This is a genomic window from Variovorax nitratireducens (genome assembly GCF_051216545.1).
GTDB lineage: Bacteria > Pseudomonadota > Gammaproteobacteria > Burkholderiales > Burkholderiaceae_C > Variovorax.
This window is the reverse complement of the sequence record NZ_JBPJZO010000013.1, coordinates 1-171,582: the sequence shown is the minus strand read 5'-3', so window position 1 is coordinate 171,582 and position 171,582 is coordinate 1. Positions and strand designations below refer to the sequence as shown.

Sequence of the window (171,582 nt, the reverse complement as noted above, 5' to 3'; positions counted from 1 at the left end):
GGTCCAGTTCCTCGACCAGCTTGTCCTGCGTCATGCCGGCGCGCCACTGTTCGCGCGGCTTGAACTGGATGGTGGTTTCGAACATCTCCATCGGCGCTGGGTCGGTGGCCGACTCCGTCCGCCCGGCCTTGCCGTAGACGCTGGCCACTTCCGGCACCGTCTTGATCAGGCGGTCGGTCTGCTGCAACAGCTCGCCGGCCTTGCCTGTCGACAGGCCGGGCAGCGCCGAAGGCATGTAGAGCAGGTCGCCCTCGTCCAGGCGCGGCATGAACTCCCTGCCGATGTGCTGCAGCGGCCACATGCTCAGCACCAGCACGACCGCGGCGCCCCACAAGGTCAGCTTCGGCCAGCGCAGCACCGCGTCCAGCAGCGGTCGGTAGACCGCGATCAGAAGCCGGTTGAGCGGATTGGTTTTCTCATCGGGGATCTTGCCGCGGATCAGGTAGCCCATCAGCACCGGGATCAGCGTCACCGCCAGCCCCGCCGCTGCCGCCATGGCATAGGTCTTGGTGAAGGCCAGCGGGGAGAACATGCGTCCTTCCTGGGCTTTGAGCGTGAATACCGGGATGAACGACAGCGTGATGATCAGCAGCGAAAAGAACAGGGCGGGCCCGACTTCGGCGGCCGAGTCGGCCACGACGCGCCAGTGGCTCTCGCCGCGCAGACTCTGGCCGGGGTGATCGTGGTTCCACTGCTCGATGTGCTTGTGGGCGTTCTCGATCATCACCACCGCCGCATCGACCATCGCGCCAATGGCGATCGCGATGCCGCCCAGCGACATGATGTTGGCATTGACGCCCTGGTAGCGCATCACGATGAACGCCGCCAGGATGCCGATCGGCAGCGAGACGATCGCGACAAAGGCGGAGCGCAGGTGGAACAGGAAGATGAAACACACGACCGCCACGACGAGGAATTCCTCGAGCAGCTTGAAGCCGAGGTTGCGCACCGCACGCTCGATCAGGTTCGACCGGTCGTAGGTCGGAACGATCTCCACCCCCTTGGGCAGGACTACCCTGGCCGAATTCGCCGAAGCCAACGGATGGGGGACTTTCCGGACACCGACCGGCTCGAGGCCTGTGAAGTGGGCCCCTCGGCGGAGAGCAGGGAAGGGCGGTTCGGGCCACACCTCGCGGCGCGGCCGCTTCATCGAGCGGCAACTCGAAGGCCTGTGCTGGCTGCGGGGCACGCAGCGTCCGCGGCCGGGCGACAGCGCAAGCGTCTGGCGCAGTCCGCTTGCCAACCGGGCCGGCAATCGGATCCTCGCCGCACTTGCCGAGCGCATCAACGGCATCGGCGCGCGCGGTGGCGCTAGGTGCAGGGGGAGCGGCAGACGCGATGCGAGGATCAAATCGCGGCGGGACGACGACGCGGTCTCACAAGACGGAGGTGCCATCTTGGATGAAAACACCTTTGAGCGCCTTTCGTCCGGCGCGAACGCGTTGGTTGACGATCCATCGTCAGCGCTTCAGGATGGCCATTGGCCAACAAAAAGATTCCATATCTGTTATATTTTGCGGAGCGGACACCGAGATGCCATCGACGCAAAAACTCCGGCTGATTGCGTGGGCTTGGGAGTCACCCTACGAGCATGCTTTTCCGGAGGCGGGCTTCAGGCCATTGCTGGCGCGCATGCAATCGCCCGCGGTGAACAGCGGCGTCCTGGATCTTGTGGAATGGTTGAAGTACAGAACACTCGACGGTGTCGTCTACGAGGACACGCGGGTGCATCCGGCCGAGCCGCCCGAACTGATGTGCGAGATTCATGTGGTGCCGTCCACTCGTCGCTCTGTGTTTCTGGGCGTTGCGTACGACGCACGCGCGATGCCGGACGCGCTTGCGACGTGCTATCTGATGGGCCTTTGGAGCGCGTCGGACGGCGTGAACACCGCCGACTTCGTCGCGGCCGCCAAGGCAGCGTTGGTAAGTGCGCAATTGAAAGAAGGGCATTGAGATGACCAGCATGCGAGAAACCACTGCCGCTGAATTGCTAGGCGATGCGATACAGGACGAGGGCTTCGCCGCGGAGTACGAGAAAAATCGTTTGCGCCTTGTCCTGAGCGAAGCCTTGTTTCGGTTGCGCAAGAGTTTGGGACTCACGCAAACAACGCTTGCGCAGCGCGTTGGGTGGCGCCAGCCTTATGTGGCGCGCCTGGAAGGCAACCCGTCAGAGTCTGCTGCTGCCATGGAGCGCCTTGAGAAGTTCGCGAACGCCTGTGGTGCATCGACGGTGCTTCTGTTTGTCGATCAGCGCACCGGCACTATTCGGGAGAGCGTTGCAGTCGGGCCGAAACAGAGTTTGCGGGAAGTGGCCGCGCAGTGGGTGGGAACCCCCGTTTCGTCGATCGAGGAATCAGGGGCTCGCATCGAATTGGAAGAGATGCAGGCGGTGGTGAGCGCGGTCGAAGAAACCAGCGTTGCGCTAGGCGCTGCAACTCAGCGGCTCAGATCGCAGTTGGAAGCAATCCGAGAGCACGAAGCGCATGCGCCTCTTGGGGGCTAGCGTCTCTATCGGCGTTCAGTATCCGACGGCGGGCCTGTCCTGTGACGCTTGAACAATTCGCCAACTTCGCGGGAGCAGCGGGCACGTGCGCGCTGGCGTGGCCCAGCTTCGCGGCCGCAAGGCTGGTGTGGCAGCTCAAACGAGGACAAGGGATTGCAACGTCGATCCCTCAGGATCAGGATCGATTGCGGCAGTGGGCCAGCGATGCGAACAACACCATCGACCAAATCAGGAACGCGTGGAAGACGCGCGAAGCCATCGCGCTCTTCGGCGGGTTGGCATTGACGTTCCTCTCTTACGCGCTCCCCCTTGCGCGACAGATGGGATGGGTCTAGCCATCTCCGAGATGTCTTGTCGTCGGGACGCAACCACTGACCTGACTTTGGCGGCGCCCGGCCCGAAACGATTCTGCGACTTTGCCGGGCATGTTGATGATCGGACGGGCCCGTAGCTCGCGAAACGGTCTCCTTGGACTTGTATCGCCCCTGCGAGGAAGAGACCGGCTCAGATGCTGAGGCTTGAGGGCCTCGGGATCGTCCGAAGATCCCTGCTGCGAGCCCGAGCAGCCGATCAGACTCGCCCCGACAGGGCCGAGCGTAGCAGCGCTCTGTGCCTAGCGACCACTTTCAGAATGCGCCAGATGAATCACGCGGTCGCGGGCGTCAGTTCGAACCAGTTCAACAGGTCGTCGGCGGTGCGAATCATGGTGTGCATTGACGGGCGCATTCGTGTTTTCTCCGGGTGTTGGCGGTGCGTCTGCTAGTCGAGCTGCAAGACGCGATCACCGCCGCTCGGCCGACAGCCATCGGCGATGGGTGTCCAGCCGCGGTGCACGACCACCTGCTTGCCGTCATGGCATAACTCGATGCGGTCGCTCTCGGGCAGCTGTTCGCGCACGAAGGTCTCGACGGTCGAGGGCAGGCTGACTCGCAGTTTCAGCGCGTAGCGGTCTTCCTCCGGATGGTCGTCCAGATGCAGCAGTGGCACGAAGCTCGACGCGAACATGAGCGCATGCGAGCCGACGTCGACCGGTTTGGGCGCGTAGGGTGCCAGGCGCAGCCAGTTCTGCGCGCGTTCGCGCAGATCGTCTCCGTCGGGCAGATTGCCCCACGCGACGGCGAGCAGCTCCATGACCCACTGGTTGCAGTTCTGGTAGCGCAGGCTGAACGGATAGGCATTGGCGCTGTAGGTTGCGGCGAGTAGGTGCAGCGCGCGTGGTTTGTCGAGCGCCGCGCGTCGCAGCGTCTGGGCCGCGTCGGCGGGGAGTCGCACGATCGAGATGTAGCTCAGCGTGGGATCGTCGATGCCCATTACGAACCCCGTCAGGCCCTGGTCGTAGATCCGCGGGCGGCCTTCGTCGCAGGCGTAGTACAGCTGGCGGGCAGACCAGGCGTCATTCTCGTCGCGCCACGCGATGGCGGCGTGGGAGTATCGAATGTGAAATCGCGAAAGATCGAGCCCGGAACGGCTGATCAGCACGGCACCGTCGCCGGAGGCGGAGAGCTCGTCGCGCACGACGGCGGCAAGGCGCAGCAATCGATCCTGCTGGTCTGCGGTCAACGGCTTCGTGTGATCGCAGAACTGCGAGGAAGCCAGCGGTCCCGCCCCGCCTGGCGCCGCTTGCGCCGTGCTCCAGGCGAGAGCGAGAACTGCTGCGAGCCCAAGCGCGAGCCGGCGCACGACGCTCAAAGGCTGACGGGGCGGGCGGCCAGCTCCCCGTACAAATCGTCGGCGAGCACCAGGTAGAACGCCTGGCGGTTGTCGCTGCGCGCGAATGCCGTTCCGTAGGCGCGCTGTTGTGCATGCACGAAGTCGCCAGGGCCAAGGCGTTCCTTCGTGAAGGTGGCTTGCGGCAGCTCGAGCACGATGCGCTGCTGCGTATCGTCGTTTTGCATCGCGACGCGCGTGAAGCCGGCGCGGTCTGTAGCCTCCGCGACCGCGGTGATGCGGTAGTCGCCCTCGGCCACCTTGTCGCCGTCGAACGAGCTCTTGCTAGAGCCGCGCAGCGATGCGGACGCGCTGCCGCTGGACGCAGAGCCCGCACTGGAAGCCAGGGATGTGAAGACTTCGGCCTTCGCGTTGAAGGCGAGTGCAAGGCAGGCGGCCATGCATGCGAGGCGGAAGTTCCGGGTGAAGGTCATGAAGTGCTCCTGCAGTGGGTGATGATTCATTCGGCGCGGAAGATGCCGCGTCTGGATCGGGCGACTGTCGCTTAGGCCCGTTGCAGTTGGATGCAGAACCTCCGCAAATGCCGCGCGAGCGTCCTCCTCGTCGCTTTGATGGCCTGACGTATCCGGTGAATGGTGTCCATGTGGGTCAGTCTCCGAGATCCGCGTCACTGCAAGTAGGCGACCAGCTGATCGGCGCCTTTTTCGATGCCTACGACGGACGCACTTCTGGCTCCGATACCGGCCTTGAGGTTCCAGGCATTGGGGTACTGCTTGGCGACGTAGGCGCCGAGCAGCTCATTGGTCGAGGCGTCGTAGATCTCGACGGCAAAGCTGACGGAGCCCGTCATGGCGCCCTCCCTGCCGCGGACGGCCTGCACGGCGTTGTAGGGCCCGCCCATGAGGTCGAATCGGGAGAAGGTGCTGAGCACGACCGTGTTCGTCTTGGCGCCGGTGAGCGTCAGCTTGATCCGCAATGCACTGGCATTCCGGCCTGGAGCGCCCCTGAAGTGGGCATTCAGTTTTTCCCTGAACTGGTCTCGCATGTTGCGGGCGAGGAATGCCTTGTCGTCTTCCGACACATCGTCGAACTGGGCGTCGCTGCCGCGATAGATGGCGACCGGATCGAGGATGAAGGCCGAATAGCGTCGCCAGTCGACCTGGGTCTTGTATTCGAATGGGATACGGCCGGAGTCATCGTTCTGACTGGGGCGCAACTGGCTCGACGACGGGATGCCCGCGTAAGGAATGGGCTGCGTACTGCTGCACGCACCAAGGATCAGGCAGACCGCGAGTGAGGCAGTCGTTGAAGTTTTGAGAAGGGCGGGCATGGATACCTCAGGTTGATTGGGATGCCGAGAATTATATGAACTGTACATTACGGTTCATTATTGATTTCGGGAATCCATGCTGTCAAGAAAAATGTACAGTTGGGTATTCTTTCGAAGTAGACGTGATGAAGGTAAGAACGGAAATCCGCCGCAACGCCATCCTTGAGGCGGCACTGGCACTGTTTAGGGAGCAGGGATACGAACGGGCGTCGATGAATGAGCTTGCCAAGCGTCTTGGCGGATCGAAGGCCACGCTCTACGGGTACTTCCCCTCGAAGGAGGAACTATTCACGGCGGTAGTGAAGAGCGTCGCCACATCGCACTTGGCGGCGGCGCCGGCGGCGTTGCTGGAAGTGAGTGGTGATGCCACGCTCGAGTCACTGTTGACGAGCTTTGGCGAGCGAATGCTGTCTGTGCTGAGCAACGATGCCGATGCGCTCGCGGTCTATCGGATGGTCATTGCCGAAGCCGGGCATTCCAATGTGGGGCAGTTGTTCTACGAATCGGGTCCGACCGAGTTCATCCAGACGCTCGCCCGGCTGATGGCATCTGCCATGGAATACGGCGAGCTGCGCCGTGCAGATCCCCTCGTGACTGCGATGCAGTTCTCCGCACTGGTGACGGCGGAGACCCAGATTCGTCTGTACCAGGCCGATCCTTCACCGCTGTCGGAAGACCAGATTCAAGCAATGGTTCGGCGCGCTGTGGAGATATTCCTCGCTGGCGCCGTGCCCCGGTAGGTTGCGAAGGGTGCGCGCCGCCAGGGATGCAAATGGGCGATGGAGGCTGGTCTATTGATGACGCCACGCCTTCCATCGGTTTCACCCATAGGCTTCAGCATATTGATGAGCTTTATGAGAGACATAGATCACAAGGTCTGCGAGTCTCGCAAGCACCGTGCTCGAATTCGGACAGGGACTTCGGACAGGTTAGCCCAGCTTATTTCGACGGCCTGACCGCCGCGTGCCTTGCCCACGGCTTTTCGCCCAGGGCGATCCACAAGACCCACAGCGGCGATTCGCAGGTCGTGCTCGTCGGATGCAGGCAGGGGGTTGCACTCGTGCCCGCACCCATGGAAAAACTCCCGCCACGAGAACATGGTGCTCTGCCCGCTGAAAGAGAACCTGCAGGTGGTGACGACGGTCGTGGCCTGGCGCAAGACAATGCGCCACTCGCGCAGGAAGTCGCGTCCCTGCTCGGCAGCGCGCGTCAGCGGGCGTCTACCAGCTCCCAGTGATTCGCCAGATGCATGAGGTGAGCGCGCGTGTATTCGGATTTACCCAGTGCGCCGTAGGCGAAGTGAGGTGCGAGCGTCGTGCTGTGTCGTTCGAATCGATTCAATGCGTCCACCAGGTGCTCCACCGCAGCGTTCAGCGGCTGGCCCGAAGCAATCACCGGTGCGCCGGGTATCGGCTCTTCCAGTCCATGACTCATCTTGCCGCGCGCCGAAAACACTGCAAACGCCATGCTGCCCAACGAGGCGCGAAACCAGGCAGGTTTCAGCTGTGGAAAGCCTTCCAGGGAGTATTCGATGCTTTGCGCAGAGTGGTGCAACACGTGAGCCAGATCCCAGCCCGAGTGGGTATGCAGCGGCGCCTCGCGCAGGCGCTCGAGCGTGCGCATGGCGTGAGCAAGGTCGGAAAATCCATTCATGGCAATCGGTTGGTTGGAACGCGCGGTGACGTATCTGACGCCTGCGGCGGCGGTGCCCGCCAGCAGAGCGCGTCGGGACGCGAGACAGGGCGGACATCCGCGAGGTGAGTGTTCATATGTGCTGGATGGTATGTCTCGGGGAGCATCAAAACTGTCAAATTTGCGACGGTCTTGACCGTGCCGCGGCTATGAGCGCGCTGGCGCCGCGCCGCGCCGCGCCGTGGTGCTGCGCCACATGAACTGTGTGTTGTCGAAGATTGCACGTACGGCCGCCTGAACTTCCCGACCCACGGCGCCGCTGGTCAATCCGCTCATTTGAGCGACACCTGTGGTGAACTATTCTCCGATCGCCATGACAGCCACATCCGCGAGATAGCAAGGTGTACAGGCCTGTCTCGCAGCACCGTAAAGAAGTTTGGGATGCTGCCGAAAAACGAAGACGCCGAAGAACTCGCGGCTGCTGCCTAGGGCAAGGCCTTGGATGTGCGCGTTGTCGTTTGCAAGAGGGGGCGGCGATGGGCCCGCTGTGGCTGCGCAGGTCGCAAGCATCGGCATCCGCTACGCCGCGGCCCCCCGGCTGGATCGACTACGCCGGCGCATCTCGTGAGCATCGGAGCCGCTGCGACGATGTGCATGCATGCCCATTCCGCATTCGGAGAGTGCGACCGTCTAGCCCCACATCTTCATGACCACCTCCGAAGAGGCTTCGCCTCTCGAGAAGACGAAGTCCTGAACAAGCCGAACAAGTTCTCAACCGAGGTTTGCCAGCGCGCGGTGAAGATGGTGCTGGAGCAACGAGGGGAGCACTCCGCAGCGCCAAGCGCAAAGCAATCGAGGAGCGCTTGGTAATCCGCGCCACTTCAAGCCTTGAAGATCGAGTCCTGTCGGCAAGGGGCGCTCAGAACCGCGGTGATGCAGCCAATACGTTTCGGTCTGATCAGGGTTTGATGGGCGGCTCGGGCAGGAACCCGTCGACGAACATCTGATCCACCGTTGGTGGCGTTCCGGGGACGGTAACGTTCTGGCTGATGAAGCCGACCGTTCGCGCGAGCTTGTCGCGCGACAGCGTTCCAAAACCGCGCGCCTCGACCTCCGGTGTGATCGCAATGCGTCGAAGGATCTTCAACTCCTCAACGATGATTGTTGGATCCAGGGCCTTGAGGTACTGCGTCTGAATTTTCGCAGCTTCCTCGGGGTTGGCGAGAGCGTACTTCCATCCTCGGAGAGCCGCCCTGACAAAACCACGCACGGCCGCCGGATTCTTCTTCAGAAACTCCTCGCGTACGCCGATGCTGTTGGCATAGATGTCCAGGCCATGATCTGCCAGCAGCAGGCAGGTCGGCTGTGCACCATTCGTCGCAGCGCGGCGGATCGATGGCTCTCCCATCAGGAACTGATCGATCGACTGCACCTTGTTGCTGACGAGCATTGGCACGCGGGCAGCACCGTCGATGTTCACAATCTTCAGCGTCGATGGGTCGAGGTTGTTCAGCTTCATGAAAGCGCTGAAGATACGCGGCATGAACGATGCGCTGCTGGAGCCCATCTCCAAGCCGACCATGCCCGCAGGCGACGTGACATTCGCCCCTGGGTTCATGCTGAAGACGCAATAAGGCGCACGTTGATAGATGCCCGCAACAATCCGAACGGAAGAGCCACCGCTGCCGCTCGCGACGAGGCTGGGAATGTCGACGAACCCAAACTCGGTCAAGCCCGTCTCAATGAACCGAATCGCATCTGCAGTGCCTTTAGTGGGCAGGATAGAGACATTGAGTTTCTCTTCCTTGAAGTATCCCTTGGACAAGGCGACGTACCACGGTGCATGTCGACCCAACGGTATGAAATCGAGTGCGAATTTGACGTCCTCCTCATCGGGCGCGGCCTGTGCTGGCGTCGGAGCCAGCGCGGTAGAGACAATGGCCAAGACGGCCAGAGCCGCTGAGACAAGTTGAACGGACAACTTCATGATGCAGTTCCTTTTCTAGAGAGGGCGGTGGGGGAAAGCTTTACGTAGAGTGGAATCTGCAGCGCACCGATGGAGGGGTCAGAGATTCGACGCTTTCAAGATTCGGTTGTGCAATGAAGTCAGGTGCGCGTGCATCGCTTTCCATGCACCTTCTGAATCGCGCTCGACGATTGCCTTGAGCACCGCTTCATGCTCCTGCTGGGTCACTTTGAGCCCGTCGGCGGGCATGATGCGCAGATGCCAGATCAGATCAGAGCGCTCATGCAGAGGGCGCAACGTATCGGTCAGTATCTTGTTGCAGGCCGCGTCGGCAACGACGCCATGAAATGCTCTGTCAATGGCACTGAATAGCTCCCTTTGACGCTGGTGCACCAGAGACGCGGACTGTTTGAGGAGTCGCTGCAGTTCGGCGATCTGATCTTTGTGGATCCGCTGGGCCGCCAGCGCCACGATGTTCGGCTCGATGGCCAGGCGCGCCTCAATCAGCAGGAGGATGTCCTGCAAGGAGTCCGAACGGATCACGAGACCCTTGCGCGGAATGACCTCGATCAACCCGTCCGCCTGAAGCTTGTGTATGGCCTCGTGCACAGGCATGCGACCGAGCCCCGTCATCTCACACAGTGCGGCCTCGTTCAGAAACAGGCCCGGGCGCAACTCCATTGACAGGATGCTGTTCTTGATCAGCTCATAGGCCCGTTGCGTGAGAGAGGGCGCTTTTGGCTTGGAACGCTTCGGCGTGATCGGCGCGCGCGCCGATACCACTTTTGCTTGCGGCAAGGGGCTCATTGATAGACGTGCCATGTTTAGTAATATATCATGTGGTTTTAAAAGAGACAAACAAGCCGCCTCGGCGGCCGCGGTCGGCCAGAGGCGGTACTGCAATCCTACCTACGCTACTCGACGGGAAAAGTGAAATGACATTTGGGGTCATCAATGGAGCACGCAAGGTATTCCCTGCCGCAGAACTGGGTCCGTCCGCGCGAGAGGATCTCGTTGCGCTCGAGGACGCGACCTTCTTCTTTGACGAAGGCGAACTGGTCGCGCTGCTTGGGCCGAGCGGCTGCGGCAAGACCACCCTGCTGCGCATCATTGCTGGGCTGGTCGACCGAACCGCAGGGGAAGTAACCATTGGGGGCCGGAATGTTCGGGGGCCGTATCCCGACTACGGGTTTGTCTTTCAGGCGCCTGGGCTGATGCCATGGCGCACGGTTCTGGACAACGTGCTCTTCCCCATGGAGGTCTTGCGGCGGCGAGACGCCAAAGCGGAGCGCCGCGCGCGCGAGCTGCTTGGGCTGGTGGGGTTGAACGGGTTCGAGGGCTCGCGCCCGCACCAACTGTCGGGCGGCATGCAGCAGCGCGTCTCATTGTGTCGTGCGCTGATTCATCAGCCCAGACTGCTGTTGATGGATGAGCCGTTCGGCGCGCTCGACGAACTGACAAGACTCGATATGAACGATCTGCTGCTCGACGTGCGCAGGGAGACCGGTGCGGCCGTGCTCTTCGTCACACACTCCATTTCCGAGGCCGTTTATCTCGCCGACAAGGTCTTGGTGTTCAGTCGAAGGCCGGCTCGCGTGGTCTGCCAGATCCAGCCCGCGCTGGGCAATCCGCGCCACCGTAGCATGCGATTCGAGACAGCCTTCACGCAAGCGGAGCGAGCGGCGGGAGAGGCGCTGGGCGTGATTCATCCGCCCGTGTCGGTGCGGGAACTCAGCATCGAAGGAGGCGTCCAATGACCGGTCGATTCGTGGCCGCGGGCGGTCGTCTTTCCTATCCGATCGCCGGTGTCATTCTGTTGCTGACCGTCTGGCAACTGGTTTGCATGATTTGGGCGGTGCCCACGGCTGTGCTGCCGACGCCGGTCAAAGTGGCGTACGCCTTTGCCGAGCACTGGCAAGCGATCGTCGAGGAGGGGTGGGTCACGCTCAAGGCGACGTTCTACGGCTTTGCGCTTTCACTGGTGCTCGGCATTCCTCTGGCCGTGGCCGTCACCAGCTTCCGCTGGGTCAACCTGACCTTCTACCCATTGCTCGTGGCCTTGCAGTCCGTGCCGAAGGTCGCCCTTGCGCCAATCTTGCTCGTTTGGCTGGGCACGGGGATGTCATCCAAGCTCGCACTGGCCTGGTTGGTGGCTTTTTTCCCGGTTGTGGTGGACACGGCCGCGGGCTTGCAGTCGACGCCGAAGGAATTGCTCGAACTCGCGCGAAGTCTGCGTGCGTCGCGCTGGCAGGTGTTCCGGATGGTCCGGTTTCCTGCAGCGTTGCCCTTCGTGATCACTGGCGCCAAGGTGGCCGTGACGCTGTCGCTCATCGGGGCTGTGATTGGAGAGTTTGTTGGCGCGGGTGAAGGACTCGGATTCCTGCTGCTGAGCGCGACTTCGCAGATCAATACGCCACTCGCATTCGCTGCGCTTTTTGGTCTTTCCTTTATGGGGATGGCGGTGTACCTCTTGGTGGTGTTGGGCGAGCAGGCGCTTTCGGCCTGGTTGCCGCCGCCGCCGAGCCACTAGTGCCTCCCTTCGATCAACCTACCGAGGAGATATCCCATGTCGTCTACAACTGCACGCCCTGAAGCCGCTGGCGGCGAGGCCCCCGATCTTGTCGAAGTCCTTATCGCTACCCAGACTATGGAGTGGCGTGAGAAGTCCCTCAAGGGCGTCTTTGAGAAAATGCTCTGGCGTGACGAAGCAACCGGTGCATCCATCGCACTGATCAAGTTCGCCAAGGGCACCAGCATTCCCAAGCCCCACAGTCACGCATCCAACCAGTTCATGTACTGCCTGAGTGGCAGGTACGAATACACGACGAGCGGAGTTACGCTCCTGCCCGGGTCGTTCTATTGCAACCCGAAGGGGAAAGTGCATGGGCCGACCCTCGCGCACGAGGAGTCGGTGGTGGTTGAGATCTACGACGGTCCACACTACCCGAAGGTGCCCGACTGGTACACCGATGCCCGCGACGCCACCTGACCAGAGTGCGGTGGCGACCGGGCCAGGTTCCATGCACGCGATAGACCCAAAGGACTTGTCTGGCACGCAGATCTACAAGCTCATGACCGGCGCCGTGGTTCCGCGTCCGGTTGCCTGGGTCGGCACGAGGTCACCCCAGGGCGTGATGAATCTGGCGCCGTTCTCCTCCTTCACTTTTGTATGTCACGATCCACCCATGCTCGCCATCGGGATCGATGCACGACACGCGGCAGTCGACGGGCTCAAGGACACGGCGCGCAACATCCTAGGCACGGGGGAATTCGTTGTGCACATGGCCGATCACAGTCTGCTCGCGGCAGTGCACGCGAGCGCGCGGGAGGTCGGTGCCGATGTCAGCGAGGCCGCGTTGTTCGGCCTGGCGACAGTGGCGAGCGTTCGGATTGCGACGCCGCGTCTGGCGGCCGCGCCGGTGGCCATGGAGTGCGTCCTTTACCAGTGCATCGAACTGGGAAATCAACCCAATCGGTTGATGATCGGCCGGGTGTTGCAGTTCCACGTGCGCGAATCGGTGTTGCGCGAGGGGCGCATTGATTCGGCCCGGTTGGATCCGATCTGTCGACTAGGCGGTCCCTGGTACGGCAGGCTGGGCCAAATTTTGCCCGCTCCCCTTCTCGCGGGCTCCTCCTAAAACGGCCGCGCGCTTCAGAGGTCAAGCACCAGGCGTGGACCTTTTGCGCGGGATACACAGATCTGCATGATCTTGCCGCTGGCCTTCTCCGCCTCGGTAAGAACGTAGTCACGGTGATCGACCTCGCCCTCGAGGACGTTGGTGGCGCAGATGCCGCATTCGCCGCGTTTGCAGTCGGCAAGCACGTCGCACCCGTTGTCGAGGAGGCAGTCGAGGATCGAATGATCCGCGGGCACGGTGAGCGTCTTGCCGCTTTGCTTGAGCACGACCTCGATGGCCCGGTCGCCCGTCTGAGCCTCGGGCGCGGAGAAGAGTTCGAACCGGATGCGATCGGACGGCCAGGCGCGGGCTTGGGTCGCAGAGAGGATCGCATCCAGCATGATCTTCGGACCGCAGACGTAGAGGATTTCGCCCGCATCGCAGCCGTCAAGCAGTTGTGCAATGTCCAGCGGGGCATTGGCCTCCTCGTCGACGTGGAGCTCCAGCGAGTCCGCAAGCAGCATCCGAAGTTCGGGTATGAACGCCATGAGCGCTCGGGTGCGGCCCGCGTACACCATGCGCGCCACACGATTCAGCCGCTTGAGCTCGGTCGCCATGGAGGCAAGCGGCGTGACGCCGATGCCGCCGGCGACCAGAACGGCCGGTGCCTCGTGATCACGGAGGGGAAAGTCATTCTTGGGCGCCTGCACGGTCACTGAGTCGCCGGCCTTGAGCCGATGCATGTGCTTGGATCCGCCTCGGCCCGCATCTTCTCGCCGTACCGCGATGGTGTAGTCGCAGGGAGCAAGCGTCGAGGAGCCGCTCGGGTCGAAGCTGATGAGCGAGTAGTGGCGCCAGTCGCTTAGGCCGGTGGCAAGCGGCACCTGCACCTGGATGTGAGCCCCGGCGCTGAAACTCGGCAGGAGGCCACCATCCGGCGCCCGAAGCACGATGCGACGAATGAAGGGGTTGAGGTCATCGATCGTGGCGACCAAGAGCAGGAGAGTCGAAGGATCGGTCATGGCAGATCCGGCGCCGAGGGCCGGCAGGTCAATGTCTCGAAGGGGAAGTGCAGCGTAGCGCCTTCGAATGCGGGCAAGCGATGGAAATCCTGGCGAAGCAGGTCGCGCACCGGGCTTTGCATCGCGTGGCTCATGGCTTGCGCGCTGTCGAATACGGTCTTGTTGCGTTGCAGGCAGGGCCGTTCTGGCAGCGGCAGCCCACACACCAGCGAGGCGGGGGTGTAGATCTCGATCGCGCGGATGCCAGGGAATTGGGAAAGCAGCAACGGGTGGTAGCGCATGTACGCCTCGTGCCACCTGTTGGGATCGGCAGCAGGACCCGCGTACTCGACCCAGTAGCTCACGCACTCGGCATGTGCGCTGTAACGGGCGGGCTCGGCGACCGGATAGTGCCGTGCGAGCATGCCCTGTTGCGTGGCTTGGGCTCTGGCCAGACTTGGCAGGAACTCCGGGTCGGCAAGGGGAGCGAGATAGCCGCCTGGGCGAAGATGCTGCTCCAGCACAGGCGAGTAGGCGAAGTCGAGCTGCACCACCAGCGAAGGCGAACCCGCGCGATCCGGATAGAAAGGATCGTCTGCCGATGTCGGCAGCATCAGGTGAGCTGCCTGCGTCCCGGGGCAGCCGTTCACCAGCGCGCGCAGCGCGTTGCGCTCGTATGGATCCAGGGGCAAGATCCGGTCGGCTTCCCACACGCAAAACCAGGTCAGCGGTACGTCCGTGGAGCGTTCAAGGGATGCCATGGCGTCGATGCCGGTCACGTGTTGCTTTGGCGCCGGGGTTGGCTGGCGCCCGGGCGTTCCCAGGTGGTCGCGGTCACGCCCGCCTCGCGCAACTTGAATTTCTGGATCTTGCCGTTTTCCGTACGCGGCAAGTCGATGACGACATCGAAGTAGCGCGGCACAGCAAAGTGGGGCAGCCGGCGCTCGCAGTGCATGACGAGCCCGGACAGCTCGATGCGGCGATCCGCATGCAGAACGACCGAGACCATCACCTCGTCCTCGCCCAGCTCTGACTGCACTGGGAAGGCCGCAGCCTGGGCGATGTCGGGATGAGTGAGCAATGCTTGCTCCACCTCGTAGGAGGAGATGTTCTCGCCGCGGCGGCGCATCGCATCCTTCATTCTGTCGACGAACCGAAAGCTGCCGTCAGCCTCGCGCACGACGCGATCTCCGGTATGGAACCACAGGTTGCGCCATGCCTCCACGGTCTTGTCAGCCATGTTGAAGTAGCCACTCGCGAACGCGAACGGCTCATCCGCGCGCAGCAGGAGCTCGCCCGCCTCTCCGGGCTGTACCTCCAGGTCGAATGCATCGGCCACGCGTGCCTGGAAGCCTTCTTTGAGCCACCCCATTGCTCCAAGCCCGGCCACGCCCGGCGAGGTAGAGATCACCACAGAGGTCTCGGTCGAGGCGTAGCCGTCGACGAGAAGCACACCGGTTCGATTCTTGAAGTCCTCTGCCGTCGTACCCGGGGCTCCCCCGCCGAGTCCCACACGCACATTGTGAGTCCGCTCGGCTCCGGAGACAGGTTGAGCCAGAAGCATGGGAATCATGGCGCCGAGCAGATAGACCACCGTTGCGCCGCAAGCCCTGGAGGCGGGCCAGAAGCCCGACGCAGAGAACTTCTCATGGATGACGACCTGGCAACCCGTGATGCTCGCTTGCGCAAACGTGTTGAGGGCGTTGATATGGAACAGCGGAAGGGTGGTGCTGAGCACGTCGCCCTCGGTGACGCCTAGCATGCGCACGCTATTGAAGCCGAACAGGTAGTAGTGTCCGTGGGAGCAGATGACGCCCTTGGCGGGACCGGTCGTCCCCGACGTATACAGAATGGCCAAGGTATCTGACGGCTCCAAATTCTCGGCTGGCACGGTCGATCCGGCCGCGGGATAAGCCACGACGCGAACCCCGCTTATGTGCGCTCGGTCTTGTGCGCCGCATGCGCGATCCGGGATTACCCAGATCGTCTCGAGGGCGGTTTGCGAGAAATCGACACCTTCGAGTCGTTCGAGAAATGCAGCCTCGATGACAAGCAGCTTCGCGCCGCTGTTCTCGATGCAGTACTGGATCTGAGGTCCCTTGGCCGCCGTGTTGATCGGAACCGCCACTGCGCCGATCCACCCGCAACCGGTAAAGACCTCCAACGCTTCGATGCGATTGCCGCACATCAAGGCCACACGGTCGGACTTGGTGACACCTGTGGCGTGAAGGGCAGCGCCGCGCGCGCCGGCGGCTCTAACGGCGTCAGCGTGGGTCCACTGCGTCGATCCCATCGTCAGGAATCGGGCTTCAGGTTGTCGCGCGGCCTGACGTTGCAGCATCCGGGGCAACGTGCGGTCGCGGACGCATTGGGGCTGGAGTGGCGAAGTTGATGGCATGGTGGGCGTGGGGTGCTGTCAGAGGTCGCGAACTTCCGCGTGGAAGAGTCCGTGACGAAGTTGGATCCTGACCTGGGTGCCCGCGGGGAGCATCCGGTCCACGATCACAAAGAGAGCGAGCTGCCCTGCCGCATTCACGCTGGCAATGTGGACAGGCAAGGCTCCGGTCCACGCCGCATCGAAGGTGCGATGCAGCCGGGTCGTGGAAAGGACGACCGCGTCACCGCTGTCGGGTACATATTCGATCTCGGAAGCCAGGCAGCGCGGGCAGAAGGACTGAGGTGGATAGAAGCGATGGCCGCACGCCCGACACCGGGGCAATGCGAAGCCAGTGATCTGAGCGGCGTCGATCAGGGCCTTCATCGCGTTCGACGTGATGCTTACCATGCACCCTCCAGCAATGTTGCTCCGCTGCCGAGGCAGCGGTCGTACACGGCCATGCCGTAGCCGCTGACGGCGCCCCGTCGAGCGCCCTGGACCTGTCGTCCGTGAGCCTGCTGGGACACCTGGCGGAGCACCTCCACGAGGCCGAGATAACCTCCGGCAGCCCCTGCCTGACCGCAGCCAAGCTGGCCGCCGCTGGTGTTCAGCGGGAAGTCCCCCCCGAGTCGCAAGTCCCGATCTCGCACGAGGTGGCGGGCCTGCCCTTGCGCACAGAATCCGAGACCTTCGAGCTGCATGAAGACGATGGCCGGACAGTCGTCGTACGTCGCCACCACGTCGATGTCGTCCGGCTGGCAGCCCGCCGACGCATACAGGCGTTCACACTCGAGCAGCCAGCCGCCGCGCAGCACTGGATGTTCGTTGGGGTAGGCGTTGTGGCGTTCAACCACGCTGAGGATGCGGGCGTAGGGGATACGCAGAGCCTTGGCGTGCGCCTCGCGCAGGACGAGGAAGCCCTCGGCGCCGGCGCAGGGCATCACCAGGTCGAGCTTGTGGAACGGCTCGCTGATTGCAGGCGCAGACAGGTAGTCATCGAGGGTGATCGGCTTGCGCAGTAGCGCATGCTCGCAGCGGCCGGCGTTGTCGCGCTGGGCCACGCACAGTCGACCGAAGTCATCGCGAGAGCTGCCCGTCGCGTCCATGTACTGCCGCGTGACGTGGGCGAATGGCATGGTGGGGCCGCCCGCGCCGTAGGGGAACACCGCGTCGTTGGACGCGACCGAGAAGCCGCTGATGATGTCCTTGAAGCCGTCCGCAGGATTGCTGTCGGCACCGATGCACGCTACGACGGATGCGTCGCCTGCCTGAACGGCGCGAGCAGCCCGGCGCAGCGCCATGACGGCGCTTGCGCCCCCAAACGGCACAGCCTCCAACCAGCCGGGCGAGATGCCCAGCGACAGGGCAAGCGATGCGACCGGATTCGGCGCCAAGGTGAAGCTCGAGGCGGCCAGGCCGTCGATCTCTGCCTTGTCCAAGCCGGACGCGCGCAGCATGGCACGCAGGCACTGCGCGAAGTACCAGTCAGCTGGCTCGCTGCTGTAGCGCGCGTAGGCGACCGACACGGGAGCCGCGATCACAACTCCGCCGAAATCAGAACTGGACTTGGAAGACACGCGCGATCCTTGGTCGAAGGGCAATCGTCGATCGATTCGTCGAGACTTGGTCAGTCGGCACTGATCTTCGCGTCCTTGATGACCTTGCCCCAGCGCTGCGCGTCGGATTGGATTCGTGCCGAGAGTTCGGCCGGCGAGCTGTGGATCGTCTCGAGGCCGATGGGCGCTGTGGCCTCCTGCAGAGCTTGTGACTGGACGATCTTGGTGAACTCAGCGTTGAGCTTGTGAATGATTGCGTCGGGTGTGCCTGTGCGCGCGAACATGCCGAACCAGAACGACAACTCGATGCCCGGGTACCCAAGTTCGGCCAGCGTCGGGATTTCCGGAACCTGGGGCAGGCGCTTGGACGACGCGACGGCGAGCACGCGCAACCGGCCTTCCTTCACGTAGGGAAGGCTGGTGCTGACGGAGTCGAAGAAGAAATCGACGCGATTCGAGAGCAGGTCTACCAAAGCGGGTGCCGAGCCCTTGTAAGGGACATGCGTGCCATCAATACCGGTGCGCGCCTTGAACATTTCTGCGAGCAGTTGCCCGCCGGTACCGACTCCTTGAGACGCGAACATCAGCCCCCCCGGCTTGCTCTTGGATTGCGCGATCAGGTCGGTTAGCGATCGCAGCGGGCTGTCTCGATGCACAACAAGCCAGTGAGGCGTTTGCACGATTGGCGTGATCGGTGCGAAGTCGCTGGGCGCATAGCTGAGCTTGGAGAAGAGGAATGGATTGAGCGCCTGCGATCCCATGTTGCCCATGAACAGCGTGTAGCCGTCGGCGGGCTGGTTCTTGACGGCGGAGATCGCGACCTGGCCGGCAGCGCCTGGCTTGCTGTCGACGATGACAGGTTGGCCTAGCGATTCGCTCAACTTCTGGCCCAAGAGGCGGGCGATGGGGTCTGCGATGCCGCCCGGCGGAAATGGGACGACGATGGTGATCGGCTTCCTGGGGTAGTCCTGCGCCCGCGCGGGCAGCGCAAGCGCGGATACGGCCAGGACGCACGCGGTGCTCAGAAGTTCGCGGCGGGTGTGTGTCATCGTAGGGCTCCAGAGGTTGATGGGATAACGGGGGCGGAAGGAAATGTCTTGGAAACCGTGGCCGGCGCGTCCTGCTGCATCCAGTGCGCCCAGGCACGGAACTGATTGCGCATCAGGATTTCGCTCGTGGCGCTGTGATCGACGGCGGGATCCGCGCTTTCGTCGGCGCGATGAAGGCGGTGCAGGCTGACCCACGGATTGGCACGGGAGTGCAGTGCGCGTTGCATTCCCTCAAACACGTGCACGTCATCGTGGGCGACTGGCGACATCGGCGAATAAACCAGCCGGTTGTAATGCATGGTGCGATCTACCAGTTCGGCAGGCGCACCCTTCAGTTGCAATGCCCAGGCCTCGACGACGATCCGATCCACGCCGAGGGGCCTCACCACCCGCAGGAGTTGGGGCGAGCACTTGAGGGCGAGGCTTGGAAAAAGAATGGCGTTCTGTGGCGCGAAGGACAGAATCTGTCGCGCCTTGTCGGATCCGTGGACGCGCGCGAGCGAATCCTCATACTCGTTCAAAGCGTGATAGCCGGTGTGCAGGCTGGCCTTTGTGCCGAGGATGCTGTGACCGTTGTCCAGCACCCGCGCACCCATGCCACGCACGAAATCCAGTCCGGAGCCAAACGGCAGCAACTGCTCGAGGGCCATCGGCGTGGCAGATTGGTCGACCTCTGCGTCCCACGCGTACTTCGCTGTCACCACGACCGATTCGTGCGTGGAAATGGCGTGGACGGCGTCGTTCACGTTCTCGAGGTACATCTTCCAATTGCAACGAATGGTCGATCGGATGCACCCGCCCACCACAGAGACTTCGCCACCGGGCGACCTGTCGATGAGGTTGTCGATCACCTCCAGCATCCCCCCGGCGTACGCCTCGAAGTCTGGGCCCTCGGGTGAGAGCCTCACGAAGACGAAGCCACGATAGTCGCGTGTCGCCGGCTTCGAGAGGCCTTCACCAGCGGGGCAGGCCCGCACGTTGGTGTGCTCGTACTCTGCACGAAGGGGCATGGAGATCAGCGTGCCATCGAGCTTGTAGGTCCATGCGTGATAGGGACAGCGAATGGCCTTGCCTGTGTTGCCGCTGGTCTCCGAGAGCAGCGTTGCTCCCTTGTGGGCACATCGGTTGTGCAGGATGGACACCGACGCATCGGCTTGCCGGATCATCATGAGTTGCTGACCCGCGATCGTCACCGTGTAGAAGTCGCCGGTGTTCGGAATTTGGCTCGCATGCCCGACGTACTGCCACGTGCGTGCGAACAGCATCTCCTGCTCCAGCGCGAAGAGCTCCGGGTCGATGTAGACGTCGGCATGAACCTGATCGGTACGGATCAGGTCGGCGATCGCCGCTTGGTTGTTGCGATATCTGCTCACGTGGTCTCCGTCGTGGCTGTTTGGACTCCAAATCGAAGACCAAATCCTTTGGGAACGATCAATAACATTCTATGTGACATATCACAAGATCGTCAATGGAGCTTTCGCCGCGAGCGTTTGGCGAAGCGACAGCGTGGATGGCGAGGGCCATGCGATTCGTTTTGCGACCAGTCGACACATCTGCACCCGGGACGCCCTGTGGGGCGACGGACGCTTGCAACCACTGAGCAGGTGCTGGCGCGAAGTCAGTGATGGCACCGCGTCGCGCAGGAGCAAGGCGGCGCTGCAATTTCGCGACCTGTAAGGGCGCATCACGCGCGGCGCGTCACACGCCATGCGCCAAAGCAGTCCGGATTCGCCACAGGTGCAGGGCTCAGAGTGCGGTGCTGCCCGCGGGGTCGCGCCCCCCGAAGTCTTTGGGTCGAAGAGAGGCCCTGGCTGCACCACACCGTGGTGGCAGCACGTGCCATGGTGATTGGGGCAGGGACCGCGATGTGCGTCTGACACGCGCACCGCTGCGAGGCGAGGCTCCTTTCAGGACGGCTTGCCTTCGAAGGGCGTGTCGATGGCCAATAGCAGCTTGCGCAGGCCGCCAGAGATGGCACCCAGTTCTTGCGCAGAAAGCGAATCGGCTAACGCATGCAGTCGGCGCACTCGCGTTTCCAGCGCAGCGTCAATGACGTTGCGGCCCGCATCCGTGAGGGCCAGCAAGATGCCTCTTCGGTCTTCGGGGTGGCGCGTGCGGCGGACGAACCGACGCTCCTCCAGTCGATCCACCAGGGACGTCATGGATCCCGAGGTCAGGATGGCGATTCGGCTGAGTTGGGAGAGCGACTGTGGCTGGGGGTCGTGACGGCGCAGGGCCGCGAGCACCTGAAACTGCGCGCTCGTGATGTCCTGCATCTTGGCGATCCGGGAGAGTTCCTTCTCAAGCAGGCTCGACAGCCGAAGAACGCGCATGAGCGGCGAGAGGCGGTGGATCTGGAGATCCGGGCGGTGCCGATCCCATTCCATCACGAAGTGATCTACGTAGTCGGCCGGATCCAAGTCCGCGGCAGGGGGCGCTTTCGGCTTGCGGGAGGCGGAGAGGGGTCGCGTCATTCCAGTAAGTTTACGCGGTTCAAGTATTCTTCTGCAAAGTATCTTGACATCAAGCGATATCGATCTATCATCCCTTGTCCTGATCTCAACGATGGCGTGGTCTCTCAACGGAGCCGGCCGTTTCTGCGGAGCTTCCAATCTTGAATGCAGCCATTTCCTCATTGCCGAACGCGGGCGGGCGCCCGGTGGCCATCATTGGTGCAGGGCCGATCGGTCTGCTCACAGCACTGGGGCTTGCCCGCTACGGCATCCCTGTGCAGGTCTACGAGGAGGATGGGCAGTTGTCGATGGAAATCAAAGCCGGCACCATCCTTACGCGGACGTTGGAGGTGCTGCGCCGGTATGGCGCCGTGGACAAAGTCCTGGCGTCCTCGCTGCGCATCGACGAGATCGGCGAGGTGGACCGCCGCACGCAGACGGCCCAATTCCCGGTTCCTTTGCACCTGCTCAGTGATGAGACGCGCTTCCCCTTTGTCATCAACATTCCGCAGCACGACTTCGAACCGGTTCTCGCCGAGGAGTTGCGCACGCGAGAGACCGCAAGCCTCCACCTGGGGCACAAGCTGGTCGACTTCCAAGACCGAGGCGACCATGTGTTGCTGCAACTCGACACCCCCGAAGGCGCCAAGACCGTCGAGTGTGCTTGGATGCTGGCGTGCGATGGCGGCCGGAGCATGGTGCGCACGAAGCTGGGCATAGAGGCCGAGGGCTACTCGCTCGATGAAAAGTACGCGCTGGTGGATCTCAAGCTGGATCTGGATATTGGAAACCCGCGCGACTATCCCTATTTGGCCTATTTTTCGGATCCCGAGCAGTGGATGATTCTGGTGCGCCATCCGAAGTGCTGGCGCTTCCTGTATCCACTTTTGCCGGGCCAGGATTCACCGACCGACGCTGAGTTGCTGGAAAAGTCGTTGTCCTTCATCGGCCAAGTGGACAACGTCGAGGTGATCAGCAAGGTCATCTACAACGTACATCATCGCGTTGCAAGCCGCTGGCGCAGCGGCCGCGTCCTGCTGATGGGCGACGCCGCCCATCTCATCACACCCATGTGGGGTCTCGGTATCACCACCGGTGCACTGGATGCGTCGAACCTTCCCTGGCGCCTCAACTGGGTGCTGCGAGGGTGGGCCGACGAGAGCCTCATCGATGGTTATGAGCGCGAGCAGCGGCCCATGGCAATCAATGGATCGGGCCAGGTGGCAGAGGCGGCACGCTTGTACATGGCCCGTCGCAAAGACAGCGCCATCGCAATGACCGACAACAGCTGGGCGAACGCCTACACCCGGGGCCTGCTCGGCGTGAAGCTGGATCTGGAAGGGAAGGGGGGGGGAAGCCTTTTCAAGCGCAGCACTCGACCGGCGATCGAAGTGGGGGATCGGTTGCCCGATCATCCCCTGCATGGCAGCGATGGACGCGCGCTGCGTGCGCATGACCTTTGCCAGGATCGATTTGTCGCGCTGTACTTCACCGACGCACGTCGCCGGCCGCCATTGCCGGGGCACGATTCTCCGGCGCTCGCACACCGTGTTGTCTCGCGATGGGATGCTCCGCACGACAGCGGCCTGCGCGACCGCTCGGTGCTTGATCCTGGGGATGCATTCATGATGCGACTGGGCGTCAAGCCCAACACCCTGGTGCTTGTGCGACCGGATGAGCACGTCGCGGCCGTCTTGCCGATGGACGGCGCGGACGCCGAAGCACTGTATGTACAGATCACAGGCGTGCGTCCGCCCAACGGAGCTTGACGATGAAAGTCTCCTATGACTTCAGCGGGCACACGGTGCTCGTGGTGGGGGCTGCTTCGGGAATCGGCCGCGAGACGGCCATGGCAGCTGCCGAATGCGGGGCAAGAGTCTGGGCAGTGGACATCGACGAGAAGGGGCTGCGCTCGCTGGCCTCGATCTCCCGCATCGAAGTTGCCACACTCGACATCGCCGACTCGCAAGGCTGCCAGCAACTGATCGATCGCATTCTCGCCGCGGACGGCCGCGTCGACGCGGCGGTGCTGACCTCGGCGATCCAGGAACGCTCAAGCATCGAGGACACCACGGATGGGCAATGGCAGCGCCATCTCGACGTCAATCTATCGGGTGTCTTCTATCTGTTGCGGGCGCTCCTGCCGGCGATGAAGCGCCAGCGCCGCGGCTCCGTCGTCGCGTTCACGTCGGGTTTGGCCGGCAATGGCTGGCCCGGTGCTGCGGCCTATGCCGCGACGAAGGCGGGAATCGTAGGGCTGGTCAAGTGCGCTGCGCTCGAAGCGCGCGAATTCGGCGTGCGCGTGAATGCCCTCTCGCCAGGGCTCGTCGCGACACCTGTCTTCCTCAAATCGGCTAGCGCGGAGGAGCTCGCGGGCTACGAGCGCACTTTGGGAGTCTCGCAGCCTTCGGCCGTGGTTCCCACGTTGCTTCATCTGATCTCGGATGGCGCCAGCACGATCTCCGGGAACGTGGTCGAGCGCCGATTGATCCCCACGTCTTAAAGGGCTCCTTATGACTCACACCAAAAATCTGAGCGTGGCACCCGGCCGTCTGATCGAATGGGCAGCGCAAATCCTCGAATCCCGCGAGGTGCCGGCTGCCGATGCGCAACAAACGGCGGTCGCACTCGTCGAGGCCGATCTGCAGGGTGTCGCGTCGCATGGCTGCATGCTGCTGCCGATGTACGTGGAGCGCCTGCGTACCGGCAGCGTGAAGGCCCGACCGGTGTCCAGAATCGTTGAAGACCGTGCTTCGCTGCTGGTTCTGGATGCCGACCATGCGCTAGGTCAGGTCTCTTCCGTTCTCGCAACGGATCTGGCGATTCAGCGTGCACGTCAGACAGGGGTGGCCGTTGTCGCGGTGCGGCACGCGTTCCACTTCGGAGCGGCAGCGTACTGGAGTGCGCGCATCGCTGAAGCTGGCCTCATTGGCGCTGCGATGTCCAACACGCGTCCGCTGATGCCGGCGCCCGGCGGCGCCGAGCGTGTGGTCGGCAACAACCCACTGTCATTCGCCTTCCCAGCGCAGGCTGGCCGGCCCATCGTTATCGATATGGCGACGAGCAACTCGGCCATGGGGAAGATTCGCAACGCAGAGCGCGAGGGTGGGGCCATCCCGCAAGGTTGGGCGACCGACAAGGACGGACGACCGACAACCTCTCCGGCTGAGGCCATCGCGGGCATGTTGTTGCCGGCCGCTGGGCCGAAGGGTTTTGGTCTGGCCGTGATGGTTGACCTTCTGTGCGGGGGCCTATCCGGCGGCGCCATGGCTGCGGAAGTGCAGCCGCTTTATGGTGCGGCCGATCGTACCTACGACTGCGCGCATTGGTTTCTGGCCATCGATGCGGGGTCGAGCATGCCCGTGCGCGCTGAGGCCTTCGCCGAACGCATCCGCAGCTCGGTGCGTGCGCCTGACGTGGCCGCCGTCTACGCACCGGGCGACCTTGAGCGGGAGCGCCGGGCGCACAACCAGCATGCGCTGACCCTCACTTCCGAGCTCGTGGCTCAGTTTGACGGCCTGTCGCGCTCCGCAGGCGTGGCGCTCCTTGGCGCGACGCCGCTCCTTTGACCCACACCACAAGAGAGAATCATCATGAGCACGAAGAAGCAACATTCCCCCTCGTCCTTGGCGACGCCCAACGGACACTTTTCGGCCGCCATCAGCGTCAAGCCCGCGGGGCGCCTGGTCTTCATCTCGGGCATGACCGCTCGAACGGCGGACGGGACGATCGCCGGCATCGGCGACATCGAAACGCAGACCCGCCAGGTCTGTGAAAACCTGAAGGCGGCGGTGGAGGACGCGGGTGGCACGCTGCGCGACATCTGCCGTGTCGATGTCTATGTCCGCAACATCGAGTACTTCGACATCATCCACAAGGTGCGCCGCGAGTTCTTCGAGGCACCTGCGCCAGCGTCGACCATGGTCGAGGTCAGCAAGATGGTCAAGCCAGAGTACCTGATCGAGATCAGCGCAATCGCTGTCATCGAGGACTGAGACCATGGCACTTCGACTCGGAACTGTTTCGCTGCGCGGAGCTGAACGCGCGGCCTGCCTGGACGACGAGGGACGCGTTCGCCTTCTGCCCCTGGAGCTGGGCGATGTGCTGGACATCGTCTCGCGTGGGTCGGAGTTTGTGCAAGAGCTGAAGGTTCATGCCGCGAACTCTATCGACGTCGTCGCCCTGGAGGATGTGAAGGTGCTGTCGCCGCTCAGAAGGTTCCGCCGTGACGTGCTCTGCACCGGCTGGAATTACTGGGATCATTTCTACGAGAGTGAGGGCAAGCGCGAAGGCCAGGATGTACCCAAACCTACCGCGCCCACCTTCTTCTCGAAGGCGCCAGCGACCGCGATCGCGCCCTGTGATCCCATCGCCTTCGATGGCGAGCTGTCAGCCAAATGGGACTACGAGGCCGAGGTCGTCGTCGTCATCGGCAGGCGGGGTCGCAGCATTCCAATGGCGAAAGCGATGGAGCACGTTTGGGGCTACTGCCTTGCAAACGACGTCTCGCAGCGCGACCTGCAACGCCGCCATGGCGGGCAGTGGCTCAAGGGAAAGAGCATCGATGCGACCATGCCGTTGGGTCCTTGGATTGTTCACCGCGACGACGTCGCTCTCGATGCGCTCGCCCTGGAGTGCGAACTCAACGGGAAAATCATGCAGAGCGCCACCGTCAATGACATGGCGTTTCCGATCCCTGAACTTATTGCCGAGCTCTCCTCCGGTATGACGATCGAGGCGGGAGACGTACTCCTGACCGGCACCCCGAGCGGGATCGGCAATGCGCGCGTGCCCCCGGTTTACCTGGCCGCCGGCGACCGCGTGATCGTCCGCGCTACGGGGTTGGGCGAGTTGGACAACACGGTGACGGCAACCGATCTCACGTCTTACCGAGAAGGAGACTTCTGATGTCTTCCGCACGCGTGCATTCACTCGCAGGTTATGGATTTGAGGTGCCCGACGTTGAGGTGGCGCGCAGCTTCTATACGGCTTTTGGTTTGCTACCCAAGGTGTACGAGGGCGCGCTCGCGCTCGGATGCGCTGAAGTGGCTGCGCCCAGCGTGCTGGTGCTCCAGGGTCCGCCGGGCTCGATCAAACGCCTGCACCACCTGTCTTTCTTCGTGGAAGCGGCTGACATGCCGCTCTTCGAAGAACGGCTCGAGGCGCTGGGTACACCGGCTGCAACGCCGCCGTTTCCTAGTCTCCGCGCTGGCCTCTGGTTCCAGGATCCGTGGGGAACATGGTTCAACCTCACCCCGCGCACGTCTGCCGATGAAGTTGTCATCGAGCCGTTCGTTGTTGATCACACGCGGGTGGACCGCCATCTTTGGACCGAGCTGCCGAAGCAAGTTCAACCCAAGAAGCTGGGACATCTTCTACTCTTCACCCAAGACTTCGCGAAGGCGGAGGCCTACCTGAGCGAAGCATTGGGTCTGCGCACAACGGATCGTGCTGTGGGCAAGGTTTCGTTCATGGCGGGGGGCGAAGGCGTCCGGGATCACCACTGTTTCGGACTTATCAACAGCACGCATCGTGGATTCCAACACGCGAGCTTTTACGTCGACTCATTCGACCAGATCGGCTTTGGCGGCTGGCAGATGAGAGATGCCGGGTACGCCGACCAGTTTGGGCTCGGGCGCCATGCCTTGGCTTCGAACTTGTTCCTCTACATCCGAGATCCCTGGGGCAGCTGGGTCGAGTACTACAGCGACATGGACAAGATCAGCGAAGCCTGGGTCGCGCGGGACTGGAACCAACTCCCCTATGTCTGGGGGCCGAAATGGTCGCCAGAGTTCTGGGGCAACGAAATGAACGCGAACTTAGAGCCGCGCTGATAACGTCCCGGATCATTCATGAATCGCATTGCTCTCGATGTTCATGCGCATCTGGTGCCCTTTGCCGCCGATCGCTTGGCTGGTCTTCCCGGTGTTGGGTGGCAATCCGAGCCGCCCAAGCTGATCGTCGACGGGCATGCTATCGGTATTGCGAATCTGTACTTCCCTGAGCGCCTGCTGCGCTGGATGGTGGATCAGCGCGTGGACAGGGCGCTGGTTTCCGTGCCCCCGCCGCTCTATCGGCAGCAACTCGGCGAAGGCGCGGCCGAAGTCTGGGCCCAGGCCTTAAACGATGGGCTGCTCGAACTGACTGCAGCGCACTCCGAGCACCTTTCTGCGCTGCTTCATCTGCCCATGGAACATCCTGAGGTAGCGCTGAGGTTGCTCGTACGCTATGAGGGACGCCAGTTCGAGGGCGTTGCACTCGCCGCTGGGGGCGACCCGCGCATTCTCTTTTCGGACCCAGCCTACGATCCACTCTGGAGGATGCTCGATGACAAGGGCGCATTCGTCTTCCTGCATCCGGGCGCGTGTGCCGACGGCCGGCTCGCGTCCTTCTACCTGGAGAACCTCATTGGCAATCCCCTGGAAACCGGGGTGGCTGCCGCACATCTGGTGATGGCAGGCGTGCCCGCTAAGTTTCCGAGAGTGCGATTCTGTCTCGCCCATGCAGGCGGCGTCTTCACATCGCTCGTTGGGCGCATGGAACGCGGATTCGAAACGCGCCGCCCAGGCGTGAACCACGATGTGGAGAGGCCGTTGCAGGCGGCAAGGCGTTTCTATGCGGACTGCATTGCGCACCATCCCGGCGTGCTCAGCCTAGCGAAAGACGTATTCGGCCCTACCCACATCCTATTTGGCTCAGACTGGCCCTTCCCGATGGGCCTGCCCGACGGAATGCCTGCAGAGCAGGTAAGAACAAATCAGTCCACCGCTTCCAAAGGACGAACATGAGTAACGTCAATCGGTATCGCAACGATGCCAAGGCCATCGCTGCGCTGGTCCATCCCGATCAAGTACATCGTGATGTGTACGTGGATCAGGAAATCTTCGATTTGGAAATGGAGCGCCTGTGGCGGCGAGCCTGGATCTACGTAGGGCATGAGAGCCAGGTGCCTGAGCCGGGGGATTACCTGACCGCCGACCTCGGCAACCAACCAGTCCTTCTCGTGCGGCAGCCGGATCGTAGCGTCCGCGTACTGCTTAACCGCTGTGCTCACAAGGGCGCCAAACTCGTCACAGCTCCGACGGGCAACACCGGTCGCCAGTTCCGTTGCCCCTACCATGCCTGGATCTACCGCACCGACGGAAGCTTGGCTGGTGTTCCTCTTCGCAGTGGCTACGAAGGCACGGATTTCGCACAGGCGCCGGCCAGCGGCGGCATGTGCCGCGTTCAAAACGTGGCCTCGCGGCGAGGCTTCGTTTTTGCCCGGCTGTCGGACACCGGACCCGGTATCGAGGATTACTTCGGCGACTCTTTGAGCTCCATTGACAACATGGCAGATCGTTCGGCAGAGGGCGAGCTTGAGGTGGTAGGTGGCTGCTTGCGATACACGCACAATTGCAACTGGAAGATGTTCATCGAGAATCTCAACGACACGATGCATCCGATGGTGGCTCACGAGTCCTCGGCGGGCACCGCAAAGGCCCTCTGGAAGGATGAGCCTGCGGAGAAGGCCAAGCCGATGGCCATCGAGGTCATGGTCCCCTTCACAGAAAACTATCAATTCTCGGATGCGATGGGTGTGCGCGTGTTCGCCGGTGGCCACAGCTACACGGGTACGGAATCGATCTCGCTGCATTCCAGCTATTCGCAGGTGCCGACGTACGAGGGGCAGCTCGTTGCTGCCTATGGCGAAGAGAGGACGCGAGCGATTCTCGGGAACGTGCGCCACAACACGGTCTACTACCCGAGCCTGACCGTCAAGGGCGCGATCCAGGCGATACGCGTGATCCGGCCGATAGCGGTGGACAAGACTGTCATCGAGTCGTGGACCTTGCGTCTCAAGGGCGCGCCGGATGCGCTCCTGCAACGCACCATGATGTACAGCCGATTGATTAATTCACCGATGTCGGTGGTCGGTCATGACGACCTGCATTGCTACCGTTCAATTCAAGAGGGATTGGCGGCGGAGGGAAATCCTTGGATCAGTCTTCATCGCAACTACGTCAGTGACGAAGAAAAAGTCCGGGACCTGACGGTCAACGGAACGAGTGAGATCTCCGTGCGCAATCAATTTCGTGCATGGGCTTCGATGATGGGAGAAGCCGAATGAGCGAATCTGTTAAAAAAATCAATCAAGCGGACCTTATCGCTTTCGTCGTCGGTGAGGCGCGGCTGCTCGACGAGCGGCGCTATCAAGACTGGTATGAACTGTTCGCCGACGATGGCGTGTACTGGATTCCGCTGCAACACGACCAGGTCGATGCGGTCAGTCACAACTCGCTCATGCATGAGGACAAGCTGTTGCTGAGGCTTCGTGTCGAGCGGCTCGGTCATGCGCGCGCGTTTTCCCAGCAGCCCGTGAGCCGTGGCCTCCATGTTCTGCAGCAGCCCACGGTGGAGCGCTTGGACCCCGAGAACAACGACTACCTGATTCGCACCTCTTACACCTATCTCGAAGCACGTGGCGAGGAGCAGATCATGTTGGGGGCCGTCTCCTGGCATACCCTATTGGTCGACGCACAAGGCCGACTGCGAATCCGAACAAAGCGGGTCAATCTGCTCAACTGCGATGCTGCTCTGCCGTCCGTGCAGCTTTTCCCATGAATACCGCCAACCTCTTTTCGGGCCGCCGCGCACTCGTGACTGGCGGCAGCGCTGGCATCGGTCAGGCCGTGTGCGAGGCGCTTCTGGGTCAGGGCGCGCAGGTCGTTTCGTTGTCGCGCAACAAGGGCTCGCTGTCTCACGCCGCCTTCACGCAGCACGAGATCGATCTCAGTGACATACCTGCGGCGCGAATGATGTCGGTAGATCTCGCGCGAGAGTCGCCGTTCGACATCCTGATCAACAATGCGGGCGTCGTTCGAAACACGATGTTGGAAGATGTGGCGGATGACGAGTTCGAACTCCTTGTGGATCTTCATCTGCGCGCGGCCGTCGCAATGGCGCAAGCTGTGACTCCAGGCATGCGTGCGCGCGGCTTCGGTCGGATTGTGAACCTCTCGTCGCGTGCATTGGTCGGCGTGGCGGGACGCACCGTCTACGCGGCGACCAAAGCGGCGCTGGTGGCGATGACACGCACGTGGGCGCTGGAGTTGGGGCCGAATGGGATCACCGTCAATGCCGTGGCGCCGGGTCCGACCGTTACGCCGATGCTCATGGCCGACATTCCGGCTCAAAGCCAGAAAGCCCGCGACCTCGCGGCCGCATTGCCCATGCGTCGCTTGGGAGAGCCCGAGGATGTCGCGCGCGCGGTTCTTTTCTTCGCCGACCCGCGCAACAGCTGGGTGACAGGCCAGAACCTTTTCGTGTGCGGCGGCGCCAGCGTCGGCACTGCTATTCCAATCTGAACCGCATATGTCGATCCCCAGCTCCGTCTATCAAGCCTTTCGTCAAACCGCGGATCGCACTCCTCAGGCCCCGTTCGTTCACATTCCGGCCACATCTGCTGCTAGCTATGCCAGCGGCCCGCTGGATCTGACATATGGCGAGGCCGTGCGTTTGACCGAGGCGCTAATCCCCTCTTATCGCGAGAGCGGCCTGCAAACAGGCCATCGTGTGGCTCTGTTGCTGGACAATCGAGCGGACTTCTTCGTGCATTGGCTGGCGCTCAATGCGGTGGGCGTCTCGATCGTGCCACTCAACGCGGAAGGCAGTGCTGCGGACTTGGCTCATGTCGTGCGCGACAGCGGTGTGGTCATGGCCGTGGCTTTGCCTGAGCGGCGCGCCCTGCTTGAGGCCTCGGCTCCAACTCTTCCAGCGCACCTGATCGATAGCGATCCGCCGCATTGCCTGCAGGCGGCACCAAATGGCGGGCGCGATGAGTGCTCGCTCGTTTATACGTCCGGGAGTACAGGTGCGCCCAAGGGGTGCATGTTGTCGAACCGCTATTTCCTGGCCTTCGGCACGTGGTACATCAACGTCGGCGGGCTGTGCCACGTCCGCATCGGGCAGGAGCGGCTGATCACGCCGTTGCCGCTCACGCACATGAATGCCCTGGCCTGCTCGACCATGGCCATGGTCCTGGCGGGCGGCTGCATCGTACAGCTGGATCGTTTTCACCCTCGATCATGGTGGCAAGTCGTGGCCGAGAGTCGCGCGACGATCGTCCACTACCTGGGTGTCATGCCCGCCATGCTCCTGCAAATTCCGCAGGGAGAGCACGAGCGACGTCACGCACTGCGTTTTGGATTTGGTGCGGGCGTGCATCCATCCCACCACAAGGCCTTCGAGGAGCGTTTCGGCTTTCCGCTGCTCGAATCTTGGTCGATGACTGAGGTGGGGGCGGGTGCAGCCATGGTAGCAAGCGAGGAGCCGCGCCATGTGGGGACTCGGTGTTTCGGCCGGCCATTGAATGCAATGGAATATCGGCTGGTAACCCCCGACGGCGGTGCGATCCAAAAAGGGGAGACGGGCGAGTTGCAAGTGCGCGCCGCAGGCGCGGATGCGCGCGCGGGTTTCTTCAGCGGCTACGCGGGCCAGCCCGCGCTGACGGAAGAGGCCTGGTCGGGCGGATGGTTCCGCACTGGCGACATGGTGCGCGAAGGCGATGACGGATCGTTGCACTTCGTGGATCGCAGCAAGAGCATTGTTCGTCGCAGCGGCGAAAACATTGCGTCACTGGAAGTGGAGGGCGTGTTGAACCAGATCGCCGGCGTGCGAGCCGTTGGGGTGGGGCCAGTCGATGACGAGTTGCGAGGTGAAGAGGTGATGGCTTGCGTTGAGCTGGCAGAGGGGATTGCGCCGACCTTCGACACCGCCCGGCAGATATTCGACTCTGCGGGTAAGAAGTTGACCTACTTCAAGGTTCCGGGTTACATCGCCTTTGTTGCAGCGTTGCCACTGACAACGTCGCAAAAATTACAACGCGGGGAGCTTAAAACGATGGCGCGCTTGCTGGTGGAAAGCGGCGATGCTTTTGACCTGAGGTATTTGAAGAAGCGACATCTGGGGGCCAGCATTGACGGAGATCAGCTCCGTTGATCTTTTCATCCGAAAAATCGTGAGCTGGCAGGTATACGACGGCGAGCGGGCACTGCGGGCGAGCGAGTTGTTGCCGATATCTGCACGCGCCAGGCGATCACACCGCAGCAGCTGACCCTGCAATCGGACAACGGAGGACCATGAAGGGCGAGACTATGCTCGCCACCTTGCAGCGTCTGGGCGTGGCGGCGTCTCGCAGTCGACCGACACCGAGCGTGAAGAGCTCAAGGCGTTGACGCCGCGACGCGAGATGGCGCAGGCCCTGGCGCTGCGAGCGCGCATCGTTCTTGCCTGCGCCGACGGGCAGGACAACAAGGTGGTCGCGGCGCGCCGGCGCGTCACGCCGCGGATGGTGAGCAAGTGGAGAGCGCGGTTCGTCGGGTTCTGTCGCGGTAGCGACGCACGGCAATCTGCGGCGAATGAAAAACGATGCCCCGGCGATGATCGACGCTCTGCACAAGGTGATCAAGCGGCTGCACTATCCCTTGGATGTGATGCTCACCTGCGTGCGCTGGTATGCAGCCTACCCGCTAAGTCTGCGGCACATCGAAGAGATGATGGCAGAGCGCGGCGTGTGCGTCGATCACGCCACGGTCCATCGTTGGGCAATGAAGATCTTGCCAGTGCTGGCCGCAGTGTTCCGACGACGCAAACGCCCGGTGGGCGCGAGTTGGCGGATGGACGAGACCTACATCAAGGTCGGCGGCAAGTGGAAATACCTGTACCGGGCGGTCGACCGCGATGGCGACACCATCGACTTTCTGTTGCGTGCCAAGCGAGACCACACAGCTGCGCGGCGATTTCTGGAGCGAGCCATTGGTCTGCACGGTGTGCCCGAGAAAATCACCATCGACAAGAGCGGCGCCAACACAGCTGCGATACAGAGCGTCAAGGACGATTCGGGTGCGGACATCGAGCTGCGGCAGAGAAAATACCTCACCAACGTTGTGGAGCAGGACCATCGGGCCATCAAGCACATCGTGCGGCCAATGCTGGGGTTCAAGTCGTTCCACTGCGCGCGCATTCTCATTGCCGGCATTGAGACCGCCCACATGATCAGAAAGGGGCAGCACAACTGCCCCGAAGGCCAAGCCTCGTCCGCAGCGTCGCAGCTTTACTCGCTCGCATTTTGAGCGGCGAGAGACCGGCTGACCTTACTGAGCGCCGCGGCGTTATCGCGACAGAACCCCAATATGCGCCTTCATCCCGAAGTACCACTGGTTGCCCTTCTTGACTTGGTGCATCTCTGGGTCGCGTTCGCCTTCGGCGTTCTTGGTCGAACTCGGCGCTGCGATCAATGTGGCGTCCACGGCCGTGCCCGTGCGCAGCATCAGGCCCTTTGCCTGCAGGATCTCGTTGACCACGCGCACATGTCGGCCGCCAGGTCATGGGCCTCCAGCAGATGGCTGAACCGCGGAATGGTGGATTCGTCGAGCAGGCGGCTTGCGCCGTCGCCCAGACCGCCAAACTCTCGGTAAAGGGGCAACATCGCGCAGCGCCTCTTCCCTAGCCGGGTTGCTCAGCCCGAACCATTTCTGCAGATAGTGAATGTGCAACATCGTTTCGATGGCAAAGGGCGGGCGACCGGACTTAGCCCGCGGACTGTGCGGATCGACGATTTGAACCAACGCGCTCCACGGAACCACCCGATCCATTTCATCGAGGAACTCACGCTCGCGCGTCTTCTTCGTTGACAAATTCAGGCCCAGGCCAAGTTGATTCGGCGCAGTCACGCGTTTGGCAATCATGGGCCTAGATCATGCAAGGCTTGGACCGGTTCTGCAGACCATCCCTGCTGGTGGTCTCCGCGGTACCCTTGCGACGGAGGTAACGCACAGGCGCCCGCGGTGCATCTGTATCGCCTTCGGCACCAGATATGCGACCACGCAAGTGCTGGAAAATTCCGGGGATCTCTCGACAAGGTCCCTCCTCGACCTCGAGCGGTGAAATTCAACAGCCTGTATGGACATCATCAGTACGAGATATTGCCGGTCCCCGCCTTGGCGTTGGCCGCGAGCCGTAGCGCTTGCGTGATAACGCTGGATGCCACGGTGGCGAAGTAGCGTGCGCCCCATGCGGTGAACTTTTCTTCATCCTGCGGTGTAAGGGCAATGATGCCGGCGCAGCGGCCCGCCCCCGAGATGGCGCGCAACGCGTGCTCAATGGCCGCTTCAACCGCCGAGGCTTTCCAATCATTCCCGTATCCCATTGCGTGAGAGAGATCGTTGGGACCTACGAACACCGCATCCACCCCCTCGACGACCGCGATCTCCGCTGCGTTATCAACCGCCTGTGGCGTTTCGACCATGACGATCAGCGCGATGCCTTTGTTACTACGCTGTGTGTGTGCTGACCCGGGGAAGGCTCCATAACCGGCCGCCCGCGAGCTGAACGCGCTGCCGCGACGGCCCATCATCGGATAGCGAACCTGCCGAACCAGCGCACGCGCCTCCTCAGCGGACTCGACCATCGGAATCTGTACCCCGCTCGCACCCATGTCAAGAATGCGCGAAATGTCTTGCCGCAAGCAGCGTACAACTGGCGGAATACCGCTCGCACGAGCAGCACGTAGCATGTGCTCCGTGGTCTCGAGACCGGCGCTGCCGTGTTCATTGTCGATCACCACAAAATCAAACCCGGCATAGGCGCACATTTCAACAATCGCGGGGCTGGGCAGGGAGTTGAAAATAGCGTGGAGCCTGCTGCCGTTTCGCAGCTTTTCCTGGAGTCGATCATCAAGAGGGTGGTGGCTATGCATGGTGGTCTCAATTGAAGTTGGCGGGTGGAACGGTCTGCGCGGCGGTAGCCTGTTGACCTCTTCCTCCGGCGCTACGCTTGCCAGGGGATGTCTGGCCTAACGGCGGAAACTATGCGGGGCCCTTACAGCTTTCGGGAGTTGCAGAAATATCCACACGGTCATCAGTCTTGTTAGGGGCCGGGCAAAGACTCGCACTGCGGATGGCAGAAGCAGTTGCAGTCGGTCCTACCCGGCTGGTTTTCGGTTGTTAAACAACGCCCTCGGTCAACATAAACCCGCCCTGATAGAGATTGATCCGATCATTCAGGTCAATGGTGGGCTGTGCTTGCTCCACTTCCTGTCGAAAGCATTCCGAGCTGTCTTGGGGACGGTACCCGATAAGCGAAGCAGCTTGATTGTTCCACCAGGAGACGGCGTTGTCGCTGACCCCATAGAGCACGGTATGTCCGACCACCGGTGCCGTAAGCGCGGACATGATCAAGCGCTCGAGATCGTCATGGCTAAGCCACATGGCTAAAGTTCGGCGCGTCGACGGACGAGCCGAAGGGGCCCCGATGCGAATGCAGACGGTTTCGATGCCATAGCGGTCAAAGTAGAGTCGCGACAGGTTCTCGCCGAACGCCTTCGAGAGGCCATACAGTCCATCAGGGCGAACTGGCATTGCCGGGTCGATGCGTTGATCCTGTCGATAAAACCCTGTGACATGGCTCGTGCTCGCGAACACCAGACGACGGACGCCATGCTTGCGCGCAGCTTCATAGAGATTGTAGGTACCCACGATGTTGCTCTGCAGAATGGACTCCCATTCCCGCTCGATCGGTACACCGCCGAGATGGACCACAGCATCCACGCCATCCATGATTCGGTCGACCTCCTCCTCGTTTTGAAGGCTTGCCGGCCGCAGCTCTTCATGCGGCGCGTTGGCTCCCAGGTCCACGATATCGGACAGACGAAGCGTTTCGCAATAGTGGGAGAGCCGGCCCCGCAGTTCCCTTCCCAATGAACCTGCGGCTCCGGTTAGTAAAAGCCGCCCGAAGCGGATGCCGGTCGGGAACAGTTTGGGATTGGTCATTGCGTGGTCCATCCGATACCGATGAAGTTTCAAGTCAGGAATCAGTCAAGGCTGATGTTCAGATTGCGTATCATCTGGCCGAACTTGGCACTCTCGCTCTTGACTAGTGCGTCCATTTCTGTAGAAGTGCTACCGACCATCGTGAGCCCAAGGGGGGAAAATTTATCTGCCATTTCCTTGGACTTGATGATCTCCGACACATCTTTCTGAAGTTTTTCCAGGATGTCTGGCGGGGTTCGGGATGGAGCAGCAAGACCAAACCAGATGTCGTTCTTGGCCTTGGGGTAGCCCAATTCGGTAATGCTTGGAACGTCTGGCAGCAGACTGATGCGCTTGTCCGACAGCACGGCCAACACCTTCAGTTTTCCCGCATCGATCGTGTTCAGATTGATCGCATCGACAAGCATATGCACACGCCCCTCGTTTAAATCGGTGATGGAGAGATTGGTTCCCTGATAGGGCACATGCTGCATCTTGGTGTCGGTCGCCGTCAGGAACTGTTCCGTCAGGAGGTGCAGGATGCCGCCCACGCCTGCGGAGACATAGGAAAGTTCATTTGGATGTTTTTTAAGGTAGGCGATGTACTCCGGCATGGTGTTGATTTTCAGTGCCGGCGAGATCATCACTACGGCTGGGCTGGTGGCGACGAGAGTCAAGGACGTGAGGTCCTTGGCGCTGTCGTAGCGCATTTTTTTGTACAGGTTCGGGACCGTTGCGAGAGTGCTGGAACTCGCCATTAAAAGTGTGTAGCCATCAGGATTGGATCGGGCCACGTACTCCGCCCCCAACGTGCTCGCAGCCCCGGGTTTGTTCTCAACGACCACGGGTGAACGGTACTTCTTGGCAAGCTCGCTGGCGATGAAGCGCGGCATCGCGTCGACGATCGTGCCCGCTGGAAACGGCACCACGATCTTGATCGGCTTATTGGGAAAGTCGTCGGCAGCGGCGATGGAAGGTACTGCGACTGCGGCAAAGGCAGCCGTCAGTAATGTGCGGCGGAAATTGTTCATGTGGTCTCCTTCAGGGTTAAAGATTCAAGTCCGTGCGCCATTGCGCAATGCCCGCGACTTCAAGGCGGATTCGATAAATTGATCGAGGTGATGTGACATAAAGCGTGCGCATGTCCGAATCTCCAAACGCCAGGTTGTTAGCCCGCTCCGGGAAGCGGATTCGCGCCAAACGTTGACCGGAAGGGGCGAAAACTTGGATCCCTCCAGCGCCGCAGCAGTAAACGTTCCCCTTCGTGTCCACCTTCATCCCGTCCGGAACACCGTCTTCATGCCCAGGCACATCCGCGAAAAGTGCGCCCGCTTCCACGGTTCCATCCGGCTTGACATGGTGAACATGCATGCGCGCCCGTGGCGAGTCATTCACATACAGCATCTTTTCGTCGGCACTGAAGCAGAGCCCATTCGGCTGCTCCAGATCTACGGCGAGGCGGATCAGGTGGCCATCCGTTCCGAGCCGATAACAACTTCGGTGGTCGAGTTCTGGCGCCCTCGGAATCCCGTGCGGCGCACGGCGACCGAAGACTGGATCCGAGAAATAGATAGCGCCATCGCGCGCAACGATGATGTCGCTGGGGCTGTTGAGTTCACGCCATTCGTAGTGGCTCGCGAGGACCGCTATCGAACTATCGTGTTCTGTGCGGACGACGCGACTGGTCGCATGTTCACAACTCAGCAACCGTCCATGGTTGTCCCAAGTGTTTCCGTTCGCCATGTTGGAAACGTCGCGGAAGACAGTGACGCCATGTTGCGCGTCCCAGCGATGGATGCGGCCGACGTCGATATCGCTGAAAAGCAGATAGTGATCCCGTGCGTGCCATAGCGCCCCTTCCGTGAAGGTGAAGCCATCGACCAGCAACTCCCAGAACGCGTTTTGACGGATCACTGCCGATGCATCCAGGGCAAAGTGTTCAACTGTCATTGTGAGCCGTTTTGATTTGCTTGGACGCGCTTTTGCGCGACACCCCGATGCGGGCAGGAGTCGCGTTTAATGGATTTCCGGCTCTGGTGTCGGTGCGGTACCACCCAGAAAGTCGAAATCACAGCCCTTGTTGGCCTGCTCCATGTGCTGCATCACCAGGACGCCGTATCCCCTCGCGAATTTGGGCGGGTGCGGCTTCCAATCGGTACGTCGCTTTTCCATTTCCGCCGGACTCAGCAGGACGTTGAGTTGCTTGTTTTCGACATCGAGCGTGATTTGGTCACCCGTGCGAATCAGCGCCAAGGGGCCACCGATCCAACTCTCGGGCGCAACGTGCAGGACGCATGTACCCGAACTGGTGCCCGACATGCGCGCGTCGGAGATGCGCACCATGTCGCTCACACCACGAATCAGCAACTTCTTCGGAATCGGCATCATTCCCCACTCAGGCATGCCTGGGCCTCCTTGGGGGCCGGCATTGCGCAGGACCATGACTGTGCTCTCGTCGACGTCGAGATCGTCCCGATCAACGTGATCCATCATTTCGTCGTAGCTGTCGAACACCAGTGCACGGCCGGTGTGCTTGTGGTATTGCGGCTGCATTGCACCGGTTTTAAGGACTGCGCCATCAGGCGCCAGATTGCCCTTGAGCACGACAAGACCGCCGCTTTTCTTAACAGGATTGCTTCTGCGCCGAATGACGTCGTCATTCCAGATCTCGGCATCGGCGATGTTCTCACCCAGTGTCTTGCCGTTGCAGTTGAGCGCGTCGAGATGCAGTAGATCTTTAAGCTCATTGAGGAGCGCTGGCAAACCACCCGCGTAGTAAAAGTCCTCCATGAGATATTCGTTGCCGACAGGGCGAATGTTCGCGAGCACCGGCGTACGGGCGCTGAAATCATTGAAGCGCTCGAGCGGAAAATCGATGCCTGCCCGGCCGGCCATTGCGACCAGGTGGACCAGCGCATTGGTAGATCCTCCGTTGGCCATGAGCGTGACAGCAGCATTTTCGAAGGCTTGCGGGGTCAAGATGTCGCGGACCTTCAAATCCTCCCAAACCATGTCTACGATGCGGCGTCCGCAAGCCGCAGCCATCCGCTCGTGAGCGGCGTCGGGCGCGGGAATCGAACTCGAACCAGGCAGAGACAACCCCAAGGCCTCGCTTAGTCCAGTCATGGTGGAGGCGGTGCCCATCGTCATGCAGAAACCAGCGGATCGGGCAATACTGGACTCGACTTCCTGATGCTCCGATTCGGTGATGCGACCAGCTCGTCGTTCGTCCCAGTACTTCCAGGCATCGGATCCAGACCCCAGCGTTTTCCCGCGCCATCTCGCCGTCAACATCGGCCCTGCAGGAAGGTAAATCGTGGGCAGATTCATACTCGTCGCACCCATGATCAATGCGGGGGTTGTTTTGTCGCAGCCACCCAGCAACACCACGCCGTCCACAGGATACGAACGCAGCAACTCCTCCGTGTCCATCGCAAGAAGGTTGCGATACATCATGGTCGTTGGCTTCTGAATGGTCTCGGCCAGCGTGATTGCGGGCATCTCCATGGGAAATCCGCCTGCTTGCCATACCCCACGCTTCACCTGTTCAGCGCGATCCCGCAGGTGGGTATGGCAAGGGTTGACCTCAGACCATGTATTGATGATTGCGATGACCGGTTTGCCGACGAAATCCTCGCGCTCAAAACCCATCTGGATGGTTCTAGACCGGTGCCCAAAGGCGCGCAAGTCTGATGCGCCGTACCAGCGGTAGCTGCGCAATGATTCTGGTGTCTTCTTCTTTTGAGCCATGGATCTTCTCCGGGATAACTATGTGAAGCTGCAGCACTAGCTGATGCGCGGGCAGCGAAAGGCGAACCTATTCGAGGGGAATGTTGTTGGCTTGGACAAGCCGCTGAGCCTTGGACATCTCCTCGCGGATGAAACCACCAAAGGCTTCCGGCGTCGTGGCCTTGGAGCTAAATCCCAAGTCGACCAGACGCGACAGGACCGCCGGATCTCCCAACACTGCAGCTACTTCCGAGTTCACCCACGTGATGATGGGCTCCGGCGTCCCTGCTGGAGCAAGCATGCCGATCCAGGTCAACGATTCGAAGTTTGGCAGGCCCGATTGGGCCAACGTCGGGAGATCGGTTCTCAAGTTTCCTCGACCTGAGCTTGTGAGGGCCAGCGCCTTCACTTGACCGCCAGCAACGAACGGCATTGCCGTTGCATAGTTGTCGAATAGGACGTCAATCTCGCCCGAAACCAGCGCGGTCAGGGCTGGTCCGCTACCCTTGTAGAGCACATGGAGCGCCTTCGCGTTAATGCGGTTCAGAAACATCAACGTCGAGAGATTAATGGACGTTCCAACACCGCTGCTTCCATACGTCAATGCTTCCGGTTTGGACTTCAACCGTGCAACCAATTCTGGAATGCTCTGAATTCCCGATTTCTTGCTGACCATCAGCACCAGGGGCGTGGTAGCCATCAACGAGATGGGCGCGAGATCTTTCGCGACGTCGAAACGCATGCTTTTTGAAAGGGCAGGCGCGTTGGACAATGCCGTAGCTCCAACTAGCAAGGTGTGGCCGTCTCCTTTGGAGCGCGCCACGTACTCCGCACCGATATTGCCGCCCGCGCCCGGCTTGTTGTCGACGATGACCGGAGCACCCCATCGCTTACCTAGACCTTCGGCTATTAGACGGGCCACGATGTCGGTAGTTCCGCCTGGCGCGTAAGGCACCACAATCGAGACGCGGCTACTTCCTGGATATCCCTCCGGCTTTCTCGCCGGTTCGCCACCATGGGCTGACAGCCCGGCAACCGTCAGCATGCAGGCGAGCGTCACGCGTGCGGTGCCATACGCCAGCCGAAAACCTTTCGGAAAACTTGGAAAATGCATGTTTGTCTCTTTATCGATCAGATGATTCAAGCTCTGTGATCAAAGCGTGGTGGCTATCGGGCTGGTGAGTTGGTGGGCTACACCGCACGGCCTTCGTTCTCTGCGAGGCCGCACTCGAAAGTAACAACCCTGGGGCGTACCCTTGTCTTCTTTTGCGCCACTGCAATCGAGATCGGTAACCGACCACTTTTCGAATCCGCTAGGCCGTGGCAGCAGGATTTGCATTGGTGAACCCGTCTGTAAAGGCATCGATGTGGGCGAGCGGCCCACCGAGTTGCTGACACTAAGTAGACTCAGATCGTTCTCTGCGGCGCATGCGGCCGCGCCAAGTAGTTTTCCTGAGTTCGGGATGCCCTGAGGATCCAGCGCTTGCTTGATGGACCTCATCAGCTTCAGTGTGACATCGGATTTGTAGCGCCGCAGGTCATCGACCTTCGCCGCGCCGATGCCATGCTCAGCCGACATGGAACCGCGCAACCGGTCAACCTCGTCATAGACTGTGCGGTGCACTTGCTTATCGAGGGCAAGAAGGGCCGAGTCCTCCAGCTCCTGAATCGGCTCGACGTTGTAATGAAGATTGCCGTCGCCTAGGTGACCTAGCACGACAGTCCAGCAACCTGGATGAATCGATTCGATCAACTTCTCCATGCGCTCGACGAAGTTGGCGACTTGCCCGATTGGCAATGAGATGTCGTGCTTGATGTTCTTCGGTCGCGACAGGCCAATCCGCTCACGAATTCTCCAGAATTGCAATGACTGCGCCTCCGATTGTGCAATCGCGGCGTTTTCAATGACCCCTTGCTCGAACGCATCGGCCATCAACGATTCGAATCGCCCGATGGCATGGGCTTCGCTTTCTTGGTCTGACGACTCCATCAACACGTACCATGCGAACGTGTTTGCGAACACCTTAGGCCCGTTCCCCAACTTGCGACCGACCAGCTGTATGCAATAGTCGGACATCAATTCGAACGCTGTCAGGTCGGTGCCAAGCGCCTGTTGGGCGAGTGTGAGCAATCGAAGCGTCTGCTCCAGGCTGGACTGCGCAACCCATGTCGTCCCGCGCGCCTTAGGTGGGGAGTACAGTTTCAGAGTGGCGGCAGTGGTGATGCCGATGGTGCCTTCAGCGCCTATGTACAGGTCTCTCAAGTCGTAGCCTGAGTTGTCCTTGCGAAGGCTACGCAAGCCGTCGAACACCTCGCCGGTGGGTGTAACCACCTCCAAGCCGAGGCACAGTTCGCGCATATTTCCGTAGCGCAAGACACCGGTCCCACCTGCGTTGGCTGAAAGATTCCCGCCGATCGTGCAAGTGCCTTGCGAGCCGAGCGCAAGCGGGAAGAAGCGGTTGGTATCGCGGGCAATATCCTGCAATGTTTGCAGCACCATGCCAGCCTCCACTGTGACCGTGCTGTCGGCCAGATTCAGCGCACGCAGTCGGCTCATCCTCGTCACTGATAGAACAATCGCCTGACCGCAACAATCCGGCGTTGCGCCGCCAGCCAAGCCGGTATTTCCGCCCTGTGCCACCACCGGCACTCCGTTTGCACTGCACCAGCGCAGCAACCTGCTCACCTCTGCCGTCTCTGTTGGCAAAACTACGCAGCGTGCTGGTCCAGTGAATCGCCCTGTGTAGTCACGAGTGAAAGGAAACACTTCTTCGGGCGATGTGAGTATGCGACCCACGTCGCTGGGCATGGTGTATTCGGACATCTAGTTCAACCTTGATTGCCTGTCATTCGTCCTGAGCAATCACCGCGAGTGGCATTGTTGACGACCGGTATCGGTCCGTGCGCATTCGATGCGCAAGCGGGTTGAAGGCATCTCGTCTCCTGTCGTTTCTGGTGTTGGATCGCACTTGCGTGCTTGACGAAACTGCTATGCGAGCAACTTAGGTGGATTCTTGTCGCCGCCTGTCCATTTATCAAATACTATATTTGGATAGCATTAATACAGGATATGTATGGCAACCCATCTCGATCTGCGCGTACTTGCATCGTTTCTCGTCGTCGCCGAGGAACTGAGCTTCACACGGGCCGCGAAGCGGTTGCACATGACGCAGCCCCCTTTGAGTTTGCAAATCAAACAGCTGGAAGGCCAGCTTGGGGTCAGCCTGTTCGAGCGCACAAACCGAAGCGTTCGACTAACGGCTGCGGGTGAGACACTCCGGGCAGAGGCGGAGAAGCTCTTCGCATTGGAGGATCGCGCGCGGCAACTTGTGGCGCGTGTCGGGCGCGGCGAAGACGGCGGGCACATCAGCATCGGCTTCAACACCGTCGCTTCACTTCATTTGGTGCCGACGTTGCTGCGGCGCTTCAGCGCGCGCGTGCCAAGCATCTTGTTTTCACTCAAGGAAATCAGTTCCGACGCTCAGGTGTCAGCCTTGTTGCGCAATGAGCTCGATGTCGGGCTGGTACGGCCACCAGTGGTGGATTCGCGACTCGAAGCACGATGCCTGCTGAAGGAGCCTCAAATCCTCGCAGTGCCATCGAACCACCCGCTAGCGGTGCGCTCGAAAGTGCATGTGAGAGACCTTCGTGGCGAAGTTCTCGTGACGTTCGAACGGCGCGCAGGTCGCTACGCGCATGACTTGATGATGCGATGGCTGTCCGAACACGATGTTGTACCGTCACAGCTGCACGACGTCATGTTCCACAACGCGATGATGGCAGCGGTAAGTGGCGGCTTAGGCGTTGCTTTGGTTCCCGCTTCTGCCGGTTTCCGAGAGGTCACCGGGGTGGTTTTTCGCAGGTTCTCTGGCTCTCCGTCACCGAAGATCGAGCTCTGGATCGCCTTTCGTAAGCAAGCGGTCAACCCCATGACGCCGCTGTTCTTGGAGGAAGCAATGGCGTACGTTGCCTCGTATCGTCACCGACTCCCACGTTGAGAAACGTCTTATCAAGTCGTAAATTGATTTGATGCCGAGAGTGCGTGTTGTCCTGCTGCGCTTGCAGGCTCGTCGCACCCAGGATTCCGGGTTTATGAGGGTTCTTTTCGCCCCCTCAGGTTGCTTGCGGGCGCACCTGTCCCACAATCGCAATCAGCTTCCTTCTGAACATCCAAATATTCGACAGTGCAAACAGCGTGATCGCATGCGCCGTGTTTTTGGCCAGGCCCTTGAAACTCACCTTCGTGAGGTCTAACTGCCGCTTGATCACGGCCGTTGCGGACATAGATGCCTAAGGGCCGCTCAAGAAGTGCGACGGCAAAGGGTGGATCGATCAGTCAAGGACTGTGGGACTTGGGACCGTCTTTCAGTTGGAAAAACTAACGGAGTGAGACACGATTCGATCCGTTCGTCAAAAAAAAAATGGGGCGGCACGCGCGGACGCCGATCCTTGAGGGAAACACAATGGGATTCAGCGCCAGGTCTCCACGCGGTGGCTTTTGACGGGCCCGGCTTCGAAGCGGCGAAATCAGCCGAAGAGCTTCTCAGGCGTTGTCGAACAGGTCGCGGACGATGATGCCGCTCGCCAAGAATCCGCCATCGACAGCGAGGGTGTGGCCGGTCAGGTAGCTAGCGCCGGCGGAGGCAAGAAACGACACAGCGTGAGCGATCTCCTCCATGGAGCCGTATCGTCCCATCGGGATCATGCTCTTGTAAACGTCGGCCGTGCTGCCGCCATGGTTCTCGCCGGTCAGTGACGTCTGCACCGGCCCGGGCGCGATCGCGTTGACCGTGATGCCGTCTTGCGCGACCTCTACCGAGAACTGGCGTGTCATGGCGTTGAGCGCTGCTTTGGACGTGCCATAGGCGAGGCGGCCCGTTCCTGCCAGATCGGCGCTCACAGAAGAGATGTTCACGATGCGTCCCCAGTGATGCTCGCGCATGGCTGCGATGCAAAGTTGGGAAAGGCGCATAGCTGCCGTTACGTTGATGTCCAGGCTCTTGCGCCAGTTGTCGATATTGAAGGTGGCAGCATCTTCTACCGATGCATAGCCGGCGCAGTTGATCAAGATTTGCGGGCCGCCCACGTTGGCGATCAGATCGGAGAACACGCGCTCGATAGCGGAGATGTCGGACAAGTCGACTGCGTAAGGATGGACCGTTCCCCCTGATGTGCGGACCGACTCAGCCACAGCGCGTGCGCTCTCTGCGTTGCGATCGAGCAAGCACACCGTCGCCTGCTCCTCAAGCGCAAATTTCTCTACGATGCAACGCCCGATGCCGCTGGCACCCCCGGTCACGATGCAAACACGATTTTGGTGATTCATGGCGAATCCTTGTTGAAATTGCGATTGATCCCCTCAGGCGGCCGGCGAGGCCGCGGCCCTATAGCCAGCTCTTGATGCTGGCCATCATGGACTTTCGCGAAATGCCATACCTGTCCTGAAGCACTGGCAGAGACCCGGCGTGCAGGAATGCATCCGGCAAGGCTATTTGGTGGAACGGGCACGACACACCTGCGCGCATCAATGTGCCTGCAACCGCTTCACCCAAGCCGCCAATGGCCGTGTGGTTCTCTGCGACCACGACCAGGCGGCCGCCCTTGCTGGCTTCCGCGATGATCGTCGCTTCGTCCAGCGGCTTGACCGTTGGCACATGCACCACGCTGACGTCGATGCCATCCTTCTCAAGTTCCTTGGCCGAATCCAACGCCCGCATTGTCATGAATCCGGTCGCGATGATGACGACGTCGCGGCCGCCTCGCAGGACTTTGGCCTTCCCGAGCTCAAACTTGTAGTCGTACTCGTCAAGAACCAATGGGACGTTGCCGCGCAGCACCCGCATGTAAACGGGGCCGGGATAGGCTGCGATGGCAGGCACGATTTGTTCGATGTCCAGCGCGTCGCAGGGATCTATCACGACCAGATTCGGCATCGCACGAAAGATGGCGAGGTCGTCTGTCGCCTGGTGGCTCGGGCCGTAGCCTGTGGTCAAGCCAGGCAGGCCGCCGATCAGTTTGACGTTGGCGTTCTGCTCCGCGACAGCTTGCGACATGAAGTCATAGCAGCGTCGCGATGCGAAAGTCGCGTAGGTCGAAGCGAAAGGAACAAAGCCCTCCTTCGCCAATCCGCCGGCTGCCGTTGCCATCAACTGCTCGGCCATCCCGACTTGGTAGAAGCGGTCAGGGAAGGCCTGCGCGAAGATGTGCATGTCGGTGTACTTGGCCAGGTCCGCGCTCATGCCGACGATGCGGGGATCCGATTCGGCCAGGGCAACCAGTGCCTTGCCGAAAGGGGTGGCGCGGACGCGATGCCCTTCCTCGACGTTTGAGGCGATTTGCGCCATGGGCTTCGGCGGTTGGACTGCTGCTTGTTCCATCACGGTGCTGTTGTTCATGCTGCTTCTTTCTTCATTGCGCCAAGGCGCTCGTACGCTGTTACCCATTCCGGCCTTTCCAGGCGGATGAAATGGTTCTTCTCACGCTTTTCCAGGAAGTCCACTCCCTTGCCCATCTTTGTGTCGCAGATGATGATTCGGGGCATGGCGTCTTTCAGGTTACGCGCTGTTTCGAACGCATCGACGAGCGCCTCCAGGTCATTCCCGTCGACGCGTTGAACGTGGAAGCCGAAAGCGCGGAACTTGTCCGTCAGTGGTTCCGTCTTGAAGATCTGGGTGCTCGGGCCGTCGGCCTGAACCCCGTTGAAGTCGACGATGCCGATGATGTTGTCCAGCGCAAAGTGCGACGCGGCGGCCGCTGCTTCCCAGGTCGGGCCTTCGGCCATCTCGCCATCGCCCATGAACGTGTAGACAAATGCCTTGTTGTTCTTGCGCTTCAGCCCAAGACCCATGCCCACGGCCATCGGCAAACCGAGGCCGATGGAGCCCCCGGACATTTCTGCGCCCGGGGTATAGCCCGACATGCCCGACATCGGTAGACGGCTGTCGTCGCATCCGTACGTGGCGAGTTCGTCCTCACCGATGTAACCGGCCTCGGCCAAGATGGCGTAGTGTGCGATGCCATAGTGTCCGACCGACAGGAGGAAGCGATCACGATCCTCCCATTTCGGCTCGTGCGGCCGAGTCTGCATCGAGTCGAGGTAGGTGACCGCCAACAGATCAGCCACACCTAGCGCTTGGGCGATGTAGCCCTGACCGTGGATCTCTGCCATTCGCAACGCGTTGAGCCGAACCTTGCGCGCTCGCGCTGCAAGGATGCGCAAACGCTCTGTCTTAGGGAGTTTCATGAAGTACTTTCTTTTTTTAGGGTTGTGATGCGGCGAGGAAGCCGATAGAAATCCAGGGCACTGCTGCGACGACGATCACGCCGATGAACAGCGCCACCATGTAACCGACGATCGGACGGATGCCTTCGTCGGGATGGATCTTGCTGATCGCGCAGGCGGCGTAATAGCCGACGCCGAACGGTGGCGCGAAGAGGCCGAGGCCCATGGAAAGCACGACCACCATCGCGTAGTGCACTTCGTGGATGCCCACCGCCTTGGCGATGGGAAATAGCAAGGGGCCGAAAAGCACCACAGCCGGAATCCCCTCAAGCACGCTTCCCAACACGATGAAGGCAACGATGGACACGGCCATGAACACGGGCGCGCCACCGGGCAAGCTGGACATGTTTTGCGCTAGCGACGCTGAGAATCCGGACTGCGTCAACGCCCATGCCATCGCGGTGGCCGCGCCGATGATGAGTAGGATGGCACCGGTCAGGGAGGCGGTGTCCAGCAGCATCGGGAACAGTCGAGACAGCTTGAACTGGCGGTACACGAGAATGCCCATCAGGCAGGCGTAAACGATGCCGATCGTCGAGACTTCCGTGGCCGTCGCCACACCCTCGACCACCGCGGCCCGGATGATGAAAGGCAACGCCATCGCGGGCAGGGCGACCAGGAAGGCGTTCCAGATCTCGCGCTTGGTGGCGCGTTGGACGTCGTCGAGGTTCTCGCCGCGATAGCGCCACCAAACCAGCACGCACAATGCCAGCCCGAGAACCACGCCCGGCAGCAATCCGCCTGTAAACAGCGCCGCGATGGAGACGCCCGTCACGGAGCCGATGGTGATCAACACCAGGCTGGGCGGGATTGTTTCTGTCTGCGCGCCCGTGGCCGACAGCAGCGCCACGAGGTCGCCCGGTTTGGCACCTCGCTTCTTCATTTCAGGGAACAACACTGGGGCGATGGCTGCCATGTCTGCAGCCTTCGATCCTGAAATGCCCGATACAAGATACATCGCAGCGATCAGCACGTAGTTCAGGCCGCCGCGAACGTGGCCGAGCAGGCTGGCCAGAAAGCCGATCATTGCCTTGGCCATGCCCGTCATTTCAATCAGAAGACCCAGGAACACAAACATTGGAACGGCCAAGAGGATCAGATGTCCCATGCCTTCGTCCATCCGACCGACCACGATGACGGTCGGTGTCGCCGTGGTAAGACCGAGGTACGAGAAGGTGGCAAGCCCGAACGCGAACGCGATGGGAACGCCGGTCAAGACCATCACGGCAACCAATCCCACAAAAAAGACCAGTAAGTTGGCGCTGCCCAGCTTTGCGAAGACGGGCTGCAGCAACCAGAACGCCGCGACAATGACCGCCACGGTAGCGACCGCCCGGACGAGGTGACGCATGCTGGTCACCTGAGCCAGTTTAAGGAATGCGACCACGGTCATAAGCGCAAAACCGGTCGGCAATGCAGCCGCGCGCCAGGCATTCGAAACTTCCAGCGCGGGTGTGGTCATCATCACTTCGTCCGAGGCGAACTCGTATGAAGGGTGAAGCACCAGCAGCAGGAACGTGATTGGCACCACGATGGCAACTACGTCGACAAAGGCTCGCGCATCCGGCTTGAGTTTGCCCACAAGCGCCGTCATGCGCATGTGCTCGCCTCGCTGGAAGGCGGCGACGGAGCCGAGCATGGCCAGCCAAAGGAACACCATCGACGCAAGCTCGTCCGACCACACCAGTGGGCTGTGGAAAACGTACCGACTGGCCACGCCGACGGAAAGTACGACGATGTCAATCACCACGAGCAGGGCGCATGGGATTTCGATGAGAGGACGCATCATGGCATCCAAGCTGCCCGCAAAGCGAGAGAGCCCTGTGGGGTGACTTATAGGAGGGGAAACGGCTGCTTTCATCGCAACATCCTTGACGTCTATGCGGATGGAGCCCGGCGCGGCGGGCTCCATGGGCCTTAGAGCGAAGCTCCAGCGCTCTTTTCCAACAGGGCCCACAACGGGTCGCCGAGTCGGGTCTGCCACTCCTTGTAAAAACCAGCCGACTTGAGCTTCGCCTGGAACGGCTTGCTGTCCACGCTGTTGATGGCCACACCGCTGTCGGCCACGTGCTTCTCGAGCGACACGTTTTGCGAAATGACGTCTTCGCGTTGCAGCAGGCAGAAGCGATTCACTTGCTTTTCAATGACCTGGCGCACGTCTGCCGGCAGCTTGTTCCAGGTCTTGCCGCTTGCCAGGAACCAAAATCCGTCCCACATGTGGTTGGTCTTCGACAGGAACTTCTGGACTTCGTAAAGCTTGGCTGAGTCGATGGTCACAAGCGGATTTTCCTGCGCGTCGGCAATCTTGGTCTGCAGTGATGAATAGACCTCGGCAAAGTTGATCGACAGTGGCGCCGCATCGAAGCTCTTGAACATCGACGTCCACAAGGGTGCAGGTGGGACGCGGATCTTGAGATTTTTCAAGTCGGCCGGTTGATTGATCGCGCGCGTGGACGTCGTGATCTGCCGGAATCCATTGTTGAAAATCTTCTCGAACGGATGCAGGCCGGCTTTGCTGATCTCTGAGCGCACGAACGCGCCAAGCTCGCCGTCCATTGCGCTGAATACTTTCTGGTAGTCAGAGAACGCGAACCCGATGCCGCTTATTGCCGCTTTGGGCACCATGGATGAAAGGATCAGGGGCGAAAGCGTGAAGAAATCCAGGCCACCCGCACGCAACTGGGCGAGCATGTCGGTGTCGCCGCCAAGCTGGCTGTTGAAGTAGACCTGAAGATCCACCTTGCCATTGGTCTCGGCGCGGATGGCTTCCGCGGCTTCCTTCATGCGGACCGTAAGGGGATGGGCCGCAGGTGCGTTGTTGGCGTACTTCAAAGTGAAGTCCGCAGCGTGCGCTGGACGCGACTGAACCCAGCCAGACAATCCGAGCGCTGTGCTCGTAGCGACGCCAAACATCTTGCGGCGGGAAAGCTGATACATGACATGTCTCCTTGTGAAAATGGTGAAAGGCAAAGGGTCAGTTGCCGCTGCCATCGGCACGGTCGGCAAAGGCTGGCAGTTCGAAGGCGGTCACGGGCGGCGGCTCACCCACGAAGCGCTCCAGCTGAACGAGGCACGATTGCGCAGCGCAGCCTTGCGATAGTCCGGAGGCCGGAACGTCGTTGGTCAAGACGTTGGGATTGCCATGCTTGTCGAGACCAGTGTCTTGATCGGGGTCGTACCAGGAGCCAGTGGAGATGCGGCATACGCCTGCCATCACGTTGTCCGAAACGATGGCGCTGGCCAGGCATGCGCCACGGTCGTTGAAAACGCGTACCAGTTCACCGTGTTGGATACCTCTCGCGCCTGCGTCCTCGGCGTTCAGGTAAACGGGTTCGCGGCCTTGCACCTTTGAAGCCATGCTGTGCGGGCTCGCATCCAGCTGGCTGTGCAGCTTGTTGCGGGGCTGATCCGTCAACAGATGCAACGGGTACTTTTCCGTCAGATCGGATCCCAACCATTCGCTCGGGGCAAGCCAGGCCGCGTGGCCGATGCAATCGCTTAATCGGAACGATTCGATGTCGCGGCACGTGATCTCGATCAAGCCAGAGCGCGTCCTGAGGGGGTGGGTCAGCGGGTCTTCGCGAAAGGCGCTGAACATGACGTGGCTGAACCCGGATGCTTCCAGATCGATCAGTCCTAGTTCCTTGAAGGCTTCGAAGTCCGGAAGCGCGATGCCGATGCGGTGATACTTTGGCGTCAGGTCTTCGTACATGAACCTCAGCCAGTCTTCGGCTGAGCGCCCTTCGGTAAACACGTCGGCGCACCCCAGCTTGTTGGCGATCTCGGCGAAGATGTCGTAGTCGCTGAGCGCTTCGCCTAGGGCCTCAGTCGTTTTCGACATCCAGACCAGCACACCCTCTTGCGATGCGTAGCCGATGTCGTCCCGTTCCAGGGAGGTCGTCGCGGGCAGCACGATGTCGGAAAACTTCGCGGCAGCCGTCCAATACTGTTCGTGAAACACGATCGTTTCGGGCCGTTGCCATGCCTTCACCAGCCGATTCAGATCCTGATGATGATGAAAAGGGTTGCCACCGGCCCAATACACCATCCGGATGTCAGGGTAGGTGTAGGTCTTCCCGTCGTAGGTGAAGGCTTCGTTGGGGTTGGAAAGTAGATCCGCAATCCGTGCGACCGGGATGAATTGCTTTACTGGATTGAAGCCTTGCGACAGGGTAGGGCCGCCAATCTTGCGATGCGGTGTTCCCATTGTGTTGGCAGGTCCGTAGCCGGCACCGAATCCGCCCCCTGGCAGCCCGACCTGCCCCAACATGGCGGCTAGGGTTACCACGCCCCAAAAGGGCTGCTCGCCCCGTTCGGCACGCTGCAGAGACCAGGCCACATTGAGCATGGTCCGGCCCTTGGCCATGTCGCGGGCCAGTTGATGCGTCACCTCAGCTGGAACGCCCGTGATGGTTGCCGCCCATTGCGGCGTCTTGGCGATGCCGTCCGTGGCACCCACCAGGTACGCCTCGAAATTGGCGTACCCCACGCAGTACCGACTTAAGAAATCGACGTCGTGCAGTTTCTCGTGGCGCAGCACCCAGCACAACGCCATCATCATCGCGACGTCGGTGTTGGGTCGCAGCTGGATCCATTCGATCGGCCCGCCCGTCACGATGTTGTCATTGACGGGTCCTACGTTCACGATTCGCACGCCGGCTCGGTGCAAAGACGCGAGCCCATCGCGCACCCTGTGGCGGCCGACACCACCGGGAGATGACTGGGCATTCTTGTGCGGCACGCCACCAAAGGTCACAAGCAATTCGGTGTGTTCGGCCAGCACATCCCACGTGTGATGGATGCTGATGAGCTCGTCCATACCAGCCACCACGTGCGGCATGATCACGTGGGCTGCCCCAAGGCTGTACGAGTCCTGGTGGCGAACATAACCGCCTGCTGCGTTCAGGAAGCGGTGGATCTGGCTCTGGGCGTGGTGAAAGCGCCCGGCGCTGGCCCAGCCGTAGGATCCGCCGAAGATGGCCGAATTGCCGTGGGTCGTGCGCACGCGGTCAATCTCGGCGGCCACCAAACCCAGGGCTTCGTCCCATTCGACTTCGACAAACGGTTCCCGTCCCCTGAGTTCGGGGTTTGCGCCGGGGCCGTTCTCAAGCCAGCTTTTGCGTACCGCCGGTTTGCGGACGCGGAGTCGAGAGAGTTCGGGCGCCAGTTGGTGCAGTCCGATGGCCGATGGATCTGGATCGTGCCGGTATGCGGTGATAGACGAATCTCCGGCGACCGTCTTCTCGACCTCGTACAAGCCCCAATGGGAGAGGGTGTACCGCGCCATCGTCAGACCTCAACGAGGACTAGCTCGAAGCAGATCAGCACGGCGTTTTCTCCGCGGGCGAGCTCCCCAAAATGGACATCGCCCCTGGGATCGATCAGTGCGATGCGCAACCGAGCGCACGGCCCCTCGGCATCGGACTCCACGCGTCCAGAGATCACAAGGATCTCGGTGGCGATGTCAGATACCCGTCTGCCGTCGTTGAACGTTGCACCCACCACACTGCCTACGCTGCCGGCGATGCGCGCCCGACGGATTCCGTACCGCTCGCAAGCGTGTTCGATACTGGTCAGCAGATCCTCGTTCGGACGGACTTTTGCGACGACGCAGCGCGACGCGTTGTGGGGCGGAGGCAGCCTCTCTTGCACTGCGCGGGGGCGAAACAAGCTGAAGTTCGTCTCGGCATCGAACTCGACAGACATTGCGGCATTTCCGAGACCCCAGGCCGTTACTGGCGTGTCTTCGCACACTCGCACGCAGTCGTTATGCAGATGGCCGCCCTTGACCTTGCCTTCGTCGTCCGTCCACAGAGCGTGGCAATGCACGAATGGCTGGCCATCCTTCTCGCCGAAAGTCGCCACCGCCAGCAGGACGCGGACCGGTGCATCGATGCGGTGGGTTGCGCTGTAGAACGCCACGTGCTCGTCGTTGTCCGTCTCGGTGGGCCGAACGTATTGCAGGGCGTGCACATCGAAGTCCGCCATGCGAAGCGTCCCACTGCGCATGCCTGCGTGATGCATCCCCTGGCTGATCCCTGCAAGCAGTGCTACCCCTGCGGCAACGTTGAAGCGGACGCTGCGCAGGGGCCCCTCTATGGATTCCAGTCGCTGGGTCTCGGGAATTCCTGGTTGTACGAGGGTCGTGAACATGGTCGTCAGTTGAAGGTCAACGAGGGTTTTGAACTAGATTTTGGCCAGATAGGTTCCACTAAAGTCCATATTATGGATACTGCTAAAATGCAGACAATCCATAATATGGACTTGCCATTTGATCTAGATGGATGCCGTGAGTGAGACTTTATTCGCAGATTGCCAGCCAAGCGCTTGGGGTTTTCCATGGGTTTTCCGACTCAAACGAGTTGAAGAGATCGATGAGTACTAGCTCATACAATTTTAGAGTCCACAAGATGGACTTATAGTTATCGCATTTTGGGGCGTACAAATATTATTTATGGACTTGGTCGGTGTGCGACTCAATGCGACCGGCTGCTGCGGCCGCGCGCGAATTGCAGGGGGTCTGACGAGCTCGTTTGGCCGGCGCGTTCTCGATCGCATGAAAGCGGTCCGACGAAACGTCATCGCCAAAATTGATCGCGTGGGCAGCCCTTGCGATTAGCAGGCTGCGCTTCGGACGTCGGCGGGCGGCGTGAGCGACTCAAGTCCCCGCTGACGCGGGTTCGGCTGCTTGGCTGCTTGCGTTGGCGTGGCGATAAGTCGTGTGCGCGGGCGCGCCGACTGGCGTTGGCCTGCACTGGGTCGGCGCAGGAGTTGGCGAATGTGCAGCCTTCGGCTGGGTGCTGCCTCGACTGGGGTTTTGCGAATGGGTGATGTCAGTCCAGTGGGGCGGTGGCGCAACTTTGACCGCCATCGACTGGAAGGCAGACGCCAGTGATGAACTTGGCTTGGTCTGACGCCAGAAACACGGACGCGTTGGCGATGTCCCATGGATCACCCATGTGTCCCAGTGGCACCATCCGATTGCGCGCCGCCAGCATTTCTTTAACGGATGCGTACTGGGAAGCGATTTGCTGGTAAATGAGGGGCGTGTCGATTGCGCCAGGAATGATGCAGTTGGCTCGAATGCCTTGTCTCGCGTACTGCATGGCGATCGCGACCGTTGCTTGGTTGACGGCTGCTTTGGATGCCGAGTACGCGAAGTACGGGTAACCAGTCCATCGCAAGGCTGCCAACGAAGAGATGTTGACGATGGCGCCGCTGCCTTGTTTGAGCATGTGCGGCACGGCTGCCTTGACCGTGCGAAACACCGAACCCAGGTTCAGATCCAGCGACAACTGGAAGGTGCTTTCATCCAATTCCACAGGCCCACCCATGTGGGTCACGCCGACGTTGTTATGAAGGATGTCCAAGGTCCCCGAGAACGCCAGTGCAGAGTGCGTGGCGGCTTCGACCGATTCCGAGTTCCTCACGTCGCTATGAACGGCGATGGCCCGGTGGCCTTCGCTTTCGATGACCGCCGCGGTGGCCTTTGCCGCCGCAAAGTCGATGTCTGCGCACGCCACGCAAGCCCCCGCGCGCGCATAGCCAACCGCTGCGGCCTTTCCGTTGCTCCAGCCGTCGCCCTTGAATCCAGCGCCAAATACAAGGGCTGTTTTGCCCTCAAGGGTTCGCATCATGTTGGAAATCCACAAAAAATGACAAAGATCTTGAAAGTCCATATAATGGACTGTGAAATGAAATTCTTGATGTTGACCATACTGAGGCCGGGTGCGATTGCTGCAAGTATTAACCCTAGATCTCCTTTGAAAATAGGTCGTAGTTCCAAATGAAAGCGAGAGAATTGGCAAGGCATAAAAATCCACTATATGGATCTAAGAACCAACGGAGAAGCGATGGAAAGTAGCGAAAGACGGGTCCGAACTGCTGCAGGCGGCGCTGCCCCCGATGGGGCCCAGGCTATCGACCGGGCCATCGTCGTTTTGTTGCAGGTGTCGAAGCTGCACGCGGTAGGCGCTTCACTCAGTCAACTCGTGACCGAGAGCGGGCTCAAGCAGCCGACGGTCCACAGATTGCTGCTTGCGTTGATCCGCGGTGGATTGGTCGAGCAGGACGTCGCAACCAAGCGCTACCACCTGGGCTATGAGAGCTATGTACTGGGAGAGCTCGCGAAGGATCGGTTCGGCATCCATCAACTCGCGCAGAGCAGCGTCGCGCGCCTTGCCCAAGTGTCTCAAGACACAGCGTTCTTGACCGTTCGCCGAGGACACTACACCGTCTGCATGCACCGTGAAGAGGGCGACTATCCCATTCGCGCCCACGTGCTGTCGGTTGGCGACCGGCACCCCTTGGGTGTGGGTGCAGGGAGCATCGCCATCCTGGCTGCATTGCCAGATGAAGAGGTTGATTCGATCCTTGCCGACAACGCCCCTATCTACAAAGAAAAGTATCCGGCCGTGTCTGCGGACAGCCTGAAGACGCTCGTGGTCGAGACTCGGGCGAGGGGATTCGCAGCACACCGAGGCCTGGTGCACCCTGGGTCTTGGGGCATCGGCGTCGTTGTTCATGACCAGTTCGGTCAACCCAATGCGGCGCTCTCCATCGGCGCGATCGACACCCGGTTGCCCGAAGCGCGCCAGGAGTTTCTGGTTCCGCTCATGCGTGAGGAGGCGGAGAAACTGCGCAGGAAATTGATGGCGAGAACGAAGCCCACTGTCGCCGACGAGAAAAAGGCGCCGACTCGTGCCGCACAGGCAAGAAGGCCATATCGTTGACGACCTCTTGCGGCCTGTCCCGACAGCGCAGCGCAGCGTACGCCAGCCAAGTCCAAGCTTTTCACTGATTCGCACGAGCCATCGGGCGCAATTCGGTCATGTTTCAGCCCACCGGAGACACCTATGAAACTGGAAACCATCACCATCCACGGCGGCTACAGCCCCGACCCGACGACGAAGTCCGTCGCCGTGCCCATTTACCAGACGGCCGCGTACGCGTTCGACGACACGCAACATGGTGCAGATCTGTTTGACCTGAAGGTCACGGGCAACATCTACACGCGCATCATGAATCCGACCAACGACGTCCTCGAGAAGCGGGTCGCTGCATTGGAAGGGGGCGTTGGCGCGCTGGCCGTGGCATCCGGCATGGCGGCGATCACGTACGCGATTCAGACGGTCGCTGAAGCCGGTGACAACATCGTCTCGGTTGCGAAGCTTTATGGGGGCACGTACAACTTGTTCGCGCACACCCTTCCGCGTTTCGGCATCACGACGCGTTTTGCAGGCCACGACGATGTGGCGGGCATCGAGGCGTTGATCGATGCGAGGACAAAGGCAGTGTTCTGTGAATCCATCGGCAACCCCGCGGGCAACATCGTTGACATCCGAGCCCTGGCCGACGTGGCGCACAAGCACGGGGTCCCGCTCATCGTCGACAACACCGTGGCCACGCCGATGCTGTGCAGACCGTTCGAACACGGCGCAGACATCGTAGTGCACTCCCTCACGAAGTACATGGGCGGTCATGGCACCAGCATTGGTGGCATCGTCGTGGACTCGGGTGCCTTTCCCTGGCGCGAGAACGCAGCCCGGTTTTCCATGTTGAACACGCCCGACCCGTCATACCACGGCGTCACCTACACGGAAGCATTCGGAGCAGCCGCGTTCATTGGAAGGTGCCGTGTCGTGCCGTTGCGCAATACTGGGGCCGCGCTGTCGCCGTTCAATGCGTTCTTGATCTTGCAGGGTCTGGAAACGCTTGCGCTACGGATGGAGCGTCACACTGAAAATGCTTTGAAGGTCGCTACGTTCTTGCGTGAGCATCCCGCGGTGTCATGGGTAAAGTACGCTGGGCTGACTGACCACCCTGAGCATGAATTGGCCAAACGCTACATGGGAGGCCGGCCGGCCTCCATCTTGTCGTTCGGGGTAAAGGGAGGGCACGAAGCCGGCGCACGTTTCATCGATGCTCTCAAATTGTTCGTCCGCCTGGTGAACATCGGCGACGCCAAGTCCCTGGCCTGTCATCCAGCTTCAACAACTCACCGCCAACTCGACGAGAAAGAGCTTGAAGAGGCCGGGGTCCCGCGGGACATGGTTCGACTGTCTGTGGGGATTGAGCACTGCGACGACCTTTTGGACGATCTCGCACAGGCGTTGGCTGCGGCTGCCGGCTAGAAACATCGGCACGCTGCCCTCGACGAGCACGCAGTTTTACGGTCGTCATCGCGGAGACTGGCGCAGTCGGCACAGTGAACCGAAACACACGGGAGGATCGATGGTGGGCCTTTGACGCTATGGGCGTGTAAGGCCGACCCCTATCCGCAGAGCGAAAGCCGCTCGACCTTCTGATCGGCGCGCTTGTGCGCGACGTGCTGGCCGGCCCCAACCTCCACGCCGACGAACGCCGGTGGCGGTGCTCTCGCTCGGGCGTGGTCGGACCAAGACCGGAAGGCTCAGGGTCCATGTGCGTGATGATCGCGCATCGGCGAGCACCGACGCGCGAGCGGAGTGGTTGTACATGAATACGATCGACATGGGGCAGGGTAGCGACACGGCGATGTCCCAGATCGCAGCGCAAACCCTAGAAATTCCTCTGTCGCAGGTGAAGGTAGTGCGCGCGGATACAGCGGTCAAGCCCTCCGTCATGGGAACGCTCGGTTCGCGTTCCACGTTCCACATGGCCATGCGATGCAACTCGCCGCGCAAGATGCTCGCAACAAGATTGACGCGATGGCGGTTGAGTTAGGCACTGCCAGTGCGCGAGACACCCATCCGTGATCTGTTCCGCCGCAAGTTCGGCATGAGTGCGGGCAATGTCATTGGTGTGGGGACCTACACCTCGTCCTATACGCCTGTCGATCCCGAAACCGGCACATCGAGCAGCATCACACCCAACTGGATGGTCGGTGCAACAGGCGTCGAGATCGATACCGAGATCGGACACCTCGAGGTCTTGCGCCTGGTCAGCGTGGCCGACGCTGGCAAGGCGATCAACCCCGGCATCGTTGCGACCCAGCTTTCGGGGTCGGCGATCATGTCGCTCGGTGGCGCGCTGCTCGAGCACATGCAGTACGTCCACGGCGAACTCGCGAGCGGGTCGCTGGCCTACTACAAGATCCCCGCGATGCATGACGTTCCACAAGTCATGGAGGGTGGCATCGTCGAATCGGCACAGTCAAGCGGCCCCTTCGGCGCCAAGGGCGTGGGCGAGTCGGCCAGCTTCAGTGTCGCGCCCGCGATAGCCAATGCCGTCGAGGATGCGGTTGGCATTCGCCTCATGTCATTGCCACATACACCCGAAGTCATTTACCGCCCACAGGTGCAAGCCGCCTTGGCACCCCTGCTCGGTCAGCGACAGGCAGCCTTGTTCGAGCTATCGGCCCTGCTGGGCCGCACGCCCTCCGAAGTCCCGAAAGATGCGAGCCAATGCCGCCTGGTTGCGGTTTTCGCCGGCGCCATCCCTGTGGGGGATGGCGCGCAATTGCTGCGCCGCCGCCCCGAAACGGCGTGACGTACTGACTGACCAGCCGCTATTCGATGCCCATTGCAATGAAGCATCGGCCAGTGGTGGGCCGAGCCTTGCGCCTCCATGGCGACGACGCGTGGACGCGATTCGCGAACGGTCTCCAGGAAAACAGCGCGCATGACCTTGGCGGTGTAGACCGCGCGATCCTGCCTATCGGCGCCATGAAGCTGGAAGACGCGCTTTGCCAGGTCGATGCCGAGAAATCTCGATTTCCATGATGAGCCTCCGGACAACTTCGGTTGATGAGCCGCGTAGTTTGCTATCGGGGTGGCGCAGGATCCATCACAGTAGAAAGATGCGGTTTGCTCCGAGAGCCTTCGGGTCTTGCTTAGCTGCAGCACATGACAGATCGCCGGACGCCGCTGGGAATAACCCCATTGGTGGTCGCGATCGCTACGAGGAAAATTGAACCTCGGTGCAAGCCACCATAGGTACTCTGGAGATGCTGATTGTGAACCAACTCATTGCGCCCGACGACGTACCTCGCTGGATACCCGGCCGGCTGACCCTCGACAGCGCGCCGGTCGGATGGGAGCAAGTCACGCTCAAGGGCTATCACTATGAATCCATTGACGTTGCCATTCCCTCGATGCGCGACTACATGATCGTACGCTACAAGTGCGACGATGCAGTCGTGAGCCGGCGCGCTGGTGGCCCTTGGCGGAGCGAGAGCGTCGGGCGGGGCGTGTTTTCCCTGCTAACCCGCGGCGAATCGTCGCAGTGGAAGTGGGACCGTCCGGTCGACGTCACCCACATCTATCTCACCCAGACGGATCTGTGTCGTGTCGCGGAGGACGTCTTCGAACGAAGCGTCCGTGACGTCGGCATGGAAGACTGCGTACGCGCCGAGGACGGTGTCCTTCTCGGCGTGATGTCCGCCTTTGAGGCCGAACTGGAAAGTGGCGGGCTCGGTGGCCATCTCTACCGGTCGGCCCTTGTGGACCAGCTTTGCGTTCACCTGTTGCGCCGCTATGCCAGGGCCGGGGTCCGGGAACTGCCGCTGGCCGGCCGCATGGCCGAGTGGCAACGGCGGCGCCTTGTCCAGTACATAGAGGACAATCTGGATTGGAACTTCAAGCTTGACGAAATGGCTCGTGAGGCCGGTGTCAGCGTCTCCGGGCTGATCCGCAAGTTCCCAGCGGAGTTTGGCTGCTCACCCCATGCCTACGTTCTGCGCCAGCGCCTGGAGCGCGCGCAGCGACTCCTCGGCCGTCCGGTGGCCATGCCACTGAAATGCATCGCCACAGACTGCGGCTTCTCCGACCAGAGCCATCTTTTGCGCCACTTCAAGCGGGCGTTCCGGCAAACCCCCGTGGAGTACCGGAGCACTGTTACCGGGAGATCCGTGTCACCGCTAGAGCCCGACAACTGCATCGACGATGCCTCTGGAAAGGCTGAGCCGGTCACGAGACCGATCAGAAGAGCGTCAGCAGGCGCAGATTGATCTGGGTGTTGACCTTGAAGCCATCGCGCACCTTGATGTCGCGGCCGTAGGTCGCCAGCAACTGGACGGTCGACGCCGCCAACCTTGGTCTCGCCACCGAAAGTGTGGAACAGGCCGCCGCGCAGGTCCAGCGCCGGACTGAGCTGGTAGCGCAGGTGGGTCTGCAACTCGTACAGCGGCTTCTGCTTCAGCGTGGTCCGCCACCCACGCCGTCGTTCACATCGACGTTCTTGCCGAACAGCGTGACGTCACCGGTCAGATCCCAGTTGAAGCCGGGTGCCAGCTCGGTGATGTAGCCGGCCTGCAGCGCGAACTTGTAGCGGTTCTCGCCCAGGCTCGGCGGTTGGTTGCGGTCGTACGTGCCGGTCGGAAGCCACAGGTACATTAACGACGTGCTGACCAGACTGCCCACGCATCTGAACAGCCGCATCGACGAACTGCTACCCCACAACTGGCAGCCCTCACGCTGATCCGCGCAACGAGCGATCTCCTTCACGGCCGTCAGGTGAGGCGACTGCGCGCCTGCGCAGTACTCGCCGCCCCTGCGATCAAAGGGCCAGCAGCGCACGTGCGACGTGCCCCGCGATGCGCGGGTTCTCCTTCAGGCGCCGTGTGCTGTAGCCGTACCAGTCTGCACCGAAGGGGACGTAGATGCGTACCGCGAACCCCTGCTTGCGCAATGAGTCGCGCAACGGCTCGCAAACACCCAGCAGCATCTGGAATTCGAATGCCGCAGGGTCGATGCCGGTCTCGCGTGCCAGTGCGATCACTTGGTCCACGAGCACGGCATCGTGCGTCGCGACTGCGACGAAGACGCCAGCCGTGAAGCAGCGTGCGACGTGAGCGAGGAAATGCGGGTTGATCGCCGCGCGATCGTCGTCCGCGCCGTCGACGAGGTGCTCTGGCGCCTCACGGTAGATGCCCTTGCAGATCCGCACACCGCTGCCGGTGGGCAACAGGCGGTCAAGGTCGCCGGGCGTGCGGCGCAGGTAGGCCTGAAGCGCGAGCTCAACGTGCGGGTGGCGTGCCTTCAGGGCCAAGAATAGGTCGATCTCGCGCTGCGTGCAGGTCGCGTCCTCCATGTCGAGGCAGACGGCGTTGCCGAGCCGACCAGCAGTCGAGAGCACCTCGTCGAGCAGCGCTTGGCAGCGTTCGACATCGAGCAGGAGACCAAAGGCGCTCGGCTTGACCGACAGCGTCGATCGCACTGCGCCGGTGTGCACAGCTTCAAGCACGTGCAGGCTGTCGTCGGTCACGCGCCGCGCCTGTGCAAACGACGAGGCAGCCTCGCCGAGCACATCGAGCGTCGCTACGAAGCCGTTGGCGTTGAGCGATCGAACGCGTGCGAGGGCTTCGGCGAGCGTGGCGCCGGCGATATAGCGGCGCGAAATCTTGCGCACCAGGGCGCGGGGAATCCAGGGGATGGCGCGGACGGCCATCGCATTGAAAGCGGACATGAGAACTCCGTGAACGAAGCATGAGGTCACGACCCGGTGGACGCAGGTGCGGTCGCACTTCCGGCGGTCGAGACCAATCTGCCTACACGACGACGACCGTCGGCAGGCTCGATGCAGCGAGCGACCGCGCAAGCGGCTGCGTCATCTGCGAGTGATCAACGGTTGGTCAGCGGAGGCCAGGCAGCGGCGTACATGGGGTTCTTGGAGTTCTCGGTACACGCGGATGCACGCTCGAGTCAACCGATTCTAGTGGCGCATCGGACGCATTATGAAAGCCGCCGTCGACGACGGACCGCTTCGGGCCGACAGCCGAAGTCTATCCTGCAGGCCGGGGCGCTATTACTTGGTCAAGGTGGGATCGCCGGTTGCTTTCTGCGATGGCGAAATGCGTCTTCACGCCGGGCTTGGTGAACCAGATCGCGGACGCGAGGATCAGGTCGCCGATGCTGCTCTTCGAGCCGAGCGCCGAGGTGTCGTCCTTGCCCTTCAGCCGGCCGAAGGGCAGCAGGAACTGCGGATCGACGATGTAGCCGCCGATGTCCATGAAGTGCACACCGCGCAGAATGCCGACGTCTGAATCGAGCCCCGGATTGCTCAGTACCTTGTTGCCCTTGCTGTAGAGCTTGTCGCGGGTGGCGTGCTGGCCATAGACCACGAGCGCGTTGGTGTCGGCCGGCAACGCGGTGTAGTCACCGGCGTCGAGGTCGACGGCGCGTGCCGGCGCGGCCGCCAGGGCAGCGGCCAGCGGCGCCAGTTGCTTGAATGCTTGTTGTCTCATGGTGGGGTGTTGTCATGGGGTCGCCGCAGCGCGCCGGCGACAGGGATCAGAAGCTCGACCGGTGCTGACGTACAGCGACTCCAGCTTGGCTGGCTTGAAGAAACGTTGATGAGAACCCTGCCCTTCCCATTGGAAAAGGCCCTGCGTGAGTGACCCTTGGACGGCGGCCTGGCAACATTTCTCAGGTGGCTCACGTGTTGAGCCAAATGCGAACCAGGATGGTTTCACCGCAAAAGGGCCAACCCTGGCGATGAGCCCCCCCCAGGCTATTTGCCCGTGTGTCGTCAAAATCGGATGTGACGAAGCGTCCCTCGGCTCGTCGCAATTGCGCGGCATGCGGCCCTCACCAAGGCAATCACCTCTTACCCGTGGCGGAAGCAGGTCGAGATCACCAGACTTGATCCGGGTGTCTCGCAGGCATTGAAGAAGCAAAGCCATCGTCGGGCCCCGTTTGATGATGAAGTCACTCGTCCACAGAGCCAAATGCGTTCACGTGACTGAAGTTCGTCGCTAATCAGGAAATGTAGAGTTCACGTCGCACCTTGACATCTTTGAAGGCAGCATCGATCACATCGTCGATGCCGCAGCCAGCACGGTCAACCGGCGGTGTAGCCGCCGTCGATCACCAATTCAGATCCGGTCATGAAGGTGGTTTCGTCGGAAGCCAGGAAAAGAACGCCGTGCGCGATGTCTTCGGGCAGACCGACGTGGCCAACGGGGTGCTTCGCATCCAAGGCACTGCGAAACTCCTTCATGTCCAGACCTGCGTCCAGACCGAGCTTTTCCACCATCGGGGTCCAGATGTAGCCGGGGTGAACCGAGTTCACACGAATCTTGTCGGCGGCGTACAGCAGTGCATCGTTCTTGGTCATGCAGCGCACCGCGCCTTTGGATGCGTGGTACGGCGGCAAGTCGCTTGCGCCGACGATGCCGTACACCGACGAGATGTTGATGATGCTGCCGCCGCCGGCAGCGCGCATGTGCGGCACCGCATGTTTTGTACATAGGAACACTGCGGTAGAGTTAATTGCAAACGTGCGGTTCCAGTCCTCGAGGGTGACCTCGTGGGTTGGGACGTTCGGGCCCGCGATGCCAGCGTTGGCCACCAACACGTCGAGCTTGCCGAAGGTCTCGACCACATCAGCGAACACCCGCGCGACGTCAGCCTCGGCGGTGACATCCACGTGCCAGTACTGGGCCGTGCCGCCCGCAGAGTTAACCGACGAAACCAACGTGGCGCCTTTCGCGTCCTGAATGTCGAGCACCGCCACCTTGGCACCTTCGCGCGCCAGCAAGGTGCTGATCGCGCCGCCAATCCCTTCCACGCCACCGGTCACAATGGCCACTTTTCCATTCACTCGTCCCATGATGATGTCTCCTTTAGATTGATTTTCGAAAGGTGGCCTCCCGCGCTGGGGCGGGCACCTCGCCTCAGTTGAAGGCGAACCCTTCGTAGCCATTGCTCCGGACAGCCTCGAGTTGCTGCCGGTAGGCACCGATCCCGGCCATGTAGAACATGACGGCACTCTTCTTGCCGGGAATGTTGGCGCCGAAGATCCACGAGTCGACCTTCGGAAAGAGCGTCATGTTGGCGATCTCCTCGCAGGTTCGGGTCCAGCTTTCCTCGGCCTTGAGAGTCGGCTCGATGGTGGCGACCTTCGAACGTTCGGCATGGCCGATGGTCTCGACGATCCAATCCACCTGCGCCTCGATGCTCGGGGGCAGGTTGGCGAATGGGCCGTTGGGTCCGAGGATCATGAACATGTTCGGAAAGCCGTGCGTGGCCAGACCCAGGTAGCTCGTGGGTCCATCGGTCCAGCTTTCGTTGATGTGCCGCCCGCCGCGTCCGCGCAGGTCCATCGAACGGTAGTTGCCGTCCACCGCGTCGAACCCGGTGGCGAAGACGAGCACGTCGAGCTTGTGCTCGACGCCGTCGGCCGTGCGCACCCCGGCGGGAGTGATCTTCTCGATCGGGTTCTCCGCGATTGAGACCAGCGTGACATTGTCGCGGTTGTAGGTCTCGTAGTAGCCCTCGTTGCACAGCGGGCGCTTGGCGTACAAGCCGGTCGGGGTGAGCTTGCGGGCGGTCTGCGGATCCTTGACGATTTCCTTGATTTTCGAGCGGATGAACGCGGCCGCGGCCTCGTTAGCCTCTGGGTTGGTGGCGATGTCGCAGAACGTGCCGAACATGAACCGGAAGCCGTTACCCTTGTCCCAGTTCTCCTGGAAGATGCGGCGCCGTTCCTCCTCGGAAACCTTCATCGCTTCGACGCCGCTCTCCTGAAAGCCGAAGGCAACCACGGAGTTGCGAACCTGATTCCAGATCGCGTCGAAGTTCTTCTTGGTCTCGACGATCTCGGCCGGCTCGACCGGGCCGTTGCCGGAGGGGACGCAATACTGGGGCGAGCGCTGGAAGACCGTCAGATGGCCGGCCCGCTTGGCGGCGGCCACGATGAACTGCGTTCCCGTGGAACCGGTACCCACCACGCCGACGCGCTTGCCGGTGACGTCGAGGTCTTTCGGCCAGCCGTTGGTGTGCACGAGGGTGCCACTGAAGCTGTCACGCCCGGGAATGTCGGGGATGTTGGTCTTCGCGAGCAGGCCGAGCGCCGTGACCAGGTAGCGGCTCGTGAGCGCCTCGCCGGTGCTGGTGCGGATCCGCCAGACATTGCGCTGCTCGTCGAACACCGCGCTCGTCACCTCGGTGTCGAGCTGGATGTCGCGGCGGAGATCAAGGCGGTCGACGACGTGGTTCAGGTATTTCTCGATGTCGGGCTGCTCCAGGTAGCGGGCGCTCCAGTCCCACTCCTGAAGCAGGTCCTTGTCGAAGGAGTAGCGGTAGACGAAGCTCTCGGTGTCGGACTTGGCGCCGGGGTAGCGGTTGAAGTACCAGGTGCCGCCGACGCCGCCGCCCTTCTCGAACGTCCGGGTCTTCAGCCCGAACTCGTTGCGCAGCTTGTGCAGCGTGTAGATGCCGGCGAATCCGGCGCCGATGACGATGGCGTCGAAGCCTTGTTCGTTTTCCATGGCGATTGTCTCCTGTGATCTTGCCAAAATTCGGGGATTGGGGGAGCGCTCAGGCGCCCTTGAACCACGTGGCGATGCGTCGCAGCTCGTCGTCAGCCTCGGTAGCCCTGCCCGCGAGGAACGGGAAGACGTGCTGCATGCCACCGACCACCGACAAGGTGACCGAAACGCCGGCCGCCTTCGCGATGCGCGCGAGATCCTGTGCGTTGTCGAGCAAAGTTTCGACGTCGCCCGCGTTGACGTACAGGCGAGGGAATCCCCGGTAGTCGGCCTTCAGCGGATTGGCGAGCGGATCCGTGCGCGAGCCCTTCTCGCCGAGGAACATGCCGGACATGGCCTCGAGGATGGGCATGTTCACGAGGACGTCGGTGGCCGCATTCGTCTGCAGCGTCGTGCCGACATGTTCCATGTCGAGCCAAGGGGAAAAGGCGATGACGGCGCCCGGCAACGCCACTCCGTCCTGGCGCAGCTTCAGCACCGTGGCGATGGCCAGATTGCCGCCGGCCGAGTCGCCGCTGGTGACGATGTCCGATGCCTTGAAGCCACGCGCCAGCAGTTCCTTGTAGACCGCCGTGGAGTCCTCGAGCTGGGCCGGAAAGGGATGCTCCGGCGCACGCCGATAGTCGATCACCACGGCGGTCACGCCCAGATGCTTGGCCAGGTGTCCGGCGAGCTTGCGATGGCTCGCCGACGACCCCACCGCGAAGCCGCCGCCGTGGAAGTAGAGGATGACCTTCGTCGTGTCGGCCCCTTGCGGCAGGGCCCACACGGCCTCGACGCCGACAAGCACGTCCGACTTGTAAGTCACGCCTTCAGGCTCGAGCGTCGGTTGGTGCCACTCGTCGAACAGGCTTCGCAGGTCGGCGATGGTCAATCCGGGATTGGCCACCATGCGGTCCGACCAGGACTGGTACAGCGCACGCAGAATATCCGATTGGCGTGAGTTTTCCATGCTTGTCTCCTTCTGTTGTGATGTGGGATGACGGATTATTCGGAGCAAGCGCCCTTCCGGTATTGAACGTCCTGGTCACACGCGTTGAAGGAAATGAGCAGCGAGAGACGCGAAGGAGGTCTTCGGGGTCTGGTGGGCTGCGGCGCTGTCTGGTTTCCAGACGATCGTCCACCACTCGGGCATGCACGCCTCCACGCGCTCTCAGTTAGAGCTGGCCCCAGAAATCTGAACAGTCCGATAAGTGTGGAAACTGCTCCTGATGGCGAGGATCTCGCCAGTGAAGATTGGAGCAAAGATGAGCAGAAGACCCCGTCGCACGCACTCAGCGGCATTCAAAGCCAAGGTGGCACTGGCGGCCATTCGAGGCGACAAGACACTGGCCGAGCTGGCGCAGCAGCATGACGTGCACCCCAACCAGACACCGACTGGAAGAACCGGTTGCTCACGCGAGCGGCTGACGTGTTCGGCGGCGAGCCATCGGCAGCAGAACCGGCGATCGACCTGAAGGCACTGCACGCGAAGATCGGCCAGTTGGCGTTGGAGAATGATTTTTTGGAAGGCGCGCTCATCAAGGCCGGCATGCTGAGCGCAAAGCGATGATCGATCGAGGTCACGATCTGCTGCGAGGAGAAGGCGTTGACAGTGGGCCGCAAGCACATGACCACGCGGATGCGGCGCATGGCCATCACGGCGCTCTAAGGAAGCCCAACACCAGCAAGAAGGTGCCGGGGCGCACGATCTACCCGTACCTGCTGCGCAGGCTGCCGGTCACCCGGGCCAACGAGGTCTGGGCGATGGACATCAGCTACATCCCGATGGCCCGGGGCTTCGTCTATCTGGCGGCGGTGATCGACTGGTACAGCCATCGGGTGCTGGCTTGGCGGGTGTCGATCTCGATGGACACCGAGTTCTGTACGGATGCCGTCGAGGAGGCGATCACCCGCTACGGCACGCCGGAGATCTTCAATACGGATCAGGGAAGCCAGTTCACGAGCGCGGCCTTCACCGGGCTGCTCACGGATCACGGCATCCGCATCTCGATGGACGGCAAGGGCTGCTGGCGCGCCAACGTGTTCATTGAGCGTCTGTGGCGCTCGATCAAGTATGAGGAGATGTACCTGCAAGCCTATGAAACCGTGAACCAGGCGCGCACTGGAATCGGCCGGTACATCGAGTTCTGCAACACCCGCAGGCCGCACTCGAGCTTGCAGGCCCGCACCCCCGATATGGTGTACTTCGACTCGCTGCCACGGCCTTCGGCCCAAGCAGCCTGACCCCGCAGGATCCACTTAAAAAACTTCGGCGTCTATTCAGATCAACGGGGTCAGCTCTCTGCGTGAGGTTGCATGAGTTGGGGCGTGTGCTGAATGGGCCGACAACGGCGTTCGTACACTGCTTGCTGCTCACGCCAGGCATCGCGCTCAATTAATTAACCTATCGGACGAGGTTCGATGGGTTAACGGAACCATGAGCGAGCACGCCTACCTCGGTTGGGGTTGCGAGGCCCTTGGTATCCGGCGTCGTGAGTACAAGCACAATGCCCCAGCAGCGATACCACAGATGCCGATCGTTGCGGGGAGTGTGACCAGTCCTGCGGGTGCCGCGCTGACAAAAAAGCCGACTACTGCCGACAGAAGATACTGAAGCGACCCCATGAGCGCCGACGCAACGCCAGCCTGATTGCCGGCATGATCCATTGTCAGCGCCGTCACATTGCCGAACACGAGCCCGAGTGCGCCCGTGGCTGCGGCCAGCAAGCCGGTGTGCAGCAGGAGCGACGGAGGTAGCGCGAGCACACATATTGCGAGTGCGAGCCCCGACGCGGAATGCACAACCAGGCCGATCGCGGTCACGTTGCGCTCGGTCAGGCCCCGCTTGAGCATCTGGTGGCTTACTTGCCCTCCAAGGATCAGCGCGACCGAATTGAATGCGAAAAGGTAGCTGAACTGAGAGGCTGACAGCTCGAACTCCTGAGTGAAGATGAAGGCCGACGTGCTGATGTACGCGAACAGGGAGGCCAGTGCGAATCCACCGGCCAGTGAATAGGCGAGGAAAACCGGGTTCATGAGCTGCGTCGTGTATGCGTTCCAGATCGATCTTGGATTGAGGGATTTACGTCGGTGTGTCGGCAGTGATTCCGGACAACGCCACCATACCCAAAGGAGCGCGGCTGATCCCACGCCGGCCAGAACCCAGAAGCTGGCGCGCCACCCTCCTGCGTGGAGCAGCCACCCGCCGATGACCGGTGCAAGGATGGGCGAAATCATCATGACTTGCATCAGGATGGAGAAAATGCGCGCGGACTGGGTGACATCGAACAGGTCTGCCACGACGGCCCGCGGCGTCACTAGGCCTGCCGATGCGCCGATGGCCTGGATGAACCTCGCGATGATCAGGAACTCGATGCTCGGGGACAGCGCCGCAAGCACCGAGCCCCCAACAAAGATGATCAGTCCAACGATCAGTGGAATGCGCCGCCCGTAGCGGTCCAGGAAAGGCCCGTAAATCCCCTGCCCGATCGCGAGCCCTACGAGGAAGGCGGCCAGGGTCTGCTGGGCGCGGCCGGTGGAGACGTTGAACTGGCGGGCAATCTCTGGCATGCCGGGGAGATACATGTCGATGGAAACGGAATCCAGCGCAGTCAGCAGAGCCAGCAGCAGGATCAGCGACTTGCTCAGATCGACTCTCGAAGGAGGTTTTAAAGGGGCTTTCATCCAAAGCCCAGCAGCCGGTTCGTCGACTCTGGCGGAAAAAGTCGCCACCGTGGATTCACAGCAGCAGGCAGCAAATGGAGTATCGAGTGAAGAGGACGTTGACGTGTGGCTCGCCCCGATCGCTCAAAGCAGGGAAGGGCAAGTTCAACGCTCAGGTTCTCTTGCGCTCGACACGGTGCGCTGCCCCGGTTTGGCGGAAGGAAGTCATTCCGCCCGTGCCCCCGAGCGGAGCACCACGTCCCGCCATCTGATCGTTTCAGTTTGAATAAGTCGGGCAAATGCATCGGGCGATTCGCTCGCTCGTTCCACGCCCATCTGCGCGAACCGAGCCTGTGTCGCCGGAGCGTCGAGGATGTCTTTGACTGCACGGTAGATCTCGTTTACGACACTTGCTGGAGTTCCCGCCGTCGTGACGAGGCCAAACCAGGGGGTCGCTTCAAAGCCCCGCACACCAGACTCGGAAATGGTTGGGATGTCCGGCATGCTGCCAAGGCGCTTCGTTTCCGCGACAGCGAGTGCACGCAGCGCGCCGCTCTGCACGTGCGGATAGCTCGATGAAATGTTGTCGAACATCATGGTGACATGGCCGGCGAGCAGATCGTTGAGCGCGGGCGTGCTGCCCTTGTAAGGTACGTGTACCGCCGCCATTCCGGTTCGAGATTTGAGTAGTTCCATGGCCAGATGACCACTGGACCCGTTACCTTGGGAACCATACGAAACCGTCGACGGATGCGCCTTGGCATACGCCAGCAGCTCGGCAAGATTGTGGATTGGCAGGGCGGACGGGACCACCAGCAGCAGAGGCGCGACCGCTACCCGAACAATGGGTGCAAAGGCCTTCGCGGGGTCGAAGGGCAAGGAGGGATACAAGCTCGCGTTGACGGCAAGCGGACCGGGCGCAGTCATGAGCAACGTGTGCCCGTCAGGTGCGCTCTTGGCCACGATATCGGCGCCGATATTGCCGTTCGCCCCAGGACGGTTCTCAACAACGACAGGCTGAGAGAAGCGCTTGGAAAGATCATTTGCGACCAGACGCGCGAGCAGATCCGCAGTACCTCCTGGCGGATAGCCGACGATCAACCTGACGCTTTTGCCGGCGAAGGTCGGAAGTGTGCCCTTCGGCTGGGCTCGCGGCGCTGTGGTGAACGCGCTCGCGCCCAGCCCTAGGACAAGCATCCTACGTGTCAAGAGCTTGGAGAGGGTGAAGGTGTGTTCAGGCATGGAGACAAGAGAAGGAGTTTGAGAGTCACGGCGTGCGCGGGCGCCGTGTTCAGTCTAGTTTGGCACCTGAGAATTTGACGGCTTCGGCGTACCTTTGTGATTCGGCAGCCATGAAGGCCGCGAACTCAGTGCTGCTCGAGCCAATCGGATCCATACCTGCTTCTGCCAACTTGACTCGGATCGTTGGCTGGCGCAGTGCACTTACGAACACTGCGTTGAGTCTCGCCACTGCATCCGGCGGTGTGCCGGCGCGTACGAGCAGGCCGAACCAGGATTTCGACGTAAAGCCGGGCAAACCCGCCTCTGTGAACGTGGGTACGTCTGCCAGAAGAGGACTCCTGGCTTCGCTAGCCACCGCGATGGCCTTCAGTTTTCCAGCGCGGATCAGCGGAGTGACCTGTGCGAGGTCCGTCAGCATGGCATCGACTTGGCCGCCGAGCAAATCGGTCGTTGCCGGGGCGACGCCCTTGTATGGTACGTGGAGCATGTTGAGGTGAGCCGCCTTCCTGAACAGATCGAATCCGAGATGGCCGGAAGACCCGTTGCCGAAAGACGCATAGCTGGCAGTGCCGTTCTTTGCGCGCGCCCAAGCGATGAAGCCGTTCAGATCCTGCACGGGTACGTTTGGATGAACAACGAGGATGTGGGGATTTGAGGCGAGCAAGGTCACCGGGACGAAATCCTTGTGAATGTCGTACCCGAGACGAGGCATTAGGTACGGGTTGATGACAGAACTTGCAGTGTTCATCACCAAGGTCTGCCCGTTGGCAGGCGCGGCGAAAGCTGCCTGTGTCCCGATCGTTGTGCTTGCTCCCGCGCGGTTGTCGACGATGACGGGTTGATTCATCGCACCACGGATCGGTTCCGCCAAGGCCCTCGCAAGCGCATCGCTGGTTCCGCCCGGGGCAAAAGGAACGATGATTGTGAGGCTGGTCTTGCCTGGGACTTGCGCCGTGGACGCGAGCGGACTCACCAACGTAGCGAGTACGCAGGCGCACAGCCATCGCCGAACGACGCACCGCATTCGAGCTTCGGTCTGATGCAAGTTGGACTTGCCGAGGCTCAAGAAGTCACGCCGCGCTGTGGTGGCTGCGGCGTCATCGACAAAGGCGAGGCGACGTTGGGCGTCAGCAGTAGCAATCATGGGAATCTTGATCTGATTTCAAGGACGAAGCAGGCGAGAGCAACCGCTCGTCAGATAGTGATATATAGTAAGATATATCACAACTCTCGACAAGAGATATTTGGGACCGGTGGGGCGCAAGGCAATGGCTCCTGGCATCTTGAAGGCACAGGATCTATTGCGCATGGCACCGATGCCGCTCGCCTTATCGGTCCGCTCTGGACTTGCTTGATCCCACGGCATGGTCAATCAGGTACAACCAACTGCCATCCGGTTGCTGGCGAACGATTTCGGCCGAAGCGCCCTCGGCAAGGACGGTTCCGTTGCTGTCGCGAATGCGCCAGTCGGCGCGCAACAGGGCCAGACCGGATGCGGTCAAGGTGAAATTGTTGACGGATTCCATCGTGCCCGGGAACTGCAGGAGCTCGCGCAGTGACCGCTCGATCGCAGGGATGCCAATGTCAGCGCCGCCAGTGACGGTGTTCTGATGCAAGGCCTGCGGCTCGTACAGGCTGAGCAGGCCTTGCAAGTCGCGCGCATTGAACAATGCGCCAAAGGTTTCATTCATTTTCCGGGGGTCTGAAATTCGCGGCATCTGGATCCTCTCTCTTTACAGGATCAAGCATTGCAACCGACATCTTCGAACATCTCCAAACGGAGAGGCGCAGCGGCCGCAAACGTGTCGCGCGACCCGCGCAGGGAAGGGCAGGTGACTGCCATCGTTCACGCCACGGCCTGCCCTGTCGAGCAGTGGCTCGGCTTTCTGGGGCACCGCTGGAACGCAGTTATCTTGTGGCATCTGGGCGATGGCCCACTGCACCATTCGGAGTTGATGCTCCGGCTGCCGGGGATCCGACCGAAGGCGCTCGCCAAGCGCCTTGTCGCTCTGGTGGGACAGGGTCTGGTCTCAAGGAGCAGGATCGCCGGATTCCCCACGCGTGTCAGCTACGCGTTGACCGGCGCGGGCAGCGATCTGCTACTGATACTCGACCAGTTGGCGACTTGGGCGGAGGGCAAGCGCACCGACAACGTTAATTCGGGGCTTGGGTCGCTCCTTACCGAGCATTTGCGGGCGGGTTAGCGTCAGCGCTGCGAATCCCGAGTGCGAAAGCTGTGCGGTGTGTCGGGCGTGGTTGGGCAGCGGCGCCATCGTGGATGCCACCCTGAGGCCCGCGCTCAGTCCACCAGCGATGAGTCGTGCCCAAAAGGTAGCCAATCGATCGCACGGGATGCGATTCGCGTCTGGTGTGAAGCATCTCTTCCGAGTGTCCGCAGCCGGCACACGTCAGGCTGCCCAGCCCGAGTTGCTCGAAACGTACTGGACCGCAGAGCAGCACCTCATCAGGACTGTGCCAGTTTGGACGATTCTGCGCATGAACTACTACGCCGAAACCATGGCTCAGGAGATCCAGATGTCGCTGGACATGGGCATCTTGACCGGCGTTGGAAAGGAACGCGTCGCCTACGTCTCGCGCGATGATCTGGCCGGTCGAAGCCGCAGGTGCCCTGCTGGGCGAAGGACATGCGGGGGCGATCTACAACGTATCCGGCCCCGCAGCCGTCACGGGCGCTGCGCACGCGCGTGGGGCGGGTGCAACGCGAAGTGGCGCGCCAACTGGACACACTGCCCGAGCCGGCGCGGGCCAAGGTCGGCGACTTGCTCGCTCGCACTGGTCGCATCCTGACCCAGCGCACGAAGGACAAGAACAAGCTCTACGCGCTGCATGCTCCCGAGGTCGAATGCATCTCCAAAGGCAAGGCTCGAACGCCCTACGAATTCGGCGTGAAGGTGAGCATCGCCACCTTGGAGGAGGGCTGGGTGGTCGGGATGCGCAGCATGCCGGGCAATCCGTATGACGGCCACACGCTGGCCGAGATACTCGAACGGGTGAGCATCCTGGCCGAACGCAGGCCGACCACGGCGATCGAGGACAAGGGCTATCGGGGCGTGAAGATCGAGGTGGCGCGCATTCTGCGTTCGGGCCAAAAACGAGGTGTCACCCGAACCCTCGAGGCGATGATCAAACGACGCAGCGCCGTCGAACCTGCCATCGGCCATATGAAGATGGACGGGGGCCTTAGCCGCAACCCGCTCAAGGGCGCATCGGGTGACGCGCTACACGCGGTGATGTGCGGTGCAGGACACAACCAGCGGTTGATCCTGGCGAAGCTGCGGCTTCTTGCCGCCCGATTCGGGCTCACCTTGCGCATGCTGCTGACGGCGTTCGCGCCGCCGGCGGCCCGCACTCAGTTCACGCGCGCTTGAAAGCGGAATTGTTAAGGGCGGACTCCTTAAGCAAGCTGTGCACGCTTTTCGCAGCCCCGAGACCAACCTGCGTTGAATCTCTTGGGATGCTGCGGCTCAATCCAGGCGCAGCCCCAGGCGCACCACCAGCGCGCGGTAGCGCGCGATTTCCGAATCCATCACTTCGGTCAGCGCGGTGGGTCCGAGCAGGACGGGCTCCATGGACTGCTGCAAGAGCTTGTGGCGCATCTCGGGCTCGGCCATCACCGACCCGAGCGCCTTGAGCAGCGCCTCCTTGACCGCCGGCGGCAGGCCCGCGGGTCCCGCCACCGCGTACCAGGCGTCCAACAACGCCGGCTGCAATTGCAGTTCGCCATAGGCGGGCACCTGCGGCATGAGGGCCGACCGCTTTTCGCTCACGACCGCCAGTGCGCGCAGCTTGCCCGACCGCAGATGCGGGTTCATCGCGGCCATGGTGTCGATGCCCAGGCCCACGTCGCCCTGGATCACGCCGATGACGGCTTCGGCGCTGCCCTTGTACGGTACGGCCGCGAGCGGCACGCCGGCTGCGCCGGCCAGCAGTTCGCCGGCCAGGTGCGGCGCGGAGCCCGCGCCGAAGGTGGCGTACCTCACGCCGCCGGAAGTGGCTCGGGCCTTGGCCAGCAGGTCCTTCAGGCTCTTGAACGGCCCCTCGCCGGCTGTCACGAGCACCAGCGGCGCCCGGGCCACCATGGCCACGGGAGACAGCTGCTTGAATGGGTCATAGCCGACCTTGCTGCGCACTACCGGGTTGACCGTGAAGCTGCTGGATCCCGAGAACAGCAGCGTGTGGCCATCGGGGGCGGACGCGATGACAGACACGATGCCAATGGCGCCGGACGCGCCCGGTCGGTTCTCGATGACCACGGGCTGGCCCAGTCGCGCGGCCAGACGCTCTGCGATGATGCGCGCCGCAAGATCAGTGCCTCCGCCCGGCGGAAACGGCACGATCAGCTTGATGGGCTTAACGGGCCAAGCCTGCGCCTGGGCCAACGAGGGCAGCACGCTCGCGGCCAGCAGCGCGCTGAGCGCGCGAAAGGTAGAACGGCGGGAGCAGGATGGCATGGACATCTCCGGAAGTGTGTGAATAGCAGGCAAGGCGCCAGCGCGGGATTGGGCGCGCCGCCGGCGCTCTCTGCGCAGAGCCACGCGCCGCCACAGCACGTCGAAGCACGTCGAAGCAGTGGCCTTCGTCGAACGAGGTGGTGGCGGCGGCAAGGCAGGGGGAACGGGACACGTCGTGGGTGGCAGCAGTGCGTTTCGGATCAATGTAGGGTGCCGCGAGCTTTACCACAATTAGAGATAAGGCAACGGATCGTTGCCTATTGGGCAAGGCATGGCAAATGAAGGCACCCCGCCGTCTTCAGCGGGTGGAATCATCGGAACGAACTTCAAAGTGCTCGCGACAGCCGGGCGACACGTGTTCAACGCCTCGAGCAACAACCTCGGCTCGGGGCCGCAGGTAATTGGCGCGCCCTACGATCCTCTAATCGACCCGATTCCCGTGAGCTTTCTCGGGCACATCCGTTTCGTCTTTGCGGTGTATCCGTCGGTGCCCAGGAACCCGCTGGCCGAGTTCATCGACTGCGCGAACAAAAATCGCCCGAAAGATCAACCACGACACCGCCGGCGACGGTGTCGGCGCCCACATTGCGGGCGAGTGCCGTCCGGCGAATTCCACGTGCCGGTCGCACGAAGCATCGACTCGGCGTGCTGGCGCATGCCTGCTGGAGTGATCGCTCCTGGTCGCTGGCAGTGCTGGCCGCCGATCTCCCGATGGATTGCTAGCCTGCCGGCTTGGTAGTCCAGCCCACGACTGCAGCAATCGCCAGAACAACGAGAGGGGCGATCAGATGAACATACGCGCCATGCAGCACAAGCGTCACGGTTGCGGCGGCCATGACATCGGCGCCCAATATGGCCCCCAGAAACGCATTCGTTTGGGCACCAGCAACACGGCGGTGCATAGTTCCAGCAAGCCCGTCATAAAGTGGAACCAAGCTGGATACCCCCAGCGCGCGAAGTCGGCCGCTGTCGTCGTCACCGTGTGCACCCGCCACGAGTGCGCGTCCACACCGATATGCGCCTTCATCCCGAAGTGCCACTGGTTGCCCTTCCTCGCCTGATGCATCTCAGGGTCTCGCTCGCCGCTCTGGTTCTTGGTGGAACTGGGCGCCGCGATGATCGTGGCGTCCACGATGGAGCCTCTCTTCAGAAGCAACCCCTTCCTGGCCAAGTGGGCGTTGACCTGCTTGAAGATGTCCTCTGGCAGATCGCTGGCCTCCAGCAGATGGCGGAAGTCCAGGATCGTCGTCTCGTCGGGAACCGACTCCATCCCCAGGCCCGCGAATGCACGCAGCGAGGCGATCTTGTAGAGGGCCGCTTCCATCGCCGGGTCGCTCAGCGCGAACCAGTTCTGCATCAGCTGCATTCGAAGCATCGCTTCAAGTGGATACGGTTGGCGTCCGCGGCCCGCCACCGGGTAGTGCAGTTCGATGACTTTGAGCAGTGTCCTCCAGGGCACCACCAATTCCATCTCGGCAAGGAAGACTTCCCGACGTGTCTTCTTCCTCTTGCCCGCATGCGCGGCATCCGAAAACTGATCTGGCTCATCGTTGGCGCTCTTTCAACAGGCGTGATCAAAGTTCGGATCGGCCATCGGTGGACTTGACCAGATGTTCCCCAATCGAAAGATCATTTACACCTGTGGTCGTACTAGGGCCCGTGATCGGCCGCCGCTCGAATCTGAGGAAGAACGCCCCTGCGGGGTTCCCTTGTCTGCGAACGCGTTGAACAGCATTTCCCGAAGCCAGCGGATTGCGGGATCGTTGTGAACGCTCTTGCTCCAATGAAGGTGCGTCTCAAACACAGGCGATCTAAAAGGCAAATCGAGCCGGATCAACTGCTTTTTCTCTGAAAACGACTCCGCCAATGCCTTCGGAACGGAGGCCAGCATGTCGGTCTGCGAGATGAGTTCAGCGATGCACATGAAATGGGGGGTGGTAAAAACAATGTGCCGCTCAATTCCTCGCTGCTGCATGTAGTGCTCTAAAAGCCCCTGTGTCCGCCCGGGCGCCTCGACCACAACATGTCGAGCCTCGCAGTACGTCTTGAGGCTGAATGCGCTTATGAGACGCTTGTTGCCTGCGCTGCAAATGCAGACAAAGGAATGCTGTCCAACTTTCCGACGGACGAATTCACTGGCGACCAGATCTGGCAAGTAGCCAAGAGCGAGATCGACTCGGCCTTCAGACAAGGCTCTTTGAAGCTCAAGTTGCGGGAGTTCGACCGATTTCAGCCGTACGTGGGGGGCAGCAATGTTCACGGCGTTCAACGCGCGTGGCATATAGATCGCCTCAGCCACATCAGACAGTGCAATCGTGAACTCACGTGTGGCAGTCCGCGGATCGAAATCGGACCTACCAAGAATTCGTCGGTCAATGCATACGATCATTTCGCGAATGGGGTCGATCAACTCCCGGGCACGTGCCGTCGGTTGCATACCGGTGCCGGTGCTGATGAAAAGTTGATCATCCAGTATCACCCGCAGTTTGGCGAGAGTCGTGCTGACACCGGATTGGCTCATGCGCAGAGCGCGTGCCGCCAGAACGACACTCCCTAGGTCGTACACCGCTGAAAAAATCTTCATCATCACGAGGCTGAAATTGGCTGGCATATGCGATCCCACACGATGGACTGAGTGTTGACCGAGTTGCGATCGGGACAATCTAGGGTTACCTCTTAGAAATCGGAAAATGAGATTTTGCCTATCGTGTTTCCCGAGACGAGATGACCTTAGAGTCACGGCAACGAAGACAAAATCGTTGAATGCCACAGGGCGGTGGTCCGAAAGCGGGCCCGTGCTGTGGTACCGCTAGCAAGCAATTCGGCGCTACGGCGCGGCCGGCAGGTTGCGCGGAGTGTTCAGCGAATACACACCCTCTGCTCTCGGGCGGTGGAAGCGAGGTAGAGCAAACCGCTTGTGTCGAGAAAATCTGTCTCGCGACGCTTTGCGAACGGGCTCAAGGACAGAGGCTGTAGAGCGATTTTCCCCCAGAGGCTTGACCTCGTTTCTGCACAGGAGGCGCAGTGGATACCAGAACCAAGAATGTTTCGCGGGCCATGGATGCCAGCGAATACAAGCTCATCAAGGTCGAGCCTCTGACCGGCGTTATGGGCGCTCAGATCAGTGGTGTTGATCTCCGGTCGCCAATCGAACCCAAGGTGTGGAGTGAGATCCGGCAGGCATTCGGGACTTATCAGGTCATCTTCTTTCGCGATCAGAAGCTCTCTGACGAAGAACATCTCGCCTTCAGCAGCAATTTCGGCTCGATCTTGCGCGTGCCGCAGTTGCACGGGGTCGAAGGCCAGCCCGATGTTCAGATCATCCGTCGACTGGCGACTGATACGGGCCGAGTGGTTGGTGAGAACTGGCACGCGGACAGTACCTACCTCGAGCAACCACCCGCGGCTGTCGTGATGCGTGCAGTCGATGTTCCCGCCTTCGGGGGCGACACCGGATTTCTGAGCATGTATGCGGCATATGAGGCACTGTCGCTTGGCCTCAAGGAAATGATCGACCAGATGCAAGCGGTTCACAGCGCGACGCGCATCTTTGGCTCGGCATACCTTGCGCAGGGAAGAAAGTTCAGCTCCGCCAGCGCGAAAACCGATCTGGGAGTCGAATTGGGCGATCGTGAGCAACTACATCCATTGGTCTGTACCCACGAATTCACCGGGCGAAAGTTCCTGTATGTGAACAAGACTTATGTCCAGAGGATCCATGGACTCACAACTGAGGAAAGCGCCCCAATCCTCGCATTTCTATACGACCACTGCGCACGGTTCGATTTCACCAGCCGCGTCCGATGGGAGAACGATCAAATCCTTATTTGGGACAACCGATCCACCATGCATCGTGCCATAGCCGACTACGCAGGCAAGAACCGGTATCTCACGCGTGTGACCATCTCGGGCAACCGCCCCGTTCGGTGAGTGAAGGGGAAACGATGAAGCGACGAAGCTTGTTGAAGGTGCTTTCGCTAGGTGGCTTACTCGGACAGACGGCGGCCCGTGCAGAGGAATTTCCCAAAGCGGGGAAATCGATCAGGGTACTGGTCGGCTTCGCCGCTGGTGGGCCGACTGATCTCCAGGCACGATCTATTGGTCTGGAGTTGTCGAAGGTTTTGGGCACCGCCGTGATCGTGGAGAACAAGCCGGGAGCCAGCGGGGCGCTCGCAGCCGTGGAGGTCGCTCGAGCTGAAGCCGATGGCCACACGCTGCTCTATACAGTGGATGGGCCACTGACGCAAACGCCTCATTTGCTCAAGCACTTGCCCTATGACGCTTTCAGGGACTACAAGCCAGTAATCCGCTCTGCTGTTGGAGGCGTGGTTCTCGTTGTGCATCCGTCGATTGGCGTGAACAACGTCAAGGAGCTGATCGCCTACGGCCGTGCCAATCACGGGAAGCTGAGCTATGGCTCCTTTGGCGCCGGCACGGTTTCGCACATTTACGGCGCAGTGCTTGCGCAGAAGACTGGCATCGACATGGTCCACATTCCCTACAAGGGCTCGTCGGACGCAATGCGCGACCTGATCGCCGGCCGCGTTCAGATCATGTTCGATGCGCCATCGGTCGTGTCTCAATATGCACGCGATGGCAGGCTGAAGCTGCTTGGAGCGACCGGTGCGACACGCCGCTCGACTATGCCCGAGGTGCCCACGCTGCTCGAACAAGGATTGGTGGGTTTCGAGTTGCGCAGCTGGAACGGATTCTTCGCGCCTGCTGCCATCCGCCCGGACGCACTGCAAAGACTTCATGATGCCATTCGTATGGCGCAGCAGACAAGCTCTGTCGCAGAGGTCTACCGCAATCTCGGCTTCGAAGTGCCGGAAGAATCGCAGAAGCAGTTCGCCGACCTCGTGCACCGCGACTACGAGGCATGGGGAAAGTATTTTGATGCCCTGGCCATCAAGATCGAATGAGCATCCATACAGGGATCAACTACATGCGAGAGTTCAAGCTTCTGATCGATGGTGCCCTGGTTTCCGGTGCCTCGGTGATGGCAGTACTGAATCCTGCAACGGGCGCAGTCATCGCCGAGTCGCCGGTTGCTGACGAGGCGCAGCTAGACGGCGCCGTGGCAGCGGCTGGGCGGGCTTTCGGGACCTGGGCTGCGACCTCGTGGGCGCATCGTCGGCGGTTGCTCGGATCGCTCGCGGATGCACTCAGTGATCGGGCCTTGGAGTTTGCGGAACTGCTCACCTCCGAGCAGGGCAAGCCGCTCCGGAATGCCAAGGCTGAAGTGGCGGGAAGTGCGAAGCGCATTCACGAACTCGCAGGCCTCGAGATCCTTGATCATGTGCGTGAAGCCACGTCGGCATCGCGCATCATCGACCAGATTCTTCCGCTCGGTGTGGTTGCGGTCATCACGCCATGGAATTTCCCTCTCGCCCTGCTCGTCAACAAGCTGGCGCCGGCCCTGGTCGCAGGCAACTGTGTGGTGGTCAAGCCAGCCCCAACGACACCGCTGACAACGCTGCTGTTGGGGGAACTCTGCAAGGCGATTTTTCCTGCAGGCGTGGTGAACGTTATTGCGGACCGAAACGATCTGGGTCGGCGGATGACGGAGCATCCCGACATTGCCAAGGTGAGCTTCACTGGCTCGACGGCGACCGGCCGTCGCGTCATGGCAGGTGCTGCGGGTTCGATCAAGCGCATCACGCTGGAACTCGGCGGCAACGACGCCGCGCTGGTGCTGGAGGATGCGGATGCCAAGGATGCGGCGGGCAAGGTGTTTGCCGGTGCCATGGCGAATTCCGGTCAGGTCTGTGTGGCGATAAAGCGCGTCTATGTTCCTGACAGTCTCTATGAGGAGTTCAACCTCGAGCTCGTGCGATTGGCCGATGCGACGGTGGTCGGCGACGGCATGGAACCGGCGTCGCAGTTGGGCCCGGTTCAGAACCGAGCCCAGTTCGAGCGCGTGAATGCGATGATCATTGCAGCCTCGAAGCACGGCCGAGTCCTCGCCGGTGGCGCGCCGCTGGATCGACCGGGCTACTTTATCCCGCCGACGATCGTTGCCGACCTGGATGACAGCTCGCCCCTCGTTGCCGAGGAGCAATTCGGCCCAGTCCTTCCCGTGCTTCACTACGGCAAACTGGACGAAGCGATTGAAAGGATCAACAGCAGTCCTTACGCGCTGGGCGCCACCATCTGGACGACCGACCCTGCGTGGGGCGCCGAGGTTGCCTCCCGCGTGCACGCCGGAACCGTGTGGGTCAACCACCACATGGCAATGAGGCATGACGTGCCTTTCCGCGGGTTGAAGCAATCCGGCTTCGGCGCTGAGTTGGGCATGGAGGGGTTGGAGGAGTTCGTGCAGCACCGCATCGTGAACGTGCGGTTGTAGTGAATGCGGTTTCCGCAGCCGGACATCAGAAACACACAACTGGAGACCCCTATGAAAAGCAAGATCTATCAATTCGCCATCTGGATCTGCGCTGCGCTTGTTTCGCATGCGGCGCATGCGCAGGACTTCCCTCTGTCGACAAAGCCGATCAAGATCATCGTCCCCTATCCGTCAGGCGGGCCTACCGACGCCCAGGCACGCGTGCTCGCCAAGGAACTGAGCTCGGCGATGAGTGTCGTCGTGATTGTGGACAACCGTCCGGGTGCTGGTGGCGCGATCGGCGCGGCTGAGGTCTCGCGAGCGCCAGCGGACGGCTACACGCTTCTGTACACGGTAGACGGCTTGGTCACGCAGACGCCACATGTCATGAAAAGCTTCCCGATCGATGCCCTGAAAGGGCTCACGCCGATCGCGCGCGCGGCGAAAGGCTCGTTCGCATTGCTAGCGCGACCGGATTTGCCAGCCCAAAGCATGAGCGCATTCGTGACTTACGCGAAAGCCAATCCGCGCAAGCTGACCTTTGCCTCGGCCGGCATCGGGACGGGATCCCACATCTATGGTGAGGTGTTGAATCAGGTGGCTGGAATCGACCTGGTACATGTTCCGTACAAAGGCAGCGCGGCTGCCCTCTTGGATCTGCTCGGGGGCCGCGTCGACATCATGTTCGATTCGCCAATGACGGCCATGAACTACGCCCGTGACGGGCGCCTGATGCTGCTGGCGGCTGCGGCGCCCCAGCGCTTCTCTCAGTTTCCTGACGTGCCGACTCTGACGGAAGTCGGCCTCAAGGGTTTTGAGCAGGGAAGTTGGCTAGGCCTGTTCGGCCCGGGCAACCTTGACCCCAAGGCACTTGCCGCGTTGAAGCAGGGTATGGGCAAAGTCACGCGGAGCGCAGTCTGGAAAGATACCGTCCAGGCAATGGCGCTCGAGCCCATTTCCGAGGAGGCGGACAACGCGTTCGCGGCAGCGGTCAAGAGCGAGAACGAGCGCTGGCGTGGGTACATCATCAAGGCAAAAATTCAGACAGATTGAGCGCACTACACGGTCTGCGGATTGGCTCCTGGCGAGCCTTGCATTACTAGTGAAGAGGTAACGATGAGCGAAATTCCAGACCCCATGTTGAGCGGAAACTATGGCCCGATCCAAGACGAACTGAATGCGTCCGACCTTAGGGTCGTGTCCGGCGAGGTTCCCATGGACTTGTCCGGCACGCTCTATCGCAATGGCCCCAATCCGCTTTTCCCACCAATGACCGACAAGCATCATTGGTTTATGGGCGAAGGGATGATCCATGCGGTGCAAGTCGATGGGGGACGCGTGTCCTACTCGAATCGATGGGTCAGGACAGAGCAGTTCAAGGCCCAGAAGCTTGCAGGTCGTCGCCTAGTGCCGACTTCCTACGAGGAGGTATTCGATGCGGCAGCGGCGACGGCGATGCTACAGGGCAAGGACAAGCCCGCGGCGGCCGACGCGCCGCAGAAGCTGCCTATGCAGTGGGCCGGAACGAACGCGGTGTGGCACGGCGGCCGGCTCTACGCCCTGGGCGAGACCAATCTCCCGGTTCTGCTCGACGGCGATTCGCTCGAGACACTCGGGACGACCAACTTCGACGGCCGGTACGCAGGTCCCATGACGGCGCATCCCAAGATCGATCCCGAGAGCGGCGAGATGCTGGCGTTCGGGTACCAGGCGGCAGGACCGGGGACGCGGGAGATTTCCTACTCGGTGATAGATCGCGACGGGAACCTCGTTCGTCAGGAAAGATTCGAGGCTCCCTACTGCAGCGCAGTGCATGACTTCCTTACTACACGCGAACACGTCGTTTTTCCGGTCTTTCCCGCGACCATCGATCTGGAGCGCGCGGCTGGAGGTGGCCCCATTTGCGCCTGGGATCCGCGTTTGCCTACTCGTATCGGCATCATGCGGCGCGACGCCGGCGTCGGGTCGATGCGATGGTTTCGCGGTCCCCCGTGCTTCGTCTTTCACCCCATGAACGCATACACGGTCAAACGCGACGGCCACACCTTCGTCGTCGCCGACGTAATGAAGTTCGAGAGGATGCCGCTGTTTCCGGATGTCTCTGGCGAAAGAGTGCCACCTTGGATCAAGGATGGCATGGCCAAGCTTGTGCGCTGGACGTTCGACATGGATGCCGAAGATGAAGGGTATGTCGAAGGCCTTCTCTGCGGTGTCGAGGGAGAGTTTCCGCGGGTCGACGAGCGGTTCTCAGGCCTGCCTTACCGGCACGCCTTCTACGTCGCGCGACTCGGTGCCTACGTCCCGGACTGTTCGTTCGATACGCTGGTGCATGCGAACGTCGAGACCGGCGAGATCCGCACCTGCACGCCGCCTGGTGATCTCGGCCTGCTCGAGCCGGTGTTTGTGCCGCGAACGCCTTCCAGTCCTGAAGGCGATGGCTGGATTCTCACGATTGCGTTCGATCTCTCACGAAACGTCAGCGATCTGCTGATCTTCGACGCTCTCGATATCGAGAAGGGGCCTGTCGCGCGTGTCGAGTTGCCCACGCGGGTGCCTTACGGTTTTCACGGAGGATGGCGTTCGCACGCGCAATGAACGAAGGGCGGCGGTGCACGAAGAAGCATGAGCCGGTTCTCGGATTCAACTGCCGACCGAGGCGCCGACAAACCCATAGAGTCCCGATCTCATGGTTGGAGGCCGGTTCTGCTGCAGAGGTTCCGCTGGTCAGGATAAGCTGCTCGTTGCACTGCCCAGATCGTTCGCGCAAACTTGTTCGCGACCGCGGCGACAGCCACGCTATCCGGTCGGCGTTGCAACAGAGTTACCAGCCATGGCCATGCCGGGTCATTCTTCGATCTGATCACGACGGCTCAAGCGCCGTGCATGAGGAGCGTTCGCAAGTGGCCATCGCCACGCTTGCCGATGCCGTACTGCCTGACCCGTCCTGCGTCGAATCGACGCAGGACTTCAGAACGGGTATCGGCGCTCAGAAGTTTGTAGGGTAATCCAGCGAAGCTCGCTGAAGGCCTCGATGCCGGCATGCCCACCGAATCGACCCCAGCCGCTGCCCTTCACACCACCGAACGGCATTTGGGCTTCATCGTGCACCGTGGGGCCGTTGACATGGCAGATGCCGGATTCGATTCGGCTGGCGACGCACCAGCCGCGCGCTACATCGCTGGTGAAAACTGCAGCAGCCAAGCCAAACACATTGTCGTTGGCACACGCAATGGCCGCTTCGTCGCCGTCGACTCGCACGATGGCCTTGACCGGCGCGAACGTTTCCTCGTGATAAATCCGCATGTCAGAGGTGACATGGTCCTGCAAGGTCGCAGGCATCAGTGTGTTGTCGGCCTAACCGCCGCACACCAACGTGGCGCCTTTGATCAAGGCGTCGTCGATGAGCGCGTTGCAGCGCTCCACTGTCGCCATGTCGACCACCGAACCCAGCTCCACCGGACCTTGGCGCGGGTCGCCTAGCGGCAGGCTCTGAGCCTTTGCCGCCAGCTTGCTTACGAAGGCGTCGGCAACGCGCTGATCGACCACGATGCGGTCGGTGGACATGCAAATCTGACCAGAGCTAGCGAAGGCGCTGGAGGCGGTTCCGTTGGCCGCCGCGTCAAGATCGGCGTTGTCCAGCACCAGAAGCGGCGCCTTTCCGCCGAGTTCTAACACCGACGCCTTCAAGTGGCGCGCGCAGTGTCCGGCAATGATGCGACCCACATGGGTGGAGCCGGTGAAATTGACCCGGCGCACAGCAGGGTGCGCGATCATGGCTTCCACCACTTCGCCTGCGTCGGCGGGTGTGTTGGTCACAAAATTCACGACGCCGTCCGGCAAGGCCGCCTCTTGTAGAGCCTGGATCTGGTCTGAGACCAGCAGACAAAGGCCTTTGCTGCGGCATCCACCGCGGCCCTGGCATCGTCTGCCGAAGCGGCAGGCGCTGTCGTGGCCTGTTGACCATCCAAAGGATTGCGGCGATAGAAGGTACGGCCGCTGCGTGCGTTGCACTGTTCGCCGCCGATGAGCATGGAAATGGTCTGCATGGTGTGTCGGAGATTCGGGGAAAGGCGGGTTAGTGATGGAAGGGGCAAGCGCTGCTGCTTTTCGTTTGTAAAGTCTTTCCGGCGGCGTGAAATGGGCATTGGGCCGCGTCCACCATTGGTGGAACGCGGTGTTGCTCGTTGGTATCGCCTCTTCCACGGGCGCGCTGCGGCGCGTGCGCCTTGGGATCAGGCAACACGTTCTCGGCCATCCAAACTTTCAAGAACAGTGCACGTCTGATGAGCCACGCAGCCACCGGATTCGGATCGCCCATGCGATGCAATCGGCGAATGTGTGGCGCCTGCACCGTCAGTACCAGCTGCCGGCCGAGGCCCCACAAAGGTTTTGGAAGGCGCGCTTCGTTGAACTGCCGAATTGCGTACTGGCCGAGCAGTCGGCCCGTCTCACAGGGGGCCCAAGGCCGCGATTCGAACTCGTCCACGAACGCCTCCATGGCGGCGAAGTCCTCGGGATACCCTTGGACATAGCCTTGAGGCCCACGCATTTTCATCATGATGCCGCGCCAGAAATGGTGTGCCGCTACCTTCTGCTTGTCGCTGAAACCGGATAGACCCAGCATCAGGCGCAAGCGATGCAGGAACGTGCCGAGCCAAGAAGTGGTATAGATGAAATCGTCGTTGGAAAAGGCCTCGGGCAGCCCTTGGGCCAACGCCTCATGAATGCGATTGACCCGCTCGACTGAGCGTTGTGCCTCGATGTGCTCAGGCCCGTATTCAAACCAGCGCCAGAAATGGGACAAGGTGTCGTAGGCACGCTCGTGTTGGTGCTCTTGCGCCTTGCGGGTTCGGCTGATGAGCAGTTCGCTGCCGTACGGGCTCTGAGTGAAGCAGGGCATGCCCGTGGTGTACAGCAGATTGGCCAGCGTTTCGTCGGTGTAGTACATCACCGTAAGCTGCCAGATCCGGGCATAGTCGGACTCTGGGTTAAGTCGTGCGATTTCGCGTGAGATCCAGCGATGGCCTCGTACCGGACGCTCTGCGTCCTGCAAGGTGGGCGTGGAGGCGGCAAATGTCATGTTTGTCTCCGTTGTAGTTGTCTGATGGAGCGCAAGGCTAAGATCGACGCAGGCTTTGGCAAAGCCCTCTGAACGGATAAGTTCTATGCAAAATCTTGATAGCACACGTCTTGACCTGCCGCATCTGGTCGTGTTGGATGCGCTCCTCAAGCTGGGCAGCGTGACTGCGGTGGCTCAATCGCTGAACCTCACGCAACCCAACGTCAGCTATGCGTTGAAGAAGTTGCGCGACGTATTCGGCGATGAACTGTTCGTAAGATCGGCCAAAGGAATGCGCCCCACCGCCAAGGCGCAAGAGTTGAGCGAACCGATCGCGCGCATGCTGGCCATCCTCTACGAAGAGGTTCTGCAGCCGTCGAGCTTTTTGCCGGAGCAAAGCAGGCGTAGCTTCGTCATCAACACGACCGACATTGGCGAGATGGTGTTCTTGCCACCTCTGCTGCGCAAGATCCGCGAGAGCGCACCCCATGTTGTAGTCGAGTGCATCTGCTTGGATGCGGCGAGCCTAATTCAGGCAATGCGGGATGGCGCAGTCGACTTGGCCCTAGGCTACATGCCCGATCTGACAACCAAGGCCGTGTACACGCAAAGCTTGTTCAAGCACCCCTTTGTCTGCATGCTGCGACAAGGCCATCCTGGCCTCGAAGCGGGTCTTACGATGGAAGCCTACCGTCAGGCCGAACACATTTCTCTGGTGGGCGACGGCCACGGTCAGCGCAAGTTCGAAGACTGGATCGCGAACGAAGGAATCCATCGGCGCATTGCGGTTCGTTCGCGACATTTCATGCATATCCCCTTCATCGTGCGGGACACTGACTTGATTGCCACGGTACCAAAGGTCGTTGCCGTTTCCTTCATGGCCAGCGCAGGCCTGTGTGCCGTGGATCCGCCGTTCAACATTCCGGCCATCCCCATCAAGCAGTATTGGTCGGAGCGGCAACATCGCGACCCTGGCCATATGTGGCTGCGGAGAATGGTCGCGGACCTTTTTCTGAACAAGGATCCCACCGTCTCAAAGCGCTTCGACCGTTTAGTTTTCATGCCTGTTTGAACATGGTTGCGGAACCGTGCGACGGACGGGTATGAAGCCTGGCGACATTTTCGCGCAGTGGCATCCCTTCCCTTTCTCAGGGTGCTACGCGAGCGAACTCAGCGAGTATCTAAGCTGCCACAGGACGAGCGTCATGGCGACGAACAGAGTGATGTCGCAAAAGTAGCGCTGCCGGACAGTGGCCTTCAAAGCGGTACTTCTGGGCGAGTATTGGATACGCACTAAGCATTGAAAACGCTGACTAGCGCGCTGACGTCTGGCTTGAAACTCTCGTCCCGTGAGTGCCGTGTCGGCGGCATTCAAGCGGTTCTCTACAAATCGAAATTGCTCGGTATCATGATGACGTCGCGGATGGCCATGCTACGCGGCCGCGTGAGCATGTAGCGGATTACGTCTGCCACGTCGGCGGGTGTAGTTTTCGGCAACGCATTCGTAGGTCAGGCGCTGGTTGCGGCGCAGCGCCACGGCGCGTTCGACCTTGGAGGCATCGCTGCGCCGGGGACAGCGCTTGGGCCGGGAGCTGCGGTCAATCAAGCCGCAGGCACCTTAACTGACCCAACGGCGTCGCCATTTGCGGGCGTGTGTGCTCGCTCAAGCCTGCGGCTGAGCCGCAGGCTTGAGCCCGATTCGATCGATCTCGCGCATCAGATGCGCTCGACCTCGCGGCGTCATTGAGGCATTCCTATGAATGTTCATTCGAGGAGTCTTGAAGGAAGCGGCCGGCTTGAGAACCTCCATCTTCCTTTACCTCGGGTGAACAACCTCTTGTGAAACTACAGCTAGCGGGCCGCGTCGCACTCCTGGTCTGCGTCAGCGTCCGGAGACGCAACTGCTGATTTCCACGCAGATCTGACCCACCGTTGCAGTGAACCCCTGCGTCTTGCCAGCGCCGATCAGTGCATTGTCTGGATTCTCTCTTCGCGTTCCCGCTCTCCTTGTTCTCGCGCCGCCTGCTCAGCGGCTTTCACGCTGGATCGCGACCCCGAACGAGCGAGGTAGGCTTCGAGATGGGGCCATAGTGCAGTGTCGATGTCATGGGCTCTTGTCCACATCGCGATCGTGTAGCAATGCGCGTCCGCGATCGTGAAGGCAGAGCCCATGAGGTAGTCCCGATCACCCAACTGGCCGTTCAACCATTCCAGTCGGCTGTCGAGGTATTGGCGAGCGATCTTCTTGTATTCCGGCGGAGTCGCGGCCTTGAAGAGGGGCATGAAGCCCCCCTTGTGGAGATCCGCTCCAATGAAGCTCATCCACTCGAGCGTCCGGTACCGTTCCAGTGTGCCGGGCGGCGCCAGAAGCGCGTTGCCCGGGCGCTGATCTGCCAAGTACTGCATGATGACCGCGCCTTCGCTGAGGTGCTGCCCATCGGGCAGTTCGAGGGTGGGCACGGTGCCCTTGCTGTTGACGCGAAAGTAGTCCGAACCGTCCTTCAGACGCTTGGTGGTCATGTTGACCCATTCAAGTTCAAGTGGAATCTGCAACTCGCGCGCGACGATGTCGACAGCCAGCGAGCAACCGCGTACTTCGTGATAAAGCTTCATGACATCTCTCATTCTCTTGGTGGCAAAGGGATGCGAATTCGAGGTCATCGACAGGAACTGCAGCGCCTGTGGGTTGAAGGGAGGCGGCTGATCGTTGTGTAGTGCGCGGCTCCTCGATCTAGACGCCGGAAATTTGCTCGTTCGCCGCCAGCATTTCGTTGAACGTCTGGCCGGAGACCTCGGCGGCATCTTCTGATCCCCCAGGGCACGAAACGAAACCGGAGATTGCCCGGCTGCACACGGGCAGATGGACGTCCAGGGCCGAAGGCAGGCGTGCAGGCCCGTTCATTGCCCTCGCTCCGGCGTCCCGCGAGAGACGCGTTCGAATGCGAAGTGGCCGAAGAGGATTTCATGCGCCCGCCACTACCGATTTGGCTCGAGCCTGACTTGGGTGAGGATCGCCTGCGTGGCGGCGATGGACCGCTCCCACTTGGCTGTTTGCTGCGCGCGGCTGCCAGTCGAGCCGCGCAACCCCAGTTCCACCAGCTTGGTCTGGATTTCCGGTGTCGCCATCACGCGCTCGATGGCGTTGTGCAGGGAGTCCAGAACATGGGTGGGAGTCTCGCTGGGCGCGAATACGGCGAACCAACCCGAATCTTCGAGGCCTGATACTCCAGCTTCCTTGAAAGTGGGAACGTCGGGCAATGTCTGCACGCGGCGAGGCCCGGTGACTGCCAGGGCACGCACCTCCTTGTCTTCGACATGGCTGCTGAGCGCCGCGACCGTCAGGAACACGCTGTCGATGTGATTGCCGAGCAACTCGGTGATCGCGGGCGAAGAGCCCTTGTACGGAACATGCAGGAGGCGCGTCTTGGTTTGTGCGGCGAGCAGCACTCCCATGATGTGGGGTGACGAGCCGGAGCCGAAGGTACCGAAGCTCAGGTCACGGCCGCGCGAGGTGTTCAGCAGCTGATCGAGATTCTGCAACTCGGATCTGGCGCTCACTGCCAAGACCAGTGGGGTCTCCGCCACAATGCTGACAACCGAAAAGTTCTTGCGGACTTGTTCCATCTGCTGCTTCTTGGGAGACAGCATCGGAGACAGGACGTGGGTCGAACTGCTGCCGAACATCAGGGTATAGCCATCGGCCTTGGCCCGTTCGACGTACTGGCTCGCGAGCACACCGTTGGCCCCGGGCTTGTTGTCTACGATGACGGACTGCCGGATCATCGAGCCGAGTCTGGTGGCCACAAGCCTGGCGAGTATGTCGGTGCCGCCGCCAGGGGAGAACGGCACGACCAGCGAGATCGGGCGATCTGTGGGGAACGCTGGCTCGGCTCGGGCGTTGAAGGCCGCGAGGAAGGCAAGCAGTGCAAGCGCTGCGGAGAGTGTTTTCTTGGGCATGGCAAATGTGCGGCGTATGGCAGGAATTGGATGCTTGCGGACAACTAGTCGAGTTGAATGTTGGCGCTCTGGGCCACGCTGCGCCACTTCTCCAGTTCCCGCTTGATGAAGGCTCGAAAGGGTTCGGGGCCATCGCCCGATACCTTCACACCGCGTTGCGTCAGGGTTTCAGCGATACGCGGTTTGGCAAGAACATTGCCGATGGCCTTGTCGAGGCGCTGCACGATGGCATCGGGCGTGCCTATCGGTGCCATGACGCCGAGCCAGCCGTCGACCACCAAGTCCTGGACGCCGGCTTCGGCCATCGTTGGAAGATCAGCGGCCTGGGCGGCGCGCTGGGCAGACAGGACGCCGAGCGCCTTCAGCCTCCCCGCCTGCACATGCGGAAGCATCACCGACACGGTATCGAACGCTATCTGTACCTCGCCGGAGATCAGATCCGTCGCGGCGGCCGCACTCCCTTTGTAGGGCACGTGCAGCAGCTTCGTTCGTGTTTTGATCGCGAAGAGTTCACCGATCAGATGGTTGGTCGAACCCACACCATAGGAGGCGAAGCTCACTTGCCCTGGCTTCGCACGGCCAAGAGCAATCAATTCGCCAACACTGTTGGCAGGTACTGATGGATGCGCCACCAGCATGAACGACACGGTGCCCACCTGCGTGACAGGCGTGAAGCTCTTCAGGGTGTCGTAAGCCAGTCCCTTCTTCAGGGCCGGCAGCACTGCCAGCTCCGAACCCGATCCGAAGAACAGGGTGTAGCCATCCGCAGGCGCCTTCGCGCCGGCGGCAGCCCCGATCATTCCGCCAGCACCCGCCCTGTTGTCCACCACAACCGACTGCCCCAGTTCCACGGCAAGATCCTGGGCCAGCAAGCGCGCCGCCGTATCCGTGCCCCCGCCGGCGGCGAAGCCGACGATCATAGTGATGGGCTTCGTCGGAAACGCGTGAGTCTGGGGTTGAGTCCAGGCCGATAGTGGAACGGCGCCAAGAAGACCGATCTTCAGCATGTGTCGGAGCCAGCGAAGCACCACGATCGGCCTTTCAGTTTTGTGTCAGGCCAACTTTCTCATATTTTGAGAAAAAAGCAATACATCGCTGCTGAGGGGCCTTCAACGGGAGCTGAGGGCTCGGAGCGCGGGGAGCTTTTACTGCAATGCGTTGCTGATCGTAGAGGCGGCTGCCTTCACCATTTCGATGACGACCTCCTCGCGAAGCAGTGCCATGCGCGCTGCATCGCCGATGAGGGTGATGCTGCCCACGACCTGCCGGGATTCGATGAAGACCGGCGCGGAGATGCCTTCGATGCCGCTGTTGAGCTCTCCGACAGAGAGGGCGAACCCCTGGCGCCTGATGTTCGACATGTTGGCGTGGAAGCTCGCCCAGTCGTTCAGCTGTTCGTCGCCGCGCGCCTTGCCATCCTCGAACAGTCGGCGCAGTTTCGCCGCCGGCAGAAAGGCAGTGATCGCCTTAGAGCTGGAACCTCGGAACAGAGGCAATGGCCGGCCTCGGCCGTAGGCAAGCGATCCCGTGTCGCTCGTGGACTCGATGTGCACGGTCATGACCTTGTTGCCATAGAGCTTTGTGAGCAGCGCGCTCAGGCCGGTCTGCGCGCAGAGCACGCGCATGGGCTCGGACGCCGCGCGGATGACCGGATCGCACTGCCTGATTTGCAGATCCAGCTCCATGATGCTGGGCCCGAGCGTGTAGCCGCCCTTCCAGCGGACCAGCAAGCCGGCCGTCGCCAATTGTTTGACGTAGCGATAGGCGGTACTGGTGGGGACGCCTGCGCCCTGTGCGATCTCCTCGGCCGACAGCACCGGCTGGTCGTGCGTGAAGAGCTGGAGCGTGCTCAGCATCCGGGAGAGGCTCGAGGAGTCCTGCTCCGAGTCCTGGGCCTCGACGGCTGCCCGGCGGGTCTTGGAAGCCACCTTGGGTGGCGTGGTCGTTGCGCGCTGCATGTAGGGGTCTCCTCCCGCTTCCGGCTGATCGCGCCTGCGGCTGGGAATTCTAGGGTTCTCGTCGCTCGAGGCTGGCGCTTTGTCTCCTTGGCGGAATCTTGACCTATGCCATTGTTGACGAGATTAAAAAATTATCGGAATATGGGAAAAAAAGCACTAACAATCTCCCTGCCGGCGGCGCTGGCGCGCGCAACCCCATTGGACTGAGGAAACACATGAAGCTGTTCTTGACACCCACGGCATGTTCGCTGGCCGTCGACATCGTCGCGCGTGAAGCGGGTATCCCGCTGGAGCTGATTTGGGTGGATGTGCGCGCCAAGAAGCTGAAAGGTGGGGGTGACTACTTCGCCATCAACCCGAAGGGGCAGGTTCCGACCCTGGAGACCGACGCCGGGGAGTTGCTGACCGAAGGCCCGGTGATCGTGCAGTACCTTGCCGACATGAAGCCGGAAAGCGGACTGCTGGCGGCTGGCGCGGCGATGGATCGGTATCGGGTCATCGAGTGGCTCAACTTCATCGGCTCGGAGTTGCACAAGGGCTTCACGCCGCTGTTCCGATCCACCACGCCTGCCGAGTATCGAATCCTGGCCATAGAGAACCTGAACAGGCGCCTGGCCTGGCTGGACACCGTGCTGTCGGAGCGGGAGTACCTGCACGGCAACCGCTTCACGGTTGCCGACGCCTATTGCTACACCATCGTCATGTGGAGCCACGTCCACAACCTCGATCTTTCACGATGGCCGAACCTGAGTGCCTATCTCGAGCGTATCGCGCAACGCGACAGTGTTCGCGCGGCGCTGGACGCGGAGCAGCAGGAAATCGCCGCTCGCGCCACCGTCTGAAGCGCCGAAGAAAGATCACCCATGACGAATCGCTGGAAGCAAAGGCCGCCGGACTCGAACTGGGGCTCTTTCGGGGAAGACGATCAGCGCGGATCGATGAACCTTGTTGGCCGGGCGCAAGTGCTGAAGGGCCTCGAGGAGGCGAAGGAGGGGCTGACGTTCAGCCTGTCGCTCCCGCTGGACTATCCCGGGGGCACGGCGCTGCATCCGCGCCGCCACGCCCCGCGGCGCTTCGCCACCCTGCGAGGCGGGAAGAACGAGGGCGAGCAGTGCTTCTGCTTTGCGCTCTCCCGCGAGAACCCTTTCTATTCCGACGTCTATTCGGATGACGTCGTGATCCTGCACACGCAGTACTCCACGCAGTGGGACGGTCTGGCGCACGTCGGCGCAGAGTTCGACGCTGACGGCGACGGCGTCGACGAGATCGTCTTCTACAACGGGTATCGAGCCGGAGAACACATCAAGCTGGCGCGCCGTGCCGAAGGCGCCGTGCGATGGGACACCTACGAGGATCCGACGGCAAGTGCGCTGGGCATCGAGCAACTGGCTAGCCACGGTGTGCAGGGCCGCGCGGTCATGATCGACCTGAATCGCCACTATGGCGAGGAGAACCATCCTGTCGGGTATGAGGACTTGATGCGGATCCTGCAAAGCGATCAGGTGACCATCGAGCGCGGAGACATGGTCTGTCTATACACGGGGCTCGACGACCTGATCCTCGGCATGAACAGGCAACCCGTGGCGGAGAAGCTGCTCCACGCATGCGCTGGTCTGGATGGCGGCGACCCGCGGCTGCTGGAGTGGATCACCGATATCGGCGTTGCCGCACTGATCTCGGACAACTTCGCGGTGGAATTGATGCCGAAAGCCATGCGCATGAACGCCAAGCACGCGATGCTGCCACTGCATGAGCACTGCCTTTTCAAGAATGGCATTCACCTCGGCGAGTTGTGGCGTTTGGGCGAGCTCGCGCGCTGGCTGAGAAAGAACGGGCGAAGCCGCTTTCTGCTGACTGCACCGCCATTGAATCTTCCCGGTGCGGCCGGCTCGCCTGTCACGCCCATTGCCACTGTTTGAGTGCGCCTCGGCGCGAGGCTTCGACGTTCCCTTTCACTTGAAGAGGCTGCCATGATGATGAATCGCTTGTATTCGGCGCTGTCGCGACTGGCCTGCCTGTCTGTCTGCGTCCTCGCCTTTGCGTTGTCCCCGATGCGGCCCGCAAATGCACAGGCCTACCCGTCCAGGCCGATCACGCTCGTCGTCTCGTTCGAGCCCGGAGGCTCTACCGACATCTCTGCACGAGCGGTCGCGCAGGAGCTCTCGGCCGTCCTGGGTCAACCTGTCGTTGTCGACAACAAGCCGGGAGCAGGGGGACGCATTGGAACGAAATATGCTGCTTTGGCGAAAGCCGACGGCTACACGCTTCTTTGGGGAAGTGGGAGCACCCTGACGGCCGGGCCGGTGCTCTATCCGGATCAGGGGCATGTGGCGGGAATGGCTCCCATCAGCCTGGGCGCGACCCAGCCGTTCGTCTTCGTGACGACGCCTGCCACCGGCGCAAAAACCCTGGCGGAATTCGTCGCACTGGCAAAGCGGCGACCCGGTGAGTTGAACTTTGCATCGGCAGGAACGGGGTCGAGCAATCATTTGCTGGGCGAGATATTCATGTCTGCCACTGGCATCCAGCTGGTTCACGTGCCCTACAAGGGAGCGGCCTCGGCAAAGGAGGGGCTGCTGAAGGGAGACGCCCAGTTGATGGACGAGGTCGTCTCCCCGCTCATTGGCGCGCTGCGCGCCAATCAACTGGTTCCGTTGTTCATAACGAGTGACACGCGCGATCGACTGTTCCCCTCCATTCCGACTGCGGCGGAGGTCGGGCTCCCGGATCTGGCCATTACCGGTTTCTTTGGCTTGCTCGCCCCGGGCGGGACGCCGCCGGAAGTACTGACGAGGCTCAATGGCGCCATGAAGAAGGCACTGGCGGCGCCCGCGGTCAGCCAGGCATTCGACAACCTGGGTTTCACCGCAGCCTACAGCGCCCCCGAAGAGATGCAGGCACGAATCGCTCAGGGAAAGGCGACCTATCAGCGCGTCGTCTCGGAGCGGAAGATCAAGGTCGATTGACCGGTCGCCGCGAATGTCGCCGGCGTGGAACTTTGGAAAGCCGGTGCAGATGCGCTGGCGTCAACGATCGCCGAGCCTGGACGCAGCGAGTGCGTTGCCTTTCGGCCGCGCTCGTCGGTTCGTGACCGACCGCGAATGCGGAGTTGGCCTTCTAGCCCGCAATTCGCGATGTGATCTTCCGAGCGGCCTCGACCATCAGTGTCGAAAGGAAGGCCCGGTTGAAAGCATTGAAGCGCTCGGAGTTTCCCGCCAGGGTAATGCTTCCGATGATGCGTCCCTTCTCGTCGAAGATGGGAGCGGCGATGCCGCTCTTGCCAGGATCGAGTTCGCCCTCGCTGATGCAGTAGCCGTCCTTGCGGATGCGCAGCATGGCCTTGGAGAAATCTTTCCACGTCAATCCGATGCGCTCGAGATCTGCGGGGGCGGCGCTGTCGAACAGGCGTCGCACCTGGCGCGGCAACAGGTACGCAAGGATGACCCGCGAAGTGGCGCTGCGGAAGAGATCCATCGGGCGGCCGCGTCCGAAGTTCAGTGTCAGCTCGTCGGCGCCGGAGCGCTGAAGGATGTTGATCACGGTCGAGCCGTAGAGCTCGCTGATGAGCAGTTCCAGGTTCGTCTGTGCCACCAGGTCGCCCACGATGTCGCGGCTCGCTGCGAGCAAGGGGTCGAACTGCGTCATGTGCCGATCCAGCTCGATGATCCGCGGCCCCAGCGCGTAGCCGCGCGGCAAGCGCACCAACAGGCCCACATTGGACAACTCGCGCACGTAGCGGTAGGCGCTTGCCGGTGTGTACCCCAGCTGAGAGCAAATGATTTCGATATCGATCACGGGCTGATCCGGCTTGAACAGGTTCAGCACATCGAGCATGCGGCTCAGGCTATTCATGGCGTCGAGAGTGAGGTGATGCGCAGCGCGCGGGTCGTGCTCTGGCAAACCCCAAGGTTAAACGATGCGGCGCAGGAAAGGCCTTTGCATCCAGTTGCCTCGTGCTTGGAACGACATGTTCTTAAACACAAGTGGTGATAATCTAGCAATAGAACATGGCTTTTTGTAGACACATATTTGCTTTTCTTGATCTAAACGATAAACTAGCAAAATACTGAGAAAAGAGAAAACAGGGGCAGGGGTTGTCGGGCTATCGCCCTCGGCGATTCGAGTGCTCCCCGCTCGGAGCCGGAACGTCGTCAGCAGGGGTCTCTAGGAGTCAGCGATGAAGAGAAATTTCTTTCGGCAAGCCTGCGCTGCATCGGCGATGCTTTTGGCCGCATGCCTTTCACCGGTGCAGGTTTGGGCACAGGCCGGCTGGCCGTCGCGGCCCATCCGGATCGTGGTGCCCTACCCGCCGGGCACGGGCCCCGACGTGATGGCCCGGCTTGTGACCGACGGACTGGCCAAGGAGCTCAAGACCACGTTCGTTGTGGAAAACAAGGCCGGCGCCAACGCGATCATCGGGACGTCGGAGGTGGTGAAGTCGCCGGCTGACGGCTATACCTTCCTGCTGGTCGACCGGCTCACCCTCACGGTCAATCCGTTGCTCTATCAGCCGCTGCCGTTCGATCCAAAGAAGGATCTCGTCTCAGTCAGCAACATCGCCGACGTGAATCTGTATCTGGTGGTCAGCGCGCAGGTGCCCGCCAACGATTTCAAGTCCTTCATCGGCTATGCCAAGGCGCACCCCGGCGAGGTGCCGTTCGGCACCGGCGGCGTGGGCAGCGTCATGCACTTGAACATGGAGTTGCTGCAGGCGGGCACGGGCGTGCAGTTCCTGCACGTGCCGTACAAGGCGCTTGCCGAGGTCATACCCGCCATGCTCGGCGGCCAGGTGGTGGCGACGTCGGGCGGTGTCGAAGCTTTGCTGCCTCATGTGCAGAAGGGCAGCCTGAAGCTGTTGGCCGTCGGCGCCAGTGCGCGCACGCCGGTGGCGCCGAACGTGCCGACGATCACCGAGGCCGGTGGATCCGACATGCTGCTGTCCACCTCCTACTCGCTGCATGCCAGGGCAGGCACACCCCCGGACATCCTGGCGCGAATGAACGCGGCCCTCACCAAGGTGCTTGCGGCGCCCGACCTGCAGGCCTGGGCGTCCGCGCGAGGCCTGCGGGCCGGGGCGTCCAAACCCGCGGAACTCGATGCACAGATCGCTGTTGACGCAGAGCGTGTCGGAAAGCTCGTGCGCGAGCGCGGCATCAAGGTGCAATAAAAGAAAGAAGGCAATGAAGAAAATGACCGGCGCCGAGGCGCTCTGGCTCGCGCTTGCAAACGAAGGTGTGGACACCTGCTTCGCCAATCCGGGCACCACCGAACTCGATCTGGTGCGTGCACTGGAGCAACGCGACGAAATCCGCTGCGTGATCGGACTGCAGGAAAACGTCTGCACCGGTGCGGCCGACGGGTACGGCCGCATGCTCGTGCGTCCCGCGGCCACGCTCTTGCACCTGGGGCCGGGCTTTGCCAACGGCATCGCGAACCTGCACAACGCACGGCGCGCACGCACGCCGATCGTCAACCTCGTCGGAGACCACGCCAGCTGGCATTTGCCGTACGACGCGCCGCTGACCTCCGACATCGAATCCCTGGCGCGGCCGGTCTCCGGATGGGTGCACCGCATCGCTAGCACTGACGACAGTGCTGTCGCGGCTGTCGAGGCCGTGCGGCAAAGCGTCGCAGCGGGGGGGCGTGGCGCCACGCTCATCTTCCCCGCCGACTTTCAGGCTGGCGACGTCTCGCGCGCTGCCAGGGACGAAAAGCCTGCAGCCGTCGACGCAGGCCCGGAGGGTAGCCTCGACGCGGTGCAATGGATCGAGCGCCTGCGCGCGGCTCGGCGCGTGGTGTTCTTGCTGGGCGGCGGCGGCGAGCTCGCAGGGCTGGGGCAGCGCGCCCAGCGAGCGACAGCCCGCCTGTGCGCACTGCTGGGCGCACAGGCATATGCCGAGACCTTTCCGTCGCGTTCCGAACGCGGGCAGGGGCTGCCGGCCTTCGATCGGCTGCCCTACTTTCCCGAACCGGCGCGTGAAGTGCTCGACCCCGCCGACCTCGTGGTGCTCGTGGGCGCGCTGCCGCCCGTGACGTACTTCGGCTATGCGGGTCACCCCAGCCTGCTGGTGAACGCCGAACGGCTGCTGGTGATCGCCGAGCCGGGACAGGCGGTGGCCGAGCGGCTCGAGCAAATTGCCGATGCCTTGGGTGCGCCGGCCTACCTGGCGCCCGTTTCGTCGCTGCCGGACGTGCCCGAGGGCGCGCTCACGCCGGCCAAGATCGCCGCGGTTCTGGCGCGCGAGTTGCCGGCGCGCGCGATCGTTTCGGTCGAGGGTGGGACTTGCGGCTATCCGTTCTACGCCGCGTCGTCGGCCGCCCGCCCGCACACCACGCTCACCAACACCGGCGGGGCCATCGGGCAGGGGCTTCCCGTGGCGATGGGCGCGGCCATTGCCTGCCCGGACCGCAAGGTGGTCGGGCTGCTGTCGGACGGCAGTACCCAATACACGATCCAGACGCTGTGGTCGATCGCTCACGAGAACCTCGACGTCGTCGTGTTGATCGCAGCGAATCATCAGTACGCCATCCTGCGCAACGAACTGCGGCGCGACGGCGCGGCGCTCGGCGCAAGGGCCGAGGCGCTGACTGCCCTGGATCACCCGCGCATCGATTGGGTGGGACTTGCCCAGTCCTATGGTGTCCCGGCCACGCGCGCACACACGGCGCAGGAACTGGCTGAACAACTGCATCGGGCGTTCGGGCGAACCGGCCCCGCGCTCATCGAAATGGCCCTTTGAGGGCGCAACGACAGGGCGCCGGAAGGCGGTCTGCATCAATCAAGGAGAACGTATGGATCTGAGACTCAGAGGCAAGGTCGCTGTCGTGACCGGTGGCAGCCTTGGCATCGGCCGGGCGGTGACGCAGGCGCTGGCAGCCGAAGGCGTGCGCGTGGCCATCGTGGCGCGCAGCAAGGAGCCGCTCGAACAGGTGGCGCGCGAAATCAGCGAGGAAACGGGCGTCGAGATTCTCGCCGCCCCCGCAGACGTCAGCAGCACCGAGCAGGTGGACGCGATGATGAGCAGAGTAGCGGCACATTTCGGCCGAATCGACATCCTTGTCAACGGGGCTGCGCACCCGGGTGGCCTCGTGCGCAGCGAGATCGAGAACGCCGACCCCGAGGGCCTGCTGGAAGACATCAACATCAAGGTGGTGGGCTACATGCGCTGCGCCAAGGCGGCCGCGCCCCACATGCGCAAGGGCGGCTTCGGCCGCATCATCAACATCGGCGGCCTCACCGGCCGCGGCAGCAAGCAACTCTCGGGCATGCGCAACGTGGCGATCTGCCACTTGACCAAGACGCTCTCCGATCAACTCGGCCCGTTGGGAATCACGGTCAACGTGATCCATCCCGGCGTGGTGGAAACACCGCACATCCACGAGCTCTACGCCAAGGAGGCCAAGCTGCAGGGCCTGACGCCGGATCAGGTCGAGGCGAACTACGCCAAGGTCACACCGATCCGCCGTGTGCTGCAACCCAATGAAATCGCCGATGCCGTGCTGTTCCTCGCCTCCGAGCGAGCCGGCGCGATCACCGGTGAATCGATCGCCGTGGACGGCGGCATCACGCGCGGCATCTTCATCTGAGCGAAGCGAAGGAGTACTCGATCATGCAGGGGACAATTCTTGTGGGAACCGCGGGGCAGGGTATTCTGCGCAGCGCGGACGATGGTGCAACGTGGCATCGCCTGGGGCTGAAGGAGGCCATCGAGTTCGATGGCGTCGTGCGCAGTCTTCTGGTCGACCCCCGCAATCCGAACCGGATTTTCGCGGGCGCGGATGCCGGCATCTGCCTGAGCGAAGACGCGGGCGTGCATTTCAGACGCCTCGAATCGCCCGCAAACGGCATGCACGTCTGGGCGATCGCGATCGACCCGCGCGACTCCAACGTGATCTACGCTGGAACGGGCGCGCCCTCTCGCGCTGCGATGTTCCGCTCGCTCGACGGTGGTCAGAACTGGACGCGGCTGGGCATCGAACTGCCGGAGTTCTGCGGCGGCGTGAACCGTCCGCGGATTCTCACTGTCTGCGTGGATCCCGATGACGGCGCGGTCTGGTTTGGCGTGGAGGAGGGCGGTGCTTGGCACAGCCTGGACCAGGGCGAGACTTGGCGTCGCGCGGACGACGCGCCAAGCGGCATCGTCAACGGCGACATCCACGCCATCACAATCCTTCCGGCGCGCGGCGGTCAGCCCAAGACGCATTTGCTTGCCACCGTGAACTCGGTCTACACCAACCGCGACGGCGGCTACGGGGCGTGGGCCGCGGAGAGCTCGGCCGAACGTTTCGAGGGCATGTACTACACGCGCACGCTCGCAGCGCTGGAAGGCGACCGGGACGTCCTGTTGGTGGCCATCGGTGACGGCACGCCGGGCACACGCACGCAGATCTACCGGTCGCTCGATCGTGGCGCGACATGGTCGACCGCACTGCTCCATGCGGTACCCAACTCCACGTTCTGGGCGCTCGGAACGCACGCTGCAGACCCCCAGCTGGTGTTCGCCGGCACCAAGTACGGCCACCTCTTTCGCTCGATGGACGGCGGCCGGAGTTGGTTCAAGGATTGGCGCGACTTCAGCGAGATCACGGCCGTGGCGTGGACACCGGCGGTGGCAGCCGTCAAGGCGCATCCGAAGTCGATCCTGGGGGCCAAGCCCCATGACTGAGCGGGCTGCGGCCGTTGTGCGGCCCAAGATCCGCCGCACGCATCTCTCGCTCTTTGTCACCGACCCCTTCGTGTCGGCCGGATGGTACGAGCGCGTGCTCGGCATGCAGGAAACGGCGCGCGGCGCACAGTGGGTGTTCATGAGCTTCGGCCAGAAGCATCACGACATCGCGCTCATCCGTCCCGAACCCGGTGTTGCGGTGGGCGGTTGCGCCCTGCAGCACTACGGCCTGGAAATCGACGGCGACTTTACGGAGTTGAGGCGGCTCTACGGGCAGTTGCTTAGGGCCGGTGTGGAGGTGGTCAAGACAACTGACCACAAGGTGGGCTATGGCTTGTACTTCAACGACCCGGACGGTCACCGCTTCGAGTTCTTCCTGGAAACCGTCCACGACGACGAAGAGGGCAAGCGCGTACTGCATTCCTACAACGCGCCCAGCGATCACTTCCACCTCGAGCCGTTGTACGACTGAGCAGCGCTCATTTCCTTCTCTCATCTTCAACATTGATCGCATATCTCTATGACCAAGACCGCCAGTTCCAGCGTCTTTTGCATTCGCAAGTGGTACCTGCAGATCGAAGACACCCTCTTCGGTGAGACTGGTGCTCCCGCCGATGGCGAGCCGCTGCGCAAGATCGTGATCGCAGCCTGCATCCACAACCCGTTCGCCGGCAAGTTCGTGCAGGACTTGTCTTCCTGGATCGAGCCCTCCCCCGAACTCGGGCGTGAATTCGGTCGTCGGATTCAGGAGGCGGCCCAGGGCCGCGCTATCCAGAGCTACGGAAAAGCCTGCCTGGTGGGTATCGATGGTGAGTACGAGCATGGAAATGCGCTGCTGACCAATCCGGCGGCCAACCCGGTGCGCGATCACGTGGGCGGCGGCAAGTCATGGGTGCCGTCCACCGGCAAGCGCGGCGGCCCCGGAACCGTGATCGACATTCCCCTAGCGCACAAGGACGCGCTGTACGTGCGCTCGCACTACGACACCATCACGGCCCAGTTCAGCGACGGCCCCAATCGGGACGAAGTCATCGTGTGCTGGGCCTTCGCCACCCGCGGCCGCCTCAACGCCCGACTCGGGGGTCTGAAGGCCTCGGACGTCAAGGGCGAGGACGGGCTGTACTGAGATGGCTATGGAGCGGCGCGACTACACGCTGGCCCTGTCTGGGCTGAACTTCCACGTCACCGAATGGGGAAGCGAACAGGGATGGCCCATCCTGATGCTCCATGGCATACGCGGCTATGCCGAGACTTTCGCCGGCATCGGCGCGGCGCTGCAACCCGGGTTCCGCGTGATTGCCTTCGATCAACGGGGGCGGGGTGAATCGGACTGGGATCCGACGCACAACTACTATACAGATGCCTACGTGGCCGACATCGAAGGCATCGTGCAGGCTCTGGGGCTTGCGCCCTTCGACCTGCTGGGGCACTCGATGGGGGGCATCAATGCCATCGTTTATGCCGCGCGCCATCCGCAGAAGGTCAGGCGCCTCGTAATAGAAGACGCCGGTCCGGGGGCCTTCGATACCAGCGAGGGTGCGACGCGTATCCGCAAGGAACTGGCTACCACGCCCGATAGGTTCGAATCCTGGGGGGCGGCCAGCGACTTCATGCGCGCCCTGCGCCCGACCGTGACGGAAGAGGCCCGGCAACAGCGCCTCCACAACATGCTCAAACCTCTGCCAGAGGGGGGCTATACCTGGCGCTACGACCACGCCGGCATCGCCGCGACGAGGCTCAATCCGGATCCGGCTCGCATGATCGATCTGGAGCCCAGCGTGCGGGCCATTGCATGCAAGACGCTCGTGGTGCGAGGGGGCCGTTCCGACTACCTGCAGCCGTCGATGGTGGCGCGAATGCGCGAAGTGAACTCGTGCATCGTCGATGCCGAAATCCCCGATGCCGGCCACTACGTTCACGATGATCAGCCGGTGTTGTTCGAGCAGTTGGTCGCCCAATTCCTCAAGCCGACTCCCGCATTCGCCTCCCAGTAAAAAAATGATCCACGAACTTCGAACTTACACCCTGGTGCCCGGGAGCGTGCGCGAGTACCTGCGCATCTACAACGAGATGGGGCGCGAGGTGCAGACGCGGTTGCTGGGCAATCTGGTCGCGCTCCTGGCACCGGAGAGTGGCGATCTCAATCAGCTGGTCTATCTCTGGGCATTCGACAGCTACGAGGAACGCGCCCGACGTCGAACAGAGTTGACGGCCGATCCCGCCTTCACCGAGTTCCGCAAGAAAGTTCGACACCTGCTGGTGCAGCAGGACATCAGGCTGCTCAGCCCCGCTTGACACATAACTACGGGAGACACAACCGATGACAAACCCAATGGAAATCCAGGTGCTTATCGTTGGCGCGGGGCCCGTCGGCGTCTCGATTGCCAACCTGCTGGGTGGCTACGGCACATCGACGCTGATCGTCGACCGCAGCCTGCAGGTGATGGACTACCCCCGCGCCGTGGGGCTGGACGACGAGGCGTTGCGCACCTTCCAAGCGGCTGGACTGGCCGAGGACATGCTGCGGGACATGATCCAGAACGTGCCCATGCGCATGTACACCGCTGGAAAGCAGTGTTTCGCGGAAATCCTTCCCAGCACACGAGAGTTCGGCTGGTTTCGTCGCAACCTGTTTTCCCAGCCTCTCGGCGAGGCAGTCTTGCGCCGGGGGCTGGAACGGTTTCCTCACGTCAACCTGCGCGTGGGGGTGGAGCTGGTCGGGCTGACGCAGGATGAGACGGGCGTGACTGCGACCGTGCGCGATGTGCAGGGCGCGGAGAGTCAGGTGCGCGCGCGCTATCTCGTGGCGTGCGACGGCGGGCGCAGCATCGTGCGCGAGGGCATTCTCAAGCTGCCTTTCGAGGGGCGCACACATGCGGCCAAATGGGTGGTTATCGAATGCGACCAGGATCCGCTGGACGCCCCCTATACCGCGCTGCATTGCGAACCCGCCCGGCCCTACGTGTGCTTGCGTTTGCCGTACGGCCTGCGCCGCTGGGAGTTCATGCTGTTCCCCGGCGAAGACGGCGAGCAAATGCTAGCTCCCGAGAAGGTGCGGGAACTGCTTGGTCGCCATGTGGCGCAGCCCGAGAAACTCAACGTCATCCGTGCGCGGGTCTATACGCACAATTCGCGCGTGGCCGGCTCATTCGTCTCCGGGCGGGTGTGCCTGGCGGGGGATGCTGCACACATCACGCCGCCGTGGATCGGCCAGGGTCTGAATGCGGGCCTGCGTGATGCCTTCAACCTGGCTTGGAAGCTCGCCTGGATCCTGCAGGGGCGGCTGAAACCCGAGTTGCTGACGAGCTACCACGATGAGCGCCATGCGCACGCCAAGGCGATGATCGACTTGGCGGACCTGTTCGGATCTGTGCTGTCCCAGCGCAATCGCTTCGTGGCCTGGTTGCGTGACCGCTTCTTCCTGTCCATCAAGAACATTCCGCGCGTACGCGACTACGTGTTGCAGATGAAGTTCAAGCCCATGCCACGCTTCATAAAGGGCATCGTCCTGGACAGCGGCGATGTGCAGCGCGACGAACTGGTGGGGCGCATGTTCATCCAGCCCAACATAGAGCGCGAGCCCGGGCGTACCCAGCGGCTCGATGACGTCGTCGGCGCCCGCTTCGCACTGGTGAGTTGGCGCAGTGACGCACTGGCGAGCGCGCCCGCCAGCCTGCGGCTGCAACTCGACCGCCTGGGCTGCGACCACTACGTCGCTGTGCGGTCGCGCAGTGTCAGGAACGAAGCCTGCTCTCATGTGCCGGTCCAGCCGTCGGGCACGGTGGTCGAGGACGTGGAGAACGCGCTGCACTTCTGGTTTCAGGGCAAGAACGTCGATTGGGTGTTGCTCCGACCGGATCGCTTCATTGCGGTCGCAGGCAAGGTGGGCGACGCCGTGCAGCAACTGTCGGCATTCTGCGAGACGGTGTTGCCGGCTGCCATGTCTTTCCCGGCCGGCTGCGCAGGCTCAGAGGAACCGTCACAACTGGTGGCGCATGCCTGAGGAGATGATGGTGTATCCCGATCTTTCCCTCTACATTGGCGGCCGCTTCGTGGGGAATGACGGCCGCCCCGGACAAGACGTTCGCGACCCTGCGACCTTCGACTTGCTCGGGTACCTGCCCTGGGCCACGCGCGAGGACGTCGACGCCGCATTGAGCGCCGCACACCGCGCGTTCCAGTCCTGGCGACACAGCTCGCCGGTGGAGCGGTCCGAGGTATTGCGCAAGGTGGCGGCATTGGCGCGCGAGCGCGCCAATGCCATCGGGCGCGGCATCACGCTGGACAACGGCAAGCCGTTGCCCGAGGCGGTCGCCGAGGTGCTCAATGCCGCTGAGCACGTCGAGTGGCACGCGGAGGAGAGCCGTCGAATCTACGGCCGCGTCGTGCCGTCGCGTAACCCGGCGGTGCGTCAGCTTGTGGTGCGTGAGCCAGCAGGCGTCTGCGTTGCCTTCAGTCCATGGAACTTCCCGTTCGGACAAGCGATGAAGAAGGTCGTGGCTGCGATTGGCGCCGGTTGTACCGTGGTGCTCAAAGGGCCCGAGGAGTCGCCCAGCGCCATCGTGGCGATGGCCCGCTTGTTCCACGACGCAGGGCTGCCCGAAGGCGTGTTCAACATCGTGTGGGGCGTACCGAACGAGATCTCGCGCCAATTGATCGAGTCGCCTCAGGTGCGTGTCGTCTCCTTCACCGGCTCGGTTCCGGTGGGCCGGCAACTCGCCGCTTTGGCGGGCTCGCACATGAAGCGAATGAACATGGAACTGGGCGGCCACGCGCCGGTGCTGGTGTTCGACGACGCCGACGTGGAGCAGGCCGCGACCTTGCTGGCGCGACTGAAGACCCGCAACGCGGGGCAGGTGTGCGTGTCGCCCTCGCGCTTCTTCGTTCAGGCCGGCATCTACGACCGCTTCGTGGCCAGCTTCGCCGACGCGCTGCGCGGAGTGAAGGTTGGTCACGGCCTGGAAGAAGGCGTCCAGATGGGGCCGCTGATCCACGAGAGGCGCCTGCAGGCCGTGAGCGAACTCGTGAACGATGCCGAGAAAGTGGGCGCGCAGGTGCTGGTGGGCGGCAAGAGGTTGGGCGAGCGCGGCCATTTTCACGAGCCGACCCTGATTGCGAACGTGCCGCAGCATGCCCGTGTCATGCGCGAGGAACCATTCGGTCCGATCGCAGCGCTTGCGCGTTTCGACACGGTAGACGATGCGCTGCGACTGGGCAATGCGCTTCCCTTCGGCCTGGCCGCCTACGTCTTCACGCAGTCGATCCAGACCTCGACGCGGGTGGCCAACGCACTGGAGGCCGGCATGGTCAATATCAACCATTCCGGCATGGCGCATCCCGAACTGCCGTTCGGGGGCGTGAAGGACAGTGGCTTCGGCAGTGAAGGCGGCACCGAGTCTTTCGACAGCTTCCTGGTGACCAAGCTGATCACCCAAATCTGAATCTGCAATCTTGAATACCCACTCCATGCTGAATCTGCGAGACCCTTCACTGCTGCGAGAACAATGCCTCGTGGCGGGCCAGTGGATATCCGCTGACCAGACCATCGCCGTCACGAACCCCGCCAGCGGCGCCGTAGTCGCCCATGTGCCCCGGCTGGGGGCCGCCGAGACCAGGCGGGCTATTGAGGCCGCGAACCAGGCGTGGCCCATCTGGCGCGCGCGCACGGCCCACGAACGCTCGGCCTTGCTGGCGCGCTGGCACGCACTGATTCTCGAGAACCAGGACGATCTTGCGCGCATCATGACGGCAGAGCAGGGCAAGCCGCTGGCCGAGGCGCGGGGCGAGATCGCCTACGCGGCGTCCTTCATCCAGTGGTTCGCCGAAGAGGCCAAGCGGGTGTACGGTGAGACGATTCCAGCGCCTATCGCCTCGCAGCGCATCGTGGTGATCAAGGAGCCTGTGGGCGTGTGCGCTGCGATCACACCATGGAACTTTCCGGCCGCGATGATTACGCGCAAGGCGGGTCCGGCGCTCGCGGCGGGCTGCGTCATGGTGGTCAAACCGGCGAGCCAGACCCCATTGACTGCCCTGGCCTTGGTGGCACTGGCCGAGCGTGCGGGCATCCCGTCCGGTGTGCTGTCGGTGGTGACCGGTTCGGCCGGCGACATTGGCACCGAGCTCGCAACGAATCCGCTGGTGCGCAAGCTTAGCTTCACCGGCTCGACCGAGGTGGGGCGGCACCTGATGCAACAGACGGCGTCGACCGTCAAGAAAGTCTCAATGGAACTGGGCGGCAATGCGCCCTTCATTGTGTTCGAAGATGCCGACCTCGACGCAGCGGTGGAAGGGGCCATCATCTCCAAGTTTCGCAATGCGGGGCAGACTTGTGTGTGTGCCAACCGGCTGTACGTGCACGCCGGCGTGTATCACGAGTTTGCGCGCAAGCTGGCGGATGCCCTGCAGGCCCTGAAGGTCGGGCCGGGTGACGAGGAGGGCGTACGCATCGGTCCGCTGATTGATGAGGCGGCAGTGCGCAAGGTTCAGGAGCACCTGGCGGATGCCACTGGGAAGGGCGCGCGCGTGATCGCGGGCGGCGGCAGGCATGCACTGGGCCACAGCTTTTTCGAACCGACTGTGCTCGTGGGCGTCACGCAGGAAATGCGTTTCGCGCGTGAAGAGACTTTCGGCCCGGTGGCGCCACTGTTTCGCTTCACGACCGAGGACGAGGTGGTTGCCATGGCCAACGACACCGAATTCGGCCTGGCGAGCTACTTCTATGCGCGCGACCTGGGCCGCGTGTGGCGCGTATCGGAACGCCTCGAATACGGCATGGTCGGCGTGAACACCGGGCTGATCTCCAATGAAGTCGCGCCGTTTGGCGGTGTCAAGCAGTCGGGCCTGGGTCGTGAAGGCTCGCGCCATGGCATCGAGGACTACCTGGTCATCAAGTACATCAACATGGCGGGCATCTAGGCGCCCGCGCGCATTTCACCTGAGAAACCCATGACACAAACGCGTCAACCTGATCACCTGATCCATCCCCTTTTCACAGACCGCTGGTCGCCTCGCGCGTTCACGGGCGAGGCGATCCCCGAGTCTGCGCTACTCAGCATGCTCGAGGCGGCGCGGTGGGCGCCCTCGGCGTACAACGCCCAGCCCTGGCGCTTTATCTATGCGCGGCGCGACACAGCCAGTTGGCAGCCCATCTTCGATACGTTGGTGGAATTCAATCAAGGGTGGGCGCAGCGCGCGGCCGCGCTGGTGGTCATCGCCTCGGCCAAGCAGGCTGTGTTTCCAGGCGCGGCCGATGCCGCACCGAACCTGTGGCATTCCTTCGACTCTGGCGCAGCCTGGGCCAGCATCGCGTTCCAGGCCACACTCTCAGGCTGGGCTGCGCATGGGATGGCCGGCTTCGACTTCGAACGTCTGCGTCAGGTCGCAGCCATCCCTGATGCCTATGCGGTGGAAACCGTCGTGGCGATCGGCAAGCGAGGGGACAAGGACGTCCTTCCCGAGGGATTGCAGTCGCGCGAGTCGCCCAATGGCCGACTGCCGCTAACCCAACTGGCGGCTGAGGGGCGTTTCAGCTTCAGCGATTGAGGGCCGTCCGTGCCAACGGGAGACTGTGCACCACCAGTGACAACGTGGGCGCCAAGTTGCCTTTTGGCAGACCGAGGACGGGGTTTCATCGCGGGGGCAAATCCGACATCACGCCAAACGGCCCTCGGGTTGCGCCTTGCGCGTTGACCCAGTTGACCCAGTTGACGCAGGCCTGTCGGCCGCGTCGAAAGTCCTTGGCGATGGTGACCGAAGGGCCTGTGTGAGACAGCAGCTGGCTCACGACGATTTCGTCTGCTTGCGCGTGTAAGCAGGAGCGATCGACGCCAGCAGGAAGAGGGCGGTCACCGCCATATGCGATCCGAGTTGAGCTTCCAATCGGCGGCAATCCCCCGGATCGATCGACAGACTGGCTGTGGCGTGCGCCATGGCGCGCTAGCTTCACTTTCCCGCGGCGTTGGCTGTCAACACGCCTTGCCGTGAGTACAGGACAGGGCGACGCTGGTCGTCGAGCGTCAGACTCGTCAGCGGCAGGCGATCAGGGCGTACCTGGGTAGCGAACGTCAATCCGGCGTCGTCGCTGTGCAACTCCAGTCCATCGAGACCTACCCCCACAACCTGGGTGCCGGTGGTTGCCAGCGCCGTGATGGACGACTTGGTGCGTGTCTCGATTCGCCGCCAAGTTCGGCCGTCATCTTCACTGCGATAGAGCGAACCACGCAGCCCGGCGGCCAGTAGAGCGCCGTCCCCGGTGGCGATGCCCGTCCAGAATGATCCCTTGTAGCCGGTGGCCAGATAGGTCCAGTGTTGCCCCTGGTCGTCGGATCTGAGAACCATGCCCTTCTCTGCCGCCGCGAAAAGCCGGCCGCGATGGTCCGCGAAGAGACTCAGAAGATTAAGGTCGGCCTTCTTGGCGCCGTCGGGGATCGGCATTGGCACCGTCTGCCACCGAACCCCGCCATCATTGGTGGTCAACACGAGCGACCACAAGCCGACGGCGACACCATGTTTGGCATCGAAGAAGTGCACGCCGAACAGCGGTCGATCCTGATGTACGTCGCTATGCTGGACGATCCAGTTCTCGCCCCCGTCCGTGGTGTGAAGAATCACGCCCGCATGGCCAGCCGCCCATCCTTGCCGTTCATCAACAAAACTCACCGAGGTGAGCGGGACATTCACGGGCACGGTACCTGCCTGTCGGTGAGTCTTGCCACCGTCGTCGGACAGAAGCACGATGCCGTGGTCACCGACGGCCACGAAGCGTGCCCCGGCCCGTGTGCTGGCGAGCAGCATCGCCTGGGTCGCATGGCGCACATGCAAGGCCGGTGCGAGTAGAGGAACTGAAGCAGCGTCGGTGCCTTGCATTGCCTGGGCGGTGCAAACGCCAGGCAATCCGAGCGATGCCGTAAGAACAAGTGTGGCGAGTGCGTTTTTCATTGTCGGAGTCCGAATGTCTCAGTGATTCTGCAGTCCGGTCGCCAGTACCGGTTTGCGGCGGGGGAACAGCCGCTCCAGCCACACCGCCACAGCTGGAAGCGCCGTCATCGCCATCACCATGTTCACCATGAACATGAACGCGAGCAGCTTGCCCATGTCGGCCTGGAACTTCAGTTGCGAGAACGACCAGGTCGCGACGCCGATGGCCAGCGTGATCGCCGTGAAAATGGTTGCGGTGCCGACCTCGAGGATCGCGTGCTCGACGGCCTTGACGATGGGTTGCCCGTTGGCCATGTGCACCAGCAGACGGTTGTAGATGTAGAAGGCATAGTCGACACCGATGCCCACCGCAAGCACCATCACCGGCAGCGTCGCGACGGTCAGCCCGATCTGGAGCTCCTTCATGAACCAGTAACCGATGAAGGTACCCACGGTCAGCGGCAGACAGCAGGCGACCACCGCACGCAGATCACGGTAGACCAGGAACACCAGCGCCACGATCGCTGCATAGACATACAGCATCATCGGCAACTCACTCTTCTCGACTTCATCGTCAATGGCGGCGAGCACTCCGGCATTTCCTGACGCGAGGCGGATCCTGACGCCTGGCAGCGTGTCCTTGGTGCGGAAGTCCTTCACTGCATTGATGACCCGCTGGATGGTCGTGGCCTTGTGGTCGGTGAGAAACAGATGCACCGCCGTCATGCTGCAGTCTTTGCGCATGGTTCCTCGGATGCGACCGACCTCGGTGGACAGGGCGGCGTAGTTGCCGGAGTCGATGGGCACCACACTCATCTTCGGATTGCCTTCGTTGTAGCCCTCGTTGTAGAGGCGCAATTGACCCGAGTACGAGGCTACAGACAGGATGCCCTCGACAGATTGCATGGCCCAGGTGAAGCGGTCTTGGTAGAGACCGATGTTGACGTTGTCGCAGCTATTGGCTGGGGCTTCGAAGATGACCGTCAGCCAATCAAGTCCGGTGTCGTAGTTGCTCGAGATCGCCACCGCATCGAGGTTGAAGCGGGAGTCTTCGCGCAGTTCGGGGGCTCCGGGCTGCAGGGTGCCGACCACGCGATCGCGGCTTTGCCACACGGCTGTCGCGAACACCGCCGTGGTGATCAGTAGCACGATCAGCGCGTTGCGCGGTTCGGCGACTCTGGCTAACGTGCGCAACCATCGCGAACGCTTTTCGCGCTGTATCAGCGCTTGATCGGCGTAGCTCTTGCTGATATCGAAGTACGAGGCCGCGACCGGCAGCATCACCAGGTTGGTGATGATCTTGTACGCGACGCCAAGAGAGGCCGTGATCGCCAGTTCGCGCACCATCGGGATCGGGATCAGCAACAAGGTGACGAACGAGACGAAGGCCGTGACGAGCGCCAATGTGCCTGGGATCAAGAGCCCGGTGAAGCTGTCGCGGCAGGCGTCGAAGTTGGAGCGACCATGGGAAATCTGCCGCACGATGAAGTTGATCTGCTGCACGCCGTGCGACACACCAATCGCGAACACGAGGAATGGCACCAACACCCCCAATGGATCGAGGCCGAATCCGAGCAGCCGCAGCGTGCCGAACTGCCATACAAGAGAAGTCAGCGAGCACACGATGGGCAGCACCGTGAAGCGCAGTGAGTGGCAGTACCAGTACACCGCGAACGCGGTCAGCAGCAGCGCAACGGCGCAGAACTTCAGGACGGAGCGTGCGCCGTCGGCAATGTCGCCGATCTGTTTGGCGAAGCCGATGATCTGGATCTCGAAATCGTCATCCTCGAATTTCGACCGGATCTTTTCCTCGAGGATGCGGTTGTAGGTGACATAGTCGAGCTTGACGTTGTCGGCGTCGTACTCGAGCAGTTCGGCGGTGATCATTGCGCTCGTCTCGTCGCGTGAGACCAGCGTTCCGACAAAGCCCCCTTGTGCCGCAGTGCGTCGGATGTTGGCGATCGTGTCCTCGGTGAGCTGCTCCGGCGTGATCGTGCTGTCGATCAGCGGATCGGCGCGAAAGCCTTCTTCCGTGATCTCGTTGACGAAACTGTTGGGTGTCCATAGCGACTGAACGCCGAGCCGCTCCACGTTGGGCAGGAAAGTGACGGCCTGCGTGACTTCATAGACGCGCCGCAGCGCAGCAGCATTCCAGATGCTGCCGCGTCGGGCCTTCACGACGAAGTTCAGTCGATTGGCACCGAGAACGTCGTTGCGGAATTCCTTGAATGTTTCGATGTACTCATGGCCGATGGGCATCTGCTTGTCGAACCCCGCGTCCATGCGCAACTGAACCGCGAACCATGTCATCCCGAGCGTAAACAGCGCGAGTGCGATGAGGAGTTTGGTTCGATGACGAAAGGCCAGATGTTCGACGCGTTGTACGGCACGAACAATCGATGAACTGGATGCAGTTGCGGATTCGGACACGGGGCGGCTTTCAACAGGCATTCGGGGACGCGATCGGCTCGCTGGGCGACTTGATCGCTCGATGACCGATCGGATACTTCCCTGGTGAGATCAATTCGGGCGATGGGCTTGCTCGAAGGGGGTTCGGTCGTGCAGACCCCTTCGGCAGCGCGTTGTTCGGATCAGAAGTTCCGGGACAGCGTGACGCCCAGGTAGTTGCGATCGCGGTAGGGCTGGTCAAACACCCGCTTGCCCCCGAAGAAGGCCGCATAGTTGATCGATGCCTGCCACTTGGCGGGATTCTGCACAAAGGTGACGATCAAGTTGACCGACTTGGCGCCTTCCATGAACTGCCCGGCAGCGTTCGGAGTGCGACCTTTGACCGCCTGGAAATAGTAGATCTCGGGAATCACTTGCCAACCGGGAATGAGGGTGCCGTCATAGACCCAACTGAAGTCGACGTTGTAGCCCATGGAGGTCTTTGTGCCCATCGGGGTCGGCGAACCTGCGCTGTCGTATTCCTGACCCCATCCCCAGCCGCCGGCGGAAATTGGATCCCCGCCATAGGTCTGCTTGAGGTTGGGGTAGCGCACCACGACAGCCTCTGCCATCAGGGTTGCCGTGCTCGCGCCGAGCAGTTTCAGCAGGCCTCCGGAGTTGCTGGGAGTCATGCTGTAGAGGCCGGTCAGGTGCCATTGGAACTTCTTCTCGTTGACCCAGCAGTTGCCGTTTTGCGATGCACAGCCACTGACGGCGGGGTTGAGTGCGACGGCATCCTTCGGGCGGTAGGACAGTTCTGTTCCAACGGCCCAATCGCCTATCGGCATGTTCGCGCTGACGCCGTAAAGGCGACGATTTTCCGCGAAGGCCCAGCCCGGTACGCCCTTGCCTCCGGCATTGGTGCTGAAGTTGGGGCTCTTGTCGTGGTAGTTCATCCCGTAGAGGCCCAGATTCAGCGAAGTGCCGCTGGGCTGGTAGCGCAGGGCCACGCCCCCTTGACTACTGTCCTTGGGCTTCACCTCGATCAGTCCGTAAGCGTCATGGCCTTTGCCGAGCCCGTTGGCTGTCGACCAGTAGCTGCCCGTCGGGGGCAGGTAGTTGCCATTCCAGTTCGACTGGAGATATGCCTCGACGTTGAATCCGTGGCCCAGGCCACTGGCGACGCTGATCATCGGCGCGGGCAAGAGAACTTCCTTCAGCTGCGTGCCAGGCTGTGATGCCCTCATGACGTCGACGGCGTTAGTGCTGTTGATCCCGCCCGGAAGGAACAGGCTCTCGCCCCAATTGATGACCTGGTTGCCGACCCGCACTCGCGCCTGTTCGTTGCCGACCTGAAAGCTTTTGCTGACCCAGAAGTCCAGAAGTCGCGCCTTGAATCGCAGATCTTTCCGGGCGTCGCTGGCGAGCCCGTTGGAGAGTTCGGGAGGTGCAGTGGCGCTCAGGTAGCCCGTCGTACTGGTGGCCGAGAAATCTCTGATCCAGTTGACCCGTCCGAGGAAGGTGATGTCAGAGGGGAATTTGAGCAGCAGTTCGTGGCTGCCCTTGACGTAGGTCGTGAACGCATCCCCCTTTGCGTAGTTCAGGTTGCCTTGATCACCGAGGGCGGACGAGGGTGCGAGGCAGCCGGCGGGTGCGCCGATGCCGCTGGCACCCGCGGTAATTAGGGAGCACCCAGGTGCCTTGGCACGAACGCCTGTGCCGATTGTGATCGTCGAGTCGAAGCTGCCGCGGCCGCCTTCGAATTCGAACGTTTCAGCTTGCGCGCCGAAGCTGAACAGGGTGCAGGCGGCCATCGCGATCGAGCGATGCTGAGATGAAGCGACGGTGAACATGTTGTTTTCTCCTCGATTGGCCTATGGAGTCAGGATCACCGCTCGCTGATGGCGCGGAGGTTGTCCGAAGTAAAGAAGCCCGCCTTGAACCGCGGCCCGTTGGGCTCGGTGAACCAGCGGATGTCCTTGCCGACGCCCGCTGTGTGCGTATCGAAAACGTAACGGCCCTCGGCAATGTTGTTCTGAACCATCGCCATCGAGTCGCAGGTTCCGGTCTCATACACGGGAATCAGGAAGCCTTCGCGCATCTTTGCCAGCTTGTTCTGACCGTCGAAGTCGTCCATCAGCAACGGTGCCCAACTGTCCTCGTCCAGGTAGATGGTGCGTTTCGGTGCGGAGTGGCGCATGCCGGCCTTCACTGTCGCCTCGATCACCCACACTCGGTGCAATTCATAGCGACGATGGGTCTGCGCTATGAAATCGTTCCCTGCGACGTCCTCGAACTTGGCCTTGAAGTCGTACGCGCCGAAGGCGTTGTATGGCACGTAGATCTCCTTCTTGCCGACCAGCTTCCAGTCAAACCGATCCAACGCCCCGTTGAACACATTCGGCTCGTCGAGCGTGTATTGGTTCTCCATGCCGATCTGAGGCGCATCGTGGGAGTAAGTCGGCATGCGACGTACGCGCCGCTGGCCCGGAAAATAGTAGAAGGTCTCGTTCTCGGCCTGGTTGATGTACTGCGTGATGGCCAGGGCCTGACCGGCTAACGCTGCCGGCGACACGTAGCCGAAGTACACGTAGAACTCGACCGGTGGATACGAGGACAGTTGGTTGGAGCCCTTTGCGCCCCAGGGGATGAACAGCGTCTGCTCCGAATCGGCGCGGATCCAATCCGTGCTGCCGCGTCGGGGCGAAACCGCCGTGATGGTGCCCTTGTAGTCGATGCCAACGCCGCGATAGCGCATCTTCGAGTTCCACATTGCTTCGACACCTGTCGAAGGAATTGGAAAGGGGTAGCCCGGGACCGTTGCCTCCTTGAGGCTCCAGCCGTCATCGTTGAGCTTCGCGGTATTGACGTTTTTCTTCGTGTTGCTGGCGACGAAGTCTGGAACGCCGCATGTCCGATGCGACGGGTAGACATCCATGCGGTAGTCCTTGCGCTGCTTGAGCATGGCAAGCTGACCGGCGGACAGCTTGTCGGCATACTTGTCCGCGTTGGAGGCGTCGATCGTGAACAGCGGCTTCTCGTCCTTGTGTTTCCAGTGGTCGCGCCGGAGCTTGCCCCATTCCCATCCCGGCAACGGCGCTTCGGCGCCCTGCCAAGCGGGGATCGTTCCATCCTTGTTACCTTCCTTTTCAGCGCCGGAGGGCGTGAGCTTGTCGAGCTGCGCTGGATCAACAGCGGCGGCGGGGAGGGGGGCACCAAGCAATTGAGCGACCAGAGCCGCCATCAGTGTTGTGCGGGATAGCTTGGCGATTGGCAGAGTTGTCCTTAGCATGAGTTCTCCATGGGGTTGGGTGTCTTCGATCGGTGCCCACATTGCTTGCGCTACGCTTGATGGCTCGCAGCGGTCATGCACTCGGCAGATGCACGTGGTTGCGTGTTCGAATCTAGGGGCGCGGAACGAAATTCGATATCCGAGATCGGCAAGTCCTGAAGCTGGCGAGCGGAGGCGTTGTCCATAGCCTCGCGGATCCGGCGCGCCGCGGCGCGCCAACAGAGGCGGCGCAATCTGCGCCGCTTCCCGGCTCTCCCTGGGCTAGCGGTTGCGGATGGGCAGCATCCGGCGCAGAACCGTGTCTCGGCGCACGAAATGATGGATGAGGGCCGCGGCGACGTGCAGTGCCACCAGCGCCCAGGCCACGCGCTTGCCCAGAAAGCTGTGCACGATCCACATCACGTCCTCAAGCTCTGTTGTCGTCAACGCGAACGCCGAGCGGATCCATCCGGCGAGGGTGGTGTCTCTGCAGGCGGGAAGCACGAAAAGACCAAAGTCAGTCGCGTCGTAGGTGGTCATGTAGCCCGACAGCGGCATCAGGAACAGCAACGCGTACAGTGCCCAGTGCGCGACGTCTGCGGCCCGATTCTCGAGTCTCGAGCCAGGGACATGGCTCGGAGGGGTTCCCAATATGCGCCATAGAAGGCGTGGCAGTGCCAGGAAGCCGATCGTGATACCGAGCACCCAATGGATGTTGAGGATCGGTACGACACGATCGGCGGCGGGCACGATGCCGAAGAGTGGTGGCTTGATGCTGGTTTGTGGGTCGACGAACCAGATCACGTAGTAAACGACGACATACGCAGTTATGAAGGCTGCCGCCGTGACCCAGTGAAAGAGCATCGAGACGCCACCGTAGGCATCCAGCGTGTTCCGCCATCGCATCGCTTTCTCCTTTTTGCTTGTCGGACAGAACGTGCGATCAGGGCAGCAGCACGGTGATGACCTTCTCCTCGGTGTACGCCAGTGCGCCGGCGAGTCCGCCCTCGCGACCGATGCCGCTGGTCTTCAGGCCTCCCCAGGGCAGATTGGCGTCCAGAGGGCTCCAGCAATTCACGCCGACGGCACCTACCTTCACGGCAGCGGCCACGCGGTGGGCACGCGTGAGATCGCGTGTCCACACGGTGGCTGCCAAACCATAGACGGAGTCGTTGGCCAAGGCGATGGCCTCATCGTCGGTGTCGAACTCGATGATCGTGCCCACCGGACCGAAGATCTCTTCGCGCGCGATGGTCATGTCGTTCGTCGCGTTGGCGAAGATCGTGGGCCTGACGAACCAACCCGTCTGCGGACTCGACACGCCGCCAGCGAGCAATTCGGCGCCCTCGTCGAGGCCGAGTTGGATGTAGCGGTTCACGCGCTCGAACTGCGCCTTCTTGGCCACAGGGCCCATCTGGACTCCGGGCAGGCGCGGGTCGCCCACGTTGACTGCACAAGCGGCTTCGGCCAGGGCAGCGGCAAACTGTTGCGCGATGCCCCGTTGAACCAAAATGCGCGAGCCCGCAGCGCAGACCTGTCCCTGGTTCACGAACAATCCCATCGCGCAACCGCGAACGGCGTCATCCAACGGGGCATCCCCGAAGACGATCTGCGGACTCTTGCCGCCGAGCTCGAGCGTCACATGCTTAAACAAGGTGCCGGCGATGCTCTGGATGGCGCGTCCCGCCTCGGGGCTGCCCGTGAAGCTGATCTTGGCGACGTCGGGGTGCTCGCACAGCGCGCGGCCTACCACTTCGCCATGTCCGGTGACCACGTTGACCACGCCATCGGGAAAACCGGCTTCCTGACACAGTGCTGCCAGATGAAGGGCGGACTGCGGCGTCTCCTCCGAAGGCTTGATCACCACCGTGCAGCCTGCTGCCAAGAGCGCTGCAAGCTTCCAGACGGTGATCATCAGCGGCGAGTTCCACGGCACGATGGCACCGACCACACCGACCGGCTCACGGATGGTGTAGGAGAGGGTGGGGATGCCCATGTATCCCCCGGTGGGGATGGTCCGGCCTTCGAGCTGGTTGGCCCAGCCCGCTGCAGCACGCAGGTTCGCGACGGCGTTGGGCACGTCCATCATGCGTGGCTCCATCGGCGAACGTCCGATGGCATCGGCATCCATGTCGGCAAGGAGGTCGGTGTCGCGCTCGACCATGTCCGCCAGTTTGCTCAGCAGACGGCCGCGCTGCGCGCCACTGAGCTTGCTCCACGCGCCGTTGGTTAGTTGCGTGTGTGCTGCGAAAACCGCACGCTGAACGTCTTCAGCCGTGCCGCGAGCGGCCGTCGCATATTCCTGCTCGCTGACGGGACTTACGAGGCTCATGCGTGCGCCGTCGGACGCCTCGGCATGCGCGCCCTCGATGAAGTGCTTCCAGTGCTTGCTCATAGTCGATTTTTTGGATGGGGTGTGAGATTGCGCTGCATCTCAGCGCGTGAAGGGCACTTCTTTGAACGCGGCGTCGAGCGCGGCGACGATGTGGTCGATCTCGGGACGCTGGATCACGAGCGGCGGCGACAGGATGATCTTGGTGCCCACTGGACGCACGAATACCCCGTTGCGGCGCGCCGCTTCGGCCACCGCGTAGGCATAGTTCGACAGCGGACTGATCGACTCGCGGGTCTTCTTGTCATTGACCAGGTCGATCGCCAACATCAGGCCCTTGCCGCGGATCTCTCCAATAGACTCGTAGCGGTCGACGAAAGGCCTCAGCGCCTCGAGGAGGTAGGCGCCTTGCTTGCCGGCGTTGCCGGGCAGATTTTCCTTCAGCACGATGTCCAGGCTGGCAATTGCAGCCGCGCATCCGACGGGATGCCCGGCGTACGTGTAGCCGTGCATGACCACGCCCGAAAAGTCCTGGTTGCTCTCGAACGCGTCGGCCACTCGGTCGTTGAACACGGTGGCACCCAGGGGCACGTAGCCCGAAGACAGACCCTTGGCAAAGCACATGAAGTCAGGCTTTACGCCCCAGCCGCGCGCACCGAAAAGGCTGCCGGTACGGCCGAATCCAGTGACCACCTCATCGGCGATCAGCAGCACACCGTACTTGTCGCAGACCTGGCGCACCTTCGACCAAAAGCTAGCGGGAGGCACGATCACACCGCCGGCGCCTTGAACCGGCTCGGCAATGAAAGCCGCCACCGTGTCCGGCCCCTGGAACTCGATCTCGCGCTCGAGCATTCTTGCGCACAACTCCGAGAGTTCTTCGGGATCCTGGGTGAATGGATTGCGGTACACCCATGGGTTTTGCACTTGTGAGCATCCCGGCATCAGCGGTTCGTAGTTGCGGCGGAAGACGGTGTTGCCGTTGACCGATGCACTCAGGAAGTGGCTGCCGTGATAGCCCTCCTTGAGCGAGATGAACTTGGTGCGGTCTTTCTGTCCGAGCACCTTCCAGTACTGGCGCGCGAGCTTGAGCGCGGTCTCGGTCGAGTCCGAACCGTTGGAGCTGAAGACAACGCGCTTCATGTTCTCCGGCGCCAGGACGTCGATCAACTGCGCCGACAGATTCTCTGCCGGTGGATTCGAGACCCCGTCGAACAGCTGGAAGTACTCCAGCTGATCCAACTGCTCGACGATGGCCTTCTTCACCTCGGGTCGGTTGTGGCCGACGTTGACGTTCCACAGGCCGCCGACGCCATCGACGAACTTGTTGCCGACGTCGTCAAAGACGTAGCAGCCTTCGCCACGGACGATGCGAAGCGGCTTGCGCTCCTTCATGGCGGCGGGGTGCATCATGGGATGCCAGAAGCGGGCTTTCTCGTAAGTCATTGAGTCTCCGAACAGGACGTGCGCGCGCTGAGGGCGCGCAAATTTCAAAGGGACGAAAGGGCGCTGCCAATGCCGGCAGCGCGGGCGAGTTTCACGGCGGACCATCGCGCGGCGTTAGCCCAAATTAGCAACTGGGAGCCTCCAAGCCACGAGCCGTATCCGCGCGGTTTTGCCTCGGCGCGCCCTGCTGCACATCGGTTGGCACCAATCCGGGGCCGCCGTACAGATTCGTGCGCTGGCAGGTTGCCTATGGCTGCCTGAAGGGGACGCGCTCGCGTTTGAGGGGGCCGGGTTTCCCCGATTTGTGCCCCGATGGGCTCCTAGCACAATTCTTGCAATGCGGGAATTTCAAGTGCCTGCCCTCGCAGGCCTTGTTCACCACGGAAGTTCTCCAGAGCCATGAATCAAAGCATCAATCGATTTCAGGACGCTCATGTCCATGCGTCGGCCGTGCACGACTGGAGTCAAACGTACAGTCAGATCACGGCGGGGTCGCTGGAGAGTTCGTTGATGCAACTCACCAGCGCTCGATGCCATGTCTTTCGTGAGCAGATCAATCAGCGTGTCGTGCAGCACGGTGAGGCCCCGCAGGGGAAAGTCTGCTTTGCCGTCCCAATCGCGATTCCGGGCGCGATCCGCATGCAAGGACGTGAGGCGGACGACAAGAGCATCTTCTTTCTCCGTGCAGGAGAAGAGTTCATGTTCCACATGCCGTTGGGAATGGACATGCTGGCGATCACGTTCGATCAGGAATTGTTCGAGCGCGCCTTGGTGGACAACCTCTGGGCAGAGGAAATCAACACCTTGCTCAAGCAGCCTGTGATCAAGGTTCCGCCACAGCGTTTCGCCGAATCCCGCAGGCGGCTGCTGGCGATGTTTTCCGAGGCGCTGATCAATGACGACCTTGGCAATACGCCGGAGAGGGAGCAGGAGATGGAGCAGGCGATGCTGGGCGAAGTGCTGCAATTGGTGTCCGACCCGGCCTGCGACAGGGGGCAGCGCCAAAGCAGTTCGACGCACAGCTTCATCGTCGAGAAGTGCCATCGCCTCACGGTGTCTGACGCGATCAACGTGCCGAGCGTCATCGAACTGTGCCAACGCCTTCAGGTGAGTCGTCGCACGGTACAGAACAGTTTTCGCACTGTCGCAGAGACGACGCCACTGAACTACCTTCGGTCAGTGCGCCTCAATGGCGTGCGCCGGGAATTGATGTCCACGCGCATGTCGGATCTGTCGATTGGAGACGCCGCAGCCAACTGGGGCTTCTTCCACCTGAGCCATTTTGCGGCCGAGTACCAGGGGTTGTTCGGTGAACTGCCTTCGCAGACCAGGCGAGCCGACGCAACCGCGCGCCGCTTCGACGACTGAGCAGCCATGGTTCCGCGCCGTTCAACGACGCCAGTATCGCCATAGCGGCCTGCGTTGAATCGGAGACAAACTTCCTCAAGAGCCCAAGGGCGGCCAGCTTCGCCTTGCTGAGCACGCGTACCAATTGCCGGGTGGCCGCACAGCTGCTAATCGAGTTGGGCGCAAGTCGCGGCGCGATGGTTTGCCGATCCGGGATACCGCGCAGCAGGCTTCTGTTCATAGACTGCCAGGCACCTCTGTCGGGACGTGTGGGCTTGCGTGCCCATTCGCCGTTCCGGCTTCGACCATCGCACGCCTAGGCAAGGAGACAGTACATGGAAGTGATGAACCCTTTGGTGGAGCGGCCACAGGAAGCCGCCACAGTCCGCTCCACCAGCCTGCGTCGTTCGACGCTCAGTGCCGGTTTCATCACACTGCTGGTGATCTCGGCTGCAAGCCCGCTGAGCGTTGTCGCCGGCGGCTTTCCGCTTGGGATCATGCTTGGCAATGGTGCTGGCACGCCCGCACTGGTCATCGTCGCGCTGGCTCTTTTGTTGCTGTTTGCCGCAGGCTACACGGCGATGGCCACTTGCGTCACCAGTGCCGGGGGCTTCTATGCCATGGTCGCGCGGGGCATTGGTGGAAGCGCTGGCGGCGCAGCGGCGATGGTGGCGATCCTCGGCTATGTTGTGCTGCAATTCGCGCTGTACGGCATGTTGGGCGCTGTCGCGTCTGAGTCCCTGCGCATCCAGTTCGGACTGAGCGTTCCATGGTGGGCCTGTGCGCTTGCCGTCATGGCGACGGTGGCGTACTTCGGATATCACCAGATCGACTTCTCCGCAAAAATCCTAGCCGGTTTCGTGATTGCGGAGTATGCGGCTGTCTTGACCTTGGATGTCCTGATACTCAGCCATGGCGGGGCAGAGGGCATCAACCTCAAGTCCTTCACCCCGCAGGTCATCTCCAGCGGAAATCCGTTCATCGGATTGCTCTTCTGCTTTGCCGCCTTCATCGGCTTCGAGGCGACGACCATCTACAGTGAAGAAGCCAAGGATCCGAAGCACAGCATCCCGATCGCCACCTACGCGGCACTATTGCTGGTCGGCTGCTTCTACTCGTTTTCGCTGTGGTGCATGGTGCTGGGTGCGGGCAGCGACAAGGTCGCTGCCACCGTTTTGGCCCTGAGCGATCCGACGAGTTTCCTGTACACGCTCTCCGACATCTATGCAGGCTCGCAGCTGACCATGATCTTGCGAGGCATGTTCATCGTCAGCATCTATGCAGGATTGATTGCATTTCACAACTCGACCGCACGCTACTTCTACGCGATGGGCCGCGAAGGCTTGCTGCCGTCCCGGCTTGGGTGGACCCATCCCAGACACAAGAGCCCGCATGTGGCATCTCTGTTGCAGACGGTGCTGTGTGCGGCGGTCGTGATCGGCTTCGCGGTGGCCGAGGCGGATCCGGTTCTGACGATGTTCTCGTGGTTGAGTAACCTGGCCACGCTATGTGTGCTCTTGCTGATGATCGCCACCGCGATCTCGGTGATCGTGTTCTTTCGCGGCGCTTCGCACGGCTATGGCACTGTCAGGACTTTGCTGCTGCCGGCATTGGCGAGCCTTGGGCTCAGCGCGGTGCTGGTGCTTGCCATTGCGAATTTCCATGTCTTGACAGGTGCCAGCACGCGGAGCTCATTCGCTCTGGTCGGCCTGGTGCCGATCGCCGCTGCGGCCGGTTGGTTGGCTGCGCGTAGGCTCAGGCGCCGTGATCCGGTGCGTTTTGCGGGCCTGGGTCAGGATCGGGCCTAGCGGGCCATGATTCGCCTACTTCAGATGGCCTTCCAATGTTGAGCCAAGAGAATTCGGTCTTCCTGCTCGGCGGGCAACTGCACAGGGCCAGGCCGATCAGATTGGCCACTTTCATGCCGACCAACGGGCGTGCATTTCGCAGCAAACGCCTGCGTTCCTGAGCGCAATGGCGAGGCGGTCTCGTTGCGCCAGTTGCCAATTGCTTCGCAACAGTGGATGTATCACGCGGATGCGGCCCCGAAGCGCGCGAAACCCTTTTGCAGGTCGGCGATCAGGTCGGCCGGATCCTCCAGACCGATGTGCAGACGGATCAGGTGGCCGGGCTCGTTCCAGGCGGTGGCTGTGCGCATTTTGCGGGGATCCACCGTCAGCACGAGGCTTTCAAATCCACCCCAGGAATACCCCAGCGAGAAGAAGGAGAGGCCATCGAGCATGGCTTGCACGGCCTTGAAGGGGGCCGCCTTGGTCACGAAGGAGAACAGGCCGCTCGCCCCGGAAAAATCACGCCTCCAAAGATTGTGGCTGGGGTGTGAGGGCAGGGCTGGATGAAGCACACGCGCGACTTCTTCTCGGCTCTCAAGCCAACGCGCGATTTCAAGTGCGCTCTGCTCGTGCCGCGCCAGACGAACCTCCAGTGTGCGCAGGCCTCGCAGCGCGAGATTCACATCGTCCGGCCCCACGAACATGCCGAACTGGAAGTGGAATGCTTTGAGCTTTTCCCAGGCGCGGGGTCCGGCAGCGACCGTCCCGAGCATGGCGTCGGAATGACCCACGATGTACTTTGTGGCAGCCATCAGAGAGAGGTCGACACCGGATGGTATGGCTTTGAAGAACAGGGGGGTCGCCCATGTGTTATCCATGATGACGAGTGCCTCGTGTCGATGCGCCGCTTCGGTGATCGCGGGGATGTCCTGTATCTCGAACGTGTGAGATCCAGGCGACTCGGTGAACACCGCTTTGGTGTTGGAGCGAAACAGTGCTTCGATGCCTGCGCCAATTGACGGGTCATAGTAGGTCGTTTCGATCCCGAAGCGCTTTCCGGCGGTCTCGCAGAAGTGACGCGTAGGCGCATAGACACTGTCAGGGACCAGGAGGTGATCACCGGCACCGGCGACGGCCAGGATCGCAGTGGTGCAAGCCCCCAGGCCTGAGGGGCAAAGCACCGTACCCTCGGCGCCTTCCAACGCCGTGATGGCTTCGGCCAGTGCGGCAGTCGTTGGATTGCCCCACCGACCGTAGCCAAAGCGCTGGGTTCCGCGTTGCATGGTGTCCACGTCAGGAAACACCACCGTCGAACCGCGGTAGCTGGGCGGATTTACAAAGCCGTGATGGTCTTCAGGGTGAATGCCGGCGTGCGCGAGCACTGTGCCGGTGCCCAGACCGGAGTCGTCCAAGGTCATTTCAAATCTTTCACAGGTTGGTTGTGAAGTGCATCGCTCAGTTCAGCAAGAACCGAGGTCGCGCATATTCGAGCATCGGGTTTCTGGGCCAGCGGTGAGCGCACCCGTGGCAGTCAGAAGGAGGATGCCGGTGCCGACAATGGCTCCGGTGAACGCCAACGCCAGATCAAGGGGGCTCAGGATCCTTTCGAGGCCCTCTGGCGCACGACTTGCAACCATCGCATCCATGTTCCTTGTTCTCAACAGGCTCATGCGTGCCTCCGTTTTCTTATGAGAGTTGAGCGGCCGGTACGGCCAGCGAGACCCGCTCAAATTGCTGACCTCGACAGTCGACAAGTATCGTTGCCGGTGTGAAAAATAGGATTAACGTAGTTAGCCAGAATAATGGAAGATAGGAAATATAATTAGTCAATAAAGCCTGTTTTTCTGATCTGGAGTACTCTCTATGGAACTGGACGAAATCGATCGCGCCATCCTGCAGATCCTGCAGACGGATGGGAGGTTGGCCAACGCGGAGATCGCGGGTCGGGTTTCGCTGTCGCCACCGGCGTGCTGGAAGCGGCTGAAGCGATTGGAGGAGCATGTCATCCTTAGCTACCACGCGGCGCTCAATCCGCAGGCGTTGGGGTTAGGGTTGTTTGCGTTCATCAGCATCTCGCTCGACAGTCACTCAGAGAAGGCGATGCAAACTTTTGAAGCGGGAGTGATGGCCCTGCCCAACGTCGTTGCCTGCCATAACGTGTCTGGCAAATACGACTATCTTCTGCAGGTTGTTGTCAAAGACATGGAGGCGTTTCATGAACTGGCGATGTACCGCATTCGCACGCTCGGCAACGTCAAGGAGATGTACACCGGGTTTTCGCTCAGAGAAATCAAGCGCTCAGCGAGTCTGCCCGTCTAGTGCGATACGCCTTTCTGCCGTGAACGGAGATGCTGATCAATGGGGTGCTGCAGGCATGGCTGGTGCATGCGTTAAGACATCGCAATTCGCAGGATCACGGACACGAGTCGACGCAGTGTTGCCAGCGCCGAGCGCAAGCCCCGGGAGCAATCCACCCGAGAGGGGTGGAGGAGACAACCGGTTCAGTTGGGTACTGCCGCAAAGCGAAGGAGCCGGATGCACATTCCATGCAAGCCGTGCTGCCTATGCCGCGATCCCTGCAGATCAACCCCTCCCTTGCCATGCCGACGGGCAAGAGCGCGTCCTCGGTTATCCGGCCGCAATGAAGCGGTCGGCACGAGCTGCCTCCAAGACTCCCGACAGATTCGAGCCCAGCAGGTCGACGGGGCTTCGGTCGTTCAACCATGGGTTGGGTTGGGCAAACCAGATGGCGAGTGTCCAGCCATCGAATACCGTGACAAGTTCGGCGAGCACTTGCCGAGGCGCTGGCTTGACGGAGAGGTCGGAAAGTTCGAACTGAAACATCGGGATCCAGACGATGCCCCTCCATTCGAAACTGAAGATCTCGCCTGCGACGAGGAGTGTTGCAAGGCTCACGGAGTCGCCTCGCCGGCGATCTTCCAGCAAGCGGACAAGATCGCCTCCGCGCACCGTGCCGCCGGTCGCTCGATATCGAGCGAGCATCGCAACGAAGGCACGATCGCTGGGAAGGTCGCCGATCGCTTCCTCGACCTCTTTTTGTGCCGGCGCGATCCACGGAAACGGGTTGGTGTCCGGGGCAAGATCGCGCAACGCCGCTGGCTTCTTGGCACTTTGAACCGGACTCATGTACCTCCCCGCGCGGTGCAGACGAATAGTGTGGGGGTCATGACGTCGTTCCTATGGTTCAGGTGCCGGCAGTGCGGAAAAGGTCAGAGATTGCCTACGGCAAATCGACTCGCACGTCGAAGAATCCGCGTTCGGGCAGGTGGCAAGGCGTGGTGATCCGGCATCGCCAGCCCGTTGCATCGCCGAAAATCTCGCTTGCAAAGATCCCGGAGCGTTTCGTCTGTTGGCAAGCGAACCTATTCTTGAATCTTGGCCCGGCAAGTGCTGCAGCCGGGAAGGGAGCTGCCAAGATGCCGCTCGCGTCTATGGCCGGCAACTCAGTCGTCCTCAAAGCGCGTTCAGTTTGGCGATCAAACCAGGTTCTCTCAGATGCTCGTTCTCGAAGAGTCGGCATTGCGGGCGCTTGACGAGGCAGGAGTTGCGGCCGCGGCAGGACGGTGTGTCGAAAGCAACGGGCACGGGTATCTCGAAGTTGAGCGCTTCGATCGAATTGGACGATTTGGTCGGCGGGGGAATGATTCCCGCCGGAGCGATTGACGACGAGCTGTCCGGCGCGCGGGACAACTGGCAGGCGTTTGCCGAGCGCTTCGAGAAAGCTGGAACGCTCGGGCCCGGTTCCGTGCGCATCGTGCTCGTGTTGACCGCGTTCTCCGAACTGGTCAGGAATGGAAATCGCCATTTCGAGAATTTCTCGTTGATGAGGGATGAGCCCGATCAGGCATTGGCCCGGCTTGTATGCGACGGTGCTCCGTCGTCGCATGCCTTCCTCGCCCAGAGTAGGAAAGCGATCCGCAGGGCATTGCCGTGGTTCAGCGCAGCAAGCAGCGGCGCCACGCTCTCGGCTGCTGTGCAGCCGGCCTGGCCGCGGGTTGCGAAGCTCGCCGAGCGCGGTGCCTGCTTCTTCTTCCCGCACTTGGGTGCTCAACCTGTGCACGTCGCCTCCGGGTTCATTCTTAGCGCTTCCAATTGCTGAGATATGGCGTCCGCTGCGCGATCAACGACACGCTGTACGCCCTGCGAAAGCGCCTGGACGCTGTCCTTGACGAACTCCGAGTGCGACCACTCGCAATGGAGCGAGCGGTCGATGTCTGGCCGCTGCAGCACCCAGCTCAAGGCGGCCTCGATGCGCGTGTCCTCCACCGCATCGAACCGACGCACCTGCACCGAGATGCGCCATATCGGTTGGTTGACTGGGCGAGCGCCCTCGTTCGCATCAAGTGCCTCCAAGCGCGCGGCCACACCGCTGGCCAGCGCATCTTGCAGTTCTCGCTTGAAGGAGGACGACCAGCGTCGCTGCCCCCGCAACCCGACCTCGCCGTCCGGCACGTTCCTGCGCGCTGGCACCTCAGGCTCTTCGGCCATGACCAGCGGCGCGAACTCGATCAACATCGGTGATTTGGGTTTGAGAACCAGCGCCGACAGGGCATCTGATCCGGCCAGCTTGTACCCGCGATCTGGCTCATTCACGTAACCCTCGACCAGAAAGGCGCTTAGCATCAGCGCCAGCACGGCGGCGTGTAGGACCGGAAAACTAGAGAGGTACTTCATCTGCTGTCGCTCGGCCTGCCGCGCAGAGGCGATTCGGGATGACGCTGAAGAGCCGAGTCGCAGCGCACACGCGCGAGCGGTCTTCGGAGAGGAGTAGGCTTTGCACCACACCGATCTGCCGGTTCAGATGGAGCAGGAGGACGCTGGCCTTCGTCACTCATGTGCGCTTCGCCTTTCCTTGAGACTTACGAGATGAGGCTGGGGAAATGGACTTGTCCCGGGCCTGAATAGCAGACAGGGCCAGCGCGCAGAGCGCAGCGACTGGTGCGATGGGCCGTGTGAGCGAACGGCGGCGGGAAGGCGGGAGAAGAAGTGCACCATCTTCGGCGTGCTCAGAATTGAGCGGCACGGCCCGCGTCGACAGAAGGCTCCGCCACGTCATGTTGGGGCGCCTGACCGTCTTGAACCAGCCCGCGGCGGCGCTGCAGGTAGGCGTCGCGCACAAAGAGGTATTTGTCCAGCGCGATGCTGTCGAGCATCTCGGTGGCGGGAAGCAATTCAGCGCGCTTGCCGGTGAGTTGCAGCACGCTCAGGCCGGCGCGCGCATCCGCATTGGCGACGAAGGCCTGCGGAGCGAGCAGCATCTCCACCGGTATGCCCGCCGTGTCGCGCACTGTCGATGGTCCGAGGATCGGCCACACGATGTAGGCGCCGGGGCCGGCGCCCCAGCGGCCCAGTGTCTGGCCGAAGTCCTCGCCGTGGCGCTCCAGACCGAGCGGCGTGGCCACGTCGATCAGGCCCAGCACGCCGAGCGTGCTGTTGGTGACCACGCGCGCCACGTCGGACAGCGCGTCCTTCGGCCGCCCCTGCAGCAGCAGATTGATCGCCGACCCGATGTCCTGCGGATTGGCGAAGAAGTTGCGCACGCCGGTGCGTACCACCTGGGGCACAACCTTGACGTAGCCGCGAGCAACAGGTGCGACCACCGCGCCATCCACTGCTTCGTTGAAGTCGAATACGCCGCGGTTCCACGGTTCGATGGGGTCGGGCTGCAGCGCTGTGGCGCAACCCGCCAGCAGGGCTGACGCAAGCAGGCCGACCAGCGCGGCAACCCTCGTTGCACCAGCTCGGTGGGCATCGCGTGTGACGGCGCATTCCCATCCTGCCGGCGAGCGAACCAGGGGCCAGACTCGTTGGAACCATGGCGTCGCACGCCGGCGCAAGCCCGGATTGGCCTTGTGCATCGCAGGAAAGAGGTTGGTATCGGTGCTCAAGGTCGTTTTCGTGATGCGGATGTCCAAGCGGCTCCCCCCCACCTTGCCGGGCAAGTCCGCTTCGGTATTGCGAGGGACATGGAGCTACGGAAGCTGTGCGACCGGGGATTCGGCCGCGTTTTCGATCTCGGCCTTCGCGGCGTCCAGCGCGCCCCCGGTGGACTTCGCTTTCCCTGCGGTCAGCGTCGCGCGTACCGGAACCGTTCGCGGCATCGACGCGTTCACGATCGAGAAGCGCTCGGCACGCGCCGTCCTGAAGTGAAGCTCCATGTAGCGGGTGAGCGCCTGCCGGTCGCGGGCAGGGATCTCTTCGAATTGACGGACGCTGTCCCCGCGGATGGGAACGGGGTCGATCATCGCGTTGGCGTACTCCCTCCATTCGACGTCTGGGGCGTAGCTGTTGGGCACGCTGCGAGATTCGTCTGCGATGTTCGGCTTCAGATGCTGGGATGACGATGGCCCGAGGTCGAGACGCGATCGCGTGCTAGCGCACCCGCCGAGAACAAGCAGGGCCGAGATGGCGGCGAGCGGCGCGGAGGTGATTCGCATTTCAATTCTTCGTCAGATCAGAGATTCGGCCGGGACTCACCCGTTGCTTGGGCTTGTCGTTTCCGTCGGTGTCGCAGAGCTTCTGCCGAACCGTCAACGAGCAGACTCGTTGTGCTCGACAGGCGCATCCGTTGCGGCGGTTCGGTCAAAACGATACCATGCGGTACCGTTATTATGAATCGAGTTTTTTTTGCCTGTCAACAAAAATGTACAGTCGGGTCTGGTAATCAAAAGATGAAAACGCAATGAAGGTACTCACCGAAGCGCGTCGAATGGCCATCGTGGAGGCGGCAGGCAAGCTGTTCCAGGAGTTCGGTTTCGAGGGCGCTTCCATGAACGAACTCGCAGCCCGGCTGCAGGGTTCCAAGGCCACGCTGTACCGCTACTTCCCCTCCAAGGAGGCCCTGTTCGACGCTGTGGTCAGGGCGTCGGCAACCTCACATCTGTCCATGGCAGTGGAAGGACTGCAGGCGGATGTTGATGCCAAGGAGACGATCCGAAGTGCGCTCGTGCGCTTTGGCGAGCGAATGCTGTTTGTGTTGACCGACGACGCTAGGGCGTTGGACATTTATCGCATGGTGGTCGCAGAGGCCGGTCGCTCGCGGGTGGGGGAGCTGTTCTACGAAGCCGGCCCAAGGGAGAGTGTGAAAGCGCTGGCCGTGATTCTGAAGAGGGCCATGGAGCGGAGGGAACTGCGCCGCACGAACCCGCATGTCATGGCGCTGCATTTTCTGGGACTCGTCACGGCAGAGATCGACCGGCGGCTGTATCAACAGAAACCGCCCGCTTTGTCCACACGTCAGATTCGCGCCATGGTCGAACGTGCGGTGGACATGTTCCTGGGCGGCGCGGTGCCGCGCTGAACGCGCCCGCCGCGGCACGGCGCGCGCTCTGCCGTGCCTTCTCCACAGCAATGAGGAGGGCCGCGTCGTTTCAAGGTTATAGCCGCCTCTCATCCTCATGAATCCCGATACCGTCCGCAATCTACTCGGGTTACCTTCGAACGAATGACCACCGCCCGCATGCCACCGCAACTCGGCCACATCGATGACGAGGAGCTGGAGCGCCTCGCTACATTCTGGCGCGGGCAAGCCTTGCGCGGGGATCGGGAGGCCTATGGGATCGCCCATGCGCTGGAGGTTGAGCAGCGCCGACGGCTGCGCGCGAGCCAGATGGCGCAGTTGCCGCGGGAGCCCGTTGCCGCTCCGCGGCCATGGTGGAAGTTCTGGCAGGCGGGAGCGGCCACCGGCGGCGGCCCTGTGTCGCCCATGTGAAAACCCCAGACTCCGCCCGGTCAGCAGCGCCGCGGGCACTTCGCCTTCCTGCATGGATCATTCGGGCAACTGCGGCTCAAGGTTCAGGAAACATCGCGGCGGCCGAGCCCGCTGTCCCGGTCGTTCCTCAAGTCCCAGTCGTTTCCGATCCTGGCGCCGGTTCCCCGATGCCGTTTCAAGGTGTTCGCGGTCGTTCCCAACCCAATGACGATCGCCGCCTTCTCCAACGAGAACCCCACGCCGGGCACCACGCTCCAGGTGCGCGCCATCAAGTCCTACGCTGGACTCGGCGGTCTGCCGGGCAATCACATCGCGTACGACGAGGCCACCGACCGGCTCTACGGCAGCATCGGCGCAACGATCATGGTCATCGACCATGCGAGCATGGTCAGCGGCGACGTGACGCCGACCCGGGTCATCACGACGCCGTCCGTGGGTTCGCTCCGTGGACGAACCTCGTCTTCGACAAGGCCAACGACGAGCTCTGGCTGGGCGGCTCCAAGCCGGTGTCCGGAGCCCTGGTGAAGATCGGCCACGCGAGCACGGCGCAGGGCGCGGTCGTCCCCGACAACATCTACCCGATGAGCGGGCCCAACGCGCTCGCCTCTGGAGCATGGACTTCGTGAGCGACAGCCTGAGCACCGGACGGCGCATTAAGTGCCTGGCGGTGGCGGACGACTTCAGCCACAAGTGCGTGAGCATCGCGGTAGACTGGGGCATCTCGGGGCAATTCGTCACGCGGCTGCTCGACCAGACGGCTGTGTTCGGAGGCTACCCGCTGGCCCTGCGCACCACAACGGCCCAGAGTTCACCAGCCGGGCTTTCATGGCCTGGGCCAGCGCGCACGGCACCGCCACATCCTGATCGAGCCGGGCAGGCCCATGCAGAGCGGCTACATCGAGGGAGCTTCAACGGGAGTTCAGGGACGAATGCCTGAACGAGCAGCGGTTCGAGACACTGCAGCAGGCCCGATCGGCCATCACGCTTTGGCGACAGGACTACAACGAGGTCAGGCCGCACAGCGGTTGCGCAAGGATGCCACCGGCGAAGTTCACCGAGCAGCCACAACAACCACAGCGACCAGTTAATCTTTCATCCCCGGACTTCCTCGTTATAAATGGCATGGCAGGAGGGGGCAGGTCACTGGCGCACCATCAATACCGAGGCGATGCGCACCAGGCGGCCAAGCTGTGTATTCCATAGTGTTATTAAACATAACAGATCTTGTATAAATCAAGCATGTAGCGGCTGAGTAGTAATGTCTCATTCTGGCTAGGTAGAGATGTCGCAAAGTCTGCGCCCCCCGGTCCGGGGTTTGAGGTGCAGACATGGCGAACGACGCGGCCACCATCACGATGAACATGCGCGAGGTCGATCGGATCAAGACGGTGCAAGCCGTCGTCGACCGAATGACACGTGTGGGTCAGGCCGCGAAGCGGCTGGGCTTGAGCCGCAGGCAGATGTCGCGGCTCATCGAGCGCTATGCAGCCGAAGGACCAGCCGGCCTGGTGTCACGCAAGCGCGGACGTCCAAGCAATCATCAACTGGCGCCAGAGGTGGCCGAACGTGCGACGACGCTGATCCGCGAACGCTATGTTGATTTCGGGCCAACACTTGCGTGCGAGAAGCTTCGTGAGTGCCACGGGCTTCCGTTGGCCAAGGAGACCGTCAGGGTGCTGATGATGGCGGCCGGCCTGTGGACGCCCCGCAAACAGCGCGCAGCCAAGATCCACCAGCCACGCAACCGCCGGGCATGCGTCGGCGAGCTGATCCAGATCGACGGCAGCGACCACGCCTGGTTCGAGGAGCGGGCGCCGGCGTGCACGCTGCTGGTCTTCATCGACGACGCCACCAGCCGGCTGATGCAACTGCACTTCGTGCCGACAGAGTCGGCCTTCGCGTACTTCGAAGCCACGCGGGCCTACCTCGAGCAGCATGGCAAGCCGGTGGCGTTCTACAGCGACAAGGCCAGCATCTTCCGCTCGGTGCGCGATTCCACCGACTTCGGCCGCGGCACGACGCAGTTCGGGCGCGTTCTCTTCGAGCTGAACATCGACATCATGTGTGCCAACACGAGCCAGGCCAAGGGCCGTGTCGAGCGCGCTAACCTGACCTTGCAGGATCGCCTGGTGAAGGAACTGCGCCTGCGCGGGATCAAGACGCGCGAGGCGGCCAACGCCTTTGCGCCGCACTTCATTGCCGACTTCAACACCCGTTTCGCCAAGGCGCCGCTGCGCGAGTTCGATGCATCGGCCGGTGCGCGCCGATAAAGATCTGGATCTGCTGTTCACCTGGCGGCTGCAGCGCAAGGTCTCGCTGTCGCTCACGCTGCAGCACGACCGGGTGATCTACCTGCTCAAAGACACCCCAGCCAACCGCAAGCTGATCCGTAGCGCGTCTGCGACCTTGTCGCCGCAAGCGCTCGTTACGAAACTAGCAATTGCTTGGTGCAAAACACAACTGGCTGGTGGCGAGCACGAGGGTTCGGCCGTCCTGCGCCCGGATGGTGCCCTCCAGGCCGAGCAATAGCTGTCCATCGAGTCGCGACGCAACCGACGTGATGATCCACTCGAGCTCGACCGATTCGTTTGCTCTGACGGCATCAAGCAGGTCAAAAGAAAAGCTTTTTCCAAGCACGCTGCCTCGGGACGAAAAGTGGGTCGCGCTCAGGCCCATCAGAATCGATGTGCTGTGTGTACCGCTAACGATGAGACCGCCAAAGCGGCTGGAGCGCGCATAGTCTGCATCCAGGTGTAGGGGATTCTCGTCGCCCGCCGCGAGCGAGAAGGATCGCGCCTGCTCCTCGTCGAAAGTGTGATGGCGTGAGAACCGGTACCCCACACCGACGTCGAGGCGATCCGTGGTGTAGCAGTCAAGCATGGTTGGCTAAACGGGTGATGGCAATCTGGCTCCCGGCTTCCTCGCGCAATCTGAATTTCTGTATCTTGCCTGTCGCGGTCTTGGGCAGCGCTTGGAAGATAACCCGGCGCGGGCACTTGAAATGCGCAAGCCGCGCGCGGCAGAAAAGGATGATGTCTTCCTCAGACGGCTGCTCGACATTGCCTCTGAGCTCCACGAAGGCGCATGGAACTTCGCCCCACTTCTCGTCTGGCTGTGCCACCACGGCCGCGTGAAGGACCGCGGGATGGCCATGGATGATGTCCTCGACCTCAACCGAGGAGATATTTTCTCCGCCCGAGATGATCACGTCTTTGGATCGATCCGTGATCTGCACGTATCCGTTGGCATGCTGGACCGCGACATCGCCGGTGCGAAACCAACCTCCGGCGAAGGCCTTGAGCGTCGCGGCCTCGTTCTTGAAATAGCCCATCATGACGGTATTGCCGCGCAGCATCAGTTCGCCCGCTGTCTTGCCGTCCCACGAGACCGGCTGGAGAGTCTCGGCGTCACCCACCATGAGACCTTCGAACATTGCTGCCCGCGCGCCTTGCCGCACACGGAGCTTTCCCTGTTCGGCCGCCGGCAAATCGTCCCAGCCGTCCTGCCACTCGCAACTGACCGGCGTCCCCGAGACTTCAGTGATGCCGAACACGTGCTCTACGTCGAATCCCATGGAGCGCACCGCCTCCAACACGGCCAGGGGTGGAGGGGAGCCAGCGGTCAACACGCGAACCGGTCGGGGTAGCGTCCTGCTGTGGACGGAGTCCGCCAGCATTGCCATCACAATCGGCGCCGCGCAGAGGTGATCGACGCCGTGGTCATCGATTGCGGCCATGACGGCATCCGCGCCGACCTTGCGCAGGCATACATGGGTGCCCGCCGCAGCGGTGATGCCCCAGGTGAAGCACCAGCCATTGGCATGAAACATGGGCAGCGTCCAGAGGTAGCGCGGGGCACGCGGCATCGCCCAGTTCGTCAGCTGGAGCTGGCTCATGAGGTAGGTGCCACGATGGCTCGCGACAACGCCTTTCGGATCTCCCGTCGTTCCGGAGGTGTAGTTCAGCGCGATGGGCTGCCATTCGTCGGCTGGCCAGATCCCTGCGAACGCAGGATCGCCACTCTCCAGAAGCGACTCATAGTCCGTCTCGCCTATCGGTGATCCAGAGGGCGCCAGGCGGTCGTTGATATCGACGACGATGGGTGGCCGCTCCAGAAGCCCCAGGGCCGCTTTCGCGACATCCGCGTATTCGCGATCCACCATCAACAGCCGGCACTCGCCATGCCGCAGGATGAACGCCACGCCTTCGGGATCCAGACGATGATTGACCGCGTTGAGTACCGCGCCGGCGAGCGGAACGCCGAAGTGAGCCTCGAGCATGGCAGGCGTGTTGGGAGCGAGAACGGAAACCGTGTCACCGACCTCGATTCCTTTGCCGACCAGCGCCGATGCGAGTCGGTAGCAACGATCCCGCGTCTGCGCCCACGTTCGGGACAACTCGCCATGGACAACGGCGATCCGCTGCGGGTGAACGAGCGCCGCCCGGTCGAGGAATCCGAGCGGCGTAAGTGGGACATGATTCGCCGCACAGCGATCGAGACCAGTCGAATAGGAAGCTGCACTCATGGTGGGGTCTCCTTTTTGTGGATGTGGAAAGTCGTGAAGGAAGCTACTGGCTCCCGCTCGGTGACCAGCGTGTTCTCGATCGACGCATCATCGGCGTACCCGAGGCTCATTCCGCACACCAGCATCTGTGAATCGGGAATTTGCAGGTAGCCACCGATCTCGCGGTGAAACTTGAGGAACGCCGCCTGAGGGCAGGTGTGAAGGTTGCGCGCCCTCGCTGCAACCATCACGCTCTGAAGGAACATGCCGTAGTCAAGGAGACTCCCCTGCTGCAGCTGCCGGTCCACGGTGAAGAAAAGGCCCACCGGCGCATCGAAGAAGCGATAGTTGCGCCCGTGCTGAATATGCATGAGCACCTTGTCGCCCTTCGCTATGCCGAGCAGACCGTACAGATCCCATCCGACCTTCCGCCGCCTGTCGATGTATGGCGGGACCCATTCACGTGGGTAGTAGTCGTACGGCTCGCTCAGATTGGCGGCGAGGGCCGGATCGCCGTCAACCTGGGCCAGTCTTGCCGAGAGCTCTTCCTTTGCATCGCCGGCGACGACGTAGACGCGCCAGGGCTGCATGTTCATGCCCGACGCGCTGTAGCTGGCTGTTTCCAGAATTGACTCGACGACGCTTGTCGCTACCGGCAATGGCAGAAACGCGCGCACGCTGCGCCGTGTGACGATGGCCCAGTCCACGGCTTCCTGCAACGTCGCATCTTGCACCTCGGACGCTGTCATACGGTCCATCGCTCAGGTCTCCAGGTTGTAATCGACGAACGGTCCATACCATTCGATACGAGTGCCGACTTCAAGGGGCAACTGACTGCGCCTTGGCGGCCATCGAAGACTAGTTCGGCCGGAGGTATCTGGCCATGTCCAGATACCTCCGATGTGGCGGGGTATAAAGCCACTGCGAGGGAGGAAACCGAAGGTCTTGATTGCGTTCAGCAAGCAACAGCGCCATGCGATCCGCGGGGCTCCAGCAGCTCAGCCTGGCCTCCTCCGGTAGGCGCCAGGGTTGACGCCGGTCCACTTCTTGAACGCACGGTGGAATGCGCTCGGTTCCTGGAACCCTGTGCGCGAAGCGATTTCCGAGACCGTCAGCGCATGGCGGGAAAGAAGGTCGATGGCGATGTCGCGACGCAGGTCGTCTTTGAGCCGCTGGTAGCTTGAACCCTCCAGCTGCAGACGGCGCTGCAAGGTGGTGCCGGCAATGTGCATGTCCTCTGCGATCCGATCGACTTCAGGCCATTGGTCAGGAGACTGGCCACGAAGACGTCTGCGCACCATGGCACATGTGCTGGCTTCGTTTCGGTACTGAACCAGGAGATTTCCCGGAGCCTCTCTCAGGAATCGATCCACCGTCTCGGGCGTTTCAACGATGTTCAGATCCAGAAGGGTGCTGTCGAAAGTGATGTGCGTCGACGTGCCTCCAAAAAGCAAGTTGTCGCAAAAGCGCGTGCGGTAATGACTGTCGTCGTGCGGCGCGGCGCAGCGGAACTGCATTTCAAGCAACGGGATACGGCGATGGACAAGCCAGCATGCCAAGCCGTGAACAAGGATGAACCAGGTGCCGTAACCGAACAACCGCCGCATGACGCCACCGTCGTGCAGCACGATCCGGGCTTCGCTTCCCGTATGGATCAGTTCTCCGCGAAAATCGTCGAGCGACGATCTGAGAAAGCGCAGGCTTCGGCGCAATGCATGCCCCAGGTTCTCCGAACTGACCGCGGCCCGCGTCATGAGGGCAAAGCTGCCACGCCTCAGCCCGTGACTGTCGAGCCCGAAGAACTCATCGTCCATGAGGTCGGCGAGAGCGACCCACATCCGCGAGTAGGCCGTTGCCGGAATTCTCGCGCGACGCGACTGCAACAGTTCGCGATCCAGATTTCCGGCCTCGAGCACCTTGCCAAGGTCCAGGTTCCTCAGCGCCGCCGCATGAAGCGCCTCGTGAACCAATTCGATGGAGACGCTGCCCCTGTCGCCTGCGCGCGTCACCAGCGGCTCTGAAGCAACTGTTTTCATGTCGGATGACCGTCCTGTGGACCGTAGAGGCGGCCACTTTAAGGCAGGCTTCACCCAGTGCACGGAGAAGTTCGCAGGCTATGCGATTCAGCCGGCGGTCAGCGCGCCGGAGGAGCTTGGTTGCCGCCAAAAGACCGACTACGACTTCTGTGGAGCGGCGATCAAGTCCTCCAGACTCATTGGCGAGACGCTTAGAGCATCGGCGGGGGCGGGCCTCTACCGCGTGCCGCTCACCTCCACCACGACCCGGCGGTCCGGCTGGAGACAGGCGACGAGGGACGTGGTGGCCGCACTGCCCTTGCAATCGCCGGGCCGGGTAACGGGAGCGGACTCGCCGCGACCGACGGCCGCGACTTTGGCGACGTCGATCCTGCCACTGCTGACAAGGTACTCCTTTACCGCTTCCGCACGGCGCTCCGACAACTTCTGGTTGTACGCCGCCGTGCCCAGCCGATCCGTGTGGCCTTCGACCTGAATCAGGGCGAACTCCGTGCCCGCCAGTTCGCTGGTGAACCTGTCGAGCGCAACGCGGCCCTGTGGCCCGATGGTGGCCGCGTCGAAACCGAACAGTGAATCGGCGGAGAAGCTCACCCGGCGGCGTGCCACGACGGGCGCCGGCTGCGGTGGGGCCTCTGCCACGATCGGCGCAGGTGCAACGTAGCTCGACATGATCGGCTCGCGCACCGCCTGCGCGGGCACGCGACCTAGCGGAAAGACCAGTGAGACCGAGTAGAAGTTGATGTCCCCGCGATTGCCAACCGCATCGTTGACGCGGTACCGCTCCACCTCTCCACGTACCAGGAAAGACGGATGAACTTCGTACTGGAGACCGACACCGATCTTGTAGTTGGCCTCGGTCTTGGAGGGATTGGGACTGAGCACGCGGATGGCGCCTGTCCCGCTGAAATTGTCCCGTGCCCTGGCGACCTGTACGCCTACGCGGCCGATGGCCGAAAAGCGCTCGCTGATCGGTAGCGTGCCCACCACGTCCAGGTTCAGGCCTTGCAACTTTATCTGACCACTGAGCGTGCCGCCCGGAATCGTGGTGGATGTGTAGCCGAACTCGCCGAGATTGAAGTAGCCGCCTTCAAGCGCGAAATAGCGGTTGAACTGATAGCCGCCGAAAAGCTTGAAAGCTGTGTCCTTCTGATCGCGCGTCAGGGTCGTGGTCGCGAAGCCTGCGCCGAGCAGGCCGGCGGTGATGCGCTCGGTGTCAATCCTGGATTGCGACCGTCCGACGGAGATGCCGCCGTAGGCGTAGCCGGCTTCCTGCGCCAAGGATGCGTTTGCACTGAGCGAGCCCAGGGTGGCAAGGCCGGCCAGGTGCAGCCATCGGGTCGATTTCATTGTGTTTCCCTTCATGGCGCAACGATCGTGGTGTTGACCATCGTGACCGAGGCCGTAAGGCCGATCGCGCGCCCAGTCAGCGTGGTCTGCAGCGCTTGTCCGGCGGTCGAGATGGTCACGCCGGCCGGCGCAATGATCGTTCCCGCCATGCTGCTGCCATCTTCAATGCGGGCCGCGCTACCGACTTGCCAGAAAACGTTCGCGGCCTTGGCACCGTTGATCAGGAAGACACGGCGCGGCGTCGCGGGAAGGCCCACCGTCAGCGCCGCGGCGCTCTGAAACGTCCAGCTTGCATTCGCGTCACCTCTGGCATCCAGCGTCAGGTCGCCAGTGGTGATTGCGAAGGTTCCGCCCGCGGAGGTGTACACCGCCGGGAACAGGACCAGCCCACCGAGTTGGCCTGCGCCCGGGTCGCTGCCGGCTGGCAGTGCCGCCAGGGCGTTGTAGGCGGCAAGTGCGTCGGCGCGCGCCTGCGTGGCGATCGCGAGGGTCGTGGTCGTTCCGGGTGCAGGTGGGCCGCAATAGACCGTGCCGTTGACGCCGCCGATATTAAGTGGCGTTTCGGTGTAGGGGTTGGATGCGTCGTGCAGACCGGTCATGAGGGTGCAAGCCGCGGTGGTTCCGATGTTGCCGTTAATGACGGTGTTGACGCCCGTGTTCGTCACTCCGGCTGCGCCGCCGAAGGCACCGAAGGTCGCGATGGTCTTCAGGTCGACCGGCGCCAGGCAGGGCTGTGCGCCCGCCGTAAAGGTCCAGACGAGGTCGGCCGCCAGTGCGTTCCCTGCAAGGTCCTTCACGCCCGCGGCACCGGAGGCGATTGTCGCCACCAGCGTCGCGCTGGATGCGAAGCCAGTCGCAGTGGTCGGCACGAAAGTCGCCACCCGGCTGGCCGCGTCATAGCTCACGCTACCCGGGACGGCCACGCCGTTTTCGGTCACGCGGAAGGTCGTTGCGTCAAGGGTGTCAACGTCCATGGCCTCGCTGAAGGTGGCGTTGACGGACCGGGTCCGGCAGACGCCGGTCGCTGCGTTAGGAGGGCTGACCAGGCTGACGGTGGGCGGCGTCGAATCAGCCGTGGCGCCGGTGGTGAAGGCCCAGACATGGATTCCTGCATTTGGCCCCAACGCGGCGTTCCCCGCCAGCGCATTGCCTGCGACATCCGTTGCGGCCGTGCTGATCGTGGCGGTGAACTGCGAGTTGATCGCCAGCGTCGCTGGCGAGGCCGGCGTGAAGGTCGCCGTTCGGTTTGCGACCGAGTAGCTGACGCTGCCGGTGACCGCCGCGCCCAAGGTAGTGTCCCTCACGACGAAGCTGCTGGCCGAAAGCGTGGCCGGGTTCATGTCTTCGTTGAAAGCGGCCGTGATCTTTGTGTTGATCGCTACCGCGACCGCGACCGGCGCAGGCACGGTCACCACGACCTTGGGCCGCGTTGTGTCGGTGAGCGTGGTGCCTCCAACCACCGGCGGGGTGGCGGCGGGCGGCGGCACCGACGGAGCCGGTGTCGCGACGGGAGCCGCGCCGATCAATGGAATACCCAGGATGGGGTCGAGGCCGCCTCCGCCACCTCCTCCCCCGCAGCCAACCAACGCTGCAAAAAGGAGGATGGTCAACGCACTGGCGGGAGAGCGGAAGAGACGGGACGAATGGTTCATTAAAAACTCATTTCGCGATTGCCGGGACGGTACGCACCCCCAACCGTAAAGAAATGGCGGGTGGGATGTCTGTGCGTTGGCGAACACTCGATGAGGGCTTCGTAAATCCGCCGGATCAAGGCATCATTCCGGAACCGTTCGGAGTCAGTCGGCATCCGATGTCCGGATGTCGCAGTGCAGTACGAACCCTTCTGCTGCAGCGGGACGCGGGCACGGCTGGCTTACCGCTCCCTGTGCAACAGTTCCAGGAACTGTTTTGCCGGAGTGCTAAGAGGCCGATCGCGGCGCACGATACTGCCGTAGGTGGAGAGTTTGTGCCGGATCGCGTAGCGCACGATGCTCAGTACGCCATGCTCGGCGTCCCGCCGCGCGACCGTTGCCGGGATCACGCCGATCATTCGCGACTTGCGAATCAGGTTGATGGTCGTGAGTATGGAGCCGGTCTCGATCAAGCCGGGCGGCATCACCGCATGGTGCACCTGGAACTCGCGCTCGATCACGTCCCGCATGGGACTGTGCGCGGGCTGCAGGATCCACGTGTAGTCCAGCAGATCGCCGAAGGCCACGCGTGACCGCGCGGCCAACGGATGCTCGTTGCCGACGACCACCGCCAAGGACTCGTCCTCAATCGCCCTGAAGGTGCAGGCCGCCGCTTCGGGGCCCACGGGGCGCCCCACCACTACCTCGAGCACGCCCTCATGCAACTGGGCAAGCAGCTTGTCGCTGGTGTCCACCGCAATCTCGACGGCCAGCAAAGGATGGTCTGCCTTGAGCTCGGTGAGCGCATCGGTCAGCCTGCCTGGTGAGGCCGCCATGATGCTGCCGAGCGAGAACTTGCCGACGCTGCCCAGCTGGAATTCGTGCAGTTCTCGATTGAGCGCCTCCATGCTGCCGCGAATGCCCCTGAAGTAGCCCATCACGCGCTCGCCCGCGGCATTGAGCTGCAGGCCGCGCCCTACTCGCTCGAACATCGGCTGGCCCAGCGCGCTCTCGAGCTCATGGAGCATCTTGGTGGCGGCCGGTTGCGTGAGGCCAAGCTGATCGGCAGCGGCGCGCAAGGTGCGCCGTTCTTCCACCGCCAGCATCAGCGCGACCTGCCTCATGCGAACACGGTTGAGCAGTTGGGGGGTCGAATTCTGCCTGTCGATGGAGCCCATGATTGATTACCTCAGGATATTGATCGATCAAGATCTTTCAGTTTACGTGCATCTATCGCCTGCCTACGATTGCCGCCAACGATTCCTCGAAACAGTCTGGAGACAAGCAGATGAAAAAGCTCATGGCGGCCACGGCTGCAGGGTTGCTGGCGCTCGCCGCCAGCGCCGTGCAGGCCCAGGATTGGCCCACCCGCCCGATCAGGATCATGGTCGGATCTGCGCCCGGCGGCGGCACCGACGCGATGGCCCGCGCGGTCGCCGACCGGCTCGGCCCATTGCTCAAGCAGCCGGTGGTGGTCGAGAACCGGCCCGGCGTTTCCAACACCCTGGCGGTCGACGCCACGGCCAAGTCCACCGACGGCCACACCATGGTGATGGGCGTGGTCACCGCTCATGCGATCGCGCCGCACCTGCTCAAGCTCAACTACGACAGCAACCGCGACCTGGTGCCCGTTGCCTTCGTCGGCGCCGTACCCAACGTGCTGGTGGTTGGCAACAGCGTGGCGGCGGACTCGGTGCAGGCGCTGGTCAAGCTGGCCAAGCAGGAACCCGGCAAGCTCAACTACGCCACCAGCGGTTCGGGCAGCACACAGCACATTGCAGCTGAGATGTTCAAGGACGCGGCGGGCGTCGACATCACCCACGTACCGTACAAGGGCAGCGGGCCCGCGCTGGTGGATCTGATCGGCGGCCAAGTGCAGCTGAGCTTCGACACCATGCCCGCGGTCATCGGGCAGATCCGGAACAACAAGATCCGCGCGCTCGCCGTCACCACGGCCAAGCGCAACCCGCAGCTGCCCAACGTACCGACGCTGGCAGAGGCCGGCGTGCCCGGTGTCGAGATGAGCGCCTGGTACGGCATCTACATGCCCGCGACAACGTCCAAGGCGGTGCAGGCCAGGCTGCACGACGCCGTGAACGAGGTGCTCGCGATGCCGGAGACCAAGACCCGCCTTGACGCCATCGGCGCTGAGATCACGCCGATGACCCAGGCGCAGTTCGCACAGTTCCATGCCGCCGAATACAAGCGCTTCGGCGAGGTCATCAAGAAGAACCAGATCAAGCTGGATTAGGCAAACCCCCAATGAACATGCAAACCCTACCCGTTGTCGCCCTCACCTTGGGCGATCCCGCCGGCATCGGCGCAGAGCTGATCGCGCGGCTGCTGGCCAGGCCCGAGGCCACCGCAGTCGCCAACATCGTGCTGATCGGCGATCGCTGGCTGTGGGAAGACGGCCAGCGCATCGCAGGTGTCGCGGTCGCCACCGAAGAAGTAACTACCCTGGCCGAGGTGCGGGGGCGCGCAAGCATCGCACGCCCTGCCTTCCTGGCGGTGCAGAGCATCGATCCGGCGCTGGTGCAGCGCGGCCAGGCCGCGGCGCCCGGCGGCCGGGCGGTGCTGCAGGTGCTCGACCAGTGCATGGACGCGACGCTCGCCGGCGCGCTCGACGCGATCTGCTTCGCGCCGCTCAACAAGCAGGCCATGAAGATGGGCGGCATGCAGCATGAAGACGAGCTGCACCACTTTGCGGCGCACCTGGGTGTCACGGGTTACTTCTGCGAGTTCAACACGCTGGGTGAGCTCTGGACCTCGCGCATTTCGTCGCATGTGCCGCTGAAGGAAGTGGCCGGCTATCTGAGCGTCGAGCGCATCGAGCAGGCCGCCGAACTGATCTACCGCTCGCTGCTGGCCAATGGCGTGGCGCAGCCCAAGGTCGCGATCGCAGCATTCAATCCGCACGGCGGGGACGGTGGCTCGTGCGGGCGCGAGGAGGTCGAGATCATCCAGCCGGCAGTGCAGCACCTGCAGGCGCGCAACTGGCCCACCGAAGCACCCTTTCATGGCCCCTTCCCTGCTGACACCATCTTCCTGAAAGCGCAGGCGGGCGACTACCAGGCGATCGTGACCATGTACCACGACCAGGGCCAGATCGCGATCAAGCTGATGGGCTTCAGCCGCGGCGTCACGGTGCAGGGCGGGCTGCCGATTCCGATCACCACGCCCGCGCACGGCACCGCCTACGACATCGCGGGCCAGGGCCGGGCCAACGTCGAAGCCACCTGGCACGCGTTCCAGATCGCGAGCCGCATGGGCACCGCGCGACTGCGCGCCGCTGCCGTCGCAGCCTGACATTCACCTCCCTCCAAAAGATATCGCCATGAAGATCAAATCCGTACGCGCCCGTGTTTTCGAATGGAAGGGCAAGACCGTTCCACCGCAGGGCAACTTCTGCTCCAACGCGATGGACCTGCTGTACGCGCCGCAGGAAACCATGAGCACATTCCGCTTCCATTCGTGGACGGTGGTCGAGATCGAGACCGACGACGGCATCGTGGGCCTGGGCAACGTCGCGCTCGCGCCGGCCATCGCCAAGGCCATCATCGACCAGTACCTCGCGCCGCTGGTGATCGGCCAGGATCCGTGGGACTACGAATACCTGTGGCAGCGCATGTACCGCGCCACCCACGCCTGGGGCCGCAAGGGCGTGACGATGGCCGCGATCTCGGCGGTCGACCTCGCGATCTGGGACATCCTGGGCAAGTCGGTCAACAAGCCGGTGTTCAAGCTGCTCGGCGGCCGCACCAAGGAAAAAATCCCCTGCTACTACTCGAAGCTCTACCGCACCGACCTGAATGAAATGCAGGCCGAGGCGCAGAAGTTTCTCGACCAGGGTTTCACCGCCTTCAAGATGCGCTTCGGCTACGGGCCGGCGCACCTGCAGAAGGGCGTGGCGGAAAACCTGAAGTCGGTCGAGGCGGTGCGCGAAGTCATCGGCTACGACAACGACCTGATGCTCGAGTGCTACATGGGCTGGAACGTCGAGTACGCCAAGCGCATTTGCCCCAAGCTCGAGAAGTTCCAGCCGCGCTGGCTCGAAGAGCCGGTGATTGCCGATGACATCGACGGCTATGCCGAGCTGAACCAGCTGACCAACATTCCGATCTCTGGCGGCGAGCACGAGTTCTCGCTCTATGGCTTCAAGCAGTTGCTGGACCGCAAGGCGGTGTCGGTGGTGCAGTACGACACCAATCGCGTCGGCGGCATCACCGCCGCGCACAAGATCAACGCGCTGTGCGAGGCCTACAGCGTGCCGGTGATCCCGCATGCGGGCCAGATGCACAACTACCACCTGACCATGAGCACGCTGGCCTCGCCGATGAGCGAGTACTTCCCGATGCACGACGTGGAAGTGGGCAACGAGTTGTTCTATTACATCTTCGACGGCGAGCCGGTGGCAGAGAACGGATTCGTGCAGCTCGACGACGACAAGCCGGGCCTCGGCCTCACGCTGAAGACCGAGTACCTCCAGGAATTCAACATCGTCGAATGACGGTGCGCCCGGCCATGTCGTCCCCACTGCCAAAACCGCACGCACGCGTGATCCGGCTGCACGCCGAAGACGATGTCGTGATCTCGCTCGACCAGCTGGTCGCGGGCACGCACATCGGCAGCGAAGGCATCGCCGTGGCCGGCCTGATCCCGCCGGGCCACAAGATGGCCACGCGCGCAATCGCGCCGGGCGCCGCAGTGCGCCGCTACGGGCAGATCATCGGCTTCGCAAGCCAGCCGATCCGTGCGGGCCAGCACGTGCACACGCACAACCTCGCGACGGGCGACTTCACGCGAGACCATGCCCATGCCGCCGATGCGCGCCCGACGGTGCGCGCCACCGAGGCGGCGACCTTCCAAGGCATCGTGCGCGAAGACGGCCGCGTCGCCACGCGCAACTACATCGGCATCCTGACTTCGGTGAACTGCTCGGCCACGGTGGCGCGCGCCATCGCCGACCACTTCCGCCGCGACATCCATCCCGAGATGCTGGCGGCGTTTCCCAATGTCGATGGCGTCGTGGCGCTCACGCACGGCGCGGGCTGCGCGGTCGATCCCGAGGGCGAAGGCCTTGCCATCCTGCAGCGCACGCTGGGCGGCTACGCCTGCCATCCAAACTTCGCAAGCGTGCTGGTCATCGGCCTGGGTTGCGAGACCAACCAGATTCCCCGGCTACTCGCCACCCAGGGGCTGAAGGACAGCGACCGGCTGCGAACTTTCACCATCCAGGACACCGGTGGAACGACCAAGACGATCGCGCGCGGCATCGAACTGATCCAGGAGATGCTGCCCGCGGCCGACGAGGTGAAGCGTGAAACCGTCCCCGCGAGCCACCTGATCGTCGGCCTGCAGTGCGGCGGCTCCGATGGCTACTCCGGCATCTCGGCCAACCCGGTGCTCGGCGCGGCGGTCGACCTGCTGGTTGCGCATGGCGGCACGGCCATCCTCTCGGAAACGCCGGAGATCTATGGCGCCGAGCATCTGCTGACGCGCCGCGCGCAAACGCCCGCGATCGGGCGCAAGCTGGTCGAGCGCATCCGCTGGTGGGAGGCCTACTGCGCGCGCAACGGTGCCGCGATGGACAACAATCCCTCGGCCGGCAACAAGGCCGGCGGCCTGACCACCGTGCTCGAGAAGTCGCTGGGCGGCATTGCCAAGGGCGGCTCGACCAATCTCAACGAGGTCTACGAGTACGCGCAGCCGGTCAGGGCGCACGGCCTGGTGTTCATGGACACGCCCGGCTACGACCCGATCTCGGCCACCGGCCAGGTCGCGGGCGGCGCCAACCTGATCTGCTTCACCACCGGCCGCGGCTCGGCCTACGGTTGTGCGCCCTCGCCTTCCTTCAAGCTCGCAACGAACACCGCGCTGTGGCAACGGCAGTCCGACGACATGGACCTCAATTGCGGTGAGGTGCTCGACGGCACGCAAAGCATCGAGCAACTCGGCGCCCATCTGTTCCGCATGTTGTTGGCCACGGCCTCCGGACAGCCTTCGCGCAGCGAGCGCCACGGCTATGGCCAGCAGGAGTTTGTTCCCTGGCAGATCAGCGTCGTGACCTGAGTTCCGCGAACGCATCGAGGCTTTTCAGCGCCACACCAGCATCTTCCAATTCAGCAACACCTCTTCCATGACAAACCGCAAGACCGCACGATTCGAGGGCCTGTTCCCCGTAGTGCCCACCCCGTTCACCGAAGACGGCCAACTCGATCTTCAGAGCCAGAAGCGCTGCGTCGATTTCATGATCGATGCCGGCTCCAACGGCCTGTGCATCCTGGCCAACTTCTCCGAACAGTTCCTGCTGGCAGATGACGAGCGCGAGGTGCTCACGCGCACGATCCTCGAGCACGTGGCCGGCCGCGTGCCCGTGATCGTGACCACCACGCACTTCAGCACCCAGGTGTGCGCCGCGCGCAGCCGCCGCGCGCAGGACATGGGCGCGGCGATGTTGATGGTGATGCCGCCCTACCACGGCGCCTCTTTCCGCGTGCCCGAGCCGCAGATCCACGCGTTCTACGCGCGCCTATCTGACGCGGTCGGCATTCCGATCATGGTTCAGGACGCCCCGGCCGCCGGAACGCCGCTGTCGGCCGCCTTCCTCGCGCGCATGGCGCAAGAGATCGAGCACGTTGCCTATTTCAAGATCGAGACCGCCGGTGCCGCGGCCAAGCTGCGCGAACTCATCCGTCTCGGCGGCGATGCCATCGAAGGCCCGTGGGATGGCGAGGAAGCGATCACGCTGCTGCCCGATCTCGAAGCCGGCGCCACCGGCGCCATGACGGGTGGCGGCTTTCCGGATGGCATCCGGCCGATCCTCGACGCCTGGCGTGCGGGGCGGCGCGACGAAGCCATCGCCGGCTACGAACGCTGGCTGCCGTTGATCAACATTGAAAACCGCCAGTGCGGCCCGCTGGCCGCCAAGTCGCTCATGAAGGAAGGCGGCGTGATCGCCTGCGAGGCGCCCCGTCATCCGTTTCCGCCGATCCATCCGGCCAGCCGCTCGCTGCTGATCGAGACCGCGCGCCGGCTCGATGCGCTGGTCTTGCGCTGGGCACGCTGAACAAAGGACACACCCCATGCAACAACACGACAACCTCATCGGCGGCGAATGGAAGAAGGGCGGCGACTACAGCCCGAACCTGAACCCCTCGAACCTGGGCGACACGATCGCCGAGTACACCCAGGGCGATGCCAGCCATGTCGAGGCCGCCGTGGCCGCCGCCACCGCTGCCTTCCCTGCCTGGGCCACCGGCAGCATCCAGGCGCGCAGCGATGCGCTGGACAAGATCGGCACCGAAATCCTCGCGCGCCGCGAAGAGCTCGGCACGCTGCTCGCGCGCGAAGAAGGCAAGACAAAGGCCGAAGGCATCGGCGAAGCCACCCGGGCCGGGCAGATCTTCAAGTTCTTCGCCGGCGAATGCCTGCGCCTGTCGGGTGAACTGCTGCCCTCGGTGCGCCCCAACATCGGCGTCGAGATCACGCGCGAGCCCGTCGGCGTGGTGGGCCTGATCACGCCCTGGAACTTCCCGATCGCGATTCCCGCCTGGAAGATCGCGCCCGCGCTGGCCTTTGGCAACTGCGTGGTTCTGAAGCCCGCCGACCTGGTGCCGGGCTGTGCCTGGGCGCTGGCCGAGATCATCAGCCGCTCGGGCATTCCGGCGGGGGTGTTCAACCTGGTGATGGGCCGCGGCAGCGTGATCGGCAATGCGCTGGTCAACCACCCCGGCATCCATGCGATCAGCTTCACCGGCTCGGTCGGCGTGGGCCGCAACATCGCGGTTCAGTGCGTGACCAACCACAAGAAGGTGCAGCTGGAGATGGGCGGCAAGAACCCGCAGGTGGTGCTGGACGACGCCGACCTGAACCAGGCGGTGGAACTGAGCGTGCAGAGCGCGTTCTATTCCACCGGCCAGCGCTGCACCGCGTCCAGCCGGCTGATCGTCACCGAAGGCATCTACCCGAAGTTCATCGCCGCGATGCAGGAGCGCATGGCCAAGATCAAAGTGGGCGATGCGCTGGCCGCCGGCACCGATGTCGGTCCGGTCTCCAGCCGCAGCCAGCTCGACCAGGATCTGGAATACGTCCAGATCGGCAAGAGCGAAGGCGCCACGCTGGCGGCCGGCGGCGAGCGCCTGAAGCTGGCCACCGAGGGCTTTTACATGTCGCCCGCGCTGTTCAGCGAGTCGGTGGCGTCGATGCGCATCAACAAGGAAGAGATCTTCGGCCCGGTGGCCAGCGTGATCAAGGTCAAGAACTACGAGGAGGCGCTGTTCACCGCCAACGACACCGAGTTCGGCCTGTCGGCGGGCATTGCGACCACGAGCCTGAAGTACGCCACGCACTTCAAGCGCCACAGCCAGGCCGGCATGGTGATGGTGAACCTGCCGACCGCGGGGGTGGACTACCACGTGCCGTTCGGCGGGCGCAAGGGCTCCAGCTACGGCTCGCGCGAGCAGGGCAAGTACGCACAGGAGTTCTTCACCACGGTGAAGACGGCCTACACGCTGGCCTGAGGCCGAACGCCATGGAGCCGCTCATGCCATGGTTGCTGCAGCCGATCAGCGGCGCCTCCGGCCACCATCTCGCGCCATGGGCCGCCTGGCACGGGCGGTCGATGGTGCTGGCCTGGGGCCTGTTGCTGCCGCTCGGGGCGCTCGCGGCACGCTTCTTCAAGATCATGCCGGGGCAGGACTGGCCGCAGCAACTCGACCACAAGGCCTGGTGGCACACGCACCGCACGCTGCAGTATCTCGGCGCGCTGGCCATGACGCTGGGGTTGTGGCTGGCGTGGGGGCACGCCGACGGCCAGGGCGCTGCCGCGCGAGCGCACCGCTGGCTCGGCTGGGGCCTGTGCGTCGCGGGGTGGCTGCAGGTGGCGGGTGGTCTGCTGCGCGGCAGCAAGGGCGGCCCGACCGACGCCCAACTGCGCGGCGACCACTACGACATGACCCGTTGGCGCATCGGCTTCGAGCGCCTGCACAAATCGCTGGGCTGGCTGTCCATCGTCCTCGCGGCGGCAACCATCGTTCTGGGATTGGGCATTGCCGACGCGCCGCGCTGGATGGCCGTCGTGCTCGCCGCCTGGTGGATCGCCTTTGGCGCAGCCTTCATCGCCCTGCAGCGACGGGGCCACTGCATCGACACCTACCAGGCCATCTGGGGGCCGGACACCTTGCATCCGGGCAACCGGCAAGCGAGCGTCGGCTGGGGCGTGCGCCGCTACACGGCATCGGCGTGGCGGGCGCTCTCGGGCCCGCACTGATCCCTCTCGAGAAAAACAACTTCAAGGAAAAGATCGAATGTCCGGACTGGAACTGAACAACGTCGTCAAGCGCTTCGGCGAAGTGACTGTTGTGCAACAGATGGATCTCGCCATCGACGATGGCGAGTTCGTCGTGCTGCTGGGCGAATCGGGCTGCGGCAAGAGCACCACGCTGCGCATGATCGCAGGCCTCGAAGAAGTGAGCGAAGGGCACATCACCATTGGCGGGCGCGACGTCACGCGCGTGGCGCCGATGGCGCGCGACATCGCGATGGTGTTCCAGAATTACGCGCTGTATCCGCACATGGACGTTGGCACGAACATGTCGTTCGCGTTGCGCCTGGCGGGCCGTCCCCAGGCGGAGATCGACAGCAAGGTGGCCGCCGCCGCCAAGGTGCTGAGCATCGGGCACCTGCTTGCGCGCAAACCCAAGGAGCTTTCGGGCGGCCAGCGCCAGCGCGTGGCGATCGGCCGCGCGATCGTGCGCGAGCCCAAGGTCTTCCTGTTCGACGAACCGTTGTCGAACCTCGACGCCAAGCTGCGCGGTCACATGCGCGCCGAGTTGGCGCTGCTGCACGAACGCCTGGGCAAGACCACGGTCTACGTGACGCACGACCAAGTGGAGGCCATGACACTGGCCTCGCGCATCGTGATCTTCGACAAGGGCCGCATCCAGCAGGTCGGCACGCCGTCGGAAGTGTTCACGCGCCCGGCGAGCCTGTTCGTGGCGGGTTTCATCGGCACGCCGAGCATGAACTTCTTCAAAGCCCGCTATGTCGAGGAAGGTGGCCAGCGCGTGCTGCGCGGCGAAGGCTTTGCCTGGCAACCGCCCGCATGGCTGGCGGCCAACCCGCCCGGGCCCGAGCAGGGCCTGACGCTGGGCCTGCGTCCGCAGGCACTGCGCGCCGGCCCGGACGCCGGTCAGCTGACCGTCAAGGTCGACGTGGTGGAGTACCTCGGCACCGAAAGCCAGATCGTCGGCCACATGGTCACGCCCTCGGGCCAACGCGTGGCCGCGATGCTGCCGGGCGATGCCCATGCGCAGTTGCACCGCAACGTCCACCTGGGGTTCGACAGCGAAGACCTGCACGTTTTCGACAGCGACAGCGGACGCTCGTTGCGCCGCTGACTCCACGCTCACCGATCAACAAGAAAAGGAGACAACCATGAAGAGAAGAGATTTCGTCAAGCGCACCGGCATCACCGTGTTCGGCGCCGGCCTGCCCTTGCGCGGGGCTCTCGCGCAGAACCGCTACACCAAGTACGCGGGCCAGACCGTGACCTTCAGCATCCCGGCGCATCCGCATTACGACGCGATGCTGAAGATCCTGCCCGAATTCACGAAGGAAACCGGCATCAAGGTCGACGTGGACAAGCTGGCCATGGGCCGCATGAAGGAAAAGCATCTGCTCGAAATGGCCAAGTCGCAGGGCGACTACGACCTGGTGAGCTACGTGGTGATGTGGAAGGGTGAGTACGTCGCCAAGAACCTGATCCATCCGCTGGAACGCTTCCTCAAGAATCCTGCGCTGGCCGATCCCGACTACGACCTGAAGGACATCATCCCGATCTACCTGGAGAACCTGGGCATGGTCGGAGGCCCCAAGGGCTACCTGGCAGGCCCCGGCGCCCAGCTGTACGGCCTGCCCTATGGCGCCGAGACCTCGGTGCTGGCCTATCGGCGCGACATCTTCGCCAAGCACAACCTGCAGCCACCCGGCAATTACGACGAATTCACAAGACTTCTGCGCGTGCTGAAAGACAAGGAAGGCATTGGCGCATTGGCCTCGCGCGGGCAGGCCGGCCACCAATGCGTGCATGCCTGGCTGCTGCACTTAAACCCGCTCGGGGGCAGCATCTTCGACGACAAGTGGAAGGTGCGCTTCAACGACGAAGCGGGCGTCAAGGCGCTCAAGTTCCTGCAGGAGGTCGTGGCCACCGGGCCGGCCGGCATCCCGGCCTACGGACAGGGCGAGAGCAATACGGCCTTCCTGCAGGGCCAGGCCGCGATGTACCTCGATTCCACCTCGCTCGCCGGTCTGGTCAACGACCCCTCCAAATCGAGGATCGCCGGCAAGGTGAGCTGGGCGCTGCACCCCATGGGCACCCGGCGCGCATCGCAGTCGGGCGGCCTGGGCCTGGCGATTCCGAAGAATGCCAAGAATGCCGATGCCAGCTTCCTGTTGATGCAGTGGCTGACCTCGAAGGCACAGGACAAGGCCTGCACCCGGGCCGGCGGCACCCCGGTGCGCAACTCCACGATGGCGGATGCCGAACTGGTGCGCCAGTACCCGGAGTTCATCACCTTCAGGGAGGCGTTGAAATACTCCAACCCCGATTGGCGACCGATCATCCCGGTGTGGGACAAGATCAACGTGCAGGCCCTGGGCGTCGGCATCTCCGAAGCACTCACCGGCAAAAAGACCGCCGAGTCCGCGCTCAATGATCTGGTGGCGCCAGTCGCGCAGATCATGCGCGAAGCCGGCTACAAGGCCTGATCGCGATGCGCACTTCCCCCTGGGTTCCGGCCTTCTTCCTCGGCCCGGCCGTTCTCATCATGGCGGCAGCTTGCCTTTACCCTGTGCTGTCGGCCTTCCAGCTCGGCTTCTTCGACTGGAGCATGGGCACGCCGTGGAGCGAGGCCCGCTGGGTCGGGCTCGAGAGCTTCGTCTCGGCCCTCTCCAATCCACGCGTCTGGTCGTCGCTCTGGACCACCCTGCAGTTCGCAGCGGTGAGCGTCAGCGCAGAAATGGTGCTGGGCATTGCCCTGGCGCTTGCGCTGGAACGCCCGGTGCGCGGCACGGCCTTCTTTCGCACGCTGTTCATCCTGCCGATGATGATCGCGCCGATTGCGGTGGGCCTGGCCTGGCGCTACCTGTTCGACGCCCAGTTCGGCCTCATCAATGCAGTGCTGGGCCTGTTCGGCATCGCCGCACGCGGCTGGCTGGCCGACCCGACCCTGGCCTTCGCCGCGATCGTCATCGCCGACATCTGGCAATGGACGCCCTTCGTTTTCATCATGATGGTGGCGGCCTTGGCCAACGTCGACGGCGCGGTGATCGAGGCCTCGCGCATCGATGGCGCCAGTTGGTGGCAGATGACTTTTCTCGTCAAGCTGCCGATGGTGATGCACGTGATCGCCATCACGCTGATGATGCGGCTGATCGACGCCTTCCGCGTGCTGGAGGTGATCTACGTGCTGACCTTCGGCGGCCCGGGCGACTCGACCGAGATCCTCGCCCTGCATATCTACAAGACCGCCTTTGTCGGCCAGCAGCTTGGCGCTGCGGCGGCGATCTCGGTGCTGTTGCTGGTGGTGGTGGTGGCCCTCTCCTGGGGTGCGTTGCGGCTGTCCAACCCGCTCAGGAACGACAGGTAAGGCGGCCGGCATGAAACGCTCCCCTCTTCTCACGACGCTGCACTACGTGATGCTGATCGCTCTCGCGATCCTGTGCATTGCGCCGATCGCCGTGATCTTCACCACCAGCCTGCGCCAGCAGGTTCAAATCTTCGCCGAGCCGCTGAACTTCATCTTCACCCCGACGCTGGAGAACTATCGCGCCGTGCTGGAAGAAGACAAGTTCAGCACCTACCTGATGAACAGCCTGTTCGTCGGCATTGTCTCCACGGCCGTCACGCTGGTGCTGGGATGCATGGCCGCCTACGGACTGGCCCGCTTCCGCTTCGCGGGGCGCAACACGGTGGCCTACACCACGTTGCTGCTGCGCACCGTGCCGCTGGCCGTGCTGGCCATTCCGGTTTTCATGATCTGGAACCAGTGGCACCTGGTCAACAGCCTCTGGGGCCTGGTGCTGCTCTACGTGGCGGTCAACCTGCCGTTCACCATCTGGCTGCTCTACGGGTTCGTGCTGCAAGTTCCGGTCGAGCTGGAAGAAGCCGCAGCCATCGACGGCTGCGGCCCGATCAAGGTGTTCGTCAAGGTGCTGCTGCCGCTGATGGCGCCGGGCCTGGCGGCGGCCTCGATCTTTACCTTCCGCATCGCGTGGAACGAATTCATCCTGGCGCTGGTGCTGACCGACCGGCACACGCGCACGCTGCCGGTGGCAGCGTCACTGTTCATCACGGACATCGGGGTGGACTGGGGCAAGGTAATGGCAATGGGCAGCCTGATCGCGATCCCGCCACTCATATTCACCTTCGTCGCCGCACGGCAGATCATCACCGGGCTGACGGCCGGTGCGGTCAAGGGCTGACATGTTGCAAAGCAAGTTCACCATGAACCGCAGATCGCTGATTCGAGCGGCAGCAGCGTACGGCGCGGCCGGATCGATGGCCGGCGTCCGTGCTCAAGGCGCCCGGGACAAGTTGCGCGGGCAGACCATCCGGCTGAGCTATCCGGGCCCGCATCCGCACTACGACGCGGCCGAGAAGCTCTTCGACGACTTCACGCGCGAGACGGGTATCAAGATCGAGCGCGACCGCACGCCCTATCTCGACATGAAATCGCGCCAGTTCGCCAGCATGCGCAAGCCCGAGGGCGACTACGACGTCATTGCCTACCTGGTGGTGTGGAAGACCGAGTACGTCAAGCAGGGCTTGCTGCGGCCGTTGGAGGAGATGCTGGCCGACCCACGGCTGGCGATGGCGGACTACGACTTCAAGGATCTGATTCCCGCCTACGTCCAGGCGATCGGCATGGTCGGCGGGCCGAAGATGTACCTGCCCGGCCCGGGCGCCCGTCTGTATGGATTGCCTTGCGGCGCGGAAACCAGCGTGCTGGGCTTCCGGCGCGACATCCTGGAGCGCCAGAAGCTGCAGGTGCCCTCCACCTACGAGGAGCTGCTGCGCGCCTGCGAGGTCATCCGCGACAAGGAAAAGATCGCCGGCGTGGCATCGCGCTCGCAGGCCGGCCACCAGGTCACCCACGCCTGGCTGCTGCACCTGTCGCCGTTCGGCGGCCAGGTGTTCGACGCCGACTTCAAGCCCATGCTGCATGAAGAGCCCGGCGTCAAGGCTGCCGAAACGCTGCGCAAGCTCGTCGAGACGGGCCCCGTGGCTGCCGGCAAGGCTGGGTTCGACGAGATGCAGAGTGCGTTCCTCAACGGCGAATGCGCGTTCTATCTCGATTCCCTCGCCGTGATGGGCCCGGCCAAGGATCTGAAGCGCTCGAAGGTGGTGGGCAAGATCGCCTATGCCATGCACCCCAGCGGTACCCGCCTGTCGGGCCAGACCGGCGGCTTCGGACTTGCGATACCCCGGAACGCGCGCAACCCCGAGGCCGCCTTCGTTTTCATCCAATGGCTGACCAGCAAGGCGAACGACCTGCGCGTGGCCACGCTGGGAGGCAACACGAGCCGCTGGTCGACGCTGGCCGACGTCGACTTCAAGATCAGGAATCCCGAGCAGAGCATCCTGCCCTTCGTGCTGCGTGCGGCCAACCCGGACTGGCGCCCGCTGATACCCGAGTGGGACGAGATGAGCAAGGACGTCATCGGACAGGCCCTGCCCGACGTGCTGAGCGGCAAGCGCTCGGCGCGCGAGGCCCTCGCGTCCACCACGCCGCGACTCGAATTGCTGCTGCGCGGTGGCGGCTGGATCGGCAAGGCCTCGGCCACCGGTGGGGCGAAGGCATGACGCGCATGGACACCCGCATCGACATCTTCGACGCGCGTCTTCGCCCGGTCGTCGAAGGCGCTCGCCTCGAGAAACTGTGCACCGGCGCCCAATGGGGCGAAGGCCCGGTCTGGATGCACGAGGACGACGCGGTGCTGTGGAGCGACATCCCGAACAACCGCATGCTGCGCTGGTCCGCGGCGGCAGGCATGACCGTGTGGCGCAATGGCGTGGAGTTCACCAACGGCCACGCACGCGACCTCAATGGCGATCTGCTCCACTGCTCGCACGGCCTGCGCGCCATCGTCCGCACGCGTGCGTCGGCCGGGGGCGTGCACGCCGACGTGCCCGACGAGATCGTGGTCGACCGCTACCTGGGAAAGCGCCTCAACTCGCCCAACGACATCATCGTGAAGCGCGACGGCACGATCTGGTTCACCGACCCGCCCTACGGCATTGCCAGCGACCGCGAGGGCCATCGCGCCGAGCGCGAGCAGGCCGCCAACTTCGTGTTCCGATTCGATCCCGCGAGCGGCCGGCTCGATGCCATGACCGATGCGGTGCAGGAACCCAACGGCCTCGCGTTCTCGCCCGACGAAGCGCTGCTCTATGTGAGCGACACCTCGGCCGCAATGCGCGACGACGGCAGCGGGCGCCATCACCTGATGGTGTTCGACGCGCATGGCGACGCCCTTGCCAACCCTCGTGTGTTCGCCGAGGTGAACCCCGGCCTGCCCGACGGCTTTCGCGTCGACGTGCAGGGGTGGCTCTATACCAGCAGCCTCGACAGCGTGCAGGTGTACCACCCCGACGGCAGTCTCCTCGGCAAGATCCACGTGCCCGAGAAGGTGGGCAACCTCAGCTTCGGCGGCGCGCGACGCAACCAGCTCTACATCGCGGCAAGCACCTCGCTCTACCGCATCACTCTTGCTACCGAAGGAATCCAGCGCCCATGACACAAGAAATCCTGCTTCTGGTCGAGAAGTGCAGCCATTGCTTCAGCTACTACGACATTGAAAGCGGCCAGCGTCTGCACAGCATCGCGCTGGGAGAGTTTCCGCACGAGTTCGTGGTGGACGCGGCGAAGCGTTACGCCTACGTCGGCCACTACGGCGTCGAGACCTCGGGCCACCTGGGGCACGGCGGCACGTGCATCTTCCAGATCGACATTGCGGCACGCAAGCTCGCGCGCACGATCGACATCGCCCCCTTCAACCGGCTGCACGGCATGCAGATGGACGAACGGGGCCGTCTCTACGTGTTGAGCGAAGATCGCGCGCAGCTGGCGGTGCTGGACTGCCCCGAGACCGACACGGCGCCGCGGCGCGCGGTGCCGACGGGCGGTATCAAGAGCCACTTGTTCGCGCTGACCCGCGACGGACAGACCGCCTACGTGTCCAACCTGCTCTCGCACACCGTGACCAGGATCCGGCCGCACGACGCCACGGCGGCGCCGGTGCCCTGCTCGCCCGGCAAAAAGCCCGAGGGCTATGCGCTTTCGACCGACGAGAAGACGCTCTACGTCGCCAACCGCTGGAGCAACACGCTCACCGCGATCGACACCGCCACCATGAAGGTGCTGCGTGAGGCGCCCTCGCGCGACGATGCGACGCGCCTGTACCTCTACCGCGACGGGCGCCTGCTGGTCACCAACTATGGCGCGCGCAGCCTGTCGGTGGTCGACCCGGAGAGCTTGAAGGAACTGGCCCACATTCCGATGGAGGCCCGCGCGATCGCGCTGAGCTTCCACCCGAGCCGGCCGCTCGCGTTCGTGAGCCAGGACAACGACAGGCTCGGCTACTTCAACGTGGAAACGCTGGCCTTCGAGCGCTTCATCGCCACGCAGCGCGAGCCGGATGTGTCATGCGCGGTGATCCTGTGAACGGCCAGGCCGCCGCTGCGCGCGTGCTGCGCATCGAGGCGCTCAGCAAGCGCTTCGGCGGCACGCAGGCCGTCGACGATGTCTCGCTCGACCTGCACGCCGGCGAGATTCTCGCGCTGCTGGGCGAGAACGGCGCCGGCAAGTCGACCCTGATCAAGATCCTGGCCGGGGTCTACAGCCAGGACAGCGGGAGCGTCTCGCTGCAGGGCCGCCCCGAAGCCGAATGGCGCGCCGCACCACGCCAAGCACAGGGCATCGCCTTCATCCATCAGGATCTCGGGCTCGTCGAATGGATGACCGTGGCCGAGAACGTGGCACTCGGCATGGGCTTTCCGCGCCGGCTGGGGCTGGTCGACTGGAAGCAGGTCGAGCGCAATGCACGCCGCGTGCTGGGGCATGTCGGCTGCGACATCGATCCGCGGCGCCGCGTCTTCACCCTGACGCGCGCCGAGAAGTCGCTGCTCGCGATCGGCCGCGCGCTCGACGCCGATGCCCGGGTGCTGGTGCTCGACGAGCCCACTGCCAGTCTGCCGATGGCCGACGTGCAGCGCATGTTCGCGTTGCTGCGGCAGCTGCGCGAGCGGGGCGTCGCGATGATCTATGTGTCGCACCGGCTCGACGAGATCATGGACATCTCCGACCGGGCCGCGGTCATGCGCGACGGCAAGCTGGTCGGCAGCCGTGTCACGTCACAGGCGAGCGCGGCAGAGCTGGTCGAGCTGATCGTCGGCAGCAAGTTCGATGCATCGCTGCCCAAGGCCCGCGGCGACGGCACGCAGACCGTCCTGGCGCTCGACGCGGCCTACTCCGCCAACGCGGGCCCGGTCACGCTGCAGGCACGCGGCGGCGAGGTGCTGGGCCTGATCGGGTTGCGCGGCGCCGGGCACGAGGCGATCGGCCGCATGCTGTTCGGCCTCTCCGCGCTGGAGCGCGGCCGCATCCTGCTCGGCGGCCGCCAGATTGCACCGCGCAGCCCGGCGCAGGCCATTGCACTCGGCATCGGGCTGGTGGCGGGCGACCGGCTCGAAGAGAACCTCGGCGGCAGCCTCAGCGTGCAGGAGAACCTGTTTCCCAACCCGGCGCTGACGCTCGGCACCCTGACAACGCGCCTCGCGCGGCGCGACGAAGCGCAGCAGGCGCTGCGCCTCATCCACCAGTTCGACGTGAATCCGCCCGCCCCGCAGGCCGAGGTGCAGAACCTCAGCGGCGGTAACCAGCAGAAGGTGGTGCTCGCACGCTGGATGAACCTGAAGCTGCCGCTGCTGATCCTGGAAGAACCGACCGCGGGTGTCGACGTCGGCGCCAAGCGCCAGATCTACGAGATCCTGCGCCAGCAGGCCGACGCCGGCGTCTGCGTACTGGTGATCTCCACCGACTTCGAGGAAGTCGCCAACGTTTGCACGCGTGCGCTGGTATTTCGCGACGGCACGCCCGCATGCGAGCTCTCCGGCGCCGCACTGACCGTCGCCGGCCTGCTGGTGGCCGCGGCCGGCGGCGATAGGCAGGAAAAACAACCCACAACGACAGAGACAACATCATGACCACTTCCATCAGGGCCACCGCGCTCGAACCCGATCCGTCCTTCGACGCCAAAGTCTCGGGCCTGCTCGGCCGCATCAGCCGGCAGACGCCGGTGTACGGCCTGCCGGTGCTGATGCTCGGATTGATCGTGCTGTTCTCGCTCCTGCTGCCGCAGAGCTTTCCGACGCTGTTCAACCTGCGCTCGATCCTCAGCGACAAATCGGTGATCGCGCTGCTTGCGCTCGCGGCCACCATTCCGATGATGACCGGCAAGATCGACCTCACGGTCGGCTACGGCATCGTGCTGTGGCACATCCTTGCGATCAGCCTGCAGACCCAGTTCGGACTGTCGTGGCCCGCGGCGGTCGCCGTGGTGCTGCTGTGCGGCGCGCTGTTCGGTGTGCTCAACGGTGTGCTGGTGGAGCAGGCGCAGATCGACTCCTTCATTGCCACGCTCGGCACCGGCACCGTGCTCTATGCCATCGCGATGTGGCACAGCGGCGGACGGCAGGTGATCGGCAGCCTGCCGGATGGTTTCCTGAACATCGCCGGCGCGGATCTCCTCGGCCTGCCGGTGACCGCGTTCTATGTGGTGGCCGTGGCTGTCGTGCTGTGGCTTGTGAGCGAGCACACGCCGATCGGCCGTGCGCTGTACGTGATCGGCTCCAACCCCAAGGCGGCCGTGCTCAATGGCATTCCGCTGCAGAAGTGCGTGATCGGCGCCTTCGTCGCCTCGGGCACCCTGTCGGCCTTTGCCGGCGTGGTGCTGGCGTCACGCCTGCAGATCGGCCAGGCCGGCGTCGGGCTCGAGTTCCTGCTGCCGGCGCTGGTCGGCGCCTTCCTCGGCTCCACCACCATCCGGCCCGGGCGCGTGAACGTCTGGGGCACGCTGGTCGGCGTGGCGATCCTGGCGGTGGGCATCTCTGGCATCCAGCAGTTCGGCGGTGCGTTCTTCGTCGAGCCTCTGTTCAACGGCGTCACGCTGCTGGTGTCGATCGGCATCGCGGGCTACGCGCAACGCAAGCGCGGCCAGTCGATCAAGCGCCGCATCGCCGACCAGCAGATCGCATCGCATCCGGCTGGCACGCCGAAGCTGCCCGCGGGATCTTGAGTTTCTTTATTCCCCAACCCACCACAACCAGGAGACAACCATGAAGACATCTTTCCAGACATCGATCCGCCAGGCACGCCGCACGGCACTCGCCGGCATTCTGGCCGCGGGCCTCGCGGCGCTGGCCGGCCACGCCATGGCCGACGATTTTCTCAACCTGGCAAAGCAGAAAGTCGCTGCCGCGACGGCACCGAAGAACAAGTGGGATGGCCCTACCACCGGCCCCAAGGCACCGGCCGGCAAGACCATCGTGTTCGTCGCCTCGGACATGCGCAACGGAGGCGTGCTCGGCGTCTCCAAGGGCGTGGAAGAAGCTGCCCGAACCCTCGGCTGGACGGTGCGCGTCCTCGATGGGCAGGGCACCGTGCAGGGCCGCACCTCGGCCTTCAACCAGGCGATGGCGCTCAAGCCAGCCGGCATCCTGCTCGGCGGCTTCGACGCCAGGGAGCAGGCCACCAGCGTGAAGAAGGCCAACGAGGCCAAGGTGCCCGTCGTCGGCTGGCACGCCGCAAAGGAAGCCGGCGCGGTGGACGGCATGTTCTTCAACGTGACGACGAGCGCGCAGGACGTGGCCGAGATTGCGGCGCTCTACGCGGTCGCGAAATCCGACGGCAAGGCCGGCGTGGTGGTGTTCACCGATTCGGCCTACGCGGTGGCGATTGCCAAGTCGAACGCCATGGCCAACGTCATCAGAAAGTGCAGCGGCTGCAGCCTGCTGGGCGTCGAAGACACGCCGTTGGCCGACACCTCCACCCGCATGCCGCAGCTGACGACCTCGCTGATCCAGCGCCACGGCGCCAAGTGGAGCTATTCGCTCGGCATCAACGACTTGTATTTCGACTTCATGGGCCCCACCCTGCAATCGGCCGGCGGCAGCGCGAAGGGGCTTCAGAACCTCTCTGGCGGGGATGGTTCGGAGTCGGCTTACCAACGCATCCGCAACCAGCGCTTCCAGGCCGGCACCGTGCCCGAGCCACTCAATCTGCACGGCTGGCAGATGGTTGACGAGATCAACCGTGCGCTCGCCAGCCAGGCGCCCAGCGGCTACTCGACGCCAGTGCACCTGGTGACGGTCGACAACATCAACAATGATGGCGGGCCGAAGAACAGTTTCGATCCCGACAACGGATATCGCGACGCCTATAGGAATATCTGGGGCAAGTGACCGAGGGTGGCGAGGCGATAGCGACGACATGACACAGCCGTGATCCGCTCGCACCGCGCCTTCAGGATCCGCTCGAAGGACTTCTGGGCGTGGCAAGATTCGCGCTCATTCCCACCAAGCAAAATCCGCCGATGCTGATCAACTGTGTTGCCTACAAGGACGGCGCCAAGCTGGCCGACATTCCCGTCGCGGACATCAGCGAATACATCGTCCAGCCCGGCTGCTTTGTCTGGGTTGCGCTGAGCGACGCCACGCCCGAAGAACTCGACGAGATGCGGGAAGAGTTCGGCCTGCATGCGCTCGCCGTCGAAGACGCGCGCCATGGGCACCAGCGGCCCAAAATCGAGGAGTACGGCGACTCGCTCTTCGCGGTGATGCATCTGGTCGAGCCGGCTGCGGACAGCGCGAACAGCATCAACGTCGGAGAGGTCGACGTCTTCGTCGGCCGCAACTACGTGCTGTCGGTACGCAACCGCAGCAAGCTTGGTTTCCTGGGCGTTCGGGAGCGCTGTGAGCGAGAGCCCGAGTTACTCCGCAATGGTGCTGGATTCGTGCTTTACGCGCTTATGGATGCAGTTGTCGATCGCTATTTCCCGGTGATCGACTCGCTGGAGGTCGAACTGGAGGCAATCGAGCAGCGGATCTTCACCAAGGGCGCCCCACGCGCGAACATCAAGCAACTCTATGAACTGAAGCAGCGCGTAATGGTTCTGAAGCACGCGGTGGCGCCTCTGCTTGAAGGCGCCAGCAAGCTGCACGGCGGACGCGTGCCTCAGGTCTGCGCGGGCTCGCGACTACTTCCGCGACGTGGTCGATCACCTGGGGCGCATCAACGCGTCGATCGAAGCGATGCGCGAAACCATCGGGACGGCGATCCACGTCAACCTCGCGATGGTCACCATCGAGGAAAACGAGGTCATGAAACGCCTGGCCGCCTGGGCGAGCATCTTTGCCGTGTGCACGGCGTTCGCCGGCATCTGGGGCATGAACTTCGAGCACATGCCCGAATTGAAGTGGACCTATGGCTATGCCGGGGCGCTCTTCCTCATTTCGAGTGCGTGTGGATTTTTGTATTACCGGTTCCGGCGAGCAGGCTGGCTTTGAACAGGTTCGGGCGGCATAAAGAACGACGTTCAGCAAGCTGTGCGCGCCGGCGCATAGGAGGCGGGCTGGAAAAGGCGCATGATCCCGTCACTTTGCGTCGACCCGTCTGCCGTTGCCGGGCCAAGCGTGATTAATGGCGATGCCCTGAACCTCATGAAAACTTGGACCATACGACATCGCATTCTCGCCAGCTTCGCCGCCGTGCTGGCACTGATGATTGTCATGGGCGCCGTTGCCTACGCCTGCCTCGCGCGCGTGGCTCATGACGCGACCCTCATTCAGAAGGAGGCCGTGCCCGGGCTGTCATACAGCAGTCAGATGATGGTTGCCTGGCAAGAGAACTTTGCGCTTACCCAGAAGCAAGTGCTGGAGACAGAAGGTGCTGAGACGCGCAAGGTCGAGTCGCAGCTGCAGGCCAACCGGGATAGGTTGGAGAACCTGACCAGGAGCTACGAAAGTACTATCTTCACGCCTAATGATCAGGAGAACTACGAGGCATTCAAGAGCCTTCACGCTGCCGCGGCCTACCTGCGTACGCAGCAGGATGTCCTGAAGCTGAGCGCGGACAATAAAAGGGACGCGGCCCGGGCGCTGCTGCAGAGCCAGCTCGACCCGCAGTTCGAGAAAATCCGCAGCGCAACGCAATTTCTGGTCGACTTCAACAAGACAGATGCCGAAGAGGCGGCTCGGCAGATCATGAGTGCGGTGGCGACCGCCAACACGGCCATCATGGTAAGTCTCGCCGTGGCCTTGTTGCTGGCGCTGGCGCTCGGCTATGTCCTGCTGCGGTCGATCACCCGGCCGCTGGGCCGATTGCTCACAGTCACCGATGCGATCAGCACCGGCGATTTCACCCAGCGGATGGACTTGGAGCGGCGCGACGAGTTCGGCACGCTGGCGCAGGGGTTCAATCGCATGACGGAGCAGTTGACGTTACTGTTCGGCCAGGTGCAGAAGTCTGGCATCCAGGTCAACACCTCCGCGACAGAGATAGCTGCCACGTCCAAGGAGCAACAGGCCACCGCCAGCGAGATCGCCGCGACGACCATTGAGATCGGCGCCACGTCCAAGGAGATTTCCGCCACCTCGCGCGAATTGGTGAGGACGATGAGCGAGGTGTCGCACGTCGCCGAGGAGACAGCCACACTGGCCGGCGGTGGACAGGAAGGCCTACTGCGCATGGGTGAGACCATGCACAAGGTGATGGAGGCCGTCGGGTCGATCAACGCCAAGCTCGCGGTACTGAGCGAAAAGGCCGGCAACATCAACCAGGTCGTCACCACCATCACCAAGGTGGCCGACCAGACCAACCTGCTGTCGCTGAACGCAGCGATCGAGGCCGAGAAGGCCGGCGATTTCGGGCGTGGCTTTGGCGTGGTCGCGACGGAGATCCGCCGGCTCGCCGACCAGACGGCCGTGGCTACTTATGACATCGAGCAGATGGTCAAGGAAATCCAGTCGGCCGTGTCCGCCGGTGTGATGGGCATGGACAAGTTTTCCGAGGAGGTTCGCCGCGGCATGCAGGAGGTGCAGCTGGTCGGCACGCAGCTGTCGCAGATCATTTCTCAGGTGCAGGCGCTGGCACCGCGTTTCGTGGAGGTCAGCGAAGGCGTGCAGGCGCAGGCGACCGGTGCCGAGCAGATCAGCCAGGCGCTCACGCAATTGAGCGAAGCCGCCCAGCAGACCGTCGACTCGCTGCGCCAGTCGGGCGAGGCGATCGACGGCTTGCACCAGGCCGCAGGCGGCCTGCGCAGCGGGGTCTCGCGCTTCAAGCTGGTGGAGGCTTGAGGAGCGAGGGCCCGGCCAGATGCTGTTCCTCCTCTTTCAGCTCGGCGGCGAACGCTACGCGCTCGATGCGGGCCAAGTCGTCGCCGTGCTGCCGCGGCTCGACGTGAAGGTGATTCCCCACGCGCCCTCAGCGGTGGCTGGCCTGTGCCAGTACCGGGGCGCTCCGGTGCCGGTGATCGACCTCAGCGAACTGGCGCTCGGCCGCCCATCTGCGAATCGCCTGAGCACGCGCATCGTGCTCGTGCATTTCCCCGACCCCGCCGATGGGCCACACCTGCTGGGCTTGCTGGCCGAACGGGCGACGGAAACGCTGCACCGTGAACCGGCGGACTTCGTGCCGGCCGGCGTCAGCGTCGATGCGGCGTCTTATCTCGGCCCGGTGAGCGCCGACGCGCGCGGATTGATTCGGCGCATCGAGGTGCAGCACTTGCTGCCGCCGTCGCTGCGGGCACTGTTGTTCAACGAGGCCGCGCCAGCGTGATGGACATCGCCCGGTTCGAGCAACTCTTGAAGCGGACGATGGGCCTGGACGCCGCTTCGATCGGTTCAGCCGCCGTCGAGCGCGCAGTGCAGGAGCGCCTGTCTGCCTGCCGGCTGCCGGATGCGCAGGCCTATTGGGAGCTGCTCAGCAGCTCTGCGCCCGAGTTGCAGGAACTCATCGAGGCGGTGGTCGTGCCGGAGACCTGGTTCTTCCGCGACCCGGCGTCCTTCGCGGCGCTGACACGCCTGGTCTGCGATGACGGACGGCCCCGTCAAACACAAACCGTATTGCGCCTGCTGAGCGTTCCGTGCTCTACGGGCGAGGAGCCCTATTCGATGGCGATGGCGCTGCTCGACGCCGGTTTTACGGCAAGCACGCTGCGCGTCGATGCCGTCGACATCAGCACCCGCGCACTGGCGCGAGCGCAGGGTGCGGTGTACGGTCGAAATTCGTTTCGCGGCAGCGACCTTGCTTTTCGCGACCGCTACTTCGTCGCGACTGCGGGCGGCGGCCACAGTCTGGCCGACGCGGTGCGCCGACTGGTGCAATTTCGGCAGGGCAACCTGCTCGACGGCCTCGTGGCCGAGCCAGAACTCTACGACGTCATTTTTTGCCGCAACGTGCTGATCTACTTCGACCGCGCCACGCAGGATCGCGCCATCGCGGTGTTGGGCCGGCTGCTCAAGCCGGGCGGCTGGCTTTTCGTCGGCCCCTCGGAGACGGCCCTGCTGTCGGATCACGGTTTCGTTTCTGCAAAGCTTCCGCTCGCGTTCGCCTTCCGCAAGGATCCGGTGGCCGGCAGCGACACGAAGCTTCGCACGGCGCCTTCGCCATCCAGGCCCGTACGCGCGCTGGCACCAGTGGCCCCGGCGCTGCAGCCCGCTCGGCCCCGAGCGGCGCCGCCGGCTATCGCGCCGCTGGCCGTTGCGCGGGCCGAAGCGAAGACGAGCATCGACCGCGCACGACGCCTTGCCGACCAGGGTCACCTCGCCGACGCCGCGGCGCACTGCGAAGCACATCTGCTCGAGCACGGCCCCACAGCCGAGGCGTTCAACCTGCTCGGCCTGGTGCGCGATGCGAGTGGCAAGACGGCGGATGCCGCCGACCAGTACCGCAAGGCGCTCTACCTCGAACCGAATCACCAGGACGCGCTAATCCACCTCGCGCTGTTGCTGCAAAAGCAGGGCGACGTGGCCGGTGCGCAGCGCTTGCAGCGGCGCGCTAGCCGGCTGCACCAAGGCGGCGGGGCCTGACATGCACGTCGAGTCGCCCATCGCTGCCGGCTCGGCGCACACCGCCATCGACGATTGCTGGAACCGTATCGGCGTGTACGGCGATGGCTCCTGCCCGCAACTGAAGCAGCATGTGCACTGCAGCCACTGTCCGACGCACGCCGCCGCCGCGTTGGTCCTACTGGATCGGGAGGCGCCGCCCGACTACCTCGCCGATTGCACACGCCACATGGCACAGTCCCCCAAGGTCGGTCAGGCCGAGTTGGACTCAGTGGTCATTTTTCGCATCGGTGCCGAATGGCTGGCCTTGCCGACCCCGGTCTTCCGGGAAGTCGCCGCCTTGCTTGCGATTCATTCGCTGCCAAACCGGCACGGGGGTATCGTGCAGGGTGTTGCCAATGTGCGCGGTGAACTGCTGGTCTGCGTGTCGCTTGGCACCATGCTCGGCCTTACGCACGCCGCAGAGACCGTGCGCGGACAGCAGCACCTGGCATTGCGACGCCTGGTGGTGATCGGCATCGACGGTCAGCGACTGGGCTTCGCGGTCGATGAGATGCATGGCATTGCGCGCTTCGATCCGAACACGTTGAAGGCGGTGCCGGCCACCGTCGCTCGCGCTACCGCGACCTACTCCAAAGCGGTCCTGACATGGCAAGAGCACGCGGTCGGCCTGCTCGACGAGCAATTGCTGTTCTACACACTCCATCGGAGCCTGGCTTGACCACCCAAGATCTCAGCCAGCTGTCGATGTCGGAGCTGTTCCGTATCGAAGTAGCGAACCAGGCACCACAGCTGACGGCGGGACTGCTTGCCCTGGAGCGGGATCCGGACGCGGCCGACCAGCTTGACGCCAGCATGCGCGCCGCCCATTCGCTCAAGGGTGCCGCCAGCATCGTCGGTATCGGCGCCGCAGTGGGCGTTGCCCATGCAATGGAAGACTGCCTCGTCGCCGCGCAGGCTGGTCGGCTGCGTTTGCGCCAGGGCCACATTGACCTGCTGCTCGGCGGTGTGGATTTGCTCGGGCGCCTCGCCCAAACCTCGGAGACGGATCAGCCCGACGCGCAAGTGAAGGCATTTGTCGAGGCGCTGACACACGCGATGCAGGACAACGGCAAAGGCGATCCGGCGCGGGACGAGGCTGCGCCGGCCACGGCGTTGGACCCTGTGCCGAGGAACCCTGCGGCCATGACCGAACGCGACACCTCGGATCGCGCCGTGCGCGTTAGTGCCGACAGCCTGAATCGGCTGCTCGGCCTGGCCGGCGAATCGCTGGTGGCCGCGCGCTCGCTCAAGCCCTTCGCCAACTCGCTGCTGCGGCTCAAGCGGCTGCAGCATGAGATCGTGCAAAGGCTCGACGCATTGCACGACGATGTGCCCGCAGCATCTCCGGAAGTGCGTTCCACGGCTGCACGACACGAGATCAAGCTACGTGTGCTCGAATGCGAGCAGTTGCTGGCACGAGGGCTGGTCAATCTCGATACACTCGAAAGGCGCTCGGCCGACCTGTCGCGCCGGCTGTACGACGAGGCTGTGGCCTGTCGCATGCGGCCGTTTGCCGACGGTCTTCAGGCCACGCCGCGCATGCTGCGCGACCTCGGCCGCTCGCTCGGCAAGCAGGTCAGACTCGACATCGTCGGTGCTGCGACGCCGGTGGATCGCGATGTACTTGAGAAGCTGGACGCACCGCTGGGTCACCTGCTGCGCAATGCGCTCGGCCACGGCATCGAATCGCCCGAACTGCGCCGCGCCGTGGGCAAGTCCGCGGAAGGCGTGGTACGGCTCGAAGCCCGCCACAGTGCCGGCGCGCTGGAGATCATCGTCTCTGACGACGGATGCGGCATAGCCCTCGATGTACTGCGCCGCGCCGTGGTCGACCGCAATCACATAAAGGCCGAACTCGCGGCCGAACTGTCGGAGGCCGAACTGCTGGAGTTCCTGTTCCTGCCGGGCTTCACGCTCAGTGATCGCGTGACCGAGATTTCCGGCCGTGGCGTTGGGCTGGACGCCGTGCGGGACATGGTGAAGCAGGTGCGCGGCAGCGTTCGCGTGTCGACGCAGGCCGGCCAGGGGACACGCTTTCAACTGCAGTTGCCGCTCACGCTATCGGTCGTGCGCACGCTGGTCGTGGACATCGGCGGCGAGCCTTATGCCTTCCCTCTGGCGCGCATCGTTCGCGTCTTGAAACTCGCGCCACAGGAGGTCGAACTTCTCGAGGGACGGCAGCACGTCGAGGTCGACGGGCAGTGTATTGGCCTCGTCACCGCGCACCAGGTCCTGCAAGCCGGCGAGCCTCAAACGTCCGGCGGCAATTTGTCGATCATTGTCATCGGCGACCACGACGATACCTATGCCGTGGTGGTGGATCGTTTCCTCGGCGAACGCGAACTCGTGGTGCAGGCGCTCGACCCCCGCCTTGGCAAGATCAAGGACATCAGCGCCGGCGCACTGATGGAGGATGGTTCGCCGGTGCTCATCATCGACATCGAGGACATGATCCGCTCGGTGCAGAAGCTGATCGCATCCGGACACCTAAGCCAGATGCGGCCGGGTAGCAGCGCCGCCGACGTTAAAAAGCGCAAGCGCGTGCTGGTGGTCGACGACTCGCTGACGGTGCGCGAGCTCGAGCGCAAGCTGCTTGCGCAGCACGGCTACGACGTCGAGGTCGCCGTCGACGGCATGGATGGCTGGAACGCGGTGCGCACCGGCCACTTCGACCTGCTGGTGACCGACATCGACATGCCGCGGATGGATGGCATCGAGCTGGTGACGCTGGTCAGGAAGGATCCGAACCTGAAGTCGCTGCCGGTGATGATCATGTCGTACAAGGATCGCGCCGAGGATCGCAGGCGCGGGCTCGAGGCCGGGGCCGACCACTACCTGACCAAGGGCAGCTTCCACGACGAGACGCTGCTGCAGGCGGTCGTCGACCTGATCGGCGAGGCCGTCGCATGAAGATCGCCATCGTCAACGATCTGCCGCTGGCCGTAGAGGCCTTGCGGCGCGTGCTTGCGCTGAAGCCGGAGCACCGCGTCGTCTGGGTGGCCGAAAACGGCGCGAAAGCAGTGCAGCGCTGCGCTGAACTGCGGCCGGATCTCATCCTGATGGACCTGCTGATGCCGGAAATGGACGGCGTCGAGGCCACACGCCGCATCATGTCCGAGACGCCGTGCGCGATCCTGCTCGTCACCGCCAACATGGGGGCCAACACTGCGCGCGTCTTCAAGGCAATGGGCCACGGTGCGCTGGATGTCGTCGACACGCCGGCGCTCGGCGCCGGCGACCCGCGGGTTGGCGCCGCGCCTGTGCTGGCGAAGATCGAGATCATCGCCCGGCTCATCGGCGACAGCAGCAGGGCCGATACAGGCGTCCCCCGGTTCGCTGCGGCATCCGGGGCAGGCCATCCACAACGCTTGGTCGCGATCGGCGCATCGGCGGGCGGGCCGGCGGCTCTGGCCACGCTGCTGCGCGGTCTGCCGGCCGACTTCCCAGCTGCTGTGGTCATCGTCCAGCATGTGGACGAGCAGTTCGCCGCCGGCATGGCGGAGTGGCTGGGGCAACATTCGACGCTGCCGGTTGGGGTGGCCCGCGAAGGCGATCGGCCAACCCGCGGCGCGGTGCTGCTCGCCGCCACCAATGACCATCTGCGGCTCGTGGCGGGCGGGCGACTCGCCTACACGCGCGCCCCGCAGGACTATGTCTACCGCCCGTCGGTCGACGTGTTCTTCCATAGTGCATGCGCGCTGTGGCAGGGCGACATCGTAGGCGTGCTCTTGACCGGCATGGGACGCGACGGTGCGCACGGCCTCAAGGCCTTGCGCGACAAGGGCCACTACACCATCGCGCAGAACCAAGCCAGCTGCGCCGTGTATGGCATGCCCAAGGCCGCAATCGCGTTGGACGCTGCGGTGGATGTCTTGCCGATAGAAGCGATCGCAACGCGATTGCGCAATGCCCTTTCCACCCAACCTGAACCAGGGGGTCCTGATGATCGAAGTTGAATCGAAGAGCCGCGATGCGTCGATGCCGTCCGCTGCGAAGGACTACCGGGTCATGGTGCTGTTGGTCGACGACCAGGCGATGGTCGGGGAGGCGGTGCGCCGCGCGCTGCTGAACCAGCCGAACATTGACTTCCACTACTGTTCCGACCCGGCTGAAGCGATCACGGTTGCCGAGCAGATTGGGGCGACGGTGATCCTGCAAGACCTGGTCATGCCAAGCATCGACGGCTTGACGCTGGTTCGCCGGTACCGCGCCAATCCGGCCACCGCGGAGATACCCATCGTGGTGCTGTCGACCAAGGAGGAGCCGGCGGTAAAAGGCGACGCGTTCGCGGCCGGCGCCAACGACTATCTCGTCAAGCTGCCGAGCCAGGTCGAACTGATCGCGCGCATCCGTTACCACTCGAAGGCGTATTCGAACCAACTGCAGCGTGACGACGCCTACCGGGCACTGCGCGAGAGCCAGCGACAGTTGACGGAAAAGAACATTGAACTGCAGCGAATGAGCCATATGGACGGACTCACTGAGGTCTGCAACCGGCGCCATTTCAACGAACACATCGAGGAGGAATGGAGCCGGGCGCTGCGCGATCAAAGCTCGCTCTCCGTGCTGATGATCGATATCGACGACTTCAAGCAATACAACGACGCCTACGGCCACCTGGCCGGCGACGAGGCGTTGAAGAAGGTGGCGAGCATCTTGCAGCAGAACGCCGACCAATCGACCGATCTTCTGGCCCGCTTCGGTGGCGAGGAGTTCGCGCTGATCATGACGACCACGCCACTGGCCGGAGCGCGCTTCAAGGCCGAAAAACTGCGCCTGGCAGTGCAGGATTTGCATCTGGTACATGACCGCTCCTCGGTGGCCGGGCACCTCAGCGTGAGCGTCGGTGGCGCGTCGACGATCCCGCAACGCGGCGGCTCCCTTCTTCACCTCATCGAAGCCGCCGACAAGGCGCTCTACGAGGCCAAGCGATCCGGCAAGAACCGGGAGGTGATGTACGAGGGCCGCCTTTGACAGGGCTGCACTGCGGATTCAACCGGCCGATGCAACGTATTGGCTGCGCGTTGCGGCGGGTGCTTGAATGTTGAGAGTCGCGCCACCGCATTCTGCTTGGCTTGCGAGTAGCTCGAGACATCAATGCCCTGGGGAATGTACTGCCTCAACAGGCCGTTTGTATTCTTATTGGCACTGGTGTGCGCGTGTGCGCGTGTGCGCAAGGTTGTGGGGACGGCTCACGCGCAGGCCCCTGCCACGTGTGCTTGGCCAACTTGACGGCTCAACGCCGTGCCTTCCCCTCTCCGTTAGTCTCTATCGTTCCAATCCCTGCGATGTTCACGGCGCTCGCGCTCCCAGTGTCGGCGATCCCCGTAGCGATCACCGTCCCAATTCCTGCGGTAGAACCGCCGACCATCTCCGCGATAGTCCGGCTCGTAGTAGATCGGCGCCGGTGCGTAGTACGCAGGCTGTGCGGGCGGATAGTAGATAGGGGCTGGGCGCGAGTACACCGGGGCTGGTTCGTAGTACACGGGGCCGGGCTCGCCCACGCCGATTGCAACGCCTGGCGCTGCGATGCCGAGGGACCAGTTGGAACCGGCGCTCGCCGAGCCGGCGCCGAGCAATGCGGCAGCAGCCACAATGCTTGCCGCAGCAAATTGAAGGAATATTGAGCGCTTGAGAAGCATGAGGATCTCCAAAAAGAGGGCGACTACCGCCCTTGAATCCTTTGAACGTTCGAGATGTGGGGTAAGTACACACAAGCCCTGCAAAGATCATGTAAACGCGGACCCTAAAAGGCTGCGCAAGCAGGCTTGGGGGTCATAGCCTGCGGCGATCCACTGGAACAGAGCGAGATACAGTGTCCGCATGCGGCCTCCCACATTCGGTGCGCCCGCAAGCCGGCTGAGATCCCGAACCCTGCGGCGACCGCCCTACCCTTCACCTTCACCCAAACACCCAAGACGGCGATTCACGTCAAAACCGCAGCGCATGAGAGCCGCTCGTAGAAGCGTGAACCCAGGGCTTCAAAGTCAGCATCGCGCCGTTGGCACTAACCTGCCTGCCTGCCTGCCTGCCTGCCTGCCTGCCTGCCTGCCTGCCTGTCCATCCGGTGGGCCCAGCCTCCGGCTGCATCGGCGTCCGCGCTTGTATAGCCATCCCCCAGCAGAACCAGACGCAGCGACAGCGCGACGCCAAGGAGCGTGCGCGATTGCGTTGCGGGCGATCAGGCAGCGTCATGGCCTCTTTCCCAGAACGCGCGGCGAGATGCGAGGGGATCCCGAGGTGGGCGCGGCCGCCGCATGAGCAGGTAAGCCGCAGGAATCACGAACATCGACAGCAACGGGGCCGTGATCATCCCGCCCACCATGGGTGCGGCGATGCGCTGCATCACTTCGGAGCCGGTACCTTCTCCCCACATGATCGGGAACAGGCCCGCCAGGATGACGGCGACTGTCATCGCCTTGGGACGCACGCGCAGCACGGCGCCTTCGCGGATCGCGTCCAACAGATCGACCGTGCCCGTCTTGCCCTCTTCGATCCGGTGATCCCAGGCCTGCCTGAGATACAGCAGCATGATCACGCCGAACTCCGCGGACACGCCGGCCAGCGCGATGAATCCGACCGCCCCCGCGACGGACAGGTTGTAGCTCAGCAGGTAGAGCAGCCAAATGCCGCCGACCAGGGCGAAGGGCAACGCGGCCATGATCAGCAGCGCTTCGTCGAACCGCTTGAAGGTCAGGTACAGCAGCACGAAGATAATGAGCAGCGTGAACGGCACCACCACCTTCAGCTTGGCGGTGGCGCGCTCCAGGAACTCGAACTGGCCGGACCAGGAGACGGAGTAGCCCGGCGGCAGCTTCACGTCTTTCGCGACCGCGCGCTGCATGTCCTGAACTGCCGAGCGCAGATCGCGGTCTCGAATGTCCACATAGACCCAGCCCGACAGCCGGGCGTTCTCGCTGCGCAGCATCGGCGGCCCGTCGGCGATGCGGATGTCCGCGACATCGGAGAGCACCAGCCGCGCCCCACGCGCAGTGACGATGGGCAGGCTTCGCAACCGTTCCAGCGAGTCCCGGAGCTCGCGCGGGTAGCGCACGTTGATCGGAAAGCGCCGCAGGCCTTCCACCGTCTCGCCGATGTTCTCGCCGCCCACCGCCGAGGCGATAACCGATTGCACATCGGCGATGTTCATGCCGAAGCGCGCCGCGGCGTCGCGCTGGATGTTCACATCCACATAGCGCCCA

General features: G+C 62.6%; 152 protein-coding genes and 15 pseudogenes. 85 read left to right on the top strand and 82 right to left on the bottom strand.

Going from position 1 to position 171,582, the window contains the following annotated elements:
• Positions 1 to 1,009 (bottom strand): annotated as a pseudogene (locus ACSFA8_RS24010) (efflux RND transporter permease subunit); the annotation flags it as partial.
• A 392-nt stretch (positions 1,010 to 1,401) separates the two neighbouring features.
• On the opposite strand from ACSFA8_RS24010, the gene ACSFA8_RS24005 reads away from it, so the two are divergent.
• Genes ACSFA8_RS24005 through ACSFA8_RS23995 form a run of 3 tightly spaced genes read left to right on the top strand, consistent with a single transcriptional unit; the run spans position 1,402 to position 2,838 of the window.
• A complete protein-coding gene (locus ACSFA8_RS24005) occupies positions 1,402 to 1,953 on the top strand; it encodes a hypothetical protein (protein WP_435481980.1) in 552 nt (183 codons plus the stop codon).
• Between the two features lies 1 nt (position 1,954).
• Positions 1,955 to 2,503, top strand: coding sequence for a helix-turn-helix domain-containing protein (locus ACSFA8_RS24000; RefSeq protein WP_435481979.1), 549 nt, complete (start codon positions 1,955 to 1,957; stop codon positions 2,501 to 2,503).
• A gap of 41 nt (positions 2,504 to 2,544) precedes the next feature.
• Entirely contained in the window at positions 2,545 to 2,838 is a 294-nt protein-coding gene (locus tag ACSFA8_RS23995; RefSeq protein WP_435481978.1) for a hypothetical protein, read from the top strand.
• Positions 2,839 to 3,262: 424 nt separating this feature from the next.
• On the opposite strand, the gene ACSFA8_RS23990 is transcribed toward ACSFA8_RS23995, so the two are convergent.
• The 3 genes from ACSFA8_RS23990 to ACSFA8_RS23980 all read right to left on the bottom strand — a co-directional run bounded on the left by ACSFA8_RS23990 (position 3,263) and on the right by ACSFA8_RS23980 (position 5,501).
• Entirely contained in the window at positions 3,263 to 4,192 is a 930-nt protein-coding gene (locus tag ACSFA8_RS23990; RefSeq protein WP_435481977.1) for a DUF2145 domain-containing protein, read from the bottom strand.
• The gene (locus tag ACSFA8_RS23985; protein WP_435481976.1) at positions 4,189 to 4,644 is read right to left on the bottom strand and encodes a hypothetical protein; all 456 of its coding nucleotides are present in this window, start codon (positions 4,642 to 4,644) and stop codon (positions 4,189 to 4,191) included. The genes ACSFA8_RS23990 and ACSFA8_RS23985 overlap by 4 nt, the downstream gene beginning before the upstream one ends.
• A gap of 194 nt (positions 4,645 to 4,838) precedes the next feature.
• Complete coding sequence (locus ACSFA8_RS23980) at positions 4,839 to 5,501, bottom strand: DUF3313 domain-containing protein (RefSeq protein ID WP_435481975.1); 663 nt, start codon at positions 5,499 to 5,501, stop codon at positions 4,839 to 4,841.
• Positions 5,502 to 5,626: 125 nt separating this feature from the next.
• On the opposite strand from ACSFA8_RS23980, the gene ACSFA8_RS23975 reads away from it, so the two are divergent.
• A complete protein-coding gene (locus ACSFA8_RS23975) occupies positions 5,627 to 6,241 on the top strand; it encodes a TetR/AcrR family transcriptional regulator (protein WP_435481974.1) in 615 nt (204 codons plus the stop codon).
• 469 nt (positions 6,242 to 6,710) lie between these two features.
• Here ACSFA8_RS23975 and ACSFA8_RS23970 read toward each other — a convergent pair whose 3' ends face one another.
• The 3 genes from ACSFA8_RS23970 to ACSFA8_RS23960 form a co-directional block, all read right to left on the bottom strand.
• Positions 6,711 to 7,154, bottom strand: coding sequence for a DUF1569 domain-containing protein (locus ACSFA8_RS23970; protein ID WP_435481973.1), 444 nt, complete (start codon positions 7,152 to 7,154; stop codon positions 6,711 to 6,713).
• A gap of 937 nt (positions 7,155 to 8,091) precedes the next feature.
• Positions 8,092 to 9,120 (bottom strand): ABC transporter substrate-binding protein, encoded by a 1,029-nt coding sequence (locus ACSFA8_RS23965; protein ID WP_435481972.1) that lies wholly within the window; start codon positions 9,118 to 9,120, stop codon positions 8,092 to 8,094.
• Between the two features lie 78 nt (positions 9,121 to 9,198).
• The gene (locus ACSFA8_RS23960; protein ID WP_435481971.1) at positions 9,199 to 9,921 is read right to left on the bottom strand and encodes a GntR family transcriptional regulator; all 723 of its coding nucleotides are present in this window, start codon (positions 9,919 to 9,921) and stop codon (positions 9,199 to 9,201) included.
• A 113-nt stretch (positions 9,922 to 10,034) separates the two neighbouring features.
• On the opposite strand from ACSFA8_RS23960, the gene ACSFA8_RS23955 reads away from it, so the two are divergent.
• From ACSFA8_RS23955 to ACSFA8_RS23940, 4 genes are read left to right on the top strand one after another with little or no spacing between them, the layout of a single operon-like run.
• Positions 10,035 to 10,856, top strand: coding sequence for an ABC transporter ATP-binding protein (locus ACSFA8_RS23955; protein ID WP_435481970.1), 822 nt, complete (start codon positions 10,035 to 10,037; stop codon positions 10,854 to 10,856).
• Positions 10,853 to 11,629: an ABC transporter permease gene (locus tag ACSFA8_RS23950; protein ID WP_435481969.1), complete on the top strand. Its 777-nt coding sequence runs from the start codon at positions 10,853 to 10,855 to the stop codon at positions 11,627 to 11,629. The genes ACSFA8_RS23955 and ACSFA8_RS23950 overlap by 4 nt, the downstream gene beginning before the upstream one ends.
• 36 nt (positions 11,630 to 11,665) lie before the next feature.
• Positions 11,666 to 12,088 carry a cupin domain-containing protein gene (locus ACSFA8_RS23945; RefSeq protein WP_435481968.1) on the top strand — a complete coding sequence of 141 codons (423 nt, stop codon included), beginning with the start codon at positions 11,666 to 11,668 and terminating at the stop codon, positions 12,086 to 12,088.
• Positions 12,089 to 12,119: 31 nt separating this feature from the next.
• The gene (locus tag ACSFA8_RS23940; RefSeq protein WP_435481967.1) at positions 12,120 to 12,737 is read left to right on the top strand and encodes a flavin reductase family protein; all 618 of its coding nucleotides are present in this window, start codon (positions 12,120 to 12,122) and stop codon (positions 12,735 to 12,737) included.
• A 14-nt stretch (positions 12,738 to 12,751) separates the two neighbouring features.
• Here ACSFA8_RS23940 and ACSFA8_RS23935 read toward each other — a convergent pair whose 3' ends face one another.
• The 8 genes from ACSFA8_RS23935 to ACSFA8_RS23900 all read right to left on the bottom strand — a co-directional run bounded on the left by ACSFA8_RS23935 (position 12,752) and on the right by ACSFA8_RS23900 (position 21,173).
• Entirely contained in the window at positions 12,752 to 13,738 is a 987-nt protein-coding gene (locus ACSFA8_RS23935) for a PDR/VanB family oxidoreductase (RefSeq protein WP_435481966.1), read from the bottom strand.
• On the bottom strand, positions 13,735 to 14,496 hold the full coding sequence (locus ACSFA8_RS23930; protein ID WP_435481965.1) for a hypothetical protein: 762 nt from the start codon (positions 14,494 to 14,496) through the stop codon (positions 13,735 to 13,737). Before ACSFA8_RS23930 ends, ACSFA8_RS23935 begins: the two co-directional genes overlap by 4 nt.
• Positions 14,493 to 16,115, bottom strand: coding sequence for an ATP-dependent acyl-CoA ligase (locus ACSFA8_RS23925; RefSeq protein WP_435481964.1), 1,623 nt, complete (start codon positions 16,113 to 16,115; stop codon positions 14,493 to 14,495). The genes ACSFA8_RS23930 and ACSFA8_RS23925 overlap by 4 nt, the downstream gene beginning before the upstream one ends.
• 18 nt (positions 16,116 to 16,133) lie before the next feature.
• Entirely contained in the window at positions 16,134 to 16,502 is a 369-nt protein-coding gene (locus tag ACSFA8_RS23920; RefSeq protein WP_435481963.1) for a Zn-ribbon domain-containing OB-fold protein, read from the bottom strand.
• Complete coding sequence (locus ACSFA8_RS23915; protein WP_435481962.1) at positions 16,496 to 17,671, bottom strand: thiolase family protein; 1,176 nt, start codon at positions 17,669 to 17,671, stop codon at positions 16,496 to 16,498. The genes ACSFA8_RS23920 and ACSFA8_RS23915 overlap by 7 nt, the downstream gene beginning before the upstream one ends.
• Before the next feature lie 50 nt (positions 17,672 to 17,721).
• Positions 17,722 to 18,699: a Bug family tripartite tricarboxylate transporter substrate binding protein gene (locus ACSFA8_RS23910; RefSeq protein WP_435481961.1), complete on the bottom strand. Its 978-nt coding sequence runs from the start codon at positions 18,697 to 18,699 to the stop codon at positions 17,722 to 17,724.
• Entirely contained in the window at positions 18,696 to 20,072 is a 1,377-nt protein-coding gene (locus tag ACSFA8_RS23905; RefSeq protein WP_435481960.1) for an aromatic ring-hydroxylating oxygenase subunit alpha, read from the bottom strand. The genes ACSFA8_RS23910 and ACSFA8_RS23905 overlap by 4 nt, the downstream gene beginning before the upstream one ends.
• A 534-nt stretch (positions 20,073 to 20,606) precedes the next feature.
• Positions 20,607 to 21,173, bottom strand: a complete 567-nt coding sequence (locus ACSFA8_RS23900) for a MarR family winged helix-turn-helix transcriptional regulator (protein ID WP_435481959.1) — start codon at positions 21,171 to 21,173, stop codon at positions 20,607 to 20,609.
• Between the two features lie 140 nt (positions 21,174 to 21,313).
• Here ACSFA8_RS23900 and ACSFA8_RS23895 point away from each other — a divergent pair, with 140 nt between their 5' ends.
• The 12 genes from ACSFA8_RS23895 (at position 21,314) to ACSFA8_RS23840 (ending at position 33,265) form a co-directional block, all read left to right on the top strand.
• Complete coding sequence (locus ACSFA8_RS23895) at positions 21,314 to 22,921, top strand: FAD-dependent monooxygenase (protein WP_435481958.1); 1,608 nt, start codon at positions 21,314 to 21,316, stop codon at positions 22,919 to 22,921.
• A 2-nt stretch (positions 22,922 to 22,923) separates the two neighbouring features.
• Positions 22,924 to 23,655 carry an SDR family NAD(P)-dependent oxidoreductase gene (locus ACSFA8_RS23890; RefSeq protein ID WP_435481957.1) on the top strand — a complete coding sequence of 244 codons (732 nt, stop codon included), beginning with the start codon at positions 22,924 to 22,926 and terminating at the stop codon, positions 23,653 to 23,655.
• Positions 23,656 to 23,665: 10 nt separating this feature from the next.
• Positions 23,666 to 24,721 (top strand): Ldh family oxidoreductase, encoded by a 1,056-nt coding sequence (locus ACSFA8_RS23885; protein WP_435481956.1) that lies wholly within the window; start codon positions 23,666 to 23,668, stop codon positions 24,719 to 24,721.
• 24 nt (positions 24,722 to 24,745) lie between these two features.
• The gene (locus ACSFA8_RS23880) at positions 24,746 to 25,147 is read left to right on the top strand and encodes a RidA family protein (protein WP_435481955.1); all 402 of its coding nucleotides are present in this window, start codon (positions 24,746 to 24,748) and stop codon (positions 25,145 to 25,147) included.
• 4 nt (positions 25,148 to 25,151) lie between these two features.
• Positions 25,152 to 26,060 carry a fumarylacetoacetate hydrolase family protein gene (locus ACSFA8_RS23875; RefSeq protein WP_435481954.1) on the top strand — a complete coding sequence of 303 codons (909 nt, stop codon included), beginning with the start codon at positions 25,152 to 25,154 and terminating at the stop codon, positions 26,058 to 26,060.
• A complete protein-coding gene (locus ACSFA8_RS23870; protein ID WP_435481953.1) occupies positions 26,060 to 26,986 on the top strand; it encodes a VOC family protein in 927 nt (308 codons plus the stop codon). The genes ACSFA8_RS23875 and ACSFA8_RS23870 overlap by 1 nt, the downstream gene beginning before the upstream one ends.
• Positions 26,987 to 27,004: 18 nt before the next feature.
• Positions 27,005 to 27,940, top strand: a complete 936-nt coding sequence (locus tag ACSFA8_RS23865) for an amidohydrolase family protein (protein ID WP_435481952.1) — start codon at positions 27,005 to 27,007, stop codon at positions 27,938 to 27,940.
• A complete protein-coding gene (locus ACSFA8_RS23860) occupies positions 27,937 to 29,262 on the top strand; it encodes an aromatic ring-hydroxylating dioxygenase subunit alpha (protein WP_435481951.1) in 1,326 nt (441 codons plus the stop codon). The genes ACSFA8_RS23865 and ACSFA8_RS23860 overlap by 4 nt, the downstream gene beginning before the upstream one ends.
• Positions 29,259 to 29,756 carry an aromatic-ring-hydroxylating dioxygenase subunit beta gene (locus ACSFA8_RS23855; protein WP_435481950.1) on the top strand — a complete coding sequence of 166 codons (498 nt, stop codon included), beginning with the start codon at positions 29,259 to 29,261 and terminating at the stop codon, positions 29,754 to 29,756. The genes ACSFA8_RS23860 and ACSFA8_RS23855 overlap by 4 nt, the downstream gene beginning before the upstream one ends.
• Complete coding sequence (locus ACSFA8_RS23850) at positions 29,753 to 30,499, top strand: SDR family NAD(P)-dependent oxidoreductase (protein ID WP_435481949.1); 747 nt, start codon at positions 29,753 to 29,755, stop codon at positions 30,497 to 30,499. Before ACSFA8_RS23855 ends, ACSFA8_RS23850 begins: the two co-directional genes overlap by 4 nt.
• Before the next feature lie 7 nt (positions 30,500 to 30,506).
• Positions 30,507 to 32,132, top strand: a complete 1,626-nt coding sequence (locus ACSFA8_RS23845) for an AMP-binding protein (protein ID WP_435481948.1) — start codon at positions 30,507 to 30,509, stop codon at positions 32,130 to 32,132.
• Between the two features lie 440 nt (positions 32,133 to 32,572).
• On the top strand, positions 32,573 to 33,265 hold the full coding sequence (locus tag ACSFA8_RS23840; RefSeq protein ID WP_435481985.1) for an IS6 family transposase: 693 nt from the start codon (positions 32,573 to 32,575) through the stop codon (positions 33,263 to 33,265).
• A 51-nt stretch (positions 33,266 to 33,316) separates the two neighbouring features.
• On the opposite strand, the pseudogene ACSFA8_RS23835 reads toward ACSFA8_RS23840, so the two are convergent.
• The 8 genes and pseudogenes from ACSFA8_RS23835 to ACSFA8_RS23800 form a co-directional block, all read right to left on the bottom strand.
• Positions 33,317 to 33,880: pseudogene (locus tag ACSFA8_RS23835) on the bottom strand (IS5 family transposase); the annotation flags it as partial.
• 224 nt (positions 33,881 to 34,104) lie between these two features.
• On the bottom strand, positions 34,105 to 34,890 hold the full coding sequence (locus ACSFA8_RS23830; RefSeq protein ID WP_435481947.1) for an HpcH/HpaI aldolase family protein: 786 nt from the start codon (positions 34,888 to 34,890) through the stop codon (positions 34,105 to 34,107).
• A 247-nt stretch (positions 34,891 to 35,137) separates the two neighbouring features.
• Positions 35,138 to 35,962 carry an NAD-dependent epimerase/dehydratase family protein gene (locus tag ACSFA8_RS23825; RefSeq protein WP_435481946.1) on the bottom strand — a complete coding sequence of 275 codons (825 nt, stop codon included), beginning with the start codon at positions 35,960 to 35,962 and terminating at the stop codon, positions 35,138 to 35,140.
• 41 nt (positions 35,963 to 36,003) lie between these two features.
• On the bottom strand, positions 36,004 to 36,972 hold the full coding sequence (locus ACSFA8_RS23820; protein ID WP_435481945.1) for a Bug family tripartite tricarboxylate transporter substrate binding protein: 969 nt from the start codon (positions 36,970 to 36,972) through the stop codon (positions 36,004 to 36,006).
• A 16-nt stretch (positions 36,973 to 36,988) separates the two neighbouring features.
• A complete protein-coding gene (locus ACSFA8_RS23815; protein WP_435481944.1) occupies positions 36,989 to 37,891 on the bottom strand; it encodes an SMP-30/gluconolactonase/LRE family protein in 903 nt (300 codons plus the stop codon).
• 66 nt (positions 37,892 to 37,957) lie between these two features.
• Positions 37,958 to 39,691, bottom strand: coding sequence for an L-arabinonate dehydratase (gene araD / locus ACSFA8_RS23810; protein WP_435481943.1), 1,734 nt, complete (start codon positions 39,689 to 39,691; stop codon positions 37,958 to 37,960).
• A gap of 67 nt (positions 39,692 to 39,758) precedes the next feature.
• On the bottom strand, positions 39,759 to 40,814 hold the full coding sequence (locus ACSFA8_RS23805) for a tripartite tricarboxylate transporter substrate binding protein (RefSeq protein WP_435481942.1): 1,056 nt from the start codon (positions 40,812 to 40,814) through the stop codon (positions 39,759 to 39,761).
• Between the two features lie 9 nt (positions 40,815 to 40,823).
• Complete coding sequence (locus ACSFA8_RS23800) at positions 40,824 to 42,494, bottom strand: FAD-binding oxidoreductase (protein WP_435481941.1); 1,671 nt, start codon at positions 42,492 to 42,494, stop codon at positions 40,824 to 40,826.
• Positions 42,495 to 42,744: 250 nt separating this feature from the next.
• Between ACSFA8_RS23800 and ACSFA8_RS23795 the strand changes: the two genes are divergently transcribed.
• The gene (locus ACSFA8_RS23795) at positions 42,745 to 43,668 is read left to right on the top strand and encodes a LysR substrate-binding domain-containing protein (protein ID WP_435481940.1); all 924 of its coding nucleotides are present in this window, start codon (positions 42,745 to 42,747) and stop codon (positions 43,666 to 43,668) included.
• A 115-nt stretch (positions 43,669 to 43,783) separates the two neighbouring features.
• On the opposite strand, the pseudogene ACSFA8_RS23790 reads toward ACSFA8_RS23795, so the two are convergent.
• From ACSFA8_RS23790 to ACSFA8_RS23750, 9 genes and pseudogenes are all read right to left on the bottom strand, one after another.
• Positions 43,784 to 43,939: pseudogene (locus tag ACSFA8_RS23790) on the bottom strand (IS5/IS1182 family transposase); the annotation flags it as partial.
• Positions 43,940 to 44,213: 274 nt separating this feature from the next.
• Positions 44,214 to 44,996: an SDR family NAD(P)-dependent oxidoreductase gene (locus tag ACSFA8_RS23785; RefSeq protein ID WP_435481939.1), complete on the bottom strand. Its 783-nt coding sequence runs from the start codon at positions 44,994 to 44,996 to the stop codon at positions 44,214 to 44,216.
• A 58-nt stretch (positions 44,997 to 45,054) separates the two neighbouring features.
• Positions 45,055 to 46,065, bottom strand: coding sequence for a transketolase family protein (locus tag ACSFA8_RS23780; protein WP_435481938.1), 1,011 nt, complete (start codon positions 46,063 to 46,065; stop codon positions 45,055 to 45,057).
• The gene (locus tag ACSFA8_RS23775; RefSeq protein ID WP_435481937.1) at positions 46,062 to 46,913 is read right to left on the bottom strand and encodes a transketolase; all 852 of its coding nucleotides are present in this window, start codon (positions 46,911 to 46,913) and stop codon (positions 46,062 to 46,064) included. Before ACSFA8_RS23775 ends, ACSFA8_RS23780 begins: the two co-directional genes overlap by 4 nt.
• 16 nt (positions 46,914 to 46,929) lie before the next feature.
• A complete protein-coding gene (locus ACSFA8_RS23770; RefSeq protein ID WP_435481936.1) occupies positions 46,930 to 48,813 on the bottom strand; it encodes a TRAP transporter large permease in 1,884 nt (627 codons plus the stop codon).
• 56 nt (positions 48,814 to 48,869) lie between these two features.
• A complete protein-coding gene (locus tag ACSFA8_RS23765) occupies positions 48,870 to 49,889 on the bottom strand; it encodes a TRAP transporter substrate-binding protein (RefSeq protein ID WP_435481935.1) in 1,020 nt (339 codons plus the stop codon).
• 37 nt (positions 49,890 to 49,926) lie between these two features.
• Positions 49,927 to 52,209 (bottom strand): molybdopterin-dependent oxidoreductase, encoded by a 2,283-nt coding sequence (locus tag ACSFA8_RS23760; protein WP_435481934.1) that lies wholly within the window; start codon positions 52,207 to 52,209, stop codon positions 49,927 to 49,929.
• Positions 52,210 to 52,241: 32 nt separating this feature from the next.
• Positions 52,242 to 53,105, bottom strand: coding sequence for a PCC domain-containing protein (locus ACSFA8_RS23755; protein ID WP_435481933.1), 864 nt, complete (start codon positions 53,103 to 53,105; stop codon positions 52,242 to 52,244).
• 680 nt (positions 53,106 to 53,785) lie between these two features.
• Positions 53,786 to 54,631: an SDR family NAD(P)-dependent oxidoreductase gene (locus tag ACSFA8_RS23750; RefSeq protein ID WP_435481932.1), complete on the bottom strand. Its 846-nt coding sequence runs from the start codon at positions 54,629 to 54,631 to the stop codon at positions 53,786 to 53,788.
• 147 nt (positions 54,632 to 54,778) lie between these two features.
• On the opposite strand from ACSFA8_RS23750, the gene ACSFA8_RS23745 reads away from it, so the two are divergent.
• The 4 genes from ACSFA8_RS23745 to ACSFA8_RS23730 all read left to right on the top strand — a co-directional run bounded on the left by ACSFA8_RS23745 (position 54,779) and on the right by ACSFA8_RS23730 (position 58,421).
• Positions 54,779 to 55,684, top strand: coding sequence for an IclR family transcriptional regulator (locus ACSFA8_RS23745; protein WP_435481931.1), 906 nt, complete (start codon positions 54,779 to 54,781; stop codon positions 55,682 to 55,684).
• Between the two features lie 123 nt (positions 55,685 to 55,807).
• A complete protein-coding gene (locus ACSFA8_RS23740) occupies positions 55,808 to 57,085 on the top strand; it encodes a bifunctional O-acetylhomoserine aminocarboxypropyltransferase/cysteine synthase (protein WP_435481930.1) in 1,278 nt (425 codons plus the stop codon).
• Between the two features lie 343 nt (positions 57,086 to 57,428).
• Positions 57,429 to 57,656, top strand: a complete 228-nt coding sequence (locus ACSFA8_RS23735; RefSeq protein ID WP_435481929.1) for a molybdopterin cofactor-binding domain-containing protein — start codon at positions 57,429 to 57,431, stop codon at positions 57,654 to 57,656.
• Positions 57,657 to 57,665: 9 nt separating this feature from the next.
• Positions 57,666 to 58,421 (top strand): molybdopterin cofactor-binding domain-containing protein, encoded by a 756-nt coding sequence (locus ACSFA8_RS23730; RefSeq protein WP_435481928.1) that lies wholly within the window; start codon positions 57,666 to 57,668, stop codon positions 58,419 to 58,421.
• A 22-nt stretch (positions 58,422 to 58,443) separates the two neighbouring features.
• On the opposite strand, the pseudogene ACSFA8_RS23725 reads toward ACSFA8_RS23730, so the two are convergent.
• A pseudogene (locus ACSFA8_RS23725) lies at positions 58,444 to 58,669 on the bottom strand (IS110 family transposase); the annotation flags it as partial.
• A gap of 209 nt (positions 58,670 to 58,878) precedes the next feature.
• Between ACSFA8_RS23725 and ACSFA8_RS23720 the strand changes: the two are divergent.
• Positions 58,879 to 59,880, top strand: a complete 1,002-nt coding sequence (locus ACSFA8_RS23720) for a helix-turn-helix domain-containing protein (RefSeq protein ID WP_435481927.1) — start codon at positions 58,879 to 58,881, stop codon at positions 59,878 to 59,880.
• Here ACSFA8_RS23720 and ACSFA8_RS23715 read toward each other — a convergent pair.
• Entirely contained in the window at positions 59,852 to 59,977 is a 126-nt protein-coding gene (locus ACSFA8_RS23715) for a hypothetical protein (RefSeq protein WP_435481926.1), read from the bottom strand. The genes ACSFA8_RS23720 and ACSFA8_RS23715 overlap by 29 nt on opposite strands.
• Before the next feature lie 90 nt (positions 59,978 to 60,067).
• Complete coding sequence (locus ACSFA8_RS23710) at positions 60,068 to 60,259, bottom strand: transporter (RefSeq protein WP_435481984.1); 192 nt, start codon at positions 60,257 to 60,259, stop codon at positions 60,068 to 60,070.
• Between the two features lies 1 nt (position 60,260).
• Here ACSFA8_RS23710 and ACSFA8_RS23705 point away from each other — a divergent pair.
• Positions 60,261 to 60,350: pseudogene (locus ACSFA8_RS23705) on the top strand (transposase domain-containing protein); the annotation flags it as partial.
• Positions 60,351 to 60,428: 78 nt separating this feature from the next.
• On the opposite strand, the gene ACSFA8_RS23700 reads toward ACSFA8_RS23705, so the two are convergent.
• From ACSFA8_RS23700 to ACSFA8_RS23680, 5 genes are all read right to left on the bottom strand, one after another.
• Positions 60,429 to 61,337 (bottom strand): proline dehydrogenase family protein, encoded by a 909-nt coding sequence (locus ACSFA8_RS23700; RefSeq protein ID WP_435481925.1) that lies wholly within the window; start codon positions 61,335 to 61,337, stop codon positions 60,429 to 60,431.
• A gap of 316 nt (positions 61,338 to 61,653) precedes the next feature.
• Positions 61,654 to 62,115 (bottom strand): transporter, encoded by a 462-nt coding sequence (locus ACSFA8_RS23695; protein WP_435481924.1) that lies wholly within the window; start codon positions 62,113 to 62,115, stop codon positions 61,654 to 61,656.
• A gap of 596 nt (positions 62,116 to 62,711) precedes the next feature.
• A complete protein-coding gene (locus ACSFA8_RS23690; RefSeq protein WP_435481923.1) occupies positions 62,712 to 63,482 on the bottom strand; it encodes an SDR family NAD(P)-dependent oxidoreductase in 771 nt (256 codons plus the stop codon).
• Positions 63,483 to 63,546: 64 nt separating this feature from the next.
• The gene (locus ACSFA8_RS23685) at positions 63,547 to 65,142 is read right to left on the bottom strand and encodes a flavin-containing monooxygenase (protein WP_435481922.1); all 1,596 of its coding nucleotides are present in this window, start codon (positions 65,140 to 65,142) and stop codon (positions 63,547 to 63,549) included.
• Positions 65,143 to 65,191: 49 nt separating this feature from the next.
• The gene (locus ACSFA8_RS23680; RefSeq protein WP_435481921.1) at positions 65,192 to 66,094 is read right to left on the bottom strand and encodes an alpha/beta hydrolase; all 903 of its coding nucleotides are present in this window, start codon (positions 66,092 to 66,094) and stop codon (positions 65,192 to 65,194) included.
• A gap of 295 nt (positions 66,095 to 66,389) precedes the next feature.
• Between ACSFA8_RS23680 and ACSFA8_RS23675 the strand changes: the two are divergent.
• A pseudogene (locus ACSFA8_RS23675) lies at positions 66,390 to 67,368 on the top strand (IS3 family transposase).
• A 207-nt stretch (positions 67,369 to 67,575) separates the two neighbouring features.
• Here ACSFA8_RS23675 and ACSFA8_RS23670 read toward each other — a convergent pair.
• From ACSFA8_RS23670 to ACSFA8_RS23655, 4 genes are all read right to left on the bottom strand, one after another.
• Positions 67,576 to 68,808, bottom strand: coding sequence for a multidrug effflux MFS transporter (locus tag ACSFA8_RS23670; RefSeq protein ID WP_435481920.1), 1,233 nt, complete (start codon positions 68,806 to 68,808; stop codon positions 67,576 to 67,578).
• 204 nt (positions 68,809 to 69,012) lie between these two features.
• Positions 69,013 to 70,029, bottom strand: coding sequence for a Bug family tripartite tricarboxylate transporter substrate binding protein (locus tag ACSFA8_RS23665; RefSeq protein ID WP_435481919.1), 1,017 nt, complete (start codon positions 70,027 to 70,029; stop codon positions 69,013 to 69,015).
• Between the two features lie 49 nt (positions 70,030 to 70,078).
• Positions 70,079 to 71,173, bottom strand: coding sequence for a Bug family tripartite tricarboxylate transporter substrate binding protein (locus tag ACSFA8_RS23660; RefSeq protein ID WP_435481918.1), 1,095 nt, complete (start codon positions 71,171 to 71,173; stop codon positions 70,079 to 70,081).
• A gap of 184 nt (positions 71,174 to 71,357) precedes the next feature.
• Complete coding sequence (locus ACSFA8_RS23655; protein WP_435481917.1) at positions 71,358 to 71,720, bottom strand: YybH family protein; 363 nt, start codon at positions 71,718 to 71,720, stop codon at positions 71,358 to 71,360.
• 141 nt (positions 71,721 to 71,861) lie between these two features.
• Here ACSFA8_RS23655 and ACSFA8_RS23650 point away from each other — a divergent pair, with 141 nt between their 5' ends.
• Together ACSFA8_RS23650 and ACSFA8_RS23645 are read left to right on the top strand one after the other, a co-directional pair.
• A complete protein-coding gene (locus ACSFA8_RS23650; protein WP_435481916.1) occupies positions 71,862 to 72,233 on the top strand; it encodes a winged helix-turn-helix transcriptional regulator in 372 nt (123 codons plus the stop codon).
• Positions 72,234 to 72,716: 483 nt separating this feature from the next.
• Positions 72,717 to 73,418: pseudogene (locus tag ACSFA8_RS23645) on the top strand (transposase family protein); the annotation flags it as partial.
• A gap of 96 nt (positions 73,419 to 73,514) precedes the next feature.
• On the opposite strand, the gene ACSFA8_RS23640 reads toward ACSFA8_RS23645, so the two are convergent.
• The 3 genes and pseudogenes from ACSFA8_RS23640 to ACSFA8_RS23630 form a co-directional block, all read right to left on the bottom strand.
• The gene (locus ACSFA8_RS23640; RefSeq protein WP_435481915.1) at positions 73,515 to 74,501 is read right to left on the bottom strand and encodes a Bug family tripartite tricarboxylate transporter substrate binding protein; all 987 of its coding nucleotides are present in this window, start codon (positions 74,499 to 74,501) and stop codon (positions 73,515 to 73,517) included.
• Between the two features lie 952 nt (positions 74,502 to 75,453).
• Positions 75,454 to 76,035, bottom strand: a pseudogene (locus ACSFA8_RS23635) (IS5 family transposase); the annotation flags it as partial.
• A gap of 99 nt (positions 76,036 to 76,134) precedes the next feature.
• Positions 76,135 to 77,112 carry a LysR family transcriptional regulator gene (locus tag ACSFA8_RS23630; protein WP_435481914.1) on the bottom strand — a complete coding sequence of 326 codons (978 nt, stop codon included), beginning with the start codon at positions 77,110 to 77,112 and terminating at the stop codon, positions 76,135 to 76,137.
• 413 nt (positions 77,113 to 77,525) lie between these two features.
• Between ACSFA8_RS23630 and ACSFA8_RS23625 the strand changes: the two genes are divergently transcribed.
• The 5 genes from ACSFA8_RS23625 (at position 77,526) to ACSFA8_RS23605 (ending at position 83,424) form a co-directional block, all read left to right on the top strand.
• Positions 77,526 to 78,431 (top strand): TauD/TfdA dioxygenase family protein, encoded by a 906-nt coding sequence (locus ACSFA8_RS23625; RefSeq protein ID WP_435481913.1) that lies wholly within the window; start codon positions 77,526 to 77,528, stop codon positions 78,429 to 78,431.
• A 14-nt stretch (positions 78,432 to 78,445) separates the two neighbouring features.
• Positions 78,446 to 79,423 carry a Bug family tripartite tricarboxylate transporter substrate binding protein gene (locus ACSFA8_RS23620; RefSeq protein ID WP_435481912.1) on the top strand — a complete coding sequence of 326 codons (978 nt, stop codon included), beginning with the start codon at positions 78,446 to 78,448 and terminating at the stop codon, positions 79,421 to 79,423.
• Positions 79,420 to 80,850, top strand: coding sequence for an aldehyde dehydrogenase family protein (locus ACSFA8_RS23615; RefSeq protein WP_435481911.1), 1,431 nt, complete (start codon positions 79,420 to 79,422; stop codon positions 80,848 to 80,850). Before ACSFA8_RS23620 ends, ACSFA8_RS23615 begins: the two co-directional genes overlap by 4 nt.
• Positions 80,851 to 80,901: 51 nt before the next feature.
• Complete coding sequence (locus ACSFA8_RS23610; protein WP_435481910.1) at positions 80,902 to 81,882, top strand: Bug family tripartite tricarboxylate transporter substrate binding protein; 981 nt, start codon at positions 80,902 to 80,904, stop codon at positions 81,880 to 81,882.
• A gap of 63 nt (positions 81,883 to 81,945) precedes the next feature.
• Positions 81,946 to 83,424 (top strand): carotenoid oxygenase family protein, encoded by a 1,479-nt coding sequence (locus ACSFA8_RS23605; protein WP_435481909.1) that lies wholly within the window; start codon positions 81,946 to 81,948, stop codon positions 83,422 to 83,424.
• 89 nt (positions 83,425 to 83,513) lie between these two features.
• On the opposite strand, the pseudogene ACSFA8_RS23600 reads toward ACSFA8_RS23605, so the two are convergent.
• From ACSFA8_RS23600 to ACSFA8_RS23585, 4 genes and pseudogenes are all read right to left on the bottom strand, one after another.
• Positions 83,514 to 83,774, bottom strand: a pseudogene (locus ACSFA8_RS23600) (IS110 family transposase); the annotation flags it as partial.
• Positions 83,775 to 83,796: 22 nt separating this feature from the next.
• Positions 83,797 to 84,687: pseudogene (locus ACSFA8_RS23595) on the bottom strand (aldehyde dehydrogenase family protein); the annotation flags it as partial.
• Entirely contained in the window at positions 84,651 to 84,875 is a 225-nt protein-coding gene (locus ACSFA8_RS23590) for an aldehyde dehydrogenase family protein (protein ID WP_435481986.1), read from the bottom strand. The pseudogene ACSFA8_RS23595 and the gene ACSFA8_RS23590, both read right to left, overlap by 37 nt.
• Positions 84,876 to 84,904: 29 nt before the next feature.
• Positions 84,905 to 85,909, bottom strand: a complete 1,005-nt coding sequence (locus ACSFA8_RS23585) for an oxygenase MpaB family protein (protein WP_435481908.1) — start codon at positions 85,907 to 85,909, stop codon at positions 84,905 to 84,907.
• Positions 85,910 to 85,994: 85 nt separating this feature from the next.
• Between ACSFA8_RS23585 and ACSFA8_RS23580 the strand changes: the two genes are divergently transcribed.
• Positions 85,995 to 86,960, top strand: a complete 966-nt coding sequence (locus tag ACSFA8_RS23580) for a LysR family transcriptional regulator (RefSeq protein ID WP_435481907.1) — start codon at positions 85,995 to 85,997, stop codon at positions 86,958 to 86,960.
• Positions 86,961 to 87,377: 417 nt separating this feature from the next.
• On the opposite strand, the pseudogene ACSFA8_RS23575 reads toward ACSFA8_RS23580, so the two are convergent.
• The 6 genes and pseudogenes from ACSFA8_RS23575 to ACSFA8_RS23550 form a co-directional block, all read right to left on the bottom strand.
• Positions 87,378 to 87,656 (bottom strand): annotated as a pseudogene (locus tag ACSFA8_RS23575) (leucine zipper domain-containing protein); the annotation flags it as partial.
• Positions 87,657 to 87,853: 197 nt separating this feature from the next.
• The gene (gene gstA, locus ACSFA8_RS23570; RefSeq protein ID WP_435481906.1) at positions 87,854 to 88,501 is read right to left on the bottom strand and encodes a glutathione transferase GstA; all 648 of its coding nucleotides are present in this window, start codon (positions 88,499 to 88,501) and stop codon (positions 87,854 to 87,856) included.
• Positions 88,502 to 88,619: 118 nt separating this feature from the next.
• Positions 88,620 to 88,790: a hypothetical protein gene (locus ACSFA8_RS23565; protein WP_435481905.1), complete on the bottom strand. Its 171-nt coding sequence runs from the start codon at positions 88,788 to 88,790 to the stop codon at positions 88,620 to 88,622.
• Between the two features lie 74 nt (positions 88,791 to 88,864).
• Positions 88,865 to 89,845, bottom strand: a complete 981-nt coding sequence (locus ACSFA8_RS23560) for a tripartite tricarboxylate transporter substrate binding protein (RefSeq protein WP_435481904.1) — start codon at positions 89,843 to 89,845, stop codon at positions 88,865 to 88,867.
• Between the two features lie 44 nt (positions 89,846 to 89,889).
• Positions 89,890 to 90,852 (bottom strand): Bug family tripartite tricarboxylate transporter substrate binding protein, encoded by a 963-nt coding sequence (locus tag ACSFA8_RS23555; protein WP_435481903.1) that lies wholly within the window; start codon positions 90,850 to 90,852, stop codon positions 89,890 to 89,892.
• Between the two features lie 138 nt (positions 90,853 to 90,990).
• Positions 90,991 to 91,803, bottom strand: coding sequence for an IclR family transcriptional regulator (locus ACSFA8_RS23550; protein ID WP_435481902.1), 813 nt, complete (start codon positions 91,801 to 91,803; stop codon positions 90,991 to 90,993).
• A 215-nt stretch (positions 91,804 to 92,018) separates the two neighbouring features.
• Here ACSFA8_RS23550 and gstA (ACSFA8_RS23545) point away from each other — a divergent pair, with 215 nt between their 5' ends.
• From gstA (ACSFA8_RS23545) to ACSFA8_RS23535, 3 genes are read left to right on the top strand one after another with little or no spacing between them, the layout of a single operon-like run.
• Entirely contained in the window at positions 92,019 to 92,645 is a 627-nt protein-coding gene (gstA, locus tag ACSFA8_RS23545; RefSeq protein WP_435481983.1) for a glutathione transferase GstA, read from the top strand.
• Positions 92,646 to 92,666: 21 nt separating this feature from the next.
• Positions 92,667 to 93,722 carry a cyclase family protein gene (locus ACSFA8_RS23540; protein ID WP_435481901.1) on the top strand — a complete coding sequence of 352 codons (1,056 nt, stop codon included), beginning with the start codon at positions 92,667 to 92,669 and terminating at the stop codon, positions 93,720 to 93,722.
• A gap of 51 nt (positions 93,723 to 93,773) precedes the next feature.
• On the top strand, positions 93,774 to 94,769 hold the full coding sequence (locus tag ACSFA8_RS23535) for a Bug family tripartite tricarboxylate transporter substrate binding protein (protein WP_435481900.1): 996 nt from the start codon (positions 93,774 to 93,776) through the stop codon (positions 94,767 to 94,769).
• Between the two features lie 151 nt (positions 94,770 to 94,920).
• Here the strand turns inward: ACSFA8_RS23535 and ACSFA8_RS23530 are convergent, their stop codons facing one another.
• Positions 94,921 to 95,637 (bottom strand): IclR family transcriptional regulator, encoded by a 717-nt coding sequence (locus ACSFA8_RS23530; RefSeq protein ID WP_435481899.1) that lies wholly within the window; start codon positions 95,635 to 95,637, stop codon positions 94,921 to 94,923.
• Between the two features lie 343 nt (positions 95,638 to 95,980).
• Here ACSFA8_RS23530 and ACSFA8_RS23525 point away from each other — a divergent pair, with 343 nt between their 5' ends.
• Genes ACSFA8_RS23525 through ACSFA8_RS23470 form a run of 12 tightly spaced genes read left to right on the top strand, consistent with a single transcriptional unit; the run spans position 95,981 to position 108,011 of the window.
• Positions 95,981 to 96,970 (top strand): Bug family tripartite tricarboxylate transporter substrate binding protein, encoded by a 990-nt coding sequence (locus ACSFA8_RS23525; RefSeq protein ID WP_435481898.1) that lies wholly within the window; start codon positions 95,981 to 95,983, stop codon positions 96,968 to 96,970.
• Positions 96,971 to 96,983: 13 nt separating this feature from the next.
• Positions 96,984 to 98,543: an acetolactate synthase large subunit gene (locus tag ACSFA8_RS23520; RefSeq protein WP_435481897.1), complete on the top strand. Its 1,560-nt coding sequence runs from the start codon at positions 96,984 to 96,986 to the stop codon at positions 98,541 to 98,543.
• A gap of 52 nt (positions 98,544 to 98,595) precedes the next feature.
• A complete protein-coding gene (locus ACSFA8_RS23515) occupies positions 98,596 to 99,390 on the top strand; it encodes an SDR family NAD(P)-dependent oxidoreductase (RefSeq protein ID WP_435481896.1) in 795 nt (264 codons plus the stop codon).
• A 23-nt stretch (positions 99,391 to 99,413) separates the two neighbouring features.
• Positions 99,414 to 100,469 (top strand): WD40/YVTN/BNR-like repeat-containing protein, encoded by a 1,056-nt coding sequence (locus ACSFA8_RS23510; RefSeq protein WP_435481895.1) that lies wholly within the window; start codon positions 99,414 to 99,416, stop codon positions 100,467 to 100,469.
• The gene (locus tag ACSFA8_RS23505; RefSeq protein ID WP_435481894.1) at positions 100,462 to 100,941 is read left to right on the top strand and encodes a VOC family protein; all 480 of its coding nucleotides are present in this window, start codon (positions 100,462 to 100,464) and stop codon (positions 100,939 to 100,941) included. Before ACSFA8_RS23510 ends, ACSFA8_RS23505 begins: the two co-directional genes overlap by 8 nt.
• Positions 100,942 to 100,989: 48 nt before the next feature.
• Positions 100,990 to 101,595, top strand: a complete 606-nt coding sequence (locus tag ACSFA8_RS23500) for an amino acid synthesis family protein (RefSeq protein WP_435481893.1) — start codon at positions 100,990 to 100,992, stop codon at positions 101,593 to 101,595.
• 7 nt (positions 101,596 to 101,602) lie between these two features.
• Positions 101,603 to 102,463, top strand: a complete 861-nt coding sequence (locus ACSFA8_RS23495; protein WP_435481892.1) for an alpha/beta fold hydrolase — start codon at positions 101,603 to 101,605, stop codon at positions 102,461 to 102,463.
• A 4-nt stretch (positions 102,464 to 102,467) separates the two neighbouring features.
• The gene (locus ACSFA8_RS23490; protein WP_435481891.1) at positions 102,468 to 102,764 is read left to right on the top strand and encodes an NIPSNAP family protein; all 297 of its coding nucleotides are present in this window, start codon (positions 102,468 to 102,470) and stop codon (positions 102,762 to 102,764) included.
• 25 nt (positions 102,765 to 102,789) lie between these two features.
• Positions 102,790 to 104,472: a bifunctional 3-(3-hydroxy-phenyl)propionate/3-hydroxycinnamic acid hydroxylase gene (locus tag ACSFA8_RS23485; RefSeq protein ID WP_435481890.1), complete on the top strand. Its 1,683-nt coding sequence runs from the start codon at positions 102,790 to 102,792 to the stop codon at positions 104,470 to 104,472.
• 10 nt (positions 104,473 to 104,482) lie between these two features.
• The gene (locus ACSFA8_RS23480) at positions 104,483 to 105,910 is read left to right on the top strand and encodes an NAD-dependent succinate-semialdehyde dehydrogenase (RefSeq protein ID WP_435481982.1); all 1,428 of its coding nucleotides are present in this window, start codon (positions 104,483 to 104,485) and stop codon (positions 105,908 to 105,910) included.
• A 25-nt stretch (positions 105,911 to 105,935) separates the two neighbouring features.
• Positions 105,936 to 107,384 carry an NAD-dependent succinate-semialdehyde dehydrogenase gene (locus ACSFA8_RS23475; RefSeq protein ID WP_435481889.1) on the top strand — a complete coding sequence of 483 codons (1,449 nt, stop codon included), beginning with the start codon at positions 105,936 to 105,938 and terminating at the stop codon, positions 107,382 to 107,384.
• Positions 107,385 to 107,414: 30 nt separating this feature from the next.
• Positions 107,415 to 108,011 carry a nitroreductase family protein gene (locus ACSFA8_RS23470; protein ID WP_435481888.1) on the top strand — a complete coding sequence of 199 codons (597 nt, stop codon included), beginning with the start codon at positions 107,415 to 107,417 and terminating at the stop codon, positions 108,009 to 108,011.
• Positions 108,012 to 108,248: 237 nt separating this feature from the next.
• Here ACSFA8_RS23470 and ACSFA8_RS23465 read toward each other — a convergent pair whose 3' ends face one another.
• From ACSFA8_RS23465 to ACSFA8_RS23430, 8 genes are all read right to left on the bottom strand, one after another.
• Positions 108,249 to 108,398, bottom strand: coding sequence for a hypothetical protein (locus ACSFA8_RS23465; protein ID WP_435481887.1), 150 nt, complete (start codon positions 108,396 to 108,398; stop codon positions 108,249 to 108,251).
• Between the two features lie 12 nt (positions 108,399 to 108,410).
• Entirely contained in the window at positions 108,411 to 109,406 is a 996-nt protein-coding gene (locus ACSFA8_RS23460; RefSeq protein ID WP_435481886.1) for a WD40/YVTN/BNR-like repeat-containing protein, read from the bottom strand.
• A gap of 18 nt (positions 109,407 to 109,424) precedes the next feature.
• Positions 109,425 to 111,836 (bottom strand): efflux RND transporter permease subunit, encoded by a 2,412-nt coding sequence (locus tag ACSFA8_RS23455; RefSeq protein WP_435481885.1) that lies wholly within the window; start codon positions 111,834 to 111,836, stop codon positions 109,425 to 109,427.
• A gap of 140 nt (positions 111,837 to 111,976) precedes the next feature.
• The gene (locus tag ACSFA8_RS23450; protein ID WP_435481884.1) at positions 111,977 to 113,626 is read right to left on the bottom strand and encodes a DUF1302 domain-containing protein; all 1,650 of its coding nucleotides are present in this window, start codon (positions 113,624 to 113,626) and stop codon (positions 111,977 to 111,979) included.
• 35 nt (positions 113,627 to 113,661) lie between these two features.
• Positions 113,662 to 115,017, bottom strand: coding sequence for a DUF1329 domain-containing protein (locus ACSFA8_RS23445; RefSeq protein ID WP_435481883.1), 1,356 nt, complete (start codon positions 115,015 to 115,017; stop codon positions 113,662 to 113,664).
• 309 nt (positions 115,018 to 115,326) lie between these two features.
• Positions 115,327 to 115,950 carry a cytochrome b gene (locus ACSFA8_RS23440; protein ID WP_435481882.1) on the bottom strand — a complete coding sequence of 208 codons (624 nt, stop codon included), beginning with the start codon at positions 115,948 to 115,950 and terminating at the stop codon, positions 115,327 to 115,329.
• Positions 115,951 to 115,987: 37 nt separating this feature from the next.
• On the bottom strand, positions 115,988 to 117,439 hold the full coding sequence (locus tag ACSFA8_RS23435) for an aldehyde dehydrogenase family protein (RefSeq protein ID WP_435481881.1): 1,452 nt from the start codon (positions 117,437 to 117,439) through the stop codon (positions 115,988 to 115,990).
• Positions 117,440 to 117,478: 39 nt separating this feature from the next.
• Entirely contained in the window at positions 117,479 to 118,822 is a 1,344-nt protein-coding gene (locus ACSFA8_RS23430; protein WP_435481880.1) for an aspartate aminotransferase family protein, read from the bottom strand.
• A gap of 399 nt (positions 118,823 to 119,221) precedes the next feature.
• Here ACSFA8_RS23430 and ACSFA8_RS23425 point away from each other — a divergent pair, with 399 nt between their 5' ends.
• Entirely contained in the window at positions 119,222 to 120,190 is a 969-nt protein-coding gene (locus ACSFA8_RS23425) for a helix-turn-helix domain-containing protein (RefSeq protein ID WP_435481879.1), read from the top strand.
• Positions 120,191 to 120,504: 314 nt separating this feature from the next.
• Positions 120,505 to 121,977 (top strand): APC family permease, encoded by a 1,473-nt coding sequence (locus tag ACSFA8_RS23420; protein WP_435481878.1) that lies wholly within the window; start codon positions 120,505 to 120,507, stop codon positions 121,975 to 121,977.
• 221 nt (positions 121,978 to 122,198) lie between these two features.
• On the opposite strand, the gene metC is transcribed toward ACSFA8_RS23420, so the two are convergent.
• The gene (gene metC, locus ACSFA8_RS23415; protein ID WP_435481877.1) at positions 122,199 to 123,377 is read right to left on the bottom strand and encodes a cystathionine beta-lyase; all 1,179 of its coding nucleotides are present in this window, start codon (positions 123,375 to 123,377) and stop codon (positions 122,199 to 122,201) included.
• 42 nt (positions 123,378 to 123,419) lie between these two features.
• Positions 123,420 to 123,629 carry a hypothetical protein gene (locus ACSFA8_RS23410; RefSeq protein WP_435481876.1) on the bottom strand — a complete coding sequence of 70 codons (210 nt, stop codon included), beginning with the start codon at positions 123,627 to 123,629 and terminating at the stop codon, positions 123,420 to 123,422.
• Positions 123,630 to 123,822: 193 nt separating this feature from the next.
• On the opposite strand from ACSFA8_RS23410, the gene ACSFA8_RS23405 reads away from it, so the two are divergent.
• Complete coding sequence (locus tag ACSFA8_RS23405; protein ID WP_435481875.1) at positions 123,823 to 124,278, top strand: Lrp/AsnC family transcriptional regulator; 456 nt, start codon at positions 123,823 to 123,825, stop codon at positions 124,276 to 124,278.
• 309 nt (positions 124,279 to 124,587) lie between these two features.
• Here ACSFA8_RS23405 and ACSFA8_RS23400 read toward each other — a convergent pair whose 3' ends face one another.
• Positions 124,588 to 125,106, bottom strand: a complete 519-nt coding sequence (locus ACSFA8_RS23400; protein ID WP_435481874.1) for a hypothetical protein — start codon at positions 125,104 to 125,106, stop codon at positions 124,588 to 124,590.
• A 472-nt stretch (positions 125,107 to 125,578) separates the two neighbouring features.
• Between ACSFA8_RS23400 and ACSFA8_RS23395 the strand changes: the two genes are divergently transcribed.
• Complete coding sequence (locus tag ACSFA8_RS23395; RefSeq protein WP_435481873.1) at positions 125,579 to 126,079, top strand: hypothetical protein; 501 nt, start codon at positions 125,579 to 125,581, stop codon at positions 126,077 to 126,079.
• Here the strand turns inward: ACSFA8_RS23395 and ACSFA8_RS23390 are convergent.
• From ACSFA8_RS23390 to ACSFA8_RS23380, 3 genes are all read right to left on the bottom strand, one after another.
• Entirely contained in the window at positions 126,028 to 126,654 is a 627-nt protein-coding gene (locus tag ACSFA8_RS23390) for a PqiC family protein (RefSeq protein ID WP_435481872.1), read from the bottom strand. The genes ACSFA8_RS23395 and ACSFA8_RS23390 overlap by 52 nt on opposite strands.
• Before the next feature lie 332 nt (positions 126,655 to 126,986).
• A complete protein-coding gene (locus ACSFA8_RS23385; RefSeq protein WP_435481871.1) occupies positions 126,987 to 127,868 on the bottom strand; it encodes an MlaA family lipoprotein in 882 nt (293 codons plus the stop codon).
• Between the two features lie 84 nt (positions 127,869 to 127,952).
• On the bottom strand, positions 127,953 to 128,417 hold the full coding sequence (locus ACSFA8_RS23380; RefSeq protein WP_435481870.1) for a DUF3313 family protein: 465 nt from the start codon (positions 128,415 to 128,417) through the stop codon (positions 127,953 to 127,955).
• Positions 128,418 to 128,662: 245 nt separating this feature from the next.
• Here ACSFA8_RS23380 and ACSFA8_RS23375 point away from each other — a divergent pair, with 245 nt between their 5' ends.
• The 5 genes and pseudogenes from ACSFA8_RS23375 to ACSFA8_RS23355 form a co-directional block, all read left to right on the top strand.
• Complete coding sequence (locus ACSFA8_RS23375) at positions 128,663 to 129,280, top strand: TetR/AcrR family transcriptional regulator (protein WP_435481869.1); 618 nt, start codon at positions 128,663 to 128,665, stop codon at positions 129,278 to 129,280.
• A gap of 144 nt (positions 129,281 to 129,424) precedes the next feature.
• Positions 129,425 to 129,691 carry a hypothetical protein gene (locus ACSFA8_RS23370; protein WP_435481868.1) on the top strand — a complete coding sequence of 89 codons (267 nt, stop codon included), beginning with the start codon at positions 129,425 to 129,427 and terminating at the stop codon, positions 129,689 to 129,691.
• Between the two features lie 204 nt (positions 129,692 to 129,895).
• Positions 129,896 to 130,216 carry a hypothetical protein gene (locus tag ACSFA8_RS23365; protein ID WP_435481867.1) on the top strand — a complete coding sequence of 107 codons (321 nt, stop codon included), beginning with the start codon at positions 129,896 to 129,898 and terminating at the stop codon, positions 130,214 to 130,216.
• Between the two features lie 34 nt (positions 130,217 to 130,250).
• Positions 130,251 to 130,744: pseudogene (locus ACSFA8_RS23360) on the top strand (integrase core domain-containing protein); the annotation flags it as partial.
• A 302-nt stretch (positions 130,745 to 131,046) separates the two neighbouring features.
• A pseudogene (locus ACSFA8_RS23355) lies at positions 131,047 to 132,079 on the top strand (ISNCY family transposase); the annotation flags it as partial.
• 45 nt (positions 132,080 to 132,124) lie between these two features.
• On the opposite strand, the gene ACSFA8_RS23350 reads toward ACSFA8_RS23355, so the two are convergent.
• The 7 genes from ACSFA8_RS23350 to ACSFA8_RS23320 all read right to left on the bottom strand — a co-directional run bounded on the left by ACSFA8_RS23350 (position 132,125) and on the right by ACSFA8_RS23320 (position 140,387).
• Complete coding sequence (locus ACSFA8_RS23350; protein ID WP_435481866.1) at positions 132,125 to 132,571, bottom strand: MaoC family dehydratase; 447 nt, start codon at positions 132,569 to 132,571, stop codon at positions 132,125 to 132,127.
• Entirely contained in the window at positions 132,564 to 134,216 is a 1,653-nt protein-coding gene (locus tag ACSFA8_RS23345) for an AMP-binding protein (RefSeq protein WP_435481865.1), read from the bottom strand. Before ACSFA8_RS23345 ends, ACSFA8_RS23350 begins: the two co-directional genes overlap by 8 nt.
• Positions 134,213 to 134,953, bottom strand: a complete 741-nt coding sequence (locus tag ACSFA8_RS23340; RefSeq protein ID WP_435481864.1) for a nitroreductase — start codon at positions 134,951 to 134,953, stop codon at positions 134,213 to 134,215. The genes ACSFA8_RS23345 and ACSFA8_RS23340 overlap by 4 nt, the downstream gene beginning before the upstream one ends.
• Positions 134,954 to 135,193: 240 nt before the next feature.
• Positions 135,194 to 136,231 (bottom strand): AraC family transcriptional regulator, encoded by a 1,038-nt coding sequence (locus ACSFA8_RS23335; protein ID WP_435481863.1) that lies wholly within the window; start codon positions 136,229 to 136,231, stop codon positions 135,194 to 135,196.
• 216 nt (positions 136,232 to 136,447) lie between these two features.
• Positions 136,448 to 137,578, bottom strand: a complete 1,131-nt coding sequence (locus ACSFA8_RS23330; RefSeq protein ID WP_435481862.1) for an OmpA family protein — start codon at positions 137,576 to 137,578, stop codon at positions 136,448 to 136,450.
• Positions 137,579 to 137,589: 11 nt separating this feature from the next.
• The gene (locus ACSFA8_RS23325) at positions 137,590 to 139,230 is read right to left on the bottom strand and encodes an ice-binding family protein (protein WP_435481861.1); all 1,641 of its coding nucleotides are present in this window, start codon (positions 139,228 to 139,230) and stop codon (positions 137,590 to 137,592) included.
• 221 nt (positions 139,231 to 139,451) lie between these two features.
• Positions 139,452 to 140,387: a LysR family transcriptional regulator gene (locus ACSFA8_RS23320; RefSeq protein ID WP_435481860.1), complete on the bottom strand. Its 936-nt coding sequence runs from the start codon at positions 140,385 to 140,387 to the stop codon at positions 139,452 to 139,454.
• 110 nt (positions 140,388 to 140,497) lie between these two features.
• Between ACSFA8_RS23320 and ACSFA8_RS23315 the strand changes: the two genes are divergently transcribed.
• From ACSFA8_RS23315 to ACSFA8_RS23195, 25 genes and pseudogenes are all read left to right on the top strand, one after another.
• Positions 140,498 to 141,460 carry a Bug family tripartite tricarboxylate transporter substrate binding protein gene (locus ACSFA8_RS23315; RefSeq protein ID WP_435481859.1) on the top strand — a complete coding sequence of 321 codons (963 nt, stop codon included), beginning with the start codon at positions 140,498 to 140,500 and terminating at the stop codon, positions 141,458 to 141,460.
• Positions 141,461 to 141,471: 11 nt separating this feature from the next.
• Positions 141,472 to 142,518, top strand: coding sequence for a 4-hydroxythreonine-4-phosphate dehydrogenase PdxA (locus ACSFA8_RS23310; protein WP_435481858.1), 1,047 nt, complete (start codon positions 141,472 to 141,474; stop codon positions 142,516 to 142,518).
• A 28-nt stretch (positions 142,519 to 142,546) separates the two neighbouring features.
• Positions 142,547 to 143,719, top strand: a complete 1,173-nt coding sequence (locus ACSFA8_RS23305; protein WP_435481857.1) for an L-rhamnonate dehydratase — start codon at positions 142,547 to 142,549, stop codon at positions 143,717 to 143,719.
• Positions 143,720 to 143,733: 14 nt separating this feature from the next.
• Positions 143,734 to 145,281: a UxaA family hydrolase gene (locus ACSFA8_RS23300; protein WP_435481856.1), complete on the top strand. Its 1,548-nt coding sequence runs from the start codon at positions 143,734 to 143,736 to the stop codon at positions 145,279 to 145,281.
• Between the two features lie 67 nt (positions 145,282 to 145,348).
• Positions 145,349 to 146,278, top strand: a complete 930-nt coding sequence (locus tag ACSFA8_RS23295; protein ID WP_435481855.1) for a dihydrodipicolinate synthase family protein — start codon at positions 145,349 to 145,351, stop codon at positions 146,276 to 146,278.
• Between the two features lie 16 nt (positions 146,279 to 146,294).
• On the top strand, positions 146,295 to 147,731 hold the full coding sequence (locus tag ACSFA8_RS23290; protein WP_435481854.1) for an aldehyde dehydrogenase family protein: 1,437 nt from the start codon (positions 146,295 to 146,297) through the stop codon (positions 147,729 to 147,731).
• Positions 147,732 to 147,754: 23 nt separating this feature from the next.
• Positions 147,755 to 148,480: a cytochrome b561 domain-containing protein gene (locus ACSFA8_RS23285; RefSeq protein WP_435481853.1), complete on the top strand. Its 726-nt coding sequence runs from the start codon at positions 147,755 to 147,757 to the stop codon at positions 148,478 to 148,480.
• A 37-nt stretch (positions 148,481 to 148,517) separates the two neighbouring features.
• Positions 148,518 to 149,609: an ABC transporter ATP-binding protein gene (locus ACSFA8_RS23280; protein WP_435481852.1), complete on the top strand. Its 1,092-nt coding sequence runs from the start codon at positions 148,518 to 148,520 to the stop codon at positions 149,607 to 149,609.
• A 37-nt stretch (positions 149,610 to 149,646) separates the two neighbouring features.
• Positions 149,647 to 150,978, top strand: a complete 1,332-nt coding sequence (locus tag ACSFA8_RS23275; protein ID WP_435481851.1) for an ABC transporter substrate-binding protein — start codon at positions 149,647 to 149,649, stop codon at positions 150,976 to 150,978.
• 5 nt (positions 150,979 to 150,983) lie between these two features.
• A complete protein-coding gene (locus ACSFA8_RS23270) occupies positions 150,984 to 151,859 on the top strand; it encodes a carbohydrate ABC transporter permease (RefSeq protein WP_435481850.1) in 876 nt (291 codons plus the stop codon).
• 10 nt (positions 151,860 to 151,869) lie between these two features.
• On the top strand, positions 151,870 to 152,694 hold the full coding sequence (locus ACSFA8_RS23265; RefSeq protein ID WP_435481849.1) for a carbohydrate ABC transporter permease: 825 nt from the start codon (positions 151,870 to 151,872) through the stop codon (positions 152,692 to 152,694).
• Between the two features lie 22 nt (positions 152,695 to 152,716).
• Complete coding sequence (locus ACSFA8_RS23260; protein ID WP_435481848.1) at positions 152,717 to 154,075, top strand: ABC transporter substrate-binding protein; 1,359 nt, start codon at positions 152,717 to 152,719, stop codon at positions 154,073 to 154,075.
• A gap of 5 nt (positions 154,076 to 154,080) precedes the next feature.
• A complete protein-coding gene (locus tag ACSFA8_RS23255) occupies positions 154,081 to 155,010 on the top strand; it encodes an SMP-30/gluconolactonase/LRE family protein (RefSeq protein WP_435481847.1) in 930 nt (309 codons plus the stop codon).
• Positions 155,007 to 155,936, top strand: a complete 930-nt coding sequence (locus tag ACSFA8_RS23250) for a YncE family protein (protein ID WP_435481846.1) — start codon at positions 155,007 to 155,009, stop codon at positions 155,934 to 155,936. Before ACSFA8_RS23255 ends, ACSFA8_RS23250 begins: the two co-directional genes overlap by 4 nt.
• The gene (locus ACSFA8_RS23245) at positions 155,918 to 157,477 is read left to right on the top strand and encodes a sugar ABC transporter ATP-binding protein (RefSeq protein WP_435481845.1); all 1,560 of its coding nucleotides are present in this window, start codon (positions 155,918 to 155,920) and stop codon (positions 157,475 to 157,477) included. Before ACSFA8_RS23250 ends, ACSFA8_RS23245 begins: the two co-directional genes overlap by 19 nt.
• Positions 157,474 to 158,568 (top strand): ABC transporter permease, encoded by a 1,095-nt coding sequence (locus ACSFA8_RS23240; protein ID WP_435481844.1) that lies wholly within the window; start codon positions 157,474 to 157,476, stop codon positions 158,566 to 158,568. The genes ACSFA8_RS23245 and ACSFA8_RS23240 overlap by 4 nt, the downstream gene beginning before the upstream one ends.
• 40 nt (positions 158,569 to 158,608) lie before the next feature.
• Positions 158,609 to 159,733 carry a substrate-binding domain-containing protein gene (locus ACSFA8_RS23235; protein ID WP_435481843.1) on the top strand — a complete coding sequence of 375 codons (1,125 nt, stop codon included), beginning with the start codon at positions 158,609 to 158,611 and terminating at the stop codon, positions 159,731 to 159,733.
• 131 nt (positions 159,734 to 159,864) lie between these two features.
• Positions 159,865 to 160,837 (top strand): annotated as a pseudogene (locus tag ACSFA8_RS23230) (magnesium and cobalt transport protein CorA).
• Positions 160,838 to 160,990: 153 nt separating this feature from the next.
• Positions 160,991 to 162,625, top strand: coding sequence for a methyl-accepting chemotaxis protein (locus tag ACSFA8_RS23225; protein ID WP_435481981.1), 1,635 nt, complete (start codon positions 160,991 to 160,993; stop codon positions 162,623 to 162,625).
• 19 nt (positions 162,626 to 162,644) lie between these two features.
• The gene (locus ACSFA8_RS23220; protein ID WP_435481842.1) at positions 162,645 to 163,106 is read left to right on the top strand and encodes a chemotaxis protein CheW; all 462 of its coding nucleotides are present in this window, start codon (positions 162,645 to 162,647) and stop codon (positions 163,104 to 163,106) included.
• A complete protein-coding gene (locus ACSFA8_RS23215; RefSeq protein ID WP_435481841.1) occupies positions 163,106 to 164,359 on the top strand; it encodes a CheR family methyltransferase in 1,254 nt (417 codons plus the stop codon). The genes ACSFA8_RS23220 and ACSFA8_RS23215 overlap by 1 nt, the downstream gene beginning before the upstream one ends.
• A 1-nt stretch (position 164,360) precedes the next feature.
• Positions 164,361 to 165,059, top strand: a complete 699-nt coding sequence (locus ACSFA8_RS23210; protein WP_435481840.1) for a chemotaxis protein CheW — start codon at positions 164,361 to 164,363, stop codon at positions 165,057 to 165,059.
• The gene (locus tag ACSFA8_RS23205) at positions 165,056 to 167,290 is read left to right on the top strand and encodes a hybrid sensor histidine kinase/response regulator (protein WP_435481839.1); all 2,235 of its coding nucleotides are present in this window, start codon (positions 165,056 to 165,058) and stop codon (positions 167,288 to 167,290) included. Before ACSFA8_RS23210 ends, ACSFA8_RS23205 begins: the two co-directional genes overlap by 4 nt.
• Positions 167,287 to 168,336 (top strand): chemotaxis response regulator protein-glutamate methylesterase, encoded by a 1,050-nt coding sequence (gene cheB, locus ACSFA8_RS23200; protein ID WP_435481838.1) that lies wholly within the window; start codon positions 167,287 to 167,289, stop codon positions 168,334 to 168,336. Before ACSFA8_RS23205 ends, cheB begins: the two co-directional genes overlap by 4 nt.
• Positions 168,337 to 168,388: 52 nt before the next feature.
• On the top strand, positions 168,389 to 169,354 hold the full coding sequence (locus ACSFA8_RS23195) for a diguanylate cyclase (protein ID WP_435481837.1): 966 nt from the start codon (positions 168,389 to 168,391) through the stop codon (positions 169,352 to 169,354).
• Between the two features lie 18 nt (positions 169,355 to 169,372).
• Here the strand turns inward: ACSFA8_RS23195 and ACSFA8_RS23190 are convergent.
• From ACSFA8_RS23190 to ACSFA8_RS23180, 3 genes and pseudogenes are all read right to left on the bottom strand, one after another.
• Positions 169,373 to 169,527 (bottom strand): annotated as a pseudogene (locus tag ACSFA8_RS23190) (IS30 family transposase); the annotation flags it as partial.
• Between the two features lie 114 nt (positions 169,528 to 169,641).
• The gene (locus ACSFA8_RS23185; RefSeq protein WP_435481836.1) at positions 169,642 to 170,022 is read right to left on the bottom strand and encodes a hypothetical protein; all 381 of its coding nucleotides are present in this window, start codon (positions 170,020 to 170,022) and stop codon (positions 169,642 to 169,644) included.
• A 539-nt stretch (positions 170,023 to 170,561) separates the two neighbouring features.
• Positions 170,562 to 171,582, bottom strand: a 1,021-nt coding sequence (locus ACSFA8_RS23180; protein ID WP_435481835.1) for an efflux RND transporter permease subunit, incomplete at its 5' end; no start/stop codon positions are given.

Bases quoted from the DNA above. Each gene is read 5' to 3' on its own strand.
- ACSFA8_RS24005 (WP_435481980.1), top strand. From the start codon at position 1,402: ATGAAAACACCTTTGAGCGCCTTTCGTCCGGCGCGAACGCGTTGGTTG.
- ACSFA8_RS24000 (WP_435481979.1), top strand. From the start codon at position 1,955: ATGACCAGCATGCGAGAAACCACTGCCGCTGAATTGCTAGGCGATGCG.
- ACSFA8_RS23985 (WP_435481976.1), bottom strand. From the start codon at position 4,644: ATGACCTTCACCCGGAACTTCCGCCTCGCATGCATGGCCGCCTGCCTT.
- ACSFA8_RS23980 (WP_435481975.1), bottom strand. From the start codon at position 5,501: ATGCCCGCCCTTCTCAAAACTTCAACGACTGCCTCACTCGCGGTCTGC.
- ACSFA8_RS23975 (WP_435481974.1), top strand. From the start codon at position 5,627: ATGAAGGTAAGAACGGAAATCCGCCGCAACGCCATCCTTGAGGCGGCA.
- ACSFA8_RS23970 (WP_435481973.1), bottom strand. From the start codon at position 7,154: ATGAATGGATTTTCCGACCTTGCTCACGCCATGCGCACGCTCGAGCGC.
- ACSFA8_RS23965 (WP_435481972.1), bottom strand. From the start codon at position 9,120: ATGAAGTTGTCCGTTCAACTTGTCTCAGCGGCTCTGGCCGTCTTGGCC.
- ACSFA8_RS23960 (WP_435481971.1), bottom strand. From the start codon at position 9,921: ATGGCACGTCTATCAATGAGCCCCTTGCCGCAAGCAAAAGTGGTATCG.
- ACSFA8_RS23955 (WP_435481970.1), top strand. From the start codon at position 10,035: ATGACATTTGGGGTCATCAATGGAGCACGCAAGGTATTCCCTGCCGCA.
- ACSFA8_RS23950 (WP_435481969.1), top strand. From the start codon at position 10,853: ATGACCGGTCGATTCGTGGCCGCGGGCGGTCGTCTTTCCTATCCGATC.
- ACSFA8_RS23945 (WP_435481968.1), top strand. From the start codon at position 11,666: ATGTCGTCTACAACTGCACGCCCTGAAGCCGCTGGCGGCGAGGCCCCC.
- ACSFA8_RS23940 (WP_435481967.1), top strand. From the start codon at position 12,120: ATGCACGCGATAGACCCAAAGGACTTGTCTGGCACGCAGATCTACAAG.
- ACSFA8_RS23935 (WP_435481966.1), bottom strand. From the start codon at position 13,738: ATGACCGATCCTTCGACTCTCCTGCTCTTGGTCGCCACGATCGATGAC.
- ACSFA8_RS23925 (WP_435481964.1), bottom strand. From the start codon at position 16,115: ATGCCATCAACTTCGCCACTCCAGCCCCAATGCGTCCGCGACCGCACG.
- ACSFA8_RS23920 (WP_435481963.1), bottom strand. From the start codon at position 16,502: ATGGTAAGCATCACGTCGAACGCGATGAAGGCCCTGATCGACGCCGCT.
- ACSFA8_RS23910 (WP_435481961.1), bottom strand. From the start codon at position 18,699: ATGACACACACCCGCCGCGAACTTCTGAGCACCGCGTGCGTCCTGGCC.
- ACSFA8_RS23900 (WP_435481959.1), bottom strand. From the start codon at position 21,173: ATGACGCGACCCCTCTCCGCCTCCCGCAAGCCGAAAGCGCCCCCTGCC.
- ACSFA8_RS23890 (WP_435481957.1), top strand. From the start codon at position 22,924: ATGAAAGTCTCCTATGACTTCAGCGGGCACACGGTGCTCGTGGTGGGG.
- ACSFA8_RS23885 (WP_435481956.1), top strand. From the start codon at position 23,666: ATGACTCACACCAAAAATCTGAGCGTGGCACCCGGCCGTCTGATCGAA.
- ACSFA8_RS23880 (WP_435481955.1), top strand. From the start codon at position 24,746: ATGAGCACGAAGAAGCAACATTCCCCCTCGTCCTTGGCGACGCCCAAC.
- ACSFA8_RS23875 (WP_435481954.1), top strand. From the start codon at position 25,152: ATGGCACTTCGACTCGGAACTGTTTCGCTGCGCGGAGCTGAACGCGCG.
- ACSFA8_RS23870 (WP_435481953.1), top strand. From the start codon at position 26,060: ATGTCTTCCGCACGCGTGCATTCACTCGCAGGTTATGGATTTGAGGTG.
- ACSFA8_RS23865 (WP_435481952.1), top strand. From the start codon at position 27,005: ATGAATCGCATTGCTCTCGATGTTCATGCGCATCTGGTGCCCTTTGCC.
- ACSFA8_RS23860 (WP_435481951.1), top strand. From the start codon at position 27,937: ATGAGTAACGTCAATCGGTATCGCAACGATGCCAAGGCCATCGCTGCG.
- ACSFA8_RS23855 (WP_435481950.1), top strand. From the start codon at position 29,259: ATGAGCGAATCTGTTAAAAAAATCAATCAAGCGGACCTTATCGCTTTC.
- ACSFA8_RS23850 (WP_435481949.1), top strand. From the start codon at position 29,753: ATGAATACCGCCAACCTCTTTTCGGGCCGCCGCGCACTCGTGACTGGC.
- ACSFA8_RS23845 (WP_435481948.1), top strand. From the start codon at position 30,507: ATGTCGATCCCCAGCTCCGTCTATCAAGCCTTTCGTCAAACCGCGGAT.
- ACSFA8_RS23840 (WP_435481985.1), top strand. From the start codon at position 32,573: ATGATCGACGCTCTGCACAAGGTGATCAAGCGGCTGCACTATCCCTTG.
- ACSFA8_RS23830 (WP_435481947.1), bottom strand. From the start codon at position 34,890: ATGCATAGCCACCACCCTCTTGATGATCGACTCCAGGAAAAGCTGCGA.
- ACSFA8_RS23825 (WP_435481946.1), bottom strand. From the start codon at position 35,962: ATGACCAATCCCAAACTGTTCCCGACCGGCATCCGCTTCGGGCGGCTT.
- ACSFA8_RS23820 (WP_435481945.1), bottom strand. From the start codon at position 36,972: ATGAACAATTTCCGCCGCACATTACTGACGGCTGCCTTTGCCGCAGTC.
- ACSFA8_RS23815 (WP_435481944.1), bottom strand. From the start codon at position 37,891: ATGACAGTTGAACACTTTGCCCTGGATGCATCGGCAGTGATCCGTCAA.
- araD (WP_435481943.1), bottom strand. From the start codon at position 39,691: ATGGCTCAAAAGAAGAAGACACCAGAATCATTGCGCAGCTACCGCTGG.
- ACSFA8_RS23800 (WP_435481941.1), bottom strand. From the start codon at position 42,494: ATGTCCGAATACACCATGCCCAGCGACGTGGGTCGCATACTCACATCG.
- ACSFA8_RS23795 (WP_435481940.1), top strand. From the start codon at position 42,745: ATGGCAACCCATCTCGATCTGCGCGTACTTGCATCGTTTCTCGTCGTC.
- ACSFA8_RS23785 (WP_435481939.1), bottom strand. From the start codon at position 44,996: ATGAATCACCAAAATCGTGTTTGCATCGTGACCGGGGGTGCCAGCGGC.
- ACSFA8_RS23780 (WP_435481938.1), bottom strand. From the start codon at position 46,065: ATGAACAACAGCACCGTGATGGAACAAGCAGCAGTCCAACCGCCGAAG.
- ACSFA8_RS23775 (WP_435481937.1), bottom strand. From the start codon at position 46,913: ATGAAACTCCCTAAGACAGAGCGTTTGCGCATCCTTGCAGCGCGAGCG.
- ACSFA8_RS23770 (WP_435481936.1), bottom strand. From the start codon at position 48,813: ATGAAAGCAGCCGTTTCCCCTCCTATAAGTCACCCCACAGGGCTCTCT.
- ACSFA8_RS23765 (WP_435481935.1), bottom strand. From the start codon at position 49,889: ATGTATCAGCTTTCCCGCCGCAAGATGTTTGGCGTCGCTACGAGCACA.
- ACSFA8_RS23755 (WP_435481933.1), bottom strand. From the start codon at position 53,105: ATGTTCACGACCCTCGTACAACCAGGAATTCCCGAGACCCAGCGACTG.
- ACSFA8_RS23750 (WP_435481932.1), bottom strand. From the start codon at position 54,631: ATGGACTTTCAAGATCTTTGTCATTTTTTGTGGATTTCCAACATGATG.
- ACSFA8_RS23745 (WP_435481931.1), top strand. From the start codon at position 54,779: ATGGATCTAAGAACCAACGGAGAAGCGATGGAAAGTAGCGAAAGACGG.
- ACSFA8_RS23740 (WP_435481930.1), top strand. From the start codon at position 55,808: ATGAAACTGGAAACCATCACCATCCACGGCGGCTACAGCCCCGACCCG.
- ACSFA8_RS23735 (WP_435481929.1), top strand. From the start codon at position 57,429: ATGAATACGATCGACATGGGGCAGGGTAGCGACACGGCGATGTCCCAG.
- ACSFA8_RS23720 (WP_435481927.1), top strand. From the start codon at position 58,879: ATGCTGATTGTGAACCAACTCATTGCGCCCGACGACGTACCTCGCTGG.
- ACSFA8_RS23700 (WP_435481925.1), bottom strand. From the start codon at position 61,337: ATGTCCGCTTTCAATGCGATGGCCGTCCGCGCCATCCCCTGGATTCCC.
- ACSFA8_RS23695 (WP_435481924.1), bottom strand. From the start codon at position 62,115: ATGAGACAACAAGCATTCAAGCAACTGGCGCCGCTGGCCGCTGCCCTG.
- ACSFA8_RS23690 (WP_435481923.1), bottom strand. From the start codon at position 63,482: ATGGGACGAGTGAATGGAAAAGTGGCCATTGTGACCGGTGGCGTGGAA.
- ACSFA8_RS23685 (WP_435481922.1), bottom strand. From the start codon at position 65,142: ATGGAAAACGAACAAGGCTTCGACGCCATCGTCATCGGCGCCGGATTC.
- ACSFA8_RS23680 (WP_435481921.1), bottom strand. From the start codon at position 66,094: ATGGAAAACTCACGCCAATCGGATATTCTGCGTGCGCTGTACCAGTCC.
- ACSFA8_RS23670 (WP_435481920.1), bottom strand. From the start codon at position 68,808: ATGAAAGCCCCTTTAAAACCTCCTTCGAGAGTCGATCTGAGCAAGTCG.
- ACSFA8_RS23665 (WP_435481919.1), bottom strand. From the start codon at position 70,029: ATGCCTGAACACACCTTCACCCTCTCCAAGCTCTTGACACGTAGGATG.
- ACSFA8_RS23660 (WP_435481918.1), bottom strand. From the start codon at position 71,173: ATGATTGCTACTGCTGACGCCCAACGTCGCCTCGCCTTTGTCGATGAC.
- ACSFA8_RS23655 (WP_435481917.1), bottom strand. From the start codon at position 71,720: ATGAATGAAACCTTTGGCGCATTGTTCAATGCGCGCGACTTGCAAGGC.
- ACSFA8_RS23640 (WP_435481915.1), bottom strand. From the start codon at position 74,501: ATGCCATCCTGCTCCCGCCGTTCTACCTTTCGCGCGCTCAGCGCGCTG.
- ACSFA8_RS23630 (WP_435481914.1), bottom strand. From the start codon at position 77,112: ATGCCAGCCAATTTCAGCCTCGTGATGATGAAGATTTTTTCAGCGGTG.
- ACSFA8_RS23620 (WP_435481912.1), top strand. From the start codon at position 78,446: ATGAAGCGACGAAGCTTGTTGAAGGTGCTTTCGCTAGGTGGCTTACTC.
- ACSFA8_RS23615 (WP_435481911.1), top strand. From the start codon at position 79,420: ATGAGCATCCATACAGGGATCAACTACATGCGAGAGTTCAAGCTTCTG.
- ACSFA8_RS23610 (WP_435481910.1), top strand. From the start codon at position 80,902: ATGAAAAGCAAGATCTATCAATTCGCCATCTGGATCTGCGCTGCGCTT.
- ACSFA8_RS23605 (WP_435481909.1), top strand. From the start codon at position 81,946: ATGAGCGAAATTCCAGACCCCATGTTGAGCGGAAACTATGGCCCGATC.
- ACSFA8_RS23590 (WP_435481986.1), bottom strand. From the start codon at position 84,875: ATGCAGACCATTTCCATGCTCATCGGCGGCGAACAGTGCAACGCACGC.
- ACSFA8_RS23585 (WP_435481908.1), bottom strand. From the start codon at position 85,909: ATGACATTTGCCGCCTCCACGCCCACCTTGCAGGACGCAGAGCGTCCG.
- ACSFA8_RS23580 (WP_435481907.1), top strand. From the start codon at position 85,995: ATGCAAAATCTTGATAGCACACGTCTTGACCTGCCGCATCTGGTCGTG.
- gstA (WP_435481906.1), bottom strand. From the start codon at position 88,501: ATGAAGCTTTATCACGAAGTACGCGGTTGCTCGCTGGCTGTCGACATC.
- ACSFA8_RS23565 (WP_435481905.1), bottom strand. From the start codon at position 88,790: ATGAACGGGCCTGCACGCCTGCCTTCGGCCCTGGACGTCCATCTGCCC.
- ACSFA8_RS23560 (WP_435481904.1), bottom strand. From the start codon at position 89,845: ATGCCCAAGAAAACACTCTCCGCAGCGCTTGCACTGCTTGCCTTCCTC.
- ACSFA8_RS23555 (WP_435481903.1), bottom strand. From the start codon at position 90,852: ATGCTGAAGATCGGTCTTCTTGGCGCCGTTCCACTATCGGCCTGGACT.
- ACSFA8_RS23550 (WP_435481902.1), bottom strand. From the start codon at position 91,803: ATGCAGCGCGCAACGACCACGCCACCCAAGGTGGCTTCCAAGACCCGC.
- gstA (WP_435481983.1), top strand. From the start codon at position 92,019: ATGAAGCTGTTCTTGACACCCACGGCATGTTCGCTGGCCGTCGACATC.
- ACSFA8_RS23540 (WP_435481901.1), top strand. From the start codon at position 92,667: ATGACGAATCGCTGGAAGCAAAGGCCGCCGGACTCGAACTGGGGCTCT.
- ACSFA8_RS23535 (WP_435481900.1), top strand. From the start codon at position 93,774: ATGATGATGAATCGCTTGTATTCGGCGCTGTCGCGACTGGCCTGCCTG.
- ACSFA8_RS23530 (WP_435481899.1), bottom strand. From the start codon at position 95,637: ATGCTCGATGTGCTGAACCTGTTCAAGCCGGATCAGCCCGTGATCGAT.
- ACSFA8_RS23525 (WP_435481898.1), top strand. From the start codon at position 95,981: ATGAAGAGAAATTTCTTTCGGCAAGCCTGCGCTGCATCGGCGATGCTT.
- ACSFA8_RS23520 (WP_435481897.1), top strand. From the start codon at position 96,984: ATGAAGAAAATGACCGGCGCCGAGGCGCTCTGGCTCGCGCTTGCAAAC.
- ACSFA8_RS23515 (WP_435481896.1), top strand. From the start codon at position 98,596: ATGGATCTGAGACTCAGAGGCAAGGTCGCTGTCGTGACCGGTGGCAGC.
- ACSFA8_RS23510 (WP_435481895.1), top strand. From the start codon at position 99,414: ATGCAGGGGACAATTCTTGTGGGAACCGCGGGGCAGGGTATTCTGCGC.
- ACSFA8_RS23505 (WP_435481894.1), top strand. From the start codon at position 100,462: ATGACTGAGCGGGCTGCGGCCGTTGTGCGGCCCAAGATCCGCCGCACG.
- ACSFA8_RS23500 (WP_435481893.1), top strand. From the start codon at position 100,990: ATGACCAAGACCGCCAGTTCCAGCGTCTTTTGCATTCGCAAGTGGTAC.
- ACSFA8_RS23495 (WP_435481892.1), top strand. From the start codon at position 101,603: ATGGAGCGGCGCGACTACACGCTGGCCCTGTCTGGGCTGAACTTCCAC.
- ACSFA8_RS23490 (WP_435481891.1), top strand. From the start codon at position 102,468: ATGATCCACGAACTTCGAACTTACACCCTGGTGCCCGGGAGCGTGCGC.
- ACSFA8_RS23485 (WP_435481890.1), top strand. From the start codon at position 102,790: ATGACAAACCCAATGGAAATCCAGGTGCTTATCGTTGGCGCGGGGCCC.
- ACSFA8_RS23475 (WP_435481889.1), top strand. From the start codon at position 105,936: ATGCTGAATCTGCGAGACCCTTCACTGCTGCGAGAACAATGCCTCGTG.
- ACSFA8_RS23470 (WP_435481888.1), top strand. From the start codon at position 107,415: ATGACACAAACGCGTCAACCTGATCACCTGATCCATCCCCTTTTCACA.
- ACSFA8_RS23465 (WP_435481887.1), bottom strand. From the start codon at position 108,398: ATGGCGCACGCCACAGCCAGTCTGTCGATCGATCCGGGGGATTGCCGC.
- ACSFA8_RS23460 (WP_435481886.1), bottom strand. From the start codon at position 109,406: ATGAAAAACGCACTCGCCACACTTGTTCTTACGGCATCGCTCGGATTG.
- ACSFA8_RS23455 (WP_435481885.1), bottom strand. From the start codon at position 111,836: ATGCCTGTTGAAAGCCGCCCCGTGTCCGAATCCGCAACTGCATCCAGT.
- ACSFA8_RS23450 (WP_435481884.1), bottom strand. From the start codon at position 113,626: ATGTTCACCGTCGCTTCATCTCAGCATCGCTCGATCGCGATGGCCGCC.
- ACSFA8_RS23445 (WP_435481883.1), bottom strand. From the start codon at position 115,017: ATGGCGGCTCTGGTCGCTCAATTGCTTGGTGCCCCCCTCCCCGCCGCC.
- ACSFA8_RS23440 (WP_435481882.1), bottom strand. From the start codon at position 115,950: ATGCGATGGCGGAACACGCTGGATGCCTACGGTGGCGTCTCGATGCTC.
- ACSFA8_RS23435 (WP_435481881.1), bottom strand. From the start codon at position 117,439: ATGAGCAAGCACTGGAAGCACTTCATCGAGGGCGCGCATGCCGAGGCG.
- ACSFA8_RS23430 (WP_435481880.1), bottom strand. From the start codon at position 118,822: ATGACTTACGAGAAAGCCCGCTTCTGGCATCCCATGATGCACCCCGCC.
- ACSFA8_RS23425 (WP_435481879.1), top strand. From the start codon at position 119,222: ATGAATCAAAGCATCAATCGATTTCAGGACGCTCATGTCCATGCGTCG.
- ACSFA8_RS23420 (WP_435481878.1), top strand. From the start codon at position 120,505: ATGGAAGTGATGAACCCTTTGGTGGAGCGGCCACAGGAAGCCGCCACA.
- metC (WP_435481877.1), bottom strand. From the start codon at position 123,377: ATGACCTTGGACGACTCCGGTCTGGGCACCGGCACAGTGCTCGCGCAC.
- ACSFA8_RS23410 (WP_435481876.1), bottom strand. From the start codon at position 123,629: ATGAGCCTGTTGAGAACAAGGAACATGGATGCGATGGTTGCAAGTCGT.
- ACSFA8_RS23405 (WP_435481875.1), top strand. From the start codon at position 123,823: ATGGAACTGGACGAAATCGATCGCGCCATCCTGCAGATCCTGCAGACG.
- ACSFA8_RS23400 (WP_435481874.1), bottom strand. From the start codon at position 125,106: ATGAGTCCGGTTCAAAGTGCCAAGAAGCCAGCGGCGTTGCGCGATCTT.
- ACSFA8_RS23390 (WP_435481872.1), bottom strand. From the start codon at position 126,654: ATGAAGTACCTCTCTAGTTTTCCGGTCCTACACGCCGCCGTGCTGGCG.
- ACSFA8_RS23380 (WP_435481870.1), bottom strand. From the start codon at position 128,417: ATGCGAATCACCTCCGCGCCGCTCGCCGCCATCTCGGCCCTGCTTGTT.
- ACSFA8_RS23375 (WP_435481869.1), top strand. From the start codon at position 128,663: ATGAAGGTACTCACCGAAGCGCGTCGAATGGCCATCGTGGAGGCGGCA.
- ACSFA8_RS23370 (WP_435481868.1), top strand. From the start codon at position 129,425: ATGACCACCGCCCGCATGCCACCGCAACTCGGCCACATCGATGACGAG.
- ACSFA8_RS23365 (WP_435481867.1), top strand. From the start codon at position 129,896: ATGACGATCGCCGCCTTCTCCAACGAGAACCCCACGCCGGGCACCACG.
- ACSFA8_RS23350 (WP_435481866.1), bottom strand. From the start codon at position 132,571: ATGCTTGACTGCTACACCACGGATCGCCTCGACGTCGGTGTGGGGTAC.
- ACSFA8_RS23345 (WP_435481865.1), bottom strand. From the start codon at position 134,216: ATGAGTGCAGCTTCCTATTCGACTGGTCTCGATCGCTGTGCGGCGAAT.
- ACSFA8_RS23340 (WP_435481864.1), bottom strand. From the start codon at position 134,953: ATGGACCGTATGACAGCGTCCGAGGTGCAAGATGCGACGTTGCAGGAA.
- ACSFA8_RS23335 (WP_435481863.1), bottom strand. From the start codon at position 136,231: ATGAAAACAGTTGCTTCAGAGCCGCTGGTGACGCGCGCAGGCGACAGG.
- ACSFA8_RS23330 (WP_435481862.1), bottom strand. From the start codon at position 137,578: ATGAAATCGACCCGATGGCTGCACCTGGCCGGCCTTGCCACCCTGGGC.
- ACSFA8_RS23325 (WP_435481861.1), bottom strand. From the start codon at position 139,230: ATGAACCATTCGTCCCGTCTCTTCCGCTCTCCCGCCAGTGCGTTGACC.
- ACSFA8_RS23320 (WP_435481860.1), bottom strand. From the start codon at position 140,387: ATGGGCTCCATCGACAGGCAGAATTCGACCCCCCAACTGCTCAACCGT.
- ACSFA8_RS23315 (WP_435481859.1), top strand. From the start codon at position 140,498: ATGAAAAAGCTCATGGCGGCCACGGCTGCAGGGTTGCTGGCGCTCGCC.
- ACSFA8_RS23310 (WP_435481858.1), top strand. From the start codon at position 141,472: ATGAACATGCAAACCCTACCCGTTGTCGCCCTCACCTTGGGCGATCCC.
- ACSFA8_RS23305 (WP_435481857.1), top strand. From the start codon at position 142,547: ATGAAGATCAAATCCGTACGCGCCCGTGTTTTCGAATGGAAGGGCAAG.
- ACSFA8_RS23300 (WP_435481856.1), top strand. From the start codon at position 143,734: ATGTCGTCCCCACTGCCAAAACCGCACGCACGCGTGATCCGGCTGCAC.
- ACSFA8_RS23295 (WP_435481855.1), top strand. From the start codon at position 145,349: ATGACAAACCGCAAGACCGCACGATTCGAGGGCCTGTTCCCCGTAGTG.
- ACSFA8_RS23290 (WP_435481854.1), top strand. From the start codon at position 146,295: ATGCAACAACACGACAACCTCATCGGCGGCGAATGGAAGAAGGGCGGC.
- ACSFA8_RS23285 (WP_435481853.1), top strand. From the start codon at position 147,755: ATGCCATGGTTGCTGCAGCCGATCAGCGGCGCCTCCGGCCACCATCTC.
- ACSFA8_RS23280 (WP_435481852.1), top strand. From the start codon at position 148,518: ATGTCCGGACTGGAACTGAACAACGTCGTCAAGCGCTTCGGCGAAGTG.
- ACSFA8_RS23275 (WP_435481851.1), top strand. From the start codon at position 149,647: ATGAAGAGAAGAGATTTCGTCAAGCGCACCGGCATCACCGTGTTCGGC.
- ACSFA8_RS23270 (WP_435481850.1), top strand. From the start codon at position 150,984: ATGCGCACTTCCCCCTGGGTTCCGGCCTTCTTCCTCGGCCCGGCCGTT.
- ACSFA8_RS23265 (WP_435481849.1), top strand. From the start codon at position 151,870: ATGAAACGCTCCCCTCTTCTCACGACGCTGCACTACGTGATGCTGATC.
- ACSFA8_RS23260 (WP_435481848.1), top strand. From the start codon at position 152,717: ATGAACCGCAGATCGCTGATTCGAGCGGCAGCAGCGTACGGCGCGGCC.
- ACSFA8_RS23255 (WP_435481847.1), top strand. From the start codon at position 154,081: ATGGACACCCGCATCGACATCTTCGACGCGCGTCTTCGCCCGGTCGTC.
- ACSFA8_RS23250 (WP_435481846.1), top strand. From the start codon at position 155,007: ATGACACAAGAAATCCTGCTTCTGGTCGAGAAGTGCAGCCATTGCTTC.
- ACSFA8_RS23245 (WP_435481845.1), top strand. From the start codon at position 155,918: ATGCGCGGTGATCCTGTGAACGGCCAGGCCGCCGCTGCGCGCGTGCTG.
- ACSFA8_RS23240 (WP_435481844.1), top strand. From the start codon at position 157,474: ATGACCACTTCCATCAGGGCCACCGCGCTCGAACCCGATCCGTCCTTC.
- ACSFA8_RS23235 (WP_435481843.1), top strand. From the start codon at position 158,609: ATGAAGACATCTTTCCAGACATCGATCCGCCAGGCACGCCGCACGGCA.
- ACSFA8_RS23225 (WP_435481981.1), top strand. From the start codon at position 160,991: ATGAAAACTTGGACCATACGACATCGCATTCTCGCCAGCTTCGCCGCC.
- ACSFA8_RS23220 (WP_435481842.1), top strand. From the start codon at position 162,645: ATGCTGTTCCTCCTCTTTCAGCTCGGCGGCGAACGCTACGCGCTCGAT.
- ACSFA8_RS23215 (WP_435481841.1), top strand. From the start codon at position 163,106: ATGGACATCGCCCGGTTCGAGCAACTCTTGAAGCGGACGATGGGCCTG.
- ACSFA8_RS23210 (WP_435481840.1), top strand. From the start codon at position 164,361: ATGCACGTCGAGTCGCCCATCGCTGCCGGCTCGGCGCACACCGCCATC.
- cheB (WP_435481838.1), top strand. From the start codon at position 167,287: ATGAAGATCGCCATCGTCAACGATCTGCCGCTGGCCGTAGAGGCCTTG.
- ACSFA8_RS23195 (WP_435481837.1), top strand. From the start codon at position 168,389: ATGGTGCTGTTGGTCGACGACCAGGCGATGGTCGGGGAGGCGGTGCGC.
- ACSFA8_RS23185 (WP_435481836.1), bottom strand. From the start codon at position 170,022: ATGCTTCTCAAGCGCTCAATATTCCTTCAATTTGCTGCGGCAAGCATT.